We start from the raw sequence: 222,517 nt of genomic DNA on the forward strand, positions 1-222,517 counted from the left end.
CTCAAATTAGTACATATCTATAAATGAGTGAATAAAAATCCCTTTATAATCCATACCCTTAAAAATAATATGTCCTTAGATTAGGACATATTATTTTATCTTCCTATTCTCTTCAATCCCTTATAAATCAACCTTTCCACTAACATTCCACTATTCACACTAAGCAACCAACACAAATAAATAATCATTAAAGATGATTAAAATAATATTTGTATTTATTGTTCTAATGTGTTAGAATTACTTATATAATAATAAAAACAAATTCTTGGAGGTTTTCAATATGACTATTTGTACTCGTTGCGGTTCTTCTCTAAAAAATCCGGTAAACTTTGAAGGTAAAGCATATGGCTCTGATTGTGTGCAAGTTGTAAGCGGCTTAAAACGATGGGAAGTAGATTCAGCAGGCAACGATCTAGACAGTTATATCATCAAGAAAGCAGCAAGAATCAAAAAAGCTCAAGATGAACACAAAGCAGCAACTGAAAAAGCGGCATATTACACTGATAAAAATAATTGGTTAATGAGTGTTCTTGAAAGCATGGCAGATCCTTCAAAAGTAAATTATAATACGTTTGCGGCTGATATCTTGCGCTTACTATATACTAGAGAAGTTAAAGAGCTATCAGAAAAACAACTTTTAATTTTAGAGGATATGTTTGCAAGTGGTCAAAGTGGAATCGAAGAAGGAAAGGTAAGGTTAAGTTTTCTATTAGCTTGCGAACTATATGATATTAATGATAAAGCAGTACAAGAAGAAGCAAAAATTTTCATCTTATCGTATGCAACCTTACAAGAATTAAAAGGACTATGCAAAGAAAATAAAATCAAAGGATATAGCAAGTTGAAGCGTGAAGAACTTGAAGAGTTATTAGTAAATCATATTGAATTATAAAGGCTGGTTCTCACCAGTCTTTTCTTTTTTATATAATTAATACAATAAATAAAAATAATCCTTTACAATACACATTAAACTGTGGTATTATTTTCTTGTAAGGGAATTACCTACTTTTCACCAACAAATCACATTCTAACTCATTAGAATAAACGGAGGTTTTCACAATGACAAACATTCAAAACGTTATCAACTCAACTCTAAAAGCAGCTTTCTCTAATGATCTTTTATTCTTCACTTACTTACTAGTTGCATTGTTCGTTGTTCCTTATCTAGTTATTGCATTCGTTGCAATGTCTCCTATTGCTTTAGCGGTTGCTATGGGATCTCCTTCACTTGGTATTTTAATCCTTATCATTGTTAAAAATTACGTTGATGAACTTCAATTCAAAACAAATTAAAATTTATCAAACTTATCTAAAGGAGGCTATTGCCATGAAAAAGATTGTATTCTATGCGCTTGCTAAACATGTGACAGAAGGTAAAAAGGATATTGTGAAAGCTCTGAATGATCGTCAATGTGATACATCAAGCCTATACCGAGAAGCAAAGCACATGAGCAAGTCAAAAGGCTATGAGCTTACATACAAGGAGTTTAAAAGCCTTTTGAAAAGTCTTGTTTCTGCTAAACTGGTATGTTTCAACGTAGAAGAATACTTTTACAATGGTAAGCAAAAAGCCTTTAGATACTCTTTCACTAAAAAGGGTATTCAAGTATTATTAAAGGAAGTTAAAAAGGATAAAAAGCAGCTTTCTAATTAATCAATTAATCATCTAAAACTAAACAAAACGGAGGTTATCACATGAATTTATCAACGTTATCAAATCAGCTTAAAGCAGGGGAGAAAATAGGAAAAAGAATTGAATCCATCCAATATACTAATAATTGTTATGTGTGGTCTGTAAGAGGCTTTAATGATGTAATCATACATGACTATAAGGAAGCGCTTGATGTTGCTAGAATGCTTACAGAGGCTTAAATAATAGCCTCTTAGCTTCCTTTCAATCTTTAACCAGTAACCAATAAAAGAATTTAAACTAATTCAACTCAAAAGGGGATAAATTAAAATGTTAAAATCTAAACTTATCAAATCAATCAAATCAATCGCTTTAGCTATTATAACCGTTTCAACTCTTTTCACTCTATCAGCTTGTAACCAGTCACAAACCGAGCAATTAAACCTTGAACAACTTGCAGCATGCGAGGAATGCTATGTAATCAGTCATATAGAAGATAATACAATTAAACTCACTGACTCATATGACACGCTCACTATTAACGCTCACGAGCTTGTAAACACTGATTTAAGCGGTTTGAAGTATAATAATATGGTTTACTACTTATATCAAGATGGTTCAATGATTAAGCCATATGAAGCCGTTACAATCTATTCAGCTTCTATTGATCAAATTGTTTCAACTGACCAAACAATCGAATATTATGCAAGCAACGAACAAGACGGTTTTTATTTCACTTCTACCGAGCTTCTAACCAGTGATAAGGATATAAATATAAGTGATGATGTATTACTTTACTTTCATACCGATAATACTATTGATGGATTAATAAGAGTTTATAAAGGTAATTAAAATATAAAAGGAGCTTACCCTATGCCTAAATCAATCAACTTTGATCAATTGTCTCTACGTGCTATTGAATTAAAACTAGACATTCAATCATTCAACAATACTTATCATTATAATCAAACTAAATCATTTTCTAATTGGTCTCAAGTTGCCGACTTCCTTCACACGGAACGCAATAAAGAACTATCTTATATCTTTGTTGCTGGTTATACTCTTAATAAGGGTAAAATTACGTTGTATTACTCTATAGGGGAAATTTACACGTATTAGGCTACAATTGTATTACCATCTTTTAAAACGCTTAAATGAGCCATTTAGAAGGGTTTAAAGGGATTCATTAAAACAATAAAATTAATAAAAATAAATTTAATAAAATACTTGATTTATTAGAATCTAACATGTTAGAATAAAGATAGTTAAAAAAGCGAAAACGAAATAATAAAGATAAAATCATTGGAAGGGCGTGTTTAAAATTAAGAACTTTAACGATATTAAAGAACAGGTGAAAGCTACCGATATTACAACTTACTATACTATGGAGATGGTCGGAAAGTTAATGGCTAGAAGAGACCAATTGAAAATAGGTATTGATGAATTATCTGTGATGTCTGGTGTTTCTGCTAGTCTAATAAATTTAATTGAGGATGGAGAAGCTTTACCAACTTTAGAAGCTGTTATAAAATTAGCTCATGCATTAAAATTAAATATGAAATTAGAAAATCAATAGGAGGAATTACAATGAAAAATATTACATCTATCTTTAGTTACTTCAATAAAGAATATGGAGCTAACATGATCATAGGACAAAAGGAGTTTGAAGGCTTAGAATTAGAAGAGGTTAAAATTGAATCTAATAAGATCTTAGAATCTTTAAAGCTTATTAAAAGCGAACGAGTAAACTATATTTTACAAGTTGAAATTGACGGACAAAAGAGGATTTTATGTGATGGGATTGCTTAATGCGTCCCGTTGCATCCTTTAATTAAGTAAATAAAAATATTATTTAGGAGGATTTAAACATGTATGTTAAACAACTAAGCATGCAGCAACAAAGAGCCATAGCAAGAAAGATAAAAGCCCAATTAATAAAGCTGGGGCTTACTAAGGAGTAACGAAAAGAAGCTTTTAAAAATGCCATGAACTCAAAACTGTATGATCTTGATGAATTAATAAATATCAAACCATACCTATAATACACATAACAGATTTAATGAAATATCGCTGGGATTTTTTAAAAATTAATTAAAATAAAAAATGGAGTGATTTGAAATGACTGTAATGACAAAAGAAAAAATTATTCTTGACAATGAAATTGTAACTGAAAATTTTATTCATGTTGATTGTGATCATACACAGTTTTGTAAAATTGAAAGAATCAGCTTGCCAAACATTAAAGAACTAGAAAAGCAAGTCAAAGCATTTAGAAAAGAACTAAAAGAAAAAAAGGTAAAATTAAATAAAACAAATACCCTAAAACTACTTAAAGAAAAAGAAGAGTATAATGCAGCCGTAAAAGAATACAATGATACTTTTGATAAATTAGTCGACTCTTGGAAAATTAAGCTTGAAGATGGTTTATATGTTGGTTATAGTGATGATGAGCTTTACAACGAAACTTTAAAGCCTTTAGAATGGAAATTAGAAAAAATGTTTAATCGTTCTGAATTGCTTTATAATATTAAGAAAATTGAAAGTAATTTAAATCATATTAAACAAGAATTAAAATTCGGAACGGAATATATTTCAGTATCTATCTAAGAATAAAAAGTAATGGAGATGATTTTAATGGATAAGAATTCAAAGAACTATAATGATTTATTAAGATGGATTGTAAAAGATATTAAAGACCTGCCGAGAAGAGACAGAAAGACATTAAATGAAAGATACTTGCATGGATCTATAGGTACATTGGACATGTTTGGAGTGGTTACGACTCAAGAGGAGTTTAAAAGCTTTAAAAAGGACGTTGAAGAGCTTACAGGCATGGTTTTTAACTAGCCTGTAAGCATTCAATAACATATTAATTATGAAAAGGAGAATGATATAAAATGCTATCTGTCAATGATCATTTAAAATATTTAAAGAAAATGAAAGAAGTAACTGAAATAAATAGGGAAAGTATGAAACTAGAAAACATTGTAAAAGAAATAAAAAAAGACTAATTTTCATCCTATAAAATATTCATTTCAAGAGGAGTGTTATTAATGAAAAAGAATCTTATTAATTTAATTAATTACATGTTAGCGGAAGAATTAAGCGGTTTTAATAGCGTGACGGAAGAAAGCAGAAAAGAGCTTGCAGCGTTCATTGGTCTGTTTAGTGAAAAGGTTGATCTTCTTCTATATAAATTCTTTTTCATTAATAATAAGGTTGATAATGGAGGAGCACCAGTACTTAAGGAGATACTAAAAGAAATTAGTTAAAATAAATTAAAATTAACAGTATACAAATTAAATCTAATATGTTAGAATGAAGTTAGTTAAGAAATACGAATTCGGGAGCGAAAAAATGAAAACAATTAAAGAACTTAATCAAGGTGAATGCATCGTAGTAGCTGAGACACCATGCGGAACACTAAAAGAATATAAAGGGAGTTTTAACCAAGCTAAGCAAATTGTATTTATGTGTGTACCGCAAGAATACAAAATTCTAGGATATATTCAAAACTAATTAAAATAATTGGGGGCTATAAAATGAATTATACAATTGAAGAATGTAAAGAAATGATTGATCTAACTGAAAAAGCAATTGAAAAAGAAAAGCTGAATTTAATCAATGCGCAAAGTGAAGAGGAAAAGCAGCAAATTTTATTTAAAATTAAAATTGGTGAAATTGATATAAAATACTACAAAGCGAAAATTATTCAGCTAAGCAATTAGAATGAAACTTCTCTTTTATCGAATGTAGGAAATTAAAAATATAATTAAAAGGATGATGAAGAATGACAACTTATACTTTTGATAACATTGATGTATACAAAAAAGGAGATTTAAAAGGATATGTGCAAGGATTAATCACTTTCAGCTCTAATGAAACAGAATCAACTCATGAATTTTTATATAGAACGATGATGAAGCAAACGGGAAAAACTTTGAAATAGTATCAATTGATTATGGCTATAAGGTTACAGGTATTGAAAATCTATGGAGTGATATTGAAGATGATTTAAAGCAACTTACATTAGCTTCTTTTCGATAAATCAGTGATTTTAATTTAATAAAGATATTTAAAATTAATACTTGCAATGTATTTTCTAACATGCTAGAATGAGTATAACGAGCTAAGCAAGGCAGCAAACAAAATAAATCAATTTATGGGAGTGTGTCACATGGCAAAGATCACAAAGAAAGAATACAACCGTAGAAAGCAACTAATTTTAGATGAAATTAAAAATCAAAATGAGTTATTAGAAAGCTACGAAAAAGCAGCTAATGAAGATTTTGAAAAGGCACATGCTGAAATTGGCGACAAGTGGAATGAGGCTCATGATAAAATTTACGACTTAGAAAAAGAATTGAAATTCCTTGATGATGAATGGGACAAAAGAAACTGGTCACACCAAGATCATACCGAATGGGAATTAATCACTAATAACATTGATTAATAAAATTATTTAAAATTAATATTAAAAATTAAAGTCGTTCTATAGCTGTTTAACTGGTCGTGTAGCTATAGAACGAACAAAGAAGACTAATACCACAGGAGTGATTGAATATGTATACTACACAATTAGAAACGCCACTAAAAGCCATTGTAAGCAAGTTAGAAGCATATGCAGGGGAAAAGATAACTATCTTTAAATATAATGATTTTGGCTTCCCTATAGCCATACAAACGACTTTAAAAGAGTTATCAATACAACCATATGCACAATATCAAAATACGCTGAAAATCGTTCACAAGCCGAAAAGAAAGCGTAAATACTGGGGACATCGTTTTTATGAATCTGATCAACTAATTGTAGTAGAAGGATGGCACGATTTAGACACAAGATCAACACATGATACAATTGGCAGTAATCAAAACGCAGTTACTACACAATCAAAATATGCATGCTTTGATAAACAGTATATGAAAGATATTAATAAAACTTTAAACACTGGTATTATTGTAAAAATGAATGTTTAATCTTGCTTATCATTTCTTATATGTTAGAATTAATTAACAACCAGTCTAACATATAAGAAATGTATACAAAACGTGTACATGATACTTAATAAAGATATTTAAAATTAATTTTAAATAAATCTTGCATTTTATCGGATGAATAGAATATAATGGAATTAAGATAAAATTAAAAATTATTAAGGAGTTGATACATATGACTGAACAACAACTATATACTTTAGTGCATGAAGAGTTATATAAAACAGGCTCATGCGTCCCGAATGTATGGAGACTTTTGAAAATTGCAGACGGTGAAAGAGTTGCAATATTTGAAGCAATTCAACCAAGAAGAGGGAATATAAAAATAAGGCGAACAATAAAAAAGCAAAGAATTAATGATGAAGGAAAAGAAATTTGGTTATATAATCTTTATAGATTCACTAACAAAAAAGAATTAAAAGATGATGGATTATTAGAAGATGTGAGACCAGATCATGAGGAGGGTTAAAAATGAATGTATATGATGAATTAAAAGACCTATACAATTTTGATGAAATGGAAGAATATAAACCATCTCTAGTAAAAATATCTTATACGATTGATAATGTATTATATAATGGTCATTCTTTCACTACTCCAAGTGGCTTAAATGTATTCACATATAGAACTAAGGGAGCAATGGGGAATCATTGGAAATTGTACGATATTGATAATGGTAAGCATTTAATTTTTGGAGAGAAAACACGTAAACAAATAATAAAAAATGCTGAGTTATTATAAGGAGGTTGTAAGATGAATAAAAGAAGAAAGAGGGCAATTAATAAAGCTAAATTTTATATGGAAGTATACGAAAATAAAAAGTATTGGACTTGGAGATTTTCAAACATGAGTTATAAATAAAATACGCTTTTTAAATAATAACTAGCAGGAAATGAAAATTTTTAGTAATATTAAAATAAAGAAATTTTGGGAGGGTTCTACATGGATAAAGAATTGCTTATTGATCATTTGGAATCTCTAGACTTTAATGAGGGCTTTAAAATAAAATCAGAAACATTTTATTTTGGTGTAATGAGAGTAAATTTGTTTGACTCTGATTCAATAGTTTTTACAGTTTATGGAGGAGAATTAAAATCTTACTGGCTTGAAAATCATTCTTTTGAAGAAGTAGCGGACGAAATTGAAAAATATATAAATGGTTTTGACTACAAGGATTTTCAAAGAGGATTAATTCTTGAAGATTGTGTGATAGTTTAATACTTATTCCTTTCTAGCTTGCATGATCAAGCCATCGTGCAAGTCATGAAAACGAATAATACAATCAATTAAAATAATGGAGGTTGTTAAAATGAATGTAACCAGACTAGAAAAAGGCTTTTCAATCGTATCTGAGGAATTAGGGATTAATGCAACATATCATCTTGATAAAGTCAGTGGTAAGGGTTCTAGAAAGCATAAAGAGGACATCATAGCAGCCGTTGAGCTATTCGTTTCTAATGAGCAAAATAAAGCCAATGAAGAGAAGCAAGCTAAAGCTGAATCAGTTACTAAAAGGCAACCTCACGTTGAATTATTAGCGGTGTATGATGTACATATTACAAGCGGTTTAGATAGTCATGGTTATACAAATTACAATAAAACATCTTGGCAAGTTATGACAGGGGAACAACTAAACAAAGCTATTTCCCATTCTGAGGTTTTAGAATTCACCAAGCAAGAAAACGTTGAAGAGCGTTTATATAATCTTGGTACGTTCGGTAGTGAGTGGATTGATCAAATAGCGTCAGATAGCCGTTTTATGGTTGTTATGAATGGTGTTCATGTTACTGGTCTTTCTTTATTGGAAATGACTGCAGCGGGGAGAAGCTTCTATAAATTACATGAGAATAAACAATCAAAAGAGACATTTTTGAGCAATGCGGTTAAATTTTCAAATGGTAAAATTATTAATTTAACTCCTCTTCAGTCAGACAGGGATATTGAAAATATTGATATGGTTGAACGTGTGACAAATGAATTAAACAGAGCAAAAGAAACGGGCTTTACTTATGACAAAAAGCAAACATTAAACAACCTTAGAAAAAAGATGACCTATGATCTAATGAATGAATGCTATGTAAATTTAAACAGTGATGACCAGTCAGAGCTTTTAAAGTTGATTGAAGAGAATAGCACCAATGAAAAAGTATTTGATGATTATTTTAAGGATAAGGACGCTTTAAACAATCCGACTAAATATATCATTGAAACAGATAAGAAGCTGAGACAGGGTTTAAACCTACGCTATGCGAACGATATGAGCGACAAAGCAGAAACAGAGCTTGAACAATATCACATTGAATTGCAACAACTAGGGATGGATTATAAAGAAGATAATAAAAATGAATCAATTAAAGATGATCAGCTTTATAAAGTCATTGTAAGTATTGATAGAGATTCTAATGAGGTTGGGGAATTTGTAAAGGTTTTAGATGCTGAATCATACAAAGACCAGTTACACATGAATGAAGTAATTCAATTGATTGAAACTGTAAAACCGTATAACAGTAAAGTAAAAATATCGCTGGACGAATTCACCTTATCTGATCAGCAAGAAAAGTTTATCAATGAGCAACTAAGCAAGCCATATATAAAAGGTTTATCATTGCATCAAGATCAATTAAATGGAAATATTTATTTCACTTGTTGCAACCTAAATCATGATAACGCAGCTCCATTCACTTATAAAGTTGATCAGGCGGGAGATAAGCACAGTTTAGGCTATAACGTTACTTTAACAGACTATAAGCTATTACAATTCTTTGATGATCATTACAACGTCCTTGATGCTTCTGAACGATTTAAGAAGCGTAGAGAAGAAGTAGCAAAAGAAAACTATTTAAAATACTTTGACAAGGAAGTTAAACCATTCCTGACACATGATGAGATGGGGAAGTTGATTGAATTAGGGGATAATGTAGAATCATTTAATAGATATGTTAGCGAGTTAATCACTAAAGCACAGAAGAGGAAACAATTTATTAACTAATTAATCCACCTATAACAGAAATTAAAATAAATCGCTGGAGGTTTTTAAGATGATTAGAAAGTTTAAAGCATTGGATAGTACAGAAAGATTTATCGTTGTATTAGGGTTAGTGGTAATAGTGGGATTGTATGTGCAAGCAGCGTTTTTAGTATAACAGACAAGGTGAAAAATCGCTGAAAGTTATTTAAATAATTATTAAAATAAATAAAAATAATGGTATCAATTAATATGTAAGTGTGATATAATAGAAGAAACAGAAAAGTAAAAGCCATTCCAAGATAAGAGAAGGTGATCAGATGAGGCAGTCGAATAATAATTATAGTGATTTAATCTTGATCTTCGATAAGTATAATTTAAGTACGGCAGCAGTAGCTAACATGATTTATGAATCATATGACCGTTTTGAGAAGGATTTGCCTTATGATAAACATAGAGAGTTTGAAAATGATTTAATTCCTCTTATGGGAAGACAGGGAGGTTAAAGCATGCATTACTTAATTCAACAGGCAGAAGATTTAAAGCAGCAGATCAAGTTAAATGAAAAAGAGATTGATAATCCTGTGCTGGTCTTGAGTGTATATAGTGCATTGATTGATCTAACAGAGTATTTAAAGGAAGATAAACAATTAAAATGAAATTCTAATTTTATGTAGAAATATTATAAAAAATATTATAAGGAGATGGATGAAATGTCAGCAGTATTAAAATTAGTTGAAGAGACTAAAGAGGTTAGAGATAGTCTTGTGGAGAAGGTAGATGTACTAAGCAAGGTAAAACAATTATCATTATTGCCAGATGGTTCACACATGAATTTAAAGCAAGTTGCAGATTATTATAATGTGGACACAAGTACCATTAAAAATGTTATGAGTCGATATAAAACAGAATTTATGAGCGATGGAATAAGAGTGCTGAGAGGCGAGAAGTTCAGACAATACAAAGAGAGATATTTAAAATATAATTATGAATACAAGAAAGCACCGTCTATGACATTATTGACAAAAAAAGCAATCTTGAGAATGGGAATGTTACTGAGGGATAGCGAGGTTTCACAAAAGATTAGAGAGTACTTACTTAATGTAGAAAATGAATCGCATAATAGTGTTTCTAACAATGAAGTAAAATATAATGGATCATGGACAAAAGAATTAATTGAAGAGGTTTTATATAGCTTAAACATTAAATTTAAAGAAGAAAAACCATTAATTCAGTCAATATCAGAAGTTGCTGAGGAAATTAATTGCAAACCGACAACATTAATAACAAAATGGTATAAAAAAGATACTGAGGAGAATCCATCTCTTAAAACTCTATTTGCTACATATTCTGAAAAGAAGCCATCAGTTAAACGTAAAAAGGAAACAAAAGAAATTATAGAAGCAATTCCTAATGAAGAAGTGGTAAAGGTTAATAATACTATTGAAAGTGAAGAGAAGATAATCTTAGATAAAATGATGGGTCTTATGAAAGATCAGAATAGTAAAATGGAAGAAATGATGACAGAAGTTTATGAATTAAAGAAGAGTAATAAAAACTTGAATAGATTAAGTCAATTGCTAATCAACGATAATAAGATGCTATGGGATGTTTGTAATGGCATTGTTGAGAGTAACCAAGAAATTAAAGATCAATTAGTAGAAACTCAACAATCATTAAGCAGCTTCAAGGAAGAATACGAAAAACTAGGGACTGAAAATCTTGAAAAGTTAAAAAATAGAATTAAATTAGCACAAACCAAGATCAAGAAAGCCGAAAATGAAAATAGTGAATTATTGAAATTTATTGGTAAATCACATATGTTATCAAGCACCTATAATACAAATGAATCAACGGAAAGAAAAACTCCTCTTGAGCTTAAGATGGATCGAAATGGAAACTTAAACAGAATGTAAGCTATTATAAAATGCTGATTTTAAAGGAGTGATAACATGAAATGTATTTACTGCAAATCAAAGGTTGATATTGTAAATCAGAAGGCAGATGGATTGAAATCTGGTCTAATCCCTAGAGCAATTGTAAAAGAAAATAAGTTAATTAGGAATAAAAAAGACTTTGTAGTTTGCTTAGATTGCGTAGACCATCACAATGAGTTTACTGAAAAATACCATCAATAAAATATTGCTTTTAAGAAACAGAGGTGAAAATAAATGTTTACATGGGTACTGTGGAAGGATATAAAAGGCGAAGTGCATAGAATTAAATTTGCTAATTATGATTTAGCTGACAAATTCTATAAGATGATTAAAAAAGATTATTTAGTAAAAGAAATCAGTAAAGATGAATATGATATGGCTTGTGGACTTTATAAGCTACCAATGAATAAATATTTATTCCTAGCTTGCTAAATACAATCGGTTAAAATAGTTCTTTTAAATAATTTAAAATAGAGGGGTGTAAAATGGGAGTAAAAGCAAGATACGAAAAGAAAAAACAAGTAAATGTGGAATTGAGTGCAGCACAAATAACTCAACTAGACTTTATTAAAAGGTCATACGGTTGGACGACAACAGACGCAGTAAGATTTCTTATTAGAAAAGAAGCTTTGAGACTACATAAGAGTATTACATAAAAAGAAGGAGTGTTAAAAATGGAAGATATGACTTTAGGTAAATATATTAAAAAAGAATTATTCAAGAGAGGTATTCCGATGAGAAAGGTAACAGAAATATCAGGAACAAATGTAAAAACACTTCACTATAATTTAAACAATGACAGTTTAAGGGCTAACGAGCTACTAGCAGCAGCAACTCTAATTGGTATTGATCTTAACGAAGTTAGAAAAACTTATTATGATAGGGAAAGTGTGTAAGATGGGCTATCATATCAAATGGGAAGAAGACGGAAAGCAAAAAGATATCTATGTGGATGCTTGGATCGAGCGTGATGTGATAGTAGAACGATTAAACGATCAAGGTATTTCTCATATTTGTGAAATCAAATAGTGTATAACAGAATGAGTTAAAAATCGCTGGCTATTTATAGAAAGAAATTATTGACTTAAACAATATAATAAAATAAAATGACGAGGAAGTGATTATGATGAACGTGCAAGAGTTAACCACTGAAGAGATGCAAGAGCAAATTGAAGATTATAATGATTTTATGGAATGGAAAGAGAGATACGAAAATTTATCATTTTATCTCAACCCTAAAGAAATGAATGAGTTAATGGCAGCTTATAGTTCTAATTGTAGTGATTCAGAGTTTGTTGAAATGCTGACTAGTGCAATGACTACTGCAACCATGAGAAAGAAAATGTACAATAATGGGGTGGCGACAATTGAAGCCGTATGAAGCAATTAACTATCTAAGACAGAATGAAATTAGTTCATTAGATGAGGCTATTAGATACAGAAATGAGCATGATATAAAGCATTGGATTAGAGTCGCCAACTCACGAAAAAGATCGAGAGAGTCACAAAAGGAAAGTGAATAAAAATAAATAAAGAGGGATGTACGATGATTAATTTTGACTTATTACTAATTAAGAAAAGTGGCTACTTTTATGACGTATGGTGTGAGTATTCACAGTTACCAGTAGATTCATTTACCAGCTATGAGAAAGCAGCAAGTTTTGTTAATGGGTATCTGTATAAAGACTGTAGTAATGAAGAAGCGAAACGAGGGAAGTTGTTTAAAGAGTTTGTAGAGCATGATCTTAAAGAAGGTACTACATATAGAAAATATTTCAATTTCGATACAGTAGATGAAATGGCAATGGTATAATAAATTCGTATAACAGAAAAGGTGAAAAATCGCTGGACTGTTTTTAGGAGGAGCTTAATGATGATGCTCAACATTGACTTGGAAGATATTATTAATAAACCCAATGATAAAGGTGATGACTTAATTACAAAAGAGGTAAACGGTAAATATGTATCTTTTTTTAAAAGTAAACCGCAGCTTATAGGGATGGGAGTTACTGATTTACAGTCACTTGAAAGCTTAAGGCAGCTATTAAGATAAAAACAGAATTTCAAGGAGAGTGAAAACATGGCTATTCAAACAAATACTTATTTAAAAGCAATGAGCAATTCGGAACTTAAAGAGATTTTTTCGAATGTCAAAATGAAATTGTAGAAGGAATCAAAATTTACTTATCAGAAAGAGTAGTCTAATTTAAATTCACTTTTATGAGGAGAGATGAAATGAGAGAGCCATTAAAAGATGGAGATGTGAGACAGTCTAATAACGGTGTGGCAATTGTAGTTGGAGTGTGGCAAGATGGCGAAGACATTCAAATAATCTCCAAAAATCAATTTAAGACCTCTGTAAATGAGAAAGAAGGCAGTGTAAGATGCCACAAAAATCTTTATAAACACTTGCGCACTCTTTTGCAAGATCAAGGTAAGTGGAAAGATTAAATGAAATCAGAGTTTTATTTAAAGTTAATGGAGTGGTGACAGTTAATGAATCAGAAAGTAGAGCAGGATATCGAGTTTAGAACGTTTCTGAAACTGTATGATGAGGGCATTAGATTTGTTGATGATGAAACTAATAATATAGCAGCATCTAAGGACAATGGGCTTGGAATAAGTACAGTTTATGATCATCGTGCTATTAAAGAACACAAACTATTAAGCTTAGATGGAAAGAAATTAAGTGACGATGAAATTGAATTAATGTTCAACTATCTGTATTTCAAAAAACTAGTAAAAGATAAGAAGATAGTTTTTTAATTTGATAAATGCAGACTTTTATTAGAAAAAGGAGGAATATTATTGAAGATAAAAAGCAAATATTCTACATTTACTTTAAGCGAGAATGATGTGATCATGTGGAATGAAAAGATTTATCAGTTGCTTAGTCAAAGAGAGAGTAATAGCACATATCCTGTATTAAATGAGACTCAGGTTCGACAGTATATCAACAATGGCAGTTTGAAGTTTCTGAAACATTATATAACCGAATACACAAGGGTTCCAGTGACATATTATAGACCTATTAAATAAAATATCTAACTTATTCAATTTGGAGGGAGAAATGAATATGCATTTATCTGATGAACAAAAAGATGCGTTAAAATTTTCGATCACACAACTTAATATTGAAGGAAATAGAAACAATGATAAGCGATTCTTTAAAGTATCAGAATCATTAGAGAGTATCTTAAGAGATGATGAAGACTCGTATTATCAAGAAATGGCTGATGCAGCTAGAGAAGATTGGGCAAATGAAATGGAAGACTAGATTTTTTAAAATGTCAGTTTAATCCAAAATAGAGGAGATGAGAGTAATGGAAAAATTAAATCGTGTTAGTTCATTTTTCTTTAATACATTAGAGGCTCAGTCGAATTTTGCGTTAAGTTATGAGTCTAAATTAGACACCGAAAGGATTGACGTTTATTCTTTTGGCAGTGGGATGGTAAGCTTTAAAGTAAATCATATTTTTGAAATAACAAGTGAGCCAGATTTAGACCTGTACCAAAAGCAAAGTGAAAAAGGAGAAGTAATTGCAAACGACCTTTACAACAGATTCATTGAATCAAACGCTTATAAGAGAAATAAAGAATTGTTCGAATCCCCATATTCCATTGCTGATAAAGATAGAGTTTTAAAATTTGAAAACCTTAATTTAGAATTAAAAAGATGGATGATCGAAAACATAGAGAGTTTTGACTTTATAAAATAATCATTTTAAGGGTGTGTAAGAATGAGAGCTAACTTATACGAAAAATTAGAACTATTGCCAGAAAAGGATAAAGGAGATTTATTGCAGGCTATTTTTGGACTTATGGAAATTGCTGAAGATAATAGTACGCACCTAAATCCAAAAGACTTTTTTACATTGATTGAAATGAGGACTAAATAAAAGCATCATATAGCAAAAGGAGTCAAACCGTTCTATCTGAACGGAAAGATATATGCATACCTGATGTTTTATAGCATAGCGTACTTATCAAATCACATGATAATTTAGTTTCACAGTTCAGAGATAGCGAATATATCATTTTTGTTATTAGACAGTCTTCTCTGTCTATGATAAATTTAGTTGCAGCAAAGGAGGAGATTAGATCAATGAAGACTTGGGATGATGTTTCTAAGGATATTAGCTCAATACCTGATGACAAAAAGAAATATATAAGCCTGTTGGCTGAGATGGTGTCTGTAAGAGAAAGAAAAGGTTTAACACAAGCTCAAATTTCAGAAATTACAGGACTCTCGCAGCCATCTGTTGCAAGATTAGAGAACCCATCGAACAATATGAGCTTAATTACAGCAATAAAATATTTAGAGGCACTAGGTATGGAGTTAAGATTTATACCTAAAGAAACAAAAGAAAAAGAATAATTTCTTTAAAAGTTTAGTTTTATTAAGAAGTAATCACTCTATAATACAAAATTATATAGTCATAAGGCTTATTTTTCGAAAAAATCAACGAAAATAAGCCTATTTGTCGTTGTATTTATTGTTTTTATATTTTAATTTGCTATAATAAAGATAAGAAAAAGAAAGAAAAATAAATTTAATGTTTAGGACAGTACATAAAAGGTAATCACTAAGAATATAATAAATTAAAATATAAAAAGGATGGTATATGAAATGAGTACAGTAATCGACTTTAAGCGAAAGAGTGTAGAAAAACAATATAAAGCATTATTCAACAATGGAACTGCAGCTCTTAACCTGAGAGAAGAGGAGCTGTATTGGAAGAAGCAACAAACAAAGATAGTTAAAATTGATCCAGAGACAACAAGAAAAGAAATGCTAAAAGGTTACATGGAAATGCTAAGTAAATAATACATATCTATTGCAAAATGGCTTACCTAAAGGTATAATAAAGATAATAAAAATTAATCAGGGAGTGATCGAGATGGAATTGGCATACATTCACAAAGTTAACGTTGAAGAAATTATTAACAAGTTTATAGAAACAAAAATTGATAAGCCTACTACACGTAATAGTTATCGTACTCACATTAGAGACTTCTATCTGATCACAATGTCTAAGCAGCTTAATGAATTGATTGAAAAGGATTTAATTATCAGCCATAACATTATTGATACGTTTATGGTTGAAGGTAAGAGGAAGTGGAGCAATAACACAATCAATACTAAGATGGCAGCAATCAAAAGCTTCTATAAGTATCTTGAATCAAGGGTAAATGATTTCATGCTTTCTGTTGAAATTGACTTCTCTATATTAAAAGGGTCAGACAGATTAAAGACACAAAAAATTAACTACGGTAAATTAACTTATGATGAAGTAGTTCAAATGTCTGAAATTGTATTTGAGACTGAAAGAAATAAAGCTAAGAACAAAAGTGCATTTTTATTGTTTGCTCTAGATACTGGCTTGCGTAAAGAGGAAATTCAAAAAGTACAGTGGAGAGATTTGAGAGTTATTGATAATGATCAAATCTATTTTCAAGTAGTTGGTAAAGGCGATGTAATTCATCAAAGAATCATTAAGAAAGAATTATATTCAATCATCTTAAATGCGAAGGAGGATGATAAGTATTTATTCCCTTTATCAAATACAGAAATTCAATATATGTTTGATCGTTTAAGAGCTTATATGAATATTCCAGAGGAAAGAAATATTGTATTCCATAGTATTCGGAAAGCATCGGTTACAGAGTACTACTATTTAACTTTAGATCCACTTGCTACTCAAAAGTTTGCTGGGCATCAAAGTTTTGATACAACTACAAAATACATTCAAGAGAAGGATTTTGGGAATATTGGTGTAATGAGTATGAGAGAAACCGTTAACAGCGATGACCTAAAATCGCTGGATAAAAATGAACTTTTGGAATTAATTGATAATAACAATGAAATTAAAATTCGTTTAATTAATGAACTTAGAAATAAATAATAATGTTTAACAAACCGTTTAATTGTTGTATAATATAACAAAGTGAAATATAATTAAAAATGAGGTGATATTCGTGAAAGTAGATCGTAAAGAATTGGAAGAAGTATTAATTCCAGTATTAATGAATATTAAAACAAACAGAGATAAGAACAGACAATTTAAGGATATGATGTGGCAGTATGATGTAGCAGCTTCTAGGGTAACAGAGATACTTGCCAAAGCTGATGAAGTTGTACCTAATATGGATTTAAAAGAATTAATAATTGTAAACTTCGAAGCCTATAATTTATTAAAAATAAGAAAAATTGATCCGAAATTATTTTTTAATGACAGAGAAATTAAAGAAGCAAAATCTACTTTTGTAGGCGAGCATTCTGGAGATGACATTGCTAAATTCCCATATACATTTAAAAATGTATTAAAAACTTCTGATGGCTATTTTGCTTTAGTTTCAGTTTCTGCATTTAGGAAATTAGAGAATGGGAAACAAATTCAATATAATCCTAATACTCAAAGAAATACCAAGAAAACTAAAACGACTGATGGAGACATGATTGAAACTCCTAGAGTGAATCAGAAAAGTATTAAAGAAATCAAAGAGCTGTTTTTCAAAGGCAAGCTTATCTCATCTACATTAGCATTTAACGCTCGCTTAGGTACGTCTGATGTGGATGAGGAATTGATTTATGATGATGAAGAAAAGACTTTAACTATAACAGAAGGTACTTTATTTGACTGTATAGATGGGTATCATCGTTACAGCGCAACGATTGAAGCACAGGCAGAAAATCCTGATATAGATATGGAATTTATGGTGAAAATTGTGAATTTAACTGAATCTCAAGCAAAAGAACACTTCACACAGACGAACACGATCAACCCTATTCCTAAATCACATAAGAGAAAAATGGATGAAAACAATTATGTTAATTTCTTAGTAAATTATATTGAAGGAAATTCAGAACTAAAAGGAAAGATTGTTTCAGATCCAGTAGTTTCACCCAAGAGTGATTCTCTAACTTCTTATGGGACGCTTGGAGAAGCAATTGAAAAGCATTTTAACGTAGATAATAAAGGTGCAGCTATTAAACTAGGCAGATATTTAACAGAATTCTTTAATGAAATTTGCTATAGCTATCCAGATGAATTTTTGGGTGATGTAGCTGAATATAAAAAGAAAACATATATAAATTCACAATCTATGTTTGCAGGATTTATTGCATTAGCTAAAAGAATGCATGATGAAAATATAGAGATTAAAAAGATAAATGATATTCTAAATAATATTGATTTTAGTAAAGATAATAATAAGTGGGATAATATCCTTTCTGGAAACAGAACGGTAGCGATAACACAATATTTTAATGAGCTAAATATAGACCAATATAAATAATAGGCGCAGGTGATATAGAATGTATAATGAAGCAATTAAAAAAAGGTATTTAGAAACTATTTCTGAAACAAGCTATGTTGCTTATGAATCCAGATTAAAAGCTTTATCTAATGATGAAAAAAGATATAATAAAGATATTTATGATTTTACACGTAAGGAAATAATTGACACTCTATACGCTTTAGAATTGCCATCAATGTCTTCTGCTAGAGCTTACCTTTCAACAGTTAAAAGCTATATTGACTGGGCAATTGCAAATGGATATGTTAATAGCAACATTAATCCAGTAGCTAGAGTATATACTAATGTATTAGATGAAATAATTGATCATACTAAAAAGATGTTTATATCAGAGGAAGAGCTTACAGAAATTGAAGAAAAAGACTTGAATAATAATTATCAAGATCGAGTAATTTCAAGATTAATTTTTGAAGGTGTGTATGGTACTAAATTTAGCGAGCTTGCTGGCATTAAATTAAAAGATATTAATACCGATACAAATGAAATCACTATTAGAGAAGGTAAATTTCCACGTACTGTGCAAGTATCAGAACGATTAGTAAACTTTTTATTAAAAGCAGCGTCAGAAGATATGTATATTCTTGCAAATGGACTAGCTGAATCTAGAGCAAAAGAAAAGAAGCTAATACAAAATGACTATGTTATTAGAGCAGTGGATAATGGAAGAATTAAGGATCACAATGCACCAGTATCTTATATGACTTTATATACTAAATTAAGACACATTAAAGAAATAACAAATAAACCTTACTTAACACCAACTAATATTAGAAGAAGTGGAATGCTATATATGGGTTACTTGCTTTATAAAGAAAATGGGAAGTTAGATAAAGAAGAATATAATCTTATAGCTGAAAAATTCGGAACGGGTAAAATAGGGGTTAACAGAGACATAAATAATATAGCAGGTATCAAAGAATTTGTTACGATTGATAATATAAAATCTTATTATGAAATTTAATCTTCTAGAGAATATAGTCCGTATGTAACGGGCTATATACCATACATAAAAATAAATTAAAATATTTTAAACTTTAAATAATAGTGTTTGGATTCGGTTTGTAGAAATATAAGTATACTTATACTAAATTTGCTACAATTTGACTCGAAATACTAAAATTCGACAAAAATAGTCAATGAATAATAAGTTATTATATAGTAATATTGGTTTAGGAAATAGTAATCTTTTATGTCTATACTTTGCTTTAGCGCAAAGTCGAGGTAGACGAGGAATGTGTTTCCTCATCTTCTCTGAGCCCTGTTTTCCTTAGGAATCCAGTCATAGAGATCATCAATGCGTATGCCTAAAGCTTGGGCTATAGTGGCGGCATTGTCTAGGGACATAGCTCTAGAATTACTGGCATATAAGGAAATTGAAGAAGTGTCGATACCTGTAATTTCTGACAGGTCTTTATGTTCTAAGTTTCGCTTATCCAGTAATTTTTGAAGATGGCATTTCCCTGTAGTTAGTTTTCTGCCCAAATGACACCCTCCTTTTGAACTATAAAGTGAAAGTGCCATTAGTAATAATAGCAGAAGTTGGGAATATAAGAAAGGTTTGTTTTAAATGCTCATTATTATATAGACAAATACACAATGTTCGTCTAAAATAAGAACATACGTTCCTGTAGTGATGAGTATATGGAGGTGTTCGAATGAAAGACTTTAAAAGGTTGCTCAGTCTAAAGTTAGAGACTGGACAAGTTACTATGAGTGAAATAGCTCGTGCAGCAGGATATAAGAACATCACACCACTCAGTAAATATTTGAATGATGAGAAAAGAGAATTTGACTGTATTACTAGGATTATAAAAATTTCAAATTATCTTTTTTCAAACGATTTAACAAAAGAAAAGAGCATTATAGAAGCTTATTCGGAAACTGTCGATCCCAATAAAGAGATATCCAGACAAACTCTTGAATATTTGAGCTATCATTCCCTCATAAGTTACAGAAACAGTTTGCTTGAGAAGATGTACTCTTGCAATAATAAAGAAAGTAAAGAGATGGCTACTATTTACAAATATGAAAAACTGTGGGATAATACATGTGACAAGCTTGAAATGATTGAAGATGAATGTGTAAAATCTGATAACAACATTATTTACAAAAAATATTTAAGAATGTGCTGTTTTTATTTAGAAGGACACAGCTCGATGGTTGAGTACATGCACAGAAGAATAGTGGCTAATCTAAACAGACTTGGTGATTCTTATATAAAAGAAAGCTATCAATTAAGAATCTTTAAGCTACTAGCAGCTTTTAAACTAGGAATAAACAAGCCTGAAGAGTGTGAAGAAATGGCGTTGTTTGTAATCGGTAAATCGAGAGATAGAAACACTGCAGCAAGCATGTATCAGCTAATAGGCATGTCTTATCTTTATCGAGACTATGCTAAAGGTAGACTTTATCTTGAGAAAGCTCATGACATCTTTCATGAAATTGAAGAGGTAAATGGAGATAATAGTATCTATAACTCACTTAGTTTACATGATCACTACTGGGGAAAAGAAGAGAACTCCGAAAGGTTTATGGATCGGATAAGCTCCTGTTCCAATAAAGCGCTAATAACATCCTCAGCGATAGGTAATATAGCTTCCTATACTTCCTTAATGCAAAATACAGATAAGGCGAGTATGAATAACAGAGATTTGGCTTTTTACTATTACAGCTTAGGATATCTATCAGATGATGAGGAGCTGCTCTGGAAAAGCATTAAGTTATTCAAGTCAATAGATGATAGTTACTACGTAAAGCTTCCAATTGCAAAATTAGATATTATGGGTACTTGTAAGCAGACTCTAGAAGTTGCTAGCCTATAAAATAGGTAATTGAAGGGAGGTGAAATCAAGTGAAGAAAATTGCAAAATCATTATTAATCACTGCAGCTCTTACAGTAGTACTTTCTACTTCTGTATCAGCAACAGAAATTACTATCAAAGAGAGCGATAGCAGTATTGTTAAACCTCTAAATGGTGGGACTCCAATTGTCACACCATAACCACATATATTTATTATGAGACGTAGCCATTCGATGGTTTACGTCTCAAGCTATTTAAAGGGATGTTTCCAATAAATTAAAATTAAGAAATCGGATAATAATAGGGGGAAAAGCAATGTATCAAGCTCATGTATCACTCAACTTAGAATTAATCGTAAAGGGAATCGAGAAAGAAACAATTGAGGCGGCTTGGGAAGAAGTACTAAGAAAACTGTCTGAAGAAGTAATTGAAGTAAATGGTGTGGATATTAGACAGGTCAATGGGGAGAGTGTAGACTGTGAAATCGGATCACATGAAGTTGAGATACATGAAGTGGAAGAAATTTAATGAGGGGAATCGGTCTAAGTATTTAGGGGAATACCTAGACACTGAAAGATTCCTAATTAAAATCACAATTATCATTATACCAATAAACTATAACTAATGAAATAAAAACAATCGCATTTCTTGTAAGAAAGTGGTTGTTTTTATTTTGCCTATGTAATATAATTAATTTATAAAATAAATAAAAATTAATAAAGTTGGTAATGTTGATGGTTTTAGATGAGCAAAAAGAGTTTGGTCAGTTTATTAATTTCATGCGGAAATCAGTAGGTTGGAGCTTAAGCAAGCTTGCTGAGAAAATAGGAGTGCATGAAAACACATTGTCGAGATGGGAAAAAGGAATGAAGATTGCAAAACATGATGATCAGTACATACTTGAAAATCTTATCAGAAATGTAATCAAGGAAGAAATTAGAACACGCAGAGTAGCATAACAGGACATAATAAATATCGCTGAGATAAGGAGAGGGTTTGAATGAAGTATAAAGCTATTACAGTTTGGTCGGTAATCACGGAGTTTGGAGTAAAACTCAATCATATTGAAGATGGATGGGTTAATGGTGATAAGCCACAACCAATTAAAAAAGAATTTACGAATCAATTAGCTTGGCAAAATTTAAAATGGAAGAAAGAACATAAAATACTTAATGAAAAAAGACAGGTAGTAAGTGGTATTGCCTACTGGATAAAAGAGTAATTTTATTCAAAATGACTAAAAGTGAGCTAAAATAGGATTTTTGCCTATAACTGATATGTGCAGCCAAATAACGTTGATATAACAAGGGTTTTCATCGTTAAAATAAGTATTTTTACAATAATCTCAAATATCGAGAAATAAGTTTCGATAAAATAACGGTTTTAATAAATGGAGGAGACAATTATGAATTTGAATGATCTTTTAAGCATAACTGAAGAAATTAAACAGTCAGAAAGTATTGAGCTTGTTTTTGAGAATTGTGAATCAATTTCGATACCAATATCATGGTTCAATAAGTTGAAACTTGGTAATATGGAGCAACAAGATGAAAAGGACTCTTATATTACAGATTCTTTGGATATGACTATCCAGCTAAGCAGCTTAGATGAACTTACATACTCACCTTCTGACCCGCACGAAGTTTTGGGAATGTTTATTGGGAATGAAACATGCAATGATGTAGGGGAAAGACCAAATATTCTAGGTAGAATAATTAACTATCATGATATTGTTGTATTGTACTTTGCATACGGAAAAGGCAATCGTTTCAGATCTGTCTATGTTCCTTGGGGTGATGATCAGTATAATAACGAGTATATGAAGGTTGATATCGATGAAGAAAAGATGACATTAAATGTTTTTATTAAAGATGATAAAAATGTATAACAGGATTGAATATAAATCGCTGGAGTTGATGACATGAGGGCAGTTGAAGCAGTAAAAGAAAAACGCAATCAATTAAGAAGTGAATTAGAAATGTTTATAGAAGCGAAAGATATCAAGTATCCAACCCCTACTAAATTCACTGATTTAAATGAATATGAAGGGAATGAATTTTCATATATTATGGGCTGTATTAATAGTCTTAGAAATCAGATAAATGCATTAGAATTTGTTTTGAATGAAGATTCTGAGATCGTTGACTATACAGTGCCATATCCTCGGCAAAGTGAAGCTGGAGTAACAAAGGAGAAGGTTGTTGAAATAACTGTAAAAGACAGTATTAAAAACTGGTTCGAATAATATTTGTGAAGTTTGAGGAGGGTCTTCTATGCTTAAATCTAATATAGTAGTTGTGACAGGAATTTTGAATAAAGAGTTAAAAGGCTACTTGGCTGAAAAAGGTTATGACCTATTAAAGCTGAAAAATAATTACAAATCCAATTATAGAGAAATCGTATGCGGTGAAGTTAAAAAGAGTATTAAAAATAGCAGTAAACTTGCAATTTTATCAAATAATGAATTAGCAATCCAAGAAATTAATAACCTAATAACCTTAAGCTATATCTCGTATGATAATAATGAATTCTTTGGTAAGTATCCACATCTAAGAGTCGCCCCATCTCTAAAGATTGATGATATAGAGGCATATGAGCACAAAGGAGATAGGTTCTTTTCAACCCAGAAAATTAGTAAATATGGGATAGAGATTGAATGGATGAATAGTAAAATAGAAGACAGTATTAATTACACGTATGATGTGCAGCAAGCCATTAAAGAAGATTAAAATTAATAATATTAAGCTTAGAATGGAGTGGGAGAAGTGAAAGACATTGAAGATATGACATGGGGTGAAATTGAAGAGAAGATCGGTCAAGTAAGATTTGCAGTTTATATATTAAGTGAATTATTTAAAAGTGATCAGTCGCACTTGGAGTCAATTGAAACGCAAGATGATAAGTATGAAGCATTTATTAAAGGAGAATTGAAGGTTACAAAGAAGCCTTAAATTTGTTCAAAAATGAGGAAGAGCACATTTAGAAAAGAAATAAAATATTGATTTTAACCAAAGTGAGGTGAGGGTATGAAGACTAAAACTGTAAGGATCTATCCAGATCGACACCCAAGAATTGGTGATAATGTAGTGGCATTACGAACAAGTGGTATCTATCACAATAAATATATCGAAGGCTATGAATACACTGTGGTTGGTTTAGGTAATGAGACAATTATAGTAACAGGAGAAAGAATGCCTTCAAATTCAAAAGAGTTGGTTATATTAGATGGCTTCTATGCAATTTATGAAGACGTGATTGAAGAGGTAAAAGAAACCATACTTAAAGAAACTCATGAGAAGGTTTATTGTTTTTGGGTTTACCTCTCTTTAAACGCAAGACATATATTTACGAAGAAAATTAATTAAAATTATCATTATATTCAATTGATAGGAGGAGTAATAATGTATCTACATAACAAAAAAGAATATACTGACTTGCTAGAGATGAGTACAGTTTTTCTTAAAGAAGTTTGCAGCGGAGTATATGAAGTAGAAAAAGATCACAGTCCAGAAGCATACTGTGAATTTGTTGATAGTAAGGTAGTAGCAAATTACCTGAATGAGTATTTGACTGTCATACAAAGACTAGATGATAGTTTGATTTCGAGTTACAGCCATTTAGGTGGTAGCGTAGGGCGAGAATTTTAGTAATAGTGGGAGGGATATGTAATGGAATACAAGTTAAAGTACGTAATAAAGAAATATGATCATGGTTGGTCTGTATGGTTGCAGCGAGAAGATAGAAAATTCTTAATCGGGAGCGCATTAGAGTCAGAGGAGGCAGTGTCTAGACTTATTAAAGAGATACGCTTACAAGAACCAAGTGAAAGCAAGGATAATGTAGAAGCAAGAAGCCCTAACTGTATAGGAAATGGTGAGTATTTGGTTTATTACAAAGAGCCAATTAAAGGTAAGATAAATAAGTTTACTGGTATTTGTGAAAATTTTAATGGTTGTGGTCTTAATGTTTTTTGGAATGAAGAAAAAGAACAAATGCTAATAGTTAAATTTCTAGATATTGTGGGCTTATACCCAATTCAATAGAATGAATAAAATAATTTTCAGAGGTGAACATGATGGTAAAAGCTTATAGTGGAGATTTAATACAAGTCATAGAACCATGTGACTCTTATAGCGTTGAGGATATTCTGGAAGTTGATTGCAGAAGTTCAGATATGGGAGCGTGTGATGATAATACAGTGCACACTACATGCGACCTCGTATTGTTTGATAATGAATATAAGATCTTTAAGAGAAGTAGATTAAGAGTTGATGAGAATGAACCTAAGCGCAGCAGAGAGGATATTTTTCAAGACTTTCGAGAGTTGCAGTTTACTGTTAAATTTTTAGCTTCAATTGTGCAAAATGAAGGAGAGTCGTGCGATGATGAACTGTTAGACTGGTGCAGCAAAAAAGATGAGGTCGTTAGAAAGCTAAGCAGCTTAGAGAAAGATGTAGTTAGATATTTTAGTAAATAGAGGTGATTAACATTTTCTTTAAGAAAAAACCTAGACTAAAAGAAACTTACGAAACAATCTGCAGGTGTGGATACCCGCTTCCATTAAAGCCTGTATACATCAAAGAAGGATTCATAATGGAAAGAGTATCAAGCAGTGAAACGAGCAAGAGATAGTGTTTAAAAATATTCTAGATGGGGACATCTATCTCACACTGAGGATTGGGTAATTGTTGATAGAGATACGAATAAAGAGTACCTAAGAAGGTTGGAAAATACCATCCATAAAATAACAATCAGGAGGTAGGTAAATGAGTTTTGCGGTGGATTATATGATGAAACTGAACAATTGCAATAGCATAACTGTATTAGAAGGTGATGGTGAATTCTTAGATCATTATTCAGATGAGATTTATGATATTCATACTATTAAAATCCCATTCAGTGCCAGTGGGAAACATATAACTGTATTCTCAAAAGAAGATGAAGATATTGTAGAGGATAGAAGTTATTTCGATGGTAAGATATTGAGCTTTAATTGCACTAGTGTCTATCATTGGAAACTTTAAGCGCATGACATAAACTTAAAAATCATAACGAATGATGAGCAGATGGATTTGTCCGACAAGGGCATAAAATTTCTATCATGAATTCAAAGGAGATGTTGGAGTTAATGTGAATAAAATGGTGTATCAAGATATGTTACTGGATATTAAGATGTCTTTAAACAGCTTCATAAGAGATGGCTTAACAGGCGGGTTTCAATTTGATGAAGAATGTGCATCTGAGTTACAGCGACTTGAGGATAAAATTTCTTATGTTATTGAAGAGCAGCAAAATGAGATTGATTATCTAAAAGACGCATTAAAACACAGAAAACATCAAACTGAAGTTCATGTTGATACCATTTTAGAATTAAAAGATAAAATTAAAAGTCTGGAAGGATTAACTGATCTGCAGGATAAGATGATTGAACATGATGATAGATTAAATAAACAAACAATTGAGGAAAACGAAAGAATGAAAATAAAGTTAAGTAAGATACAAGCAATGTACGATGATATTGGACTATCTGATGAGGATTTTATAAACGAGATAGATATAATCCTAGAAGATTAAAAAGGAGGAATGGATAATGAATACAGGGAAATGGTGTTACAGTTTTAATGGTGAGAATTTTGAAGGTGTGTTTGACTATAAAGAAGGGGCAATTAATGAAGCTAAATGTAACATATCCGAAGATGACGGAAGTGTGATTTATATTGGTCAGGTTAAAGATATCTCATTTGGTGTTCCTATTGATTGGTTATTAGACCAATTAAGAGAGGAAGCGTATGAACAAGCAGGAGAGGTTTCACAGGATTTTATGATGTATGTAAACAAGGAGCATCGGTATGAACTAGAAAATCAATTGAACAATGTACTCCATGATTGGATGAAAAAATACAATTATGAACCTAATTTTTGGACAGTAGAGAATATAGAAGAATTTAATAGGAGGTGATCAAATGGATGATAAAGAATATCAAATAGCAATGGAAAAAGAAAAGACTAAGCGAGAAATGATTTCTTCTGTGTTTTGGCTTGTGCTTTGGCTGTTAGTTATAACAGGATGCACCGTTAGCAATGCAATAACTTTTTAAAGGAAAGGAGAGTAATTATGAAAAGATATTAAGGGCTGGTGGGATTAATTCTAATAAAAAAGGCAAGAATTTTAATCTCGCCCAATATCTCTTTTTGCCATTTCTAGCAAATAATTAGTAGCCTTATCTAAACTAGCCTCAAAGTGCTGTCCCTTATATACATTTACTTTTATACCGCTCTTACTGACACTTGACGAAATCAATTCACCCTCATAATCATCGTCTTTAATCCTTACAGATTTTTTAAATTGACGATTTATTTCAGATGTGAGAGTTTGATTGTGTTTTGGCTGAAATCTTTCTATGCAGTATGCTTCAAACTGTTGTAATTCATAATCACATGGATATATCTCAATCACCGATATTTCAGAAGGATCTCCTGAATATGTTGTGGAACCTTTAAGATGGGCTGTCACCCTTGTATTAAGATTCTCTGATAATCCTATATATAAAAGCTCATTGCACTCTGTCTTAAAGAAATACAACCCAGATATCTCAGGAATAAATTTAATATTGTTACGTTTATACGATATTGGATTTTTAAGAATTATTTCAAAACGCTTATTCATGTTAAATCCCCCTATTTTCTGATGTATAAATTATAACACAGCAGAGAGATAATTATGTAAAACTCACTATATGCGAGAGCTTTTATCGATTTCTTGCTTGAGAAAAGGTTAATATAAAAAGATTTTAATAATGAGAATTAAATTAAAATAAAATGTGGATTTTATATGAAATAAGAGGTCGAAAACAAGAGTAAAACAGAGTATTGAAGAGTATACAGGAGGTATGGAGATGTCTAAAGTGTACCTAGTGGAAACAGATAACGGAGAAGCTTATGAAGACTATTTTTCAAGTGTAGTTAAAGCTTTCACTACATATCGAGCAGCTTCAGAATGGTTGATTAGTGAAGGATATGAACCATATTATGAAATGTTCCATGGAGAAGGTCGTTTAAGGTTTTATTGGGAAGAGAGTGATGAATATATGTCTGATTGTAGTTTTGGAAAGATCATTGAAATGGAATTAGAAGAATAGAGGAGGAATTTAATAGTATGAGCGATATTATGATGTGCAACAATAAAGACTGCAGCGTAAACGATTCTTGTTTTAGATACATAGCTGAACCAGTAGCAGAAAATCAGTCAATTATGATGTATCCTGATATGGATTGTGTAGATAAGGGATACTTCATGCACTGGGACAAAGGAGAGTAATGATATGAGTCAATATAAACAGACGATCCGATTCAGTAAAGAGCAGATTGAAGAAATGGTTATAGAAAGAATGATTGAAAAGGGTTATGACGAAAAGGATTTAGAGGTATTTGTGCATATTGGTGGAGTCACGGCTTACGTCAAAGAAGACAAATAAAATTATTAGGAGGTTTATTATGTCATTTCAAAATGTATGGGTGGTCAGCGATACGCATTTTAATCATTCCCGCATAATCGACTTTTCTTCACGCCCATTTGTTAACACCGAAGAGATGGATGAAGCATTAATTGAAAACTGGAATAAGGTAGTTAAACCTAATGACCTGATCTTTCATTTAGGAGATGTTTTCTTTTGCAATGCTCAGCGCATGAAAGAAATTAGTGATAGACTTAACGGACGTAAAATTCTCATTCTAGGTAATCATGATATCGGAAGAATTAGCAAAAGTAAATTTAGAAAGCTAGGATTCGAGCCTTATATGTATTATGTGTTTGAAGAATTATTTCTTAGTCACTATCCGCAGCAGGTTAATCCACTTAGTAGTTTAGTAAATAATACGGACATTATTGTGAATGTACACGGACATACGCATGAGCAAACGTCACATCTCAATAAGGATATACATTACTGTGTAAGTGTAGAAAACATTAATTATACACCAATTCATGTAGATCAGGTATTTAGTGATGTAGCGAGAGGTAAAAGACCTTATGACTGCATCTGAAGTAATTAAACTAGGGCAGGACATTGAAAAGATTGATCTTGGCATGTTCTCACAATTGTCGTTAAATATAGTATTAATTATTTTAGGATTTTTAGTGGCTGGTATAGCTTTAGGATATTGGGCGCATGTAGACCCATTCTCAGAATTTTTTAGGGCTTTCGGCTCCTTATCATTAATAGGCATTGGTGTAGCACTTATTCTTTGTTGGTGCTTCCTATTTCCTAATCAAAAAGCCGAAGAACTTTACCAAGAAGAAATTGAGCAATGGAGGGTAAATTATGTAATACCATATATTGAGTCCTTGCCATTAGATCAGAGAGAGATAGTATATATTAAAATAGATACAGAAATTCACAGTGACGTAAAAGGTCAGTCTTCATGGTTTTACGGATATACCAGAACGTCCGAAGTACATAGAACACCATTGACTATTTCTTATAAGAGCAATGGTATAGTTACTGAAACCAACTGGTATGAAACTTACATGGAATTAACTGATCAAGAAAAGCCATATATTGAATTTAATTATCTTGATCAAAGCTTGGGTCATGGAGTGACTGCAGGGAAGTATAATTCTAAGATATACCTGCCAGAGAGTTATGAGTTTACAGATATAAAATAAAATAAAACCATTGTTTTAAGGAGAGTGTTAAATGTTTAAAGTAGATATTGAGGTAAATGGTTCAACATATATCTTTAATGTTGGTAATGTAAAGTATACTGTGGCAGCCAGCAATATTATGGAAGCAAAGAAAATGTTTCTTAAGTTTACTGAAGATCAAGTAGACTTAGAGATACATAACATGATTAGTAAATATGTCGAATTGAAAAGCGTGTTAAGTGAAAGTGAATAAATCATGACTTTTATTGAGAGGTGAAATGATGTTCATGTGTGGTGACTGTAGCCGAGATAAAGGACTTAGCTTAGGAGAGAGGAAAGAGTTAGCTTTAACACTTCCTATCGGAGAGAATGTTTGTGGATGCGGGAAGACTGTTATATACGATGGCTTTAGGGTTCAAGAAATACATGCCAACAATCAAACAATACTAAGTGTAATTAATTTATAAAATAATTTAAAATTAATATATACATTCAAAGTTTATGGTGCTATAATCAAGTTAACAGAAAGGAGGAATTAACTTGAGTGAATGTCAGTTTGAAATACATAAGAAATTAAATGATTATAACACGTCAGAAGAAATGTTAATGATAACACCTCCAGAGAAACACCAGTGCGATAAAGTAGATCAGATAGTAAAGGAATTGATCAATATTGAAAAAGTCAGCGTAATAGGGCGTTATGATGCAGGAGACATTGAGAATTTGATGGATAAGTTAGATGATATTCAACGGTCATCCGATGGGCTTGAAAAAGAGGTTGAAGAAGTAAGAGCAGCACTAGAGATGGTAAGGGAATGGGGTCAAGACTGGAAGAATTTCGCTAAGAAGCTTGTTAATGAAAATGGAATTGATCTAAATAAATATATTTAAAATTTAAATAAAAGAAGAGGTTTATTTGAAAAGGAGGTATGAATTATGGGAGCTTCTGAAGGTGTAAAAGTTGCTAGTATTGAAAGTGACTGCGAGAATTTGTTAACTAATATGAATGAAAGATTGTTGAAAGCTAAGTGTGATTTTGAGGAATGGGACAATTCAGAGGATATGGAATTAATTGATCAGATGGAAACTGCAATTGAATATATGAATGATATGCTAGAAATTATTAAGAGCTATAAATCATGAATACAATCCTAAAAAAGATTAGAGACCGTTGGAATAGGATTAAACTACACGACACTGTCTCAGTGCATACATTGGATGGAAAACATATTGCTACTGGAGAGATTGTAGAGTATGGACAGAAGACAGTAACATTAAGACAGCATATTAGTTTTGATGTAAGAAAAATTAAACTTGAGAAAGCTGACTAGCTAATTGAACTTAAGAGGGAAACTGCGACGTAGAAAGGGTGATTAAATGATTACAGATAAAAACAATCGAGAGGTAAAAGAAGGAGATACAATCGAATTTACCAATACGTTCATACCTTATAAAGTCGTGCTTAAAGATGGTTTGCTAGGCTCATATGAAAACGGTGAATTTATAGCGTTGAAAGATTGTTTAAGGAATTTTGCTATTACCAACAGGTGAACAGTCCGACCACACTAAGAAGAATGAAATCGTGAGAAAAGGAGGAAATAAAATGCCAAAACAAATCGTAGTAACGGCTTTGGGTAATCGAATTGAGTACGCTACAACAAACGGAAAAGGGTTAATAACTGGAAAACGTGAAGATATCACAGATGAAACTATTGGCGCAGTTTTTCAGCACCTTATGGAAGAGTATAAGAGGAATAACAAAGAAGGTAAGTCTTTCGGTTATGGCTATGAAGGGCTGGGAGAAATTCACTACCACCCACCAAAACAAGAAGACGTAAAAGACTGAATTTAAAGGAAGTGAGATAGGACTATATGGAGTTTAAAATAAAAATAAAATTCTTGCATAAGGGTTCTATTAATAAGAAGATTGAATGTAAAGACAGTTACACTGCCATAAAGGAAGTAATAGAGACACTGAATCTAACTGAGAAATCCAACATAAAAGCAATTCTAGTCACTAACTACAATTAAAATTTGAAGGGATGATTAAAATGGATAAAAATAAACTAGCGTTATTAAAAGAAGAAGCGATAGAAAGAAATCAAGAAATTAGTGAAATTTTTACTATTGGAGGAAAAGTTAAATGTGACTCAGATTCCTATGATGATATTCCAAAAGGCTCAAAAGGCACTGTTTTAAAAAAGACCTATTCAGAATATGGGTGCGACTTAAGAGTGTATTTTGAGAATCTGGATATTGAGACATGGATTGACGCTGGCGATATGAGTTCAATTGATTATATTTAGGGGGGTGTTTAGATGTCTGTATATCATGCTCTGCAAACTTTAAGAGAAAAGAAAAAGTTTTTAGAAAACCAACTAACTAAAATTAAAGAAGGAGAATTTGATGATCAAGACATTCAGAAAGTGAGTGTCTATAAATATAAGACTACTCAATGGCTGTCCGAAACAGAAGAGGGTATCGAAGTCTTAGAAGGCTATGAAGGAATTAATGTTAAGTAAATTTCTAAAGTTGAAATTTACGAAGGAGGTGCTAACATGTTCAACGACAACAAAGACTTCTATCCAACTCCAGAGCATCTATTTTACAAACTGATGAATGGTAAACGTTATTTGTCAGGCAGGATACTTGAACCGTCTGCAGGTAAGGGAGATTTAATTGGTCACATTAAAAAGCTGAGCAATCGTGATGTCAAGATTGATGCGATTGAAAAGGATAGCAGGTTGTCAAATATTCTTTCGGGTGATGGTATTAGTGTAGTGTGGGATGACTTTCTCACCTATAATACATTTAAAGAATACGATTTTATCATCATGAACCCTCCTTTCAGCAATGGAGTAGATCATTTGCTTAAAGCGATTGAATTAGCAGAGCAGCAGTTAAGCAGTTGCGACATTTATGCAATAGTAAACAAAGAAACAATAGACAATGCATACTCAAATAAACGACAAAACTTACTACATAAAATCAGCTCATATAATGGCAAAGTTGAGTATGTTTCTAATGGATTTTCAGACAGTGAGCGTAAAACAAATGTTGAAGTTGCTTTAGTAAGATTGTCAGTAGCTAAAAACAATCAAGGTAAAAGTATCTATGATAGGATTGTATTTAATTCGAGTAAAAAGGCTGAACAAGAACTAAGCACAGCGCTTTCTACAACTGTAAAGAATGGCAATATCCAGTCTAAAATTAATGATATTGAACGCCTAGTTGCTGAGTATGAAACAGCTTGTGACTTAGCAAAAAAGGCATATCAAGCAATGAGAGAAAGAGAAGTGTTCTTTAATTACATTGACACTGTAAATAAGGGTGACAATCTTTATTCAAACAAACTTAATTTAATCAGTTCTCACAGTCATACAACAGAAAATCTTAATCAAGAGTTAGATAAGTTGAGACATGGATACTGGCAGCTTATACTTGATACAGATGAGTTTAAGGAGTTGCTAACTAATGATGCCATCCAAGAACTGAATAGAAGAATGAATTTAGCTGATGAATTGGAAATCAATCTACAGAATATCAAAATGCTCATAACAGCAATCAACTATAATCGCCAAGACATGCTGATGGAAAGTGTAGTCTCAATCTTCAGGAAGATTACTAGGTATCATCAAAACCAATACAGCACGAACATTCATTATTATAATGGATGGAAGACAAATGATGCCTTTAAAATAAATAAAAAGATTATCATTCCAATTAAATATGTTTTTGATGGATATTACGACTTCTCTGACAAGTATGAGAATATCAATTCGGATACCAGACGCTACATTGATGACATTGTAAAAGCATTTAAGCTTATTGATCATAATGTCGAAGATGAGTTTGTACGTAGTAATGAGAATGAGTTTGAGAACAACTTGCTTAGATTTAAAATGTTCAAGAATGGAAATATTCACATCTGGTTTAAGGATCTGCAACTGCTGAGTAAGCTTAATTACTTATGTGGAAAACACTTTAACTGGTTGCCGACTGATGATGAGATGGAGAATGATAGGGCGGCTAGAGAATATGTGTATAAAGAATTTGGTGAAACTAAGGGAATTAGCTTATTGACAGCCTAAATAAAATAAATTAAAATGAAAAGAGGTAATAATTATGAGGAAATATCAAAGTATTACACGTCATGGGAAAAGCGGCACACACCTTACAATTGAAACTAATGATGAGATTATTATCCAAGAGAAATTAGATGGTGCAAATGCAAGCTTCAAGCTCGAAGATGGAAAAGTGGTTGCATTCTCTCGCAATACTAAACTAGATATGAGTAATGGCTTAAGAGGCTTCTATCAGTGGACTCAAACACTTGATCCGAGCAAACTATTGGAAGGCGTAGTGTACTTCGGAGAATGGCTAGTAAAGCACAAGCTCTCTTATGGAGAAAATGAAAATCAGTTTTATCTGTTCGATATTTTTAATGAGAATATTGAAGAATACGTATCATTTCAAATGGTAGAAGATGAGTCTGAGCGCTTAGGATTAAATTTGATTCCTATTTTCTATAAAGGTGTAACCTTACCGTTTGAAGAGATTGAGAAATATGCGGGAAAATCAATGCTTGGCGATGTTGGAGAAGGCGTTGTAGTAAAGAACTACAATTATCGAGATAAGTATAACAACCAAGTATTCACAAAGATTGTAACGAAAGAGTTTCAAGAAAAAGCTGGTGTGAAAAATCCTAAAGTTGCTACAGCAAACAAAGATAGCTTTGATCAGTTCCTTGATACATATATGACTAAACCAAGAGTAGAGAAGATTCTACATAAGATGGTCGATGAGCAAATCTTAGAAGAAGACTATGCAATTGAAGATATGGGGTTAATTCTTAAAAATGCAGGTAGTAGAGTATATGATGACTTAATTAAAGAAGAATTAGACTCTTTACTTAAGCAACTACGAGCAAAAGTAGGAAAAAGATTGCCAGTAGTCATTAAAGAGATTTTAGTGGAGCAAAACCGAGCATAGCCTAAAATCAATGTGTTAAAAAGCTAGTAAAATCAAGGTTTTAGAGCAGTCAATATTGTAATAAAATGCGTGTTTTATTAAAAGTTAAAATTAACGAGGTGTAATTATGAAATTCGGTGAAGAAGTAAAGGATTTATTCTCGGTATCAAATGATTACTTTCTAGCTCACTGTATTAGTGCTGACGCTAAAATGGGAGCAGGAATTGCAGTTAAGTTTAAAAGAAGATTTAAGCTTTGGGAATTTCAGAAGGTAGCACAAGAAACAGGATTAAAAGTAGGAAGCTGTGCAATGGTAGGTCGAGTACTCAATCTTATTACAAAAGAATGCTATTGGCATAAACCAACTTACTTAACTTTTAGAGCAGCTTTAGTAAATATGAAGAAGATTGCTCTAAAACATGAAATTGACAAAATTGCTATGCCTCAAATTGGTGCAGGTTTAGATAGGCTAGATTGGGAAAAGAACAAAGAAATAATTCAAGACGTGTTTAAAGATACAGATGTTGAAATCTTAGTTTGTAAACTAAAATGAGGTGTAACTATGAAAATTGAAATTGGTAAACGTAAATACATAGAAACAGATTCAATTGGATATTTAATCAAAGAATATACTGGCAAGCAGGATAAGAAGACAGGTAAGGATTTATATACTATCATTGGCAGCTATGGAACATTAGATCATGCTATCAAAGGTGCTTTTAAACACTTAGTTCATTTATCCGATGCAGAGATATTAGAGCAGCTTCAGAAAGATATTGAGAAAGTAAAAGAGAAACTGACTAAAATTTATACGATGTGAGGACTCAAAATGAAAGAGATGAAATTTAAAGTTAATTATGAGTTTGAATTTATTTGCAGGTATGGATATTACGATGTCTATGCTTTATGGGTTAATGGCAAACATATAGGACTACATATTGTTCACTAAGTTAAAATGAATAAAAATCAGATAGGGGATAGATAAATGATTAAACCATATTTTAAACATAGTAGCAACTTTAGTTTAGTTGAAGTAGAGGATCATGGAGTAATTAATTTGACAGAGTTACCGATTAAAGTGAGAGAAGGCGAAGAAGGTCATTATGAGCTAGGATGGGTTTCTACATCTATTGAGGGAGAAAGTACATACATATTGTCTGAATATGGTGGAAAAAGCTCTTTAACTTTTGGTGGGCGAAATATTGGAGTTTTACGTGAATTAGTCAAGTAATCTTCTATCTGGATATGAATATAATTAAGAGGTGGAAAAATGGATAAGCAGCAACATAATTACCTGTTAAATTATCTCGTAACAATTGATAATAAATTTGACTCCTCAAGAATTGGTCATAAATAAATTCACCAAGACATGATGTGAGTAATCGCTAGGCTAGCCACTGAGCTATATGAAACTCAGGAGAAATTAAGAGATATAGAAAATAAGATAAAGTAACAATCTTAAAGAGACTTGCTATGGCTTTTAAAAGGAGTGGTATACATTGACTAAATTGAACAATCTAGAGAGAAAGTTAGTAGCTACAATTTTATCTCATGTTGAAAAGAATTGTTCTGAGGTAGAAGAAGTTGAAGATTACCTTTGGAAGATGCTAGATAAAGATACAGATATGGAATAGGTGAAAAATTGAAAGGTGGATAGCCTATGTATGGGTTTATTTGCAAAGATGAGAATTACGAATGGTGGGTACGCAGGAAAGAAAAAGGCAGATCAGAAATTATCATATCAAGAGAGAGTGATGATTGGATCACACATTACGACTTAAGCTATGTCACAAGCATGTATTGTGATTGTCCTAAAGAAGTAAAGAGTGTAGCAAAAGAACTTATTTCTTAATTTACTATTCAAATAAAAGAGAGATTTTAAATCAACCTGCAAGGGAGAGATATGAAATGAAGAAGAACTTCAAATTTGTACTTTCAGATAAACTGAAAAAAGCAGCTCCTCATTCGGCTAATACAGAATTTATAGCTGAAAAGCATGACAGCATTGATGACCTATACGTGATTTCTTGGGAAGAAGATGGAGAATGGGGAGTTAACAATTATTTAGATGAAGATGTATTTGACAATGTTAACAACGGTTCTTGGGTTCTTGTAGACTAAGCGAATGGAGTTGGGCTATGTGACTTATGGTGTTATTAATGATTGGGATGGGCTAGTTGATTCATTTGATTCATATGAGGAAGCAGAAGCAGCATATGAAAAGGAGAAGCAAGGAAGAGTATGTGAAGGCGTAGAAGTCGAGCAGTCATTTGTAAGTTTGGTTGAACTAGATGAAGAATTAGAGGAAATTAGAACAATCAAGAAAGTAGTAGCTGTTGAAGATGTCCAACTAAGTAAAGAGATAGGAAGTCCTAAAGATAATGGCTATGACTGGGTTGGATGGGCTAAATGGCTTGATGTAACAAATAACGTGAAAATTAGAAGCGGTAGGAAACAACATGAATAACAACTCGCATGCTTTTGTTCATATAATAAATGACTTAAGAATGAAATTAAGAGACGCAAATAGAAAAAATGAGCGTTTTGAAAAGATTATTTGTTCTATTGCTAATATTGACACTCTATTCCTACAGTCAAATGGAGAGGATCGAGAGTTTAATGAAACAGAGGCACTAGAAGAAATTGAAAGGTTAGTGATGCCTGTTTGGATAGAATACTGTAAGAGACAGCATGATAATGATTAATAAATAATTAAAATTAACGAAGGGATATGATTGTATTGAAGTTAGATTATGGCTCTGGAAGTCAGCCGAAAAATGGGTTTCTAAGCTCTGACTTTTGTGGCAGCCCAAACTATGACTACTACATAAAGGATTATAAAGTATTAGATGCGCAAGATCATTCTTTTGATGTAATCCATTGTCGTAATGTAATTCATCATATACCGGAAGAGGATCTACCAATACTGTTTGCTGAGTTTAAAAGGTTGCTAAAACATGATGGTGAGCTAATCATATCTGAACCAAGGAAAGAATTTCATAAGCAGAATTTAATACTTGATATTATTTGGTACAGGTTTCTTACTCATAACGATAAAATCATGCTACCTCAAGAATATGTAGATTATAAGAGGTATTTAGATGGCTTCATAGCAGTACATAGTAAGGATGATTATAATAATGAAGTTGTTACATATAAGAAAGCAGAAATAGTAAAACTAGCAATTTAAAATAATTATGAGGTGATAAATATGAAAAATACAAATGAAATTACAGAAACAGTAGTCGAGTTTTTAAATACAGATGAAAATTGCACTTTAGTTTCAAACGAGATAAATATGCATGAAGTTTTAACCATCGCAAATAGAGAAAAAATAAATATTAATAACAAAGAAGGAAAAAAGTTTGAATCGTCTTTTGGATCACAAAAAGAGCATTATATTAGATATGAATAAAATGAATCTTTCAATGAAAGGAGGTAAATGAGCTTGCCAAACTACTTAAAAGGTGTGTATGATTTTAAAACAAGTGAACTAGTAGAAGAATTATCAAAGCGCTTAGGTGTCGAGAAACTAACAGCAGCTCCTCATTCTGACTTTACTGTTCAGGTTGATAAAGACTGGAATGGGCAAAAAGAAGATTGGACAGACGAAGGAAGTGCAATTATCCTCATTATTAAAGATTAAAGGTGATACATAATGAACATTAATCAATTCATAACAGACTATAAGCAAGGCTTTCCTCTACATGAGATCTGCAGCATGAGAAATATTGACCGAGCAGTTGCATTAAAGACTTTACAGCAAATTAAAGAGAACAATAAAACAGGCTACAAGTACAATCAAGCTTTCAAACAACTATTAGCAGACAGATATGTTGCTGGTGGAAGCATTCAGTCTATGGCAAATGAAATTGGCTCATCTTGGAATGTAATTAAAAAGTATGTTGATGAGATGCTTGAGAAGAAGTATAGGAAGGTGATCTGATGCAGAGGAAAGAGTTTTACATAGTAAGTGTGGAAAATGGTAGTGATGTAAGTGAATATGAGGGTGTGCTAAATGAATTTAATGTACATATTGAACAAATGGAAACTGTTGATATGCTTAGCTGTGCTACTGTACATATTCCTGTGTGGAAAATTTCTTTAACAATTGATGAGTTAAGCAGCTTACCAGAGAAGTTAGGTTGTGAATTGATCGTAGATAATGATTACACTTTGTATCATTTTAAGGATGATTATGATGTGATTGAAGAGCTTGAAGGTACAGTATTAGAAATTTATGATGGATATAGAGAATAAAATTAAATAAAATATTTGTATTACAAAAACAGGAGATGATTAAGTGAGTAAACAAGTAGAAGTGACAAAGGAAATGGCTGATGTGTTGGATGAAGTTATCCATAAGAATAATTCTATCGAGGAAAACTTGTATGAAGTTTTATCGTATATTAATGACTACATGCCGGATTTAGATGGATACTTAAATAAAAACAATATGAGCGCTCATAGACTTTTAGATGCTATCACTTGCGGATACAAGCACAAGTATGAGTTTAAAGAGAGAGATATTGTAATTTGTGAAGATACTGGCACTATCTATCAACTTCCTACAAAATTAGTCTCTGTGTCAGCGGCTAATAAACTTGAGAGATTCAAGCTAGTCTGCAAAGCAGAAAACAGAGAAGATAAATAAATTAAATAAAAAATTCGTTTTAAGGAGAAATGACACAGACGAGGAAAAAAAGACACATTGAGTTTGTTGGGTATGGCTGTTTCAGTTAATAAAATTGCTAAAGAGATAGGTGATTAACATACATATTAAACGAGCAATCAGAAAAATGAAAAAAGGTATTCCTATTACCCATACTTCTTATATGAAGAAGGTAAATTTCAGGTATGTAATAGCTCAATTCTATGATGATAGATTTGATAAGTTACTAACCGAAGAAGACTTGATTAATAGTTACAAAGGATATAAGAAAGTTTTAAAAGATAAATATGATTATCAGTGGGAGGTTTGGGATACTAATGCAGAAAAAGCTAACATTCAGCAGAAATTAGAAAAGCTAAAAGATCAGGAATATATGTTGAAATATGAAATGAGTGAGTTGGAGAATAGGCTCAAATCTTTTGACTAAAAATAGATAAGAGGTGTGTGAATGATAATTGATGAAAGTAAAATTAATGAATTAATCCAGAGTGAAGTGAAAGCCCAAGTTGAAAAGAAGATGAGGCTTCAAAAAGAGATTGAGGAAAAATATGAATATGAAAAAGATATTTGGTATAAAGACATTGCAAAATCCATCTCATGCAAGTCGATGCAAGAGGATTACTGAAGCACTTGAGGAAAATGATAATTACTATTAATTAAAATTAATTTTAAAAGAAGGTGTAATAGTGAGAGAGATTAAATTCAGAGCATGGGACAAAGAGCACGAGAGAATGTTTGACGTTGTTAAAATCACCTATGAAGACAACTCTGCTATTGCTTGGAGAAGCCCATATAAAAAATGAAAAGGTTATTTGGGAAACCAGTGGGTTAGAAGTCGATCAAGAATGCGAACTAATGCAATTTACAGGCTACAAGGATAAAAATAACAAGATGATTTATGAAGGCGACATATTAGAAGGTAGTCACTATCCAATTAGCAATGAGGATGATTATTACTTGGTGGTGGATTATGCTGAGGATCGATTTTGGGGTGTAAGGAGATTATCCTCTAATTCATCAGCAAGAGGAATTTCAAACGGTATGGCAGATGGCTTATACGAATTTTCTGATCAAGATTTAGAGGTGGTTGGAAATATTTATGAAGACTCAGAACTATTGGTAGAAGAAGTTAAATAGATAGCAATTAAAATAAAAACTTTGTTTTATCTACAATTAAATAATAGGAGGGATAACTATTAAGATTTTAAAGCTACATAAGTCAAAGCATGGTCATTATTATGCTGTATTTGATGAGATACCCGAAATGACATATGAAAGAATAGGGTTAGACTATGTTGGCACATCTGTTGACTCCATTGGAGATATTATTTCTAGTCACCATTTAAAGCGAGAAGCATTTGGTAATGCCTTTGCTGGTAGAACAATTAAACTAAAAATGAAAGACGGTAGTATAGAAAGAATTAAAGATTATTGGTTTGATTGTGGTTCTTATGAAAGTCACGGTGAGTTTATAAGTATTGGGGCAGGAAGAATTGAGGAGCTTCAAAACTGTTATGTGTACTCTGGATATAATATAAACAAAGCGACATTCGAGAGAATGCTAAACGATTATCTGTCTAGGGAGAGAATATATGATTACAGAGAGATTGAGGAATGGTGTAATCTGCAGCACAAATGGTATGAAGTAGTTGTAAACAATAAGAAGATTCCGTATATGATGAATAAATATGGAGAAATGGTTGAAAAGTGGACAAAGAAAAAAGTGTTTGCAAGGGAGAATAGAATAAAATCATTCGGTGGAAAATTGAAAGAGTTTACATATTTTAAATTTAAATATAAAGATGAGGACAGATTAATTAAAATTGAGGCAAATTATCTGGACGTTCTCAAAGCTACTCTACCTTATTCAGAAGAAGAAATTATTAAGAATTGCAAACTGCCATTAAGAAACACGTAGACTATGAAATAGTAATTTTAACGAATGATTAGTGTAATTCTTAAATAAGGAGTTATTAAATTTGAAGAACTTAATTCACTTGCTGTGTTGGACAGGGTTTACAATCGGAATTTTATTGCTTTAGAAACTAGTTATGGAGGATAGATAATAATGAACCAAGAAGAAAGAGAGCAATTTCAAGAGCTAGGAGAAGCTTGGGAAGATATAAAAAGTAGAAGCGAGAATCTCCATCCAAAGTACGTTGATTGGCTTATTGAAATAATCAATAAACAAGAGGAAGAAATTGTAAGTCTAGAGAAGCGATCTGAAGGAGCTTTGTATATCTCTAATTATAAAGTTCAGCCTAAAGAGAAATTTGAGCTTTAAGTCCCGTACCATCTTGCAGCGTTAAATAAAATACAGGATTTATAGAAATAGGAGATCATTATGACTAAACCAATATTAAATAAGGAATACATGATGGAACTTCTCAGAGATTTTAAAAACACTCAACCTAAAAAGAAACGGAACAATATAGACCAACTATTCCACAAGATGATCACAGGGAAAGAGTTAAATCGCAGGAACAAAGAGACGTATAAGGAATGGCAGAATTTCTTCGCTAGTGCTGTATTAAAGGGAGTAGTCATAAAAGGAGTGAGTAAAAATTAAACTTGAAAAGCAACTGCTTAAGGATAAGAGAAAAAAGATACTTAATAAGGTTTTTGAAAACACGATTAAGTATCTTATCGGATATCCAGTTCACTATACAATTATCTATCCGAGCGAATACATAAAAAAGAAATATACTGAATATGAAGAGTCCTATTATCGAAAACGATTTGATGTAGTTGAAATGAAAGCTATGAAAGAAATTAAACAGTTTGCAGCAAGTAGGTTAGCTGGTATGTTTGGAGGTTTAACAATTGCTGAAAAATTAAGCTATGATGAAGATGAGGATTTAGTAATATCAAAGTTTCTCAGTGATTCTACTTATAGATATAATAAAAAAGGTCGTAAGTTCTCTATGATGTATGGGAAACTATTTAAAGAAGAGATCGAAAAGAATCATCTTAAGTATATGAATGAGCTTGTGGTCTGGTTATTAGACGAAGGTTGCAATGTTAGACATATGCAGGTTTGGTCAGGCTATAGCAGGGTTGACTGGTTAGTGGCTGAATTAAAAAAAGATAAAATTAATCGATTATAAAGAGGTGATTTAATTGATGTTTGTATATATCACAGGATATTTATTTACGGTGGTAATTAGTTATCTATTGTTCAGACTAACTCTTAAGTTAGATAAGAAAAATGCTCACTGTCATCCGCTAGAGTTTGCGTTATTGATTTGCTTGTTGCCAATCTTAAATGTTATTACTTCTCTAGTTATATGCCTCATGCATATACCTAAAGGAAGGACAGTTACCGTTTCTATTTCTAAAAATAAGCTAAATAGGTTATTTGGATTAAAAGAGTAAATAATGAGTAGAAATGAGAATTAATAGCTATATCTTTATCGGAGTAAAGCGAAAAAGGTTGATATACCAAGGGTTTTAAGAGTTAAATTTTGAATAAAATATGGTTTTTATAGGGAGTGAACATATGGAAAGAATGCATAAATTAATTAAAGTCCTTAACGAAGCAAATGATGCTTATTATAATAGCAATAATCTTCTATTGTCGGATCGTGAATATGACTTAATGTATGATGAGTTATTGCAGCTTGAAAAGGAATCTGGTGTAACACTTTCTAACTCACCCACGCAAAGAGTGGGGTATGAAGTGAAATCTAAGCTAAATAAGACTGAACACCCCAAGCCATTACTTTCACTTGATAAGACAAAGGACATCAATGAGCTTAAAGCATTCATTGGTAATCAAGAATGTATCATAAGCTTAAAGATTGATGGACTTACTACAAAGACTGACTACAAAAATGGAAAGCTAACACTTGGATCTACTCGTGGTAATGGCTTAATTGGTGAAGTTATTACTCATAATGTTAAGACATTTAAAAATGTGCCAACTCATATAAATAACGATATCTCTGTAGTAGGTGAGTCAGTAATTACATTCTCAGACTTTCAAGCCATCAACTCTACACTTGCAGACGAGGATAAATATAAATCTGCTCGCAACCTAGCAAGTGGCTCAGTACGACAATTAGACAGTGAAATTTGTAGTAAGAGAAATGTTAAATTCCTTGCTTTTGGACTACTTGAATCAGCCCATGAATTTAAAACAAGATCAGAGCAGCTTGAATTCTTACAGTCTAGAGGGTTTGAATTAGCTCCTTATCTTTTAGTAAATAAAGATAATGTGGATGATGCTGTAGCACTATTGAGAGATAAAGCAATTAAAGATGATATCCCTATTGACGGCTTAGTGTGTACATACAACGATATCAAGCATGCGGAGGCATTGGGCTATACATCTAAGCACCCAAAATACTCACTCGCTTTCAAGTTCGAAGATGACGAATATGAAACTGAATTCATTGGTGTAGAAGCGAATACAACTAGAACGGGCATGATCTCTTTAACGGGATTATTTAAACCTGTGGATATTGATGGAGTAACAGTTACTCGTGCATCATTACATAATGTAGATTTATTTGAAGGGTTGCAGCTAGGTGTGGGTGATACAATCACAGTTAGACGTGCTAACATGGTTATTCCACAGATTATGAGCAATCTAACACGCAGTAACACTATTGATGTGCCTGAAACTTGCCCATCATGCGGTCATAAGGCTGAAATAAAAGTAGCCAAAGAAGCAAGATTCTTATACTGCAGCAATGAGCAATGTGTGTCACTAGTAGGTAGACGCTTAGAGCATTATGTCAGTCGTGATGCGTTGAATATTCAAGGATTTTCAGAAGCAACGATTAATAAGTTTATTGAGCAAGGTTTTATCAAGACAATTGATGATATCTACTCACTATCCAAACATGAAAAAGATATTGTGAAATTGGATGGCTTTGGTAAGCGCTCATATAATAAGTTAATTCAAGCAATTGAAAGCTCAAAGAAAGTTAAATTCGGAAGTTTTATTTATGCGTTAGGCATCCCACATGTAGGAAAGTCTACAGGAAAAACATTAGCTAAAGAATATACTCTTGAAACATTACCGAGTGCAGAGAAACGCTCTCTAATGCAATTAGATGACATTGGACAGGTAGTTGCAGAGAGTATTGTCAGATGGTTCTCTGTAGATACCAATGTGAATCTATATAAGAAGCTTATGGAAGTTGGCTTAGAGTTTGTTGAGTCTGCATTAGTAAGTGAGGATAGCTCCATAGCAGGTAAGACCTTTGTTGTTACTGGTAGTGTTGGAGTATTTAAAAACAGAAAAGAGCTTCAAGCAAGAATTGAAGAGCTTGGCGGTAAGGTGTCAGGATCTGTGAGTGCAAAGACCGATTATCTTATTTGCGACATGGATAACAGAACAAGCACTAAATTTAAAAAAGCAGAGAAGTTAAATATTCCAATTATAACAGAAGACATATTCCTAAGTATCATTGAGGGTGAGGTTAGTGAGTAGACTTGCTACAAGTATAATTGGAGAAAAGTTTAATAGGCTTATCGTGGTGGATCAATATCAGATAAACGGAAAAGGTAAAACTATCTGTGAATGTAAATGCGATTGTGGCAGCAAAAGATTACTGAAAGTAAACTACAGTGAGATTAAAAGGGGGAAAGTTAAGTCTTGCGGTTGTCTTGTAATAGAGAATACCAAAAAGGCAAACACTAAACATAAAAATAGTAACTCTCATCTACATAATGTTTGGTGCAAAATGAAATCCAAATGCTACAATCACACTAGTAAGTACTTTAAAAACTATGGTGGCAAAGGGATTGAAGTTTACAAATACTGGCTGGGTGTAAGTGGCTATGATAATTTTTATGACTGGAGCATGTCTAATGGATACTCTAAAGGATTATACCTTAGTAGAAAAGATAAGATGAAAGACTATTCACCAGATAATTGCCTGTGGGGAAAGTCTAAAGAAACATACAATAATGAATCCTTTAGTATGAAGAGTAAATTATCAATTAACGGAAGTGAATACACTCTAGAGCAAATCTGTTCTTTGGTTGGAATATCCTTCAGGGCGGTAGTAGAGAGGATTAAAAATAACTATCTAGATGAGAGAATGCTTATGACCACAATGGAACTCAAACAGATTAATCTCAAACAAAAGCACGATGCACTTAAGATGGAAGAATATGACTACACTCCCTTTACAGAAATAGGAAGTAACATGATTGCGGAAAAATCTAAATCAGGAATATATGAAATCAAAAACAATCTTAACAATAAAGTTTACGTTGGGAGTGCGGTCGATATTTTCACAAGGTGGAAAAATCATATAAATAATTTAAATAGAAACACTCACCATTCGAAACATTTACAAAATGCATGGAACAAGTATGGAGGAGGGAATTTCAAATTTAAAGTCTTAGAATATGTAGATAAAGATCACTTAATAAATAGAGAGCAATATTGGATGGATGAATTGAACGCCTACTCTAGTGACCTTGGATATAATATTCAGTCTATTGCAGGAAGTCCACTTGGAAGAAAAATGAGTGACGAGACAAAGCAAAACTGGAGTAAAAGTCGAAGAAAACCTGTAGTACAACTAAAAGAAGATGATGGTATAGTATATCTTGTTGCTAGATGGGATGGGATTAAAGACGCAGCAAAACACCTGAATCTTCATGAGCAGAACATTTCACATTGCTGTAAAAATTTTCGTATACCTCATAGGTGTGGAGGATTTATATGGATGTATGCTAATGAGTTTGATAATTTATTAATTAATAATGATAAAGAGTCTAGCAGCTCGAAGAACAAGAAAGCAAAAGATTTAGGTGTGCCTATTATTAATGAAGAAGAGTTTGTGAGTTTAATAAAATAATTTAAAATAATAGTGGACATGTATAATTGATCATGTTACTATAAGTATGTAGCAAAGCAATTGAACAAGTCTTACCAGCCACTTTTAAAAAAACATTAAAATAATTAAAAATTAATAGTTTACAAGAATGATAGAGCGTGGTAAGATAAGAGAGTAGTAAAGAACAGGGGGAGTTGAACAAGACATATGAGCTTGGAAAAGTTCGTAGGGCTTCAACGTTAGATTAGCTAGGAGGGGGAGCTGATCATTAAATCAACCCGATATAGTAAAACGGATATTACGCCTCTCTCCTAAAGAGGAAGTCTAGGTTCGATTCCTAGTATTGGGACTTGCAACAAAAAATAAAAAGTTTACTAAGATAAGGTGGTGATAGCTATGGTAAAGAACATCACAAAAACTGCAGCAGAAGAGTCACAATGCAAATTGTGTGAAAGGAGTCCACCAGTACAACTTACATATTAAAAGCAATCTTTTATTAAGAATTACAATATAATAAATAAAAATTAACGGAAATTAAAAGGAGCGAATTTAACTATGGCAGAAAACACTAACACTTTACGACAAGCGGAAAATCAAGTACATATTGAGGGTATTTTATTAGAGAATCGTTTAGAAGAAAAAGAAATTAACGGGAAACCAGCAATTACAGGTGAAGTTGATATTGAAATTAAAGAAAACGAAGTACATACGGTAAACTTCTTCTCTTATAAATTTAAAAAGGACTCTAATGAAGAGAGTGGGCTTTATAAAGGTCTTGCTACAGTAATGAATGAGTATCAATCAGTGAATAAAGTGGGTGCGGAAGCAGCAGATAAGGTTCGTATCACTACTGGAAACATTGGTCTTAATGAATATTACACTCCAGACGGTCAATTACGCACATTCCCACAAATCAGCTCAAGCTTTATTAATCGAGTGGGTGCGGGTGAAGAGTTCACACCTAAGGCAGAATTCCGTGCTGAAGTAATTGTAGCAGCAGTAAAAGAAGAATATAAGAACGAGCAAGAAACAGGACGAGCCATCTTAGATGCATACCTGCCACTATACGGTGGAAAGATTGTTCCATTCACATTTGTAGTTGGTGAAGATGGCGCAGAATACGTCCAAGACAACTATGAAAAAGGGCAAACGGTAAAAGTTTGGGGAAATATTGTAAACTTTAAAGAGATTGTTGAGAAAAAGACAGAGGGTGCTTTTGGTAACGCAGATAAGCAAATTAAAACAAATACTGTTCGTGAATATGTAGTAACGGGTGGGTCTGAGCCTTATGATGAAGATAATGTAAATACATATAAAGTAGATGTAATTAAAAAGGCTCTAACAGAGCGTGAAGTACACTTAGAGCAACTTAAGAATAAGAAAAAGGACAATAAAGGAAGCAAGCCTTCAGGTGGAGCAAAGACAGGGTTTGAGACAAAACCAAATAAAAAACCAGTTGAAATTGATGATAACGACCTTCCATTTTAATATACTAAAGCAATAAAGTAAGTGGTGAATCAGATAAGATTAAAATAAAAAGTGAGGGGTGAAACTCCCCTCCAATAAATAAAATTAAACAATAAAGGGGTAATTTATAAATGGCTATTGATCTATTGGGAATTGAACCGACTGTAGTGAGCAGGGACTTACGTGGGAAAATTGTAACTTTTTACGGTAAGTGATTGCCGTCTAATGTGGCAACACATTATGAGTAAACTTCTGAAAAAATCGGGAAGCCTAAGTCATTTTGATATGGTAATCCGACCTGAAGGCTAGTGTAAAAAACTGGTCAGGGGCAACGCATAGGAGTGAAAACTGTGGCGCACAACATCTTTTGGGAGAGGTGTTGCTGTGAGAAATAGAAATTATGAAAATAGAGAAGTAATGCATCAAAAGATTGTGATTGAAGGCAAAACATATGGTCAAACAGCTAAGGAGTTAGATTGTAGTGCAACTGCAGTTAGGAACTGGGCAATCAAATTTGATTTTCCTAAAGAGCCTCTATACATAAAGCTTAATAGAGAACATGGGGAAAAAATAGAAAATGATTATACTCAAAACAATAAATTTTTTAGTGAAATAGCCGAAGACTATGGAGTCAACTGGCAAACAGTATCTGATGTTCTACGACACAGAAATATTAAAATAAGAACGAGATCAGATATTAAAAAGAAGCTAGACTCGGAAAACAAATGTAGAGTATATGACATCAATCGCAACTATTTTGAAACTTGGTCTAATAATATGGCATACATACTTGGTTTCATTTGTGCTGATGGATGTGTTCACACTCACTATGATGAAAAGTTAAATAAGTCAAAGAATGTTGTTATTATCTCTCTTGAAAAAAGCGACATTGAAATTTTACATAAAATAAAGGATGAGATCGGTTACGAAGGAGAAGTGCACACTTATAAAAGCAAAGGATTCAATAAAGAGAGCCACTATTGTACACTGAGGATGAATTCAGTTCAATTAGTTAAAAGTTTGAAGTCTTTAGGTGTGACAGAGCGAAAGTCCTTAACTATAAAAATGCCTCCAGTACCAGAAGAATATCAGCTAGATTTTATTAGAGGGTATTTTGATGGGGATGGGAGCGTGGGTGGTCAGTATCCTTCGAACTCATTTGGCATAAAAACTACCAAGCAGCAAATTAGGTTCAGACTGTTTAGTGGTAGTAGAGATATAATTGAATCAATGGAATTGATATTGAGAAATAAAGGACTAAAAAAGAAAAATATAAATAAGCAGCGATCCGTCTATGAAATATTATACAGTACAAAGGAATCGATAAAAATATACAATATGATGTACTATGATGGATGTTTGCACTTATATAGAAAAAAGAAAAAATTTGATGAGTTAATTCAAACAAGAGAAAGCCAACTAGCAGCTAATTAATATTAATAAAAATAATTATGATACTGTGTGCCGCAGAATAAAACTCCCAAGAGGCAGAAGCATCCCAAGCGGATGAAAAGATATGCTGAGCTGGATCGGAATTGACCGATTGTAGATGGAGTGCCTGAGCTTCATTGATGAGGGAAACCTCCAGAAGTAAAGGATAAAAAGCCTTTACGATAACAATCTGGAACCAAAATCAGGAAAGACTACTAATGCAACCAAGTTTCCAAACAGTTTACTATTGGCGTTTGAGCGCGGATACAATGCATTAAACAATGTTCATGCACAACCAATTAACAAGTGGACTGAATTTAAGCAAGTTTTAAAGCAGTTAAACAATCCTAAAGTACGTGAGAAGTATGAAACGATTATTATTGATACTGCTGATATTGCTTGGGATTTAGCAGAACAGTACGTACTAAATCGTGAAGGCGTAGACAAGATTTCTGATATTCCTTTCGGTGGTGGATATAAATTACTTGAGAAAGAGGTTGATCAAGCCTTTCGCTCCATTCCTTTAATGGATTACGGTTTAGTAATGATTTCTCATAGTGAAGATAAGCAATTTACAGATGAGAGTGGTCAAGAATTTAATAAAATTGTTCCAACACTGGCTAAAAAAGCTCGAAAAATCGTGTTGCGTATGTCTGATATCATCGGCTTTAGTAAGGCTGTAGAAACTGAAGAAGGTGTTGAGGTGCGACTTTATATGCGTGGGTCAACACGATTTGAGGCAGGATCAAGGTGGAAGCACACACCTAACTACGTGCCGTTTGATTATAATACTTTAGTTGGTGTCATCGCTGACGCAATCGAAAAGCAAGCCGAGGAAGATAAGGTGCAAGCGATTGATGGTCATGTAAATGTTTATCAGTCTGTGACAGAAGATCGTCCTTTTGAAGAAGTGCGAAATGAAGCTACAAAGCTTTGTCAAGCAATTGCAGCTGAAGTTGAAGAAGGTGATGAGCGTAATGCTCGTGTAGCTAAGATCGGAAAAATCATTGAGAATCACTTAGGTAAAGGAAGAAACTTAAAATCAACAGAAGAGGAGCAAAAGGATTTAATTGAGTTAATTATTCAAGATTTAAACGAATATAAAGAATCATTGTAATTACATAAGCAACAAATCATAAGGGAGTTTACTAGCTAGACTCCCTTATTTTTAAAGTAGGTGATATTTATCGCAGAGAAAGATAAGAAGATGATCTGTCCTGATTGTAAGGAACATGTTTTAAAGAGTGAAGCCACTCAAATAGGTAGAAGGTACTTTCATCCAGAATGTGCCGAGAAGAGAAGTAAGCAAGAAAAGAATAGTGACACAGAGAAGCAAGAACTTAAAGAATTGAAAGATTACATATACTTTGACCTATACGAGAAAAAGGTGAATATGCCTTTTATTATGAAGCAAGTTTCCGAGTTTAAGAATGAGTATGGGTATCGTTACAAGGGAATGGAGTTAACCTTGAGATACTTCTACGGCACTCTAGGCAATTCCATGCAAGAAGGTCATGGAATAGGGATCATACCTTTTATGTATGAAGAGACTAAGAAGCATATTAGAACTGTAATGAATGTTAAATCCAGTCTTAAAGACTTTGAAGTCAAAGAAGAAAGAGTTATAGAGATTAACACTCCTAAAAAGAGTGACAACAAGAGAATTAGAAGAATAGATATGGACTCGTTATAGGGTGGTGTGTAAATGGCGTTAAATGACAAGAGAGCTGTTTTTCAGGTTTTAGGGTGTTTGATGCAGAAATCCTATTTGCTTGAAGATGAAGAAAAATGGCTAGTTAAAGATGATTTTGATGAAATGTTTCATAAAATTTGTTTTGCAGCAATCAACAACCTTAAAGATGATGGAGTGGAAGATATTGACGTGATTATGATAGATTCATTTTTATCTAATTACGATGTTCACTACAAAATTTTTCAGGATAATGATGGAATAGAATATCTTATGCAGGCGATGGAAAAGGCAAGCTTAAAAAACTATAGCTATAATTACAACCGACTAAAAAAGTTTAGTTTACTTAGGGCTTACAAAAAAATTGGTTTTTCTGTAGATGATGTTTATGATGAAAACATTTTAAATCCACGAGAACAAGAAGAAATGATGGAGAAATTCGATAAAATGACTATTTCAGACATTGTAGACATTTTTGAGAATAAGCAGCTACAAATTAGAAACGTGTTTGTGAATAGTATGAATCGAACAACTGAACATGCATCTAAAGGCAATGAAGAGTTATTCGCTAGTTATAAGCTAAGCCCTGACTATGGTATCTCACTTATCGGGAACATACAAAACACCATTTTCAGAGGAGCGAAAAAGAAAACTGTAACAATGCGTTCAGCACCTCAAAATACTGGTAAGACACGTATTGCTTTAGCTGAAGCTACAGACATGGCTATTGACGAATTTTATGATTTAGAAAAAGAGGAATGGGTTCAACGCAATGTAGGTGAAAACGTACTCTACATTTCTACTGAAGCAGAAGCCGATGATCTAAGACCGACTATTTGGGCTTACATAAGCGGTGTCAAAGAAAGCAATATAAAAGATGCTCTGTGCACACCAGAAGAGGAGGAGCGAGTAAAGAAAGCAATTAAAATTCTTGAGCGTTCAAACTTTATTATTGAATACATACCTGATTTCAACACAGAGCTTATTGAGACAGTTATTAAAACACATATTCTAGAAAATAAAACAGAGTATATATACTTTGACTACATTCATATTTCAGTTCAAATCCTTGAGGAGATGGCTAAACGTTCAAAAGGAATGTCATTGCGTGAAGATATGGTACTGTATATTTTTATGTATCGGCTAGTTGAGATTGCAGCTAGATATGATGTTTATATTATAACGGCTTCTCAGTTAAATGGTGAATGGAAAGATGCGAGAGACGCTGATCAAAACTTGCTACGTGGCGCAAAAAGTCTGGCTGATAAGCTACATAAAGCAATGATTGCGCTTGTGCCCACACAGAAAGACTTGGAAGCATTAGAGCCAATTTACAAAGAAAAATTTGGGTGTGAGCAGCCAAACATTGTTTATCATATCTACAAAAACCGAATGACAAAATATAAGAGTATGAAGCTATGGCTCTATATTGATTATGACAATATGCGGGTCAAAGAATTGTTTCTCACCACTAATGACTATCAATTGGTGAATATTGAACCAACTGAGATCAAGCAAAAAGATAATGTAGTATAGGGAGGTGAACTCCCATCGCACTAGATAAGGACTTAATCAAAGAGTCACTAACAGAAGAAGAAATAAAAATTATACTTAGGGATTTAGGTAGTGCAGAGCCGAAACGAAGTCAACAGGGAGATTTACAATTCACTACTGTGTGCCACTCTGGAAGCAAGCATAAGCTCTATTACTACGAAGAAGGAAAGTCATTTAGATGTTATACAGAGTGCCAAGAATCATATGACATATATTCTTTAGTAATCAAAGCTAAAGAGCAGCAAGGCTACACCCTATCATTCTATGAAGCAATTAAATACGTAGCTGACGTCACTGGGAAACACTATCAAGCTAACAGTACATACAAATCAAGTGATAAAACAGATGACTGGGATTGGATCAATAAATTCAAAAGAAACAAAGTCAATACTGAGCTTAAAGTTTATGACGATAGAGTGTTAGATGTGTTTCTCCCATATCCTCACGAAAGTTGGATAGAGGAGGGAATTTCATCTGAGTCAATTAAAAAGTATGGTATTGGCTTCTATGTTTCTCAAAATCAAATAACAATTCCTAACTATAATATAAAAAATGAGCTTATCGGTATTAGAGTAAGAAACTTAGATGAGGAGCAACTTGCAATGGGAAGGAAATATGTCCCTGCTAACATTGGGTTGATTCAATATGCCTTCCCGACAGGCTTCAACCTCTTCGGTTTAAATAAGACACTTCCCACAATTAAGAAGCATAGAAAGATTGGATTATTTGAATCAGAGAAATCCGTCTTAAAGTCTGACACTTTCTATGGAGATGAAAATTGGACTGTTGCTTTAGGTGGTAGTAATATCACAAGATTTCATTTAGATATACTGCTTTCCATAAAAGAGCTTGAAGAGGTATTTATACTACCAGATAAAGAATTCGCTGAAGTAGGAAGTAAGCAAGAGCAAATATATGCAAAGAAGATATTGAAAGATGCACAGATGCTTGCTCCTTATTTTCGAGTCCATGTAGTGTGGGATAGATGGGGTAAGTTGGGTTTAAAATCAGCGCCTATTGATCATGGAAAAGAGACGTTTGAGTTTCTATTGAAGAATAAAATTGAGATAACTACTAAGGATGAGGTGATTGGTTGAATTATAAATTAATAAGTCCGTTTGAATATGGCGATAATCCAATTGAACATGTTTTGAAGAATCGTGGAATTGAGAATCTAAAAGAGTTTTATAGTCCAACTAAAAGTAATGTAGGACATCATAGTCAACTGAAGAATATTGGGAGAGCTGTAAATTGCTTAATTAAACATGTTAAAAAAGGGGGTGAGGCATTCGTTCAGGTTGATGCCGATCCCTGACGGCTATACTAGTTCTGCAGCCTTAATTAGCTATCTAAGAAGAGTGTACCCTGATTTTAAAATTAACTATCGACTACATGAAGGCAAGCAACACGGAGTTATTTTAAGTGAGATACCCGACTCCGCAACTCTTGTTATCATCCCCGATGCTGGCTCATCACAATATGAGGAGCATGCACACCTTTCTAAAAAGGGCGTAGACGTTATCATTTTAGATCATCACCCAGTTGACGAAGAATCACAGCATGCAATCGTAGTTAATAATCAACTCTCACCTGACTACACTTCAAAAGCTATCACAGGTGTTGGTATTGTCTATAAGTTTCTAGAGGCTTTAGATAATGAACTAGGTGTAAACTACGCTAAAGACTACCTAGATTTAGTTGCTATTGGCAATATTGCCGATTCTGCTTATATGGGAGATTTAGAAGCAAGATTCTATGCTCTGAATGGATTAAAAGGCATTAAAAATAAATTCATTAAGTCAATGTTTAAGAAACATGAATTCTCCACAAAAGGAGATAAAACTTTAACTTCTACTAGCTTCTATATTAACCCAAGTATAAATGCGATTATCCGAGTTGGAAAACAGGAAGAAAAGGATCAGCTATTCAGAGCGCTAATGGGTATTGAGGAAGAAGTATACTACAAACGGAAAGATACTTTTGTTCCATTGGAAGAAGATACAGCAAGGATTGCAGGTAATGTAAAGAGCAGGCAAGATAAGTTGCGTGATAAAGGTGTAGTAGCCATCAAAGAACGTATTGAAGAAAAGGGATTATTGAAGAATAAAGTTCTAATTGTAAATGTGACTGATTTACTTGATAAAAACTTAGGTGGTTTGGTTGCAAACCAACTTGTAAAACTCTATAAAAGACCAGTTTTATTGATACGCAAGGATGAAGAAAAGCCAGTGTTTACGGGATCTGCTAGAGGTTACGAAAAAGGACATATTAAGGATCTCAAGCAATTTTTACGTGACTCAGGATATTTTAATTTTGTAGAAGGTCATCCTAATGCTTTCGGTTATAGTATTGATGCTGATAAGCTTGTAGCAATGAATGATTACATAAATGAGCAGCTAAAGGGTGTAGAGAATGAAGATGTGCATGAAGTTGATTTTATAATCACAGACAAGACATCTAAGCCTGATCAACTTATTGCAGAAATTCATGAGCATAGACATCTATGGGGTGGAGGAGTCGATGCACCACTCTTAGCATTTAAGCTCAAGTTTGATAAAGATGATATACAAATCTTAGGTAAGGTTAATAAGACCACACTAAAGTTTAAGTATAAGAATATCGAGTTTATTATGTACAAACAAACTGAAGATATGTTTAATAAGGTGTTTGGTAAAGATGGGGAATATGCAATCGAAATCGTGGGTAAGTGTAATGTAAACGAGTGGAATGGCTATATTACTCCACAGGTTATGATGGAAGACTTTGAAGTTGTTAGTGTAGGAGAAAAAGAATTGGTATTTTAGTATTGACTTACCTATTAAAATAAATTAAAATTAATTTATAATTAAAATAGGAGGTGTTGCTGGTGTGTATGGTTGGCTTACACTGTCATAGTCATTACTCTAATATTAGATTGCTCGACAGCACAAATAAAGTAGATGAATTGATTAAGACTGCAGCAGAGTTAAATTACAACGGTATAGCTATTACTGATCATGAGCTACTTAGTGCGCATGTTGAAGCTATTCAAACTGTTGAGAAGTTCAAAAAAGAAGGAAAAATACATAAAGACTTTAAACTGATACTCGGCAATGAGATTTATCTTGTGGACTCTGTAGAAAAAGTTAGAGATGAATATGTTGGGGGAGTTACAAAGTTCCCCCATTTTCTCTTATTGGCAAAGAATGCTAAGGGACATCATCAATTGAGAGTGTTAAGCTCTAAGGCTTGGAGCGACAATTATTTTAGAACTGGTATTATGGAGCGTGTACCTACTGAGAAATCCTTCCTTGAAGAAATAGTGAAAAAGGATCAAGGAAACATTATTGCTTCAAGTGCATGTCTAGGTTCGGAGTTAAATATTTATCTGCTAGAGCTAAAAGAGGCAGAAGAAACAAATCAATTAGATGCTATAAAAGGAATAAAAATTAAGATTGATGAATTTATTAAATGGTGCATTGATGTATTCGGTCAAGATAACTTCTATATCGAGTTGCAGCCAGCCTATAGTGAAGAGCAAATCTACTGCAATAATAAGCTAGTCCCTATTGCAAAGCATTATGGTTTAAAGTGGATTATTACAACGGATGCTCACTACCTACGACCCGAAGACAGAGAAGTACATAAAGCCTACTTGAACGCTAAAGAAGGTGAGCGAGAAGTAGATGATTTTTATGAGGCTTGTTTTCTTCAATCCTTAGAGGAAATCAAAGAAAGATTAAATTACTTTGATGATGAGATCATTGCTGAAGGACTGAAAAATACTCTACTTATTGGTGATATGGTAGAAGACTATGACATTAGAAACGAAACTATTATTCCTAAAATCGATCTTCCAGAGTTTGAATTGAAGCATATCTTTAAGCCTGTTTATGATAAATACACTTACATAAATGATATTGCTCATTCAGACAGTGATCAAGATAGATACTTACTATACTTAATTGAAGAAGGGTTTAATAAGTATTTACGGGATGATAGCTTAACTAAAGAAAAGTTTCATATTATCCTCAGCAGAATTAACGATGAACTAGGTGAGCTATGGGAGATCAGTAAGAAACTCGGTCAATCCATGCCAAGTTACTATGTAACCGTAAAAGAGATTATTGATGTAATTTGGGATGATTGTAAAGGTAACAGCCTTGTGGGAAGTGGTCGAGGAAGTAGTAGTGGTTTTATTATTTGCTTCTTACTTGGTATTACACAGATTAACCCATTGGATTATGAAGTTGAGATTCCTCATTGGAGACATTTAAGCAAAGAACGCCCTGATTTTCCAGATATTGATATAGATTTTGAAGGGGCTAAACGTCCACAAATCACACAAGCACTAAAAGATCACTTTGGTCATAATAAGGTTTTGAATGTATGTACGTTCGGTACTGAAGGCTCAAAGTCAGCTCTACAAACTTCTTGTCGTGGACTTGGCATTGATAGTGATACAGCTCTATATTTAAGTGGTATGATTCCGTTTGAGCGAGGTGCTAACTGGTCACTATCTGATTGTTTTTACGGAAATGATGAAAAGGACAGAAAGCCAGTAAAAGAATTGATTCGAGAGATTGAAAAATATCCTAAGTTAAAAGAAACTGCACTTAAAGTTGAGAACCTTATTAATAAGCGCAGTATTCACGCTGGTGGTATTATTGTTTATAATTCAGATTTTACTGATACAAGCGCAATGATGAGAGCGCCAAACGGTAATCCTACTACTCAGTTTAACCTTAGTCAAGAAGAGTCGCTTGGTAGTATAAAATACGATCTTTTGACCGTGGAGGCAGAAGATAAAATAAGGGAAGCTCTCAACATGCTACTAGAGTATGGAGAAATTGAATGGCAAGGTAGCTTACGTGAAACATTTATTAAATATCTCCATCCTAAAAACATTGAGTACAATGATCCTAAGATATGGAAGATGCTTGGCGAGGGCAACGTGCCCGATCTATTCCAGTTCTCAACTGAAATAGGAATTCAATCTGTTACTAAAGTTAAACCTTCCAATCTAACTGAAATGGCAGCAACTAATTCACTTATGAGACTAATGCCCGATGATGGTGAGCAGCCTGTAGATACATTTGTGAAGTATAAAGGTGATATTGAACTATGGTATCAAGAAATGGACAGGTATGGACTTACTGCAGAAGAGCAAGAGATTATGAAAGAGCATTTATTAAAGTTAAACGGGGTTGCAGATTCCCAAGAATCAGTAATGGTTCTTACAATGGATGAGAGAATAGCGAATTTTGGAGTACTTGAATCCAATGAATTACGTAAGATCATCGCAAAGAAAAAAGAGTCTGAAATTAAGAGAATGAGAAACACATTTTTTGAAAAAGGATTAAAAAATGGAGCTAGTGAAAACTTGTTAACATACATCTGGGATGTTCAGATTAAACGACAGCTTGGATATTCGTTCTCGAATAATCATGTAATTCCATATTCAATTATAGCCTTACAAGAGCTAAATCTTAATTATCACTTCAATCCTATCTACTGGAATACAGCTTGCTTGACCGTAAATAGTGGTGGTCTAGATAAAGGAGATGAAGATGAAAAGAATGCAAACCGAACAACAGAATATGGGAAAATTGCAGCAGCTATTGGGAACATGAGACAAAATGGAGTAAAAGTAGCGTTGCCTGATGTCAATCGTGCCAAGTTTGGATTTTCTCCAGACCTAGATACTGATGAAATTATCTTTGGTCTTAAAGGTATTAATGGAATTGGGGATGAAGCAGTACATACTATATTGGAACATAGACCTTTTCAGAGCTTCAATCACTTCTTAGAAAAGCTATTCCACTCAGGACTCATTAAGAAAGGTCATGTTATTCAACTTATTAAGGGAGGAGCATTTGATAAGTTTGGGCAGCGTGAGGAAATTATGATTCAGTTTATTGAGCTGGTATCAGAAACTAAGCAGAAGCTAACTGCAGCCAATTTACCAATGATCATAGGGCATGACTTACTTCCAGAGAAATTTAATCTGCATAAGAGATTTTTCAGATTTAGAAAGCACGTTTTGAAATCAGTTTACAAAACCATCTCCAAGCCTAAAGATAAGCTATTGATCTTAGGGGAGTCAGAAACCGAATTTTTTAATGAACACTTCTCTGACGATAGTATTGTAGACATGGTTGATAATAAAATTGTCATTTCAGATGTGCGATTTAAAAAGGAATATGACAAGAAAATGGAAGCTGTCAAAGAATGGCTTCAAGATGAGCAAGTGCTTGCAAATTTAAATAAGGCTATCATTAATGAAGAGTTTACTAAGTATGCAAGTGGAACACTTAGTAAATGGGAAATGGACTCAATCAGCTTCTATTATCATGAGCATGAATTAGCACACGTAAATGAAGTTAAGTATGGAATCTCTAATTACTTTAAAATGAATGAAGATCCTACTGTAGTTAGAATGAAGAAGCGAGGAGATAGAGAATTTCCAGAGTTTGATATTCATCGAATTATTGGAACTGTGCTTGATAAAGATAAAAATAAAAACTCTATTACTTTACTTACTCCATATGGTGTTGTTAGTGTGAAGTTTTACGCTGGTGCATTCGGTCATTACAATAAGCAGATTTCACGCTCCAATGGTGATGGTACTAAAACAGTATTAGAGAAGCCTTGGTTCACCAGAGGTAACAAATTACTTATTTCTGGCTATAGAAGAGGCAATAAATTTGTCCCACGTACATACAAAGATTCAATTTATCAACATACTGTCTGCTTAATCGAAGATATTGACAGCAAAGGTAATTTGACTCTTAAGACTGAACGAGAGCACGTTTAAACTTATTTGATAAAATAAAATAAAATTATTTACAAAGGTGTGTGAGGATGTTACATTTAAAAAGTATACTATATTACATAACATCGAATAAAAGGAAAATTTTATCGGAAGTAGTACATGCATTATTCCTAGTGTTTATGGCGTTTTTAGCACTTGCAGTTTTATACTTTTCAATCGCATATTTTGAAAATCAGCGAATGATTGAAGAGAAGGATGCAATGATCAGTGAGTTGGAAAGTAGAACAGGCTATCAGGAAGAAAAACTGATTGAGATTGAGGAAGAAAATAAACTGCAGCTAGACACAATTAAGGAATTGAAACATGAGAATGACGAATTAAGACAAGGTAATGAGAATCTTAGTTTGCAGCTAGAACAGTGGGAGCAGAAACATAAGAATCAAGTAAACATTAATAAAGAAAAAGATTCTGAGATTAGCAGGTTGAAGAATCGGATTGAGGAGTTAGATAAGAAAGTAAATTTTAAGCAAGCTAGTAAAGGAGGTGGTGCTTCAAAGGAGAGCACTCAAAACAATAGTTCTGACACAAGCAGTAATGGTGGAGGGTGGCAAAGTTTTCAAATGACCCACTACACCGCTCGGTGCAAAGGTTGCATTGGGATTACAGCCACAGGTCACAATGTTAAAAACACTATCTATCAAAATGGTATGCGAGTTATCGCAGTTGATCCTAATCGCATACCATTAGGCTCTACCGTTGAAGTGAAAAGAAGTGATGGAACAATCTTTAAAGCATACGCAAGCGATACGGGAGGTAGGATAAAAGGTAATATTGTAGACTTGCTTGTCGCAGATAAATCTTCAGCTCGCAGCAAAGGTAGACAACAGGTTCAAATTCGAATAATTAACTAGGAGTGATTCGATGAAACTATTTAAATACAGTCTTTATACAAAGGTAAAAGCAAATAAAAATGCATCATATACATATCCAGATTATAGTGAAATGCATGGTCATGTTATCGAACAGTTAGATGGTAGCATGTATGATTACGATGTTAAATTGTCAGATGGTGGCACAGCGAAGTTTAAAGAAGAGGAGTTAGATCTTATTGAAGATGCTGTCTATGAAGGGTTTACGTATACATATAACGATGAAAAAGGCACAGCAATCAATGTTGATTATATGAATCGTAAAGTTGAGTTAATGTTTGGCGATGGCAGCTATAAGACAGTTGACTTTGAAGATGTTGAACCGTTTCATCTTGGAGTAGGAGAAACTAATATTAACATTAAAAATACAGGGAAATTTGAGGAGATTGGTCAGTCAATTGGAGCGTTAGTTGATTCCAAGCAAGAGGCATATGGCGATTCGTTTAGTAAGGCATTTGATCTAATCAAAGTGTTCTTGCGTGACTATAAGAATGAAGATGACACATATACAATTCCAGAGGCATTATTGCAGCACATTCTAATTCAAGTCCGTATTATTGATAAGCAGAATAGAATCTTTAGTAACCCAAATGGTGACTTGTTATCTGAAAGCACATATAACGATATTGCAGGATATAGTTTGCTGGCAGATGGTATGACGAAACGATGATTACCTTTCTCAAAGACCGAAATCTAACAGAAGGACAAATAGTTAGAGTATACCGCAACTTACATAAGAGCGCTTTCAGTATTAAAGATAAGAAAAGTGGGCTAGTCGTTGCTCATGCGGATAAGGTTTTATTACATAATGCAAAATATATTGTTAGCGAAAAAGGCAGGCAGCGAGTGATTTCAGAAAGAACAAAAAACGTTCATGCGGTTGTCGAAGGGGCGTTTGTAGGATTAGAAAAGCCTAGTTGTGATTTATTACTAGGCTACTACGATCCTTATCAATACGATTCATTTATTGATAAGGAAACTGGATCTAAGTTGTCCGAGTCTGAGTTAGCATGGTTTGAGAATGAAAAAGTATATTATGCCTAAAACAAACTCTCTCATTCTCCCGTATGCTCTATAATACTCTTGTTTTCAAACGTGAATTTCTAATAAAATGAAGTTTTTAATGAAAGTTGGAATTACACTGAAATTATTTATGGTTCGCTACTTAGATGATTGTGATGATGGCAGCTATTTAACTACTGGTAAAAGTGAAAAAGAAGTAGCAATGAGAGAAACAGCTAAACTTGAAGAAGAATGTGCTTGTTTTATGTATTGTACTATCTTTGAGATTTCCGAAGTGGATGGATATGAGGTTCAACTACTCGAAAACAATTAAATAAATTTTTAGATTTTAATTAAATCAGGAGGTTTTGATATGAATCTGGATTCGGTAGATTTAAAGCAATTAGATAATGTTTCAATCATGTTATGGAATGAAATGAATAAGGAAATCCGAAGAAACGGATATAGTGACTTAACACTAAATCTAGAAGATGCAAGCAGAACAATCAATACTATTATTAAAGGGGAGATTAATATGAATTACTATGAATTTAATACACCATACTATGCTCTAATTAAGGCACTAACAATCGGAGAAGCAGTAGATAAATACATTGAGAGTGTTGCTGGAAGTGAAGAAGAGTATGATGAGTTATTAGAAGAATGTAAACTTGTTAAAGACTATATAGCGATTACTAAGTTTGCTAGATCAAAAGGAGAGAACGGAGAGCTGATGGAGCAGAGTGAAATTTTTGAAGTTTTAGGAAGTGAAGATGTTGAGTTGCTTCTTGTGGATGGTTCTTTACTATAATTATTAATTAAAATGGGAGGGCAATATGAATAAATTAATAACAATTATATTTGTATTAATTATTGCAACAACTATAGGGTTTAGCATAGCAGGATACTTTAATACCACTACATACACCATTACAGTTACTGAAAAAGAGGTTAAGAAATCTGGTAATAGTCACAAGTATTTAGTTTTTGCAGAGATAGATAGTGGTGAGACTAAAGTTTTCGAGAATGTAGACTCCTTATTTAGATTCAAGTTTGACTCATCAGACATTCAAGGATCACTTAGAGAAGGAGATAGTTTCACAATCCATACACAAGGATTTAGAATTCCTATCTTATCAATGTATGAAAACATCTATAAAGTTGAGGCAGCCAAATGATCAGCTTAATAAAGAGATTTATTTGCAAACGCAGAGGACACACATGGGAGATGTACACTGTGAGCACTGGTTATTGGGGTAATGATATTGAACAAGCAGGATATTGTACTAGATGTAAACTAGACACACATGGAGAATATATAAAATAAAATAAATTGAAAAAGAGGTTTTTGGATGACTAGAAAAATATTTGGTTTTTTAATCGCAATTGGAATTTTGATTAGTGTAGTTGTTGTAGCAATCTCGTTAGTAGTATCAGTTCAGAATAAAGCTATCAATCTTGAAGAACAGATTTTTGAAAGCAGCTCAGCAATTGAGATTCAAGAAAAGCGCAGGGTTGATTTAGTCCATAACTTAGTGGATACAGTTCAGTCTTATGACAATCACGAACGTGGCACTATGACAGAATTAACTGAAGCTAGAGCACAAGCTAATAGTGGAAACATTGAAGAGGCACGACTATCAATTCAAGCTATTACTGAGGCATATCCAGACCTGAAATCAGTAGAGAATTATCAAACTCTTATGACTGAGCTATCAGCAACAGAGAACTTAATTGCAGAACATCGTAAAACTTACAATATTCAGGTTAGAGCATACAACAAGCATGTAAGACAATTTCCTAACCGAGCTATCCTAGACTTTATGGGCTATGAGCAAATTGACAGTGACTATCTAGAATATGATGCACCTTCAGATGCTCCTACAGACCTGTTTAATCAAGGGGAAGATGATGAATAACATTGAAGTCACAAAACGTGAAGCACTGGTGAGCATAATCATTGTTTTGGTTATGGTGTCTCTAGGATTCTTCATCGGTAACTCTTTACATAATAGCGTTTCGGAAAATAATCAAAAGTATTTCAATGCCCTAAAAGTAGACAATGATCCTGATTTATTTAATCATGCACTTGATACTAACATTGGAGATATGGTTTCTTATGGCAGCTTTCATGCCATTGAGCCTGTTTCTGATGACATGATTGAGGGTGAATACTTTGCGATACGTAAAATAGAAGAGCATTACGTTATGAAAACAAGAATAGTAACCTATACGGATTCAAATGGAAACACAAAATCAAAGACAGAGACCTATTGGGAATGGGACGAAGTAAACAGGGAGCATTTTAACACAGAGTCCTTCGGTTATCTTAATAGGGAATTTCCTTATGAGACTATGACATTCAGACATTACGATTATAAAGAAACTGTTAAAGATAACTTCTTCTCTAGTGTGAGATTCAAGTTCTACGTTATAGAAGATGTGTTTGAGGCAACTCTTTACTCTCTAGCAGCAGACAAAACAATTAAACAAAACAGTCTATATCCGAGCAATACAATTGAAACTTTTATTGATCAGAAAGAAAGAAGTGCAGATGCAATTGAAATAGTCTTTTGGGTATTCTGGTCATTGTTAATCATAGGCGCTGTTATTGGATTCGTAGCACTTGATAATAGGTTTCTTAATAATAAATAGGAGATGGATACATGCAAATTTTAGGTAGTAATTTAACAGAAGCTCTTTATGAGTTAGGAGCTACAGGAACATTGCAAGCATTAACTAAAGTCTCTGATGGGCAATATTTCGAAGTGTGGGAGATCTCAGAACCGGAATTAGTTAAATTAGAAAAAATTCCTGCCTCTGAATGGAAGTCGTCATATGGCTGGTGGCGATATGGACATTGCATTTATGAAGGAAGTGCAGATTTTGAATACACAGTTAACGGTAAAGTAATGAAAGGTTATGAACCTCAAAACAACTTCATACAATCAGAATTTGATAGCTATCTAGACTGGTTGGAAAATGTAATGAACCTGTCCACTGAAACGAATATTGCTATAGTAGCAATAAGTTTAGCACAAGACAATGGGATGACCTTAGCTGAGTTTATGAATACATATCAAGGATAATAAAAAAGCATACCGTATATAGATGTTATCTAATTATCGAATCAATATATGGTATGTAAAACTAAATAAAATTCAGGTTTCAATGAATGCTAAATGAAAAGAGGTTAAATTATGGGTATTGATTACTATTCTTGTGAAGTTTGCGGTGATTCCTTCCCTGACGTAATTGACTATGGATACTGTAGTAATTGTGAAGAGGTATTATGTGGAGACTGTCGTGATGCAATGGGACAGAAGTACGGTGTGCTAGGTGAGGATCATGAAAAAGCAGATGATTTCGGAGAAGAAGCACCTGAACATTGTGACTCATGTTACAAGCCAGAAAGGATTAAGTATCATACAGTTGTGGTTAGTGGAACTTATCGACACTATAAAAACAAAAAGAAATACAAAGTTATTGAGACAGCTACGCACACAGAATCAGAAGAGTATCTTGTGATCTATTATTGCTTAGATGATTTGTATGGAGAGCATAAAATGTTTGCTAGACCGAAAGAGATGTTTGAAGAGGGATTAACTATTGAGAATCAAACAGTGCCAAGATTTGAGCTATTATCACCCAAACTTAAGAGTGACTAAGCTCAATAAAGCAGCAATTTTAAAGTAAATAAAAATTAAGGTGGTTAATTAACTTGATGATATTTTTGACTGTAATTTTGCTAACGGTTGCTATTTATAACGTAGTCACTGGCAAACTATTTAAGTCATTCATTGTCCAAGCAGGTGAGTACCAAATTAAAGAGTTTAGAAAAGAAGAAATTAAAGATGAAGAAACTATTAAACTGGTTATTAAATTAGTCTTTGTTTTGCTAGCAACTTTGTCGCTTTTAACACTCACAATCGTCTACTTATGTTTTGCATTAAGTTATGACCCTTTTGTATATCCATCGCTTGCGATGCTCTCACTATACATTCTAAATATTATTGTGTCGCTAATTAGAAGTAAGAAATTAAAAGGTGCTCCTAAAAGTGAGGATGATGTTCGGAAACTTCAAAGCAAAATCTACAGAAAGAGAACTTTTAAATCAACAGTAATTGGTGTTGTAGGCTTAGCTTATTACTTATACATGTTTGCAGCATTAGTATTCCTAGTATAAAGACAAATAAAAATTGGAGGTTGATATATTGGCTATCCCGTATGACTTAAAACTAATTAAACCAAAAGTAAAAGGCGAGTCAGATAAGTATAGTTGGAATTTATATAAATACCTACATAAAATCACATCGACCAGACATGAAGGAAAGTATATTAAGAATCAACTAGAGGTTCATTGGCTCCGACATTCTAGGTTTGATGGAGAACATATAGAGTTCGATCAGCATGACTTAAGACATTTTATGGTGGGTCAAGTAATCATTTTTCCATTCGGTCTGGGGAAAAGTCACTTAAATTTTATGAATTCAGTGCTAAGCAAAGGCAGATGTGAGAACTTTGCAAATGTATGGAACAAAGAAAGCTTTACAGACATAACAGACTGGTTCTTTGAAACTTATTTAAAAGATGGTAGATGTATCTTTGATAGAGAGCATAACATGTGGATGACAAATACTGATGACCGATACTATCAGATTAATAGCAACAATCGTAAGTGTAAATGGTGTGGAGAACATCAGCATAGAGAGATCGAGAAGAGAGTAGAAATCAATCGCATAGAAAACTGGGTTTCAGCTTAAAACACAGATTTTAAAAGAAAGAAGGTATCGAATGACACCTGAAGATAAGTTAAAATTAATCAGTTCAATGAGTAAAGCTACTGTTGAGAAAAGCAGCTATTCAAATCAATATTATGTCTCAACTGTTGCACAGATTAAAAAAGATAAAACCCTTTGGAATGTAACTAAACATAAAGATACACCAGAAGAAGCGATTAACTGTATGTTTGATGAAATGAAGAAAGCAGATCGAATTGTAGTAGGAGCAGTGGCTTTACATAGAAAAGAGTTTTATTACTGTGGTAGTAGAAAGAGATTTATTGAGTATTAAAAAAGAGAGTGCTAAAATCTAGCACTCCTCAGATTTTTGAGAGTCAATGTGGCAATCAGTATTGACCGTAGACTCAATAATCTCCCCTGTAAACAATTCCATTTTAAACGAAACATTTTTAATGTTGTCTGTATATAGTTTCTCAAGTCCAATTGCAGTCAAGTCAGCCAAAGTTAATTCAATCACGTTCATTTAACAACACCTCTTAGATTTAGTAGTGGAAACTTATTCTTTTCTTGTATATAATAATACATGCAGAAAGGTTGTTTTGTAAACTACTAAAAGGTTATTAAAAATACCCCTTAGAGGGGAAGAGGTGTTTATATGAACAAAATGGCTAAGAGGTTGAAGTGGCTTAGAGGTAAGCATAAGCTTGCTCAAAAGGAAGTGGCAGCGGAACTAGACATTTCAATGGGAGGATATCAGAAAATAGAATATGGGGAAAGACTCCCAAGTGTTGAAGTGCTGGCGAGCTTAGCTGAACTGTTTGATGTGAGTATTGATTTTCTAGTAGGGAATATAAATCAAACGAATCAAATGCTAAACCTAAAAGAAGAAATCATTCGAATGTCTGGAGCAAAAGATGTTGATTTAGTACTTTCTATGATACACGATTTGCCAGAAGAGGAAGAGAACGAAGCGTGGAAGCACTTAAATGAAATGCAAAATGAATTTTATGGTTTCATAGAGTCGGTTGAATACAAGTTAAAAGAAGATATGGAGAGTTATTTTGATCTATTGCTCGATATGCCCGATGCCAATATTAAGGAAGATAGTATAGTAATTCTAGCTCATCCATTCGATTTCTATATTCAGAATTCATTAGTTGGCGATAAATATATTATTATGCTAAACAACAGACTAGTTCATGGAGTTGAAGTATTTAGAACTGATGATTTAGGCGGTGCTGAAGAAGTCCGACATGAATTAGAAGGTATGTTCAGAATTGTACCTAGAAGCTACAGCGAACTTATTAACAGTAAACTTAGAGGGAGATAATCCCTCTACATAAAGAAGTTAATTAAAATAAAGGGTTGATTTTATAGGAGGTTAAAAATGAAGATTGAGGATGACTTAGAAGCGTTCGGCATTGCAGCCATGTCTCTTGATGGAGAATATAGAAGTGCAGAAGCTATTCTAAAAGATTTAGAAGCGTTAAGTTTGAGCAGCACATTTTTTGATTTTGACCTGCTAATTATGTATCACCATTTAGTGGATTTCTTTAGGGAGGCAGTTAAACAGGAAAAAACAGGGAGCGTATCTCCCTGTTAAGTTACTGCATAATCTAAAGAATACAAAATGCTTTCTGCATGTTCTTTTAATACAGTGAAGAATGTTTCATTGTTTTCAGTAACGATTACTTGCTCTAAGCTTAAGAACTCAGCAGCTTCTTCTTTAGAATTAAATCTAATACCTAGAATATTACTTATATTCACAATTTTCACCTCCTTTTTGACGTCCGAATTATAACAGATTTAGTAAAGAATGTGAATAACATTTATGTAAAATATTAGTATAGGAGGTATAGTATGAAATCAGATCCAATTACCAAGCACCGTACAGATTTAATCACATACCATATCCAAACCAATGAATCTATGCATCTATCAGAGAAGTCTTTACATGACATACATAGTAACGTTAATGAAGCAGTTCAATTCTGGAGAAAGAGGGCAGACAAATACTTTGAAGATAATCATGCTTTGCGGTGGAATGAGTTGAAATTGTGGATTAAAAGAAATAAAAATGATGGTAATTATACATATGAAGAGTTAGCTGATGTTATTGCAAGATTGGATAGAAAGGAGAGTGTGAGATGATTGTTGCCTGCAAATACAGTGAAGGTGTTGATAAGTTTTTAATTAGCAATGTAAGCTCTTTAGATGAGCTTGATACATACATAAAAGAAAACACTCCAGTAAAGTGCATGCAATTAGGACGTGTGACCGCAAAAGCGCTTTATTATGAAGAAGAAATGAAAGAAAAACTAGTTTACTTTAATAATTATTTAAGTATTTCTGAATGCAAGGGTTATATTTTAAGCTATCGAAATGCTGATAATCTATATGATTTGCAATGTGGAAAGTGTAGATACAGGGATTATTTTACAACGGGGTGCAAATACAATCCTGACAAGAATATGCTTTGCAAGACATATGAACAAAAGCCTGAGCCTTTTTCAATTAAAGAGTGGATTAAGAATAAAATTAAAATAAAATAGAACATTTATTAGAGGAGGGGTTTAGTGTTATTAAATAAAATATACAATATGGATTGCTTAGAGGGTATGGCTATGCTTCCTAATAAGTCAGTTGATATGATATTATGTGATTTGCCATATGGTGTTACAAACCAAAATAAATGGGATCAAATCATTCCTTTTGATAAGCTTTGGGAGCAGTACAATAGACTAATTAAAGACAATGGAGCGATAGTTTTAACAGCAGTAAAACCATTTTCATCTATGTTAATTATGAGCAATCCTAAGATGTATCGCTATGATATAGTATGGAGCAAAAACAAAAGCACAGGCTTCTTAAATGCCAAGAAAATGCCACTTAGAGCACATGAGGAAATATTAGTTTTCTATAAAAAACTACCTACATATAATCCACAAAAAACAACAGGTCATAAACCTGCAAACTCTTATACCAAACATACGAGCGATGGAACAAACTACGGAAAAACTAAGCATGGTATATCAGGTGGAGGACAAACGGACAGATACCCTACATCTGTGTGGGACATTAAAGTAATGAATAATGATGATCCTCACAAATTCCATCCCACCCAAAAACCAATTGAGCTATTTGAGAAGCTTATAAAAACATACAGCAATGAGGGTGAATTAATATTGGATAATTGTATGGGAGCTGGAACTACAGCTGCAGCATGTATCAAAACCAATAGAAAATATATTGGATTTGAAATCGAAAAAGAGTATTATAGCAAGTCACTAGAATATATAAAAACAGTTTATTAATAAAACCCAACTTTTATGAAGAAAAAGGAGGAATTATATAATGGAATATTTTAGCGATGAAGCCTATAAATTATGCGTTTGGAGCTACGAGAAATTAAGTTCAGATCGACCAAGAGCAATTAGAATAAAAAGGGCAGCATATGCAGTTGAAGAAAGATATAGAGAAGGCAATAAAGATATAATTCAAAAAATTTGCCAAAGACAAAGATTGGGTGGGAGTCACACATATCCTAAGAAAGAATCATGGGCTAAACAAGAGGCTATGAGAGAAGAGAATGCAAATGAATCCACAGCTTGTACGATTTAAGCAAGTATGGACAGAGAAGCGGTTCACCCTGTGTGAATGCCTCAATATGTCTTACTCTCTCATCTGTTGCTTCTATTATCAATTGAGGGCACATAAAACTAACCATCAACTGTTTGTGCAAGGATATGACCGCATGTATCTGTCTCATTGGATGTATCATAAGCGAATATACTATAGAGGTGATCAACATAGCTAAGAAGAAAGTAATAGAGGAGAAGCCTGTGCGACCTGAGATTGAGGAAGGCAGTATGGCATGGATTATCTTGAATTACACTCCTAATCTATCTGACCTAGACTGGTATGAATATCAAGAAACCAAGACTAAAGATGAATTACGTGACTTGTATAATACTGCAGTGAAGCTATATAGAGCAGAACAAAAAGAAATATTAAAATAAATTAAAATAAATTATTGACTCCACTTTAAACCTAGTGTACTATTAAGATACAACCAAGAGGGAGGCAATCGCTTCTCTCTTGCAAACTAACATTAGGAGCTGATGAAATGAAGATTAATAGCATAGTTAGAGACGCTTATAAGAAAATGTGTAAAGCATCTTGTGCCAAAGTTAAGGACAACCAGACGAAAATTGATTATAAGATTCAACGTTGTGTAGATTTAGGTAAAACAATACATACATACGACAATGGACATAAGATCGTAAGATATCATAAAATGAATTTTCTTGTTGGTGACTATGAGATTATGATGGCTTGGTTTGACTTTACAGCACCAGAATATAAAGTGTCAGAACAAGATAAAAAAGAGTATGACATTGTACGAGGTGTTCAATCTACTGAGCTAACAACTCAAGAAAAAATTGATTTAACTGTTCAACAAATAAAGAAATTGTCTAGTAAGCGTGATCGAATGGACACAGAAATAGAAAAAAGATATAACTTGTTGGATAAGCTAAAAGAAGAAAGTAATACAGCATTAGGTTTTGCAGCAACCGTTTAAACAATAAATAAAAATTAATTAAAGTTAGGTAAGGTGTAATGTATGTTCAACAAAGAATTAACAAAACTTCAAAGAAAAGAAATGGAGCTATACGCATACTCAAACTATGTGAAAGATAAGGTTAGAGAGTGGGCATTTGAAATATTACCACATGATCATCGTCTGATGGGTATTGATATCCATAACTCTAGAATCTTAATCAGTGTAAGAAAGAAATGGTATGGCTTACCTTATACGAAAATGTACTACATAGAAGAATTTAAAAAAGAATTTGGTGAAAGAGGAAATGAAAATGAGTAAAACAAGAAGAAAGTTAAATGAAGTGAAAGAGCTGGTTATGAGTGTGCTTGCTGAAGATGAGAAAGCCAGATCAAATGATACATACTTATACTTAAAGTGCTTAGAGAAGAAAAATGTAGAGACATTAGAAGGCGCATACAACGCAGATTTATCAATCGTTTCAGTACATAAAATCCGACAAAAGATTCAAAACAAAGAAGGCTTATTCTTACCAAGTGATAAAGTAATTGAGGCTCGTGAGGAATTAAATAAAGAAGTTAAAAATTATATGGTAGGTGCATAGGAGGAAGTTTGCATGAAAATGTACGTAAGTGAGAAGACACAAAAGAATATTGAAGGTGAAGAACTACAGGTTGTCAGAGTTGATTATAGCAAGATGAGAGATTGTGACTACGTTGTTTTTGTGAAGAAGTAAAGATTCCTAGAAGAGGGATAATGTTCATTAAGAAAGGGTGAAAAAATGAATAGAGAGAAAGCAAGGGAACAATTTCAAAGATGTGACTTAGATTATTCAATGATCACTTTAGAGGATATTGATAAATTAGTTGAGATAGTAAGTGAAGAATTGCAGACATACCTTGAATATAGTGGAGAACATGCAAAAAATATGAATATGAAAGTAAGTAAATTGAGAAAGAAAGATGTAAAGGTATTAAAAGATGGTCTACATTATGCACGAATCCAAGTAGACGGTAGTTATTTCAAAAGGCGAGAAGCTATCACTTTTAGTTCAACTGGTTTTATCGGTTTTGGTGGAGAGTTAGACGATAAAAATGTTGCACCTATATTAAAAGCTTTTTGTAAATGGTGTGAGTACGTTTCAGAAAAATCTAATGTTGCATAACACGAACATTACAGTTCAGTATTAGACTTTCTAATGTTGTAAAAGTTACATTTTAAACAAAGTCTAGATTTATTATGCCTAGCTAAAGGAGACACTTGAATGAATGAACTAAGAATTGCAAAGTCAGCATTAACTGACAACGTGTATGCTGGAAGGTTACGCAAAGATGGTTTTACATGGAAAGAAGGCAAGGTTGATGTTACTAACGACTTTATAGCAGCAGTCATTGCAAGATGGAATGGTTATGAGGAAACTCTGGTTGCTGGTGATAAGAAGTATAAAGTAAGTGTGGTTGAGCTGAACGATTGACTTCCATTTCACCTTATATTATTCTTAGAACAAACGTTCTGTGAGGTGGGTGTAATGACTAAGCCAGCAATCAATCAAGAGCAATACGAAATTGCACTTAAATTTATGATCTTACCCAATGTTCGCTTAGCATTAGAGAGAGATCTTTCTAAGATGGAAGCAGCAGATAAGTCAAATACATTTGTATTTCCAGAAGTGTATACGAATGTCATTATCAACGCCTTAGATGAGTTGGGGCGAGAGTTATGTGAAGTAAGGGTTCAAATGCGTAAATTAAATCTAACTGTGCATCAAGATAACTCAATAAAAGATAAATTTCATTTTAATTGCTTTACACCTAAAGGTAAGTTTGAAATGGTTATAATGAAAATGATGATGCGTAACCATGTAGAACGTGAAATGAAGCGGCTATTAGGTGTTAAGTTTAATGATCTAAGAGAGGGTTATTAATCGACTCTCAACTAATTAATAAAATTAATTAAAATTAATGCTTTACATGACAGAATAGATAGTGTATGATTAATCTATCAAAGGAGGTGAGTACAATGTAGTTTACTAGATTGCTTTAAAAACCTCAATAAAATAAATAAAAATGATTAAGGGGATGGGTTATTATGAAACAAACGGTGTTCACTAAATTTGTAGAAGTTAATCAGCCAAGAGAGAAGAAATGGTACGGTATTATTTCAGTAGAAAAAAGTGCTGATAAACTAGTTACATTTACTTCTGAACTACGTGGACAAGCTGAACGACACTTTAAGGAACAGGCTAAGCTGCTAGGTGGGAAGTTAGATAAAAATACTGTGCGAGTTATGGGTTAATAGCTAATGAAGAGATATTATGTTGATCCTAAACACCTGATCAAACATTTTACTGAAATTGAAGGTGAGGACATTTTACTCGAAACATATGAGGCTGTGCAGTATGGTACAGGTACTGATGATGTGGTAGCAACCTATAAGAATAACAATCAACACATTATATCAAAGAAGGATAAAGAAAAGTGTGTTGAAGTGGTTATGCCAAGCACAGTTGATATTGAAGCAATGAAGATGGGATATCAGCAAATGGGAAAGATTAATTTGGAATTAGCTAAAGAAGGATTACATATTGAGAACGAAGCTGAAAGAGTGACAGAGGACTTACTGAAGTAAGTATATAAATGTGCAGTTATTCGATACACAAACATAAAATTAAAAATGGAGAGTGCTATTATGATTACACTTTATACAAAGTATGGTTGCCCTCAGTGCGATATGACAAAGCGTGTTTTGGATGGAGAAGGAATTGAGTACACATCAATCAATGTAGAGGATGATGCCGAAGCGTTAGATTACGTAAAAAACAATCTAGGATTTTCTTCTATGCCCGTTGTTGTAAAAGACGGGGAAGAGCCGTTTTCCGGGTTTAGACCAGACATGCTGCTAAATTTTTCATAATAAATATTGAAAAACATAAAAGGAATTTAAGCAATCGGAAGGAGTTTTGCAGCAATGGAATTTGAAAAAATCATTAAGAGAGATGGTAACAGTGAAAACTTTGTGGAGAGTAAAATCACCAATGCTATTATGAAAGCAGGTAAAGAGACAGGAGAATTTGGTAAGGATGAGTCAGAAAGATTAACTAGTGATGTACTTGAGATTATGGAGACTAGTCATAAACAAGGGGATCTAACTGTAGAGAAAGTGCAGGATTATGTAGAAGAGGCGTTACTTAATTCCTCTTTTAATAAAACAGCAAAAGCATATATTATTTATCGTGAAAAGAAAAAACAAATGCGAAAACGCAACATATTTAAACACAGATTAAATTTGAAGCCTTACGAATACCCAGAATTGGAAGAGTATAAATCTGCCATACAACACTCTTACTGGTTGCATACGGAATTTAATTACGTATCAGACATTCATGATTACAAAGTAAATGTTACCGAATCAGAGCGAAGTGTTCTTAAAAATGCAATGTTGGCAATTGCCCAAGTAGAAGTAGCGGTTAAGTCTTTTTGGGGCAATATACATAATCGTTTACCAAAGCCAGAAATAGGTGCGGTCGGTGCAACTTTTTCTGAAAGTGAGGTTAGACACCATGATGCCTATTCCCACCTTCTAGAAATACTGGGGTTAAATGATGAATTTAAAAGGATTAAAGAAATACCAGCATTATCACAAAGGGTAAATTATCTATCTCAGGCTGTCAAACATGCTAAAACTGAAGATGATAGAGATTTTACGTTATCTGTCTTATTATTTTCATTGTTCATCGAACATGTCTCTTTATTTTCTCAATTCCTAATTATTATGTCGTTCAATAAACATAAGAATCTATTCAAGGGAATGTCAAATGTTATCGAAGCTACATCAAAAGAAGAGCAGATACACGGTTTGTTTGGAATTGATATTGTTAATACAATTCGTGATGAACGACCTGAATGGTTCGATGAGGATATGACCATTAAAGTATACGAGGCTTGTCGAGAATCGTACGAATCAGAAGAAAAGGTTATTGACTGGATCTATGAGAACGGAGACTTAGATTTTTTACCTAAAGAGCTAGTGAAAGAGTTTATTAAGAGTAGATTAAACAATTCCTTAAAGAGCATAGGTTATGATCCAATCTTTGATGTAAATGAGAAATTACTTCAAGAAACAGATTGGTTTGATGAGGAATTGCTTACTACGAAACATGTAGATTTCTTTGTGAAAAGAAGTGTTAATTATTCAAAAAGAACGAAAAGCATAACTTCTGACGATCTATTTTGATTTAGAAGTTATAGGTGGTGATTTTAAACAAAAAGGAGAATTGTATATGTCATTTGAATGGTTGAATGAAGACAGCAAGAAGTTTTTAGAACGAGGATATCTAATCAAAGGTGTAACTCCTCAAGAGCGAGTAAAACAAATTGCAGATCGTGCCGAAGAAATCTTAGGGATAGAAGGATTTAGTAATAAGTTTTACGACTACATGGGTAAGGGTTATTACTCCCTATCTTCACCTGTATGGTCGAATTTTGGCACAAATAAAGGGCTGCCTATCAGTTGCTATGGCTCTAATGTGTCTGACTATATGGGAGATATACTACGTGCTCAATCAGAGGTTGGCATGATGAGTAAGCTAGGTGGGGGAACTGCTGGTTATTTCGGTAATTTACGACCTAGAGGTAGTGAAATTACTAATAACGGAACATCATCTGGAGCAGTTCATTTTATGAAGCTATTTGAGAGTGTCATTGACACCGTATCTCAAGGAAGCAGCCGCAGAGGACGATTCTCACCGTATCTTCCTATTGACCATGACGATATTGATGAATTTTTAGATATTGGAACAGAGGGCAATCCTATTCAGGAGTTAACACATGCAGTCACTGTAACCGATGAGTGGATGCAGGAAATGATTGATGGGGACAAAGAAAAACGTAGGATTTGGGCTAAGTTAATTCAGAAAAGAGTTGAAATGGGGTATCCTTATATTCTATTTACAGATACAGTGAATCGAGATACGGTAGATGTGTATAAGGATAAGGGATTGAAAATTAATCACAGTCAGCTTTGTTCGGAAATCACATTGCCTACTAACGATGAATGGTCTTTTGTATGTTGCTTGGCATCAATGAATATCTTGCATTACGATGAGTGGAAGAATACGGATGCAGTGGAGACAATGATTTATTTCTTAGATGCAGTAATGAGCGAGTTTATTTCAAAATTAGAAGTATTTAGAGACTCTGACTTAAGAGAAGATCAACTAACATTTGCATACATGGAAAAAGCTTATAAGTTTGCAGTAGAAAATAGAGCTTTAGGATTAGGAGTGTTAGGGTGGCATTCGTATCTTCAGTCTAATATGATTCCATTCGAAAGTCTCGAAGCTAAGACGTTAAATGCCTACGTGTTCAAGACTATGCGTGACAGTGCTTACAAAGCTTCGGAAGAATTGGCTAAGCTATATGGGGAGCCAAAAGTATTAGAAGGATATGGTAGACGTAATACATGTCTCTTGGCAGTAGCTCCAACAACTAGCTCGGCATTTATTTTAGGTCAAGTCAGCCAAAGTATCGAGCCAATCTGGTCAAACAATTACGTTAAAGATATGGCTAAGGACAAGGTAACAATCCAAAATCCTTATCTGAAAAAGTTACTAAAAGAGAAGGATAAAGATACAAGAGAAGTTTGGATGGATATTCGCAAACATGATGGCTCTGTTCAACATCTTGATTTTCTTACGGAAAATGAGAAACAGGTATTCAAGACATTCAGTGAGATTAACCAGTTTACTATTTTAGATCAGGCTTCAGTTAGACAGCAATTTATTGACCAGTCACAATCATTAAATATCATGGTTAATCCAAAAACGTCTGCAAAAGAAATTAATGAGTTACTCATATTTGCTTGGGAGAATAAGATTAAGACATTATACTATCAGCACTCTACGAATGCAGCACAACAATTTAACAAAGATAAAATTTGCATTTCGTGTGAAGCATAGAGTCTAAAATAAAATAAAATATATAATGAGAGGGGTTAGCCCCCTCTCTACACAAACTATCAGCAGAACAAAAGGAGAATGATTTACATATGAAAGAACTTAAAATTAACTCACTAGTATTTGATAAGCAAAATAAAAGAAAAGGTAAGCTACTTTCCTTTGGACGTGACATGGGCAAGACTGCAGCAGTTGAATTTATCACTTCATATAATGAAGAAACTAAAGAACGGACAACTAAAGTTGAGCAAGTAGAAACTAAGTATTTGACTCCATATCGCAAACCCAAGCCTAAAAAATACAATCCTAATGAGATGTATTGGATGGTTAAAGAGTTTCACGAGGCGTTTAACCATCCCGTATCAGAAAAACCCATCAAATTAGACGTTGCCAGAGTTGTAGATAGATATAAATGGATTCTTGAGGAAATTGATGAGTTTAAAGAAGCACAAACACTTGTAGACCAAGTAGATGCACTAATTGACACGCTCTATCTCACAATTGGCACATTAGTAGAGATGGGGGTTAAGCCATACACACCTTTCAAAATTGTGCAAAATGCTAATATGTCAAAATTATTCCCTGATGGAAAGCCTAGATATAAGGATGATGGTAAAATTATGAAGCCGGATACATTTATCTCTCCAGAGCCACTTTTGGAGAAAGAAATTTCAAGGCAAGGAAAATAGCATTGATCATGGTCGAGAGTGTTGGTGGTTGTATTTTTGAAGCCTATGGTTTCATTTATGTCACCACCAACATAAATAATGGGAAAAGATATGTGGGATCAAAAGTATTTAGCTATCCCAGTGGCAAGAAAACTAATTGGGAATCTTACTTAGGGAGTGGAAAGGCACTAAAGAGCGCTATAAATAAACATGGGAGAGAATCTTTCTATAAGGAAATAATTTATATCGCCAACTCAGTCGAAGAATTAGAGCAGATGGAGACATATTACATACTCTTGTTTAATGCCGCAGTCTCAAAAGATTGGTATAACATAAAAGAAGGCAGCAATCTAAGTGGTAGTTCAATTAAAGGAAAAACTGATGTTGAGATTAAGCTATTAAAAAATAAATTAAGCACCGCCAATAAAATTAAGTGGAAGTCTAAGAGTGAAGAAGAGAAGGTTCGTTGGAAGGAGAATATTAGTAGGGGACACTCTACAAGAAGTACAGAAGATAAAGAAATAACTAAAATAAAGTTAAGAGTAACTCTTAACAATAAAACCCCTCAAGAAAAACTGAACACTATAAATAAAAGAATATTAACTTATGAGCAAAAAACAGAAGAAGAAAAAGAAATTTTCTCCACTAAGGTTTCAAAAGAGGTAAAAAAGATATGGGAGAAAAGAACACCTGAACAGGTAAAATTAATAGCTGATAAAATATCACATTCAAACAAATTGGCATATGAAAATTTATCAGAAGAAGACAAGGATAATAGGAGAAGGGTGGTATCCGCCCGAACCAAGGGTTCGAAAAACGGATTTTACGGAAAGACTCACTCAGAAGAAACTAGAAAAAGAATGAGAGAGAAAAAGATGGGAGATAAATCCCCAAAGGCTAAAAAAGTTTACCTCTATGACCCTAATGGGAAACTCTTAAAAGAATTTAGCACACTAAAAGAAGCAAGCACCTATCTAGTTGAAAAAGAGTATGTAAATAAAGTGAATGGAGGGAAATCTGCAATCAAAAGAAGTATAGAGCGAGGATGTCCAGTGTTTGGAATTCAGTTTTCTTTTGGTGGGTTTGATTATGTTGGAGAAAATTATCTGATAGCAAACCCTAAAAAGAAAACTGATAAAAAGCAAAACGTTACTATTCATGACAAGAGAGAAGATGTGAAGTACGAATTTACAACCATAGACGAAGCTGTTGAATCACTCAAAGATTATGAGGCGACATATCCAAAAATATACAAACGAGCAAATACAGGAAAGTTGTTTGCAGGTCGATTTGAAATACTATTTTCCAAAACATAAATTTTATTCAGTCTAGGTGGGATTCATCTCTCACCTAGATAAAATTAAAAACTACTTAAAAGGAGCTTCTACATGAGAAATCATAAAGCAATATTTAAACAGTCTCACAAAAAGTATGATTATATAGTCAAACATAGAAAACTAGATTCTTTCGATGCCTCAGGGTTACCTAGGTTAATAGAATGCACCCCATTTATTGAAGCACTAATAGTAGATGACCTTGACAAACCTTATTCTCTAATCACAGAGTGTGATCTAGATAAGCCTGAGTTAGAAATTGGTGATGAGATTTTTGTCAATGAACTAAACAAGCTTGGTGAAGTTGAGGAAAAACATAGAACAACTGGCAATGAAATAATCTATTATTTACATATTTACGGTGCAGATCCCGATCAAAATCTTGAAGGGAAAGAAAAGGCTAAACAAGAATTAATCGAAACAACGAAGGAGTATGAGCAGAGATTAGCTCAAGAAAAATTAGAAGAAGGAGGGAAAGATAAGGTAGAGAGCAACACAGATACAGACTTTAACAATACAACTGAAACCATCAAGCCTAATAAATCTCTCTTCACTAGAATAAAAGAACTTTTCCAATGGAAGGAAGACTAACATGACATTCACAATCAAATCACTTGAAACTACAGCTAAGCGATTAATCAAACAAATCAATGAACATAAGATTAAATTAAATAATAATGATTACATAGATGACTTACAAAAAGTCCAGATTACAAACTTAATTAAACGTATGCAGCATGACTATGAAGGTACATTGCAAGCTATTGATATGTTACAAGGAAACTAAAATTATATAAAACAGATATATTATAGGAGGCTATCCAATGGATATCAATGAAATTAAGGAACTAAAAAGTAAATTTAATAACTTAGCTGATAAGCACATCAACCTAATTAAAGAATACAACTTAGTGAAAAGAGAATTAGAACAACTTAAATCTATGGATTCTTCTTCAATAGTTCCGCCAAACAAAGGAAAGAAAGCTGTTTTATTGGTAGGTGCAGATGTAAGTGGCAGCATGGGTAGATGGGAAAGAGAAATGGGGCTAAAAATGACAGTAAGTATTGAAACAGCACTAAGTCTCTCATATGATTCAGTAGAAGTTAGACTCTTCCACCATCACACTCAATCTGTGGAAGTAGATAAGAAAGAGTTTTTAACTAAGAATGTCTCAGGTGGTACGATTGCCTCCTCAGTATATTCTCATATGAATAAAGAGATTGAAGATTATAATTACGAAAATGAAAATGTTGATGTGTATGTTATTCACATTTCTGATGGAGACAATTTAACAAGTGATAATACTCGTGTTCTTAATATTATCAATAGAATTTTACCTAAAGTAAAAATGATTAACTACATAGAAGTAAATCAGTATAAAAGAGAAAGTACACTGCTGCCTTCTTTAAGAAATATCAGCAACTCAAAATTTTCTCATTGCACACTTCAGAACTCACTTGAGTTGGACTCTTTGATGCACAGAGTTTGTAACCGACTGTTTAGTGAAAGTTTGTGAAAAATAACCACTAAGAATCATAGTAAATATAAGGGTTTCTAATTTCAATTCACAAACTATTTTCCAATAAAATAACGCTTTTAAAGAGATTCTTAGAAGAGTAAAACTGTGAAGTGAGTAAAAATTGAAAGGTTGATGAAAATGAAAAAGAAGCTAACGGCAATTGTTTTAGGTTTTATGGCAGTTATTTTGGTGGGGTGTACGGAAGCAGACACAGTAAATCAGAATATTTCCAAGGAAGCAGACTCATTTGGAGTAGAGAGAAGAATAGTTTTCTTCAACGGGATAACAGACACGTATCTTCTAACTATCCAAGGGCTATGCTCATTGGACGTGAGGAATGATAGCACGTTGAGAGTAACTTGTAAAACAGGTGAAGAAGAATACAAACGACACTATTTAGGGTTGAGCGATAATGTGAGTTATTTTGTAGAGCAAGTAGAGTCGGCAAGTGTAGATCCATTTCGTTATCGTGTCATATTCAGACCAGAAAGCATTATTCCCGATATAGATATTCAGACAAGTAATTAAATTGTTATGTCGTAGTTCGACCATAAAACTCATTAAAAGATACGATTTAAATTAAACTATAAAGGAATGATAGTATGAAAAGACTAACTAAAATTCTTAAGAGTGCTCACACTCACACGCTCTTAGCATTTACTCTCTCATTAGCAGGAATCTTAATGCTGCTAACTCCGTATCCAGCATACGGATTGCTATTAGTTCTACTTTCGTTCATTTTTGATAACCTATCAAACCATATTGTAAACGAAGAGAATACAAAAGAATTAAGGGAAGTTGTGCAAGATATTCAAGAATTAAAGTCATATATTAAAAGAGGTTATAAATGATCATTCAAAAGAGCAATCACAACTCAAATACAATCAATCTATCTAATCAGGAATCGTATTACTTATATAGTATGTTAGAGTTTCTACATAGAGAATATCAAGGCAGCGATACAGTCTCTCCAACAGAGGTAGACTTGGCAAAATTTCTATATGAATCATTAGACAATCTAATTGAGTGGAATCAGCTTGAAGAAAGTTTGAGTGTTGAGCAGCTTACAGATGAAATTGACTATATTAACGATTCATACAATAAATAATAATTTAAAATAAATATAATTAGAGAAGGGTGAATCCTTCTTTTCTTTTTGGAGGAATGTAGATGAGTAAAGCAGACGCTATTATCCGTAATAATCTTTTCAAGCTTCTAACTGAGGGAAAGAGTGATAAAGGAAAGCAAGTTAGACCGAAATGGGAAGACGGCACTGATGCCAACACACTCAAAACTTTCGGTGTTCTGAATGAATATGACCTTGAAGAAGAATTTCCTATTGGGACATTAAGACCTACGGCATGGAAATCAGGATTAAAAGAAGACTTATGGATATATCAAGATAAGTCAAACGATGTTAATTTACTTGAAGAGAAGTATGGGGTTAAGTATTGGGAAAGTTGGAAAAATGAGAATGGGAATCTAGGGCTTGCTTATGGAAGGCAGATGGCATATGAACATAAGTATAAAGAGGGTTATTTTACTCAAATTGATAAACTAATTTTCGATTTGAAGAATGATCCATATAGCAGGCGTATGATTACCAATCTCTACAATCATCAAGATTTACATGGTATGACTCTTTATCCATGTGCATTCCTTACAATGTGGGACTATGATGGTGAGCGATTAAATATGACTCTTGTGCAAAGATCGTCAGATTACTTAGTTGCAGGAAACATCAACGTAACTCAATATGCCCTATTACTCCATATGATTGCTCAAGCTACAGGATATAAAGTAGGACGATTCAATCACTATATTAACAACCTTCATATCTATACTCGACATGTTGAGAAAGCGAAAGAAGTCATCTATCGAGAAACCACTCCAGCACCTAAGTTAATTATTGATGACTCAATTAAGAACTTCTATGATTTTAAGCCAGAACACTTTGCATTAGAAGGTTATGAACCAAATAAACAGATTAAATTGGAGGTGGCAATTTAAAATGGCATTAAAGATCATTGCAGCAATTGGACTAAATAGCGAATTAGGTAGAAACAACAAACTCTTAGTTAAGCAAAAAGAGGATTTATCACGTTTTGAAAAGTTAACAACGGGTCACTTACTCATTATGGGAAGAGAGACACATGAGAGCATCTTACGATACAGAGGTGGTGCTCCTTTAGATAATCGCAAGCATATCGTCCTCACAGGCAATCCTGACTATCAATCTACTCATGAAGATGTTTATATCTATAGCTCAGTGAAAGATGTTTTACATGACTATAAAGAATACGGGGAAGATGAAGATGTATGGGTATGTGGGGGCGCTCAAATCTATAATCAATTCCTGCCATATGTGGACGAAATATACCTAACCACATTCCACAAGGTTTTTCCTGATGCTGACACGTTCTTTCCTCAGTTTGAAATCTCTGAGTGGGATATTATCTCTAATGAATCATTCGGCAAGGATGAAAATAACCAGTATGATTACAACTTTGTTACTTATAAAAGAAAACAATAAAATAATTTAAAATTAATATTGACAGTTTAATAGATCCTATTATATGATAAGGCTAACAAATAAAGTTAGTCTTATTTCTTTATATAAGGAGCTGATAAGAATGATTAGAGAAAATGGCTTAAATGTAAAATCTATTGGATTAAGTAGACATGCGATTGAAAGAGCAAGACAAAGAGTTGATAGTTGGAAGAATGCTAATGATAGTATAATTATCGGAAATATCCGTGCTTTATTAAAAAGAGCAGAATTTATTGGGGAGTCTGTATGTGAAGAAAAAGGAAATATTTCTTTGCTCTATGCAGTTGATCGAATTGGAATCTACTTATCCACAGATAAGAAAGAAGTCATTACTGTTATTAAAAAAGAGACAGTTACATATAAGCCTTTAAGAGACAAAATGCTAGAATTACATAAAAAAGAGTTTCGTAAATTACACAGAAAAGAATGTGCTCGTAGGAAGAGGTTAGAAGGGTTGTTGCTGGATTGCGAAGTTGAAATTGCAGAACTAAAACGCAGAAAATTTAAAACGAGAAGTCAAGCGGTTCGTAACGCCTGTGATTGTCGGATAAGCGCCATCCAACTTTCAATTCAAGAATATGAAGATGAGATTAAAGCAATTCAAGATGAAAAAAGAAGAGTAGGGAAGTCACTAATCTCAGTTATTTAATAAAATAAAATAATACATATAGAGGTGATAATTATGTATGTTCATCCTCAGAAGCCAAAGATCACAGATAAGCAAATCATTAAATTTATGGAATTCATGCGACCACAAGGATACACTCTTACCATCATTCAATCTGCAGGTTTCAAGGTTTTAAAATTTACCAGAGTTAATGAAGTCAACAAAATCACTCTTGCCAAACATCATCCTATGAATGATTATTATTACTATTACAGCTCAGAGTTAGCCACTCCTTATATACAGAACAAAGTAAATCAATTCTTCGGATTGAATATCAACGTAAACAAATTAGATGATGAGAGAAGTAAAGTCAAAGCAAGCATCAATAAAAACGCAATCAGGCTTCAAATTGACTATTACCTCATGGAACTGTTTGATTACATGAAAGTAGGTGATAAAGATAAGATAGCTGATACAAAAGCAACTCTACAAAAGCTGAGCGATCAATTGTCGTAATCTTTAAAATTAATTAAAATAATATAAAGAAGGTGAGTGGAATGAGTGAGCTAACAACAATGTACTGGGCAACTAAGAGAAGTAACGGAAAAGAAGAACTAGGAATTTGTGAAGTGTTTGATAATAAACGAATGCAATTTAGATCAGTTGAAATGATTAATAAAGGTGAAAAGGCACAGACGGTTTATTCACACTACATAACGAACATTGAAGACAGATACAACATTCACAGTGTTAGTGACATGATTAACTTTGCTCTAAGTGTAAGAGATAAGGAATGGTTTTATGAGTTATGTGAATTGCAGCGAAAAATGATGAGTGATGAAGTAAAACACGTAAAATGATAAATCTTACATATGAAAAAGCCTGTGTTTATGGGACTTTTTAGAGTTGATATTTTGAATAAAACGGATGTTTTATAGAGTTATAAATAAAATTAAAAAAGGGGAAATAAATAGATGGATTTGTCATTAGTAATTCAAAATATTAGCGAGGATGAATTGGATGAGTTGAAGAGTATAACTCCTTCAGAGTTTTATGAAATGAGTTCAGTAGAGCGTCTTACGTATCGCATGAAAGCTGCTTTTGCTAATTTTCACGGTTTGTTAGACATAGGGGATTGGCTAAATGCAGTGGAGCACACAGAAACGAAAATAAAATGGGTTGGGCATAAGGGTGAAAAAATAGAATACTTCCCCTCTCATAAAGAAGTAGAAGATATGTTTGGTAGAAATATAAGTTCGATTGGAAGATTGAATCTTGAAAACAATCTAGATGGATGGAAATTACATAGAGTAAATAAGAAAATATTTAAAGATCATAAAGGAAACATATTAGATGTTAAGTGATTAGTCTATAAAACTAACGTTTTAATGCAATTAAGAGGATACTGTTCACCAAAAGGAGAGGATGATTTTATGTATAAGGTAAAACTCAAATGGAATTCGACTAAAGATTATGATGTAGTTATCTCGAAAAAAGAAAAGGAAGAAGCGCTTATCGAATATTGGAAGGTAATGGCTGGAGACTACTACTGGGGTGAACTTGTAGAAATTGTGAACGGAAAAGAAAAGAACCTTGCAAGCTTCTGTAAAAGTCATTTCGCTTAATGTCATAGTACGACCATACGATTCACCAACTAACAAAACAGAGGAGGAATTTAAAATGGCTGCATATCAACTAAAGGATTCAAATGATTATAGCTACTATACATATTCTCAATTATCTCAAGCTAGGGAGGGCGCTGAAGAACTGGCTACCAAGTTAAAAACAGACATCTTCATTTATAAGGTTACTGAGGAATTACTAGAATTATCTGCGCCTGATGTCAGTTCGTTTACTTGGGATTGAGACCAGTAACTAGATACAGCTATTAAAAATTTTTATTGGAGTGATCATATGATTAGAGTTACACCACTTGGAGTAAATGGAGCATTTACAAAGTATTATCATAATAATTATGTGTTTGAATTGGGCGATAGGAAGTTACTCGTGGATACAGGTACTACACTTAGATATAGTCTTCAAGAAGCAGGATTTAAAGAATCGGACATTACTGATATTGTCATTACACATTTACATAGTGATCATGTTGGAGGCTTAGAAGAATTTGCACAGCGCTGCAAGTGGATTCATAACCATAAGCCTACCCTATGGATTAGAAACGAATTAGCTGGTGGATTAACTCAAATTATCTCTAATGGCTTATGTACGGACGGATTAAGCTTAGAAGATTATTTCAACATTGAATTCATTAAAGGTAATTTCATGCTAGGGCTATATGAAATTGAAACACTAGAAACAACAGATCTGCATGCACAGAATATGTTTTCTATGGGCTTAAAGATTAACGATATTCAAGAAGGTATTAACATTGTTTTCACTAGTGATATTGCTAAACATGAGGCAGCACAGTTTGATGGTTACTTTGACAGTAGTACGGTTGCACTATTCCATGACGTTTCAACAATCAAGAACCCTGTACACTCATACATAGAAGATGTAGTTATTTACTATAAGGATAAGATTCATGCGAGTAAAATCTATGGCATGCATTATCAAGACGATCTTAATATTACTGAGTTTAGTGATATATATGGTATAGAATTTGTTGAAGCAGGTCAGACACTTACTTTTATAAATAAATAAAATTGTAAAAGGGAGAATGAAAAATGGCACAAGTTAGATTTGATAAAGATGAGTTTCATGGTGAATTGCAATTCTATGTAGAGACATCTTTCGATGGTGGCTATCAAACAGAGTTATCTTTTAGTGAGTTTGACGATCTAAGCTACTACCTAAGAGCTTATTACTTTAACAATTACAAAGAATTGTTTCAAGATAGTGATATTGTCAGTTTAGTGTTAACTGGTATTTCATTTAAAGGTCGTAAGTATGGAGAATCAGAAAGCTTCTCTTTACATTTAGATGAAGGATGGAAGCGAGCCATAGTAAACTTTGATGAAAAGAAATATGGGGATTTAAATGTAGATAAGTTGAAAAGGATTAGAGACATTATTATTGAGTAAGATATATTATAGATTGATCCTGCATATAATCATAATTGAGGTGATTATATGAATAAAATATGTGTTCGATGCAATCAAGTAAAGAATTTTAGACACTTTTTGGGGGAGAAGCAGGTATGTAAACTCTGTATAGCAACGAAAACACAAGAGAAATTAGACAGTATTAGGAGCGTAGATTTAGGTATTAATGCGATTGATGAGTCTTTTGATGAAATTACTTTGCTCTCACCCACCTTAAGAGGCACAAAAAAGATTATGCTATCAGAGGCAATAGATTATGTTGAAAAAGGTAGTGCGCAAGTTCACAGCAGCAATACTATTTATCTACTTAAAAAAGATGATTATCAGCCAGACCCACTATTAAGAGAAATTGTGCTATCTAAAGATGATTATACCTGTCACTACTGTGGAAACGAGGGTGATACTGTTGATCATATAGTCCCGTATTCATCTGGTGGAGAAACAAAAGAAGATAATTTAGTTTGCTCATGTTTCGATTGTAATATCTTGAAATCCGACCTTAGTTACGACTACTTTAAGAAAAATTATAAGAGGATGAAATGGGAATATCAAAGAAAAAGGACTGCCAAAGAACAAAGAAGGAATAAGGCTTTAAAAAAGCATGTAAGGTACTACGAAAAACCGACAATTGATGAAATAAAGGATATTAAAACTTTAGCCAATACTTCATCAGAGAGTAAAGGAGGGCTTACTTTGGAGGAAATGATGAGAAAGGCGGGATTGAAATAGGAGACAATGAGTGACCATTCAACATTAGATGTGTAACTAGAATTAGAATGCTTGTGCAAGGAAGTTGATAATATATAGTTACACATCTAATCATAGTTAAATAATTTATAAAATAAACTAAAATAAAATTAACAATTTATTAAAATGGAGGCAATTAAATGTCAGAATTAAATCCAAATATCACTAATGATTATAAACACTGCAATCATCATCATGAATTAACTGAAAATCATCGCTTGGTTGATTTTGGTGATGGTGAGTTTGTTGCTAATGTCGATGCCATCCCGTTACTCAAAGCTCTATCTGATCTAGGCTTGCGGACTAGAACTCATCATGTTGATAAAGATGGTGGATTCTTTAGTATACTAGTCGAGCCAAATGTTAGCTTTTTCTTACGACAAGTTAATGAGGTTGACAGTGATCGAACAAAATACAATGGGAAAACCGAGGTTTTGATTTCTTGGCATAATGAAATGCATGATCAAACAAACTAACTATTTTAAGCGAGTGGGAAAGAGGTAATCATGAAAGGTATATTAAAAGAAGATACGCATCTTTAATAAACGATAACGAATATAAAAAGAATCAGCTAGTTGATGTTACAGAATTAGAAGGGTTTCCTAATTACTATGCCATCTATCATTATGGCGGATTAGATTGGATGCCTAAGAGGTTAGTGGTATTAAAATAAAATCACAAAGGTGGATATTATTATGAAAATCAAAAATGAATTTAAAACTGCTAGACAAAACACACAAAAATTAATTAATGCGTGCAATCAGGAATTACATGAGGCTAATGCTGAAGATAGATTAGTATTAGAAGCTATGTCAGATTTTTGTTGGACGATGGATAAGGCATTTTCAGATACTAGAAAAGCTTTTGAGCATGCAGAGAGCAGATTGAACAAAATTAAATTCCAATAAAACACATCTTTCATAAAAAAGGAGATTGATAAAATGGTTAATATGAAAATCTTTAAAACTTTACTTGAGTGTGCTTATGATTTAAATGTGACTCATTTCTTTAGCAGGGTTGAAAAATTTCATAGCGATTCAACTGGACATAGTTTCAGACATGTCTGTGATATCAATACTGAAGAAGGAGGTCTTCATATTTCATTGCACGAAGCACATTATGATTCAGATAAATATATTAATGCTGATATTAAAACCAGTATCAAATCTGTTACTGCCGAATCTGTTGTTGAACTAGTTAAAATGCAACTTGAGACAGAGGCTTTCTTGGGTCATGACGATTATAAGAGCTATCGTCATGAATGCAACCTTTTAAACTAGCTTTATAAATTCCAATAAAACAATCCTTTTATTGAAAGGAGGTATTTTGATGAATCAAGAAAATGAAACACTCGATAAAGACAGTGTTTGTGGGCTTTTATTGATGAGCTGCATAGCTACATCCTTAATAACCTTCGTAATTACTAAGCAATTTTATACAGGAGGTGTCTTCTTTGGTTGATTTCGATAAGTACATACGTCAAGAACCCAGTGTTTATAACGATAATTCGGTTGTTTGCTCTCACTCTAACAAGCCAACACAACCCGATGAAATCTTGCTTTTATTGAGAAATGGTGAAGTAATTAAGCCTGAGTACGATATTGATTACTTCTATGAGAATCATGTTGATGCAGAAGTTACTTTTGATGCAGATGGAAATATACGTACATATAAAGCAACGGATAAGCCACTATGAATAATACTAAATCATACGTAGCAATGAGATCACTTAAATTTGGTAATGGTCAATATTACATAATCAGAGGGAAGAAATATAAAGAATCAGTATTTGAGTTTGCTAGAGCAATAGCTAAGAGTGATAGTAGCTTGGAGTTTAAGGATGACAGTGGAGTTAAACTGAAGATTAGTGATGATAAGAACAGCGAGAATGACTATAGGAAGCTGTTTAAAGTGATGAAGGATATTGGGTATTAGCTGGCTTGATGGTTGTTAATTAAGCTGTCAATATAATAAATTAAAATTAATTAGGAGTGATAGTTTGAGTAAAGAATTAAAACTAATTTTAGATTTACCTACGAGTATCAATAAGCTCTATGTTAATCAGCATTCGTGGAATCCAAAAACAAGGACTAGAGTTCCTACTGGGAAGCGAGTAATGAGTTCGGAAGGTAGGAAAGTGAAAGAAAAAATTGCTAAACAGGCAAAAGAGCAGATTAAAGGTCAGGATTGGGACTTTGATTACACAAGAGACCACTACATATATCAAGACTCTGTGATGTACATGTCTCGCTCAAATCGTGATGATAACAACGTATACAAGCTCTTAAATGACACTCTAGAAGGTATTTGCTATGAGAATGATTCAAGAGTGCTCACAAGAACTCAGCGCATATACATAGACCCAAAAGACCCACATATCGAGGTCACATTAACTCCTGTTCCATACATAGGTATTTTCGATAATGAACAGCAACTACATAATTTTGAAGAAAACTGTAAGACGTGTACACGATACAAAAGGAATTGTTCTATTTTGAATAAGGCAAAAGAAGGACGTATCCAAGAAGACTTAGATGAGAAGAGTCTGGTGTGCAGTAAGTATAAGGAAGTAAAGAAATGAGAGTCATAGGACAATCAACAACTTACATATCAGTTAATATTAAAATAACAAAGAAGGTGGATAAGTGACCATCCAAGAATTAATCAACATGAGTGACGATAATAACGTAATCGTAATAGAAAGCAACAGTCCAACTATTGAAAATATTGTTAGGGCAACTTATAATCTTGGTAATGAGATCAAGAGTCTTAAGTCAACTATGAGAGCTGATTAATCAGCTCTTTTTTAGTGTATTTAATACGTTTAGATGAAACGGTTCACCCGTTTGCTATAGGTATCAATCCGAATGATGTACGTGTGACAACAAAATATAATGAATCTGATTTCCGCGTCGCATTATTTGGCACGATTCACGAGGGCGGTCATGCGCTGTATGAACAAAATATTTCGCAAGACTTGATCGGTACACCTCTTTGTGACGGAACGTCGATGGGAATTCATGAATCACAGTCATTGTTCTGGGAAAAGTTTGTCGGAAAGAACTTCGGCTTCTGGGAGCGCAATTATGACTTGCTGAAAAAGCATTCATCAGGCCAGTTTGATGATGTGCCGCTTGAAGATTTCTACTTTGCCGTTAATCAATCTAAGCGATCATTAATCCGCATAGAAAGTGACGAGCTGACTTATTGCCTGCACATTATTCTTCGTTATGAGCTTGAGAAAGCATTAATGCAGGGGGATATTGAAGTGCGTGATCTGCCTGGTCTGTGGAATGAGAAGATGGAAGAGTATTTAGGGATCAGACCGAGTCATGATGGTGAAGGAGTGCTTCAGGATGTGCATTGGTCGTTTGGTGCATTCGGATACTTCCCGTCATATGCATTAGGATATATTTATTCAGCTCAATTAAAAGAAGCGTTAGTGAGCGATCTTCCTCAATTTGATGAGCTGATCCGTACAGGAGAGTATGCACCGATTCAGAGCTGGATGACGGATAATGTCCATCAGTTTGGAAAAATGAAGAAGCCAGCTGATATTATTAAAGATACAACAGGCGGCGGCATTGACTCCAAACCGCTTGTTCGCTACTTAGAAGAAAAATATCGTCGCTTGTATAAATTTTAAGCAAGAGAGCTGCAGGAATGCAGCTCTCTTTATTAACTTAAATATATATAATTTCACTTACCATATTAAAAAATGATGATATATAGGACAGGTAACTAAACAAAGAACAACCAAATTGAATAGAATATAGCAAGTTATCCTATACTTGTGCTAGAGGTGATCATGTAGATGGATATTGTGATTTTCGAACCGAGAAAAGAGCCATTTAAAACAAAAATAAACAATAAACAAGAGATTGAACAAATACTTGGCGGTCCATACAGTGAGTTTATATACAAATCAAATGGAGAAGAGTATGCAGCTTTTTGTCATAAAGAAGGCTGGAGAAAGCATCGAGATGAAGTGGCAGCCGTATATGGAACCGTTATTCTTGCAGCAGGAAGCAGCCGACTAGAAGATGAGGATAAACATTTTTTATTTAACAATGGGATGGAAATTGAGAAGTGGGAAATCGCTCATTAAAAATTAGAGAGGTTACTATATTTATATAGGTTGTTTTATTCAAAAAGGGTGAGGGCAATCTGAGGTAGATACAGAACAAGGAGCTGACTAATCAGCTCCTTGTTTTTGGTGAGAAGATTTTTTAACTAAGAGAAAAGGTACATATAACAGTCCATACATAAAGAGAGCAATGAACTCAAGCTGAAAAATATACCATGGGTAAGGACCGAGGAAATCAAGAATGCTTGGTCCTTCTGGTTTGTGAGCTAAAAACATATAATTTGCACCAGTTAGAACGTTAATAAAAAAGACGAGAAGTGCAATTACATTTAAGGCAGCAAATGATTTTAAAGCTGATTTCCAAGTGATTCGGTATTTTTCAACCCAGACCATGTAGAGAATGGCTAGAATAATCGCGGTATGAGCGATGAAAAAATGAAAAAAACGATAATGAGGAAACGTATAAAATAAATCTGGTGTAATAATGGCCTGAAGCGCACCAGCTAGCCCAAAGAAATAGACGATTTCAAATATAAATGACTGACGCGTAATCAGCATATAAATACAAATAAATAAACTGATCGTACAAAGTTGTGCAGGTAGATGAAATCTCACATCCCAAATTCCGGATAGGACTGTCCAGGCGAGAAAACTCACTTCTGATAAAATCAGCAAACTTATCAGTGCATACCTGCCGAATGATTGCATGTACGGTTTATGGCGGTGTAGATAGAGCAGAACCAATAGAATAAGTAAGATACCAATAGAAAGCAGATGGGCTGTTGACAAAAAAAGAGGGGCCTCTGCATACTGCCCTGGAGCAAAAATCGTATCTATAAAACATCACCTCAAGTATTAGGTTGTTCGCTTTAGTTTACCATAAGTAAATAATGTTTATTTATGAAATTGAGAGTCTTGTGATCGCTTCTTTTCTAGCATCGTCTTGAACATGGGCATAAACTTGTGTAGTGGCAACCGATTCGTGGCCGAGAAGACTTTGAACGGTTAAGACATCCACTCCTTTTGCCACAAGTGCTGTAGCAAAGCTGTGGCGTAGTTTATGCGCAGTGATCGTTTTATGTTGGAGAGACGGTGCATATTGTTTTGCTCGGTGTAATTGACGCTGAATCATCTTTTGCAATGCGCTGACTGTTACCTGCTTCGTATATTCTTGGCTTTGAAAATCGTACCCAATAAACAGATGGTCTTCACTTTGCTCAGGTCTCGATTTTATTGGCAGGGAGTCAAGATAGTAAGTTAATACGTCAATTGTTTCAATGGAGAGCGGAATGCTGCGCTCTTTATTTCCTTTCCCTTGTATTTTAAGAATGTTCTCATCTTTATCAAAATCCTTCATCTTTACATTGGCTAACTCCGAAATTCGTAAGCCTGAACTAATTAATAAATAAATAACGGCATAATCACGCGCTAATAGTTTTTCTGCATACTTTTTTTGTCTGAATGATAGACTGCTAGTGTCTTTAACTGCTTTTAACAATAACTGAGCTTCGTTGATTGTCAAGAAAACAGGATCTCGCTTCCCGACCTTTGGACGCTCGACACCAAGAACTGGATTCGTCGTCGCTTCACCTTTTTTAACAAGGTAATCAAATAACGATTGCAAGGCAGAGATTTTTCGGTTAATCGTTCTCGGTTCATTTTCTACCTCAAGAGAGAGATAGGTAATGTAGTGTTCAATCGCTGCTTTTTCAATTTGTAAGAAATCTTTTAATGTGACAGCTGCTGGCTGGAAAGAGGGATCTTCTGAGACTCTTTTTACATAATGGAAAAAATAATGATAATCATAAATATATCTTTGGATCGTCTGCTTAGAATAACCGAGTGATACACGGCTTATGAGATATTGCTGGATAAATAGAGGAAGCTGATCTATTTTTCTATATTGCTGTTTAATTGCCTCTGGCAGGAAATCTGTTTTTAAATCAGTCTTTTTATGTAAATCATTTAATTTTGCAAAGAATGACACAATATTCACCTCATTAGTAGTTTAACGTAAAATATACGTTCTGTGAAATGTTGATTTCATCGAACGTAGATAATTAGTTTGGAAGATACTACTAAGAGTAATTGACAATCACCTGAATAAATTGTTAACTTAATATATAAATAGGTTAACAAAAAATCGAGACCTGGATTGAAGGTGATAAAATGCAACATGAGCATATATATTTCAGCGTCAGAATGAGAGCTGCACAAGGTGGATCTCATGAACAAGGAGGCAAGCATATCTCAGGCGGGGAAAGGATTGTTCCGTATCATGACCTCTCATCATGTATGACAGAATTAGCCGAAAAAGGCCTGAATCATTCGCGTGGCAAGCCTGACTTTATGAACATTCAATTTGAACAAATCGAAGAAGCGGTTAAATATGTGTCACCATTGCCTGTTGGTACCCATGTTGTATCTTCAGTAGCTGACGGGCAAGTGACCGCTCGCTCATTACTAACTGAAGCTGGGATTAAGCCTCAGGTAATTGAAGAAGCCTATTATGTGATATCAGAGCTAACTGAATTACAAGGGGCTCTTTTCATAGATGCTGCTACTGGTCAAAGGTTGGACGACCCTATAAAGAATGGAGTCAGAGTATCAAGGATGGATTGGCCTTTGGATGACTTTAGCTGCTGGTCAAACGAACACCAACTGTCGCCTAACATACGAATGAAAGAAGCTTTGACCTTAGCAACAAAAGTCACTCAACACCCTGCAACCATTGCTGAATTATGCTGGTCAGATGATCCTGATTATATTACTGGATATGTGGCGAGTCAGAAGTTTGGGTATCAGCGAATATCTCAGCTAAAAGAATTGGGCGAAGAGAAAGGCTGCCGTATTTTTTTTGTGGATCAAACGAAAATGAAAAACTTTGATGCTTATATAAATTATTTAACGACACAACCAGTGCTGATTCGTTGGAAGCAGGAGGTGATGGCTGATGAGTCTCGATCAATGGCTGGCCGAGCGGCTGAGTAATTCAAAGGACTCAGGTTTATACCGAACCCTACGTAAAATGGAACAAGCCCCGGGTCGCACGAATATCATTGATGGACGAAAGCAGCTTGTTTTTTCATCTAATAATTATTTAGGGCTAGCAGCAGACTTGAGAGTTGTAGAGGCTGCAAAGCTGGCGATAGAAGAGTTCGGTACAGGCAGTTCTGGTTCTAGATTAACGACTGGCAATGCATCGTGGCATGAAAAATTGGAAGGGAAACTAGCCTCTTTTAAGCAAACAGAGGCAGCATTATTATTTTCAAGCGGTTACTTAGCGAATATTGGTGTTCTCTCATCTATCCCTCAAGAAGGGGATATTATTTTAAGTGACGAGTTAAATCATGCAAGTCTGATTGATGGCTGCAGATTATCAAAAGCAGATAAAAAGATCTACCCTCATCTACATATGGAAATGCTCGAAAATCTATTAAAAGAGAGCATGCATTACAATCATCGATTTATTGTAACAGACGGCGTGTTTAGTATGGATGGAACGATTGCTCCTCTTGATAAGATCAGGCAACTGGCTGATACGTATGATGCTTATCTCATTGTGGATGATGCCCATGGAACAGGTGTAACCGGAGAGACTGGCATAGGGACATGTGAACGTTTTGGGGTTGCCTGTGATGTAATCATTGGCACATTAAGCAAGGCTGTCGGATGTGAAGGAGGCTTTGCAGCTGGTTCGCGAACCCTTATTGATTTTCTCAGAAATCATGCGCGAAGCTTTATCTTTCAAACATCGATCCCCCAATCGAGCTGTGCTGCGGCTTACACTGCATTAGCAATCATTGAATCTGATAAAAGCCGTTTGCAACAATTAAAGAAGCTTTCAAATCACATTTGCAAAGAATTAGTAGAAATGGGCTTTTATATCCGCGGGGAAGAAACGCCTATCATCCCTGTCATCATAGGTGATACCCACAAAGCTACTCAATTCGCAGAAAAGCTCCAAGCAAAAGGCATATTCGCACCAGCCATACGACCTCCTACTGTAGCGGAAGGGGAAGCACGAATCCGTGTGACAGTGACTGCTGATCATACAGAAGAAGATATTAACTACTTGCTGCATAGTTTCTATTTAATAGGAAGAGAAATGTGTATCATCCAAGATGCAAGGATAGGATCATCTAAAGGAGAGGGTCATGATGAATACCGTTAGCCAAACGAAAGCAAAACAGATTCGTCTTAAAAGAGATGACTTATTTAAAGATCCGTATGGCTTGTATAAACGATTACGCGAGAGAGGTCCGATTTATAAAGGAAGTATACTGAAGCAGCCCGGATGGTTTGTAACAGGATACAAAGAAACAGCCTACATCCTAAAAGATTCATCTTTTTTTACTCGCATTCCTTTACCTGAAGCGACAGAAAAATACAGCCACCTAAAACAAATTCAAAGCAAGATGATGCTTTATATGAACAAAGAAGATCACCGCAAGCTGCGGCTTCTTGTGAACGAAGGGTTCACACCCAAGCGAATAGCGGGATTCAGACCTTTAATAGAAGAGGTCGTTGATTCTCTTTTAGACGAACTTGTTGAAAAAGAAGAATTTGATGTTGTATCAGAATTCGCCTTTCCACTTACAAGCTTAGTTATCGCGACCATTTTAGGCGTGCCGGAAGAAGACCGGGAACCATTTCGAGATTGGGCAGCTTTATTGCTTCAATCAATTGATTTTACCCGTTCTCATAAAATATTAGAAGCAAGTGATCAATTAGCAGAAGAGCTGAGCGTGTACTTCTCCTCATTAATCTCCAAAAAAAGGGCGCAGCCGGGCGATGATCTTATTAGTACGCTGATCAAAGAAAATGATTGTACGGAAGGTGAATTAATCTCTACATTTATATTGCTTGTCATTGCTGGTCACGAAACAACAGTCAATTTAATTAGCAACACCATTTACACCTTTCTAAAGTACCCTGAACAATGGAAGGTATTAAAGGAAAACCCTTCTTTGGCTGGTTCTGCAATTGAAGAAGTACTAAGGTTTGAAAGTCCAACACAGCTAACGGCCAGAGTGGCGATGAAGGATACAGAAGTGGCAGGCAAACACATCACATGCGGAGAGCAGCTATATCTTATGCTCGGGGCAGCGAACCGAGATCCTGATGTATTTGATGAGCCTGATGAATTCCTCATTACAAGAAAAAAGGTTCCGCATCTCTCTTTTGGATTAGGTGCTCATTTTTGTCTAGGTTCCACACTTGCCAGGTTAGAAGCACAGATTGCCCTATCTCGGTTTAGTAAACGTGTTCACACGTATAACCAAACAAAGGCAGAAATTAAGTGGCGGCCGCTGACAGGATTTCGGGCCCTTGAAAAACTAAGAATCACAGTACAAACGTCTAACTAGTTCTCTTTGTCTCTTGATTAGCTAAATGGTAGAATCAAAGACAATGGAGGGGATTAAGATGAGTTATTATGATCTGAACATTTCAACAATTTTAATAATTAGCCCTATGTATGATGAATTAAAAAGATTGATAGAAAAAGAGGATCTAGAGCAGAGCTTTCGATTTAAAACTGAAGCTGAAGTTGCTGACGAAGATTTAGATTGGGCAGATGCCATCGCTTGCTTTAACACCCAAACGGATTTTAACTACAGTAAAGTGAAATGGGTTCATTCACTTGGAGCTGGCGTGGATCGTTTCTTACATAATAAAACCTGGGACCCGCAAGTATTACTGACAAGAACGATTTGTTCGTTTGGCCAAAGAATCGCTGAATATACGCTTAGCTATGTATTACAAGACATGCAGCACCATCATTTATTTCAAAAGGATGGCAGGGTGAAACGATGGAAGCCGCGCACACCTGGTTTATTAAAAAATGCAAAAGCAGTTATCTACGGTACAGGTGAAATTGGACAAGTAACAGCGAAAGTGCTCTCACAGTTTGGCATGGATGTGTACGGGGTTTCACGAAGCGGGAGGGAAAAAGACTTTTTCAAAAAAGTATTCACTATCGATCAACAAGAACTTACAGGTCAAAGCGAATGGAAGGATGCGGATTACATCATTAACACCCTGCCGCTTACCGTTGAGACGGAAGCTCTATTCAACGACCGATTCTTCTCACAATTTGCAGAAGCCGGCTTTATCAATGTTGGTCGCGGGGCCTCGGTAGACGAAGAAGCGCTTATTGAAGCATTAGATGAGGAAAGGCTGCGTTTTGCCGTCCTTGATGTATTTAAAGAAGAACCGCTTCCATCTGACCATCCTTTTTGGGAGCATCCTAACATTACGGTTACTCCTCATATCTCTGCTGTGACAACGGCTGATGAGGCTGTAGTTTGTTTTATTGATACGTTACGTAACATAGAACGAAACGAGAAGCTTGTTAATCAAGTGGATATTGAAAAAGGATATTAATAGCAGATTTAATATATTGGCATAAAAATTGCATTAAAAATAAGGGCAGGATTCGTTGTCGTATTGTCGAATGAATCTATGAAAAAAGAAAGTGTTAATATAGCGTTTCACAACATGAAGGAGGACAAGAGTTATGAGAGAAGTAGTAATCGTAAGTGCTGCGCGTACGCCGGTCGGAACATTTGGAGGGGCATTATCAAGTGTGCCTGCAGTCGATCTAGGTGCCGTTGCGGCAAAGGAAGCAATTAAGCGTGCAAATATCCAGCCGGAGGACATTGATGAAGTACTAATTGGTAACATTTTATCAGCTGGTCTTGGGCAGAACGTTGCTCGTCAAGTAGCAATCTATGCTGGTCTTCCGGAAACAACACCAGCCCTAGCAATTAATAAATTATGTGGATCTGGTCTTCGTACCGTTAGTATGGGAGCACAGTTTATCGCTTTAGGCGATGCTGATGTGATCTTGGCAGGCGGTGTAGAAAACATGAGCCAAGCGCCCTACGTAATGCCAAACGCTCGTTGGGGCCAGCGTATGGGTGATGGCAAATTAGTTGATACGATGATCTATGATGCTTTAACTGATAAATTTAATAACATTCACATGGGAGTTACAGCAGAAAATATTGCTGAGAGATGGGAACTTACACGTGAGATGCAAGATGAATTCGCTCTTCGCAGTCAAAATCGTGCTGAAAAAGCACAAAAAGAAGGCGTGTTCGCTGAAGAAATCGTTCCTGTGCCTGTACCGCAGCGTAAGGGCGAGCCAGTAATGGTCGATACAGATGAGCATCCTAAGCACGGGTTAACTCTTGAAAAGCTTGCTAAGCTGCGTCCTGCATTCAAAAAAGACGGCACCGTAACAGCTGGTAATGCATCTGGTATCAACGATGGTGCTGCAATGGTAGTAATAATGGCTAAAGAAAAAGCAGAAGAGCTAGGCATTGAGCCATTAGCAACGATTAAATCTTACGGTAATGCAGCTCTTGATCCAAAGATCATGGGTTATGGTCCAGTACCTGCAACGAAAAAAGCATTAGCTAAAGCTGGTCTTTCAGTTGAAGATCTTGACCTTGTAGAAGCAAACGAAGCATTTGCCGCACAATCACTCGCAGTGGTTAAAGACTTAGGTCTTGATCCTGAGAAAGTGAACGTAAACGGCGGTGCGATTGCTTTAGGTCACCCGGTAGGAGCTTCAGGTACACGCGTACTTGTGACCCTTCTGCACGAAATGAAGCGCCGCGATGCTAAGCGCGGTCTTGCAACCTTATGTATCGGCGGCGGACAAGGAACAGCATTAATTGTAGAACGTCCATAATTGATCTGCCATAAAGAGAGCCCATCATGGAGCTCTCTTTTTTGTGCTATACTATTGGGTATGACGCTAGATCTTACATGATTGTTAGTAAGGGATGAGGGATTGCTTTATGAACATGAAAGATTTTGTAGGTGCGATTGAGAGATCTTATGAGCAGATGGAGGCGATCATTCGCTCTCTTCCATTTGGTACGATTCTCACTGATTTAGATCAAACGATTCTCTTTCATAATGAAACGGTACAAAAAATATTTAAACGTCCTGCCGATAGAATCAATGGCGAAGTGTTAACGACGTACGTCGACCCGAATTTATTAGACGGGATAGCGGAAGGAACAAATATTCATATCGATTTTCGCGGTCACACATTTGTTTTGAGAAAAGAACATACGACGATTAATGATCAGCTTTACTACGTCTACTTATTTTCCTCCGTTAAAGGATTAGAAGAAATTCTTTCAGCTAGCAGTGAAAAAACCGAGCTGTTAGAAACGGTTATGGAGTTTGCGTTTGACGGCGTAGTCATGGTTGATAAAGATGGTTACATCACAATGCTGAGCAAGGAGTATGCTGAGTTTCTTAATGTGCGGGTTGAGGATGTGATCGGTAAACATGCAACAGACGTCATCGAAAATACACGGATGCACATCGTTGCAAAAACGGGAAAGCCTGAAGTAGCTGACTTGCAGCGAATTAAAGGTGATTACATGATTGCAACCCGTGTACCGATTATAAAAAACGGTGAAATTACAGGTGCTGTGGGCCGGGTGTTGTTTCAAAATGTAGGCGGTTTTAATTCCCTATATAAACGTGTCAAGCTGATGGAGACTGAGCTGAAGAAATATAAAGGTGAATTTCGCGAACAAAATAAGGCTACTTATACGTTTCATCATATAGTAGGCGATAGTGATTCGATTATAAAGGCGAAGCACCAAGCGGAACGAGCAGCGAATAGTGACTCGAATGTTTTGCTGCTCGGGGAGAGCGGTACAGGGAAAGAGCTTTTTGCCCATGCGATTCATAATGCCGGAAGTCGAGCGCCTGGTTCATTTGTAAAAGTAAACTGCGCAGCGATCCCCCCTGACCTTCTTGAATCTGAGCTATTCGGGTATGAAGAAGGATCCTTCACTGGTGCGAAAAAAGGCGGAAAGAAAGGGAAGTTTGAAGCAGCCGATGGGGGAACGATTTTCTTAGATGAAATAGGTGAGCTTCCGCTTCATATGCAAGTGAAGTTTTTAAGAGTGCTTCAAGAAAAAGAAGTAGAGCGTGTCGGATCAACGACTAGCAAACCGATTGATGTACGTGTGATAGCGGCCACCAATCGAAATTTAGAGGAAATGGTGGATAAAGGTGAATTTAGATTAGATTTATTTTACCGGCTGAATGTTGTTGCGATCCACATTCCTCCTCTTAGAGATAGAGAAAAGGATCTCGGACAATTATGCCTCCACTTCATTGAAAAATTAAATCCTATTATGAAGAAGAAAGTAGATGGCATCTCAAAAGATGCGCAGCGCCTTCTGCATCAATATAAATGGCCCGGAAATATTCGGGAGCTTGAAAATGTGATTGAGAGAGCATTAAATATGTTAGACAATGGAACGGTTATTAAATCAGAACATCTTCCGGCAAAGCTGACAGATACGCCTAGTAACCATTCAGTTGAACCGTTGACTGTTTCAATTGAGAAGGCAGAAAAGGGAGCCCTTATGAATGCTTTAAAACAAACAAAAGGCAACCGCTCAAAAGCTGCCTCCCTTCTTGGAATAAGCCGGTCTACCTTTTATGAAAAGCTAACAAAATATCAATTATAGACTCCACCTTGGAATTATTCCAAGGTGTTTTTTATTATTATATTGAGAAAACGCAACCTGTATTTACCAAGTGTTCGGATAACTAGACACTTTAAAGCGTTTTCAGAAAAGGTGTCCGGAAAACGATACGTTGACATTAGAGGTGTGTACGGAAAACAAGACAAAAAGGGCAATTATGACTGCTTAACTGAACGCTTGCTTTACTCCTTCTTAATGTAAGCCTTATCATTCCGTCTTTTTTTATAAAAATAAAAGTTGGCACACCTCTTGCATATACAACTTGCGTACTTTTCTTTATGTAAGGTAGAGAAAGCGTATTCATAGATGTTGTAGGAGGGAAAGGTATGATTAATAAGGTAAAAACTGCTGAAGAAGCCGTTCAAATGATTAAAGACGGTTCAACGGTTGCAACAGGAGGGTTCGTTGGGAATGGACACCCTGAAGCACTCACTTCTGCTCTTGAAGAGCGTTTCGTTAAAGAGCAAAAGCCTCAAGACTTAACGTTAATGTATGCAGCAGGACAAGGTGACGGGAAAGAAAAAGGATTGAATCACCTTGGACATGAAAAGCTTGTATCTCGTGTCGTGGGAGGACATTGGGGACTTGCACCGAAACTGCAAAAGCTGGCAATTGACAACAAAATTAAAGCGTATAATTTTCCGCAAGGAGTTATTTCACATTTATTCCGTGATATTGCAGCAGGCAAGCCTGGTACGTTAACACATGTCGGCCTTAAGACATTTGTTGACCCGAGAAATCAAGGCGGTAAATTAAATGAAAGTACAACAGAAGATCTTGTTTCTCTTATGGAGGTTGGCGGAGAAGAATATTTATTCTACAAAACCATTCCAGTTCATGTTGCGCTGATCCGCGGATCTTTTGCGGATGAGGCAGGAAACTTAACGCTTCATAAAGAAGCCGGAACACTTGAAATTCTATCCATGGCACAAGCGGCGAAAAACTCAGGCGGCATTGTCATTGCACAAGTTGAAAAAGTGGTCGCAAAAGGCAGCCTGGACCCACGTCTTGTTAAAGTGCCTGGTATTTTAGTAGACGCTGTAGTTGTAGCTGATGCTGAGCATCATATGCAAACTTTTGCTGAGCAGTACAATCCGTCATACTGCGGAGAAATTAAAGCAGTGAATCGTGACCTTCCTAAGTTGAAACTAGATGAGCGTAAAGTAATCGCACGTCGTTCTGCAATGGAACTTGAGCCTTATGCTGTAACAAATCTTGGAATCGGCATGCCTGAAGGTGTTTCAATGGTAGCAAATGAAGAAGGAGTCGATCATCTGATTAATCTAACGGTTGAATCAGGTCCGATCGGCGGAATTCCAGCTGGCGGAATGAGCTTTGGGGCTTCTATTAATCCAGAATGTATCGTTGATCAGCCTTATCAATTTGATTTCTACGATGGCGGCGGACTCGATGTTGCATTCCTTGGTCTAGCACAGCTTGATGGAAACGGAAACGTTAACGTTAGTAAGTTCGGACCGAAAATCGCTGGAGCAGGCGGATTTATTAATATCACTCAAAATGCAAAACGCGTGGTATTCTGCGGCACGTTCACAGCAGGAGGCTTAAAGGTAGATGTGAATGATGGGAAGCTTTCCATCAATAATGAAGGCAAAATCAAGAAATTCTTAGCTGATGTTGAGCACATCACATTCAGCGGAGAGTATGCAAATGAAACGGGCCAAACTGTCCTCTATATTACAGAACGTGCGGTATTTGAACTTGGAGAAAATGGTGTCGTCTTAACTGAGATTGCACCAGGTGTTGATCTAGAGCGTGACATCTTAGATCAAATGGACTTTAAACCAATCGTATCTGAAAATCTTAAAACAATGGATGAACGTATTTTCCGTGATGAGAAGATGGGTCTTGAACTCACAAACGGAAAAGCTGTTCTTTCTAATTAAGTCTACTAAGGGGGAGAAAGAATGTTAGGTATCGTTTTAGGTCTTGTATTATTAATGTTTCTTGCATATCGAGGCTGGTCAATCATCTGGGTTGCACCAATCACAGCTGGTGTTGTAGCAATATTCGGCGGCCTTGATCTCTTAGATGCATATAAAAATACGTACATGGAAGGCTTCGTAAACTTTGCGAAATTATGGTTCCCTGTATTTATGCTTGGTGCAATTTTTGGTAAACTGATGGAGGATACTGGTGCAGCTAGTTCAGTAGCTTCGATGATTACTAAAGTTATTGGTAAACAACGTGCGATTTTAGGCGTAATTGTTGCTTGTGCAGTATTAACATACGGCGGGGTTAGTTTATTCGTTGTCGTATTTGCGGTATATCCTTTAGCGATTGCGCTATTCCGTGAAGCAAATATTACACGCCGCTTAATTCCTGGTACAGTAGCGCTTGGTGCGTTTACGTTTACGATGACAGCTGTTCCTGGTACACCGCAAATTCAAAACCTTATTCCGACTGAGTACTACGGTACAACAGCAATGGCAGCACCATTTATGGGAATCATTGCAGCTCTTGTTATGGGTGTCGGTGGATATGTTTATTTAACTTGGAGAGAAAAGCAGACACGCGCTGCAGGTGAAGTGTTCACTGAGCCTAAAGGCCAAGAAATTAAGGAAATTGATGAAGCTAAGCTTCCAAATCCAATCTTGTCGTTCTTACCGCTTGTAGCTGTAATTTTCACATTGAATGTATTTAACTGGGATATCGTCGTGGCCCTTATCACAGGTATTCTGATGATTATTGTGTTCAACTTCAAGATGGTTTCTAAGTTTATCGACTCTGTCAACAAAGGCGCAAGTGGTTCTGTTATTGCCATTGTTAACACAAGTGCTGCTGTAGGTTTTGGTGCGGTTGTAAGAGCCGTTCCTGGATTTGAGAAACTGACTGAGTTTGTTATGGGTATTCAAGGCAGCCCGCTAATCTCTCAAGCTGTAGCAATTAACATTCTTGCAGGTTCAACTGGTTCAGCATCAGGCGGTATGGGGATTGCTCTAGAAGCATTAGGTGACCGTTACATGGAGCTAGCGGCTCAAACAGGCATTGACCCTGAAGCCTTCCACCGTGTAGCATCGATTGCATCAGGTGGTTTAGATACGCTTCCGCATAACGGCGCTGTTTTGACATTGCTTACGATTACAGGAATGTCACACAAAGATTCATATAAAGATATTTTCGTCGTTGGTTGTGCGATTCCAGTATTAAGTGTTATTGTCGCAATCATCGTTGGTTCAATCGGTATTATTTAATAAAACGATCATTTTAATCATTTCTAGGAGGAACAATTATGAAATTACAAGATAAAGTAGCAGTTATTACAGGTGCAGGCCGTGGAATCGGTGAAGCAACAGCATTTAAATTTGCTAAAGAAGGCGCAAAAGTGGTTGTAGCTGATATGAATGAAGAGGAAATTAACGCAACGGTTGCAGCAGTAAAAGAAATGGGTGCAGAAGCGACTGGCTTTGTTGTGAATGTTACAAACCGTGAAGAAGTGAAAAACTTAATGGCTCATGCGGTAGAGACATTCGGCCGTGTTGATGTTGTTGTAAATAACGCTGGGATTACAGCTGATGCACAACTTCTAAAAATGACAGACGAGCAGTGGGACCGTGTGATTGATGTAAACCTTAAAGGTGTATTCATGGTATCTCAAGAAGCAGCAGCGATCATGAAAGAGCAGCAAGGCGGCGTAATCTTAAATGCTTCTTCTGTTGTTGGTTCTTTTGGTAACTTCGGTCAAACAAACTACGCTGCAACAAAATGGGGCGTTAACGGTATGACAAAAACATGGGCAAAAGAACTTGGCCGTTTCAATGTACGAGTTAATGCAGTAGCTCCAGGGTTCATCTTAACGCCAATGACAGCAAAAATGCCTGAAAAAGTTTTAGATATGATGAAAGATAAGTCTGTTCTAAACGATTTAGGAACGCCAGAAGATATTGCAAATGGATATGCATTCCTTGCATCTGATGAAGCTCGCTTCATTACAGGAACGATCCTTAGCATCGATGGCGGGGTAGTCATTTAATTTCATAACGTATAGATAAAACAGCTGTTTAGTAAGCAGCTGTTTTATTTTTTCCAAAAATGAGCAAGAAAACCCTTTCATAATTCTGAATAGTTCGTCATAATAGAATGAGAGAGTGAGTGATGGAGATAAGATCGGAGTCAATTATGTAATAATTGATGGGGGTATGGTCTATGGAGAAGAAAACAGTAATCGTTACAGGCGGCAGTAATGGAATGGGTAAAGCAATGGCTAAGAAATTTGCAAGCCAAGGTGCATACGTCACGATCAGCGGACGTGATGAAGAACGTTTATTACAAGCTAAAAAGGAAATTGAGACCTTTGAGGGACAAGTCCTCCCTGTCGTAATGGATGTACGTGACCCGGAAAAAGTACAACATATGGTCGATGTGACAAAAGAAACATTCGGTCAAATTGATTATTTAGTAAATAATGCAGCAGGAAACTTCCTCGTACGAGCTGAAGAGCTCTCTGAGAATGGATGGAAGGCTGTCATTGATATTGTTTTAAATGGTACATGGTATTGTACACAAGCTGTAGGTAAGGAATGGATTGCTAATAAACAGCAAGGGTCAATCACTAATATCATTGCGACATACGCCTGGACAGCAGGCCCTGGTGTAGTGCACTCAGCAAGCGCAAAAGCAGGCGTTCTTGCAATGACACGTACGTTAGCCGTAGAATGGGGCAGCCAGTATGGCATTCGTTTAAATGCAATTGCTCCAGGTCCAATTGAGGATACGGGCGGCGCAGAGCGCTTAATTATGAATGAAGCAGCTCATAAAAAGGTGATCAACAGTATCCCTGCGAGAAGATTTGGGAAAGTAGAAGAAGTAGCAGGCCTTGCATCGTTCTTATTTTCTGAGGAAGCGAAATACATTAACGGTGACTGTATCACAATCGATGGCGGTCAATGGTTAAACGGTGCCTCTTTTCAATCGTAATACTTAGAAAGGGCCAAGAGTTCTTATGGACTCTTGGTTTTTTCGTGTGGTTTTGAATGGTTTTGGGGAGACTATTTATAAAGAAAATGTTTAAACAATCAGCGAATCGGGTATGAACATAATCTGCTTGTAGAAATATACGTGAAAGGAATTGAAGGAATGATCACATTTGACAACGTCTCAAAACAATATGAAGACGGTACAAAAGCAGTCGACACCCTTAATTTTACCGTTAATAAAGGTGAATTCTTTGTTGTTATTGGACCAAGCGGCTGCGGTAAAACAACTACAATGAAGATGGTAAACCGGCTGATTGACCCAACAGATGGAACCATCCGTATTAATGATCAAAACATTAAAGAAGGAGATATACATACTTTGCGCTGGAACATCGGATATGTTCTCCAGCAAATTGCCCTTTTTCCCAATATGACTGTTGCTGAGAATATTTCTGTGGTTCCAGAAATGAAAAAGTGGTCAAAAGAAAAAATAAAGAACCGAGTAGATGAGCTTTTAAATCTAGTTGGACTTGAACCGGAGACATATCGTGATCGTATGACGAATGAACTCTCAGGGGGCCAGCAGCAGCGTGTCGGTGTAGCAAGAGCACTTGCTGCTGATCCAGATATTTTATTGATGGATGAACCATTTAGTGCCCTTGATCCAATCAGCCGCGAACAGCTGCAAGAGGATATCCAGCAATTGCAGCATAAGATTCAAAAAACGATCGTCTTTGTTACCCACGACATGGATGAAGCATTAAAGCTTGGAGACCGCATTTGTGTGATGAAAGAGGGCAAAATCATTCAAATAGGGACGCCTGCAGAGCTGATGAATACTCCAGCTGACCCATTTGTGACACAGTTTCTTGGCAATCGTCAAGTAGATGCGGATAACAAAGCGAGCGAAAAGCTGACTGTCTCAGATGTGATGGACCGTAATGTTAATTTAGTTAATCATTCTGCTCTATCAGAAAAACATACAATCTCTCAGGATGAATCGATTGAGACTGCCTTTTTGAGGCTTAACGAAGGATCAGTTCCTTACCTCTTAGTAAAAGAGAACGAAGAAGTTGTCGGTACAGTAAGTTATGAGAACCTCGCTCGCAAATGGATGAAGGAGCGTGAGGCACAGTGAACACCTTAACAAATTTATACGACCTCTTCCTAGCAAGGCAGGATCTTTTATGGATTGCCTTATGGGAACATATTCAGCTCTCTTTAATCTCTCTTTTAATTGCTGTATTTATTGCGGTTCCGCTTGGCGTGCTTTTATCAAGAAAGCAGAAAATGGCTGAATTCATCATTGGGATCACAGCCGTTCTACAAACGATCCCTAGTCTTGCGTTGCTCGGATTTATGATCTTATTTGTCGGTATTGGGACAACACCCGCTATTATTGCTCTTACAGCGTATGCCTTGCTTCCTATTTTAAGGAACACCTACACAGGAATCAGCGAGGTTGACCCTGCTATCCGGGAGGCTGCGCGTGGGATGGGAATGAATTCCTACCGCAGGCTGATGCGCGTTGAAATGCCGATTGCCATGCCTACAGTCATGGCTGGTATTAGAACGTCTATGGTCCTTATTGTCGGTACAGCGACTCTTGCAGCCTTAATCGGTGCAGGAGGTTTAGGGGATTTAATTATGACCGGGATCCAGCGTGCAAATAATGAATACATCCTGCTCGGCGCAATACCAGCTGCCCTGCTCGCCTTGTTTTTTGATTTTGTGCTGCGAATAACTGAAAGCCGTTCAAAAGGATCATCCTTCATACCGATTGTAACAGTCGTCTCACTTGCCTTATTAATTGTCGTTATCCCGCCAATCGTTTCTAGCCAAGGAGGCGGTGATGCAGGTACAAGACTTACTGTAGGTGGTAAAGAAGGAGCAGAGCCGATTATTATCGGTAATATGTATAAATTATTAATTGAAGATCAAACAGATATGACGGTAGATGTTCAAGGGAATTTGGGCGGTACTGATTTTGTCTACAATGCCTTGCGTGTGGGTGACATCGATATGTACCTCGAATTCTCCGGAACGGTAGTCGGCGACCTCTTAAATATTGAGGACTTTAGCTACGATGAGCGAGAGGCATATGAGCAGGCTCGTGATGGCATCTATGAAGCAGAACAGCTTGTTTTCTTAGAGCCGATGGACTATCACAATACGTATGCGATTGCTGTTACAAATGAATTTGCCGAAGAATCAGGGGTTAAAACGATTTCTGACTTAGCTCCTTATCAAGATGAGCTCTCGGCAGGGTTTACGTTCGAATTTGTCGATCGTCATGACGGTTACCCTGGCCTGCAAGAGAAGTACGGCATCTCATTCTCCAGCGTTCAATCAATGGAAGCAGCTCTTCGCTCTCGTGCGCTTGTGTCAGGAGATGTGGATGTGATTGATGCGTATTCAACAGATGCTTACTTAGTTGAATATGAATTGGTTGTATTAGAGGATGACGAACAATTGTTCCCTCCATACCAAGGAGCACCATTACTTCGTGAAGAAACACTTGAAGAACATCCAGAACTTGAAGAGATTCTAAATCAACTAGCAGGCATGATTACAGAAGAAGAAATCCAGCAAATGAATTATCGTGTAGACTATGATGATGAAAACCCAGAAGATGTTGCAAGAGAGTTCCTGCAAGAAAAAGGATTAATTCAATAAGCTGATTGTTAAAAAGGAAAAGCGGCAGCTCACATGAGGCTGCCGCTTTTATAGTGGAATAAAATGTTCATTTTTATCTGTATGAATCGCCAGCTGCTGCCATTTGTCATTTAAATAGCGTTTATCAAGATCCAGAATCTCATCAGGGTGGAGTCCTGCCCGTATATAGGCCGCAAAATCCCATACAGATTCTTTAATTTCCTGTGAATTATTAATCGCGATCACTTTAAGAGATTCAATTAAAGCATTGAGCACTGAAAGGTCTTCACAGCCATACTGTCTAATTTGATAGAAACAGCGATATAGGTAGTCATTAAAGCTGCGCTCCTGAAAGATCACACGCAGATTTCCGTTCGAATCATTATAATAAGCTCTATGCAGGTTTTTTCGCGAAAGAACCGTTAATACTCTCGCTAGTGCACGCACACCGCTGACTGCCGTATTGGGGTCATTTATTCCTGGTGATAGGGCACGCAACGTGATTTCTACTAATTTCGTGAGGCCAAAGTCAATATCCTGAATAGTTGCCCGCTCCCCGCCAAGAAGAATATGTTTTGCGTACAAGGTATGTTTTTCCTTTGGCAAGGCTCCATATAATTCAAATAATACGCCGCCTTGCTCGATATAATTGCCAAGTCCCGCTTCTACTTTAAGAATAATATTATCCGCTTCTGCTTGGTCCGTTAAGCCATTCACATCAATGACCTGCACATATCCATTTTCTTGTGCAAAGATATAATGCGGGTTATGAAGAATCAGCTCCTCGCTTTCCCAATCCCGCCACGGCTCATCTTGCTCAACTGTTTGATTGTCCTCGTAATAATGTTCAATCGATTGGATCGTATTTTCAGTGATTTTGTGAATTAAGTTGCTCACTTGTATCCATTTACCGACATGGTGAACAAAATAAACAAAGAAGCCGACACAGACAAACGCATACGCGACGGCAATCGTTGGTGAAATAAACATTTCTGTTGGGTGATTAGCTCTTAAGATAAGTAAAAGCAAGAGGGAGAATAAAAACCCACCAATAAACACACCTAGTATTCGCTGCGTATGAACATCTGTCATAAAGTTTTGCATCGTGCGCGGTGAAAATTGGGATAAATATGTTGTTAAGACGACCATAATGGTCGAAAAGGAGATCGTTGTCATTGTAAGCAAGGAAGAAGAGATCGTACTTAACAGAGTTTGAGCTAGGGAGATATCGGTTATAAGAAATGCAGGGAGCTTGGTGAGCAGAGTGCTGTGTGTGATAACATATTGATCTGCTAAGTAGCTTATCACCGCTAAAACAATTGAAGCGATACTGTAGACAGCAGGGATAAACCAAAATTGATTTCGCAATTTTATTAATAGCGGATGCACATTTCCTCCCCCTCTTAACCCGTTTTATGTAGTATGTACGAAAAGGTTATCTCTTATTTTGGCAGGAATAAGAGCAGCAAATCTTGAAGAAGGTAAAGAAGTCCATATACGATTTTAAGATAAAAAAGGAGTGCATAACGATGGCTATTCAAAATCCAACAGATGAGAAAATCAAAGAGGTGCTACATACGAGTAAGCGCATTGCTGTTGTAGGATTATCCGGAAACCCAGACCGAACGTCTTATATGGTGTCTGAAGCGATGCAAAATGCAGGCTATACGATTATTCCAGTCAATCCTACTGTAGATGAAGTCCTTGGGGAGAAAGCAGTGGCAAGCCTGAAAGAAATTGACGGTGAAGTCGATATTGTTAATGTATTTAGAAGAAGTGAATTTCTACCCGAAGTCGCTCGTGATACGGTTGAAATCGGTGCAAAAACATTTTGGGCGCAGCTAGGGGTTGCAAATCAAGAAGCGTATGATTATTTAAAAGAGAATGATGTGGAAACTATTATGGACCGCTGCATTAAAGTAGAGCACGCTAAATTTAAATAAGCCTAAATAAAAACGTGCCTTATTATCTAGGCACGTTTTTATTCGTTTGATTGAGAGTAGTAGATGAGGTTATCGGTCCATTTTCCAAACTCATGTATGAATCCTTTTCTTATACACTCGTACTGCATGCCTGCTTTTTCAGCCAAGGCGATGGAGGCGTTATTATCTAGATTGATATGTGCTTCAATCCGGTGATAATTTAACTCCGTATGAGCGAGACGCAGCACTTCCTTTACGGCCTCTGTCCCATACCCTTTCCCCCAGTGTTGATTATGAATGGTATACCCAATTCTGCCCCAATGAAAGTTTTCTCTCATTAAAGTAGATACATCGATCACGCCTAAGTGAGTATGATCGCTCTTGTTAAACACACCAAATACATATAATGAATCCTCCTTGGCCATCCCTTGATGCCGGTTGACCAAGTCATAAAACCATTGTTCTGTGCACATACTCATATCAACCTGCCCCTCATCATAGAGGTGCACAGAAGGCTTCCGGCTTGAGTATTGGTTAAACCAATTCACATAATCATGGTACTGATAAGGTCTTACGATCAAACGTTCGGTAAACCCTGATAGTTGAAAAGTCTGCACGCATTAGTCTCCTCTACATTTGATATCTCAATTATTATAGCATGTGAGATCAATGGCCAATCGTCAATCTTTCGTCAAAATCCGCTATGACTTTTTTCATAGAAAAAGCAGGAATCCCTAAAAGAGGTTGCGAATACTGAAATAACAGCTACAATAGTAAAGGCAATGGTGAACGTGCATTAAACCACTAAATGAACACAGGTTAAAGACCCAATAGAAACATGTGTTCGTTTGTGCTACAATACAAGTAGCATGTTGAAAGGAGTACCAATCTTGGCTAAGAAACAACATCTTGATTATAACGATGACGCAATACAAGTATTAGAAGGATTAGAGGCGGTTAGAAAACGCCCAGGTATGTATATAGGAAGCACGGATGGACGAGGACTGCATCATCTCGTTTATGAAATCGTAGATAATGCTGTAGATGAAGCTCTTGCAGGATTCGGATCATACATAAAAGTTACGATTCACCGTGACAACAGTATTTCAGTCACAGATGAAGGCCGGGGTATGCCTGTTGGAATGCATAAATTAGGCAAGCCAACTCCAGAGATCATTTTAACTGTATTACACGCAGGAGGTAAATTCGGTCAAGGAGGCTATGCAACGAGCGGCGGATTGCATGGCGTAGGGGCGTCTGTTGTAAATGCCTTGTCAGAATGGCTCGTTGTTGAAATCAAACGCGATGGAACGGTATATAAGCAGCGTTTTGAAAACGGCGGTAAGGCAGTGACAACCCTAGAAAAACAGGGGACGACTAGAAAATCTGGTACAACAATTCATTTTAAACCAGACCCATCGATTTTCAGCGTGACCACATATAACTTTGAAACGTTATCAGAGCGGCTGCGCGAGGCTGCATTCCTTTTAAAAGGGTTAAAAATTGAGCTTTGTGACATGCGCAGTGACCAAGAGAACGAGATTTTCCATTATGATAATGGGATCGAAGCGTTTGTTGAATATTTAAATGAGGATAAAGAAACGCTGCATCCTGTTGTATCGTTTTCAGGCGAACACCAAGAGATTGAAGTAGAGCTTGCGTTTCAATTTAACGATGGCTATACAGAGAGTGTCTTATCGTTTGTTAATAATGTCCGCACAAAAGACGGCGGTACGCATGAATTAGGCGCCAAAGCTGCGATGACACGAGCAGTGAATGAATATGCTCGTAAGGTGAAGCTTCTAAAAGAAAAAGAGAAGAACTTGGATGGATCTGATATCCGTGAAGGCTTTACGGCTATTGTGTCTGTTCGAGTGCCTGAAGCAAAGCTGCAGTTTGAAGGACAAACAAAAAGCAAGCTAGGGACACCTGAAGCACGTTCGGCTGTAGATGGGCTTGTTTCAGAAAAGCTCTCCTATTTCTTTGAAGAGAATCCTGATATCAGCACGATGCTGATCAAAAAGGCGGTAAAAGCAGCTCAAGCGAGGGAAGCAGCAAGAAAAGCCCGTGAGGATGCGCGTAACGGTAAGAAGAGCAAGCGAAAGGATGTTCTCCTAAGCGGGAAATTAACACCAGCTCAATCGAAAAACCCTAAACGTAACGAATTATATCTCGTTGAGGGTGATTCTGCCGGTGGTTCTGCTAAACAAGGACGTGATCGTAAATTTCAAGCGGTTCTGCCTCTTCGCGGGAAAGTGATTAATACGGAGAAAGCTAAGCTTGAAGATATTATGAAAAACGAGGAGATCCGCACAATCATTCATACGATTGGAGCGGGTGTAGGGGCAGACTTTGACCTCGACGATGTGAATTACGATAAAATCGTTATCATGACCGATGCTGATACGGATGGCGCGCATATTCAAGTGCTCCTCTTAACATTCTTCTATCGCTATATGCGCCCGCTTGTTGAAGCAGGTAAAGTATATATTGCGCTTCCGCCTCTTTACAAAGTAAGCAGAGGAACAGGCAAAAAAGAAGTTATTGAGTATGCATGGGATGAACGGGAGCTTGATACAGCAATTAAGAAGGTCGGACGCGGATATATGCTGCAGCGCTATAAAGGTCTCGGTGAGATGAATGCGACTCAGCTATGGGAGACAACGATGGACCCTGAAACACGTACGTTGATCCGTGTTAAAATTGATGATGCTGCTAGAGCAGAAAGACGAGTAACTACGTTGATGGGTGATAAAGTTGAACCTCGCCGTAAATGGATCGAAACACATGTTGCCTTCGGTCTTGAGGAAGAAACAAACATCTTAGAAAATGAAAACTTAGCAGTAGTTGAGGAGGAATAAGCGTGTCACAAACAGAGCGTTACTTAGACCTTCCTTTAGAAGACGTTATTGGTGATAGGTTCGGTCGTTATAGTAAATACATTATACAAGAGCGTGCCCTGCCGGATGCACGTGACGGGTTAAAGCCTGTGCAGCGTCGTATTTTATATGCGATGTATCGTGATGGAAACACAGCGGATAAACCGTTTCGTAAATCAGCGAAAACGGTCGGTAATGTAATCGGTAACTATCATCCGCACGGTGATTCGTCTGTGTATGATGCGATGATTCGGATGAGTCAGGAATGGAAGGTTCGTAACCTTCTTGTCGATATGCACGGAAACAACGGCTCGATTGACGGCGACCCTCCTGCAGCGATGCGTTATACAGAAGCAAGACTATCTAAAATCTCAGCAGAGCTCCTGCGTGATATTGATAAAGAAACAGTTGACTATATTCCTAACTTTGACGATTCAGAAGATGAGCCGGTCGTTTTGCCGGCAATGTTTCCGAATCTCTTAGTAAACGGATCAACTGGAATCTCAGCGGGGTATGCAACAGATATCCCACCGCATCATCTTAGTGAAATTATCGATGGTGTGATTATGCAAATGGAAAAGCCGCAAACGACGCTTGAGGACTTAATGACGGTCATTAAAGGACCTGATTTCCCAACAGGCGGGATTGTTCAAGGGATTGACGGGATTAAGCAGGCTTATCGTACAGGTAAAGGGAAAGTGATTGTTCGTGCGAAAACGGAAGTTGAAGAGCTGCGCGGCGGACGCCAGCAAATCACGATCACTGAAATTCCTTATGAAGTCGTTAAAGCCAATCTCGTAAAGAAGATGGACGAGCTACGTTTTGATAAAAAAGTAGATGGAATTGCTGAAGTGCGTGATGATACAGACCGTACAGGCTTACGTATTGTTGTCGAGCTTAAAAAAGAAGCAGATGCTAAGGCGATCCTTCATTACCTGTTCAAAAATACTGACTTACAAGTGACGTATAATTTTAATATGGTAGCAATCCATAACAAGACACCTAAGCTAATGGGACTGCAGCCTCTGATTCAAGCGTATATTGACCACCAGAAGGAAGTTGCGACTCGTCGTGCCCAATATGACTTGAAAAAGGCAAAAGACCGTCAGCATATCGTAAAAGGCTTAATTAAAGCGATCTCAATTTTAGATGAGGTTATTGCGACGATCCGTTCATCTAAAGATAAGAAAGACGCGAAAGAGAATTTAATTCGTGAATACGACTTCTCAGAAGCACAAGCAGAAGCGATCGTAACATTGCAGCTATATCGTTTAACTAATACGGATATTACAACCCTAGAAGAAGAAGCAGCAGAGCTTGAGCGCCGTATTCATGAGTTAGAAGCCATTTTAGGCAGCGAGAAAAAGCTGATCACGGTTATTAAAAAAGGTCTTCAATCTGTGAAAAAGCAGTTTGCAGACCCAAGACGTACAGTGATTAAAGAAGAAATTGAAGAAATAAAGATTAATATGGATGTTCTAGTGGCCTCTGAAGATGTAATGGTTACCGTTACAGAAGAAGGTTATGTGAAACGAACGAGCATCCGCTCTTATACTGCTTCAAACGGTGAGCCGCCAGGGATGAAAGAGGGAGACAGGCTTTTAGACCGGTTTGAAATGAATACAACAGATACACTGCTCTTATTCACTAAACTTGGCAGCTATTTGTATGTACCAGTTCATCATCTGCCTGATATCCGCTGGAAAGACAACGGGCAGCATATTGCTAACTTAGTTAGTGTTGATCGTGACGACTGTATTTTGAGAGCGATGCCAGTCAAAGAATTCAGTGAGTCCGAGTCACTCTTATTTATTACGAAAAATGGAATGGCCAAACGGTCTCAGTTATCTCTTTATCAAGCACAGCGTTTTTCAAAGCCGCTTATGGCGTTAAAGTTAAAGGCTGATGATGAAGTGGTATCTGTGATGCGTACGGACGGGAAGAAAGAATTATTTATAGCGACTCATCTAGGATACGGGTTATGGTTTGATGAAGAAGAAATTAGCCTCGTTGGTCAGAGGGCAGCAGGTGTAAAAGCGATTAATTTAAAAGATGATGATAAAGTCGTAGATGCTTTCACTTTCGAACCAGAAGACAAAGTTGATCTATTTATTGTTACACATCGCGGCGCGGTAAAGAAAATGCCGTTAAGTGAGTTTGATAAATCATCACGTGCAAAGCGCGGGTTAGTGATGTTGCGAGAGTTAAAGTCGAATGCACATCGAGTCATTGGATGCAGACGTGTTTCAAAAGAAACATTAATTGAAATACTTACTGAAAAAGGCCAGCAAGAAACAATCGATCCGTCCGCTTACCGAATGAGTGATCGTTACTCAAATGGATCCTTTGCCATTGATTCAGCACAAGCAGGCTCTGTAACGGAAGTGAGACAAACGAAACGTGAAGCAAGTGAATAAATAAAAGCTGAACCCTAATCGGTTCAGCTTTTTTATGTTTCTTTAGCCCATCCATTTTTGATAAATTGGGTAACCGAGCGGACCACGCCGATATCATTTAAAATCATTAGGAACACGAGTAACACAGGTCCAAATAACAGCCCTAGCGCACCGAACAGCTGCAGACCGACAAAAAGAGAAATAAGCACCGCTACAGGGTTTAGATCCAAATTCGAGGATAAAATTTTAGGCTCAATGAGCTGCCTTACAATTACAATAATGCCATATAGAATTGTTAACCCTATTGCTAGCGAAAAATCTCCGACGATGAATAAGTAAACGAACCAAGGAATCAAGATCGTTCCTGTACCTAAATAAGGCAAGAGCTCAGCGATTCCAATTACGACGGCAAGGGTAACAACATGTTCTACACGCAGGATGGAGAGTCCAACGAGAACTATTAAACCAGTAATCACCATTAATATAAATTGAGCCTTCACAAAGCCGAATAATCGAGTTCGAACGGCAGCTCCAAAGTCTCTAATAAGCAGCAAAAATGAAGGAGCGAGGGCTTCACGTGTCTTTTCTCTATAAAAGGTCCACTGTTTCCCCATAAAGTAAATACTCAAGATGATAAAGACAAAAGCAACTAAGAATGTTGGAACACCCATCAGAATATGGGTGATTCGATCAACAAGGGTTTGGCCTGCTTGTCCGAGCAAACTACCAACTTGAGATCCCAACTGAACGATACTTTGCCGGAGGGCTTCTTGCTCCTCGTAACTGAATGTATCAAAGATGCCTAAAATTTGCTGCCAGAAAGGAAATATGACTTGATTAAAAAATTGCTGCAAAGAAACGGAAGACGTCTCAATCCAGCCTGGGATTTGTTGAAAAAAGTTACGCAGGCTGTAACCAATGAGAAAAATGGCACCGGTTATAACAGAACTGACTAAAATAATGCTTCCTAATAAGCCGAAAAAGCTAGCAAAACCAGAACTGAATTTAAGCTTTTCTCTCATAAAACGAACCCAAGGCTGAAGAAACCATGCGATCGCAGCAGCAATCCAAAATGGATAGGTTAACGAAAAGAAATTAATTAATAACCAGCCGAATACAATAATTGCAATAGCAATAATAACTGTACGAAGAATCATTAAGCCATGTTCACGTGTCATAAATACGTTCCTTTCGATAAAAGAGGTCATAACTGCATGTGAATTTGGTAACATATACCATAATTTTAAGTGTAAGATAGTTCCGTGTCAATTTGCGGCAAATGAGTGTTAAGTATTTAATATAGGTATATATGCAGCATGAAATAAAAATAGAACAAGTAAAGAAAAACAGGAGTATTACAAAGAATAGACAATAAATTGATTATGTAAACTTGTTGTCGGTTTAATAAAGGGTGTATGGGAACTGGAGTGGTTTAAATTAGTATAGAATGAGGCTTGGAGAACTTAAGGAGAGTTTCGATAAAGCATAAATCAGTTAATGATAAAAATATGGCGTATCATTAACTGCATAATAATTTTTTAATTGATAGTAACTTGATTAAGCAACAATGATTAAATTATTTATAGATGAAATGATAAATAAACAACCAGATAGCAATTAAGTTAGATAATCAGTCATTTCATCTAAATTTCTTTTCTGTCTCAAAACTTAAAGTATACTTTTGATATGATACGTATTTTAGATTGTTTTTATGGTGTCCTATAAGATATATTATGTCTACTTCTAATTAAAAAGAAAAACCTAATTAATATTACATATCTCTACTCTTTTTAGAAATTCTAGTTTTCAATGCCGAATGCTTTATATTTTCTATCTAAATACAGTGATTTATTTGTATATATCCATTCACCGAACCTCTTCACATCATCTTTCCCCGAAACGTAAACCCTATAATAGCTGCTGGTTTGAACCACTTTAGAATTAAAGTTAAAGCCATTTAGGATTTGACAAAGTTTAACCATAAATGCTTTAGAGCCACCTACAAAACATATATAATATTTAGTTCTGTATAAGTGTCCATCTCCATCGAATAATCCTCGTATAAAATGGCTGATATATTGGTCTGGAATGTGCGGAAATTCTATAGTTTTAGATTTGTTAGGTTGAATTCCATGTAGGTCAACCAAGTCTGTTTTCATAATTTTACTGTGTAGATATAATGTATAGACATTTATTTTTTCGTTAAAATAGATTTTATGAGTTGACCCAAGTTCATTGCGTATGTCTTCAAGTATAGCTTTATCATTTTGAGAAAAAGAAATAGTCTGCAGTTCGCCCGATACACAGCCGTCTGCCACAAAAAATCCTAGCAAATATGCCATCTTATTTGACCAATGCTTAAAATAGTCTTCATTTAGAGTGTGCTTTCGTTTCCAGCTGCCCCGTGGTCGCATTTCAACGTTTAATTTATTTAATATTCTTGTTACTGATCGACTCATCACTCCTGCTGCTGCGCTGATTTCCGCAGAGCTTTGTCCGCTTAAATAACGTTCAGCAATCTCCTCATAAGTTAGTTTACAGTACCTGCTGCTTCGCTCCATAACAACCCTATAGTACATATGTTCGGTATTGAGTAATTAAGTTTAAGTGAAATTATGTAACCAACACATAAATAAACAGCTTGTTGAAATCATCAACAAGCTGTCCGGGTACTCTATTTTGCTAAAAACTTTTCTATCATGGAGTTAACGAGCTCTGACTTCTCTAAATGCACCCAATGCGTCCCATCAATCATAATAAGCTCTGCATCATTACATAAAGCTGCACTATCCTTCGCTAACTGTGACGATAAAAAGGCATCTTTCTGTCCCCATAATACTTGCACTGGAACTTGAATGATTGATGGTTTTACGAGAGGAGTTCTTGTCATCGCTCGGTACCAATTAAGCATCGTTGTAAGGGCATTTGGCTGCTGCCATGCTTGCACATACTTTGATAATTCCTGGTCAGTGAATGTGTCAGGAAGGCTTGTTTGCGTTAATACCTTTTTCACCGAATCATAATCGTTTTTACTTAGAAGAGTTTCCGGCAGCTTAGGGATTCGAAAAAACATCATATACATGCTGCGCAAAAGTTGCATTGGATTCTTTAAAATGGTTGATTTAAACACTGCAGGATGCGGACTGTTAATGACCGTTAGTTTTTCAACATATTCAGGTTTGGTGGAGGCTAAATGCCAAGCGACAATCCCTCCCCAGTCATGCCCGATAATATTTGCTTTTTTATAGCCGAGGTAATCAATAATTCCGGTAATGTCATCTCTTAAATGATCAATCGTATATTCTTTAATCTCAAGGGGTCTTTCACTTAAGTTATAGCCGCGCTGATCGGGTATTACTACACGATAACCAGATTGAACAAGCGGCTCAACTTGATTTCGCCACCCATACCAAAATTCAGGGAACCCATGTAATAAAATGACTAGCGGTCCATCCTCCGGTCCTGCTACAGCGGTGTGAAGCTTTATATCATTAGTTTCTATGATGACGAAATCCACTTTCTCCACCTCAATCTCCTCCTCTACCTTGCACTATTCTTCTATTCTCTATTAATTTGCAGCTCAAACCTGTGGTGTATGTTAAAAACACAAAAGACACAGCGTATGCCGTGTACTTTTGTGTTTTAATGTTTAAGCTTTAAATTGGTCATCAGGATGAAGATTATTTTGCATGAGCGCTTGAGCTTGATTAATCGCTTCAGGTGTTGCATGGAGCGTTTCATACCAGCCTTTATCATTCAGCACTTCATATAAATGAGCATGCTGATCATTTGCTGCTTGTAAGCACTCTTCATACACTTGACGGAGATCTGTGTGGCTCGTTTCAAGCATGGTAGAGACTAAGCTTCGGCATCGGCCTTTCTCAAGCTCAAGACAAAGCTGCAGCATTTCACGATCTGTGAGTCCTCTATGTTCTATGTTGTTAGGCATATCATGTACCCCCTGCTGTTATTGGAGTTTAGCTTGATTTAAATAAGTAGAGATTTGAATGATATTTTTTTGATGAGATTCTGCCATATGTTCGATAAGTGATCTTAATTCATCGTCGTCACAATGAGCAGCACACCAATTCATTGTTTTTGCTGTGATTTCTTCAGCTCTAATTTCATCTTCAATGAGAGCGAGCTCTTTTGTTGTAAACATCATGATTCCTCCCTATATCCGCGTTACCTTATCGTTCGTTAAAGTGCTTACCCTTATACGATGTAACTTATCTTTAGATCTATATAGTGACTGTTACTTAATTCCAAAGCCTTGATGTATCTAATGGTACAAAGACTTCTTTTGTAGCTATTGCTTTGTGAATTAGGGGCTTTTTGAATTGTTCCTCTAACTCTCTTTTAAATCTTTCTCTTCTCGTTTCTTTTGTGATCATGTAGTCTTTCTCATTCATATAATGTTTCCTCACTTTCAAATGAATGTCGGAGTTAATTTTAATGAAGTAAATCGTCCTTTTTTACGTATTTACCGTAGTCAGGAACATATACCTCTTTAAAATCGTGAACGAGTTTATCCAGATTTTCTTTTAATTCTATACCAGACATAGGTGCACCGTGCCCGGTAATCGCTGCTTCTGGTTGCAGCTGATGCAGCTTTTGAACAGATCGGAAAGCCTCGCTCCAATCAGTAGTAAAATAACGCGGCGGCCCGTTTATTTCTTTTTGCTGAGTAATCGTCTTATATAGTGAATCTTGTTTCACTGTGACAAATGCATCCCCTACAATTAACGTGCGATCGTTTTCTCTAAAGAGAGATACATGACCAGGCGAATGACCTGGTGTATGGACCCATTTGAAATCCTCTAAAAACGGTACCGTTCCATCTGAAGGGTAAGGCTTTAAATGACTTTTAATGTTAATAGGGTCATTTGGAAACAGTGGTGAGAGCTTGGCAAGCATCCCTCCTTCTACTGTGGGATCTGCTTCTGGATACTCCTTTTCACCATTTAAAAAAGGGTGTTCTAGAGGATGCGCATAAACAGGGACATCCCAATGATTTAGAAGCTCAATAATGGAACCTACATGGTCAAAGTGACCGTGAGTTAAAAGGATAGCATTAGGTCGGCAGTCAGCACCGTATACTCGTTCACATGCTTTAATAATATGAGGTGCTGAATTTGGCATACCGGCATCTATTAAAACAAATTCTTTTTCATCCGGGTGACCAACAAAGACCAAATTAACAATCTTATTCGTATAACTAAACACATCAGGTACTACTTGAATACATACATCATCTGCAATCGATGTTGCAGGAAGCGGTTTATAGTCGTCGCCATATGACATTTGTTTATCCATATTTTTAACCTCATTTAGAAAAATATTTAAAAACTCCTCTTAGTGTGTCTCCTGCATATAAAAATATCCTAATTATTTACAAGTGAAAAATCATAGAAAAAGCATCCTTCCTCATATTAAGAAAGAACGCTTCAAGTGTTTCTATTCAGTCTCTTATCCACGACCTTGCCATTTTTTCTTCATCTTTAGCAAAGTGGCGCATATCCATTTGAGTCATCTTGTCAGCTAGTTTTGATATATATTCAGCTAGGTTTGCATCACTGACAAGTGCATATTTCTCAATATCTGATAAATGCTCTTTCGCAAAGGCAAGACGATCATCTATGGCTGATAATTCGACTCCGGCCATCTCGTTTAAACGCACAAGAATCTTAATTTTACCATATTGGTTGATCACTGTTTTTAATTCATCAAGTACTTCCTTATTCTCTTCCTCCGTTAAGGTATCATCCACTTCATACTCAATAATGTTCTCTGTGCTTGTAGACAGTTTACGAATCATATACATTCCCTCCAAACTTGTTTTTGTTGTTATTCCCTTTGCTCATAGTGGATAAACTTGGTGGAAATAGCAGGTTATATTTCATGTTTAACTCTTAGTTCATGCGGGAATTGTATACATATCGATAAAATTGAGGAGTGTTAATAATGGATAGAAACGCGCAAAAACAACATATACCAGAAGTAATGGAAAAAGGGATGCAGCATGCTCATGGGATTACTCATGAAGAGTATGTAAATGATTTAGACAAGAAGATCGAAGTTGAAAAAGCACGTGAGGAAGATTATCGCAAGAATAAGGAACTTCAGAAACAATTAAATAACAATATTCCAAAATAGATAAAAAAAGACAATCTTTAGCGGGATTGTCTTTTTTGACTATTATCTACCTCTTGTAAAAAAAGATTTAAGGTTTCAGTATATAAAGATGGCTGCTCCCTATGAACGAGGTGGTTAGCAAAAGGGATGATAGCAAGTTGTATGCTTGAATTCAGCTTTCTGAACGTTATGGCTGCTTCTATTTCATCAGATAACCCGTCACCAGCAATGCATAATGTCGGACAGGCGAGGCTTGCTACATTGCTCGTTTCGTGAAACGGATACCAATTCGGTTCTGTCCATGATTTAAATAAAGCACGCCAATCATTATTTACATGTATAGTATTTAAATAAGACACTGTTTCTAGATCGTTTGAAAGCGATGTAAGATTTTCTTCTTCTTCTTTCAGCTGATCTTCCCAATTTTGCTTTTTCTCAGGAAAGATCCCTGTGAATGTTAAGCTTCTAACTCTCTCAGGAAATTGGTTTGCAAAAATAAGCGCGGTCAACCCGCCTAGAGACACACCAGCTACATGGCACGATTTTATTTCTAGATAATCTAACGTTTCTATTATGTCTTCAGCACAATAATCGAAATAGTCACCGGATAACCTACCTGACTTCCCATGTCCTCTAAGGTCTGGCCTAATAACCTTATAATTACGTTGTGAGAAGTAAGCCGACTGCTCATCGTATTCTGTTTCGCCCGTCATCCCCCCAGAATGCAGCAATAACAGAGGGACTCCCTCACCACAAATTGTTGTATGTAAGATCATCGTTCTCGCTCCTTTTTAATAGCAGGTTCCCAGATTCGGTCAACTGTTTTCAATTCCTTTTTACAAAAGGTCAATTTAAAAATGTCTGGCATGTCAAGCATCTTCCAAAATGAAAAATCGTATGATGTATCAAAATAATTCATCATTAATACCATGATGTTCCCATGAGTTCCAATAACAATGTGTTTACCTTCATATGTATCCAATATTTCATTTAAGCTTGAGATGCCTCTTTTCTGGGCCTCTAGATTGGACTCTCCTCCTGGCCAAGAGAATGTTTCATCCCCCCATACTCTTTGAATAGCATGAGAAAAATCTTCAACTGGTGTGGTCGTTAATACTCGTTCACGGAAATTTCCCACTATACCAATGCTTTTCCCCGTAAATTCAGCAATCCCATTAACCGTTTGAATAGCCCGTTTATAAGGACTTGATAGGACAATATCAATTTTCTCTCCCTTTAAAACGTTCGTGACTTTCTTCGCATCCTCCATTCCTTGCTTTGATAAAGGACGACCTAACTCGTCTGTGGAATAGGTGGAATGAGCGTGGCGGACAAAATAGATGGTAGTCATAAAAGCCTCCCTTTTAAATGATCTTTTATGAATTTTACCATCAAAAGGTAATTTTCGGCATGAAAAAACGCTGCTTATAATAAAGAAGCGGTGGGTACTTCACTATAACTCTTGCTGGCAAAAAAATATAAACATTGCACAGTTATGCGAGGAAACAGAGTTATCAAAGGGGTTTATTAGCAATGTTGAAACTAAAAATATGTCCCCCCCTTCTATTTAAACAGTAAGTATTATTGCTGATTTTATAGCTGTACCATTTTGATACAGAACTGCATAATTTGTTGTAAAGCAAAAAGAAGTTAAGAGATCTCTCTTAACTTCTTTAGCGTTCTTAATGAATGATTTCACTAAGTGCTTGATCTAGCGTAGGATAGGTGAATGTAAAACCAGCCTGCTCTAGTCGCTCAGGAATGACCCATCTGCTCTTTAGGACGAGTTCGGTTTCAGTTCTGATAAGGACAGAGCCAGCTTCTAGCATCCATTTAGGGGCAGGCAGACCAATCGGCGCATTAAGCTTCGTGCGTAATTGTTTCATAAACTCGTGATTGGTCACAGGCTCAGGTGCAGAACAGTTAAATACCCCGCTTAAATCTTCTCGCTCTCGTAAAAACTCTACAATCTGAAATAAATCATCAAGGTGAATCCAGCTGAACATTTGATCGCCTGTCCCTTGCACACCGCCGAGGCCAAATTTTACAAGGTTCAAGTAAGGGATCATGACTCCTCCGCCTTTTCCAAGGACAATCGCAATACGTAAGGCAATTTGACGTGTATGCGGCAGCTGATAGGCGAAGAAAGTGTCTTCCCAAGTCGTTGCAACATCAACTGAAAAACCGGTGCCGATTTCTCCGTCTGCCTCTGTCATCGCTCGGTCCTCTGCATGGCGGTAAATAGTTGCTGTACTCGAGTTAATCCACAGTTTAGGAGGGGTTTCACATGAAAGTACGGCTTTGCCTAATGCTTTTGTAGTTTCTGTACGAGACTGCATAATAGCCTTTTTATTTGCCTCGTTGTAACGGCAATTGACGGACTTCCCTGCTAAATTAATAAGTAATTCAGCGCCATCTATAGCTTTTAGCATTCGTTCTTTATCTGTCCAAGAAATATGTTCATTTTGTCTAGAAATAATATGTACGTCATAATCAAGCTCTTTATAAAGTTTTGCAAAATGCTGACCGATAAATCCTGTACCACCGGCTAAAACAACTTTCTTTTTCAAATGAATTCTCTCCCATCAATGGCGATTTCCAAATAAGGTGGATGACCTGATGTGACTCCCATTATAAACCAATTGTAACGTTTCCGAAATATAAATGAAAAAAGCTTGCTAGAATCATAGAATCCAGCAAGCTAAGAAAGAATAATCAAGTTTAATGCGGCTATGAATACAATGATCATTGCAAGACTTTTAATCAGGTGATTTGGAAGCTTCTCAAACCACTTCATACCAAGTGAAGTACCAATGCAAACACCAATAATACCGATGAATATATAGATCATCATGTTGGAGTTGAAATCTCCATTTATCCCATGCAATGTAATCGTAGATAAGCTGGTAATGATCGTCATCAGCTGCAAATTAGCTTGATACTTATGTTTCTCGTTAAGATAGATCATTAAGAAATAGAAGACGAAAAAGGGTCCGCCAACAGCGAAGATCCCGCCTATAAATCCACCTGAAAAACCTAATGATATCGGAATGAGGGGATGAATTCTCTGATCAGGAGCTGTATTCTTTTTTTGTAGAAGAAGAAAGATCACCATTCCAATTAAGAAAAAGCCTAAAATTTTCTTTAAACTATCCATTTCTCCGTATGTACTTAAGAAGAAAAAAGAGAAAACTCGACCAACCATGGCCGAGGCGATCAAAATACCTATTCCTTTTAAATCAATCGAACGATACACTTTGAAAATAATACTTAAGGCGGCAACTAATAAAAGCGTAACGACGATTAACGTGCTTTCTTTAATGGTTAAGAAAAGGGGCAGAAACCCCATGACAACAAGTCCGAAGCCAAATCCGCTTGCTCCTTGAATAAAGCCCCCAACTAAGATAATAAGAAAAATAATGAGTAACTCAAAAAACATAAACACCGATCCTTGCTCGTTTGATTATCGTTATTACATAAATGTTGTTTCGACGTTTCTTGGAATCTCTTTTAAAGGTTTACCTTCTTTGTAGTAGAGATCCGGATTTAAAATGACAAAGAATACATGCACATTCGTATACCCGTAATCAGTTAATTTTTGATTAATCATTGAAGCTAGATGATTGTGGGTTTCTTGGTCCCGCTCAAACATAAAGATCTCGACCGAAGAAGGTGTGTCTGTTATCTGTACAACGGAAATAACTTCAATCTTCACCGTTTCTTTCGGCAAATTTGCAATTAATGATATCTGATCTATTAAATAAGGTGCTGCGTGTCTTACAATATCGCTATCAATTCCTTTAAAACGTAAAAATGGCATCATGCCTCTTCCTTTCAAACAGGATTACTAAACAAGTTGAGAGTTGCTAGCTTGTCTGCTCTACTATAATTACCTGGGTACGTAATAATATATCTAGATAATTGTATCATAGTTTGTCAGATCATGTCCCAAAAAAAGACACTTCCCAAACAGGAAGTGCAGCGTACCTATTAATGATGATCAGGATACAATGTGTGTAGAAAATCTACGGATTGTTTAATTAAAGCTTTTAGCACATTAGTATCTATATCAGCTACTTTATTGATGTAAACACATGCTTTACCGGATGTATGCTTGCCGAATGATTCTAATAGTTTTTCGCGGTTTGGATCTCCTGTTGCAAAGTACAAACTTATTTTTGCCTTGCGAGGAGAGAATCCAACGAGGGGTGCGTCGCCTTCATGACCTGTATTATATGTATAATGATAAGACCCAAATCCAATAATACTTGAACCCCACATTTTTGCTTCAAAGCCTGTCGTTTCTGTGAAAAGATCTAATAATTGATACGCGTCTTGACGTTTCTTAGGGCTTTCTACTTTTTCAATGAATGCTATAACGCTTGCATCATTTTCTTTTGTTTTAAGTTTATAAGCCACCCGCAGCACCCCTGTCGTATATATTGTACTGATCATATCATGATTTTTAGTGAAGAAGAAATAAGCGATGTCTATGGGACACCGCTACATCTGTTAAAAGTGCAGCTTAAAAGCTATTCTTCTAATCCTTCACTATTCCTGCTTCTACCTTGCTCTCCTGCTGTTCTCGCTTTTTCTTCAACGCTACTAAAGATATCATCTCATGGGCGACTGCTGAAGCCATAACCGCCGTCACCTCACCGCTGTCGTAGGTTGGGAGTAATTCAACTAAATCAAATCCGACTATATTTAACCCGTCTAATTTTCGCACACATTCAAGTGCTTCATAATTGGTCGCACCGCATACTTCAGGAGTGCCGGTTCCAGGGGCATAGGCTGGATCGACAAAATCAATATCAAAAGATACAAATAGCGGCGCATCACCTACTCGTTTATGCACTCTTTCCATTGTTTCTGCGTAACCGATTTGGCGGAACTCTTGCATGGTTATAACTTCAAAACCTAGATGGCGTGTATCATTCATATCTTCTGGACCGTATAACGAACCGCGCATTCCAACCATGATTGAATGTTCAACATCAATCAGCCCTTCTTCTACAGCGCGTCTAAACGGTGTCCCATGCATGTATTTTTCTCCGTAATAGTGATCCCAAGTATCGGCATGGGCATCAAACAATACTAGAGCAACTGGTCCATATTTTTCTGCAAAGGCACGGAGATGGCCGAGGCTGATAGAGTGATCGCCGCCAAGTATAATTGGTGTGATATTATGATGAAGGATTGGTCGAAGCTCATCTTGAATTGCTTCATATGTGCGATGTACATTGCCTGGCACCACATTCACATCTCCGTAGTCGACTCCTGATGCATAATCAAAAATATTAATATCTTGATCTGGATTGTATGGTCTAAGCAACACAGAAAAATCTCGGATGTGCTGCGGGCCTAATCTTTGCCCTGTACGGAATGATGCAGCCGTGTCAAAAGGAACGCCTAAAATTACAAAGTCTACATTTTCTGTCGTTTTAATTGCCTCAAGTCTCATAAATGTACGGACTCCGCAAAACCGAGGTGACTGAGATGAATCTTTTGGTTGGTACATAGGTTTAGTCATCGAATAACCTCCTGATATCACTAAAAAGTTTGATAGTATCTTTAATTGCAAGACCTGTGCCAGTTTCATTTCATTGTAAAACGTACAAGAAAAGCCCATTTAATTCAATAATGAATTAAATGGGCTAAATTTAAGTTGTTTATGAATTAAGATGCATTTTTGAATTGAGATTGTATTTATGGAGTTTTCTCACAACGGTTGATTGGCTTAATCCAAGAAGTTCAGCCATTTCATATGTCGTTTTGCATTGCTTTAAAGCATGCTCAAGCCAATGTTTTTCTACTTGCGCCATCGCTTCTTTATAGGTGGAGGCGTTGATTGCCTCATTGGATTGACTGGCTGTAGACTCCTCCATTGAGTTATGCTGCTGTTTGTGGATCAGGAGCGGCAAATCACTTATTTCAATTCTGTCCTTCTCTGAGGTAAGCACCAATCGTTCCATTGTATTTTCTAATTCACGCACATTTCCTGGCCAGTGATAGGCTAGTAATTCATCGAGCGCTGGTGCTTGAAGATGTTTATGTACATTGTATTTTTGATTAAAGCTATGGAGGTAGTGCTGGATTAATAGTAGAATATCATCTTTTCTTTTGCGCAGCGGCGGGATTTCGATCGGTATGACATGAAGTCTGTAGTATAGATCTTGCCTGAATGAACCGCTTCTGACCATTTCTTCTAAGTTTTGATTAGTTGAGGCAATCAGTCTGAAGTCAATTTTATGTGGTTTTAATCCGCCTACTCGTGTCACATTCTTTTCTTGCAGCACTTTTAAGAGTTTGGCTTGCATAGATAAAGGCAATTCCCCGATTTCATCTAGAAATAATGTCCCGCCGTCTGCTAATTCGATCATGCCGGGCTTGCCTTTTTTATGTGCTCCGGTAAATGAACCCGATTCATACCCAAACATTTCTGATTCAAATAACGCTTCTGGTATGGCGCTGCAATTTACTTCGATGAAAGGCTTTGAAGCTCGGCTGCTGCCATTATGGAGCGCCCTCGCAAATACATTTTTCCCAACGCCTGATTCCCCTAAAAATACGACTGTCGCTTCTGAATCAGATACTCTTTTAACAAGCTCCCACACCCGCTTGATTGCTTTACTTTTTAAGATGACATCACGATCTTGTTCTTCTTTTTCAAGCAGCTCTTCTATCTGTGATTCATATAGCCCCATTCTCTCCTGCAGCGTATGATAATTTTCTCTCAGCTCTTCAATTTCAGTTAAATCGTATGAAAAACTGATGACACGAAGGAGTTCTCCGTTCTCATTAAACACCGGCATTCCTGTTGCAAGCACCGTTCGTTCTCCTTTTGTATGCTGAAGCACCTGGCATTCTTTTTTTTCATTTAGTACCCTTACTGTTATTGAAGGTGAGAAAATGTCTTCTTTTTCAAGATCATATACAGAGCGGCCTAGGATCTGGTTAAACTCTACGCCATATATATCAAGACAATTAGGGCTAGCCTTCAGGACGTTACCTTCTCCATCCGTGATGACAATATTGTCCTTTGACCCTTTTAAAATCGCCTGTAACTCTATCTCAACGAAGTTATTTCCTGAATCCATAGAAAACCGTCCCTTCTAGGAGTATGTTACCATCAAATATATCATTTTTTGTGCTGGATTGCGCAGGTTAAGACTGTTATTGCCTCTGTTCAGGCAAGATTAATGTGGTCTCTAGTAGGAATTGGATTTATTGCTACTAGAATTAACTTCTTTCAGAGATTAATTGTGTTAGTTGCCTCGTAATTGCACCAATCTTTACACATACAAAAAATGGCGGGCATCTACGCCCACCATACCTTGCTTAATAGTTATGATTAAAAACGATCAATTTTTGCTCGGTCATTTCTTCGATCGCATATTTTACGCCTTCGCGGCCAACGCCACTTTCTTTGACACCGCCATAAGGCATATGGTCGACTCTGAATGTTGGAATATCATTAATCATCACACCGCCGACATGGATCTTTTTCGTCGCTGCAAAAGCGGTATGAATGTTTTCTGTATAAATACCAGCTTGCAGACCGTATTTAGAATTGTTAACCTCATCGATCGCCTCATCAATAGATGTCACTTTGTTAATATGAACGATCGGTGCAAACACTTCCTGGCACGATACTTTCAATTCATTTCCTGCATGGAGAAGGACGGTAGGGTAGAGAATATTTCCTTCAGCCTCTCCGCCGCAAGCAACCTCGGCCTCTTTTTGCTTCGCTTCCTCAATCCAGCTTAGAGCACGCTTGACATCTTTTGCGCTGATTAGTGCTGAGACGTCCGTTTGGTCATCTAGTGCATCCCCGACAATCAATTTCTTTGTCTCTTGAACAAACTTTTCAACAAACTCCTCATACACTTCATCCATTACATAGATACGCTGCAAGGAAATACACACTTGGCCTTGGAAAGCAAACGCTCCAGAAACGGCACGAGAAATAATTTTATCTATATCTACGTTTTTATCAATAATGACAGCTGCATTTGAGCCCAGCTCGAGTGTGACCTTCTTAAGACCCGCCTTATTACGAATGCCTATTCCTACTTCAGGGCTTCCGGTAAAGGAAATCTTTTTCACGCGGTCATCTGTGACTAGTTTTTCACCGACTACAGATCCGCTCCCAGTAACAATATTTAACGCACCTACCGGAAGACCAGCTTCTTCAAAAATGTCTGCTAGAAACAGCGAGGATAGAGGTGTCTGACCTGCAGGCTTCAAGACCACTGCATTACCTGATGCAATCGCTGGACCTACTTTATGGGCAACAAGGTTCATCGGGAAGTTGAAGGGAGTAATGGCTCCGACAACCCCCAGTGGTTCACGTACCGTGTAGGCTGTTCTCCCTTCTCCGCCTTCTTGAGCATCTAACGGCAAAGTTTCACCTTGGATCCGTTTCGCTTCCTCAGCAGAGAATTTGTAGGTCGCAATCGTTCTTGCCACTTCAGCACGGGCCGTTTTAATCGGCTTTGCCGCTTCTCGGGCAATTAATTGAGCTGCCTCTTCTTTGCGCTCTTCTAATTTCGCTGCAGCTTTTTCTAAAATAGCTGCTCGTTTGTGACTAGCGAGTTCCGCCATGTCTTTGCTCGCTTTTTCAGCTGCTTCAATGGCAGCTTCTACTTGTTCTTCACTAGCTGCTGCAATCTCTGCAATCTTTTCCCCTGTATAAGGAGAAGATAATTCTGTATATGAATGTCCTTCCACCCATTGACCATTTATATATAGATGCTTTTTCACCTGGATCCCTCGCTTTTATGATTATAGTTTAATGGTTGTCTCTACTGCTTTGATTGCCTCATGTAATATGTTCATCATGTCATTGATCTGCTCTTTTGTGATGATTAATGGAGGAGAGAAAACAAGAGTATCCTGTCCGTTAAAGACAACAGAACGCAGAATCAATCCACGCTTTGCGGCTTCTGTAACAACCATAGGTGCTAGAGGCTGCGGAAATCTCTCTTCTTTTTCTTTATCTTTCATAAACTCAATCGCACCCATTAAGCCGAGGGCGCGGACATCACCAATACTTTCAAAAGTCTCCTGCAAGTTTATAAATCCATTTAGCAACTCTTCACCCATTTGGCTTGAATTAGCTATCAAATTTTCACGCTCAATGATTTCAAGGTTCCGAAGAGCGACTGCACATGCTACTGGATGCCCGCTGTACGTATATCCGTGAAGAAGGGTGCCAGTTGAGAGCTTTGTAAAGTCTTCATGCATGCGGCTTGAGATCATAACCCCGCCAAGCTGGGCATAACCGCTTGTGACTCCCTTTGCAAAGCACATCATATCAGGGGCTACATCATAATGATCCATTCCAAAATACGTACCTGTGCGCCCGAATCCTGTAATGACTTCATCTGTAATAAATAAAATTCCGTACTCATCACAGATCTCTCTCACCGCTTTAAAGTATTCTTTTGTTGCGATATGAAGACCTCCTGCTCCTTGAACAGGTTCTGAAATAAAGGCAGCAACCGTCTCAGGCCCCTCTGACTCAATCACCTGTCTTAACGCTTCAGGGGACATATGATCGGCATAATGAAAGTCTGGAGCAAGAGAGTTGGTAAAGTCACGAAAAGCTTGAATTCCTGTGGCACTTGTTGCTCCCATAGCCACACCATGATAGGAATGTGTCCGTGAAATGATTTTTTTACGCTTAGGCTCGCCTTTTAATATCCAGTAATGTCTTGCCAGCTTGTATGCCGTATCATTTGATTCTGAGCCCCCAGAGGTAAAAAAGGTTGCAGTTAGATCTCCTGGAGCAATTTCTGCAAGCTTTGCTGAAAGCCTGATAGCTGGTTCGTTACTGAATGTCGCAAAAGAGGAACTAAATGCTAATGTCGACATTTGTTTACTTGCTACCTCACTTATTTCATTGCGGCCATGACCGATATTGACATTCCATAAAGAAGACATTCCATCGATCACTTTTTGGCCTGACATATCTGTTAAATAAATTCCCTCGCCTTTTGTGAATATGAAAGCAGGTCCATGCTCTTGCTGTGCGCCAATCGGTGAAGTAGGGTGTAAATAATGTTTCTTATCCAATTCACGAAGCTCTTCGATTTTACTTGTTTTTTGTGACATTCCGCACACTCCCCTTTATCTACGTTTCTTCTTATACCTAGATATATTGCAAAGTTTGTGCCAATTTTAATTGCTTGGTAAAGCAATCGTTTATACCAGATTGATCTAATTTTAGATCGATAAAGATAGAAATCGATTAAAATATTAATCGAACAAGTGGATTTGATTTATTATTAAATTAGTCAAACAAAAAAAGACAAGCTTTCGACTCGTCTCCTACCTCTTGTCATTTAAATCAATTTCTTTAATCACACGTGCAGGGTTGCCGCCTACAATTACATTCGTTGGCACGTCTTTTGTGACAACTGCGCCTGCTGCAATCACCGCATTATCACCAATTTTAATTCCGGGATTGATGATCGCACCGCCGCCAATCCATACGTTATCTCCAATTGTGACAGGCTTACCGTACTCTGGACCTTTGATTCGTTCAAATGGATTGATCGGATGAGTGGCTGTGTAAATATGTACTCCTGGTGCAAGCATGCAGTTGTTGCCGAAACGAACTTCACATACATCCAAGATGACGCAGTCGAAATTGGCGAAAAATTGGTTGCCGACGTGAATATTATAGCCGTAATCACATCTGAAGTTAGGCTCCATATATACTTCTTCGCCAGTCGAGCCAAATAAATTTTTGATGGCTTGGATGCGCTCGGCATATTCTGACTCAGTCGTTTCATTAAACATTCGAGTTAAAAATCTTGCCTGTTCACGGTCTCGCATGAGTTCAGCGTCCCAAGGTTCATAAAGTTCACCGTCTATCATCTTTTGTTTCTCCGTCTTCATCCTATACCCCTCCATTATTCCTCTACTGTTATAATCGTACTGATTCCTTCACTCACATTCACTTCATTTCCTTCTATACTATAATGAAATGAAGGCACCGCAATCAACTCATACACTCCAGGCGGCAAAATTAGATCTTTCTCAGCAAAGAAACCCTCCCAAAATTCGTTTTCTTGGGAGTCTGCATCCCATGCCCCTGTTTTAATAAAATTCTCTCTGTGCGGTACGTCTTTTGTTAAGGTGGTATAGAGTAGTGGCAACACCATTGCCCCCTCAAGCTCAAAATCACCATCCAACTGCTTAATATGGTTGTAATAAATGCTCCCGCCATGCCCTATTTTTAGTTCTTCATTTTCACCCATATACGTGCTTTCAGTCCAAGCTTCAATTACTTCCCCGTCCTGATATACTTCTTTATCTGTGTAGATGGTATAAACCATTTCCCCTGTTTGTTTTTCTGACCGTTCATAAGTACGCCCTTCTTGTACCCCCTCTACATCAACTTGATTAGTACCACACGCAGTAAGCAAAGTGACAGCCATAACAATGATTAAACGTTTCATCTCATACACACCTTTTCATTCATCTGACTATTTATAGTGAAACGAAAGAAATGAATAGAAGGTTTCAACCGGATCTCATTGAATAAATGATGGTCCCCTGCAGTGTGCAAAAGATACACTCAAAGTATAAAAAATAACCTATTGTGAAATGGTAAAACAATGGTTTGTTCTCCTATTCATTGGAAGAACCATGTGTTTCCATATATGTATGCTGTTTTATTCACATAAGATGAGTCCAATTTTGCACACGCGCATGTTCATGATTCGGACTTCCAAAAAGATTTGATTCGTTTAAGATAAAGGTAAGCAAGACATCAGTTACCTACTCTTTAAAGCTAGCTAGCAAAATTAGAAAAGGTGATGTTTCATGGCACTAGATCAACGAAGTACTCAATTGCTTCAACTGTTATTAAAAAAAGAAGCTCCTGTTTCGATTCTTGAACTTAGTAAAAGTTTAAGGGTCTCAAGAAGAACTATTTATTACAATCTTGAGAAAGTAAATGATTGGCTTAAGGACAATAAACTTGATCAAGTTCAACAAGTGAAATCAGTAGGGATATTTATTACTACCTCTACGAAGAAAAAGATTCCAGAGCTTTTGAAGCTAAATAGCGATATTCAGTATGAGTATACAGCTCATGAGCGGCAAAAATTGATTTTAATCTTACTTTTTACCAGCCATGAACCTATTTATGTGAAAGACCTGATAACGGTTACTAAAGCTAGCAGGAATTCTTGCTTAAATGATTTGAAAGCGATTAAACAGCATTCTAAGCAATATCGTCTTGAGATCAATTATGAACGAAGCAAAGGTTACTACATCCATGGGCCGGAATTTGAACTTCGAAAATGGTTTGTTAATGCTTTTACCTTTCAAAAAGACAATGACTTTTCAATAGAATTAATGTCTCTTTGGAAGGAAGCAAATCCGAGTTTATTAGAAACAGTTGAACATAATGTTCAGTTGCTGCAGGTACTTCAAAACGATTTAGATGTGCAGTTAAATCCAGAATCTATTGAAGAGCTAACATGGTATATAGCATTTTTCTTAGAGAGAATGAAGCTAGGGGAATATGTCTTTTTAACAAAAGATGAAAAACAGGCTTTAGAGAATAATCGTGCTTACAAAGGAGCAGAACTTCTTAGTCAAGAACTATTCAACTCGAACCAATTATCGGTCCCTGAGGATGAAATTTATTATTTGACCATCTTCTTGTTGAGTTTACGCTCACTCTCTGACAGTCCAATGAGTACTGTAAATGGGCTTGAAGATGTCGTAAGAAAAATGGTGATTGATTTTCAAAGGTATGCATGTATTGAGTTTGAGCACTTCAGAGCGGTTGAAGAGAATCTTTTAATTCATATCAGGCCAGCCTTCTATCGGTTAAAATATGGGATTTCGGCTAAGAACCCTCTAACGAAATCGATAAAAGAGAAATATGGAGATGTCTTTGAACTGACAAAAAAAGTCCTTCCTCATTTAGAACGCTTTGTAGGCGCTGCCATTAATGATGATGAAGCAGCTTACATCACGATGCATTTTGGGGGATGGATGAGAAGAGAAGGAAGTCAGCCAGCTGCACGGAAACATGCGTTGATTGTATGTTCAAGCGGTATTGGAACTTCTCAGATTTTGAAAAGTCAGTTAGAAACCTTATTTTCAACACTTGATTTTGAGGTAGTGACCTCAATAGAAGAATCCAAAACGAAAGCCGACCTGATTTTTACGACAGTTTTACTGCAGAAGCAAACGCTGCCTACATTTCATGTAAATGCGATTCTTAATGATGTGGAAAAAGAGAGACTTCTAACAAATGTAAATCGATTGTTACACCAAAGAGAGTCTTCTTCTAGAACCGGACAATTAAACGAGATTCTACAAGCTATTGAAAAGCATGCTGATATTCACAATGAGAAGCAATTATTAGAAGAGATTGAACACATTCTCTCTAATAAGCAATTAAAAATAAAGGAGCTTTATAAACCGATGCTAAACGAAATTATAGACAAGTCGTCGATTCAGATTGTAGATAACGTTAGCAGCTGGCAAGAGGCTGTGGAAATGGCTTCTGCCCCGTTGCTAGATAACAATTCAATCAGTCAAAGTTATGTTGATGCAATGATTTCAAACATTGATGAACTAGGACCATATGTCATCATTGCACCGCAAGTAGCAATCCCGCATGCTAGACCGGAAAAAGGAGTGAATAGGTTAAGCATGAGCCTTCTTAAACTGAATGAGCCTATTGCTTTCTCAGAAGAAGAAAGGCACCAAGCGTCACTTCTCTTCGTCTTAGCTGCAACAGATAACGAAACCCATTTAAAAGCATTATCTCAATTAACAACGATGTTATCTGAAGAAGAAAATATTGAGAAGCTGCGTCAAAGTGAAGATGTTACTGATATTCAAGTTTTAATTGATAAATATTCAAATTAATTAATTATTGGAGGAATGTAAAATGAAAATTTTAGTTGTATGTGGAAATGGATTAGGAAGCAGCTTTATCGTGGAAATGAACGTAAAGAAAGCACTAGGCGAGTTAGGAATTGATGCAGAAGTTTCACACACAGACTTAGCTACTTCAAAAACAGAAGATGCAGATTACTACATTGGATCTCAAGATATTATCTCAAACCTAGATGATGGCAACCGTCACATTATTCCACTTGTTAACTTGTTAAATCAGCAAGAATTGAAGGAAGCTTTACAAAAACATATTGTTACGGAGGGATAATTATGGCTGAATTAATCATGAATGACATCCTGGGAACTCCCGCCATTCTAGTAGGGTTATTTGCCCTGCTAGGCCTTCTGCTCCAAAAAAAGAGCTCAGCTGATACCGTTTCAGGTACATTAAAAACAATTATGGGATTCGTTATTATTGGAGTAGGTGCAGGAGTCCTTATTTCCTCTCTTGACTTCTTTTCACAAATGTTTGAAAGGGCTTTTAATATTCGAGGAGTTATTCCGAATAATGAAGCCGTAGTAGCAGTTGCTCAGCAAGCATTTGGTACAGAAACAGCAATGATAATGTTATTTGGTATGGTGGCTAATATCGTAATTGCACGTCTTACGCCTTTTAAATATATCTTCCTTACAGGTCATCACACACTCTTTATGGCTTGTATGATTGCTGTTATTTTAAGTACAGGCGGCATGAGCGGAGTACCATTAGTTATCACTGGATCGATTATTTTAGGTTCATTAATGGTCTTCTTCCCGGCAATCTTGCAGCCATATATGCGACAAATTACTGGGAATGATGATATTGCCCTTGGTCACTTCGGCTCTGTCGGATACTTTGTCTCAGGTACGATCGGAAAGTATTTCGGAAATAAAGAAAAAACAACTGAAGATATTAAAGTACCAAAATCTCTTGGGTTCTTGCGTGATACATCTGTAGCGGTTTCACTAACAATGGCGATCTTATTCATTGTCGTAGCATTATTCGCAGGTTCTACTTACATTGAGACGGAGCTAAGTGAAGGAATGAACTTCATTATCTTCTCTATCATGCAAGGTATAACCTTTGCAGCTGGTGTGTATGTGGTTCTTGCTGGGGTACGTATGTTACTCGCTGAAATCGTTCCTGCATTTAAAGGGATTGCTGATAAAATTGTTCCAAATGCAAAACCTGCTTTAGATGCACCTGTAGTATTCCCGTTTGCACCTAATGCAGTAATTATCGGTTTCCTCTTTAGTTTTCTTGCAGGACTCGGAAGTATGTTCATCTTACCAGTATTCGGTCTTGCTTTAATCGTGCCTGGCTTAGTCCCTCACTTTTTTACGGGAGCCGCTGCCGGAGTATTCGGTAATGCAATGGGCGGCCGTCGCGGTGCGATCTTAGGAGCGGTCACAAACGGTATTCTAATTAGTTTCTTACCTGCCCTCTTACTGCCAGTCCTTGGTTCGATAGGATTTGAAGGAACAACATTCGGTGATTCTGATTTCGGAGTTGTAGGAATTCTACTAGGTTGGTTAATGAGTTTGTTTAATTAATATTTAATAACAGTAAAAAAATCGGGCTGTCCCAATAGGTCATTAAAGACCTTAGGGGCAGCCCTATTGTGGTTAAAAAGCTGCTAGCTTACTTGCAGCTAAATGCAATGGATTTTGGACTTTGCCGTACTCTGAAGCGTGGGGACGATCGTCATCATCCTCATATCCATAATCAATCATACGGTTGCGGTTTAAGCATAATTTTGTAAATTGCGGTCTAAGCATATCAAACAGTGTAAAGCGCTCTTTTAATTCTGGAAAACGATTCTGATAGTCAATGATCGTGTTTCTGAGCGAAAGCCAGAATTGCTCTTCATCCATGTACTCATACGTATCTAATATATCAGCGAGATACCTGAAGTGGCAGACGAACAGCCCGGTAAATACAAACTGGCAAAGCCCTTCTCTTCCCTCGCTGCGTAGAACGGGTTTCAATTCATTTGGCAAATGCTCAAGTTCAGGCAGAGGCTCATCACTGACATTTACATCATCAACAAAGTCTTTCATCGCTAAGCGGTGCGGGATATGATTTTTTAACACAACCACCGTATTTTGACCGTGCGGCGAGAAAACCGTTCCATACTTGTAGAGGAAATGAAGGAGCGGCTGCACGACCACATCAAATAATGTTTTCATCCACTCTTTGGTTGTTAAGCCGGATCGTTCGATTAGGGCTGCTACGAACGGCTTCTTCTTATCGTCTATATAAAGAAGGGATGCTAATGTAACAGCATGCTCGTTTTCATCTAAGAAACTGTATATACTCTCCCTCCAGATCGTTCCGAGCATTTCGTGATATTGATAAGGAGCACCAGTTAACTTGGAAAAGTAAGGATGCTCATAATTCATACTGGCAATTTCTCCAGGTAAAATGATACGGCATTCTTTGTTTAAAAATTCATCTTTATCGCGTATGTCGTGAATGTACTCGGTGATCGTAGGTGCGACTACTGTCCGCTCACCTGGTAAGCCGCGGTACACAAGTGTGTTTAGGATGCTCATCGGCAGCTTTACGTGATGCTTATGCTTGGCACTACGGTTCACAAAAGTACGAATCGATTGCTGCGGCAGATAGAGATCATCGCTTTTTCCTACATAAATGATATGTTTATAAGCAATTTCTGATGCGAAATAATATACAATCATCTCATTCCACTGCCATTCATGAACCGGGATCAAATAATACTTACTCGCATCCACTCCCTCATATTCTATCATCTGTACAAAGTGTTGATAGTTTTCCTCACCTAGCTCACTTCTAATCATCGATTCATAATCTACAGTAGAGACGGAATGAAACGTTGCGTGATCTCGGTGAGCAGCAATCCATGAGAGCTGTACTTCCTTTTTTTGTTCCGGAGCATAGGAAAGATAGTCAGTGTAATTAAAACCTATACGCCCTTTATTATATGTTATCCAAGGATGCCCTTCCATCTCTCCTTCAAGCTCTGCATAATCAAGATCAACCAACTCATCAGCTGAAGTCGCTTTTTTCTTTTGCAGAATGTGAGCATCAGCTAAAAGAGTATTGTGGTATTCTTTAATTAAGTGGCCCGTTGTGACGGGATTCATCCCCACGTCATGCTGGATATCTAGAATAAATTGAATAGGATCTTTTGCATGAATCCATTCACCGTCTTTTAGGAACGTTATAGATTCTGGAAAAACATGATAGCTGTCCATTAATCGCTTCTTCGCTTTAAATTGATATTGCGCTTTTTTACCGGTATCCTTTGTTAAAGAAAGTTGATACAGAGCGGCACCCTCTTCTTCACTAACCACAGTGGGGTGAATCATATCTTCATACATAAATTCGGTAATCATTTTAGTGAGAAGCTGTCTTCCTGCTTCGGTCCATACTTCTTCAGTTACTATATCCTGTATACGAGTTTGAGTATTCATTTTTCCACTCTCCTTAAAGAAATTATGCTGCTTTGTTTTTTTCTGTTTTAGTACTCATATTGAATGTGAATAACGCAACGATTATGGCTGTTACACATAGAAAGCCAGCACCGGTAAGTGGTGAAGCTAGAGTGAATGCAGCAGCTGTACTAGAAGCTGCGAGCGGTGCAATGAGAAGTCCGGCATTCTGAAACGTTGAAGCTGCAGCGTACACTTGAACGTGATTTGTGCTTCGATTAAAGATAGTCAGCTCTAGTGCGGCTTGTGAGATGATTAAACAAAAGCCGTACACTATTCGACTCGCCCAAAGCCAGATGAGTTGATCTGTCAAGCCTTGCACAATAAGAGTAAATGCTAATATTGCGAGTGTTACGGTAAAGATCAGCGGTGCCCGGTGTTTGCACCATCCCTTTTGTATGAAAGGAAAAGCAAAGATTGCCATTGCACTTGGCATCATAAACAATAAGCTGCCCTCAAAGCTAGATAGCTGAAATTCATTCATAGTGTAAAGAGTGAAATAGGGACGGATCATGTTGTTTGCTGTGTGAAAGAGCAGCAAAATCAATCCTATGCCCGCTAGTATAAATCCATGCTTTCGGGTAAAGCCCTGCTTAACTTTTGGAGGGCTGATCGTATGTGTATTTAAATATCTTAATGTGACAAAGGCAGTGAACCATAATAAAAGTTCAATGGCTGCTAAACCGATGAACAAGTATAATGGTTGCTCTAGCGCAATGATCCAAGCCCCAGTCAACGTGCCGGTGATCACTGCTGCATGAAATACCATGTGATACATACCAACGACTCGAGTACGCTTTCTCTCACCATTTAACTGAATTAATAACGGATAAATAAAAAACAGGCTGCTTTTTCCTATTAATAATAAAACGGTGAATATCATGAATTGAATCTCATGCTGTGATATAGCCATGCATAAAAGCATCATAGCTGAGATCCATTGCCCCGTATAAATGAGGTGCTTTACTTCAAAACGCTTAGATAAAATCCCCCATATCGGGACGGAAATGACGACTGTCAATCTAGCAATGAAGATATACAGAGCCGTAAATTCCAAGTCTTCTACTCCAAACACCTTAGAGAAAAATTGCGGATAAAATGGTGATAAAATGACATCAGCTAAGATGAAATAGAAGATTAATAGAAACAGCACAGCTTGCTGGACTTTAGTTGAAGTCACGTATGAACTCCAAATTGCTGAAATACATTTCGCTTGCGAACAGGGTACACTTCCTTTTGTGCCAGCTTGTTTATTATCACAGCATTACGATAAGCCCCTAACCCTAAGTCAGGTGCACCAACCCCATGTGTATGCATTTCTCCGTTTTGAACAAATAATTTGTTATCGGTCAATTCTTTTAATTTCAATTCATAGTCGTGTGTAATTTGGTAGCGAGCTTCCTGATCCCAATTAATGATCGACTCTAAATTCTTAATAAAAGAAGGGATCGGGTGTGAGTATCCCGTCGCAGATATGATAACCTCGCTTTTATGTTTGAACATCTCATTTTGTTCCCATTGATTGCAACAAACTGTAAATCCGTTTTCCGTTTTCTCTACTTCAGTTACTTCTGTTTTAGCAAGCAAGCGGACATCAGGTTTATCCCCGCCGATTGAATGTTCATACAGCAGGTCGTAAATATCGGATATTGTCTGAGCGCTGATCCCTTTATACAGCAGGTCTTGCTTTGGCAGCTGCGTATCTTTTACTGATTGAGGTAATTTATAGAAATAATTTATATATTCAGGTGAAAAATGTTCAAGACCAAGCTTTGAGTATTCCATTGGGTGGAAACCTTTTGACCGTGTGAACCAATCCAGCTTGTACTGATAATTAGGCTGCTCCTTTAATAATTCTAGAAATACCTCTGCTGCACTTTGACCTGAGCCAATGACTGTAATGGAATTGGCTTCTCTTAAACGATCACGGTGATGCAAAAATTGTGCAGAGTGAAACAAGTCCTTCCCTTCTTGTGCCTTTAAGCTTGCTGGCATAACTGGAGAGCTCCCGATACCCAGTACCACGTCTTTCGCGTAAAAAGTATTATTTTTCCCCGTTTTCATTTGTATCGTTTCTATTCTGAAGAGCTGCTGTGTCTTATCATGTTCAATTGATTCTACACGCGTTTCAAATTGACAATTGGAAAGCTGTTTAGAAACCCATTTACAATAATGGTTGTACTCTCTTCTTGGGATGTGAAATCTCTCAAGAAAATAAAATTTATAGAGCCTGTCCACTTCATGCAAATAATTAAGGAAGCTGTAGTGGCTTTTTGGGTTCACCATAGTAACCACATCTGCTAAAAATGGGACTTGTAAAGTTGTCTCTTCTATCAAAAGGCCTCCATGCCATTCAAATTCTGGTTTTTGTTCTAGGAATATTGTGTTAAGGTCTGTCCCTTCCTCAATAAGCGCTGCTAAGCCTAAGTTAAAGGGACCAAGGCCTATACCTATTACGTCATACACATTGTCCGTTTCTAAATGGGACATCCTTCCACCTCCTGTAAAATACCTCTCGCTCACAAACCATTAAAAGTCCTTTTTTATCTGGTAAATCGATCTCTTTTATAGGTATAAATCCGCATTTATTAAATACGTGGATCATCTTTTTATTGCGTATATCTGGCTCAGCTACGATTCTCATCGTTTGTTCCTTGGTAAACTGATAGGCTGTCATTGCGCGAAGTATAGGCAAGGCTAATCCTCTACCCAGATAACATTCAGGGCCGATTAATAAATGGATGCCTTGGTCTGTTTCGTCTGCGTCATAATAATTGGCAATCACATCATCACTAGCCCAGTAACTTTCCCAATAGCACATTGGGATACCATCAAGTTCGCCAATATATAAAGTTTGGTGTGTATCTGCTAAAAGCTTTTTTAAATGTGTTTGATATTGGTCGTACGGAAAGTTCTGCTGCCAAAAAGGAATGACATGAGGCTTATGATGCCACTCATGTAAACGAGCAACGTCTTTATCAAACTCAACTTCCCGAAACGTGATGAGATGGTCAAACTCTCCTTCTCGGGTATTCACTGGTTACAAGCTCCTTTCTGACAAGAGGATTATCAATTTCGACGTAAACAGACTGAGTTTCTAGTGAACCGGTCAATTCATCCATATCATGAAAGCGAGTAAGTAAATTCGCTTTGCAAGGAAGTGTTTTTTCATATAATAAACTTTCAATAAGCATTGAAGAACTTTTAGCCGGAATCTCTATCTCTAAAATCGCTTCTCGTAATGTCTCTAAAAGAATACTTTCATCTACTAACCGAGCTACTCCGAAAGCGTTGATTAAACCGAGAATATTATTAAAATAAAAATAATAACGCAGCCTCTCATCAGCTATAGCATCCGAGCAAACGGTATTACTCTTTTCACTAATGCCAGGTAGCACTTGACTTAACTTTTCATAGAAGGATTCCGAAAAGTAGTAGCCTTGATTATCACGATAATAAAACCGGTCAGGATACCCATCTTTTAAATGGATGACACTGTTCTGTTGATGGGCTTCTAATGCAATGCCATGATTTAAGTAAAGCCAAAAAATAGGTTTAAGGGACCTATTGAGATAACGAGTAAACCAATCTACGCTGACTGCTTCAACAGAACGTCCTTCCTTCTCAGCCAAACTTTGAATAATAGCAGCAAGTCTCGAAGGAGGTCCGCTGATTGTATCTTGGCAAATCGCAGCAATTGGTGTGGCATTCCTAGCTTCTTCTTTTTTAAATAGATTTTCTCGCAATATGACCTCAAAGCCTGATTCTTTTTCCCCATCTAGTTTTACTGTTATAAAGGCCGGATCTTTTATTACTTCAAAATTAGGAAATCTCCTTTTTAAATCTTTTCCTATCTCTGTGTCTAATAAGTGCTTTACTTCAACTCCTCGTTCTAACTCCATATTTTTATTGGCACGAACTGAATTCGTAATCTTTATATTTAAAGAGAATTTAAACATATAATCCTCGTTGGGATGATAGACTGTTCGAACGGAGGAAGTCGGCTGATACGCTGCCCCCTGTTTACCTAGATTTTCAATCAATCCGTCATTAATGGCTTGCTGTACCTTTGGTTTTCTCATTAAATAGTCAGCCTGCCATGGGTGAACAGGTATTAATGAATACTCATCTTCCTCGCAGTATTTCTCTTTAAAGTCACTTAAAGTATCTGAATGATCTATAAGCATCTGCTTTATTAAATGAGTAGTTGTATGCTGCACGGCTGAGCGTTCATAAACGAGCGAGCGATGAACACGGAAATAGTGCAGTTGAAACGATCCTCTTAACTCTGGAGAATATTGGGCTGTATCCCACTCGCTGATCCCTTGGCGGCTTTTAGGTGTTGGATGCAATAAATGGCCTAATAATAATGCCTGCTCTGCATCAATAAAATCCATATCGAAAGCAGTTAGGGCACCGGCTTCCTCTAATCTTTCTCGTACAAACATCTCAATATTTTGACAACTTAAAATGACTCTCATCATGAGTTCATCTTGAACGCTTGTTGATCCCCCGCCAGATTCAAGGGTTAATTCTTTAATGACAAGACTTACAAGAGTCAGATAATCAAGCTCAAGCAGGTTGGTCCGCTCCGCATTTTGTGCATAATATAGCGGAAACGAAAAAAGATGTCTCCCGGTGAGCGACCAATATTCAAGCGGGATAAATAAATCAATATTTTGATAAGCGAGCTTAATATGTATTACCTGGCTCACTTCATTATGGTCAATGAGGTGATCATCTATTAATTCGGCAAATTGACTTTTGTTAATTAAAGCTCCCTTACCATCTTCACGCAGGTAGCAGTTCAAAAAGCTTTGAATCGTGGCTTTTTCAGCTATTTGTTTAGCGATCATTATGTCTACCCCTTTCTTCTACTAGTTGTTTCATATAATTTATGATTTCTTTGATATCTTCTATTGTTGTCAACGGGTTTAAAAGGGTAAATTTCAAGTAAATAGATTCGTTCACTCGGGTTTTTGCTATAACTGCAGCTCCTGATTCAAATAACTTTGTACGTATAAATGCATTTGCATCATTAAGCCAATCAGGATCCTCTCTATGCTCTTTAGGAAAGTACCGATATACAACTGCATTTATTTCAGGTTGATGAATGATTTCAAAGTTGGAATCCTCTTCTAATAAAGCAGCTGTATGTTGGGCTAGGTCTATTGTGTAATCTACCATTTGAGCAAATGTGTCCTTTCCTAACACTTGTAGAGAAGCAAACAATTTAAGTGCATCAAATCGTCTTGTTGTTTGAATAGATTTGGTTACAAGATTAGGTATGCCATCATTTTCATCTTCTTCGGGATTTAAATAATCGGCATGAAGTTTAAGGTAGTTGAAATGCTCCTCGTTCTTTAATAGAAAAGCCCCGCAGCTGATTGGTTGGTAAAATAATTTGTGAAAATCAACCGTGATCGAATCAGCTTCCTTAATTCCTTCTAATTTGTGGCTATGTTGTTCGCTAAGCATCAGTGCACCGCCATATGCAGCATCAACATGAAGCCAAACATTATATTGATCAGCAACTCGTGCTATGTCGTTAAGAGGATCAATGCTGCCGAAGTCCGTTGTACCAGCCGTTGCGATGATTGCAAATGGAATAAGATTTTCTTTTTCTGCTTGATGCAGCTTCTCTTTCAGTTTATCTATGGACATTCGGTGATGCTGATCCGTCTCTACAGGAATCACTGCTTGTTCACCTAAACCAAGCAAGAAGGCTGATTGACGTACAGTAAAATGGGCATCAGCTGAGCAGAAAATTCTCATTCTCCCAGCTTCTTTTGGAAGTCCATTTTGTTGGGTATCCCAGTGAAACTTCTTATATAAAAAATGATCCCGTGCAAGTAATAATCCCATTAAGTTGGATTGGGTACCGCCGCTTGTGAAAACACCATTTGCTGTTTTATCTTCATAAAAGAGGTCACGCAGCCACTTCACCATTTTTTCTTCTACGACCGTAGCAGAGGTACTTTGATCCCATGAATCCATTGATTGATTGGATGCGCTTATCAGCACCTCTGCTGCTAAAGCTGATGTTAACGGCGGGCAATGCAAATGGGCCAAACATCTTGAATTCGTCACTTGAATGGAGTGCGCAGTAACGGTTTCCCCGATTTTCTCCATTACTTTACCTATTGAGAGACCTCTTTTTGGTACGATATCCGGGAAAGCTAATTCTAAGCCTTGTTTTATGGAAGCTTGAGAAAGTCCGGTGTAAGGGTGACTTTGACTAGTTACTATTTGTGAAAACACGTCTTTTGCTGTTTGGATTGCTGCATGATATTCAGACATACTTTCAATATCCTTCTGCGGAAAAAACCGTTTAAAGTGGTTATTGTTTATTAGGCTCGTTTTGAATTCCTCAAGCTGAGTCAATTCCATTTCTATCCCTCCTAGTATTTTAAACACCAAAAGATAATGAAAATCATTATCAATAACTCTTGTTGGCTATGTTAGTTTAAATGATAATCATTGTCAATTGAAAATGGAGATTCAGTAAAATGGTCACCCATTTAAATACGCGTGTGATTATTTACACTCATGCTTATCATTACAGTCCTAAATTCATAAAAAAAGAACGTGTGTTGACTACTCAACACACGCTCTTCCTATGCACTTGCACTCTTTTTTTGTTTCAGCTTACGGTACAGGTATAGGCACACCCAGCTGCCAATCAAGGCAATTGGAACAATGAGAAACCGGTAAGGACTGCTCGGTTGAAGCCATTCAATATTCGTATACGGCCCCAAAAACAATAAAATCAATAAAATGACAAAACCAGCTGCTGCACGAATTACATAATCAATCATTGGAAACCTCGCTTATACATTCATTATCTTATCTAAGTGTATCATTAAAGATAAACTTATATAAACAATATTTCTTAATGATTTATCGTTTTTTCACCATAAACTCCTCAGGGTTTAAACCCTCAGATTCAATCACAATAGCCGTCAGACCGTTATCTGTCCCAGTTTCATGCCACTCGCCTTTCTCCCAAAACACTGCATCTCCTTTTTTGATGGAACACTTTTCATCCTCTGTACGGACCCAGCCTTCCCCTTCTACTATCAAAAGAAGTTGTGGTACGGCGGCTTGGTGATAGCCAATAAGTCCTCCTTCACCCAAATGCATACAGCCAATTTGTGCAGTAGAATCAAGTTTTGCGATTTTTGTCATCATGAAATTTGAGTCAAAATGTGTTACTTTTTGACCAGTTTCTTTTTCAAAATTAAATAGCTGCAAATGAGATCCCCCCGATTATTGCAATATAAACACATAGATAAGCATAGCTGAAAGGCCGATAACCCAAATCGCGCTGCTGATTACATATTGTTTAGACCTCTTCAAGTACTTCCATTCCATAAAAGTATCAAAAGCATTAGAGAGGATTAAATAACTAAAGATATACCACAAGAAAAGTTCGCCAAATTCATCAAGGCTTACCACAGGAATTAATCCAATAATAAATACAATGAGCATGCCAAGTTTCACCCAGTTATAAATCTTTTTCCCACTAGTTTCACTGACATATCGATGTTTTACACCAAGCTTCTTACGCAATACTCTCTCTACTAAAAAAATGATGAATGCAACAATAATTAAATATAGAAAAAATTTCATAAGTTATTTAGTTTTTCATTGATTTGCTTTAAGTGATGTTGATCATGTTTCACAAAAATCTTCACGAAGCTCTCAGGGGAGAATTGACGCTTGCCTCCACCGATTGTAAAGCGAACATCCGGCTCTAGCTCTGATAAACGTTGAACAAGCTCTTCACGTACATTAGAAAAACGGTCAATAATCGATCGAACGGATTCATTTTCAAGCAATTTTAATCCTTCGCTGTTATGTGAGTCATGGTCAGGGAATGCGACTAAATCACCCCCTTCTGCCATGTGTGGCACCATTTTCTGAAGAATGAAATGATCCCAGTAATACATATGTGCGACGATTTCCCTAACCGCCCACTTGTCTTTGCCAATAGGTTCAGTAAGTGAACTAGCAGGGTAAACAGCTAAGCTCTTAATAGGTTCTATCGTTTGGTGATAGGAGATTAAGGTTTTGTTCATGAGTTAGCTCCTTTCAAAATATTCATCTCTCGTCATGCCATAATACACGACATCATAATATGTACCAGCCCTTGCTAAATGCTGCTTTAAGACCCCTTCTCTCTCAAGTCCGATTTTCTCCATCACTTTCCACGAAGCTGGGTTTACCGTATATGCAGCAGCATAGATCCGGTTAAGACCAGTCTCTTCAAATCCATATGTTAAAAGAGCTTTGGCGGCTTCTGTTCCATAGCCTTTGCCCCAATAAGGCACGCCAATCCAATAGCCTAATTCTCCTCTATTATGGGTGAGGTTGATATTAATATTTATCAGGCCAATTAGCTGAGTGGAAGATTTCTCTATAACAGATAAAAGGATGATCTCACCCTTCTTTTCTTTTTCGCCAACCATTTTAATAAAGTCTTTGGCACCGCCTTTTGGGTAGGGGTGCGGGACATTTGATGTCGTTTTAGCTAGCTCGTAATCGCTCGCTAACTCTTCGATACGATCTGCATGCTCCAATGCAACCGGAAGCAATCGTAGTCTGCTAGTTTCTATCATCATGTAATATCCTCCTAATTATCGCATTTTTTTAGTATGATTTTTCGGTACATGCCGTTTAGCATCACGGGTTGATCTACTAATATCTTTAGCTGTTCTTTATGAAGCTTATAAATATCCTCAAACTTTAGCCCGATATCTGTCCCTAAGAGTTTAACGATAGGTCTTATTATTTTTTTCGGTAAAGAAAGCTTTTTCGTCTCGGGTGCAAATTTATCAAACAGGATGATCTTTCCATCAGACTTCAATACTCGTTTCATCTCGCTAAAACAGGCAGCTGCATCTGGTACGACCGATAAAATTAGACTGCCTACAACGATGTCAAAAGAATTCTCATCAAAGTCCATATTCTGAGCATTCATTTCAATAAATATAATCGATGATTTCGCAAATTTAAGTTCAGCTTTTTTCAGCATATCAGGTGAAAAATCAATGGCAGTAATATCAAGTTTAGTGGAATCGATTAATTCTAAATCAGCCCCCGTACCCACCCCGGCAAATAATACCTTCTGCCCTTCTTTAAAAGGAATATCTGAAAATACTTGTTTGCGAGCTTTAAGAAACAGACCCGAGTTAAATAACGAATCATAGATAGGTGACCATATCTTGTAGATGATCTTGTTCCACGTATGATTCACCCGTGTCCCCCCTCTTCTAGCTCCTTTTTAATCGCTTCTGCAACTTTAATTAAATATTGATTGGGGTGCGGGACAAAGTCTGTTTTCCTTATGCTTTCGTTTTCTTTCCCCTTTTTTGTTACATGTTGAATCTCCAAGGTGCTTTTTAAACCTAGACAGAAATCACAGAAATCAATAAAAGCAGCTTTAACAATCTCTGAAACTTCTTCCTGTTGTAAAGTGAAATGGTCATTGGTCTTTAAAAAATATAAATGAACATGTGCAAATTCACGGTCAATAAATGGCTCTGATATGATACAGTCTTTTATCACACCAAGAGTGATCAATCTATCCATAGTCAATTCAATTCCTAATTCCTCATGGACTTCACGCACGCCATCTTCTATTGTTTCATTGGCTGAAATATGACCGGCAGCCGTTATGTCAAACAGACTTGGGAAATCTTTTTTATAGTCACTTCTACGCTGAAGATAAATATAATAATTGTCTCCTTCCCTGCCTGCCATCCAGCAATGGAACGTTTCATGCCAGAGACCTCTTTTATGTATATCAGCACGCGAGGCAATACCGACTGGTTGTCTTTGTTCATTAACGATTGTTATATGCTCTGTATCCATTATTTGAACTCCTAGTTTATTTACTTTTAATTAATTCTATAATGGTATTGATAACAAACTCTGGCTCATCTTGATGAATGTAGTGGGAAGAGTTCGCGGCAATCATGAACTTGCTTCGGGTTGAGATTGCTGCCATTTCTCTTTGTAAATCATGCCAAAACTCCTGTGTTTCCTCCGTGTAATGTGTTTTATTGCCTGCTGAAAGAATGGTTACAGGAATGGTAAGTTTGTGGTTACTTTCTTCTAATTGAGCCAAACTTGCTGCAAACTCATCATAAGTCCCTTCAAGCGTAAATTGTTTCTTATACGCTTGCTGAAATTCAGCAGGCATTGATGGCAGAAATCGTTTTTGATAATCAACTGGTGTTGAGTCAATAAGAACCAGCCCATATACATCATGAGGGTATGAACAAGCGAAAAGGCTCATATTTACCCCGCCAAATGAATGCCCGACTAATAGGTACGGTGGCTTTATATCAGCTTTTTCCAAAAGGTCTTTTAACTCATTAATCATCTGTAAGCTCGTTCTAGGATATGTAGTAGATTCACTTTTCCCTAGACCTGCCCGATCATACATAAATACCGATGTTCTAATCTCTAATTCTGGTGAAAGGCTATCCCATGTGGATGAATCGTCACCGTAACCCGCATCCATAATGATGGTTAAATCACTGTCAGGCACATCTGTTCTTTTCGTATAAAAAGTAGTACCTGCTGCCTTTATGTACATTTCCTTAAACATAGTTCCCCTCACAATAAAACCAATATATGTATAGTATACCTTTCTCTGCTATTTTTTTAAATCCTTCATTGATACGACCTTTAATTCGACGTTTTTCAACTAATTTAAAAGCCGCCATAATGGATTGGCAGCTTTTAAAATCATTATCTATATCCGCTCGCATCAGCTGGCTTCCCTGCTTCCTGTACCTCAACTAAATACCTGAAACAATCAGGTTGAGAGCCGTCGATATCGGTAAAGTTATACTTTTTAGCGAGTTCTCCGCTTGAAAAGGATTGACCGTTAAGCTTCTCTTTTTCTTGATCTAATGCAAGTGCACAAACGGCTCGTCCGATATATCTCGGTGATTCTGAAATGACAAAGTGGGGCTCCTCAGCTGCAGCATCCATCCAGTTTTCCTCTCCTACATTAAAAAGTTCAAGCATCAACTCAGAACGCAGCCACCCTGGAGTAAGTGAGACAGCAGTACAACCGTGTGGACCGAGTTCATGGGCGAGGGATTTTGCGATTCGATTGACTGATATTTTTGCTAAATCATAATACATCGATAGGCGGTAATTCTCTTTATTATAGTGTTCAGTCCCATCCGTGACTTCAACAACCAAGCCTCCTTTATGTTTAATAAGAAGCGGGAGCGCATAATGATTGGTTATGAGATGAGTGTCGATTGCTAGCCTGAGGAGACGCAAGCCATTTTCTAAAGAGTGCTCCCAAATCGGTGTATTCCATTCAACCAAATGCTCCCCTCCCCATATATCGTTTACGAGAATATCAAGTCTCCCGTGCTCCTTTTCTATCTTTTTGATTAAAGCGTCTACTTGTTGAGGAATAAGATGATCAACCTGCACAGCAATACCGACTCCTCCTAGCTTATGAACAAGTTCTGCTGTTTCTTCAATTGTCTCTGGTCTGTCATATTCTGAGCGTTCCTTTCTTGTTGTCCTGCCTGTGATGTATACGGTCGCACCAGCTGCTCCAAGTTCCATAGCGATCCCGCGTCCAGCTCCTCTTGTCCCTCCTGCAACTAAAGCAACTTTGCCTTTTAAATGTCTCATTTGCAATCTCCTCCTTCTTGAACTATCTTAAGTATACCTAGTAATGTTGACACCTTATGTCATGTTTAAAATTAATTTATGTATTCAGCGAAAGAAGGTTGTTATTATGCGAGCTGATCGTTTACTATCTATTTTATTCACTCTACAACAGAATGAAAAAATGACCACAAAAGAACTAGCAAAACAATTAGAAGTGACGGAAAGAACGATCCATCGTGATATGGACGCATTAAGTGCAGCAGGGATTCCTGTGTTTGCAGAAAGAGGAAAGTATGGCGGCTGGAAAATAGTCGAGGAATATAAGAAGGCTTTTTCAGGCTTAAAAGAGAGTGAACTTAAAACATTATTCCTCTCCCCTTCTTCTCACTTGCTTACTGATTTAGGAATCGAACATGAATGGAGTGATGCGAGAAAAAAGCTATTGGCAACATATCCAGCAAAGAAAAAACAAGAATTAACACGCAGCTGGGATCGCATCCATATTGATTCAAGTACCTGGAGAAAAAGAAATGCTATGACGAAAGAAGATGAGCTTAAGGAATTGCAGCAGGCTGTCTGGAATGACGTAAACGTAGAGATTGACTATGAAAAAGCTGATGGCAAACGGAGTAATAGAGTTATCTCCCCGCTCGGATTAGTGGCCAAAGGAAGAACATGGTATGTGGTGGCAGTATCGAATGGGCAGCTGAGGAATTTTAAGGTTTCAAGAATTCATTCTGTTACCCTGTTAAGTGAATCATTTGACCGGCCTGTAGATTTTAATCTTGCTGAGTATTGGCATGAATCTAAACAGCAATTCATCGAGAACTTGCCTAAATATAAGGTGGATATATTCATATCACCTTCTATTGTGAAGCGTTTAACGTTTACTGGGCAATTTGTCCAAATCATTAAGATAGATGAGCTGAATGAAGACGGCTGGTTCCCTGCTATACTTTCCTTTGATACAAAAGAAGAAGCAACTCAGTATATGCTTGGTTTTGGTGATCATGTGCGGATTAATCAACCAGAGGAACTGAAAAAGGAAGTAACACAAATGGCAGCTGCTGTGCTTCGAATGTATGAAAAAGCAAAACAGGAGTGAAATAAGTTCATTCCTGTTCGCTATGTTACCGATTTAAATTAACATTTACTTATAACCATCTTCAGCTTATACTCTCCGTCCTCAAGCAGGTTTGCATCATAAAGATCATTCATATCTACAAATCTTGTCTCTTTAGTGTAGGTTGCTAAGGTATCTACCCAAGTCTTATGACTAAATAGGCCAAGCAGGTGAACGTCATGATGAATGCTGAGCTTCCCGTTTTCACGAAGTAAATAGATCATGGTTGCTTCGTAGGTGTTGTCTGAATTAATATGATTGTTTTCGAGGATGGTAACGTGGATATCCTCTTTTTCAGCCATATAGGAAAAGTTATTATTTTGAAATTCTTCTTTTGTATGAATGACGAAAAACATCAGCCCGCCTGGCTTTACATGCTTAGCTGCTGTTTGGATTGCAGCATGTAAATTTTCAACTGTATTCATATACATAATTGAATCAGGAATCGCCACGATATCAAATTGACGATTAAGATCGACTGTACGCATATCTCCATGTAGGTATGTGATTTCAGGATTGTTTTTTTTTGCTACGTTTAGCATTCCTTCACTTATATCTACACCAGTTACCTCAAAATGCTTTTTAAATTGGGAGTCATGCCCACCTGCACCGCAGCCTAAGTGCAGCATTGTTTTCAACTCTCTAGCAGCATGATCCTTAAGAACTTTTACATAACGTTCTACTTCTTCTGCATACTCTTCTGGAGGGGCAATAATAGGTTCTATCCAAGCTAAATTCTCGTAGATATTCATTTAAATACTCCTTTCAAACAATGACACACGAATAGAGCTGAACGTAAACCAGCTCTATTCGTATAATTATAGCATTCATAATAACCTATCACTTCTTACTCATGCCATTCAAGTGACTCAATAAACATATTTAATCGTTGTGTGTACACTCCCCCGTTATAATCCTCCCGGTCGGCATGCTTATGTTTGTAATACCAGCCGTCTGCCCCTTCAAATAGAGTAATATAGCCGTCGATATGAGTTTCAGGGTTAAAAGCTTCCTCCATCCCGCTGTAATAGCCATAATGGTAAGGAGTGCCTCCCCCTAAATCTTCATAATAGGAAAGGTCAATATCAAAGGATCCGAACATTGTTTGCATGCTGCGCTGAAATGGAAAATCTGCTTTTAACTTACCGAATGCATAAAAGCTGTTTTCAGATACACCATCTTCGGTAAAACGCCACTCAAAAAAATGCTCATGCTCGATTTTCTCAATATTTGTCCCGCGAGGAAGATAGCTTGTCAGCTCGAGATCCTCATTTATATATAATTCAACTTCGACATCCTCTACCCCTATGGCACCTACATCTAAGCTTACTATCTTTTCTAACGGGCGCTCGTACTCTGGATGCAGCTCTTCTTCTGAACCAAAATGAGTGTGAGGTGCCTGGACCCTCAGATGTGAGAACAGGATCCAAGAAACAAACCAGTTTTCTTTATTGTATAAAGGCATCTCTGCGGTATAAATCATTTGCTGCCCGAACAAGTCTTCTGTGACGTACAGTTCTGTTAATAATTCATTTTCTTGATCTACGAAAGCGTACATTTTTGTCTTTTCTCGGTCAAATGAAAAAACGTCATTGTATGGGAGAGGAAAATCATGATTCATTCGAATCTCACTAATCACCCTTTCAACAGGTACTTCTGTTACTTCTGAATAAGGGATCTCACTGATTACTCTATCTACCTCCACTTTAAATTGTTGATCAGTGACCCTTTCGTTAAAGACAATCATATTCAATTTTTCCCCGTCAGGTCCACTAATTAGAATGGAATCTGCCACATCTTCTTTTGTTTCTTCAGTTGTCCATCGAGGTGGCAGGTAGAGTTGAAACGTGTCATTGTATACAGATCTAAAGTTAAATCTATTAATTTCTTCAAACTCGGCAAAAGAAGTTCTATTCAGTATTCGATAAATTAAATTTTCATTTTCTTCAATTTCCCCTGCCTCAATCGTCTCTCCTGCACCTATAAATCCAACTTCAGTGACATCAGGCAATGGTTCGTTACTAACTTCTGGCAGGAATAGAGCATTTACTAATAAAATACCTGCAATTCCAGCTGCACTCACTGTAGCTAGAGCTCCTAAAAGATGTCTTCGCTTCCTTTGATGGTAGTGTGATTTTTGAGAATAGGAACCGTTATTAGTTAATCCTGCTTTAAAGGCATTTAAGCTTTTATGTCGTGCTGTTTCTGGTAACTGCATGGTTTGTTTTTCTTTGAGAAGTCGTCTTAATTCTTCTTCACTGTACGGTTTATTATTCATCTGCTGCTCACCTCCAGAGAGATCTCTTCAGATAAGGCCAATCTAGCTCTACGCTGCATTGACTTTACAGCTAAAGAGCTTTTACCCATAATGTCAGCGGTTTCCTTTATAGAGAAATCTTCGACAAATCGTAAATGAAGTACCGTTTGATAGTGTGCAGGCAGTTTATCCATCTTTTTAAGCACTTCATTGATATGTAAATGTCTTATCACAGTTGTTTCGGCTGATTCATTTTCCCCAGCAAGCGCTGTTAATGTATCAGTCTCCATTGTTATTGAATTCCGTTTCGCAGGTTTTTTACGGTAGTAGTCTATAACCATATTTCTAGCAATTTTAAATAACCAGGTTTTAAATGATGATCGGCCTTCAAAACGCTCTAATTGTCTTGCAGCCTTGAAAAATACATCTTGCAGTAATTCTTCTGAGTCATGATAGCTGTTTGTCTGTATATAAATATAATGAAATAACCGGTCGACATAGCGGTTATGCAGCTCATTCACAGCTTCTTCATCACCTGATAGAATTTCACGAATTAGGTCGTGATCATTCATAATGCTAACCCCCTCTTCCCTTTGCAAGTATAGACGGTATTAATAGGAAAAAGGTGCGTAAATATGATGTTTATTCAATAAATATAGTTTTAAAATCATGCACTTACCGTTTTAACAAGGAAAAGATACTAAAATTTGTTTTAATATCTTTTACATTTGTTCATATTCTATTATAATTATAGCTAAAAAGAGAGGTATTTCTTTTATGCCGCACATAAATAAACTTGCAAGTCATATTAAAGAAAATGCATCACAGCTTGCCGAACAGGTTGTTGATGAGGTACTTGCTAAAATAGATTTAATTATTTCAAAAGAAGAGACAGATCTAGCCGTCTGTATGTATACAACTTTTATGAACTTCATTGGTGACACGCTGCACACACGTGAAAAGGGCGTGCCGGCTGAACTCATTGAATGGAGTAAAAGCAATGCGTGGGCGATTGTAGAAGCGGGAGGAAAAGTTTCTGATATCATCGTTCGTTACCCTCCAACGCGTGAAGTTTTTGCTGAGTTGGTAGAAACGTTAAGTGCTCAATTTGAGTTATCTACTCATGACGCACTATATGTTTTAACACGAATTAATGAAATGCTCGATATTAGTTTAGATGAAACGGTCATCGCTTTTGAGAAGTTATCTGATCAATACAAAGACAAAATGCAAAAAGAAGTAAAAGAATTATCGGCTCCGGTTGTACCGCTTCAAGACGGGGTAGCTGTACTACCGTTAATGGGCAGCATCACAAAAGAAAGAGCAGATTATATTCAAGAAAAAGTAGTCCCTAAAATACCTCAGCTGGATATAGAATGTCTAATCATCGATTTCTCGGGTATATCTATGATTGATGAAACGACAGCTTATCATATTCATCAAATCGGTGATGTACTAAGGCTGTTAGGGATAAGAATCATTACATCAGGTATAAGTCCGCAATTAGCTTTAACCTCTGTTAAAGGCGGACTAGATATGGCAAGAGTGAGATCGTATTCGAGTGTACAACAGGCTCTTCAACACATCTAAAGAAGCTGCATTCCCCTTTAAAAGGGAATGCAGCTTTTTTTGTTTAATCACTTAATCATTTAACACTTTATCCATTACTTCTTTGGTTCTCGGACCGAAGATTCCATCATTAGCTAAGGATGGGAAGCGTTCTTGAAATTTAATAACAGCATCTCTCGTTTGTGGGCCGTATACACCATCCACCCCCACATTGTAGCTCATATCCTTTAAGCCGCGCTGTAATGTATTTACTGCTTCTCCACGGCTGCCCACTTTCAATACTTCATTAGAAAATCCCCAAGTATTAAATTCTAATGATAATGCTTTGTGAGTGGCGGGGCCGTAAATACCATCATTTTTTAATTCAGACTTTGTTTTTTGGAAAGCTAGGACAGCTGTTTTCGTATTCGGACCAAAGATTCCATCTTCAGTTAGCTCTGCACCCATTTCTCTGTTTAACGCACGCTGCATAATTTTAACGTTTTCTCCGCGTGACCCTTCCTTTAAAGTACCTGATTGAGAAAGGTCAAAAATGTAAGGTACGCTTGCTGCTTGTGCTCCAACACCAGATGGAACACCTGCGGCTAATATTGTGGCTGTTACGATGGCTGCAGAAATTTTTTGCCATTTTTTCATATACAATCATCTCCCATATGTTATTTAATTAATTCACATATGAGACGCGTGAAGAATGAACATAGTTTCAAAAAAATAGAAATTATTTAGAAAAATTTACAAATAGGAGATAGTTTAATAAATTACAGTTGATAATCCCTTGGTCTCCCCCAATTTTCAAATGCTTGATATGCGGGATCTTCCGAATCAAATTGAATCCAAATCGGTGCATCATACAGATCTGGGTGCGCTTCGAAAAAGGGCGTATCTCCATATACAATGGCTTCTAGTGCAAGTGGTAACTCCCGCCTGAAAATTTCATCTCGTATTGCATTTAAAGCTGGTCCGAAATTACCGACATAAACGTATAGATGGAGGTAATACGTGTCATTGTAAGATACCCATTCCCCAAGCACTTCATCACGCATTTCAGTTATTTCATCAAACGCAAACTCCTCACCAATTGTTAAAAACAATTCTCCAGTGAAGTCTGAATGAGTCAAAGTGTAGCGCCGGGGTATAATTGGTTCTGTTGGTGTGACTCCTTCTCTGTAATTCACTGTTAATTTATCAGGATCTAACCTTGCCATTTCAACTCCCCCAATCAGAATGATTACACATTAGATTACTATATTCTTTGGATGAATTGTGTGTGTGCGCAATGTAGTATAATGGATAAGGTATACAGTACATTTGAAGGGAATGAACGATGCGCAGATATCAGTATTTTTAACTCACATCAATAAACATTCAGGAGGTAAAAGTATTGATTAAGACAGAATTAGTAACAGAAAGATTATGTTTAAGAAAGATGGATGAAGGTGATGCAGGATTTCTATTTGAGATATGGTCCGATCCAGAGGTTACCAAATACATGAATATTTCATCTTTTACAGAGATAAAGCAAGCTGAAGAAATGATCTCATTATTGAATCAACTTGCAGATGAAAATCAAGCTATACGTTATTCAATGATTGAATCAGCTTCTAATAAAATCATAGGTTCGTGTGGGTTTAATGTGATTGATCTAGAGAATGAGAAAGTAGAAATTGGTTATGAGCTATCTACATTTTATTGGGGAAAAGGGTTTGCAACAGAGGCTTTAACCGCACTGTTGTCATATGCCTTTGAAACATTGTCCATTCATCGAGTAGAAGCAAAGGTACAGCCTGCTAATCTACCTTCAATTAAATTACTTAATAAGCTGCAATTCAGCTACGAAGGCACGTTAAGGCAAAGCGAAAAAGCTCGAGGATCTTTTGTTGATTTAGCTATGTATTCTAGATTAAGAACGGACTGACCGATTTGTTTTTACTAAAAGTGACAGCAAGTATGTCGTTACATGCCTAACTGCAATTGTATATTTTCAAGGCGTTTATGTGTTTATTACGAGCTTTTTTGCGTTGGATCATTGTTTATATGTGTCGATTGCAGAATGAATTGCGTCAGTCTCAATGTATTGCGTCAATTCAACCACGTTATGCGTCGGTGTAGTAACGAATTGTATCTCTTTAAAAGTTTATTGCGTCACTCTAATTCAGCTCAAAAAGGAACTGCATCCACCTTTGCAGTTCCTTTTTGACAAGTTATTTAATTGGTATCTCCACGCTCAAATCATACTCTTTCATAAAATGCATTCCTTCGATGTGAAGTGCATCAGCATCTCCAGCTGTTTTGAATACAAGTGTCCGCACCTTCCACTCGTACCCGTTTTCATCTGCCGTATACGTTTGATTAAGGGTGGTCGATAAAGGTATTGATGCCTCTTCAGAAATGAGGGTTACTCCGTCTAATAATACATCATCTTCTGTAGCTATGATTAGATGAAGCTCGTCTTCTGCTCGATTTATTTCTTTAATCCGCAGACGTTTACCATTCAAATCAATCGTTTCACCTACAAATGAATCCAAATCAACTCTCTGATTCAAACCCTCATATCCTACAAATCTTTTCATTTTCAGTTCCAACGTTTCAAGATTTTCTGGTAATGCATCATATCGAATATCAAAGGTATAGCCACGTATGTGAGAGCGGCTGCTGCTTCCGGAGCGTATAACAGGTTTGCCGTTTGCTATTAGTTCGAGCCCCGCGAAATCCTGATTCAATCTTCCATAATTATCTACATTCAATTTCCCTTCAATAAACGTACTAGTCGGGGTGGCTGTTATTGATGTAAAGGTTATTTGACCTTGGTCCACTTTAAGTGTTTCATTGATCGGCTGCTTGAGTTGTGTTTGCATCGCTAGGTTAGGGTTATACGGAAATGTTATCTTCTTCTCGATTAAAGGTGAATCTTCAATATATTCATGTAAAGTAAGTGTCAGATTTTTCGCAAAGCCGCTGACTGGGTCAAATCTCATCAGTCCTTTTATTTCTGTATGATTCTCATGAAATGTGGAAGTTCCGCTGCTAGCATTTGAATTGGTTAGAAAGCCGCTGATATGATGAAGATGAAGCGTGTGAATGGACTCCTCATCTAATCCCTCTTCATTTGAAACGGTGTAATACATTATGAGTTGGTTCGCATCAGTCATCACACCATCAATCGTCAGGATAGAGCCGTCCTCTAAAACGATTTGTTCATCAACATTTTGCCCCATTCCTGCTTCATTTAACTGATTCAATGTGCCAGAATTAAGGTCGTCAAACCCTAAAAACTTCTTTCCGTAATAAGCAAAACCATTAAACTGATAACCTACAAGTACTATAAAAAAGAGTGCTGCAGCTGAGAGTCTCCACATCAGCTTCAAAGGTTTTGCTTTTTTAGGAGGTATGGTAGATAGAGCATCTCGCAGCCTTCCTTCTAATTCAGGCGGCGCCGTGGTAGATTGTAACTCTATTTTTCTCTCTGATAATTGTTTTTCTAATTCATTCATTCACTGCACCCCCTGCTTGCCTTCTGAGTCTTTTTAACCCCTCTGCCACTCTTGATTTGACGGTACCTACTGGAGCATTTGTGATCTTGGCAATCGTTTGATAATCCAGATCATGAAAGTACTTTAGTTCAATTGCTTCTCTTTGATGTTCATTGATATGGCTTAATAATTCTTGAATATCAAGCTGCTGTTCAATTTGGAAATAGGAATGTTGAATTTCTGCAGCTTGATCCTCTGCCTCTTGCCAATCATCTATCAATACCATTTTCTTTCTCTTTGTTAGTGATGTTTTACAATGATTAACTAATATGGTTTTACTCCAACTGTAGAAAGTCTCGTTTTTCTGAAGTTGTTCAATCTTCTCATAAAGAATAACAATCATTGCATCCATTGCATCCATTGCATCATGCTCATTCCCCATATAAGAGTATGCGAGGCGGTAGAAATCATCTTTTCTGGCCATAATTAATTGAACTAATGCTTCCTTATTACCTTTTTTTGCTTTTGCTACAAGTTTCTTAACATCCATTCCTTCACCTCTCTCACTACTATGACTCGCACAGCAGGTAAAAAGTTCATTTTTTTCTAAAAAAATTTCAACATAAAAAGCCCTTCATACGTGAAGGGCTGATCATTATTCGATTTCTTCCCACACAATTTCGATTCCCCATTTTGAAGCGAGCTTTTCTAACTCTTCTTCATAATGAAGATAGCTTTCGTCAGCCGCAACAAACAATTCATCTGAATCCTCATTGCCTAAAAGCCAGCTCTCATTTGCTTCTATTAATAGCTTAAATGCTTGCGGCAGCATCGCATGTACGTTAAGAAGCTCTTCATTTGAATAGTTGTTTCGTAGTTCCTCCGATTGAGAGACTAATTGTTCGAGTGAGGGGATCAGCTTCTCTTCAGTGAAAAGAGCTAATTCTTCTGGATCATCAATGTCCATTTCCTCTTGTATCAGCATCAGATATTCATCTGTAATTCCTTCTGTTTCTTCTAAATAGGTGGTCATCAGAGCAGTGTTGCCAAAGAATGTTTGATAAAGAACATATCCTCCAATTAAAACCATGATAACCGTCCCAATGCTCTTTTTGTTCAACTTGCTATCCCCTAACTACGTAAAGTGATTACTGCTTCACTCATTATAATGTGTCAGGAAGAATTTGTAATAGGGTGAATGGCCTATTTATTGTAAGTTACAGTAAACGTTCAAACAGCTTCGGATACCGAAAGACTAAACCGTTGGTATCAACACTTAATGTTTGTTCGAATCTTTTCCCACATTGATAGTGGAAATATCGTAAGCATCCATCTTGGTATAGGAATTTATAGGATTGTGGAATTTTTTTGATTTCAAGAGTAGGAAGGGAAATATAAACGACATCGATAAAGTTGTGATCACTTAATTTCCAGCTTAAGCGATTTATAGGCAAGGAATTAGAAAAGGGAGAGTTTGAAATGTCTATATCAATGGCACCTTTTAGCTTTTGTATAGAATTACCAGCTACATTAAACCAATTACCTTCACCGTCTGTACTTAGAATTAATTTATAGTAGTCATCCACACAGATCTCAACATTCCTTGTAATCCATTTTTCATCAAATTTAATAAAATAGTTGACCACATGGGCTTGTGCAGGGGATGTTGTTTCATAGATTATTGTGCCTTGGGCAGTTAACTCCGCATCTCCAGATGTTAATAAACAGCATTCAAAACCAAATTGTTTTACGTGCTTCCACATCACTTTTTCCATGGTTAGTCTCCTCTCAATTTTAAAACATACTTTGGAGAACTAAAACCGCTAATAGTATTAAGGAAGGGAGATGCTGGTATGAAGCTGATCTGCTAGGCTCTATCACTATTCCTACAAACCTTAACGATTAAAGGTGTTATATCTTTTTACATGTGCTAAATTCTACTTCTTTCCTACATATTCTACCAAAAGTAACAATATACCTTTTTAAAAAATGAATTTTTCTTATCTGTTTTTATCAATTAGATGCTGGATTGTCTGCAAATGACTGCCATCACTAGTTATTTCATATTGATCAAAATGACTATCATTCATATAATAAGTAGTAGTCTTTGTCTGATATTGTCTATCCCCTATTTCATTTGTTATCACAAAAGTGATTGAGTATTTCAGAGGGTGCTCGTTATGGCGGGCTTCTTTTAATGTCATTTGATTTAAATCAGATAAGATTTTCTCGATTACGTCCTTTTCTAATACGGTAAGGCTCACTTCTTTATCATGATTGTCACCGGCCGTACCATAGGCGGCAAGTTCAATTTTTTCAATCGTAGAATTCTGGTTCATATGATTTGAAAATTCAGAAGTGAAGCTAGTGTAAGGAGCTTGAATGACAAAAATTATTCCGCTTAAGACTATGAGCCCTACTATTGTAGCTAATAGATATTGACTCTTAATAAACAAGCTGAATAAGGCAGTTAAACCCAAAACAGCTGCAGCTGCTAATATAAATGGAAATAGAGTCCAAGTGAGGTCAAAGAACAGATTCATAAGTCACACCTCCTATTTTTATTAAAACTTTCAGCTCAAAAAAAGACGACAAACATGTATGATTGTCGTCTTCATTTCTCTTTAATTTTATAGGATATGCATGCACCTTTCAAATATTTCCTGCTTCATTTTTGTAAGATATCAAAATACATTTATTAAACATTTTCAGATCGCTTTTTCTCTAAAAAATATTCAACCCATGGACGAACGGCGGTATATATGCCGGCGGTTACTAACCAGATAAATGCAAGATAGGTCCAGCCTTGAAAGAATTGCAGGCTATAATTATAACCTGTTACAAACATCACTCCCGGAAAAGCAAATATGAGTATAAATGTTAACGCTAAAGCCCAGCGAGTACACAGCTTTGCATCTTTAATCAGCTGCTTATCATTCATTTCTTACACAACCTCCTTCTTAGCAACCACAATTAATTCTTCTTGTTCATCATCAAAGCTTTTGAAAGAATCTTTCATTGCTTCAAAGTCAAATTGTTCATTGGACATAAGCGCATGGCCGATTGAAATGACACCGCTGACGATAAAGACAGTCAGGTTGCCGAACAGCATAGAATGAAGATGCCCAAGTGATTCAACATTTATTGCCCCATGCATGACATATGCAGAAACATTCCAGACAGTCACTCCTGAGACCATACCGAGTAATGCCCCCCAGAAGCAGCCATTATTTGTTGCTCGCTTCCACAATAGGCCGATCGTTAATGGAATGACGGCACCACTAACAAAGATTCCCATTGCCATATAGACAAAACCAAGGCCTATACCGATACTAAATAGCAATACAGAAAAGACACCCATCGCTAAACCGAAACTTAACGTAACGATGCGAGATACTTTTAATGTTTTTGCACTGCTTGCTAACGGGTTTATTGATTTACGGTAAATATCTGTGACAATAATATTTGTAATGGCTGTTAATTCAGCAGCTCCTGTTGACATGACAGCCATAAACAGCATCACTAAAAATAAAATCGAACCAACTGTTCCCAGTACATGAGCTGCCATTAATGGTGCTGATGCATCCGGGTCTCCTACATTTAAACCTAAACCGGCAGCGGTTACACCGAGGAATGTAGCGATAGCAAAAGGAATGGAAAACCAAGCAATCCCACCGTAAATGTATGCTTTAGAAGCAGCACTGTCCTTACTTGCAATCGCTCGCTGCCAGTAAGATTGATCAACAAACACTGTTCCGAAGTTTCCTATAATGTTTATCATTCCAAATAATAAACCCGGAATCGAACCCATTGTCAGCATTTGCTGTGATTCAGGAAGAGAACGTAACCCCTCATATACGGTTTGAACACCGAATTGCATATAAACTGCAGCAGCAAAAATCGTTAAGATAACAAAAATCATGACTGTGTTTAAATAATCGGCAATAAATGAAGCTTTCAAGCCGCCAATCATTGTATAAATGGTGAAGGTTAAAGGAATTAAAAAGGCCGCTATGTAAATATTCATTCCAGTTAATGAGTTAAGAGCGATCGCCCCTCCTAAAATAACCATGGATGTTACAATTATGTTGGTCATTAAGGCAAAAACCATCATCAATTTATGATTTTTCTTGTCAAAGCGTTTTCCGATAAATTCAAGAAACGTGTGAGCTTTAGGCGCTTTCCGTTTTAAGTGAATCGCAACGATGGCAAATAACAATACTTGAATACAAGCACCAGCTGCATACCAATAAGGACCGCTGATTCCGTACTGAAAACCTGTCGAAGAGGACATCATTAATGTGGCTGCCCATGTCCAAGCGGCAATAATAGATGCGCTTGCCAGCCCTACACCAACATTTCTACCTGCCGTGCTGAATTGTTCCGCTGTCATAGCTGTTTTTCGTCTGCGCTGCATTACAATGGTCAAGATGGTAAAGAAACTGCCGAAAATGAATAAAATCAAATACCCCGTGGACGTTGATAGCATAAAACTCTCCTCCAATTTTTTAAATCGTCATACCTCTCTTTAAAATGTCTGATAATTTAAAATACTTCTAATGTTGTTTAGTATACGAACGATTAGAAGTTTATTCAAATGATGTGTTAGGTTTCATAACATGGTTTTTTTGGTGCTAATAAAAATAACGGTGCTAGAATAGAATTCAGCACCGTTACGTTTCATAAATCCTTATTCAATTATGACTCCCTGATATCGAAAAACTTGTTGTATGTATACATTTCTAGGACAAATAATCTTTAAAACGATCCATGTTTATATAGAAAACAACAGATAATATAAGGAAAAAGATCGGAGAACCTAAAAGCACAAGAAAAAAGATATTTAGCCCCGATGGAAGCCCCGCCCCTTGAGACATAAAGGAAAGAAGGATATTTTCCCCAACAAGCACAATGATACAAATGAGCATGGTTGTTAGAAAAGCAGCAAATACCGATTGAATCAATTTCATGTAAAACGTCCTTTCGAGTTAAACAGGGACATGCATCCAATATTCTATAAAAAAACATTTTAATGTCCTTATTCATCATTACTTTAACCTTAACAAAAAAACATAAAATACAATAGAGGTTTTACTTACCGCTCTTTATCTCTTAAGACATTACATAAATAAAACCCTTAAGCACGCTGGAGATTTAACCTGTTTAGCGTGCAAGGGTTTAATTGATTTGACGAGTTTTGTAGCAGAAATATAAAGGTGTATGCTTTCGAAGTTTCTTAGACTGCGGCTCTTTTACTTCCAGTCATCTTTATGAATTCCACGTATTTCAAGTTCCTCTTCTAATAAGGAGATAAATGTATGATCAAGACCTTTTTTCAGGGACATATGATGTGCTTCTAATAAGAAGTCATCACTGAAATTTTCAAAAAACCTTCTTGAATACTCTTCATTATTAAACATGTATGTTAGCTCCAACTCCCTTGTAACCCTAGATATACTGAAGATTCTTGGTGCTTGGCCATTTTATGATATGTTCAAATAATTGTACGAGTTCTTGCAGATGATGAATTCCGTTCTCTATTTCCTTATAAGCTGCTGTTCTATAGGTGCTCCAAGCAATGGTTTTAGCTTGATTGTAAACAAATGAAGCAGCGGAAGCTCCTTCTATTCGATTGATATACTCTTTTTCTTCTAATATAAGCACATATCTTTTTACTGTAGGGGTAGTGGTATGAAATCCATACAGCCTTTTAATTTTCTTTTCAATTTCCGTGATCTTTAACGGAATGTCTTCATTTTTAAAGATCAGTAAAATATAAAAAGGAATAACATGAGCATAATTAAGATATTGAGACATAAATGCATAATTCGTAAGCTTACTTACCCTGGCACGTTTTGATTCGAGTAAAGGCTTGAGGGTATGAATATGCCTTCTCACTTCTTCGATCCAATCAGTGGCCTGAGTTATAAGATAATTACGGCCTATGGGAGTTAGTCGATAGGATTGATTTCCTGATGAAGTCCCATAGGCTGGTTCTATGTACCCTTGATTTAATAACGATATATAACAGGACTTTTCAATTTTAGGTGAAGGCGGCTGTAGAAATGTGGATGAACTATTCTGATACAAATTTACGTAAAAAGTGGATCCAAAGGCAACTTTAGCTAGGATAAAGTATCTTTGAAGCCTTCTTATTTGTAAATTTTCCATATACTTGACCCCTCTCCTAATTTAATCATTAAATGACAGTAATGATGATTATACCTCAGGAAGCTTACTATTTATCTACCCAAATTCAAGTGAAGTAAACCCATTAAAACCATCTTTTTCCAAATCTATTCGAATTTTCAGTTTATAGATGTATCTTATAAAAGCATTTCTACCATGTCTATACAATTGGTGTCCATTTCAGCTCCGAAATTCGACCTTTCAAACAACGTTTACTCCTTTTTATACGGCTTTTTCCCCATTCCAGCTAATAACGATAATGGGCCTGATTCTTATCGTTCTATCCATTCAATTGAAGTAATTTAGCTGATATTGGGAATACTATGGGTAGGAATGGAGGGAATTAAAGTGAAGAATGATAAAGAACTTAGGTTAACTTCTTCTGAGTTAATGAACTTGTGGACACAATATTTAAATGATTCAGCTGCCTCCCAAGTTCTGCGTTATTACTTGAAACATGTAGAGGATGAAGAAGTAAAGAATGTACTTACAAAGGCGTTAAAAAGTACCACATCTCACGTAGAGTTTATTGGGAAGCTATATAAAAAAGAAGGTATTGCTAAGCCTATAGGTTTTTCTGAAAACGATATCGTAATGGGTGCACCTAGATTGTTTTCAGATACATTTTATATTTATTACCTTCTACATCTTTCCACATTAGGAATGGCTGCTGGCGGGGTTGTCATAAGCACTTCTAGCCGTACAGACATTGTAGAATTTTTCAGGAAAGTAACTCAGGATGCAGAGGATCTTCACTGTTTAATTAAAGAAGTGACTAAAGCAAAAGGTATACATAACAGGCCTCCATACATCCCGTATCCTAAAGAAGCTGTGATGGTAGAGGATCAAGATTATTTAGGAAGCATGTTCGGTAAACAAAGGCCTATTAATACAATTGAATTAACTCACATCTTTACGAATATACAAACGAATACAATAGGTAAGACTTTAATGATTGGGTTCTCCCAGGTTTGTCATTCTGATAAATTACGCAGCTATATTTTACGTGGGAAAGACATTGCTAATAAGCAGGTAGCCATTTTTAGAAAGCTGCTTGAAACAAATGATATTCCTGTTCCAAGTCCGTGGGATTCTGCTGTAACTGAATCAACAGTTGCCCCTTTCTCTGATAAACTAATGCTGTTTCACATTACGGCGATGTCCGCTGCAGGTATAGGTAATTACGGGGCAGCAATGGCTGCTAGTCCTAGAAAAGATATTGGTCTCAAATACGCTAGGTTATTAATGGAAATCTCTCTCTATGCAGAGGACGGTGCCAATTTAATGATTGAAAATGGCTGGTTAGAACAACCCCCACAAGTACCAGACCGCAATGAATTGGCTAGTAAGTCAAAAGGGTATGAATAAAAAAGTAGAAGCGGTTGCCTGGAGTTTGTTTTTTCCGGGTCTTGCTCAAATAACAGTGACAAAAAGGTTAGGAAAAGGAGTCTTTTTCTTTTTACTTGCCCTGCTCATTAATACAAATGCTAGAATTAATGAAATCGTCATTCTAAGTCTTAAAGGTGAGACGCAAATGGCTGTTGGGGTGACAGACTATCAGTGGCTCTTGTTTTACTCCTGCTTATATTTTTTTGCTTTATGGGATGGGTATCGTGAATGCGGGGGAATAAATGAACAGTATGCTTTTATTCCTTTTGTATTTTCGGGGTATATGACGACGATCGGCATTGTTTTCTCTCCAAGTATACATCTATCAGGCTTTTTATTAGGTCCGTTATGGCTCCCTGTTATTGTAGCGGTCATTAGTTTTTTGATAGGAATGTTGCTGCGCACTATTGTATTGAGGTTACTTAAGAAACGGCCGGGTTAAATTTCCGGCCGTCACTATATAATGTTCTGTCCTTCTATTGCTCAAAATTCTTCTTTTCATATGTAAGGATAAAGTAGTCAAACCTCATAGCGATATAGATCAGTACCATTGCACTTATTCCTTGCCACATCCCGCCAAAAAATATGCCAATGAGAGCGCCTATTAGAATATAAGAGGTTAATTGTTTACCTAGCATCAAGAGCCTCCTCTTTCCACAAGCCTAATGCTCTTTAAGAAAGTTAATTGCTTCCTCAAGTGAATCTGAATAAAAAACTAAATGTCGTGGGCTTGTCATAACTTTTGTGGCAATCACATCATATTCAGCAAAAGAAATAAGATTAAAGAAATGCCTGAATCTATGCTTTTTCTCTAACGCTTTCTCCTTGGATTTAATTTCATCATGATCAATTCTGAATAATACATAGATTGGTTTTGTGTATGAGTTGAGGTTCATCCTCTCATCAAGTTCGTTTAAATAGTCTTTATCGCTTTGACTTCTCGTTAAATTACACGAAAAGCCTACGTTATCAACATGGTCATCAATTTTATTCTGCGTTTTGTCGTAATCTTCATCTGACATTTCCTGATCAGTCATAATGACTAAACTGTACCAAATGTCCGTTTCATCATTCGTATTCTTTCGTTTTTTAAACATCGTAAGGGTACGTCCTCTCTTTAAAATCGGCCTTCAAAGCGTTCTGATTTTGTACCATTCTATTGCTTTTTTCTCGAGTTCTTTAATGAGCCCGTCTTTCCCCTTTATGTACTGATCCATTTCAAATGGATAAAGTTGAGCTAATTCTTGCTTTTTCTTCATATATCGGCTGGCATCTTCTGTATGATGTCTAAGATAATCTCGGAAAGCAAGATGTCTGAGGATATGCGGGTCACCTGTTTGAAAGGTATGGATATGGTGCGTTCGATGATTTCCGCCTTTCATAAAGAACCTTCGACCTAAAATGCCGTTTTCCCCACATGCTTTGTACCCTAGCTTAGAAAATAAATGATTAAAGTGATCTACTTTTTGAATATCAACTACCTCTACAAGAATGTCGATAACAGGTTTAGCTGCCATTTCAGGTATAGCGGTGCTGCCAATATGGCTGACTCTAATACATTGTTCACCGAGTATTTGTTGAATGTTTTCACGTTCACGATAAAAGGCATCCGGCCACTCTTTTTGATAAGGTACTACTTCTACTTTTCTCATGAGCCTTACCAATCCTTCCATTCAAACAAGATTACATAGATCATGCCGACTAATAAATAGGTGGTGAAAAGAGTCGTGAGCAGTTGTATAAACCCACTATTTATCCCATTTGTAAGTACGTTTAGAATGGTAGTGAAAATAAAGTAGAGCACGGTGTATAGGACGATGCTTTGAGATTTGGCTGCTGTTTTCCTTTCAATGGTCCTTCCTATCACTATATTGATATGAAATAAACGAGGCATAGCTTTACCTGCTTTCTAAAAAATGGTCAATATAAGCATTCACATCTCTTGGGTTATCTAAGCTCGTAGCATGATGAGCATGTTTTATTACTTTTAATGTAGATTTTGGAATCATTCGATTCATGTGCACTTGCTGGTGCCGTACCAAGATATCGTATTCGCCGTATAAAATTAAGGCAGGACATAGGATCTTCTCTAGATCTTTACTAGAATCCATTCGAGTAACAGCATCCCAAATCTTCACCCAATTTTTTCGTGGAAGCATACTGACCGTTTCTTTTATAAAGACTTTATTGTCTGGATTGTACGTTGAAAAAAAGCGCGCTTGCAATCTGGCAAAAACACTCATAGATAGATAACGATTTGATACTAGGTTCATTGGATAGAGCCACTTCTCGACCCAATTGAACTGACTCGTAAACGGGGCACCTATTAAAATGATTGAATCAACTCGCTGGGGATACCTAATAGCAGTTTGGATCGAAATATGTCCTCCCATAGAAAGCCCGCATAAGGTCGCTTTTTCAATCCCTAAATGATCTAGTAAACCGATCAAGTCACGTGATAAATCCTCTGTATCAATTCTTCCAGGCGGAAGGGTAGATTTCCCATGCCCTCGGACGTCCCATACGATTACTTGATAATGGTTTGAGAAATACTCTACTTGAGGATCCCAGAGTTTATGGTTCCAGGAAGCCCCGTGCGTAAAAATGATCGGTTCACCTTCCCCATGAACTTCATAATACAGCTCAACATTATTTACGTTGCATGTAGGCATCTATATCTCCTCCCATAAGATTGTATGCAGTTATAATCTTTTCCAAGTTACTTTATTTACTGATAATATGCCTAGAAAATGATCATTTTCTACATCCAAAATGCAAAATAACACCACACGATTACGAGCACGGCGCTTAGTAGGATCGTCCACCATTTCTCGCTGCGAATATATGCCTCAATTCCGTTCACTAGTGACATAACGATTAAAACGTAGAAGATAAGATTTCCGTAAATGCCTTCAAAGCTATTCATGAAGCCTAAAATGAGTGCTGCGATGGTTGCAAACAGTAATAATGTATGGATAATTGCAAAAGGAGTACTAACAGGATCTTTTTGATCTTTAAATAACTGTCCCACTTTATCATCTCTTTCTATTTAAGCAGTTAATTAACTCAGGGAAATGAGTCAGTTGGGTGCTTCATTGTATTTTTTAAATGTGTAATTATTCGTATTTATTTATTATTGTTTTATGTAAATAATAATTGCGTCAGTTAGCGCTTATTGCGACTGTTCAACCAATAATTGTGTAAATTTCCTATTCAATTGTATCTTCTTTTTCATTTATTGCGCCGGTCCATGCTCATAAATGATTCAATCTCGGTTATCAAAGTACCCTATACAAAATTCTTCACTATGATTTGATTCGTCCGTAGTCATTTCTCCGTAATGACGGGGCCCGAGCAAGGTTTCCTTCTCGCAAAATTGAACGACGTTTTTTCCTTTTTTCGTGACTCCATATAAATATTCAAGCTGAGGCTCGTCTGCAAACACAACTTTGTAATGGCCATGATAGACATCATTATTTATAAGGTGTTTTGGCTGTAGATATGCGTGCTCGATAATATCTTCCTCTGAATAACCGAGTTCTTCTAAATGCTGAGGAATATGCTTATTTACAAGGTGTTTATGATAAGGGTTGCCGTTATTTAAAATGTAGAATAAGCTGATAGGTATTAGAATCACGGCCGCCGCTAACAGACTAAACATGATTAATAAAATTCTCTTGATCATCAATCTTCCTCCCTCAACCCATCCACATACTTCTTAGCTTCAACAAGAGACAGACCTATTTCATCCCTGACTAATTTAACCGCTTCTACCGTTTGTCCTTTCTTAAGTAGTTCACGAATCTCATCATCAACTGGCAAACCTGTTACACCAACTTGCTCAGAGATTCGATCCAGCTTATATTCTATTTTTTTAAGCCGCCTATCCGTGGTGCTAATTGATAATAAAATGAAGCTTAAAATAAATAAGATAATATAGTCCATGAAATCGCCTCCTTATCACCATCCCAAAAAGTAAACACCACTTCCGTATACACTTAAGCCTATGGCACCCATAAGAACTATTCCACTGAGCCCTCGATTTTTCTCCCACATAAAGATCCCTTGTCCAACAAGGTAGCCTGTGATAAACCAAGTGCCGATTAGACTAATAAATGGTCTGCTAATGACGGATCCAATAAGCATTAGCAAGGTCCCCATTACTCCAAAACTGGCAACGACGGCAATCATCGGTTTAGTCTTTAATTCACTTTTCAACTCTGATTTTTCATCAGGAGTCATTTTATCTGATTCAGACGTAGCGATATATACTAGAATCCAAATAATAAATATGATAAAAAGTAAGTCTCCCATAAATGCTGCCTCACTTCCTGTTTAACAAACGTGGGTCAAAAAATCAATCTTTTAAAATACCAATTACTTGTCATTCTACCATAATCATACCAAATCAATTCTAAAGAAATCATAAAGGATGGAATGGAGGCAAAACATCTTTTCAAAAAAAGAGCAGCCGCATATTTCGCAGCTGCACGACTCGCCCTTCTTAGCCCTAAATTTTTGTGAATCTGTTCATATATATTCCCCTGATTCGCTTTATGCTTCAACTATATCCCAGAATTAGAGCGGTTTTTCACAAATCAAGCAAATTTAGGCTTTTCCTGCTAAATCCATTGCTTAGGGTACTGCCTATCTTTGAAAAAATTATTGTATAGGACGGAGATGATAATCAGCACAATGGAGGTAACGGCAATGGTCATTAAGAAGCCCCAGCCTGCTTGTGTGTTAATAGCAACCATACCGCTTGCCGCTGCCGGAGGATGCACAAGCTTCATGACTATCATTAAGAATAATATCACGGCCAATGTGATCCCAATTGTTAAATGATTTCTACCAAAGATATCCCAGATTGACAGTGCGGTTATTGAGGCTATTAAATGACCGCCGAATATTTGTCTTGGCTGTGAAAACGGACCTGCATGAGCTGCAAATACAAGTAAGCAGCTAGCTCCCATTGGCCCTAAAATCATCGGATACCCTAAGAGCATTGCAATTCCACTAATAACAAGGATAGCAATAAAACTGCCTGCTGCACTAACCATGCTATCTTTAATAGGAACACTAGAGGTTCTAACTTGATCGCCTTTCATTTTGCTAAAGTAATGATAAAGCGTTGTGTAAGCAGTTTGAGTTTGCTCTTTTTTTATGTCTCTCTCCACATCTCTCTCCCCTTTTAATACTGTAAATCAATAAATATGTCCTTAAACAGTGTATAGGATATAACAAAAGTATGTAACCCAATAAATATACTTTAAGTGTTGTTTTCTTTCTTTAGCGAATTAAGTTTATCCTCGATCCGCTGCAGCTGCTTGTTTCGTTTGATTGATTGTCTTATAAAGAATATCACCACTGCTGGAATGGCAATCAATGTGATTAGAGCAATGAATTGATATAAGATGGTTCCCCAGTCCATATTTTCCCTCCTCCTGTCTTTTACGTTAATCTTTTGGCAGTTTTCTTTCTACGAGTTTCCACATAACCCAGCCAAATAAGAGTCCGCCAATTAGAAATGCAAATAAAATAGAGGCGAAATCGATGATCCATCCATCTGTTATATACATTGAAAAATTCATTCCATGTTCAATAAAATTCATAAATAAATAGAAAAGAACAGCTGTAGTAATTCCCCAGCTCAACACACCTTCTGTCAAAATAAAATGCCATTTCCCCTTATTTTTAATTTCTTCTAAAGTTTTCTTTTGACTAAACAATCATTTCACCGCCAACTGCATTAATTCATATCCCCAATATAAACGGGAGACTGTATTCTCTGTACGTATATATAAAAGCATTCTTCATTCATTTGATTTTTAGTAAGTAGCACACTTCCTTTTTGGATAATGATTTCCTTAGCAGAGCTTCGTATATTCATGTCAGTCTCCTTTAAACGAATCAAGATGATCCCAGCAGTATACGAGATCAATTACCTTTTCGCCTCTAATCTCTCCTTCTACTCGATCTATCAGCTTGCCGCCAATCGCTTCATAAAAGTAGCGTGATGGATTACCTTCTAAGACAAGACAAAGCATAGATTGATAGCCGGATCTTATCATTTCATCTACCACTTGACGCACTAGGTGCACACCTATTCCCTGCCCTTGATAATCCTTTAAAAGATAGATGATATGTAGTTCTCCATCATAACCTTCATAATTTCCGCTTCGCTCTTTTCCTCCAGCAGCAAAGCCAATCACTTCACTGTTATCATTTTCTGCAACAAACACATGGCCTGTTGGGATTTGCTTAATCCAAGACTTCTCGCGTTCTTCATAAGAGAGACCTGCTAATAATTTATCAGAAAATAATCCTTTGTAAGTCGTTCGCCAACTGTCTACATGGACTTTTGCAATTCCTGCTGCATCAGCTACGTTCGCTTTTCGTATATTCAACAGTCCCACCCCCTTCTATATTTTACCACTTCAGATAAGGTAATCCTACTTTAAATGTTCTTCAGCATTTCCCCTAGTTTACGAATACCGGTCTCTATTTCTTCGTATGCAGCAAAGCCGTAAGAAAGTCTAATGTATTGTGTTGAGTGCTTGTCATAAATATTTCCAGGGTTGATGAGGATTCCTGCAGATAGTGCTTTTTCAAAAAGGTGTTTATTTTGAACAGGCGGCAGGAACTTTAACCAAATGAAAAAACCCCCTTTTGGTACATTCCATTCTGCCACGGAGCTAAGATGTTTGGATAGAGCATTCAAAGCAATATTTCTTCTAATCTTAAGTTCTTCTCTTACCTTTGCTAAATGGAGTTCGTAAGTCTCGCTCTTAAGCCATTCAGCTGCTACGTGCTGGGAGAGTGAGCTTGAGCCGTAATCCGTTTGCATTTTTAAATCGGCTAAGCGGTCAATCACAGATTCTGGTCCGACAACCCAGCCGATCCTTAGTCCAGGTGCAAGTGTTTTAGATAAGCTGCCTACATAAAGAACATTTCCATATGTATCACTTGCTTTAAGCGGTTTAGGCGGCTTTTCATCGATCCATAAATCACCGTATACATCATCCTCAATAATTGGTATTTGCTCGTCCTCACATAGCTGCATTAATTGTTCACGTCTTCTCTTGCCCATTACATAGCCAGTTGGGTTATGAAAAGTCGGGATGGTATATAAAACAGAATGTCCTTTTGAGTTATGCAGATCTTTCATACCTTTAGGAATAGGACCTTCTAAGTCTGCAGGTATAGTTGCTAATTTCATCCCGCCTGATTGAAAGATAGAGAGTGATAGTACATAAGAAGGCCTATCTACGTAAACAGTTGAGCCCTTATTTAATAGCCCAATTGATATTAGCTGTAACGCCTGGAGGGCTCCGGATACAATTAGTACAGACGATGGTGATGCTTGAATCCCTTTTGATTTCAGAAGATTGCATATTTCTTCTCGTAACTTAAGATTTCCTTTCGGTTCCTCATACCCAAGTGAAAGTAAAGTCGACGAGACGTTTTGTACAAGCTTCTGAAATGCTTCTTGTGGAAATAGATCAGGTGAAAGTTCACTTTTTCCTAATTGTATAAGTTCGTTTTTTGATTCTAATTCATTGATCATCTTGACCGTTTTCATACTTTCCTTATGCATACCTAGCGTTATATTGCCGCTCCAATTAATCGGTTTATCTACTTTCATAAGAGACCAAGTATTATTGGCGACAATCGTTCCTTTGCCTACATGTGACACTAACAATCCATTAGCTTTTAATTCTTCAATCGCAGTGATAATGGTGCTTCTATTAACTTGAAAAAGATTAGCTAACTCACGCTGGCTCGGAATTTGGCTCCCGATGGTCCATTCGCCGCCTGTAATTTTTGCGGTGATTAAATTCATCACCTGCTTATATTTTGCCTGCTTCACCTGATACCCTCCTCACCCTAAATTGGTTGGGTTTTTATTTTCTGACTGGTTGGAGACATTGTACCATTTGCCTTCTACAATAGAAATCAATGAGACAGATTGGTTGGTAATTTAAGGGGGATATATATGAATCGAAAGGCTTTTATTATGGCGTCTATTACCATTTTAATATGGGGTTCAACATTTGCGGCGATTCGTGCGAGCTTACAAGGAGGATATGATGCGGGGCATTTAGTGTTAGTGCGTTACCTCATTGCTTCAAGCTTATTTTTACTCTATGCTTTGTGGCCAAAGGTAAGCTTTAAGCTTCCCCACACACGTGACCTCCTACGTATTGTTGTACTAGGCTGGGTCGGCATCAGCCTCTATCATATCGGGGTCACTTTTGGGATGGAGACCGTTTCAGCAGGGACAGCTGGAATGTTGATTGGTGCAGCACCTATATTTACTGCATTAATTGCTCTAATCGGATTGAAAGAAAGGCCGAATGCTGCAGGCTGGTTTGGGCTAATCGTTGGATTTGTGGGGATTTTATTAATTACGCTAGGCTCAGGCGAAGGCTTATCAATTTCTAAGGGTGCTTTTTTTGTTTTAATGGCTGCAGTGGCGACTTCAATCTTTTTTGTGTTTCAAAAGCCACTATTAACTCGCTACAGTCCGATTGAATTAACAGCCTATTTTACTTGGGCAGGAACGATTCCTTTTTTTCTTTTTGCACCAGGGCTTGTCACTTCTCTTCAACAAGCAAGTCTTGAAGCACATCTAGCAGCTTTATTTGTAGGGATTTTTCCGGCGGGCATCGCTTATGTAACATGGGCCATTGCGTTATCCAATGGGAATGCTGGTGCTGTGACGAGCATGATGTATGCCGAACCTGTGATTGCGGTTATCGTCGCATGGCTTTGGCTGAGTGAATGGCCAGCTGCCCTTTCTTTATTCGGTGGCGCGGTAGCATTGTCAGGTGTATTGATTGTACAGCTTTTAGGAAGCAGGCCCAGAAAAATCAACAATAAGGCTGCGTGAAGAAGAAAAGCCTGAGTAGAGTCTACTCGGGCTTAATTCTTCTTTTTTACTAACAGGGATATAAGAATAGCTGCACTTAAAGAAAATAGTAAAAATAGCGGGAAATAATTAGTTACAAAGTTCCCTGATTCTTCTTCTTGTTTCGTGGCTTTAACTGGTGTAAATTCTTCTTCAAGAGATAGATCTTTATAGTCATCCTCTGAATCAACTTGAGTGACTGGACTGCATGGGCTGTTTATAAATTGGTCATCGTCAACACTTAAGTAAATCAGATAGGTCTGATCCTTTTGGAATTCATAGCCCCAAGTAAAGTCCACTTGCATCTCCAGTGCGGAAGGTACTTGTTGCTTCCAGCTCTTAACCACTTCTACTTCAACCGGATACATATAATCATGTGGTTTTTTATTTAGATTAGTAACTTTTCCGATAATAGCAAGATCAAAATAATTGATTACAGGCTCTTCAAACTCAATGCAGCTAAGGGCATGAGTTGAATTGAGCGATAAAACAGTTAGCATTACGATCAAGAAGGTCAGCGGAACGAGTTTTTTTATCATTAGATCCCTCTTCCCCATCATTGATTAATTGGTTGATTTAGAATTACTTGATTTCTTGAATCATCTCTACTCGATTACCGAATGGATCTCTAAACTCAAAGCGTTCAAAGCCAGGAATCGGCACTGAATCAAGAATCTCAATCTTGTTCTCTGATAAACGATCTCTCCAAAAAGAAATATCTTCTACATGGTAGGCAACATGCGCTTTTGTTGATAGTCTGTCAAAGCCTTCTTCTGTTCCTACATGTACTTGCAGGCTGCCAGCTTCAAGCCAAAAGCCGCCTCTTCCTTTTAGTGACTCAGGTTTTTCTACTTCTTTAAGCCCTAGAATATTGCAGTAAAAGGACTTCCCTTCTTCCTCTGCTCCTTTTGGTATCGTTATCTGAACGTGATCTACCCCTAAAATCATATATATTCCTCCTGCTCGATTAGTAATCTCACTTTTATTATAGCAGAAAATTCCAATATTCTTAGGGTTGGTAGATAATTAGGTTTTAGTCAGCTGCTAATTGATTCGAAGTTGAATAGTTAAGTAGTAATAAAGTAAATACATGTATCCGTCAGCTTGCTGCCGTCTGCGGACCTATCTTCGTTCTTTAAAAGGGGCACGTAAGCATAATCTTTCCGTTTGAAATGATTTAGGTGCTTTTCTTCGTATGGTATTCATTGTTTTTCATCCTATTCTTAGTCTTTATACAGTTGTAAACTTATCTGATGAACATATAACGTCACTGCATTGATTAAAGTTACAAAGTCTACCAACATTTATTCTTATAACGAAATAAGCCAAACCTATTACGGTTTGACTTCTACCTAACTTTAGCTATTAGATTCTTTTCATATGCTCTAACACATAATCAATTTCTTCTTTTATTGTGTACTTTCCTAGACTAAATCGTATCGCTCCCATTCCCTCTTCTTCACTTACTCCCATCTCGCTTAACACGGGTGAAAGGGTTACTTCCCCTGCATGACAGGCAGAGCCTGTTGATGCGGCAACTTGTGACAGCTGTGCTAATACCTCTTGGCCGATACGACCGATCATATTAATATTCAGCGTGTTTGGCAGGCGGTGGTCAGGGTGGCCGTTTAATGAGATCTTCTCTTGAAAATATTCCTTTAATTCTCCCCAGAAATAGTCTCGCAGCTGCTTGATTTCCTCGTTTTGATGCAAGTTTACTTTTGCTAACCTGCACGCTTCCCCTAAGGCTGCTGCAAAGATTACATTTTCCGTACCAGCGCGCAACCCTCGTTCATGCCCGGCACCATGCATAAAATTGCTCAGTTTAACTCCCTCTCGTATGTATAGCGCTCCAATTCCTTTAGGGGCATAAAGTTTATGTCCTGCGAAGGTTAATAGATCTACATGTAAGTCATCTACGTCGATCTCAAGTTTTCCAAGAGATTGTGACGCGTCAGTATGAAATAGAATTCCTCGTTCTTTAGCCAGCTTTCCTATTTCTTTGATCGGTTGAATGGTTCCAACCTCGTTATTTGAGTGCATAACCGAAATGAGAATGGTATCCTCTGTTATTGCTTGTTCAATTTCATCAGGATCTACACGGCCATACTCATCGACGCTAACATAGGTGATTTTTGCGCCTTGCTGTGATAAGTAGCGGCAAGGCTCTATAACAGCAGGATGTTCAATGCTTGTTGTAATAATATGGTTACCTTGATCTTTGTAATGATCATAGACTCCTTTTAACGCATGGTTGTTAGATTCTGTCCCTCCGCTTGTGAATATGAGCTCTTCAGGGTTTGCCCCGATTAGGTCTGCCATTTGAGTTCTCGCCTGCTCAACTGCCCTTTTTGCATTTCTTCCAAACTGGTGCATGGCGGAAGGGTTTCCAAAATCATTTTCTAATAAGGGCAGCATGACCTGGCGTACTTCAGGTGCAATCGGAGTACTTGCATTGTAATCTAAATAGACTTGCCTCATCGTCTAACATCCTTTCAACGTATTATCGACTCATGCTTTTATGAAGGCTGCTCGCTTTTCTTAACCGTTTATACAAAAAGTCTGGATTAGAAGCTAAGATGACACCGGTTAAAATCGCAGCTCCACCGATCACCTGATTCAGTGTTAATGTTTCTGCGCCAATTACAACAGCAATAATCGCTGTAAACAAAACAATCAGGTGAAGAAAATTTGATGATTTAGCCGGACCGACTTGAATAATTCCCTCGTTCCAGCACACAAACGACACAATGCTTGGAAAAATAGCAAGATAAACAACACCTAAGATCACCTCTAGCGGCAGTTCTGAAATTGCTACCGGTGCGTAGGTTCGTTCAAATAAGAAAAAAGGAAAGAGCCCGATCATGCCGATGTACATTGTAACGAGAAATGTCGGGCGCTTTGGCAGCCCGCCGCTGAATTTTTTCATGACAACCGAATAAATGGACCAGCAAAAAACACCGACTAACACGATAAGGTCTCCCGGGTTAAAGGTCAAGCTGAGCAAGCGCTCAAAACTTCCCTGTGAGATAACGATAATGACTCCAATAAGAGAGACGATCACTCCAGCAAATTGAACCGTTGAAAAACGTTCTTTTAAGAAGAATACAGATAAGATAACGATTAATAATGGTGACAGCGAATTAACGAGCGATGCATTGATTGATGTGGTGTATTGAATGGCTATGTAAATTAATGAATTAAAGCCTGCAACGCCCGTAAACGCCATAAGCGTAAGTACTTTCCAATGCGCCATAAGCACCTTCTTGTGTTGTTTCAGCTCTTTGTAGACAAATGGCAAAAAGAATAGGCTTGCCAACGTCCATCTTATTAAGGAAAGCTGCAACGGGGGAACATATTCTACGATCAAGCGGCTGAAAACAAAATTAGTACCCCAAAAAAACGTTGCTAATACTAATAAGAAATAAGGATATCGCTGAATGGTTGATAAGATTGCATTCACCTTAAAGCCCCCTCTAGTACATTAACTGATAAAAGTATTTTAATAAGGATAACATATTTCGGGAGTCTAGTGTTTGAATAGTCTAACAGAAATAGAATAGAGCTTGGGTTATTTGGTTGTTTGTTAAGGATAGGAATAAAGCATTAATCTACTCATTTAGAAACTCACTGAAAAAGTTCCCACCTGCCAAAGTTGTTGACTTCCGCTGCAGGGACTCGCTTTCCGCGGGCGGACCGGGAGCCTCCTCGTCGTTACACTCCTTTGGGGTCTCCCATGGTCAACGCACATTCCGCAGGAGTCTGGTCCCTTCCGCTCCAATCAACGAAGGAAGGAGGTTGCATAGTGCTCCTATTTTTATAAGCAGCTGTCCAATGACCTTAAAAGATGAACTCAAGGACGTCTGCTTTTTTAACATTTGAACTGAACCATAACTAAATCACTCCTCATAATAATTGCATAAAGCAATAACCTAGCGGATGAACTATACGGAGACTTCTACGGGGCCTAGAGCAGGAGTGAGATCCCACAGGGCGTTGCCCGAGGAAGCTCACTAGCTCCCCGTGAAAAGCGTAGTAAAGTTCAGGAGCGGCGATCCTGCGGAAATACGAAGTGATAATGAGGTACTTCTAGGTAAAAAGCCTAGAGTAAACTCTAAGCTTCTAGTCGACAATGTTTACTTATTATTATAATGATTTCATTTCTATGAGCCCAAGGCACACGCCGGTCGGATCCACAATATAGGTCATATAAAAATCATCAAATTCCATCTTTTCTCTTAAAACCATTGCGCCATGTTCGATTGCTTTACCGATGGTTTCATCAAGACTATCCACTTGTATTTGGATTCTTGTCCCGTGAGGAAAATCTCTCGGGCCTTTACTGATGCCGCCTATAAGAGCGTTTTGTTCCGCAGTTGTTTGATATTGAACAGATCTATAATCCCAATGAGGTTCTGAAACCTCCCACCCAAATACTTCCGTATAAAAAGCTGCAGCTTTTTCTGGTTGTTGACTGCTGATTTCAAAACCGATTACTTTGCCCATAGTCTATCTCCTCACTAGTATTTGTTTGTATTAATTTTTCTTTCCTTGCTTGATTCAGAAATGCGTATTCCAATATATAGTAATTATATCATGTGAAATATTAAATCTAACAGATCTTGTTTTAAAGCCTAGAAAAAAGATACTCATAATGAATGAGTATCTCTACATCGTTGTTGTCTTCTGATCGTACTGCAACACTCTCTTCTTTCTTTTTCTATAAATAATCGCGTTGATTTCTGCTCCGACGACGAGAATGATGCCGATTAAAAAGAACCATAGCATTAAGATAAATATCCCGCCTAAACTTCCGTAGGTCTCTGAATAATTTCCAAAGTTACTGATGTAAACTGAAAAGCCTAATGAAGTCAGCTGCCATGATAGAGTTGAGAACACTGCACCAGGTAAGGCATGTTTAAAAGGTGTTTTCACATTCGGTGCAAAATGATATAGTGCAGCAAATATAATCACAGTAATTGTAATACTAAGAGCCCAGCGAAGAACCCTAAATAAAACCTCCATCTCAACTGGCAAATGACCGAATGATTTAATAAAATTGATGATCGTATCTCCAAACACTGGTAATATGAGAGCAACTAAGAAGGCTACAATCATTCCTAATGTTAGGGCGATTGATAACAATCTTGCTTTAATAAAAGAGCGGGTTTCTTTTACGTTGTATGCCTCGTTTTGAGCTTGAATAAATGCATTCATTCCGTTTGAAGCAGACCAAATGGTGCCAATTATCCCTACCGTAAGAAGCCCTCCTCTCTGTTCTGTCAGGATGCTGAGAATTTGTTCTTCAAATACAAGGAACGTATCATCAGGCATAATGCTTGAGATCACGCCCATTGCTTGGTCAGGATCAAAGTTTAAATAAGGGATGATAGAGAAGATAAGGATAAGCATTGGTATGAAAGATAAAATATAATAATAGGCTTGTGCGGCTGCGAGCAGTGGTACATTATCATTGGAAAACTCCGTAGCCAATGCTTTGCCATATGAGATGATCTTTTTCATAAAGTCCTCCTACAAAGATTGTTTCTCTTTCCTTTCCCTCTTTTACCCTTCATAACCCTAAAGTTTAATTTGTGCACAAATACAAAAAAAGAGATGGATATCAGTAATGACAACCATCTCTTACAATTAATTTATTACTCTAGCTAGTGCTTGGGATAAGGAGGAAAAAGATTTCACTTCATTAAATCTGATGCCCAGTTGAACTGCTGTTTGTGCGATTTCTGGTCGCATTCCAGATAAACTTGTCTCTGTACCGATCAATTCTAGACCACTAATGACATGGAAAATTTGATTGGCTACCATTGTATCGATAATCGGCACACCAGATAAATCAATAACAAGATGTTCCACTTGTAAGTCATTACATTGCTTCAATGTTTTATCAAATATGATTTTAGCGCGGTATGTATCAATATCTCCAACTAATGGCAGAATTGCAATTTGGTCTTTAATAAGAATAACAGGTGAGCTAAGCTCTGTAATCATTTCCTGCTGTGATTGCAATAGTCGTTCCTGCTCTTGTAAATGACGTTTACTGAACTCTTGAATAAGCGCTTTAAAGGCTTTTCGAACAACTTGATGCCATTCATTCACTTCTTCGTGAGAAGGGTTGTTATCTAGATACTCTACGTAATCTTGAATTAAATCATGGTATAGAAATTTCACATTAAAAAATTCGCCAATAATTTGGTCTAATGGAGTATTGAGATGAGATTGATCTTTTGCAATTTCATCTAACCATTCATTAAACCTTGCGTGTGTATCCGTGGCATTTTCATTAAATAATTCACAAAAATTAACGTGAAATTGATGATTTTGTTCCTTTAACTGGTTAATTTCTTTTTCACTTTTCGAACCATACACACCTTCAAGTGAGTTATCTAGGTTCGCATACCATTGTTCTGTCAGATCCCAAGTTCTCTCTTTAAAAAATTCATACATGCTTTGCATTCCTATTACCCCTTTTTTTATCATTAATTCTATTTTGCTATGTAGGTTTAAAATTAGCAAGCTTTTATCTATTACCTGTTTATTAACATTTGTAAACACAAAAACAAATTATGTTAATATATAGTAGCATAAACCAATATCCGGGATTAGTAGAAGAGGAGAAAAAATGATAAGAACAATAAGTATAGTGTTTAGTATAATACCAGCCGCTTTTTTGTTTCATTTTTATGAGTTCGGCCAAAACCTTACGCAAGAGGATGCGGACTTTTTATTTATAGGGTCCTTATTGTATGTCGTTACAGCAGGTATTCTCTCAACTAAATTAGAGGTTAAGTTCTTATTGGCTGCTAATCTAGTTCATTTAGTTCTCTCGGTTGTTCTAGCGATGTTTTTCTTACCAACTGAAACGAGCTGGTTTAATCCTGTTGGCAGAGATCTAGCTGTCGCATTTACTGCATTATTCTTTATAGCGGGAATATGGTTCGTGCGGTATGTAAGTTCGAGCATTCAATCTACGAGAAAGAAAAACAACGCTTAAGCACATGCTTAAGCGTTGTTGGATTTGTTTATTCATCTTGTTTATTCATCATCATTCATTTTCATTAACCGTAAGCTGTTCAGTGTAACTAACAATGTGGCTCCCATATCGGCAAATATAGCCATCCATAACGTCAACCAGCCGGGAACGATTAAAAGAAGAGCAAATGCCTTAATCGCAAGGGAAAAGGTAATGTTTTGCTTAATAATCTTGAGTGCTTTGCGGCTTAATTGGATCGTATAAGGAAGTTTGCTGAGATCATCTGACATTAGAGCGATATCTGCGGTTTCAAGCGCAGTATCTGTTCCTGCACCGCCCATCGCCACTCCTACAGTTGATGCCGCAAGTGACGGTGCATCATTTACCCCGTCACCAACCATTGCAACACGCTGGTGCTGTTGGCTGAGCCCTCTAATATAGGTTAGCTTATCTTCTGGCAGGAGATCTGCTTGAATGTCTTTAACCCCTATCTGCTTGCCGATCGCCTCAGCTGTTCTTTTATTATCGCCTGTCAGCATCACTGTATCGACACCGATTCGATTAAGCTTTTGAATGACCTCTTTAGATGATTCTCTTACTTCGTCTGCCACAGCAATTAAAGAGAAAATGTCATTTTCTGTCCCTACGACCATCACTGTCTTACCTTCGTTTTGCAGCTTGATGGTTTGATCGTGAATAGCTGGGTCATTACCTTCATGCAGGTCATGAAATAAGGCAGGACTTCCTACATAATACTGAATACCATCTACCTTTGCTTTTACTCCTTTACCGGTGAGTGATTGAAACTCTTCAACTTGCACCGCATGAAAGTCTAACCCAGACTCCTCGGCTTTACGCATAATAGCTGAAGCCAGCGGGTGCTGGGATCCTTTTTCAATTGCTGCAGTAATAGATAAGATCTCGGCTTCTTCGCCGTTTAATGTCACCATATCTGTAACAGTTGGGACCCCTTTAGTTAATGTACCGGTTTTATCAAAAGCAATCGCACGCAATGCACCTGCTTCTTCTAAATAAACACCGCCTTTAATTAACACTCCGTTACGAGCAGCATTTCCGATTGCTGTAACGACTGCAATCGGCGTTGAGACAACAAGTGCACAAGGGCATCCGACAACAAGCGTCGCAAGGCCAAGGTAAATCCACTCACTCCACTCCCCGCCAAGCATTGTCGGCGGAATCACAACAATAAGTGCCGCGAGCAGGATAATAGCCGGTGTATAGTATTTGGCAAATTTATCGACAAAGGCTTGGGATGGAGCCTTTTCTGCTTGAGCTTCTTCAACTAAATGAATAATCTTCGCAATCGTTGTGTCTTCTACCCGCTTCGTTACTTTAACCTCAAGCAGACCTTCTTCGTTTAATGTCCCAGCAAATACTTCATCATCCACCAATCGCATCACAGGAACACTTTCTCCTGTAATGGCTGCTTGGTTAATCGTAGACATGCCTTTAACGACAACCCCGTCCATCGCAAGCTTCTGACCAGGCTTAACAATCATAATGTCACCAATCTCGATCTCATCTACATTGACCAGCATTTCTTTCCCTGTCCGGCGAATGAGAGCTTCATTAGGTGCAATATCCATGAGTGAGGCGATCGATTGTCTTGCTTTATCCATTGAATACCGCTCAAGTGCTTCACTAATGGCAAATAAAATGACAACGACTGCTCCTTCAATCCACTCGCCAATGAACGCGGCACCTATGATGGCAATTGTCATTAATGTGCTCATATCAAATTTTAATCGAATGAGATTATTCAGCCCTTTTATAAATAACGTATAACCGCCAATAATAATTGAGAGGATAATCAACATCAATGGCAGGGTGCTTCCTTCTTCGACCATATAATCAGCTAGAAAACTCGTCAGTAATAAAGCAATGGCAATATATACTTTAATCGTCGTTTTCTGCTTCCAAAACGGAATGCGAGGTTCAGCTTTTTCATGTTCATCTCTAAGCTGGAGGTTTTCAAATGCTCCTGCTTTCTCAAGTTCTTCTATATTGACTGTGCCTGTCACTGTAATCTTTGACGCTCCAAAGTTCACTTTTGCATCAGAAACACCATCCAGGTGCTTCACGTTCTCTTCGAACGTTTTGGCACAGCCTGCTCAGGAAAAGCCCTGAACACGATAGGTTTTACTTTCTTCCTCTGACTGTCTAGCACGTACTTCAGTCATGTGACTTCCCTTCCTTCTGATGTTCTAAAGCAATCAATAGTAACTGTTTAATGTGATGATCATCTAATGAGTAAAAGGCAAGCTTCCCTTCTTTACGGAATTTTACAATGCCTTGTTTATGCAGAGTCCGCAGGTGATGGGAGGCCGTTGCTACAGAGGAACCAATAATATTTGCAATGTCACATACACATAATTCCTCTTCCTCACAAAGAGAATATGTGATCTTTGCCCGGTTGACGTCAGCTATCGCTTTGAATAGCTGTGCAACCCCGCCTAGTTCTTCCCGCCCAATTACCCCTTTTAGACGCGTAACCTTTTCTGCATCAAAGCTATAAATCTCACAAGAATCGTTGCTGCTCATATATGTCCCTCCCAATCAATCAAATGTTTGTTTGAATATAGTATAGCAGGATTTAGCTTAAATGATCAAATGAATGTTTGAATGAATATTATACGCTGGTGTTAGTAATGAAAAGATCAACAAAAAGTTCACGTAATTAAAAAACAGCCTGATTAAGTTCAGACTGTTTAAGCGGTTTGTTTACATACTTATGATCAAACACAATATAAAAGCAACTCCAGAGAGCGGGGTCATAATGACTCTTTCTTTCTTACTTTTTGAAACAAAGTTTGCAAGAGTATTCACTCCAAGGAAAGCGGTGAACACCCAAACTAATACATTAGTTGGCAAACTAGAATTAAAATGAGTAAGCAGACCTGCATGCTTTAAGAATACATACGCCATAAATAAAAGAATAAGAGCATTGAACGCACTGACAATTCTAAGAGGAGCAGGCAGAATTTTATGATAACCGCCCATGGCTGCTTCTCCCAAAGGGTAACCAAGACTTAGGAGCACTTGAAAGATTGCAATAGATGTAAAAATAATGGTGACTAGAATGGCTGCAAGAATAATTAAATCGACTGTAGTCGCCTCCTTAAGTAAATGTATTTTACTCCATTTTACACCTAGACACAGTACATTTCTATTCTTTTCCAATTCATTGGGGTTCTTATAAAATATGCCGATCATTTAACTGCCTACATGATTGTATTAATCATCTTTTCTATAAGGATTAATATGAATCATCACTTTCTTCACATTTTGATGGGTGCTTAAAAGGTTTGATTTCACTTTTTTTGAAATCGAATGGCCGTCTTCTACACTTATATGAGGTTCAACACTCACTTTTAAATCGATGACAACATAATGACCATGGTTTCTTGCTAGCAGTTCATCAACGCGTTTTACACCCTTGACTCTTAAGATCGTGTCAATGAATGGTTTTGTTTTCTCTTCCTCTAATACTTGTTCCATCATAATCAAGCTCGATTCTTTTCCTAACGAAAACCCTACTTTAATTACGAGTAAAGAGACAAAAATGCCAGCTAAAGGGTCTAAATATAGGAGTGCCGGGTTATTACTGTATGTACCAATGATCGATCCAAGTACACCGATAAATGCTGCTATGGATGATAAGGCGTCTGAGCGGTGATGCCATGCCTCTGCTAATAGAACAGAGCTTCCGATCTTTTTAGCAAGTCTATATTTATATTGAAACATCGCTTCTTTAACACCGATCGAAAATAATATAACAATTAGTGCAATCCAACCTGGTGAACTTGGCGCTTCCCCTAAAAACCCTTTTGCTGAAGAAAAAGCGATTTCTACCCCTACGATGATTAATAAAATGGCGACAATAATGGTTGCGATGTTCTCAGCTTTCCCATGCCCATATGGATGATCTTCATCTGGAGGCTTCTGTGCTGTACGAAGTCCAAACAAAGCTGCAAATGACCCAGCAATATCAGATGCAGAATGAGCAGCATCTGCAATCAGTGCACGGCTCCCTGTAAGCCAACCAGCAACCCCTTTTATAATAGCTAATAACGCATTAACAACAATACCAATCCAAGTAGCTGTTTCTGCTTGTTTAAAATTGCTACTCATGCAACCACCTCTATAACTCTTTCTCTCTCGTTCAAACGTGCTAGTCTATCCTACCAAACGACATTCATGTGGGTCTATAGCAATCTTTTTGTTACACTGAACACTTATTATAGAAAGCTAACACTTCTAAACTTGTCCAAAAAAGTTGCCTGAACACAAAACCTCCTAAAGCTTCTCGCTCCAGGAGGCATACGTTACTTATAAAAATAAATAAGCAATCGGTGCTGCAATTAAAATCGATAGAATCGTCCGCTGTACCCAAATGACCAACAGCTTAGGAATGCTGATTGGAATGTCAGTTGAAAGAATACAAGGAATTAAAGCTGAGAAAAAGAGAATCGATGAAACAGATAATACAGCAACTACAAACTTTGTGACAAGCTCTGCTTCAACGACAAGCAATGCAGGAAGAAACATTTCTGCCACATGGATGGCAGCTGCTTTTGAAGCTAGGAGGGCATCAGGAATTTGCACCAGACTTGTAAACGGATAGAAAATATAGCCTAACATATCGAATAAAGGTGTATATTCTGCCAATACGAGCCCTAATAACCCAATCGACATAATCGATGGCAAGATGCTCATCGTCATTAAAAGCCCATCTTTCAAGTTGCCTGTTATATTTTTCATGAGTGACCCAGACTCAGAAGCTGCCTTCATCGCCCCGTTCCAAGCGTGTTTCAAACGGTCTCCTTTAATCACTTCCTCCGGCTTGCCTTCTTCTGTAATATAGTCATCGCTGATTTTACTTAAGGGCCAGATTCGTACGGTAATTGCTGTCACTACAAATGTAACAAATAACGTCGTCCAGAAGTATAAGTTCCAGATATCCATAATGCCAAGGGTGTTCGCTACAACGATCATGAAGGTCACAGATACAGTTGAAAAGCCTGTTGCAATGATCGTTGCCTCTTTAACCGTGTAGCTTCCTGCTTTAAATACACGGTTAGTAATTAAGAGTCCGATAGAATAGCTGCCGACAAAAGAAGCCACAGCATCAATGGCAGAACGACCTGGTGTTTTCCAGATAGGACGCATGATCGGCTGCATTAAGACGCCGATAAATTCAAGCAATCCGTAACCTACTAATAAAGCTAAGAAGACGGCGCCAATTGGTACGAGCAGCCCAACTGAAATGACGAGCTTTTCAAATAAGAAGGGTCCCATGCTTGGAGTCATAAGCCATGCCGGGCCAATTCCAAATAAAATCATAACTGTCACTAAAAGTCCTAACACTTTAAAGCCTGAGAAAATCATATTGGTTAGATCTTTTTTCCAACTGTTCGTGAGAAATGGATAAATCGCCCCAAGTAAAATTACGATACCCGCATAATACGGAATGACTGTCGGGAATGTGGCTGTCAGCCATTGTACAATGTGGTCAAGCGGAATAGTAGATCGTTCGCCGATCGTAATAGGGATAAAGAAGACAAATATACCAATGGCACTAAACAGAAAAAACTTAATCAATGCTGAAGTTGAGTGCAGCCTTGGTGTTGGCTCCACCTCTTTTTCTGAAGCAGTGTTTACTTGTTCCATCCCTTCTCCCCCTTAAATACCTCATCTGTTCAAGCAGGCTAAAAGAGCAGCAACTACTGCTCTTTTCGTTGCATAAAACCAGTTAAAAAGGAAAGCATCACATGAACCCCTGTTTTGACGGTCGCTTGCGCTACATCTTTTGTTGGATCAAGGCAGACAATATCCATCGCACACACTTTCTCTGAAGAACCGGCGGCTTGAACGGCTTCTAATAATTCATGAACGTACATCCCGCCAGGAGTAGCAGCCGGAGCACCTGGTCCTGCGCTGATATCTAATACATCCATATCAACCGTGAAATAGATTTTATCGACCTTCGCTTCGAGCTCGCGGAGGGCTTCACTGACTACATGTTCGATCCCTTTCTTACGGGCTTCTTTCATCGTAATATAATTCACACCAGCTTCATCAGCATACGTCTTGAGCGAACGTGCGTTAAAGAAGCCGTGCAAACCAATATTGTATACATCCTCCCCGCGAACCACCTGATTCTCAAGCAGGTTTCGGATCGGCGTACCGTTTGAAGGACCGTTATCTGTAAGGTCTCGCAGGTCAAAATGAGTATCGAGCTGCAGAATGCCCACTCGCTCTTTCGGATGGATATCTTTATAGCCTTTGATGAGCTGTGCCGTAATCGAATGATCTCCTCCAACCATGATTGGCAGGGCATCTGGATGATTTGACTGTATGGCTTTCATCGCTTCACGAATGTTTTTGTGGCAGATTGAAATGTCTGTCACATGTTCCCTCACATCACCCAAATCAGCAACTCGAAGTAATGATAAATCGAGATCCTCATCTAAGTTATACGTAGTAAATGACTTCCAAGCTCTTCGAAAAGCCTCAGGATTCTCGCTTGCACTTGATGCAGAGATAGAGGAGCGGGATAGCGGAACTCCCAGAATGACAGCATCATAGGCTGCCCATTCTTCTTGATGATGTGCATCAATGGGCTCTATCCATTGATGCACTTTAGGTTCTGTAACATTTTCTCCCCTGGTCCAATTGAATGGCGGCGGATTTAAGAGCGGGTATGGATAGCTGCTCATATCAGCCTTCCCCCATTTACCACGACCTTGCCGCCTTTAATAACAGTTTCGGTATGGTTGACGCCGTAATGGTATTGAAGCTGCATGTAATTTGGAACATCAAGAATGACTACATCTGCTTTCTTCCCGACTTCAATACTTCCCACTTCATGACCACGGTTAATGGCATGTGCCGCATTAATCGTTGTTGCTGTAATGACTTCTGCCGGTGTCATCCCCATTTTCAAGCATCCGAGATTCATAATGAGCGGCAAGGAAACCGTCGGCGATGATCCTGGGTTACAATCTGTAGAGAGTGCGACGGGAACGCCGGTATCAATCATTTTGCGTCCATTTGCTGATTCGGCCATTAAAAAGAAGGCTGTACCAGGCAGGAGAACACCGATGACTCCTTTATCAGCCATCATTTTCATCCCTTCATCAGATGCTTTTAAAAGGTGATCAGCAGACACTGCCCCAACTTCTGCTGCTGTTTCCGCACCGCCGTAAGGTTCAATTTCATCCGCATGAATCTTAGGCTTCAGTCCATACTTGAGACCAGCTTCTAAAATGCGTTTTGATTGCTCAGGCGTAAACACCCCATGTTCACAAAACACATCATTAAATTCAGCTAGCCCTGCTTCAGCGACTTTTGGGATCATTTCATTAATCACAATATCGACAAATTGATCTGGATTTTCTTTATAATCACCAGGCACCGCATGAGCTCCCATAAAGGTGGAAACGATATCGATACAATGAGAGTTATTTAGTTTTTTGGCTACTTCAAGCTGCTTCATTTCATGTTCAAGTGATAACCCGTAACCGCTCTTTGCTTCGACTGTAGTCACACCATGCATTAAAAATTTATCCAAGCGTCGTTTGCTTTCAGTGAAAAGCTGCTCATGACCTGCTTCTCTTGTGGCGCGCGTTGTAGCATGAATGCCGCCTCCTGCATTCATAATCTCCATATAAGAGGACCCTTCTAGGCGCATGTTAAATTCATTTTCACGGCTGCCAGCAAAAACAAGGTGAGTGTGCGGGTCTACAAAACCAGGTGCGACCACTTTTCCGCGAGCATCGATTACTTCAGCTTCATCCAAACGATTTTGATAGTCTGCTAGGATCTCTTCGTCTGTTCCTACCGCTTGAATGTTACCGTCCTCAATCCACACACTTCCGCCTTTAATAATATGAAGCTCTTCCATTCTTTCTTTTGTAAGAGGCGCATCTGAGCCTCCTTTTAACGTAATCACTTCATTTGCATGTCTTATAAATATAGCTTTACTCATGTTATCTCTCCTCTTAGTTCTCGTCTTTTAGCATTGGCATATTGATACCCTTCTCACGTGCTGTTTTCTTAGCAAGGTCATATCCTGCATCTGCATGCCTGACGACACCCATCCCAGGGTCAGTTGTCAGAACGCGTTCAATGCGAGCTTCAGCTTCCTTCGTACCATCTGCTACGATAACGACGCCCGCATGCAGAGAATACCCCATTCCTACTCCGCCTCCGTGATGAACAGAAACCCATGTTGCACCGCCGACAGCATTAACCATCGCATTTAAAATCGGCCAGTCAGAGACTACATCTGACCCATCCTTCATTCCCTCTGTTTCACGGTTAGGTGAGGCAACCGAACCTGAATCAAGGTGGTCACGCCCAATAACGACTGGTGCTTTTAACTCGCCGCTTGCGACCATGTCGTTTAAAATCTTTCCGAATCGTGCACGCTCTCCGTAACCTAACCAGCAAATACGAGACGGCAGCCCTTGAAATTGAATTTTGTCCTGCGCCATGCGGATCCAGTTACAAAGATGTTCATTATCACCGAACTCACGAAGAATCGCTTGATCTGTTTTGTAAATATCTTCAGGGTCTCCGGATAACGCTACCCAGCGGAACGGCCCTTTCCCTTCACAGAACTGTGGGCGGATATACGCCGGTACAAAACCAGGAAAATCAAATGCATTTTCTACCCCTTCATCTTTAGCTACCTGACGGATGTTATTACCATAATCAAACGTCACAGCCCCGCGGTTCATCATCTCAAGCATCGCTCGAACATGCTGTGCCATTGACGCTTTTGAACGCTTCACGTATTCTTTCTCATCCGTTGCCCCTAGTTCTGCCGCTTCTTCTAATGACATTTGAGATGGAATATAGCCGTTTAATGGATCATGAGCAGAGGTTTGGTCGGTTAATACGTCTGGAATAAACCCTCTGTTAATCATCTCAGGCAATAGATCAGCAGCATTGCCTAGCAGCCCAATGGATAATGCCTTGCCTTCACGCTTAGCTTCCTCCGCTAGTTTGATTGCTTCATCTAAAGTAGTCGCTTTCACATCCGTGTAACGAGTCTCTATGCGGCGGTCAATTCGTGTCTCGTCAACTTCAATGGCAATACAAACGCCACCGTTCATTGTTACAGCTAACGGTTGAGCCCCGCCCATGCCGCCAAGACCGGCCGTTACCGTAATCGTGCCTTGAAGAGTGTTATTAAATGTCTGCTTAGCAAGCTCGGCAAACGTTTCATAAGTGCCTTGTACAATTCCTTGCGAGCCGATGTAGATCCAGCTCCCCGCTGTCATTTGCCCGTACATCATTAAGCCTTTCTTATCTAACTCGTGGAAGGTCTCCCAGTTTGCATACGCTGGTACGATGTTTGAATTAGCAAGTAATACACGCGGAGCATCCGTATGTGTTTTAAAAACGACAACGGGTTTACCCGACTGGACAAGCAAGGTCTCGTCAGCCTCTAACTTCTTCAAACTGTCAACGATCGCATCAAAGCTTTCCCAATTACGAGCAGCCTTTCCGATCCCTCCATAAACAACAAGATCTTCTGGACGTTCCGCTACATCCGCATCTAAGTTATTCATCAACATACGCAATACCGCTTCTTGCTGCCAGCCTTTTGTGTTGAGCTTGGTTCCTGTATAACGTTTAACTTTACCGTTTGTAACCGTATTCATTTTTACCTACCCCCTAGTTGTATTAATTTAATTGTATACAGATTATTCTTGATATTATTTATAGATTCATGCTAATTTTATGATTTGTTGCATAAGTTTTTGGTCATATTGTCATGTTTATGGATAGTTGACCATTGTTAAGCTTCAACCGTATATAAATAGCCTATTCTGTGATAAAGCTTAACTAAATTTGATTAAACACAAAATTATAAAGGAAGTAAAAAGTTTACGCTGTTATCTATAAATAAGAGATAAAGAATGTGTGGAAGAGTATCTATAAATATATAAAAATACCTGAGTTTCCTAATTAAGGTTGTCTGATTGGAAGATTATGTTGTTTAATAATTCTCGAGCCATTGCTAACGGACACAGGGAGAAAAAAATGAAGAAAAAAATTTCTTATAGCATAATCCAAATCATGATTTTATCAATGGTGTTCACTGCTTTCATCCCGGGATTAAATGCACTTGCAGAAGAAGGCGAACTTATTGAAGATGTAGATATTACAGATTACTTAGTTGATGATACTGTGATCCCGCTTGTAGAACAATCATTATTTTATGATAATGCAACAGACGAGGGTTCAGAATTTGATCAGGCAAGTCAGCCTATTATGGAACCAATGGTTGCCCCGCTCGTTCCGTTTGCTATAGCAGCTGCTGTTCGTTTAGTCACACAATGGGTAGGAAAACAAGCAGTGAAAAATGTTACAAAGCATGCAGCACAACGAGCAGCAGAACGTAAAATTTCATCTACTGCTTTTGCGCAGGCAATGGCTTATGGTACAAAGTATGTAGATAAAAACACAGGCGCAAAAATTTTGTACCATTCTGGCAACAAGGTCGCTTTAGTTCTTGATAAAACAGGTAAAACAGTTGTAACAACATACAAACAAACCAGACCTAAGGCAGTATGGCAGCGACAAAACTGGTAAAATAAAAAATAAAGGGGTTCTTAGCAATGGTCTCACTAAAAGATGTATTTTATGATGAAAGTAAAACAGAATTAAAAGTGGAACTTATGAAGAAAGAAAGTATTGGTGACAGCAACTATAAAGTAGATTTTATTCTTTCCTTTTCGTTCGGTTATGCGGATGTAAGCAGAACGATTAGCTGGACACAAGGAGATATTGCTACGTTAAAAGAACAAATTAGCAATCTCGATTTGCAGCCAGGTTCGGGTTATATTACACCGCAAGAACCAGAGCTTACTATGTTTTATGTAATTGATGAACATAATAAAGAAGAAATAACTCTTTACATAACATTAGACGGCGGACAAATTAATAGTCAGATGGGAACAGAAACCGGGGCGACTATTAAAATAGTGACAACACATCACGCGTTAAAGTCGTGGGTTAATCAATTAGGAAAGGTTTTTGAAGCATAAATTTTAAAAAGGCGCTTCCATTTGAGGAAGCGTCTTTTACTTTCATTTTACTCAAGTAATCTATTATTCGTGAGGTTTCAACCGATCTATAAATTGAACGGCGGTAATAACAGCAGAACCTAAGGCAAATAGTACACCGCCAATAATAATAATGGCGGTTGTATAGCTTTTCGTAACTGTCTCAAAAAGATGAGTATCGGCCATTCCGCCTTGTGAGTTTAGCCAAGAATGAGATAGCCCGAGACCAATGTTAACACTGAATAATAATATAATTAAACCTGCCGTACCAACTATAGCACCGAATGTCATTAGACTCTTAAATGTTTCTTTATCCATGCGATCCTCACTTCTCCTTATAAGGGCTATGTTTTTCTTCAAGCTCATTCATTCGCTGCTGCAGCTGTTTCAAATCTTCATTTACTTTAGCCCTGCGCTTGGAATAGGAAGAGTTTATACGTATGAACAGCAAGACTATTATAATCAATACAATGTAAAATAAATTCGAAAAGAAGAAATCCAGCATTTGGTCACCTCATTGGTATGAAAACAGTATGGTATTACATTAGTAGCAATTGTTCTTTTATATTTATAATACCAATTTACTCCACTTTGCATCAGTACTTTTTTACAACAAATCCTGCGATAACCGGACCATATCCCTGCACTGAATCCCACCTTCATAAATCTCTTCCTCGTAATGTCTGATGAAAAAGTCCACATCTACTCCTATCATTCGAAATCCGCATTTTTGATAAAGTGCGATCTGGCCAATACTTGAATTACCGGTTCCTACTTCAATTGTTTTAAATCCCTGTTTTTTAGCTGAATCTACAGCAAACTCTACTAATCTCCTGCCAATTCCCCGGCCCTGCATGTCTTTACATACAGCTACATTCACTAGTTCAACTGTGTCAGGCCTTGTAGGCAATAATACTAACACACCAATTATTCCACCGGACTCCTCAGCAATAAAACATTCCCCTCGCTCAATGTAGTCTGCTATTAATTTTTCAGAGGGGTCTGCGAGCAACAGCAGGTCCATAGGTGGGTTCTCACTCGCATTTAACAATCTAACTTCCATATCTTCAATACTCCTTTTATCGATTTTTACGCAGATTTCATACCCTCAATAACTCTCTTTTCTCCTTTACAAGATTCAATTTCATAAACAGAATCGAATATAAGATAGTGAAGGCAATGTATGCTACTCCTACAATTAAACTCAACTCTCTAGGAGTAAAAACTTCTAAAAGAAATCCGGCGGTTGCCATTGATAAGCTGAGCGCTGTATTTGATATAGCTTGCATAAAACCCAAAATAGTCCCTAGCTTTCGGCGCGGTATCACTTTCATCATCACCGTATCGATACAAATATTACTTAATCCACCCACAAATGTGATGAATATGATAACGTAAATAGCTGTGGAAAAAGATGGAACTATACTTAATAATAAATGTCCAAGGCCTTCAAAGGCAATAAAAAGAACAGTTAGTGCTAATAAGGATCGCTTTAGAAAGCTAGAGCATATTGAGCTGAAAATAAACCCTAACCCTACAAACCGATGGCCATTCCTGAACCTGTCAATTGATATAGAAGCCCAAATATGGCGATCTGGCTTATTCTGCTGCCTATCCCATTAATCATCCCCGCCCAAAACAGAAATTGATAATTTGTTTCTTTTCTCCACGATTTAAACAATGACAATGTCTCCCCTCCTTTCAATCGAAAAAAAAGTGGCGTTGTTTTCAGAATCCGAATGATTAGATAATTATCTAATTAGATTATAATCGAATGAGTTTTATTAAACAATGAATCTTTAACTTAATATTTGCGACTACCCTATTATGTACACTATGACATTCTTTGTTACTAGAAAAAATCCGTGACTTAAAGTCTATTTCTTGCCATTTTAAGATAAATAAATCTTTTGAATTCTTTTCTCCCTTATACTAATAAGTGTTTATACATTACTAGATAAGGAGTGATTATATGAAGAATCGTAAGAGTATACTTATTTCCCTGTTAGCTGTATTGCTCGCATTCTCCGGCTTTTTGCCGAGTATGGCTGATGCAAAATCTTTGAATGAGCCAGTGTCAAAAGGAGATTTTGTACAGGAATTAGTAACGAATCTCGGGATTGATTTACAAGATGGAGAGGTTCCTTTTACAGATGTTAATGATGAATTAAAACCTTATTTCGAAGCGGCTATCCGCACGAACATTGTATCTGAGGATGAGGTAAGTGAATCGCCATTTGGTGTTAATGAAAAAGTAACTCGTGAACAGGCGTATGTATTCTTAATTCGCGCACTTAATTTACGAGATTCGTATTCTCAAGAATTACTTGAGTCTTATAGAGACTTCAAGGCAATCGACTCTTCTTATTACGCGGAGCTTGCAGCTGCAGAAGCATTAGGTCTTATTGATGCAACGAATGTATTGCAGCCGAAAAAGCCTTTAAATCAAAAGGAAATGAAAAGCATCTTTGACAGCTTAGAAAATGAGCTTGATTTTGTGAGTGTGATTCATACGAATGATATGCATGGCAGAATCATGCATAACTCGGAAAATGGTGAATTAGGATTAGCAAAAATCAGCGAGCTGACAAACCAGGCCCGCAACGAGAATCCGACTCTTCTAGTTGATTTAGGAGATACGTTCCACGGCACAAATTACGTTAACTTTAACAAAGGCTTAGCGGCTGTTGAAGCGATGAATGCCATGAGTTATGATGCAATGGTTCCGGGAAATCACGACTTTAACTACGGACAAGACTATCTTCTCGAATTGAAAGATAAACTAGACTTCCCTCTAGTAAGTGCCAATATTCTAAAGGATGGTAACCCTTATCTAGATGGTTATACAATGATTGAGAAAGGCGGAAAGAGAATCGCTCTTGTTGGTTTAACAGCCACAGACACAGCGGAGAAAACGAATCCTTCAGGTATTGAAGGCATTACGTTTGAAGATGAAGTTACGGCAGCAAAAGAAGCTGTGGCCGAGCTTGAAGGTCAGGTAGACTCCATCCTTGCTATTTCTCATTCAGGTTTAGAAACGGATCGTTCGGTCGCAAATGAAGTTGAGGGTATCGATGTGATATTTGGCGGACACAGCCACGATACATTAGAAACGCCAGTTAAATACGAGCATGGCTATGTGACTCAAGCATTTGAATACGGAAAAGCTCTAGGTCATACAAATCTTATTTTCCATAATGATCAATTAGTTGGTGTGAATGGCTTCTTATATAGAGATCATGCGGACAAAACAGAAGATCCAGAGATCTCTTCTATTCTTCAGTCTTATAAAGAAGAAGTAGATCGTGAAATGAATGAAGTAATCGCTACAACGAAAGAGCGTCTTGATGGTGAAAGAGTCAATGTTCGCACGAAGGAGACAAACCTTGGCAACCTTCTTACCGATGCAATGCGCAATGAACTTGAAACAGATATCGCCGTAACAAATGGCGGCGGAATCCGTGCGTCCATTCCAGCAGGTGAAGTGACTAGAAATCATGTGTTCACTACCCTTCCTTTCGATAACACCTTGGTAAGAACGACGCTAACAGGTGAAGAAATTTTAGCTGCCCTTGAACATTCCGTACGAGTCTATCCAGAGGAAAATGGTGGATTCCTGCATGTGTCAGGATTAACGTTTACGTTTGATCCAGCCCAGCCTGCAGGAAGTCGTGTTGATGAAGTGTTTGTAAATGGGGAAGAACTTAATGTAAGTCAATCCTATTCGGTTGCGACCAATAACTTTACAGCAGCAGGCGGAGACGGATTTGATATGTTCAGCGTAGAGAACATTGAATTTGACAGCGGAGAATTACTAAGTACGATCTTGATTAACGCGCTTCAGTCAGGTCAGGACATTCCAGAAGTTGGAGACCGAATTCAAGTAAAGTAAAAGGTTAAACGCAAAACGCACAGAAGTTAACTGCTTCTGTGCGTTCCTCCTTCACCCTGATTTATCGACTTTATTCTCTATTCGATCAAGCTGCTTTTTGATTTCTTCTAGTTCTGAATCCGGCTTTGGAGGCTTGATAGAACCTATCCACTTTACGATTAAAACTATTAGAATGATAAGTAAAATAGGGATGAGTAAGGCCATTAGAATATCTACTAATTGGGACACACTTCCCCCTCCTTTGTATGTAATCTGGCACCTGTTATTGCAATAAAAGAACAATAATGATAATAACTAAAACGGTCGCGTACAGCCCCACCATCCCTTTAACGACCAAGATAGCCCAATATTTCTCTTTCAGGCTGAAATAAAACACAACCATAAAAAGAATAAAGCTAGACACCGCTCGCGGGTATTCCCCTCTTATGATAAATGAAGTGGAGTTTACAACGACAAATAGGCTAAATTAGATGAGGTAGACCCGGTGCTATTTCTCTTTTTTTTTTCGCTCATATGTAAATTCAACCATTTGCTGTTCCCTCTTTTCTCAGTTTATCTCTCATTATAACTTAACTGAAGTAGCCCCTCTGTTAAATACCTTTCTCATCTTATAAGCATAATTTAACAAAATGAATCAAAACCTACCATAAACGGATGTAGTAGGTGGTTAGGTTATGACCTTTTCTCGGGTGCAGCTTCTTTTTGTACTTATCTTATTTATCGGAATTTCAAACCATGTGTTAATTGTTCCTCACTTGCTTGGAACGGCTAAACGAGATGCTTGGGTTTGTGTGCTCATTTCGTATGTGATATTGCTTGCATGGGGTGGGCTTATTACTTATATTCTCTCTAAAAATAAACAACGGCTGCCCCTTGGACTTTGGTTAAGCGAACGTACAGGTAAAGTTGTTGCTTATTTCATAATATCTATGTTTTTCCTTTACATCGTCCTGATAGGATTTATTTCTTTTTTTGATTTAATTGCTTCTGTGAAAATTTACTTTATGCCTATGACGCCAACATGGATTGTTGTCATTCCTTTTCTTTTATTAAGTGTGTGGTCAGCATTTAAGGGCTTAAAAATGATTGTCTACTCATCAATTATATTGCTGCCACTCGTTTGGCTGTTAGGGCATTTTGTAGCATTTGCTACAATAGAGAGCAAAAATTATTCCTTTTTATTTCCAATCTTTGCTGATGATACATCCATTTTTCATGGGATCATTATTATCCTAGGAGGAAGCGTCGATTTACTCGTTCTCTTTTTGCTGCATCATTATTTCAATAAACCAATTACGTATGGATATGTAATTCTACTGATCACGATCTTAGCAGGTTTAATTATTGGACCGACTATGGGGGCATTGTCTGCCTTTGGTCCTAATGTGGCAGCAGATTTACGTTTTCCCGCCTTCGAGCAATGGCGCCTAGTTACAATTGGCGACCATGTGTCTCATGTTGATGCATTAGCTGTTTTTCAGCTATTATGCGGGACAATTATTAGAATCGCTCTAAGTTTATATTTGCTCCCAGATCTAATTAGAGTAAAAGCGCCTATACCGAGATTCAGCTTAATTGTTATCCCTGCTCTTGGTTTCGGAAGTGCTCTAGTGCTTCATCTTAGTGATATATGGATGCAAACCGCGTTGAAAATGTATTTTTACCCATCAATTTTTTTGTTTGGAATTGGGATGACGCTGATCCTTTTTATCATTAGCTTCCTACCTAAAAAGAAAGGATTTACTACTCTATGAGAAACAAAAAGACTGAAACAGATACTGGGATGTTAGAACATGCATTAAACGAAGGGGAGCTGAAAGAAGAGAGCATTATAACCTTATTTAAAGGTAGTGCAGATATCGTCTTTGTCCCGACAGACACACATGAATCTGTGCTTGCGTTCTATTGTGAAGGCATGACCGATACCTCTCAATATAATGAGTACTTTAACGATCTGCTTACTTATATACTTGATGATTGTCCAACGAGCGACAAAGGCTCTCTCCCTCCTATTCGTAAAATTATGTCTATAAGTGAGATGAGGAAAAGTGTATTTTCAGGTTTTTTACTCTTTTATAAACAAGGAGACTCCTGGTTTTTTTCAGTTGATATTTCTAAGCTGCCGCAACGAACTCCGGAGGAATCAAAAACTGAAATTTCATTAAAAGGACCACGAGACGGATTCACTGAAGAGCTTCCAGTTAATATATCACTTATTCGAAAAAGGCTAAAAACCGAAACTCTCTATAATGAGACATTTGAACTTGGTTCGTTAAGTCACACTAAAGTTTCCTTGCTCTACTTACAAGGAAAAGCAAATACTAAGGCTCTTGATGAAATACGCAGCCGTTTAGAAAAGCTTGAAACGGAGAGTGTTACGAGCAGCGGACAGTTAGAGCAATGGCTTTCTGATCGTACGTTTTCTCTTTTTCCTCATTTTGATTATATTACGAGACCAGATTTTGCAATTGAATGCATGCTGCGCGGACGATTCGTTCTCGTAGTAGACGGTAACCCAAGTGTGTTGATTGGACCAACAAACTTATTTGTGTTGTTAAAGTCCCCGGAAGATGTCCATTTCCCTTATTTTATAGTAGCATTTCAACGCTTACTGCGAATAATTGGCTTACTAGCGGCGATTTTTCTGCCTGCGATCTATATAGCAATAACGAATGTAAATGTAGATCAACTTCCCTTTGCTTTGCTCGCAACAATTGTCGTATCCAGAGAAGGGCTCCCCTTGTCACTGCCGATTGAAGCCTTACTCATACTGATATTGTTTGAACTCCTCAGGGAAGCTGGGATTCGAATGCCGACTGCGGTCGGGCAAACGATTTCCATTGTAGGCGGATTAATTATTGGAGATGCGGCCATTCGTGCTGGCCTAACCTCTCCTACCCTGCTTGTTGTAATTGCTGTATCAGCGGTTGCAACTTACACACTTGTCAATCAATCCTTAACAGGAACTGTGACAATCTTACGTATCTATTCCTTATTGTTTGCTACTTACTTTGGTGTGTATGGATTGGTCCTTAGCTTTTTGAGTATCCTCATGTACCTTAGTCAACTAGAATCATTTAAATTGTCCTACCTTGAGCCCGTAGTATCTCTTGATTATAAAGGGTTTTTAGCCGCCTTTTTAATTAACCCGTTTAATCGAAAGAGATTTACTGCGTCTATGCTATCTAAAAGGAGGAAGTAAGCTATGTGTAAAGAGTTTGGTAAATGGATTTTTATACTTCTAATTATAGCAATCCTTCTTTCAGGCTGTAGATCGGATATGAAAGAAATTCAAAATTTGAATTATGCGACTGCAATTGGAGTCGATTATAAGGATGATAAATATTTTATTTATATTCAATTAATAGGTCTCACTTCTGTTGCTAGAACAGAGGGTGAAGCTGGAAGTCCTCAAACATTTGTATCAACGGCAGAGGGAGAAACATTTATTGATGCTTTTTTTGAAGTATATCAAACTGGTCAAGAAATGTTTATTTGGTCGCACATAACCTCTATTGTGTTAAGTGAGTCTGTATTAAATGAGGGGATTGGGAATGTATTTGATGGGTTAACTCGGTACTATGAATTTAGATTGACACCTTGGGTATTTGGCACTAAAGAGCCGATAGATAAGGTTCTATCTACTCAAGGATTTTTTGATCAGTCTGTATTAGAAACGACTCTTCATAATCCTGAAAGTACACACAGACAAAGTTCAATAATAAGACCTATTAAATTGCAGGAGTTAGCAAGGGATATTTATGAACCGGCAATGACCACTTATATACCTTATCTATCCATTTCTGAAGAGGAATGGATAAATAATATGGAACCAGAATCGAAATTAAAGTTAGAAGGTGCTTTCTTTTTAAGTGGTGACACATATAAAGGTTCTTATTCGCTTGAAGAGTTGAACGGGCTGCGTTGGATTGCCCCAGAGACTAAGCGAGCGGCGATTTTAGTACCTGGTAAAAAAAGACCAGATTTCTTGGCGGTTATCGATCAATTGAATGTTGACATAGCCTTAAAAGACCCGTCTCAAAAATCCTTTACGGCAACTTTTAATTTGGATGGACAAATTGGAAACCAGATAAATGGAAATAATAAACTCTTTAATATGAAGAAAGACACTAGCGAGAGTATTCAAAAGGAAATACGTGATTTGTATCTTCTAGGGGTTCAAGATCAGGTGGATTTCTTTAATTTAGAACATTTGCTTTATAGAAATCATAATACGCTGTGGAAGCAATCCAGAGAAAAACTGGTATTAGATGAAACAGCTTTAGAAGATATCGAAGTGAAGGTTAATCTCTACCATACGGGAGCATTTAAAAATAAAATTGTAGAAGAGGCTGACTAGAAAAAAGACCCTGCCAGCTATACAGGGTCTCTTCTCACTATACTTTACGTAAGCGATACACATGTCTTGTTTCGACTAGGTCGTCAGCATGCTCCTTATACGCTTTATAGTGATCAGATACGATATGAGATTGTACTGCCTCTTCACTTTCCCATACCTCATAGAAGGTAAATGTGCCTGGATCATCGAGGGATTGATGAAGGTCATATGTGATACATCCCTCTTCCTTACGTGAAGGGGAGACCATTTGCTGTAATACTTTATTTAAATTATCTTTCATTCCTGGCTTAGAAGTTAGGACAGCCATAATGACAATAGGATCCATACTTAACCACTCCCACTCGTTTTTGGTGTATGACATCAATGTACCCTTTATGCCCCGCTTCTAAAACTCGTAGGAGTGCAATTCTCCATTAATTTAAACTTTGCATTAAAATACGTCTGGTGTGAATAACCGGTAAGACTTGAGATCTCTTCTAAGGGGAGGTCAGTCTCAAGCAACATCCGTTTCGCTTCTCTAATTCGAATTTCATGCAGTGTATCTCTAAATGTCTTACCACATTCAGCTTTAAACTTGCGGCTCAGCGTGCTCTTATTCATACGGAGAGCCTCTGCACATTGCTCAAGGCTCCACTGTGGATCCCAGTAATTTGATTCCATTAACTCCCTAGCTTTTTCAATAAAAGTGCGCCGGCTATCTGTGATTTCATGACTTTCTTCAAGAAGCTCAGTTGTAAAGGTAAGCAGCTGCTGAACAATCTGATAGACGACTGGCTGGTGAATGATGTCTTGAAACACTCTGTGATAAAAAGATTCTATCGGTCCCGATGCAATCTGATAGGACTTCATATGCCGCCTGATTTGTGCTAAGACACTGGTTAAACGAATTCGAATAATCTCAGGGTCAGGGTATGGCTGTTTAAACGTTAAAAACTCTTTCCAAAGCCATTCACGAATAGATGCTAGATCCCGTTTTTCAAGCATTTCAATCCATTGTCTCTGCTCAAGAGGTGTTAAAAAAGGATCTAATTCTTGGGCTGTATTCGTAGATGTATCGTCGATAATAATATCATAGCCTTCATAAAAGATACGGCTCGAAAGCTCAACTGATTGTTGATACATCTGTTTAATCGAGCTGTTTTTATCGCTGGATTTTACAACAATCGCAAGTGGTTCATCCATCTTCTTCTTCCAATCAGTCAAAAAAGCTCGATACTCTTCTTGTGTATGTATTCGCTCCCCGCTCTCTTGCACGCACAAAATAAGATTAGACAACGCAAACACATAGGGCTGCCCTGTAAACGAGAATCGCTTAACGGCCTCATGCACGAGTGTTAGATTATTTGGATCTGGGGTTAAAAAGGCAGCCATTGTTATATATTGGTCCGGGATGTGCTCTTGCATGAATAGATCGGGGTAATCAATGCCCTTATCAGCTTTATAGTCAATTATGTTTCCTGCATCTTCCTGGTTTCTTACGTAGAAACGTATCTGCTGAAGGTGCTTCATTAAGTCTTCTGGTGCAAAAGGCCGGAATAATATATCCTCTGCACGAAATTGCAGTGCTCTATATGCAATTTGAAACATGCGTTCAGATGATAGAAAAAGCCAGCGTACGTTTCTTAAGCTCATAAGACGATCAAAATATTCTCCCTCTTCCCGGTAGCGGTCCATATCTAAGATAACCAGATCTACTCTTTCAGTTTCTATTCTCTCTTTTACGTCTTGAACTTTTTTCAGCAAGGTAAGGGTTACTCCGGTAAAGTGACTCTCAATCATCCACCGAATTCCTTGGGCTTCTAGTTCGTCTTTGGCTACTAAATAAACGTGCATCGTATACACCTTCTAACTATATAAGAGGCTGGTTTAACTTATGGGAATCTGAACATTACAGAATTGAAAAGTTTGTAAACATGGTAGGTAGTTGAAGTCCGCCGCTCCTGAAATATGCTTCGCTTTCCGCGGTGAGCTGCTGAGCTTCCTCGGGCTTTAGCCCTGTGGGATCTCAGCCCTGCTCTAGGCACCGCTGGAGTCTACGCATATTTCATCCGCTGAGTTATTGCTTTTCCCCGAATCGAGTAGATTGATGTAGTTCATAGGCTCAGTTCTATTCACTAAGTGCTACTTATATTAAGGGAGCACTTTACAACATTCTCGTTCTGTTGATTGCGGCGGAAATCAACAACTTTAGGGGACTTTTTCGTGACGTACTGTAGCTCCCACAGTATGTTTCATACACTAGATAAGGCTTTCATTCGTTTTCTGAATCAAAAACTCTAATTATGTAAGACCCGCAGTTCATGCGGGTCCTGTTGATATTTACAAAATCATCGCCGCTGCAAGACCAAATAGAAACAGCGGTATATTAAAGTGGATAAATGTCGGAACACATGTATCCCAAATATGATTATGTCTGCCGTCTGCATTCAGTCCTGCAGTTGGTCCGAGTGTACTGTCTGATGCAGGAGAGCCGGCATCGCCAATTGCCCCTGCTGTTCCGATTAAAGCAGCAGTTGCTAGCGGAGAGAAACCTAAAGCCAGGCAAAGCGGAACGAATAATGCGGCTAGGATTGGTATGGTTCCAAAAGAAGATCCAATCCCCATTGTGATGAACATCCCAACAAATAGCATTAGGATGGCAGCAAGCAGCAAGCTGTTACCGAGGTAAGCTGACGATGTTTCTACTAACGACTCCACTGCCCCAGTTTCTTTTAAAATGGTCGCATAACCTGAAGCAATCAGCATAACAAAAGCGATCATTCCCATCATCTTAATTCCGTCATTAACAAACTGATCTCCGTATTTGAAAGGCACTACTCTAAAAGCAAACATCAATACAATACCGGTTAATGCCCCTAAGATTAAGGATTCAAACGTCAGCTGTACAACTAATGTTGCCATGATCGCAATCAGTGTAAATAGATGCTTCGTTGTAAATGATACATTTTCCTGCTCATATGCCGCGGCAATTTCAGAATCAGTCTCTGTATTAGGAGTGATGACTCGATCTTTTTTGTATGTAACGAAAATGGCAATGAGCAACCCTGCTACCATTCCAAGTCCAGGTAACAGCATAGCGAGCGGAATCTGGCTTGTGGCAATCTCCATTCCGTTTGCTTGCATTTCTCCTGATATAATCCCATGAAAGATCAGACCGTAACCTGCTGGAATCATCACATAAGGTGCTTTTAAACCGAACGTTAAAGAGGTTGCCACCCCTCTGCGATCTAATTTCATCTTATCAAACAAATGCAAGAGCGGCGGGATAAGAATTGGAATAAACGCAATGTGAACCGGTACGACATTTTGTGAAAGAGAAGCCACTCCTGCTATAGCAAGCAACATAAAGGCTTTCTTCCCTTTTAACGAGTTGATTAATAAACGAACTAAAAAACCTGTAATGCCGGTGTGTCCAATCATGACGGCGAAGGCACCAAGTAAAATATAGCTCAAGGCGGTGCTTGCCTGACCACCCATTCCCGATATGAGCATATCTATGGATGCAACAACCCCAAGCCCTGATACGAGTCCTGCAGTGAGTGCAGCGAATAAGATCGCTAGCACTACATTCACCCTAAGTAAACTGAGTACGACCATTACGATAACTGATATAACGACTGCATTGAACAAATGTCTTGCCCCCTTTTAGTTACCTTATCTAAATCTAATGAAGCTGTACTCACCTAGAGAAATCTAGGTGAATGACACCTTATGCTTTTGTACGGCTGTGATCCTTTGAAGACTGCCCCGCAGGTAAACTAGCTCCTTTTAACCATGAAGTCACGGCTTCAATATCATTAGAAAAAATTCGATCCTTAGCTATAAATGGAGCGACCTCTCTTCCTTCTTTTAAAAATTGCTTTGTAGCTTGTGCCATTAAATCTGTGCCGCGGATCTCAGCAGCCTGCAACGCGCAAATCGTCTCAATTGCTAGGACACGGCGGGCGTTGGTGATCACTTGATGAGCATGGCGTGAACCGATCGTTCCCATGCTGACATGGTCCTCTTGATTCGCTGATGACGGGATGGAATCTACACTCGCCGGATGCGCAAGCGTCTTATTTTCAGAAACTAGTGAGGCAGCAGCATACTGCATAATCATCGCCCCTGATTGCAGGCCAGGCTCTGGACTTAAAAATGGCGGCAAATCATTTAATTGCGGATTAACCAGTCGCTCAATCCGGCGTTCTGAAATATTAGCAAGCTCAGCCATTGCAATCGCTAAGAAATCCATCGCAAACGCAATCGGCTGTCCGTGAAAATTGCCGCCTGAAAGTACTTTTTCGCCGTTATTGAAAATAAGCGGATTATCCGTTGCAGCATTCATTTCAATCTCAAGCTTTTCTTTCACATAATTTAATGCCTGCCAAGTCGCCCCGTGCACCTGCGGGATACAGCGGATCGAATAGGCATCCTGCACGCGAAGCTCGCCTTGTCTTGTTGTCAACTGGCTGTCAGCTAAGTGATCACGAATTCGTTTCGCTACATCCACTTGTTCCTTGTAGCCGCGAGCGAGATGGATGTCTTCATCAAAGGCATCAATAATTCCTCTCAACCCCTCAATTGTCATTCCAGCAATGTACTCTGATTGATAAGCAAGTTTCTCCGCTTCTAAATAAGCAACCACTCCCATTGCAGTCATCGCCTGAGTACCGTTAATTAAAGCGAGCCCTTCTTTAGCAGTTAACGTAATAGGAAAGAGCCCTTCTTTTGTTAAGGCTGTTAGAGCAGGCACTTTCTCTCCTTTATAAAACACGTCTCCTTCGCCAATTAGAGCTAATGCTAAATGCGAGAGCGGCGCAAGGTCCCCGCTTGCCCCAAGGGAGCCTTGCTGCGGAATGACTGGATGAATTTTCGCGTTTACTAAATCAAGCAATCTCTCTATGACAACAGGTCTGACGCCTGAAAATCCCTTAAGTAACGCATTTGCGCGTAGCAAAAGCATGGCTCGTGATACAACTTCTGAAAATGGCTCCCCTATTCCGCATGCATGAGAGCGAATAAGGTTAAGCTGCAAGGTCTCGACATCTTCCTTGCCGATATATACATCACTAAACTTTCCAAATCCAGTCGTAATTCCATAAACAATTCGTTCTTCTTCCACTATCTTCTCAACTGCTTTTCGGCTTTCTTCTACTTTTCTAAGACTCTCATCTGAAAATCCTACTTTAACCTCATCAAATAACACACGATTTACTTCTTCAAATGTTAATGTCTGTCCGTTTAACAACACCATGTTCTTCTCCCCTATCTTTTTACTTTAGGTAAGTAAAGGATCAATAGAAAAGGGGACTATATCAAAGAAATCTCTTGAAAAGATTCCTAAGATATAGCCCCCTATTTGCTAAAATACTATGGGCATATTATATGTGGTTTACTCCAAGGCCGATCGCCTCATGCTCGGATCCCTTAACAGGCGCTCCAATCGTTCCATACAGTGAAACAGCAATCCAATCTCCTTCTTGCGCGTTTTCATACGGATTACCACGAAGCACAGCAAATGTCAGTCCGACGGTTCTGTGCACCGAACCTAACTGCACCTGTCCTCGCGTGACACCATGCAAGGCTTCCATAATCGCATGATACAACGCATGCGACTCACGGTATAAATCTGGTTGTATAATCCCATTTTTCTTCGCTGCTGTTTCAATGGCAGCAACGACTTTGTGTGCTTCCATTGATCCTACTTTCCCTTTACAGCCAATCCAATCCAGCTGCCGAAGCCTCTCTAATTCCCCTTCTGACTCATCTGAAAGAAGGAGTAAAACGGCATGCCGGCCAATCCGTCGTTCCTTATTCAAAGCCATACAAACAACTCTTTCACTTATCAACTTGGCGCTCGCCATCTAATATCTACTAAAGTTAGTGTAAGCGCTTTAATTGCCACTGTCAACAGAAATTTCTAATTATACAGGCGATTCAGGATAATTGGGCATCTGTATGCGTAGGGTGATGTATAAGGTATTATTTCTTTATCAAGCCTAGTTGTTCTTGTATAATGAGCCAAGAGAGATAAAGGATTGGGAGGTGGATAAATTGAGAAATAAATATGATGTAGTCGAAATGATTGTCCCTTTTTTGAGAAGCGACCAGTACAACTTTATCAGGTATCAGATCGGCACTCTCGTTCATGCTCATACGACGATTAAAGATGCTGGAGTATTGCATGCATTAAAAGGCAGTGCTTTAGATAAAATTACAGATATGCTGACAGATGCGACTCCTGGTCAACTGGAGCTGCTCGAACAGGTCATCACTGCAGAAGATTTTGCTAATGCAGAATTTGAGCTTAGAGAATTGAAGCGATATGTGATCCCCTTTCCTCATTTAACGGATAAAACGATTGCAAAGCTATTTCCTAAAGCTAAGAAACTAAAAGCCCCTTCTCTTGATGAGGTCGATTATAGAGAGCTCTCTTATTTTGGCTGGTATGACATTCGTTCGGAACGCAAATTTTTAATTGTCCGTGATCAAGAGGTGTTAAAAGGCATTCAAGGAACCTTTACGGAGAGCAAAAAAGGAATATGTTCCATTTGCAACGGTCATGAAGAGCTTGGACTATTCATGGCAAACGTAAAAACAAGCCAGGAACAATACACAAATAGAGGCAATTATATTTGTAAAGACAGTGAGAAATGCAACCGAAATATGACGAGTTTAGGTAAGCTAGAAACGTTTATTGATCTTTATAGAGTGTGATGATGGGTTAGGAGCCTTGCCCTGCGAGAGCTTGGAATGGTATGTATTCAAACGATTTATGTGTCTATTCAAGTGATCATTGCGTCTGTTAAAGGGCTAATAGTGTCGGTTGCAGGTAGAATTGCGTCAATTGAGAGGGTATATGCGTCAATCTACTATGGAATTGTATTGATTCATCGGTTTATTGCGCCCTTTCAGCATTAACATGAGAAAAGAGCTGCCCCGCAGGACAGCTCTTTTCTCATTACTTCGCTTTTTCCTCTCGCTCCTCGGCTGCTTCTTCTTCAAGCTCTCTCATCTCTTGATGAGTCTGCGGGAATCCGTTAGCGACCCAGTCGTCTTTGTGGGCTTTGTCGAGCTGAGTCAAGCCTTCTTCCTCTGCTGCAATTGGTGCGTCGGAACTTTCCTCTTTGTCTGCTTCCCATGTATCTTTATCTTTAATTGTGTTTTCAGGTGTATCTTCTAATTCTGTTTCTAGTTCGTTCATCAGTTGGTCGCTTGCTTCATTTGCATTCGACTCATTTGCTTGTCCATTTTTCTTTTTTCTGAGGGCGGTTGTTGCTAGTACTGCGCCTCCAGCTGATAGTACGGAACCTAAGATGATACCTTTTGTAGATGTTTTCATCATAACCCCTCCACTAATTAAATGTATTTGATTTTTATATTCTCTTAGGTTCCCTGTATCTCCTTCTATTAATGTTTCAATTATATTAAAAGTTGATGACAAGACTCGACATTCTATTCGCAAATGTCCTTCTCAAACCAGCCAAATGCAAGCTCTGCCTCTGCTGGGCCGCCATCTAAGGTACGTAAAAAAAGAACAAATGCCCCGCATGGAGGGAAAATATATTTCCCGTCTTCATCACTAGCTAATGTACTCATCGGCGGAACAATTCGTTTAAACGCATTGACCCCCTTTTTTGGATTGCCTTTTACTAGGTCTGCTGAAGCAATTTTCACTTCTGGGTCTACTAGAGGTGTGCGAGTAGTATTAGCGGGAGTTATTAGATTTGAGATAGATGGCCTCCCTGGCAGTTTTGGGTTAAACCATATTTCTGCAACGATAGGCTGACTTGTATAATTTGTAATGGTAAACGCATTGACGAATAAATCGATATCTGAGCGAGTTGGATTAAACAAACCTCCCCATGCATGCTTCCCTTTTTGTAAACGAAGGATTTCTGTCTGCCCGACATAATACCTGCCTTTTAATGATTGGTACAGCGGGTTTGGTATATTAACAGACTTATTAAAGCTGTCATAGTGATCAAATGACAATAGAATCACTCTCCTTTCTAAACAATATGTTTGAAAAATGGAGGGTGTCTGGACTATCTCCTTATTAACAAACGAAAAAGAAGCCGTACAAGAAAACAAACGGCTTCTAGCTGAACATCATCCAAAATAAAAAACTAAAACGAGCATTGAGAGCAGTCCAAAGATGAAGGCATAAGTTGCAACGGTTTCGTTACCGTCACCATGACTTTCGGGGATCAGCTCTTTGTACACAATAAATAACATCGCACCAGCTGCAAATGCGAGCCCATAAGGAAGTAAAAATTCTACTCTAGAGGCAAGTAAATAACCAATAATGGCTGTTACGACTTCCACTAAACCCGTAGCAGTGGCTATAAGGAAAGCTTTGATGCGGCTGATCTTTTGATTCACAAGGTATAGCGCAACGAGCAGTCCCTCAGGAGCATTTTGCAGTCCAACAGCGAGTGCAATCAGGGGTCCTAAAGCTTCGTTATCACTTGCATAGCTCACACCTACCGCCAATCCTTCTGGCAAGTTATGAAGAATGATGGCTGAAATGACAAGCATTGCTTTTCGGTCGATTTCAATTCGTTGTGCTTTATGCTCAAGGTCAATATGCGGCACATTTTTCTCTAAGATCATAAGGGCCACCGTACCAAGCAGCACTCCTATAACGACCGTCCACACTGAACTTGAATACTCCATTGCTTCAGGTATTAATTCAAATGTTGCGGCTGCCACCATAATACCGGCAGCATAAGCAAGTAATATATCACGCTTTCGATGATTTAAATCACGAAAAAATAAGATTGGGATCGCTCCTGCACCTGTTGCAAGAGAGGCCAGTAAGCTTCCAATTAGTAAAGATTCCATGGATGTTCCTTTCTATTTAACGAATACATATTTAAGGGAATACAAATGTTTGAAAAAATGACGTAAGCTTATTATAATTCACTTTATCTTCAGAATCTAGGAAATTAGCCGTATTGGAGGTTTAAACAATAATAAGTAAGGAAAAGGTATAGTTCACAAGCAATGAATACATAAAGCATGTGAAATGCATGATTAACTACTTATGATTTATACTTAATAGATACTAAAACATTATTGGAGGCGCGAATGTGAAAACAAAACGGATTGTTGATATAGAAGATCTAGAAAAAGCCTTTCATATACGAGAAAAAGTATTTGTGGCTGAGCAAGGTGTTCCGCTAGAAGATGAATTTGATGAATATGATCATCTTGATGGAGACTGTGATCATATTTTAGCTTTTTACGATGGAATGGCTGTTGGAACGGGAAGAATCCGAGTTGTTGACGGAATTGGGAAGCTAGAAAGAATCTGTGTACTTGAGCCTTTTCGTGCCTTTGGTTTAGGCAAGTTAATCATTCAAGCGCTTGAAGAACTTGCAGAGGGGAAAAAATTGGCGAAAGTGAAACTGCATGGTCAAACTCAAGCAGAAGGATTTTATCACAAGTTAGGATATGAAACAGCTTCAGATGAATTTATGGAAGATGGCATTGCCCATGTTGTGATGACAAAGGAACTTTAAGTGATTGTAAGTAGTGCTTGGAATTGGTTCAATCATCTAGTGAAGTAACACAATAATGCTGATGAAAGACTCATAAATCATCTCAAAAGAGACCATTACATCCTCCGCCATTCCTCAAAATAATAAGAAAAAGGCTGAATGGACAAGCATTCAGCCTTTTTCTCTTCCACATATTACTCAGCAGGAATTAATACAGCGTCAATCACGTGAATCACGCCGTTTGATGCTTCGATGTCTGCAGTAGTGACATTCGCATTGTTCACGCGTGTTGGGTTTAGTGAAATGGTCACTTCTTTATCAGCAAGTGTTTTTACTTTCATTCCATCTTTCAAGTCACTAGATAATACTTTTCCTGGTATTACGTGGTACTGAAGGATTGTTGCTAGGTCTTCACGAGCTAGAAGTTGATCAGCTGTCACCCCAAGTTCCTTTAATAGCTTGTCGAATGCTTCATCTGTTGGAGCAAATACAGTGAAAGGACCTTCTCCTTTAAGTGCATCAACAAGACCCGCTTTCTCAAGAGCGGCCGCTAATGTGTTAAATTCACCTGCAGCAACTGCAGTTTCCACGATATCCTTTGCCTCTGTCTGTTCTGCAGCCAATACGTTAGCTGTAAACGAGACAACCATCATAAATGCAAGTAATACAAATGCAAATTTTGTTTTTTTCATTTGAAAAGCCTCCTATGCTCATTGGGTTATTGTTGTAACTCGAAAGTAGTATTTGCTGTATTTACCATTTAATCCGAATTTGAGGTAAAATTTTTTCTTCGTAGTGAAATTGACGCAATAATCCTTTGACCGAGTACAATTCCAGATTCCTTTGACGCATAAATCTGTTCAATAAACGCAATAACTGCAGATTGACGCATTTTAGCTGTCTACCAACACAATTAGAGGTTCGATCCACGTAATTACTCTCCAAACGAGCGTATAAAAAACTTGTAAATATACAATTGATCAGTGCAAGCTAAAGAGCACAAAAAAACGCGCATAGAGTTTCCACTCCATGCACGGTTTTATACGTTACCCTCTTCTAAACAAATCCATCAGACGGGTCCAAAAATTCTCTTCTTTTTCTTCCGCATCTTCCGTCACTTCTTGTTCTTCTTTTTTAATGGCTTCAGTCTTTATGACAAATTGTACCGTATTTACATTCTCGTTTTTATCGGAGACAAAGGACACGGCTTCAAAGTCTGATTTATCATATTCTGAGATCATCGCGTCAATTTCTTCTTGCATCTGCTCAGGCAAATTACTCGTTGCATCATACAGCTTGGTTGTGCCAGAACGCAGTTCGCCTGTGCCATTTTCAAGTTCGGTCGTACCGCCGGAAAGCTCACCGATCCCTGAATGAATCTCGTTATATGAGCTCGACAACTCTCCTACCCCATTCGTATAGCTGACAAGACCTGAGTGAAATTCGCTGTAATTCGCTGATAATTCCGCGAGTCCTTGCTGCAGCTGAGTAAGTGAATCCATGCTGTCCATATTGGCTAAAGATGAACTGAGGCCATTAGCAATGGACTTAAGCGTGTCACCCATTTCTTTTGTTGCCGAACTTACCTCATTTAATGTAGAATCCACAGCTGCAAAGGCCGCACCTACAGCAGTATACGTGCCTTTCGCTTTTTGGGCAGCTGCATACGTGTCCACTAATTTCTCGACAACTGCGGGATCTGCTCCGCTCTCATACAGGCTTTGAATGTCAGATTCACTGATTTGGTGATCAGGAATTGCTGTCATTGCCTCATCTAATGATCCATAGGCAAGCGTGTAATTTTCCCTTAAGGTACTTAATCCAACAGATGTTTCATGCAATCCCTCTGCAATTTGTGTTAATCCTTGTGGCAGGCTGTTTAAGTCGCCTAAATCCATGTTATCTGTTACTTGGAGAGAGCGGCTGATCTCTGATAAAGCTTGATCAATTGCTTTTGAGCCATTGATTAATTCACCAGAGGAACCAGCCAGCTCGCTCATGCCATTCCTAAATTGGCCAGAGCCATCATAAAGACTTGCGACTCCGCTGTTCAGCTCTGAAATTCCGTTTTTTAATTCCCCGACGCCGTTATCAATCTCTTTAATTGCGTCTGATAAGGAGTTGAATTCACTTGTAATCTCCTCGATATCAGGTGAATCGATTGACATTGTAGAAGGAACCGCAGCAATTTCAATTCCATCGCTTTCAAAGTCAACAACATCTGCAGAAAGAGAAAGCTCCTCTTCTTGTTCAGGCATGACAGTAAAAGTCACTTGCTTATTTTTCCCAGCATTCGCAATCATGCCTTCTTCTGTTTCGATGTTGCTATATACGCCTTCTTCTAGCAACATCGAAATTTGCAGCAGATAGTTTTCAAAAAATGCAGGAGCTACGTCGTCGTTTGCTTGTGTTTCAATGTTTATTTCTAAGCTGCCGTCTGCTCCAGCAAGCTCGTCAGGCGATACTTCTTTTCCGTCTAGAAAATAAGTGACGGTTATATCCCATGGCAGCTGCATCGTGCCATCCACATTCCCTTGATAATAAAACGGCCCTTTTTCTGCCTCCACTTGAACATGATCTTCCATTTGTTCAAGCTCCGTTAGATCAGTAAGGTTTTTCAAGCTGTTATAGTTACCGTAATCCATAATCGTCCCAGCTTTTGATACATTTAACGTATTCACAATATACATTTGATCCAGGCTGCCATCAGCCAGTAAATTGGCATAGATGACTTCCTCTTTTGAAGCGAGCTCTCCTTCGGTTTGAGTTGTTGATGCAGCCTGAGCAGCAATCGTTTGAGGCGCTGCATCTACTAAAAAAGATGGAGCGACAAGCAGCACAGCTAGTGCAGCAACAGGCAGTCGTTTCATTTTCATCATCATTTCCCCTTATAAAAATTCGCTTTTAATGTCGTTTTGCTGATCACCTTATCAAGTACATAAAGCATCGCTGGCAGGAAGAACAGGACGAGTACGAACGCTAAAAGCGCCCCTCTTCCAAGCAGGAGTCCGATTGATTGCACGACAGGATTTGTTGATGTAATCCATAAAATAAATCCAATACTTGATAAAATCGATGCAGATATTGAAATCGAGAATGTCTTTTCATCTAATGTTTTAATAATCGCTTGCATCGCCGGCATTTCTCTGCGGTGTTCTTTATATGTTTCTGAAAAAAGAATCGCATAGTCAACAGTGGCTGCGAGCTGGACGGTGCTTATAATCAGATACCCAATAAAATCAAATGAGGTATTCGTAAAATAAGGGACAGATAAGTTAATCCAAACGGCTGCTTGAATCGTCACAAGCAAAATGATTGGCAGCGTCAACGATTTAAAGGTGATCAACAGCACAATCGCAATCGTAACAACTGTCATCGTGTTTACAAAGGTATTATCCTTTTGAACCGTATTCTTAATATCATACAATGTCACACTCTCACCGAGGCTTAACGTTGTATCTCCATAATAGGAAGCAGCAGTTCCTTGAACGGCTTCTACGATCCCAAACGGAATGTCTCCCTCTTTTTCAGTATCTGTATTAATAATGATTCGGCTGTAATTCTCTGAGAAGAACTCTTCTGTGATCGATTCGTCTAGGTATTCAGGGGGAATTCCTGCTCCGACGGTATTCACATATGAAATAATATTAGTCACATGATTCATCTCTTCTAACTCACTGACAAGCTCTTCTTCTTTTACTAAATCACCAGTCGGCACTAGTAAAACAATCGGCGTTGATTCTCCAAATGTCTCTTGAATGGCAATCAAGTCAGCTCCAGTGCGGGTTGATTCCGGCTGCTCTCCTAGTCCATATGTGAAAGCAGTGTTGCTTTGAGCTAAGAAACTAGGAACTAAGATTGCTAGAATGAGAATGAGTGTAGGGAATCTTACCTTCATAACCCGTCTGCCTAATCCTTCAAAGCTAGGAACAAAATTCTTGTGCTTCGTTTTGTCCATCCATTTATAGAATAGAAGCGTTAACGCTGGCAAGAATACCATCACGCTGATAAAGCTTAACAGGATTCCTTTCACAAGGCTTAATCCAAGGTCCGCACCGAGCTCAAAGCTCATTAACATTAAGGCCATAAAGCCGAAAAATGTGGTCGCAGCACTTGCTGAAATCGGTGAAAAGGAATCTTTCATCGCAAGCTGCATCGCTTCTTCAGGGTTATTTGTTTTCTTTCGGTATTCTTGAAAGCTGTGAAGAAGGAAAATCGCATAATCCAGTGATACGGCCAGCTGCAGGATCGGCGCTACTGATTGAGTAACAAAGGATACTTCTCCGATAAAAATGTTCGTGCCTAAGTTAATCAGAACGGATACGCCAATCGCCGTTAAGAAAAATAACGGCTCTACCCATGAAGTCGTTGAGATAACGAGAATAAAAATAATAATTGGAATGAGCAAGGCTGAAGCATACATCGTTTCCGTTCCTGCCATTTTTTGAGAGGTGGCTGTATTGACCGCTTCACCGGCCATCGCCCCTTCTTCTCCGATCAATTCATAAATCTCATCTGTGATCCGTACTTCCTCACCTGCACGAATACTAAGTTGAAATAATGCTTTCTGATCTACGTAATAAGACTCGACCGTATCAATGTCAGCGACTTCAATCGGCGTTTTTAAGTCAATGGCATCATCTAGCCACATCACATCAGATACCCCGTCAATTGAAGCTAACTGTTCTTTAACTAAAAGAGCTTCTTGTATCGTGACATTATTAACCATCACTCTTGTATCGGGTACTGAAGAAGAAAATTCATTTTCCATCACTTCTATGGCCCTTGTGGACTGGGCTTCATCAGGCAGGTAATCAACCATATTGTAATTGACAGACACAAAAAATTGCGCTGCTACAGAGATCACCGCAAGAAGCATAAATACAATCACAATGGACTTTTTATTTTTAATTATTCGTGCTGCTAAACCTATGATCATGCACCCTTTCTTGTCATTACACCATTTACACTTTATCATTATATAAACACCGTGTTGCTTCTACAACAAACAGTTCTTTATGATCCGTACTTTCCCCAACACATTTACAATAACTGTTGGATAACTTTTGACAAAAGGGTGAATCAACGTGAACGTAAAATTAGATCGACGTAAAAAATATACACGTATGGTATTAAAAGAAAGCTTAATTAACTTATTAAAGGAAAAACAAATTTCATCAATAACGGTGAAAGAATTATGTGAACTGGCTGATATTAACCGCTCTACGTTCTACTCGCATTATGCTGATCCTTATGACCTGCTTACAAAAATTGAAGAAGAAATACTAGTGGATATGTACCAAACGCTCTCAAGCTATAATTTTAATAAGGAGGATGAAGCTCTGCAGATGACCGAGAAAATACTCGAATATGTAGCGGATAACCGGAATGTGTGCCAGACGCTTCTGAGTGAGCACGGCGATCCTCAATTTCAACATAAAGTCATGAAGGTGACCTATGATTTTACAATGAAAAATTGGATGGAGATCCACAATGCCGATGAGAAAGTATCAGAATACCTCAGTCTCTATGTGATCAGCGGCAGCTTACATGTCTTGAAGAACTGGCTTGATAATGGCATGGATAAAACGCCAAGAGAAATGGCCGAGCTGATTCATTCATTTACAAGCTACGGGCTTGGTGCGATTAAATAAAGGATATGTGGGCGGGCATTATCGGTACAAGCGACGCAATTACTCTGTGAAAGCAGATAATTCTGTTTGAGGTTGACGCATATCGTCCTCCAATCAGCGCAATAAAAGCAGAGTGACGCAATTCTTCTCTCCATAGGCGCATAAAACAGCCGGACCCGCGCAATTCCTTCTTTAACCAACGCATAAATGGCTTAAAATTATACAATTCCTTTTATTCAAACAGACCAAAGGCACCCCGTTTGACAAGGTGCCTAACTATGCAGAAGTAATTGAATGAATACTCATTCAATTTATGGGGTGGTTAACTCTTTACCGCCACCTTATTTTGACTTATAACAGACCGGACAATATGAATCGAATGCCATTCTCCGCGTGAAAAACGAGTAATAGGATAGGTTTTAGGAAATAGCTCATGATTGATCTCTTCTACACTCTTGCCTTCCTCATGAAACTTTAAGATAGTGCCCTCTAAATTAAGCACATACTCTAATTTTCTAGTAAGTGCATCCCGGCCTTCCCTCATGTAGCCGGCATGACTGCAAAACACATCTTCAAAGTCATACGTTAACACTCTCTTAAGAGACGCAATAATATCAGGCACATGTTCCTCGCGCAGAACGACTTTCGTTTTTTCCTGACAATAAAGGTCCCCAGTAAAAAGCTGACCTGTTTCGGTGTTTAAAAAGGCAAGATGATCTGCTGCATGGCCTGGCGTGTTAATTACTTGCCACAATGCTCCGCTTGATTGAAAAGAATCAGTGATTGGCTGCGCTGTAAATGGTCTCCGTTTGCCCCAAAATAACTGGCGGTAGAGCGGGTAATCAGCTTTCTTTTTACAAGAATCAATCATTAAGTTGTTCATATAGATAGGAATACTAAGTTCCTTTTGCAGAAAAGAGGCGCATCCAGAATGATCTTCGTGATAATGAGTGAGGATTGCTTGATCAATCTTCAATTCTTTAAAAAAAGGGATAAAATGCTTTTCAAGAGACCTGGCTCCTGCATCAATTAAGATCCCGTCTATAAAAAAGCTATGAACATTCAGGTGGACTCCCTTAATTGAGATTGAGCCGTTCCCCATAAGCACTCCGTTAACAGTCTTCACCTCAAAGTGTTTCTTCCCCAGCATACACGCTCGACTCCCCTCTCAAGTTAGTTGTAACAGTAGTTTACCACAATTTAACAAGAATGCTGATTTATTATTTGAAAATTAAAAGAGATTCAACGGGAATCTCCTGTTGAATCTTGGGATAAATCTTAATAATGATTATGTTCTTCTTCAGCAGCCAGCGCATCTTCTTTTGTTTCGTGCACTGTGCCAAATGGATGCTCGGGCGGTGCATAAATGGAATACAATTTAATCGGTTCATCTCCTGTATTTGTTAAATTATGATAGTAACCAGCAGGTATGAAGATCGCATAATCATCCTCTACCTCTTGCTGCAAATACAGGTTCTCAGGAGAGTCACCCATCTGAACAATCCCTTGCCCCTCTTCAATACGAAGGAATTGATCAAGGTTTGGATGTGTTTCAAGACCGATATCATCTCCGACATCAATACTCATTAACGTTAGCTGAAAATGTTCTCCAGTCCATAGGGCTGTTCTAAAATTGGTGTTCTCTTTTGTCGCTTCCTCAATGTCTACAACAAACGGCTGGCCGCCGTAGTCCTCTGCCCGATGTTCGATGTCATAGCGCAATGAATCAAGACGAGCAGCATTTTCTTGTTCGCCATTTAATGCCCATAATAGTGTTTGCTGTACATCCGGGTGCTGCGGGACCATGCATGAGCGGTGGTACTCATTTAACCCTTCGATTTCTAATTCATACGCCTTCTGCAGTCCTTCTTGGTAGCTATTAACAGAAACAGGTTCAACATCATATACAGGATGGCTGCCAGTAAGATTTGTATACAGATTAGTAAATTGTGATAAGTACGCCTTCTTTCCTTCGAGGGCGTAAAGGAGATTATCTCTGTGCTCTTGATTAGGAGCCGCATTCGCTAATTGTGTATAAAGCTGAACTGCCTTGGCCTCCCTTTTCATACCCTCAAGCAAGGCATCCGCCGCTGCTTGCTGATCATTCTCGAAGCTGTTTCTAGGCATATGATACGACTGGTTTACATATGGGTTTGAATTAGGGTAATAAGGATTAGTTCCTTGTCTTCCATAATGCAAATTGGTCATCCCCTTTATCTAAAGTTATCAAAATCATCATATGCCTAAGGAGAGATAACGTACGTAATTTGATGGAAATTCTTTTTTTGTAGGTCTTCAGCTGTTGCGATTGTTGGGATTGTATCTTTTGAAGCTACTTATGCGTCTGTTCATGAGTTGATTGCGCTGATTCATCTTGTTATCGCCTCGGTTGACAGCATTATTACGTTAATCCATCGTCATTGCGCCTCTTCACTTCACTACCACCATCTCACCACAAAAACAGCTGCCCTCACCGAAGGCAGCTGTTCCATATTAAATCTCAATAATAATCGGGATAATCATCGGCTTACGCTTTGTTTTGGAGAAGAGAAATTCGCCAACTGACTTTTTAATCTGCTGCTTAATTGCTTTCCACTCCATTTTGTTCTCTTCGCGCAGCTCAGCAATACTCTGCTTGATGCGTTGGTTCACTTCATTCATCAGTGCTTCAGATTCTTTTACATACACGAATCCACGTGAGATCGTATCTGGATCTGAGATTAATTCTTTTTTGGATTTGCTCATGGTCAGCACAACAACGAGCATCCCGTCCTCAGAAAGCTGTTTGCGGTCTCTCAGAATTAAGTTCCCAACATCACCGACACCCATGCCGTCCACATATGTATGTCCTGCGTGGACTTTTCTTGTTTGACGGGCTTCTTGATTTTTGATATCAACCACATCTCCATTTTTCAAAATGAATGTATGGCCTTCTTGTACCCCGACTGATTCAGCTAACTGTTGATGCTTGTACAACATCCGGTATTCGCCGTGGATCGGGATGAAATATTTTGGCCGCATGAAGCTGAGCATTAATTTTAAGTCCTCTTGATATCCATGACCTGAAACATGCATTCCCGTTGTGACACCTGATCCATAGATGACATTTGCACCTAAAGCAAATAAGTTATCGACTATCGTCGTGACGCTTCGCTCGTTTCCTGGGATCGGACCCGCTGCTAAAATTACTGTATCCCCGTGAAGGACATCGACTCCTCTAAAATTGCCAGTTGAGAGCCGGGAAAGAGCTGCCATCGGCTCCCCTTGGCTCCCGGTACAGAGAATGGCCACTTTTTCTGGAGGAAAGTCATTAATTTGCTTTTGATCAATCAACATCTCGTCAGGAACCGCTAAGTACCCTCTTTCTATCGCCACTCCCACCACATTCACCATACTGCGGCCAATCAGAGCTAATTTCCTGTTGGTTAGTATAGCAGCTTGGACAACTTGCTGCACGCGGCTGACATTTGAGGCAAACGTAGACACAAAGACTTTACCCTCTGCATCCATGAAGGCCTTTTCTAAATGATGCCCGACCATTTGCTCGGACGGCGTTAAGCCGGGTCTTTCGGCATTTGTACTTTCCGATAGTAAAAGCATGACCCCCTCTTTGCCGATCTCGGCCATTCTGTGAATGTCTGAATGCTGCTGGTTTACAGGAGTCAGATCAAATTTAAAGTCTCCAGTATGAACAATGGTCCCTTCTGGCGTTCGGAAAACAATCCCAAGACAGTCAGGAATACTGTGATTCACCTTGAAAAATTCGATTTTAATTTCCTCAAACGTTATCACTGAATCAGCTTGAATTTCAATTAATTCCGTTTCTCGTAAAATCTTATGCTCTGTTAATTTTAATTCGATCAAGCCCAATGTAAAACGTGTCGCATAAACAGGGACATTTAATTTCTTTAAAAAGAAAGGAATGCCTCCGATATGATCTTCATGTCCATGAGTGACAATGAGGGCTTTAACTCTTTCTTGGTTTTCAATTAAATAGTGAATATCAGGAATGATTAAATCAATCCCAAGCAGCGTTTCATCGGGGAACTTATTACCACAGTCCACTACAACGATTTCCTGCCCAAATTCAATCACATACATATTCTTGCCCACTTCATGAAGCCCGCCTAACGCATAGACAGACAATTGATCGCCGTTCATTTCCACTCTCATTCCTCCAAGCATAAAAATCGTTTTGCAGATAGTATGCCGTTTATAAGAAGAATCTATGAGTATTATGAAGCGTGAACATTAGAATAACCCGTAAAAATCGGTCATGAACATCGAGATGACAAGAATCGATGTAAATAGCACGAAGCTTGCAGTTAAAAGATAGCGATTGCGTTCCTCTGAATACTTATATTCCATCACGGAGCGTGTAGTTTCCGTTAAAAAAAGCATAAAGAATAATAAAATAGCTGGATCGAAAATTCTGAACATCTCGACAGAGTCTCTAGTTACATTCATAATCAGCGCAATGATCATGAGCAACAAAAATATCGCCCGTATCGTCCTATCAATCACTTTGTGACGTTTGTTTACATAACCATCTTTATTGAAAAACCCTCTCTTTTCAAGCTTCAGCAGTCTTCGCATCCCTTCGTTAAATAGAAAAAGGACTAGAGCAGTTAACAGAATAAATATGAAAAATTTCTCCCAGAAGTATGGATCAATCATTTCGTATGGATACAAGGTTATTCAATCCTTTCTGTATCGTTAATTTTGAATAGATAGTAATGGTTAAGGGACAATAGAAAATGACTTTCATTCAAAGGTGGTAGATCTTATGTATTTCTATAGAGAAGATTTAATCAACATGATTGTTCCTGATAAGCCAGATCCACATGCAGCAAAAGTCCTGCAAGAAGCGCTTGGCGGTCAGTTTGGTGAAATGAGAACGATGATGCAATTTTCATTTCAAAGCGCAAACTTTAGAGGCAAAGCGAAGCAGTACCGTGATTTAATTAGAGGCGTTTTTTTAGAAGAACTCAGTCATATTGAGCTTGTTCAATCAACCATTAACCAGCTGTTAAATGAATCAGGCGGCGATATGCCAGGAAACCAAGCGCAAGATGGAGCCCCGTTAGATGATGTCATCCAAGCTGGAGCAAATCCTCATCATTATATCATTGGAGCTAAAGCATCGCTTCCTGTTGATGCAGGCGGTAACCCTTGGAACGGCTCTTGGGTGTATGACCATGGAAACTTAGTAGCAAACCTTTTAAATAACGTGGTACTTGAATCCACTG

General features: G+C 37.0%; 302 protein-coding genes, 1 tRNA gene and 1 pseudogene (1 of these 304 only partly in view). 198 read left to right on the forward strand and 106 right to left on the reverse strand.

Annotation, left to right across the window (positions count from 1 at the left end):
* Window positions 1-280: 280 nt before the first annotated feature.
* From PQ478_RS08640 to PQ478_RS08830, 39 genes are all read left to right on the forward strand, one after another.
* On the forward strand, window positions 281-892 hold the full coding sequence (locus PQ478_RS08640; RefSeq protein ID WP_289236499.1) for a hypothetical protein: 612 nt from the start codon (window positions 281-283) through the stop codon (window positions 890-892).
* A gap of 167 nt (window positions 893-1,059) precedes the next feature.
* The gene (locus tag PQ478_RS08645; RefSeq protein ID WP_289236500.1) at window positions 1,060-1,293 is read left to right on the forward strand and encodes a hypothetical protein; all 234 of its coding nucleotides are present in this window, start codon (window positions 1,060-1,062) and stop codon (window positions 1,291-1,293) included.
* Between the two features lie 34 nt (window positions 1,294-1,327).
* Window positions 1,328-1,654, forward strand: a complete 327-nt coding sequence (locus PQ478_RS08650; protein WP_289236501.1) for a hypothetical protein — start codon at window positions 1,328-1,330, stop codon at window positions 1,652-1,654.
* 41 nt (window positions 1,655-1,695) lie between these two features.
* A complete protein-coding gene (locus tag PQ478_RS08655; RefSeq protein WP_289236502.1) occupies window positions 1,696-1,872 on the forward strand; it encodes a hypothetical protein in 177 nt (58 codons plus the stop codon).
* 88 nt (window positions 1,873-1,960) lie between these two features.
* The gene (locus PQ478_RS08660) at window positions 1,961-2,482 is read left to right on the forward strand and encodes a hypothetical protein (protein ID WP_289236503.1); all 522 of its coding nucleotides are present in this window, start codon (window positions 1,961-1,963) and stop codon (window positions 2,480-2,482) included.
* 460 nt (window positions 2,483-2,942) lie between these two features.
* Window positions 2,943-3,206, forward strand: a complete 264-nt coding sequence (locus tag PQ478_RS08665) for a helix-turn-helix domain-containing protein (RefSeq protein WP_289236504.1) — start codon at window positions 2,943-2,945, stop codon at window positions 3,204-3,206.
* Window positions 3,207-3,217: 11 nt separating this feature from the next.
* A complete protein-coding gene (locus PQ478_RS08670; RefSeq protein WP_289236505.1) occupies window positions 3,218-3,439 on the forward strand; it encodes a hypothetical protein in 222 nt (73 codons plus the stop codon).
* Window positions 3,440-3,748: 309 nt separating this feature from the next.
* A complete protein-coding gene (locus PQ478_RS08675) occupies window positions 3,749-4,237 on the forward strand; it encodes a hypothetical protein (protein WP_289236506.1) in 489 nt (162 codons plus the stop codon).
* A 27-nt stretch (window positions 4,238-4,264) separates the two neighbouring features.
* Window positions 4,265-4,477: a hypothetical protein gene (locus tag PQ478_RS08680; RefSeq protein ID WP_289236507.1), complete on the forward strand. Its 213-nt coding sequence runs from the start codon at window positions 4,265-4,267 to the stop codon at window positions 4,475-4,477.
* A 206-nt stretch (window positions 4,478-4,683) separates the two neighbouring features.
* Window positions 4,684-4,902 (forward strand): hypothetical protein, encoded by a 219-nt coding sequence (locus PQ478_RS08685; protein ID WP_289236508.1) that lies wholly within the window; start codon window positions 4,684-4,686, stop codon window positions 4,900-4,902.
* Between the two features lie 85 nt (window positions 4,903-4,987).
* Window positions 4,988-5,149: a hypothetical protein gene (locus PQ478_RS08690; RefSeq protein ID WP_289236509.1), complete on the forward strand. Its 162-nt coding sequence runs from the start codon at window positions 4,988-4,990 to the stop codon at window positions 5,147-5,149.
* A 23-nt stretch (window positions 5,150-5,172) separates the two neighbouring features.
* Window positions 5,173-5,358, forward strand: coding sequence for a hypothetical protein (locus tag PQ478_RS08695; RefSeq protein WP_289236510.1), 186 nt, complete (start codon window positions 5,173-5,175; stop codon window positions 5,356-5,358).
* A 62-nt stretch (window positions 5,359-5,420) separates the two neighbouring features.
* Window positions 5,421-5,579 carry a hypothetical protein gene (locus tag PQ478_RS08700; RefSeq protein WP_289236511.1) on the forward strand — a complete coding sequence of 53 codons (159 nt, stop codon included), beginning with the start codon at window positions 5,421-5,423 and terminating at the stop codon, window positions 5,577-5,579.
* A 228-nt stretch (window positions 5,580-5,807) separates the two neighbouring features.
* A complete protein-coding gene (locus tag PQ478_RS08705; RefSeq protein ID WP_289236512.1) occupies window positions 5,808-6,083 on the forward strand; it encodes a hypothetical protein in 276 nt (91 codons plus the stop codon).
* 110 nt (window positions 6,084-6,193) lie between these two features.
* Window positions 6,194-6,607 carry a hypothetical protein gene (locus tag PQ478_RS08710; protein ID WP_289236513.1) on the forward strand — a complete coding sequence of 138 codons (414 nt, stop codon included), beginning with the start codon at window positions 6,194-6,196 and terminating at the stop codon, window positions 6,605-6,607.
* Between the two features lie 193 nt (window positions 6,608-6,800).
* The gene (locus PQ478_RS08715; protein ID WP_289236514.1) at window positions 6,801-7,094 is read left to right on the forward strand and encodes a hypothetical protein; all 294 of its coding nucleotides are present in this window, start codon (window positions 6,801-6,803) and stop codon (window positions 7,092-7,094) included.
* A gap of 2 nt (window positions 7,095-7,096) precedes the next feature.
* Entirely contained in the window at window positions 7,097-7,366 is a 270-nt protein-coding gene (locus PQ478_RS08720) for a hypothetical protein (RefSeq protein ID WP_289236515.1), read from the forward strand.
* Window positions 7,367-7,567: 201 nt separating this feature from the next.
* The gene (locus tag PQ478_RS08725) at window positions 7,568-7,843 is read left to right on the forward strand and encodes a hypothetical protein (RefSeq protein WP_289236516.1); all 276 of its coding nucleotides are present in this window, start codon (window positions 7,568-7,570) and stop codon (window positions 7,841-7,843) included.
* 91 nt (window positions 7,844-7,934) lie between these two features.
* On the forward strand, window positions 7,935-9,614 hold the full coding sequence (locus PQ478_RS08730; RefSeq protein ID WP_289236517.1) for a hypothetical protein: 1,680 nt from the start codon (window positions 7,935-7,937) through the stop codon (window positions 9,612-9,614).
* A 296-nt stretch (window positions 9,615-9,910) separates the two neighbouring features.
* Complete coding sequence (locus PQ478_RS08735; RefSeq protein WP_289236518.1) at window positions 9,911-10,096, forward strand: hypothetical protein; 186 nt, start codon at window positions 9,911-9,913, stop codon at window positions 10,094-10,096.
* 3 nt (window positions 10,097-10,099) lie between these two features.
* Window positions 10,100-10,249 (forward strand): hypothetical protein, encoded by a 150-nt coding sequence (locus PQ478_RS08740; RefSeq protein WP_289236519.1) that lies wholly within the window; start codon window positions 10,100-10,102, stop codon window positions 10,247-10,249.
* 54 nt (window positions 10,250-10,303) lie between these two features.
* A complete protein-coding gene (locus tag PQ478_RS08745) occupies window positions 10,304-11,506 on the forward strand; it encodes a hypothetical protein (protein ID WP_289236520.1) in 1,203 nt (400 codons plus the stop codon).
* A 255-nt stretch (window positions 11,507-11,761) separates the two neighbouring features.
* Window positions 11,762-11,959 (forward strand): hypothetical protein, encoded by a 198-nt coding sequence (locus PQ478_RS08750; RefSeq protein WP_289236521.1) that lies wholly within the window; start codon window positions 11,762-11,764, stop codon window positions 11,957-11,959.
* Between the two features lie 53 nt (window positions 11,960-12,012).
* The gene (locus PQ478_RS08755; RefSeq protein WP_289236522.1) at window positions 12,013-12,183 is read left to right on the forward strand and encodes a hypothetical protein; all 171 of its coding nucleotides are present in this window, start codon (window positions 12,013-12,015) and stop codon (window positions 12,181-12,183) included.
* An 18-nt stretch (window positions 12,184-12,201) separates the two neighbouring features.
* Window positions 12,202-12,423, forward strand: a complete 222-nt coding sequence (locus tag PQ478_RS08760) for a hypothetical protein (RefSeq protein ID WP_289236523.1) — start codon at window positions 12,202-12,204, stop codon at window positions 12,421-12,423.
* Window position 12,424: 1 nt separating this feature from the next.
* Complete coding sequence (locus tag PQ478_RS08765) at window positions 12,425-12,556, forward strand: hypothetical protein (protein WP_289236524.1); 132 nt, start codon at window positions 12,425-12,427, stop codon at window positions 12,554-12,556.
* A gap of 94 nt (window positions 12,557-12,650) precedes the next feature.
* Window positions 12,651-12,908 carry a hypothetical protein gene (locus tag PQ478_RS08770; RefSeq protein ID WP_289236525.1) on the forward strand — a complete coding sequence of 86 codons (258 nt, stop codon included), beginning with the start codon at window positions 12,651-12,653 and terminating at the stop codon, window positions 12,906-12,908.
* 165 nt (window positions 12,909-13,073) lie between these two features.
* On the forward strand, window positions 13,074-13,340 hold the full coding sequence (locus tag PQ478_RS08775; protein WP_289236526.1) for a hypothetical protein: 267 nt from the start codon (window positions 13,074-13,076) through the stop codon (window positions 13,338-13,340).
* A 57-nt stretch (window positions 13,341-13,397) separates the two neighbouring features.
* Window positions 13,398-13,580 (forward strand): hypothetical protein, encoded by a 183-nt coding sequence (locus PQ478_RS08780; protein ID WP_289236527.1) that lies wholly within the window; start codon window positions 13,398-13,400, stop codon window positions 13,578-13,580.
* 182 nt (window positions 13,581-13,762) lie between these two features.
* A complete protein-coding gene (locus PQ478_RS08785) occupies window positions 13,763-13,978 on the forward strand; it encodes a hypothetical protein (protein ID WP_289236528.1) in 216 nt (71 codons plus the stop codon).
* A 45-nt stretch (window positions 13,979-14,023) separates the two neighbouring features.
* Window positions 14,024-14,293 carry a hypothetical protein gene (locus PQ478_RS08790; RefSeq protein WP_289236529.1) on the forward strand — a complete coding sequence of 90 codons (270 nt, stop codon included), beginning with the start codon at window positions 14,024-14,026 and terminating at the stop codon, window positions 14,291-14,293.
* Window positions 14,294-14,597: 304 nt separating this feature from the next.
* Entirely contained in the window at window positions 14,598-14,804 is a 207-nt protein-coding gene (locus tag PQ478_RS08795; RefSeq protein WP_289236530.1) for a hypothetical protein, read from the forward strand.
* 46 nt (window positions 14,805-14,850) lie between these two features.
* A complete protein-coding gene (locus PQ478_RS08800; RefSeq protein ID WP_289236531.1) occupies window positions 14,851-15,246 on the forward strand; it encodes a hypothetical protein in 396 nt (131 codons plus the stop codon).
* Between the two features lie 21 nt (window positions 15,247-15,267).
* Window positions 15,268-15,426 carry a hypothetical protein gene (locus PQ478_RS08805; RefSeq protein ID WP_289236532.1) on the forward strand — a complete coding sequence of 53 codons (159 nt, stop codon included), beginning with the start codon at window positions 15,268-15,270 and terminating at the stop codon, window positions 15,424-15,426.
* 206 nt (window positions 15,427-15,632) lie between these two features.
* Window positions 15,633-15,905, forward strand: coding sequence for a helix-turn-helix domain-containing protein (locus tag PQ478_RS08810; RefSeq protein ID WP_289236533.1), 273 nt, complete (start codon window positions 15,633-15,635; stop codon window positions 15,903-15,905).
* Window positions 15,906-16,157: 252 nt separating this feature from the next.
* A complete protein-coding gene (locus PQ478_RS08815; RefSeq protein ID WP_289236534.1) occupies window positions 16,158-16,355 on the forward strand; it encodes a hypothetical protein in 198 nt (65 codons plus the stop codon).
* A gap of 73 nt (window positions 16,356-16,428) precedes the next feature.
* Window positions 16,429-17,433, forward strand: coding sequence for a tyrosine-type recombinase/integrase (locus PQ478_RS08820; RefSeq protein ID WP_289236535.1), 1,005 nt, complete (start codon window positions 16,429-16,431; stop codon window positions 17,431-17,433).
* Window positions 17,434-17,506: 73 nt separating this feature from the next.
* Window positions 17,507-18,826: a DNA sulfur modification protein DndB gene (locus tag PQ478_RS08825; protein WP_289236536.1), complete on the forward strand. Its 1,320-nt coding sequence runs from the start codon at window positions 17,507-17,509 to the stop codon at window positions 18,824-18,826.
* 19 nt (window positions 18,827-18,845) lie between these two features.
* Window positions 18,846-19,808: a phage lytic cycle repressor MrpR family protein gene (locus PQ478_RS08830; protein ID WP_289236537.1), complete on the forward strand. Its 963-nt coding sequence runs from the start codon at window positions 18,846-18,848 to the stop codon at window positions 19,806-19,808.
* 281 nt (window positions 19,809-20,089) lie between these two features.
* On the opposite strand, the gene PQ478_RS08835 is transcribed toward PQ478_RS08830, so the two are convergent.
* A complete protein-coding gene (locus PQ478_RS08835) occupies window positions 20,090-20,329 on the reverse strand; it encodes a helix-turn-helix domain-containing protein (RefSeq protein ID WP_289236538.1) in 240 nt (79 codons plus the stop codon).
* Between the two features lie 173 nt (window positions 20,330-20,502).
* Here PQ478_RS08835 and PQ478_RS08840 point away from each other — a divergent pair, with 173 nt between their 5' ends.
* The 17 genes from PQ478_RS08840 (at window position 20,503) to PQ478_RS08920 (ending at window position 27,746) form a co-directional block, all read left to right on the forward strand.
* Window positions 20,503-21,669 carry an AimR family lysis-lysogeny pheromone receptor gene (locus PQ478_RS08840; protein WP_289236539.1) on the forward strand — a complete coding sequence of 389 codons (1,167 nt, stop codon included), beginning with the start codon at window positions 20,503-20,505 and terminating at the stop codon, window positions 21,667-21,669.
* A 29-nt stretch (window positions 21,670-21,698) separates the two neighbouring features.
* A complete protein-coding gene (locus PQ478_RS08845) occupies window positions 21,699-21,848 on the forward strand; it encodes a hypothetical protein (protein ID WP_289236540.1) in 150 nt (49 codons plus the stop codon).
* A 115-nt stretch (window positions 21,849-21,963) separates the two neighbouring features.
* On the forward strand, window positions 21,964-22,176 hold the full coding sequence (locus PQ478_RS08850) for a hypothetical protein (RefSeq protein WP_289236541.1): 213 nt from the start codon (window positions 21,964-21,966) through the stop codon (window positions 22,174-22,176).
* A gap of 206 nt (window positions 22,177-22,382) precedes the next feature.
* Entirely contained in the window at window positions 22,383-22,607 is a 225-nt protein-coding gene (locus tag PQ478_RS08855) for a helix-turn-helix domain-containing protein (RefSeq protein WP_289236542.1), read from the forward strand.
* Window positions 22,608-22,648: 41 nt separating this feature from the next.
* Window positions 22,649-22,870: a hypothetical protein gene (locus PQ478_RS08860; protein WP_289236543.1), complete on the forward strand. Its 222-nt coding sequence runs from the start codon at window positions 22,649-22,651 to the stop codon at window positions 22,868-22,870.
* Between the two features lie 183 nt (window positions 22,871-23,053).
* Window positions 23,054-23,536 carry a hypothetical protein gene (locus PQ478_RS08865; RefSeq protein WP_289236544.1) on the forward strand — a complete coding sequence of 161 codons (483 nt, stop codon included), beginning with the start codon at window positions 23,054-23,056 and terminating at the stop codon, window positions 23,534-23,536.
* 33 nt (window positions 23,537-23,569) lie between these two features.
* On the forward strand, window positions 23,570-23,893 hold the full coding sequence (locus PQ478_RS08870; RefSeq protein ID WP_289236545.1) for a hypothetical protein: 324 nt from the start codon (window positions 23,570-23,572) through the stop codon (window positions 23,891-23,893).
* 28 nt (window positions 23,894-23,921) lie between these two features.
* Window positions 23,922-24,377 (forward strand): hypothetical protein, encoded by a 456-nt coding sequence (locus tag PQ478_RS08875; protein ID WP_289236546.1) that lies wholly within the window; start codon window positions 23,922-23,924, stop codon window positions 24,375-24,377.
* A 36-nt stretch (window positions 24,378-24,413) separates the two neighbouring features.
* On the forward strand, window positions 24,414-24,599 hold the full coding sequence (locus PQ478_RS08880) for a hypothetical protein (protein WP_289236547.1): 186 nt from the start codon (window positions 24,414-24,416) through the stop codon (window positions 24,597-24,599).
* Between the two features lie 75 nt (window positions 24,600-24,674).
* Window positions 24,675-25,013 (forward strand): hypothetical protein, encoded by a 339-nt coding sequence (locus PQ478_RS08885; RefSeq protein WP_289236548.1) that lies wholly within the window; start codon window positions 24,675-24,677, stop codon window positions 25,011-25,013.
* A 36-nt stretch (window positions 25,014-25,049) separates the two neighbouring features.
* Complete coding sequence (locus tag PQ478_RS08890; protein WP_289236549.1) at window positions 25,050-25,295, forward strand: hypothetical protein; 246 nt, start codon at window positions 25,050-25,052, stop codon at window positions 25,293-25,295.
* A 21-nt stretch (window positions 25,296-25,316) separates the two neighbouring features.
* A complete protein-coding gene (locus PQ478_RS08895; protein WP_289236550.1) occupies window positions 25,317-25,691 on the forward strand; it encodes a hypothetical protein in 375 nt (124 codons plus the stop codon).
* Between the two features lie 29 nt (window positions 25,692-25,720).
* Window positions 25,721-26,125, forward strand: coding sequence for a hypothetical protein (locus PQ478_RS08900; protein WP_289236551.1), 405 nt, complete (start codon window positions 25,721-25,723; stop codon window positions 26,123-26,125).
* 289 nt (window positions 26,126-26,414) lie between these two features.
* On the forward strand, window positions 26,415-26,672 hold the full coding sequence (locus tag PQ478_RS08905; protein ID WP_289236552.1) for a hypothetical protein: 258 nt from the start codon (window positions 26,415-26,417) through the stop codon (window positions 26,670-26,672).
* A 106-nt stretch (window positions 26,673-26,778) separates the two neighbouring features.
* Window positions 26,779-27,222, forward strand: a complete 444-nt coding sequence (locus PQ478_RS08910) for a hypothetical protein (RefSeq protein ID WP_289236553.1) — start codon at window positions 26,779-26,781, stop codon at window positions 27,220-27,222.
* Between the two features lie 16 nt (window positions 27,223-27,238).
* Complete coding sequence (locus tag PQ478_RS08915) at window positions 27,239-27,607, forward strand: hypothetical protein (protein WP_289236554.1); 369 nt, start codon at window positions 27,239-27,241, stop codon at window positions 27,605-27,607.
* 4 nt (window positions 27,608-27,611) lie between these two features.
* Entirely contained in the window at window positions 27,612-27,746 is a 135-nt protein-coding gene (locus tag PQ478_RS08920; RefSeq protein ID WP_289236555.1) for a hypothetical protein, read from the forward strand.
* 71 nt (window positions 27,747-27,817) lie between these two features.
* On the opposite strand, the gene PQ478_RS08925 is transcribed toward PQ478_RS08920, so the two are convergent.
* A complete protein-coding gene (locus tag PQ478_RS08925; RefSeq protein WP_289236556.1) occupies window positions 27,818-28,315 on the reverse strand; it encodes a GIY-YIG nuclease family protein in 498 nt (165 codons plus the stop codon).
* Between the two features lie 229 nt (window positions 28,316-28,544).
* On the opposite strand from PQ478_RS08925, the gene PQ478_RS08930 reads away from it, so the two are divergent.
* From PQ478_RS08930 to PQ478_RS09225, 60 genes are all read left to right on the forward strand, one after another.
* Window positions 28,545-28,787 carry a hypothetical protein gene (locus tag PQ478_RS08930; RefSeq protein ID WP_289236557.1) on the forward strand — a complete coding sequence of 81 codons (243 nt, stop codon included), beginning with the start codon at window positions 28,545-28,547 and terminating at the stop codon, window positions 28,785-28,787.
* A 183-nt stretch (window positions 28,788-28,970) separates the two neighbouring features.
* Window positions 28,971-29,123: a hypothetical protein gene (locus tag PQ478_RS08935; protein WP_289236558.1), complete on the forward strand. Its 153-nt coding sequence runs from the start codon at window positions 28,971-28,973 to the stop codon at window positions 29,121-29,123.
* Window positions 29,124-29,142: 19 nt separating this feature from the next.
* Window positions 29,143-29,691 (forward strand): metallophosphoesterase, encoded by a 549-nt coding sequence (locus tag PQ478_RS08940; protein ID WP_289236559.1) that lies wholly within the window; start codon window positions 29,143-29,145, stop codon window positions 29,689-29,691.
* Window positions 29,678-30,313: a hypothetical protein gene (locus PQ478_RS08945; RefSeq protein WP_289236560.1), complete on the forward strand. Its 636-nt coding sequence runs from the start codon at window positions 29,678-29,680 to the stop codon at window positions 30,311-30,313. Before PQ478_RS08940 ends, PQ478_RS08945 begins: the two co-directional genes overlap by 14 nt.
* 31 nt (window positions 30,314-30,344) lie before the next feature.
* Window positions 30,345-30,545, forward strand: coding sequence for a hypothetical protein (locus PQ478_RS08950; RefSeq protein ID WP_289236561.1), 201 nt, complete (start codon window positions 30,345-30,347; stop codon window positions 30,543-30,545).
* Window positions 30,546-30,832: 287 nt separating this feature from the next.
* The gene (locus tag PQ478_RS08955; RefSeq protein WP_289236562.1) at window positions 30,833-31,183 is read left to right on the forward strand and encodes a hypothetical protein; all 351 of its coding nucleotides are present in this window, start codon (window positions 30,833-30,835) and stop codon (window positions 31,181-31,183) included.
* 45 nt (window positions 31,184-31,228) lie between these two features.
* The gene (locus tag PQ478_RS08960) at window positions 31,229-31,435 is read left to right on the forward strand and encodes a hypothetical protein (protein WP_289236563.1); all 207 of its coding nucleotides are present in this window, start codon (window positions 31,229-31,231) and stop codon (window positions 31,433-31,435) included.
* Complete coding sequence (locus PQ478_RS08965) at window positions 31,432-31,623, forward strand: hypothetical protein (protein ID WP_289236564.1); 192 nt, start codon at window positions 31,432-31,434, stop codon at window positions 31,621-31,623. The genes PQ478_RS08960 and PQ478_RS08965 overlap by 4 nt, the downstream gene beginning before the upstream one ends.
* Before the next feature lie 46 nt (window positions 31,624-31,669).
* The gene (locus tag PQ478_RS08970; protein ID WP_289236565.1) at window positions 31,670-31,843 is read left to right on the forward strand and encodes a hypothetical protein; all 174 of its coding nucleotides are present in this window, start codon (window positions 31,670-31,672) and stop codon (window positions 31,841-31,843) included.
* 52 nt (window positions 31,844-31,895) lie between these two features.
* Window positions 31,896-32,138: a DUF7446 family protein gene (locus tag PQ478_RS08975; RefSeq protein WP_289236566.1), complete on the forward strand. Its 243-nt coding sequence runs from the start codon at window positions 31,896-31,898 to the stop codon at window positions 32,136-32,138.
* A 205-nt stretch (window positions 32,139-32,343) separates the two neighbouring features.
* Window positions 32,344-32,598: a hypothetical protein gene (locus tag PQ478_RS08980; RefSeq protein ID WP_289236567.1), complete on the forward strand. Its 255-nt coding sequence runs from the start codon at window positions 32,344-32,346 to the stop codon at window positions 32,596-32,598.
* 12 nt (window positions 32,599-32,610) lie between these two features.
* Complete coding sequence (locus tag PQ478_RS08985) at window positions 32,611-32,814, forward strand: hypothetical protein (RefSeq protein WP_289236568.1); 204 nt, start codon at window positions 32,611-32,613, stop codon at window positions 32,812-32,814.
* 36 nt (window positions 32,815-32,850) lie between these two features.
* The gene (locus PQ478_RS08990; protein ID WP_289236569.1) at window positions 32,851-34,383 is read left to right on the forward strand and encodes a DUF4942 domain-containing protein; all 1,533 of its coding nucleotides are present in this window, start codon (window positions 32,851-32,853) and stop codon (window positions 34,381-34,383) included.
* A gap of 34 nt (window positions 34,384-34,417) precedes the next feature.
* Entirely contained in the window at window positions 34,418-35,284 is an 867-nt protein-coding gene (locus tag PQ478_RS08995) for an RNA ligase family protein (RefSeq protein WP_289236570.1), read from the forward strand.
* Window positions 35,285-35,390: 106 nt separating this feature from the next.
* Window positions 35,391-35,816, forward strand: a complete 426-nt coding sequence (locus PQ478_RS09000) for a macro domain-containing protein (RefSeq protein WP_289236571.1) — start codon at window positions 35,391-35,393, stop codon at window positions 35,814-35,816.
* Window positions 35,817-35,825: 9 nt separating this feature from the next.
* The gene (locus PQ478_RS09005; protein WP_289236572.1) at window positions 35,826-36,083 is read left to right on the forward strand and encodes a hypothetical protein; all 258 of its coding nucleotides are present in this window, start codon (window positions 35,826-35,828) and stop codon (window positions 36,081-36,083) included.
* 165 nt (window positions 36,084-36,248) lie between these two features.
* Window positions 36,249-36,494 carry a hypothetical protein gene (locus PQ478_RS09010; protein WP_289236573.1) on the forward strand — a complete coding sequence of 82 codons (246 nt, stop codon included), beginning with the start codon at window positions 36,249-36,251 and terminating at the stop codon, window positions 36,492-36,494.
* Between the two features lie 268 nt (window positions 36,495-36,762).
* A complete protein-coding gene (locus PQ478_RS09015) occupies window positions 36,763-36,897 on the forward strand; it encodes a hypothetical protein (protein WP_289236574.1) in 135 nt (44 codons plus the stop codon).
* Between the two features lie 26 nt (window positions 36,898-36,923).
* A complete protein-coding gene (locus PQ478_RS09020; RefSeq protein WP_289236575.1) occupies window positions 36,924-37,115 on the forward strand; it encodes a hypothetical protein in 192 nt (63 codons plus the stop codon).
* 56 nt (window positions 37,116-37,171) lie between these two features.
* Window positions 37,172-37,384: a hypothetical protein gene (locus PQ478_RS09025; protein WP_289236576.1), complete on the forward strand. Its 213-nt coding sequence runs from the start codon at window positions 37,172-37,174 to the stop codon at window positions 37,382-37,384.
* A gap of 19 nt (window positions 37,385-37,403) precedes the next feature.
* Entirely contained in the window at window positions 37,404-37,730 is a 327-nt protein-coding gene (locus PQ478_RS09030; protein WP_289236577.1) for a hypothetical protein, read from the forward strand.
* On the forward strand, window positions 37,723-37,968 hold the full coding sequence (locus PQ478_RS09035; RefSeq protein ID WP_289236578.1) for a hypothetical protein: 246 nt from the start codon (window positions 37,723-37,725) through the stop codon (window positions 37,966-37,968). Before PQ478_RS09030 ends, PQ478_RS09035 begins: the two co-directional genes overlap by 8 nt.
* Window positions 37,969-38,003: 35 nt before the next feature.
* On the forward strand, window positions 38,004-38,453 hold the full coding sequence (locus PQ478_RS09040; protein ID WP_289236579.1) for a methyltransferase domain-containing protein: 450 nt from the start codon (window positions 38,004-38,006) through the stop codon (window positions 38,451-38,453).
* Window positions 38,454-38,474: 21 nt separating this feature from the next.
* Window positions 38,475-38,678 (forward strand): hypothetical protein, encoded by a 204-nt coding sequence (locus tag PQ478_RS09045; protein WP_289236580.1) that lies wholly within the window; start codon window positions 38,475-38,477, stop codon window positions 38,676-38,678.
* A gap of 33 nt (window positions 38,679-38,711) precedes the next feature.
* Window positions 38,712-38,909, forward strand: coding sequence for a BC1881 family protein (locus PQ478_RS09050; RefSeq protein WP_289236581.1), 198 nt, complete (start codon window positions 38,712-38,714; stop codon window positions 38,907-38,909).
* A gap of 12 nt (window positions 38,910-38,921) precedes the next feature.
* Complete coding sequence (locus PQ478_RS09055) at window positions 38,922-39,209, forward strand: hypothetical protein (RefSeq protein ID WP_289236582.1); 288 nt, start codon at window positions 38,922-38,924, stop codon at window positions 39,207-39,209.
* Window positions 39,209-39,523: a hypothetical protein gene (locus PQ478_RS09060; RefSeq protein ID WP_289236583.1), complete on the forward strand. Its 315-nt coding sequence runs from the start codon at window positions 39,209-39,211 to the stop codon at window positions 39,521-39,523. The genes PQ478_RS09055 and PQ478_RS09060 overlap by 1 nt, the downstream gene beginning before the upstream one ends.
* Window positions 39,524-39,566: 43 nt before the next feature.
* Complete coding sequence (locus PQ478_RS09065) at window positions 39,567-39,917, forward strand: hypothetical protein (RefSeq protein ID WP_289236584.1); 351 nt, start codon at window positions 39,567-39,569, stop codon at window positions 39,915-39,917.
* A 145-nt stretch (window positions 39,918-40,062) separates the two neighbouring features.
* The gene (locus PQ478_RS09070; RefSeq protein ID WP_289236585.1) at window positions 40,063-40,362 is read left to right on the forward strand and encodes a hypothetical protein; all 300 of its coding nucleotides are present in this window, start codon (window positions 40,063-40,065) and stop codon (window positions 40,360-40,362) included.
* Between the two features lie 21 nt (window positions 40,363-40,383).
* The gene (locus PQ478_RS09075; protein WP_289236586.1) at window positions 40,384-40,560 is read left to right on the forward strand and encodes a hypothetical protein; all 177 of its coding nucleotides are present in this window, start codon (window positions 40,384-40,386) and stop codon (window positions 40,558-40,560) included.
* 116 nt (window positions 40,561-40,676) lie between these two features.
* Window positions 40,677-41,072, forward strand: a complete 396-nt coding sequence (locus tag PQ478_RS09080; protein ID WP_289236587.1) for a YopX family protein — start codon at window positions 40,677-40,679, stop codon at window positions 41,070-41,072.
* 127 nt (window positions 41,073-41,199) lie between these two features.
* Window positions 41,200-41,853, forward strand: coding sequence for a hypothetical protein (locus PQ478_RS09085; protein WP_289236588.1), 654 nt, complete (start codon window positions 41,200-41,202; stop codon window positions 41,851-41,853).
* Between the two features lie 150 nt (window positions 41,854-42,003).
* Window positions 42,004-42,219: a hypothetical protein gene (locus PQ478_RS09090; RefSeq protein ID WP_289236589.1), complete on the forward strand. Its 216-nt coding sequence runs from the start codon at window positions 42,004-42,006 to the stop codon at window positions 42,217-42,219.
* 60 nt (window positions 42,220-42,279) lie between these two features.
* Window positions 42,280-42,504: a hypothetical protein gene (locus tag PQ478_RS09095; RefSeq protein WP_289236590.1), complete on the forward strand. Its 225-nt coding sequence runs from the start codon at window positions 42,280-42,282 to the stop codon at window positions 42,502-42,504.
* 184 nt (window positions 42,505-42,688) lie between these two features.
* Entirely contained in the window at window positions 42,689-43,042 is a 354-nt protein-coding gene (locus PQ478_RS09100) for a hypothetical protein (RefSeq protein ID WP_289236591.1), read from the forward strand.
* Window positions 43,043-43,434: 392 nt separating this feature from the next.
* The gene (gene ligA, locus PQ478_RS09105; RefSeq protein WP_289236592.1) at window positions 43,435-45,375 is read left to right on the forward strand and encodes an NAD-dependent DNA ligase LigA; all 1,941 of its coding nucleotides are present in this window, start codon (window positions 43,435-43,437) and stop codon (window positions 45,373-45,375) included.
* Complete coding sequence (locus PQ478_RS09110; RefSeq protein WP_289236593.1) at window positions 45,368-46,756, forward strand: GIY-YIG nuclease family protein; 1,389 nt, start codon at window positions 45,368-45,370, stop codon at window positions 46,754-46,756. The genes ligA and PQ478_RS09110 overlap by 8 nt, the downstream gene beginning before the upstream one ends.
* A 256-nt stretch (window positions 46,757-47,012) precedes the next feature.
* Window positions 47,013-47,084, forward strand: a tRNA-Arg gene (locus PQ478_RS09115).
* A gap of 206 nt (window positions 47,085-47,290) precedes the next feature.
* Window positions 47,291-48,223, forward strand: a complete 933-nt coding sequence (locus PQ478_RS09120) for a hypothetical protein (RefSeq protein WP_289236594.1) — start codon at window positions 47,291-47,293, stop codon at window positions 48,221-48,223.
* Between the two features lie 363 nt (window positions 48,224-48,586).
* Window positions 48,587-49,636 carry an LAGLIDADG family homing endonuclease gene (locus PQ478_RS09125; RefSeq protein ID WP_289236595.1) on the forward strand — a complete coding sequence of 350 codons (1,050 nt, stop codon included), beginning with the start codon at window positions 48,587-48,589 and terminating at the stop codon, window positions 49,634-49,636.
* A 187-nt stretch (window positions 49,637-49,823) separates the two neighbouring features.
* A complete protein-coding gene (locus PQ478_RS09130; protein WP_289236954.1) occupies window positions 49,824-50,750 on the forward strand; it encodes an ATP-binding protein in 927 nt (308 codons plus the stop codon).
* A 90-nt stretch (window positions 50,751-50,840) separates the two neighbouring features.
* Window positions 50,841-51,326, forward strand: a complete 486-nt coding sequence (locus PQ478_RS09135) for a YorH family phage-derived protein (protein ID WP_289236596.1) — start codon at window positions 50,841-50,843, stop codon at window positions 51,324-51,326.
* A 12-nt stretch (window positions 51,327-51,338) separates the two neighbouring features.
* On the forward strand, window positions 51,339-52,859 hold the full coding sequence (locus tag PQ478_RS09140) for a DnaB-like helicase C-terminal domain-containing protein (RefSeq protein WP_289236597.1): 1,521 nt from the start codon (window positions 51,339-51,341) through the stop codon (window positions 52,857-52,859).
* Between the two features lie 137 nt (window positions 52,860-52,996).
* Entirely contained in the window at window positions 52,997-53,974 is a 978-nt protein-coding gene (locus PQ478_RS09145; RefSeq protein WP_289236598.1) for a hypothetical protein, read from the forward strand.
* Window positions 53,971-54,192 carry a hypothetical protein gene (locus PQ478_RS09150; RefSeq protein ID WP_289236599.1) on the forward strand — a complete coding sequence of 74 codons (222 nt, stop codon included), beginning with the start codon at window positions 53,971-53,973 and terminating at the stop codon, window positions 54,190-54,192. The genes PQ478_RS09145 and PQ478_RS09150 overlap by 4 nt, the downstream gene beginning before the upstream one ends.
* The gene (locus PQ478_RS09155; protein WP_289236600.1) at window positions 54,179-55,681 is read left to right on the forward strand and encodes a DHH family phosphoesterase; all 1,503 of its coding nucleotides are present in this window, start codon (window positions 54,179-54,181) and stop codon (window positions 55,679-55,681) included. Before PQ478_RS09150 ends, PQ478_RS09155 begins: the two co-directional genes overlap by 14 nt.
* Before the next feature lie 68 nt (window positions 55,682-55,749).
* Window positions 55,750-59,673, forward strand: coding sequence for a DNA polymerase III subunit alpha (dnaE, locus tag PQ478_RS09160; protein WP_289236955.1), 3,924 nt, complete (start codon window positions 55,750-55,752; stop codon window positions 59,671-59,673).
* Between the two features lie 47 nt (window positions 59,674-59,720).
* Window positions 59,721-60,542: a 3D domain-containing protein gene (locus PQ478_RS09165; protein WP_289236601.1), complete on the forward strand. Its 822-nt coding sequence runs from the start codon at window positions 59,721-59,723 to the stop codon at window positions 60,540-60,542.
* A gap of 10 nt (window positions 60,543-60,552) precedes the next feature.
* Window positions 60,553-61,230, forward strand: a complete 678-nt coding sequence (locus PQ478_RS09170; RefSeq protein WP_289236602.1) for a YorP family protein — start codon at window positions 60,553-60,555, stop codon at window positions 61,228-61,230.
* A complete protein-coding gene (locus PQ478_RS09175; RefSeq protein WP_289236603.1) occupies window positions 61,227-61,604 on the forward strand; it encodes a hypothetical protein in 378 nt (125 codons plus the stop codon). The genes PQ478_RS09170 and PQ478_RS09175 overlap by 4 nt, the downstream gene beginning before the upstream one ends.
* Before the next feature lie 79 nt (window positions 61,605-61,683).
* The gene (locus tag PQ478_RS09180; protein ID WP_289236604.1) at window positions 61,684-61,896 is read left to right on the forward strand and encodes a hypothetical protein; all 213 of its coding nucleotides are present in this window, start codon (window positions 61,684-61,686) and stop codon (window positions 61,894-61,896) included.
* A 39-nt stretch (window positions 61,897-61,935) separates the two neighbouring features.
* Window positions 61,936-62,373: a YosH family protein gene (locus tag PQ478_RS09185; protein WP_289236605.1), complete on the forward strand. Its 438-nt coding sequence runs from the start codon at window positions 61,936-61,938 to the stop codon at window positions 62,371-62,373.
* Between the two features lie 25 nt (window positions 62,374-62,398).
* Window positions 62,399-62,740, forward strand: coding sequence for a hypothetical protein (locus tag PQ478_RS09190; RefSeq protein WP_289236606.1), 342 nt, complete (start codon window positions 62,399-62,401; stop codon window positions 62,738-62,740).
* A gap of 174 nt (window positions 62,741-62,914) precedes the next feature.
* Entirely contained in the window at window positions 62,915-63,481 is a 567-nt protein-coding gene (locus PQ478_RS09195) for a LemA family protein (protein WP_289236607.1), read from the forward strand.
* Window positions 63,471-64,217, forward strand: a complete 747-nt coding sequence (locus PQ478_RS09200; protein ID WP_289236608.1) for a hypothetical protein — start codon at window positions 63,471-63,473, stop codon at window positions 64,215-64,217. Before PQ478_RS09195 ends, PQ478_RS09200 begins: the two co-directional genes overlap by 11 nt.
* A gap of 11 nt (window positions 64,218-64,228) precedes the next feature.
* Complete coding sequence (locus PQ478_RS09205; protein ID WP_289236609.1) at window positions 64,229-64,651, forward strand: hypothetical protein; 423 nt, start codon at window positions 64,229-64,231, stop codon at window positions 64,649-64,651.
* A 111-nt stretch (window positions 64,652-64,762) separates the two neighbouring features.
* Complete coding sequence (locus PQ478_RS09210; protein ID WP_289236610.1) at window positions 64,763-65,230, forward strand: DUF1653 domain-containing protein; 468 nt, start codon at window positions 64,763-64,765, stop codon at window positions 65,228-65,230.
* Between the two features lie 65 nt (window positions 65,231-65,295).
* Window positions 65,296-65,748 carry a hypothetical protein gene (locus PQ478_RS09215; protein WP_289236611.1) on the forward strand — a complete coding sequence of 151 codons (453 nt, stop codon included), beginning with the start codon at window positions 65,296-65,298 and terminating at the stop codon, window positions 65,746-65,748.
* Between the two features lie 28 nt (window positions 65,749-65,776).
* Window positions 65,777-66,325: a hypothetical protein gene (locus tag PQ478_RS09220; protein ID WP_289236612.1), complete on the forward strand. Its 549-nt coding sequence runs from the start codon at window positions 65,777-65,779 to the stop codon at window positions 66,323-66,325.
* 31 nt (window positions 66,326-66,356) lie between these two features.
* The gene (locus PQ478_RS09225; protein ID WP_289236613.1) at window positions 66,357-66,635 is read left to right on the forward strand and encodes a hypothetical protein; all 279 of its coding nucleotides are present in this window, start codon (window positions 66,357-66,359) and stop codon (window positions 66,633-66,635) included.
* Window positions 66,636-66,653: 18 nt separating this feature from the next.
* On the opposite strand, the gene PQ478_RS09230 is transcribed toward PQ478_RS09225, so the two are convergent.
* Window positions 66,654-66,827 carry a hypothetical protein gene (locus PQ478_RS09230; RefSeq protein ID WP_289236614.1) on the reverse strand — a complete coding sequence of 58 codons (174 nt, stop codon included), beginning with the start codon at window positions 66,825-66,827 and terminating at the stop codon, window positions 66,654-66,656.
* Window positions 66,828-66,959: 132 nt separating this feature from the next.
* On the opposite strand from PQ478_RS09230, the gene PQ478_RS09235 reads away from it, so the two are divergent.
* The gene (locus tag PQ478_RS09235) at window positions 66,960-67,634 is read left to right on the forward strand and encodes a helix-turn-helix domain-containing protein (protein WP_289236615.1); all 675 of its coding nucleotides are present in this window, start codon (window positions 66,960-66,962) and stop codon (window positions 67,632-67,634) included.
* Window positions 67,635-67,691: 57 nt separating this feature from the next.
* Complete coding sequence (locus tag PQ478_RS09240) at window positions 67,692-67,907, forward strand: hypothetical protein (RefSeq protein ID WP_289236616.1); 216 nt, start codon at window positions 67,692-67,694, stop codon at window positions 67,905-67,907.
* Here the strand turns inward: PQ478_RS09240 and PQ478_RS09245 are convergent.
* The gene (locus tag PQ478_RS09245) at window positions 67,904-68,071 is read right to left on the reverse strand and encodes a hypothetical protein (RefSeq protein ID WP_289236617.1); all 168 of its coding nucleotides are present in this window, start codon (window positions 68,069-68,071) and stop codon (window positions 67,904-67,906) included. The genes PQ478_RS09240 and PQ478_RS09245 overlap by 4 nt on opposite strands.
* A gap of 93 nt (window positions 68,072-68,164) precedes the next feature.
* Here PQ478_RS09245 and PQ478_RS09250 point away from each other — a divergent pair, with 93 nt between their 5' ends.
* The 43 genes and pseudogenes from PQ478_RS09250 to PQ478_RS09460 all read left to right on the forward strand — a co-directional run bounded on the left by PQ478_RS09250 (window position 68,165) and on the right by PQ478_RS09460 (window position 91,418).
* The gene (locus PQ478_RS09250; protein ID WP_289236618.1) at window positions 68,165-68,455 is read left to right on the forward strand and encodes a hypothetical protein; all 291 of its coding nucleotides are present in this window, start codon (window positions 68,165-68,167) and stop codon (window positions 68,453-68,455) included.
* A complete protein-coding gene (locus tag PQ478_RS09255; protein WP_289236619.1) occupies window positions 68,452-68,856 on the forward strand; it encodes a hypothetical protein in 405 nt (134 codons plus the stop codon). The genes PQ478_RS09250 and PQ478_RS09255 overlap by 4 nt, the downstream gene beginning before the upstream one ends.
* 24 nt (window positions 68,857-68,880) lie before the next feature.
* On the forward strand, window positions 68,881-69,618 hold the full coding sequence (locus PQ478_RS09260) for a DNA-methyltransferase (RefSeq protein ID WP_289236620.1): 738 nt from the start codon (window positions 68,881-68,883) through the stop codon (window positions 69,616-69,618).
* A gap of 40 nt (window positions 69,619-69,658) precedes the next feature.
* Window positions 69,659-69,925, forward strand: a complete 267-nt coding sequence (locus PQ478_RS09265; RefSeq protein WP_289236621.1) for a hypothetical protein — start codon at window positions 69,659-69,661, stop codon at window positions 69,923-69,925.
* A 221-nt stretch (window positions 69,926-70,146) separates the two neighbouring features.
* On the forward strand, window positions 70,147-70,323 hold the full coding sequence (locus PQ478_RS09270) for a hypothetical protein (protein ID WP_289236622.1): 177 nt from the start codon (window positions 70,147-70,149) through the stop codon (window positions 70,321-70,323).
* A 107-nt stretch (window positions 70,324-70,430) separates the two neighbouring features.
* Window positions 70,431-70,886, forward strand: a complete 456-nt coding sequence (locus PQ478_RS09275) for a hypothetical protein (protein WP_289236623.1) — start codon at window positions 70,431-70,433, stop codon at window positions 70,884-70,886.
* A 42-nt stretch (window positions 70,887-70,928) separates the two neighbouring features.
* Window positions 70,929-71,186: a hypothetical protein gene (locus PQ478_RS09280; protein WP_289236624.1), complete on the forward strand. Its 258-nt coding sequence runs from the start codon at window positions 70,929-70,931 to the stop codon at window positions 71,184-71,186.
* Entirely contained in the window at window positions 71,179-71,469 is a 291-nt protein-coding gene (locus PQ478_RS09285; RefSeq protein WP_289236625.1) for a hypothetical protein, read from the forward strand. Before PQ478_RS09280 ends, PQ478_RS09285 begins: the two co-directional genes overlap by 8 nt.
* Window positions 71,470-71,646: 177 nt before the next feature.
* Complete coding sequence (locus PQ478_RS09290) at window positions 71,647-72,030, forward strand: hypothetical protein (RefSeq protein WP_289236626.1); 384 nt, start codon at window positions 71,647-71,649, stop codon at window positions 72,028-72,030.
* 99 nt (window positions 72,031-72,129) lie between these two features.
* Window positions 72,130-72,339 carry a DUF7446 family protein gene (locus PQ478_RS09295; RefSeq protein ID WP_289236627.1) on the forward strand — a complete coding sequence of 70 codons (210 nt, stop codon included), beginning with the start codon at window positions 72,130-72,132 and terminating at the stop codon, window positions 72,337-72,339.
* 54 nt (window positions 72,340-72,393) lie between these two features.
* Window positions 72,394-72,789: a YhjD family protein gene (locus PQ478_RS09300; RefSeq protein ID WP_289236628.1), complete on the forward strand. Its 396-nt coding sequence runs from the start codon at window positions 72,394-72,396 to the stop codon at window positions 72,787-72,789.
* A gap of 164 nt (window positions 72,790-72,953) precedes the next feature.
* Window positions 72,954-73,160 carry a hypothetical protein gene (locus PQ478_RS09305; protein WP_289236629.1) on the forward strand — a complete coding sequence of 69 codons (207 nt, stop codon included), beginning with the start codon at window positions 72,954-72,956 and terminating at the stop codon, window positions 73,158-73,160.
* A 6-nt stretch (window positions 73,161-73,166) separates the two neighbouring features.
* Complete coding sequence (locus PQ478_RS09310) at window positions 73,167-73,493, forward strand: hypothetical protein (protein WP_289236630.1); 327 nt, start codon at window positions 73,167-73,169, stop codon at window positions 73,491-73,493.
* A gap of 60 nt (window positions 73,494-73,553) precedes the next feature.
* On the forward strand, window positions 73,554-73,778 hold the full coding sequence (nrdH, locus tag PQ478_RS09315; RefSeq protein ID WP_289236631.1) for a glutaredoxin-like protein NrdH: 225 nt from the start codon (window positions 73,554-73,556) through the stop codon (window positions 73,776-73,778).
* 54 nt (window positions 73,779-73,832) lie between these two features.
* The gene (locus PQ478_RS09320; protein ID WP_289236632.1) at window positions 73,833-75,098 is read left to right on the forward strand and encodes a ribonucleotide-diphosphate reductase subunit beta; all 1,266 of its coding nucleotides are present in this window, start codon (window positions 73,833-73,835) and stop codon (window positions 75,096-75,098) included.
* Between the two features lie 46 nt (window positions 75,099-75,144).
* Window positions 75,145-76,821 (forward strand): ribonucleoside-diphosphate reductase subunit alpha, encoded by a 1,677-nt coding sequence (locus tag PQ478_RS09325; protein WP_289236633.1) that lies wholly within the window; start codon window positions 75,145-75,147, stop codon window positions 76,819-76,821.
* Window positions 76,822-77,132: 311 nt separating this feature from the next.
* The gene (locus PQ478_RS09330; RefSeq protein ID WP_289236956.1) at window positions 77,133-77,507 is read left to right on the forward strand and encodes a pyrophosphohydrolase domain-containing protein; all 375 of its coding nucleotides are present in this window, start codon (window positions 77,133-77,135) and stop codon (window positions 77,505-77,507) included.
* Between the two features lie 8 nt (window positions 77,508-77,515).
* On the forward strand, window positions 77,516-78,802 hold the full coding sequence (locus PQ478_RS09335) for an NUMOD3 domain-containing DNA-binding protein (protein ID WP_289236957.1): 1,287 nt from the start codon (window positions 77,516-77,518) through the stop codon (window positions 78,800-78,802).
* 72 nt (window positions 78,803-78,874) lie between these two features.
* On the forward strand, window positions 78,875-79,411 hold the full coding sequence (locus tag PQ478_RS09340; protein ID WP_289236634.1) for a hypothetical protein: 537 nt from the start codon (window positions 78,875-78,877) through the stop codon (window positions 79,409-79,411).
* A 1-nt stretch (window position 79,412) separates the two neighbouring features.
* Window positions 79,413-79,607 (forward strand): hypothetical protein, encoded by a 195-nt coding sequence (locus tag PQ478_RS09345; RefSeq protein WP_289236635.1) that lies wholly within the window; start codon window positions 79,413-79,415, stop codon window positions 79,605-79,607.
* A gap of 37 nt (window positions 79,608-79,644) precedes the next feature.
* Entirely contained in the window at window positions 79,645-80,337 is a 693-nt protein-coding gene (locus PQ478_RS09350; protein WP_289236636.1) for a DUF444 family protein, read from the forward strand.
* 141 nt (window positions 80,338-80,478) lie between these two features.
* A complete protein-coding gene (locus PQ478_RS09355; RefSeq protein WP_289236637.1) occupies window positions 80,479-80,868 on the forward strand; it encodes a beta-sandwich lipoprotein in 390 nt (129 codons plus the stop codon).
* Window positions 80,869-80,942: 74 nt separating this feature from the next.
* Entirely contained in the window at window positions 80,943-81,191 is a 249-nt protein-coding gene (locus PQ478_RS09360) for a hypothetical protein (protein ID WP_289236638.1), read from the forward strand.
* On the forward strand, window positions 81,188-81,448 hold the full coding sequence (locus PQ478_RS09365) for a hypothetical protein (protein WP_289236639.1): 261 nt from the start codon (window positions 81,188-81,190) through the stop codon (window positions 81,446-81,448). The genes PQ478_RS09360 and PQ478_RS09365 overlap by 4 nt, the downstream gene beginning before the upstream one ends.
* 62 nt (window positions 81,449-81,510) lie before the next feature.
* Entirely contained in the window at window positions 81,511-82,350 is an 840-nt protein-coding gene (gene thyA, locus PQ478_RS09370; RefSeq protein ID WP_289236640.1) for a thymidylate synthase, read from the forward strand.
* Window position 82,351: 1 nt separating this feature from the next.
* Complete coding sequence (locus tag PQ478_RS09375; RefSeq protein ID WP_289236641.1) at window positions 82,352-82,873, forward strand: dihydrofolate reductase; 522 nt, start codon at window positions 82,352-82,354, stop codon at window positions 82,871-82,873.
* Window positions 82,874-82,973: 100 nt separating this feature from the next.
* Window positions 82,974-83,540, forward strand: a complete 567-nt coding sequence (locus tag PQ478_RS09380; RefSeq protein WP_289236642.1) for a hypothetical protein — start codon at window positions 82,974-82,976, stop codon at window positions 83,538-83,540.
* Window positions 83,541-83,573: 33 nt separating this feature from the next.
* Complete coding sequence (locus PQ478_RS09385) at window positions 83,574-84,014, forward strand: YkzI domain-containing protein (protein ID WP_289236643.1); 441 nt, start codon at window positions 83,574-83,576, stop codon at window positions 84,012-84,014.
* Window positions 84,015-84,055: 41 nt separating this feature from the next.
* Entirely contained in the window at window positions 84,056-84,358 is a 303-nt protein-coding gene (locus PQ478_RS09390) for a hypothetical protein (protein ID WP_289236644.1), read from the forward strand.
* 114 nt (window positions 84,359-84,472) lie between these two features.
* Window positions 84,473-84,862 carry a hypothetical protein gene (locus tag PQ478_RS09395; RefSeq protein WP_289236645.1) on the forward strand — a complete coding sequence of 130 codons (390 nt, stop codon included), beginning with the start codon at window positions 84,473-84,475 and terminating at the stop codon, window positions 84,860-84,862.
* Between the two features lie 69 nt (window positions 84,863-84,931).
* Window positions 84,932-85,123, forward strand: a complete 192-nt coding sequence (locus tag PQ478_RS09400) for a hypothetical protein (protein ID WP_289236646.1) — start codon at window positions 84,932-84,934, stop codon at window positions 85,121-85,123.
* A gap of 55 nt (window positions 85,124-85,178) precedes the next feature.
* The gene (locus PQ478_RS09405; RefSeq protein ID WP_289236647.1) at window positions 85,179-85,364 is read left to right on the forward strand and encodes a hypothetical protein; all 186 of its coding nucleotides are present in this window, start codon (window positions 85,179-85,181) and stop codon (window positions 85,362-85,364) included.
* A gap of 48 nt (window positions 85,365-85,412) precedes the next feature.
* Entirely contained in the window at window positions 85,413-86,162 is a 750-nt protein-coding gene (locus PQ478_RS09410; RefSeq protein WP_289236648.1) for an MBL fold metallo-hydrolase, read from the forward strand.
* A gap of 23 nt (window positions 86,163-86,185) precedes the next feature.
* Window positions 86,186-86,542: a hypothetical protein gene (locus tag PQ478_RS09415; protein WP_289236649.1), complete on the forward strand. Its 357-nt coding sequence runs from the start codon at window positions 86,186-86,188 to the stop codon at window positions 86,540-86,542.
* Window positions 86,543-86,590: 48 nt separating this feature from the next.
* Window positions 86,591-87,292 (forward strand): HNH endonuclease, encoded by a 702-nt coding sequence (locus tag PQ478_RS09420; protein ID WP_289236650.1) that lies wholly within the window; start codon window positions 86,591-86,593, stop codon window positions 87,290-87,292.
* Window positions 87,293-87,450: 158 nt separating this feature from the next.
* Window positions 87,451-87,786 carry a hypothetical protein gene (locus PQ478_RS09425; RefSeq protein ID WP_289236651.1) on the forward strand — a complete coding sequence of 112 codons (336 nt, stop codon included), beginning with the start codon at window positions 87,451-87,453 and terminating at the stop codon, window positions 87,784-87,786.
* A gap of 219 nt (window positions 87,787-88,005) precedes the next feature.
* The gene (locus PQ478_RS09430; protein ID WP_289236652.1) at window positions 88,006-88,218 is read left to right on the forward strand and encodes a hypothetical protein; all 213 of its coding nucleotides are present in this window, start codon (window positions 88,006-88,008) and stop codon (window positions 88,216-88,218) included.
* A gap of 33 nt (window positions 88,219-88,251) precedes the next feature.
* Complete coding sequence (locus PQ478_RS09435; protein ID WP_289236653.1) at window positions 88,252-88,590, forward strand: hypothetical protein; 339 nt, start codon at window positions 88,252-88,254, stop codon at window positions 88,588-88,590.
* 49 nt (window positions 88,591-88,639) lie between these two features.
* The gene (locus tag PQ478_RS09440; RefSeq protein ID WP_289236654.1) at window positions 88,640-88,771 is read left to right on the forward strand and encodes a hypothetical protein; all 132 of its coding nucleotides are present in this window, start codon (window positions 88,640-88,642) and stop codon (window positions 88,769-88,771) included.
* Entirely contained in the window at window positions 88,764-89,006 is a 243-nt protein-coding gene (locus PQ478_RS09445) for a hypothetical protein (RefSeq protein ID WP_289236655.1), read from the forward strand. Before PQ478_RS09440 ends, PQ478_RS09445 begins: the two co-directional genes overlap by 8 nt.
* Window positions 89,007-89,309: 303 nt before the next feature.
* Complete coding sequence (locus PQ478_RS09450; RefSeq protein ID WP_289236656.1) at window positions 89,310-89,891, forward strand: RusA family crossover junction endodeoxyribonuclease; 582 nt, start codon at window positions 89,310-89,312, stop codon at window positions 89,889-89,891.
* A 240-nt stretch (window positions 89,892-90,131) separates the two neighbouring features.
* Window positions 90,132-90,956: pseudogene (locus tag PQ478_RS09455) on the forward strand (carboxypeptidase M32); the annotation flags it as partial.
* A 168-nt stretch (window positions 90,957-91,124) separates the two neighbouring features.
* Window positions 91,125-91,418 (forward strand): hypothetical protein, encoded by a 294-nt coding sequence (locus tag PQ478_RS09460; protein ID WP_022627316.1) that lies wholly within the window; start codon window positions 91,125-91,127, stop codon window positions 91,416-91,418.
* A gap of 87 nt (window positions 91,419-91,505) precedes the next feature.
* Here PQ478_RS09460 and PQ478_RS09465 read toward each other — a convergent pair whose 3' ends face one another.
* Together PQ478_RS09465 and PQ478_RS09470 are read right to left on the reverse strand one after the other, a co-directional pair.
* Window positions 91,506-92,186 carry a YwaF family protein gene (locus PQ478_RS09465; protein WP_012958622.1) on the reverse strand — a complete coding sequence of 227 codons (681 nt, stop codon included), beginning with the start codon at window positions 92,184-92,186 and terminating at the stop codon, window positions 91,506-91,508.
* A gap of 109 nt (window positions 92,187-92,295) precedes the next feature.
* A complete protein-coding gene (locus PQ478_RS09470; protein WP_289236657.1) occupies window positions 92,296-93,384 on the reverse strand; it encodes a tyrosine-type recombinase/integrase in 1,089 nt (362 codons plus the stop codon).
* A gap of 182 nt (window positions 93,385-93,566) precedes the next feature.
* Here PQ478_RS09470 and PQ478_RS09475 point away from each other — a divergent pair, with 182 nt between their 5' ends.
* The 12 genes from PQ478_RS09475 (at window position 93,567) to PQ478_RS09530 (ending at window position 108,540) form a co-directional block, all read left to right on the forward strand.
* On the forward strand, window positions 93,567-94,388 hold the full coding sequence (locus PQ478_RS09475) for a 6-carboxyhexanoate--CoA ligase (RefSeq protein WP_289236658.1): 822 nt from the start codon (window positions 93,567-93,569) through the stop codon (window positions 94,386-94,388).
* Window positions 94,351-95,571, forward strand: coding sequence for an 8-amino-7-oxononanoate synthase (gene bioF, locus PQ478_RS09480; protein ID WP_289236659.1), 1,221 nt, complete (start codon window positions 94,351-94,353; stop codon window positions 95,569-95,571). The genes PQ478_RS09475 and bioF overlap by 38 nt, the downstream gene beginning before the upstream one ends.
* Entirely contained in the window at window positions 95,558-96,766 is a 1,209-nt protein-coding gene (locus tag PQ478_RS09485) for a cytochrome P450 (RefSeq protein ID WP_289236958.1), read from the forward strand. The genes bioF and PQ478_RS09485 overlap by 14 nt, the downstream gene beginning before the upstream one ends.
* Before the next feature lie 58 nt (window positions 96,767-96,824).
* The gene (locus PQ478_RS09490; protein ID WP_289236660.1) at window positions 96,825-97,784 is read left to right on the forward strand and encodes a D-2-hydroxyacid dehydrogenase; all 960 of its coding nucleotides are present in this window, start codon (window positions 96,825-96,827) and stop codon (window positions 97,782-97,784) included.
* 133 nt (window positions 97,785-97,917) lie between these two features.
* Window positions 97,918-99,099, forward strand: a complete 1,182-nt coding sequence (locus PQ478_RS09495; RefSeq protein WP_289236661.1) for an acetyl-CoA C-acetyltransferase — start codon at window positions 97,918-97,920, stop codon at window positions 99,097-99,099.
* Between the two features lie 109 nt (window positions 99,100-99,208).
* Window positions 99,209-100,912 (forward strand): sigma 54-interacting transcriptional regulator, encoded by a 1,704-nt coding sequence (locus PQ478_RS09500; protein WP_075682276.1) that lies wholly within the window; start codon window positions 99,209-99,211, stop codon window positions 100,910-100,912.
* Window positions 100,913-101,256: 344 nt separating this feature from the next.
* Entirely contained in the window at window positions 101,257-102,834 is a 1,578-nt protein-coding gene (locus PQ478_RS09505; RefSeq protein ID WP_289236662.1) for an acyl CoA:acetate/3-ketoacid CoA transferase, read from the forward strand.
* A 21-nt stretch (window positions 102,835-102,855) separates the two neighbouring features.
* Window positions 102,856-104,142 (forward strand): GntP family permease, encoded by a 1,287-nt coding sequence (locus PQ478_RS09510; RefSeq protein ID WP_289236663.1) that lies wholly within the window; start codon window positions 102,856-102,858, stop codon window positions 104,140-104,142.
* Window positions 104,143-104,180: 38 nt separating this feature from the next.
* Window positions 104,181-104,921, forward strand: coding sequence for a 3-oxoacyl-[acyl-carrier-protein] reductase (gene fabG, locus PQ478_RS09515; protein ID WP_289236664.1), 741 nt, complete (start codon window positions 104,181-104,183; stop codon window positions 104,919-104,921).
* 173 nt (window positions 104,922-105,094) lie between these two features.
* Complete coding sequence (gene fadH, locus PQ478_RS09520; RefSeq protein WP_289236665.1) at window positions 105,095-105,865, forward strand: 2,4-dienoyl-CoA reductase; 771 nt, start codon at window positions 105,095-105,097, stop codon at window positions 105,863-105,865.
* A 159-nt stretch (window positions 105,866-106,024) separates the two neighbouring features.
* Window positions 106,025-107,002 (forward strand): ABC transporter ATP-binding protein, encoded by a 978-nt coding sequence (locus PQ478_RS09525; protein ID WP_289236666.1) that lies wholly within the window; start codon window positions 106,025-106,027, stop codon window positions 107,000-107,002.
* A complete protein-coding gene (locus PQ478_RS09530; protein ID WP_289236667.1) occupies window positions 106,999-108,540 on the forward strand; it encodes an ABC transporter permease/substrate-binding protein in 1,542 nt (513 codons plus the stop codon). The genes PQ478_RS09525 and PQ478_RS09530 overlap by 4 nt, the downstream gene beginning before the upstream one ends.
* Window positions 108,541-108,588: 48 nt before the next feature.
* Here PQ478_RS09530 and PQ478_RS09535 read toward each other — a convergent pair whose 3' ends face one another.
* Entirely contained in the window at window positions 108,589-109,908 is a 1,320-nt protein-coding gene (locus PQ478_RS09535; protein ID WP_289236668.1) for a DUF2254 domain-containing protein, read from the reverse strand.
* Between the two features lie 140 nt (window positions 109,909-110,048).
* Between PQ478_RS09535 and PQ478_RS09540 the strand changes: the two genes are divergently transcribed.
* Window positions 110,049-110,462: a CoA-binding protein gene (locus PQ478_RS09540; protein WP_289236669.1), complete on the forward strand. Its 414-nt coding sequence runs from the start codon at window positions 110,049-110,051 to the stop codon at window positions 110,460-110,462.
* 38 nt (window positions 110,463-110,500) lie between these two features.
* On the opposite strand, the gene PQ478_RS09545 is transcribed toward PQ478_RS09540, so the two are convergent.
* Window positions 110,501-111,058 carry a GNAT family N-acetyltransferase gene (locus PQ478_RS09545; protein ID WP_289236670.1) on the reverse strand — a complete coding sequence of 186 codons (558 nt, stop codon included), beginning with the start codon at window positions 111,056-111,058 and terminating at the stop codon, window positions 110,501-110,503.
* Between the two features lie 252 nt (window positions 111,059-111,310).
* Between PQ478_RS09545 and parE the strand changes: the two genes are divergently transcribed.
* Entirely contained in the window at window positions 111,311-113,302 is a 1,992-nt protein-coding gene (parE, locus tag PQ478_RS09550) for a DNA topoisomerase IV subunit B (protein WP_217694089.1), read from the forward strand.
* A gap of 2 nt (window positions 113,303-113,304) precedes the next feature.
* Window positions 113,305-115,737 (forward strand): DNA topoisomerase IV subunit A, encoded by a 2,433-nt coding sequence (gene parC, locus PQ478_RS09555; RefSeq protein ID WP_012958640.1) that lies wholly within the window; start codon window positions 113,305-113,307, stop codon window positions 115,735-115,737.
* 32 nt (window positions 115,738-115,769) lie between these two features.
* Here parC and ytvI read toward each other — a convergent pair whose 3' ends face one another.
* The 8 genes from ytvI to PQ478_RS09595 form a co-directional block, all read right to left on the reverse strand.
* Entirely contained in the window at window positions 115,770-116,894 is a 1,125-nt protein-coding gene (gene ytvI / locus PQ478_RS09560) for a sporulation integral membrane protein YtvI (RefSeq protein ID WP_289236671.1), read from the reverse strand.
* Window positions 116,895-117,515: 621 nt separating this feature from the next.
* Window positions 117,516-118,277, reverse strand: a complete 762-nt coding sequence (locus tag PQ478_RS09565; protein WP_289236672.1) for an LAGLIDADG family homing endonuclease — start codon at window positions 118,275-118,277, stop codon at window positions 117,516-117,518.
* A gap of 113 nt (window positions 118,278-118,390) precedes the next feature.
* Window positions 118,391-119,242 carry an alpha/beta fold hydrolase gene (locus PQ478_RS09570; protein WP_289236673.1) on the reverse strand — a complete coding sequence of 284 codons (852 nt, stop codon included), beginning with the start codon at window positions 119,240-119,242 and terminating at the stop codon, window positions 118,391-118,393.
* Window positions 119,243-119,365: 123 nt separating this feature from the next.
* Window positions 119,366-119,665, reverse strand: a complete 300-nt coding sequence (locus tag PQ478_RS09575; RefSeq protein WP_289236674.1) for a spore coat protein — start codon at window positions 119,663-119,665, stop codon at window positions 119,366-119,368.
* Window positions 119,666-119,683: 18 nt separating this feature from the next.
* Window positions 119,684-119,881, reverse strand: coding sequence for a hypothetical protein (locus PQ478_RS09580; protein ID WP_289236675.1), 198 nt, complete (start codon window positions 119,879-119,881; stop codon window positions 119,684-119,686).
* Window positions 119,882-119,975: 94 nt separating this feature from the next.
* A complete protein-coding gene (locus PQ478_RS09585) occupies window positions 119,976-120,128 on the reverse strand; it encodes a hypothetical protein (protein WP_289236676.1) in 153 nt (50 codons plus the stop codon).
* Window positions 120,129-120,168: 40 nt separating this feature from the next.
* Window positions 120,169-121,032 (reverse strand): MBL fold metallo-hydrolase, encoded by an 864-nt coding sequence (locus PQ478_RS09590; protein WP_289236677.1) that lies wholly within the window; start codon window positions 121,030-121,032, stop codon window positions 120,169-120,171.
* Window positions 121,033-121,177: 145 nt separating this feature from the next.
* A complete protein-coding gene (locus PQ478_RS09595; RefSeq protein WP_289236678.1) occupies window positions 121,178-121,534 on the reverse strand; it encodes a SpoIIAA family protein in 357 nt (118 codons plus the stop codon).
* Between the two features lie 146 nt (window positions 121,535-121,680).
* Between PQ478_RS09595 and PQ478_RS09600 the strand changes: the two genes are divergently transcribed.
* On the forward strand, window positions 121,681-121,872 hold the full coding sequence (locus PQ478_RS09600) for a YuzK family famiily protein (protein ID WP_012958650.1): 192 nt from the start codon (window positions 121,681-121,683) through the stop codon (window positions 121,870-121,872).
* Between the two features lie 17 nt (window positions 121,873-121,889).
* Here PQ478_RS09600 and PQ478_RS09605 read toward each other — a convergent pair whose 3' ends face one another.
* The 12 genes from PQ478_RS09605 to PQ478_RS09660 form a co-directional block, all read right to left on the reverse strand.
* Window positions 121,890-122,627 (reverse strand): alpha/beta fold hydrolase, encoded by a 738-nt coding sequence (locus PQ478_RS09605; protein WP_289236679.1) that lies wholly within the window; start codon window positions 122,625-122,627, stop codon window positions 121,890-121,892.
* A complete protein-coding gene (locus tag PQ478_RS09610; RefSeq protein WP_289236680.1) occupies window positions 122,624-123,202 on the reverse strand; it encodes a histidine phosphatase family protein in 579 nt (192 codons plus the stop codon). The genes PQ478_RS09605 and PQ478_RS09610 overlap by 4 nt, the downstream gene beginning before the upstream one ends.
* A 331-nt stretch (window positions 123,203-123,533) precedes the next feature.
* Window positions 123,534-124,421: a TIGR01777 family oxidoreductase gene (locus PQ478_RS09615; protein ID WP_289236681.1), complete on the reverse strand. Its 888-nt coding sequence runs from the start codon at window positions 124,419-124,421 to the stop codon at window positions 123,534-123,536.
* A 131-nt stretch (window positions 124,422-124,552) separates the two neighbouring features.
* Complete coding sequence (locus tag PQ478_RS09620; protein WP_289236682.1) at window positions 124,553-125,290, reverse strand: sulfite exporter TauE/SafE family protein; 738 nt, start codon at window positions 125,288-125,290, stop codon at window positions 124,553-124,555.
* Between the two features lie 33 nt (window positions 125,291-125,323).
* Window positions 125,324-125,674: a DUF1904 family protein gene (locus PQ478_RS09625; RefSeq protein WP_289236683.1), complete on the reverse strand. Its 351-nt coding sequence runs from the start codon at window positions 125,672-125,674 to the stop codon at window positions 125,324-125,326.
* 167 nt (window positions 125,675-125,841) lie between these two features.
* Window positions 125,842-126,306 carry a DUF1801 domain-containing protein gene (locus tag PQ478_RS09630; protein ID WP_289236684.1) on the reverse strand — a complete coding sequence of 155 codons (465 nt, stop codon included), beginning with the start codon at window positions 126,304-126,306 and terminating at the stop codon, window positions 125,842-125,844.
* A gap of 85 nt (window positions 126,307-126,391) precedes the next feature.
* The gene (gene speB / locus PQ478_RS09635; RefSeq protein ID WP_289236959.1) at window positions 126,392-127,372 is read right to left on the reverse strand and encodes an agmatinase; all 981 of its coding nucleotides are present in this window, start codon (window positions 127,370-127,372) and stop codon (window positions 126,392-126,394) included.
* 151 nt (window positions 127,373-127,523) lie between these two features.
* On the reverse strand, window positions 127,524-128,951 hold the full coding sequence (locus PQ478_RS09640) for a sigma-54 interaction domain-containing protein (protein WP_289236685.1): 1,428 nt from the start codon (window positions 128,949-128,951) through the stop codon (window positions 127,524-127,526).
* A gap of 241 nt (window positions 128,952-129,192) precedes the next feature.
* Entirely contained in the window at window positions 129,193-130,617 is a 1,425-nt protein-coding gene (locus PQ478_RS09645) for an aldehyde dehydrogenase family protein (protein ID WP_435521071.1), read from the reverse strand.
* Between the two features lie 21 nt (window positions 130,618-130,638).
* A complete protein-coding gene (locus tag PQ478_RS09650; protein WP_289236686.1) occupies window positions 130,639-131,970 on the reverse strand; it encodes an aminotransferase family protein in 1,332 nt (443 codons plus the stop codon).
* Between the two features lie 216 nt (window positions 131,971-132,186).
* Complete coding sequence (locus PQ478_RS09655; protein WP_289236687.1) at window positions 132,187-132,759, reverse strand: sugar O-acetyltransferase; 573 nt, start codon at window positions 132,757-132,759, stop codon at window positions 132,187-132,189.
* 14 nt (window positions 132,760-132,773) lie between these two features.
* On the reverse strand, window positions 132,774-133,322 hold the full coding sequence (locus PQ478_RS09660) for a hypothetical protein (RefSeq protein WP_289236688.1): 549 nt from the start codon (window positions 133,320-133,322) through the stop codon (window positions 132,774-132,776).
* A gap of 367 nt (window positions 133,323-133,689) precedes the next feature.
* Between PQ478_RS09660 and PQ478_RS09665 the strand changes: the two genes are divergently transcribed.
* Genes PQ478_RS09665 through ulaA form a run of 3 tightly spaced genes read left to right on the forward strand, consistent with a single transcriptional unit; the run spans window position 133,690 to window position 137,322 of the window.
* The gene (locus PQ478_RS09665; protein ID WP_289236689.1) at window positions 133,690-135,759 is read left to right on the forward strand and encodes a BglG family transcription antiterminator; all 2,070 of its coding nucleotides are present in this window, start codon (window positions 133,690-133,692) and stop codon (window positions 135,757-135,759) included.
* 22 nt (window positions 135,760-135,781) lie between these two features.
* The gene (locus tag PQ478_RS09670) at window positions 135,782-136,057 is read left to right on the forward strand and encodes a PTS sugar transporter subunit IIB (protein ID WP_289236690.1); all 276 of its coding nucleotides are present in this window, start codon (window positions 135,782-135,784) and stop codon (window positions 136,055-136,057) included.
* Between the two features lie 2 nt (window positions 136,058-136,059).
* A complete protein-coding gene (ulaA, locus tag PQ478_RS09675; protein WP_012958664.1) occupies window positions 136,060-137,322 on the forward strand; it encodes a PTS ascorbate transporter subunit IIC in 1,263 nt (420 codons plus the stop codon).
* Window positions 137,323-137,394: 72 nt separating this feature from the next.
* Here ulaA and PQ478_RS09680 read toward each other — a convergent pair whose 3' ends face one another.
* The 15 genes from PQ478_RS09680 to PQ478_RS09750 all read right to left on the reverse strand — a co-directional run bounded on the left by PQ478_RS09680 (window position 137,395) and on the right by PQ478_RS09750 (window position 150,915).
* Window positions 137,395-139,224, reverse strand: a complete 1,830-nt coding sequence (locus PQ478_RS09680; protein ID WP_289236691.1) for an IucA/IucC family protein — start codon at window positions 139,222-139,224, stop codon at window positions 137,395-137,397.
* A gap of 22 nt (window positions 139,225-139,246) precedes the next feature.
* Window positions 139,247-140,422 carry an MFS transporter gene (locus PQ478_RS09685; protein WP_289236692.1) on the reverse strand — a complete coding sequence of 392 codons (1,176 nt, stop codon included), beginning with the start codon at window positions 140,420-140,422 and terminating at the stop codon, window positions 139,247-139,249.
* Window positions 140,419-141,732, reverse strand: a complete 1,314-nt coding sequence (locus PQ478_RS09690; RefSeq protein WP_289236693.1) for a lysine N(6)-hydroxylase/L-ornithine N(5)-oxygenase family protein — start codon at window positions 141,730-141,732, stop codon at window positions 140,419-140,421. Before PQ478_RS09690 ends, PQ478_RS09685 begins: the two co-directional genes overlap by 4 nt.
* Window positions 141,701-142,279 (reverse strand): GNAT family N-acetyltransferase, encoded by a 579-nt coding sequence (locus PQ478_RS09695; RefSeq protein WP_289236694.1) that lies wholly within the window; start codon window positions 142,277-142,279, stop codon window positions 141,701-141,703. The genes PQ478_RS09690 and PQ478_RS09695 overlap by 32 nt, the downstream gene beginning before the upstream one ends.
* Window positions 142,254-144,101 carry an IucA/IucC family protein gene (locus PQ478_RS09700; RefSeq protein WP_289236961.1) on the reverse strand — a complete coding sequence of 616 codons (1,848 nt, stop codon included), beginning with the start codon at window positions 144,099-144,101 and terminating at the stop codon, window positions 142,254-142,256. The genes PQ478_RS09695 and PQ478_RS09700 overlap by 26 nt, the downstream gene beginning before the upstream one ends.
* Window positions 144,088-145,632 carry a pyridoxal phosphate-dependent decarboxylase family protein gene (locus tag PQ478_RS09705; protein WP_289236695.1) on the reverse strand — a complete coding sequence of 515 codons (1,545 nt, stop codon included), beginning with the start codon at window positions 145,630-145,632 and terminating at the stop codon, window positions 144,088-144,090. Before PQ478_RS09705 ends, PQ478_RS09700 begins: the two co-directional genes overlap by 14 nt.
* Before the next feature lie 227 nt (window positions 145,633-145,859).
* Window positions 145,860-146,060, reverse strand: coding sequence for a hypothetical protein (locus tag PQ478_RS09710; RefSeq protein ID WP_012958669.1), 201 nt, complete (start codon window positions 146,058-146,060; stop codon window positions 145,860-145,862).
* A gap of 82 nt (window positions 146,061-146,142) precedes the next feature.
* Window positions 146,143-146,496, reverse strand: coding sequence for a cupin domain-containing protein (locus PQ478_RS09715; protein WP_289236696.1), 354 nt, complete (start codon window positions 146,494-146,496; stop codon window positions 146,143-146,145).
* 15 nt (window positions 146,497-146,511) lie between these two features.
* Window positions 146,512-146,874 carry a DUF4181 domain-containing protein gene (locus PQ478_RS09720; RefSeq protein ID WP_289236697.1) on the reverse strand — a complete coding sequence of 121 codons (363 nt, stop codon included), beginning with the start codon at window positions 146,872-146,874 and terminating at the stop codon, window positions 146,512-146,514.
* Window positions 146,871-147,323: a DinB family protein gene (locus PQ478_RS09725; RefSeq protein ID WP_289236698.1), complete on the reverse strand. Its 453-nt coding sequence runs from the start codon at window positions 147,321-147,323 to the stop codon at window positions 146,871-146,873. Before PQ478_RS09725 ends, PQ478_RS09720 begins: the two co-directional genes overlap by 4 nt.
* Before the next feature lie 3 nt (window positions 147,324-147,326).
* Complete coding sequence (locus tag PQ478_RS09730) at window positions 147,327-147,866, reverse strand: GNAT family N-acetyltransferase (protein ID WP_323465999.1); 540 nt, start codon at window positions 147,864-147,866, stop codon at window positions 147,327-147,329.
* Window positions 147,867-147,877: 11 nt separating this feature from the next.
* Window positions 147,878-148,501, reverse strand: a complete 624-nt coding sequence (locus tag PQ478_RS09735) for a class I SAM-dependent methyltransferase (protein ID WP_289236699.1) — start codon at window positions 148,499-148,501, stop codon at window positions 147,878-147,880.
* Window positions 148,498-149,118: an NUDIX hydrolase gene (locus tag PQ478_RS09740; RefSeq protein ID WP_289236700.1), complete on the reverse strand. Its 621-nt coding sequence runs from the start codon at window positions 149,116-149,118 to the stop codon at window positions 148,498-148,500. Before PQ478_RS09740 ends, PQ478_RS09735 begins: the two co-directional genes overlap by 4 nt.
* A 16-nt stretch (window positions 149,119-149,134) precedes the next feature.
* Window positions 149,135-149,860 carry an alpha/beta fold hydrolase gene (locus PQ478_RS09745; protein WP_289236701.1) on the reverse strand — a complete coding sequence of 242 codons (726 nt, stop codon included), beginning with the start codon at window positions 149,858-149,860 and terminating at the stop codon, window positions 149,135-149,137.
* A 143-nt stretch (window positions 149,861-150,003) separates the two neighbouring features.
* Entirely contained in the window at window positions 150,004-150,915 is a 912-nt protein-coding gene (locus PQ478_RS09750; protein WP_289236702.1) for an SDR family oxidoreductase, read from the reverse strand.
* Window positions 150,916-151,021: 106 nt separating this feature from the next.
* Between PQ478_RS09750 and PQ478_RS09755 the strand changes: the two genes are divergently transcribed.
* Window positions 151,022-151,999, forward strand: coding sequence for a helix-turn-helix transcriptional regulator (locus PQ478_RS09755; protein WP_289236703.1), 978 nt, complete (start codon window positions 151,022-151,024; stop codon window positions 151,997-151,999).
* Window positions 152,000-152,037: 38 nt separating this feature from the next.
* Here PQ478_RS09755 and PQ478_RS09760 read toward each other — a convergent pair whose 3' ends face one another.
* From PQ478_RS09760 to PQ478_RS09770, 3 genes are all read right to left on the reverse strand, one after another.
* Window positions 152,038-152,769, reverse strand: coding sequence for a class I SAM-dependent DNA methyltransferase (locus tag PQ478_RS09760; RefSeq protein WP_289236704.1), 732 nt, complete (start codon window positions 152,767-152,769; stop codon window positions 152,038-152,040).
* A gap of 95 nt (window positions 152,770-152,864) precedes the next feature.
* On the reverse strand, window positions 152,865-154,295 hold the full coding sequence (locus PQ478_RS09765) for a hypothetical protein (protein WP_289236705.1): 1,431 nt from the start codon (window positions 154,293-154,295) through the stop codon (window positions 152,865-152,867).
* On the reverse strand, window positions 154,292-154,846 hold the full coding sequence (locus tag PQ478_RS09770) for an RNA polymerase sigma factor (protein ID WP_289236706.1): 555 nt from the start codon (window positions 154,844-154,846) through the stop codon (window positions 154,292-154,294). Before PQ478_RS09770 ends, PQ478_RS09765 begins: the two co-directional genes overlap by 4 nt.
* A gap of 205 nt (window positions 154,847-155,051) precedes the next feature.
* Between PQ478_RS09770 and PQ478_RS09775 the strand changes: the two genes are divergently transcribed.
* Window positions 155,052-155,864 carry an STAS domain-containing protein gene (locus PQ478_RS09775; RefSeq protein ID WP_289236707.1) on the forward strand — a complete coding sequence of 271 codons (813 nt, stop codon included), beginning with the start codon at window positions 155,052-155,054 and terminating at the stop codon, window positions 155,862-155,864.
* Window positions 155,865-155,915: 51 nt separating this feature from the next.
* Here PQ478_RS09775 and PQ478_RS09780 read toward each other — a convergent pair whose 3' ends face one another.
* Complete coding sequence (locus PQ478_RS09780) at window positions 155,916-156,479, reverse strand: peptidoglycan-binding domain-containing protein (RefSeq protein WP_289236708.1); 564 nt, start codon at window positions 156,477-156,479, stop codon at window positions 155,916-155,918.
* Window positions 156,480-156,601: 122 nt separating this feature from the next.
* Window positions 156,602-157,048, reverse strand: a complete 447-nt coding sequence (locus PQ478_RS09785; protein WP_289236709.1) for a staygreen family protein — start codon at window positions 157,046-157,048, stop codon at window positions 156,602-156,604.
* A gap of 179 nt (window positions 157,049-157,227) precedes the next feature.
* Here PQ478_RS09785 and PQ478_RS09790 point away from each other — a divergent pair, with 179 nt between their 5' ends.
* The gene (locus PQ478_RS09790) at window positions 157,228-157,758 is read left to right on the forward strand and encodes a GNAT family N-acetyltransferase (protein WP_289236963.1); all 531 of its coding nucleotides are present in this window, start codon (window positions 157,228-157,230) and stop codon (window positions 157,756-157,758) included.
* Between the two features lie 286 nt (window positions 157,759-158,044).
* Here the strand turns inward: PQ478_RS09790 and PQ478_RS09795 are convergent, their stop codons facing one another.
* The 10 genes from PQ478_RS09795 to PQ478_RS09840 form a co-directional block, all read right to left on the reverse strand.
* A complete protein-coding gene (locus PQ478_RS09795; RefSeq protein ID WP_289236710.1) occupies window positions 158,045-159,334 on the reverse strand; it encodes a DUF4179 domain-containing protein in 1,290 nt (429 codons plus the stop codon).
* Window positions 159,327-159,863, reverse strand: a complete 537-nt coding sequence (locus tag PQ478_RS09800; RefSeq protein WP_289236711.1) for an RNA polymerase sigma factor — start codon at window positions 159,861-159,863, stop codon at window positions 159,327-159,329. Before PQ478_RS09800 ends, PQ478_RS09795 begins: the two co-directional genes overlap by 8 nt.
* Window positions 159,864-159,968: 105 nt before the next feature.
* Window positions 159,969-160,433 (reverse strand): hypothetical protein, encoded by a 465-nt coding sequence (locus PQ478_RS09805; protein ID WP_289236712.1) that lies wholly within the window; start codon window positions 160,431-160,433, stop codon window positions 159,969-159,971.
* A gap of 97 nt (window positions 160,434-160,530) precedes the next feature.
* On the reverse strand, window positions 160,531-161,088 hold the full coding sequence (locus tag PQ478_RS09810; RefSeq protein WP_289236713.1) for a putative glycolipid-binding domain-containing protein: 558 nt from the start codon (window positions 161,086-161,088) through the stop codon (window positions 160,531-160,533).
* A 225-nt stretch (window positions 161,089-161,313) separates the two neighbouring features.
* Window positions 161,314-161,856 carry a hypothetical protein gene (locus tag PQ478_RS09815; protein ID WP_289236714.1) on the reverse strand — a complete coding sequence of 181 codons (543 nt, stop codon included), beginning with the start codon at window positions 161,854-161,856 and terminating at the stop codon, window positions 161,314-161,316.
* 155 nt (window positions 161,857-162,011) lie between these two features.
* The gene (locus PQ478_RS09820) at window positions 162,012-162,254 is read right to left on the reverse strand and encodes a hypothetical protein (protein WP_289236715.1); all 243 of its coding nucleotides are present in this window, start codon (window positions 162,252-162,254) and stop codon (window positions 162,012-162,014) included.
* A gap of 3 nt (window positions 162,255-162,257) precedes the next feature.
* On the reverse strand, window positions 162,258-163,802 hold the full coding sequence (locus PQ478_RS09825; protein ID WP_289236716.1) for a sodium:solute symporter family protein: 1,545 nt from the start codon (window positions 163,800-163,802) through the stop codon (window positions 162,258-162,260).
* A gap of 253 nt (window positions 163,803-164,055) precedes the next feature.
* Window positions 164,056-164,283 (reverse strand): hypothetical protein, encoded by a 228-nt coding sequence (locus PQ478_RS09830; protein WP_289236717.1) that lies wholly within the window; start codon window positions 164,281-164,283, stop codon window positions 164,056-164,058.
* 282 nt (window positions 164,284-164,565) lie between these two features.
* Window positions 164,566-164,733 carry a sporulation histidine kinase inhibitor Sda gene (gene sda, locus PQ478_RS09835; protein WP_289236718.1) on the reverse strand — a complete coding sequence of 56 codons (168 nt, stop codon included), beginning with the start codon at window positions 164,731-164,733 and terminating at the stop codon, window positions 164,566-164,568.
* A 28-nt stretch (window positions 164,734-164,761) separates the two neighbouring features.
* Window positions 164,762-165,484, reverse strand: coding sequence for a hypothetical protein (locus PQ478_RS09840; protein WP_289236719.1), 723 nt, complete (start codon window positions 165,482-165,484; stop codon window positions 164,762-164,764).
* Window positions 165,485-165,850: 366 nt separating this feature from the next.
* Between PQ478_RS09840 and PQ478_RS09845 the strand changes: the two genes are divergently transcribed.
* Complete coding sequence (locus PQ478_RS09845) at window positions 165,851-166,870, forward strand: DUF3231 family protein (RefSeq protein ID WP_289236720.1); 1,020 nt, start codon at window positions 165,851-165,853, stop codon at window positions 166,868-166,870.
* Window positions 166,863-167,333 (forward strand): hypothetical protein, encoded by a 471-nt coding sequence (locus PQ478_RS09850; protein WP_289236721.1) that lies wholly within the window; start codon window positions 166,863-166,865, stop codon window positions 167,331-167,333. Before PQ478_RS09845 ends, PQ478_RS09850 begins: the two co-directional genes overlap by 8 nt.
* A gap of 34 nt (window positions 167,334-167,367) precedes the next feature.
* Here PQ478_RS09850 and PQ478_RS09855 read toward each other — a convergent pair whose 3' ends face one another.
* The 14 genes from PQ478_RS09855 to PQ478_RS09920 all read right to left on the reverse strand — a co-directional run bounded on the left by PQ478_RS09855 (window position 167,368) and on the right by PQ478_RS09920 (window position 174,761).
* Complete coding sequence (locus tag PQ478_RS09855) at window positions 167,368-167,529, reverse strand: hypothetical protein (protein WP_289236722.1); 162 nt, start codon at window positions 167,527-167,529, stop codon at window positions 167,368-167,370.
* Between the two features lie 24 nt (window positions 167,530-167,553).
* The gene (locus tag PQ478_RS09860; RefSeq protein ID WP_289236723.1) at window positions 167,554-167,988 is read right to left on the reverse strand and encodes a hypothetical protein; all 435 of its coding nucleotides are present in this window, start codon (window positions 167,986-167,988) and stop codon (window positions 167,554-167,556) included.
* Between the two features lie 33 nt (window positions 167,989-168,021).
* Window positions 168,022-168,543, reverse strand: a complete 522-nt coding sequence (locus tag PQ478_RS09865; RefSeq protein WP_289236724.1) for a GrpB family protein — start codon at window positions 168,541-168,543, stop codon at window positions 168,022-168,024.
* A gap of 5 nt (window positions 168,544-168,548) precedes the next feature.
* Complete coding sequence (locus tag PQ478_RS09870) at window positions 168,549-168,785, reverse strand: hypothetical protein (RefSeq protein WP_289236725.1); 237 nt, start codon at window positions 168,783-168,785, stop codon at window positions 168,549-168,551.
* Between the two features lie 4 nt (window positions 168,786-168,789).
* On the reverse strand, window positions 168,790-169,563 hold the full coding sequence (locus PQ478_RS09875) for an alpha/beta fold hydrolase (protein WP_289236726.1): 774 nt from the start codon (window positions 169,561-169,563) through the stop codon (window positions 168,790-168,792).
* A gap of 89 nt (window positions 169,564-169,652) precedes the next feature.
* Window positions 169,653-169,922 carry a hypothetical protein gene (locus PQ478_RS09880; RefSeq protein WP_289236727.1) on the reverse strand — a complete coding sequence of 90 codons (270 nt, stop codon included), beginning with the start codon at window positions 169,920-169,922 and terminating at the stop codon, window positions 169,653-169,655.
* 234 nt (window positions 169,923-170,156) lie between these two features.
* Window positions 170,157-170,576: a DUF3139 domain-containing protein gene (locus PQ478_RS09885; protein WP_289236728.1), complete on the reverse strand. Its 420-nt coding sequence runs from the start codon at window positions 170,574-170,576 to the stop codon at window positions 170,157-170,159.
* On the reverse strand, window positions 170,576-170,836 hold the full coding sequence (locus PQ478_RS09890; protein ID WP_289236729.1) for a hypothetical protein: 261 nt from the start codon (window positions 170,834-170,836) through the stop codon (window positions 170,576-170,578). The genes PQ478_RS09885 and PQ478_RS09890 overlap by 1 nt, the downstream gene beginning before the upstream one ends.
* A gap of 15 nt (window positions 170,837-170,851) precedes the next feature.
* A complete protein-coding gene (locus PQ478_RS09895) occupies window positions 170,852-171,205 on the reverse strand; it encodes a hypothetical protein (RefSeq protein ID WP_289236730.1) in 354 nt (117 codons plus the stop codon).
* Between the two features lie 308 nt (window positions 171,206-171,513).
* A complete protein-coding gene (locus PQ478_RS09900; protein ID WP_075682340.1) occupies window positions 171,514-172,068 on the reverse strand; it encodes an HPP family protein in 555 nt (184 codons plus the stop codon).
* A 92-nt stretch (window positions 172,069-172,160) separates the two neighbouring features.
* Entirely contained in the window at window positions 172,161-172,322 is a 162-nt protein-coding gene (locus tag PQ478_RS09905; protein WP_012958707.1) for a hypothetical protein, read from the reverse strand.
* Window positions 172,323-172,347: 25 nt separating this feature from the next.
* On the reverse strand, window positions 172,348-172,620 hold the full coding sequence (locus PQ478_RS09910; RefSeq protein WP_075682341.1) for a hypothetical protein: 273 nt from the start codon (window positions 172,618-172,620) through the stop codon (window positions 172,348-172,350).
* Window positions 172,621-172,782: 162 nt separating this feature from the next.
* Window positions 172,783-173,307 (reverse strand): GNAT family N-acetyltransferase, encoded by a 525-nt coding sequence (locus PQ478_RS09915; protein WP_354004547.1) that lies wholly within the window; start codon window positions 173,305-173,307, stop codon window positions 172,783-172,785.
* 41 nt (window positions 173,308-173,348) lie between these two features.
* The gene (locus PQ478_RS09920) at window positions 173,349-174,761 is read right to left on the reverse strand and encodes an aminotransferase-like domain-containing protein (protein ID WP_435521072.1); all 1,413 of its coding nucleotides are present in this window, start codon (window positions 174,759-174,761) and stop codon (window positions 173,349-173,351) included.
* Window positions 174,762-174,887: 126 nt separating this feature from the next.
* Here PQ478_RS09920 and PQ478_RS09925 point away from each other — a divergent pair, with 126 nt between their 5' ends.
* On the forward strand, window positions 174,888-175,784 hold the full coding sequence (locus PQ478_RS09925) for a DMT family transporter (protein WP_289236732.1): 897 nt from the start codon (window positions 174,888-174,890) through the stop codon (window positions 175,782-175,784).
* 32 nt (window positions 175,785-175,816) lie between these two features.
* Here PQ478_RS09925 and PQ478_RS09930 read toward each other — a convergent pair whose 3' ends face one another.
* From PQ478_RS09930 to PQ478_RS09960, 7 genes are all read right to left on the reverse strand, one after another.
* Window positions 175,817-176,341 carry a hypothetical protein gene (locus PQ478_RS09930; protein ID WP_289236733.1) on the reverse strand — a complete coding sequence of 175 codons (525 nt, stop codon included), beginning with the start codon at window positions 176,339-176,341 and terminating at the stop codon, window positions 175,817-175,819.
* A gap of 43 nt (window positions 176,342-176,384) precedes the next feature.
* Window positions 176,385-176,750, reverse strand: a complete 366-nt coding sequence (locus PQ478_RS09935; RefSeq protein WP_289236734.1) for a VOC family protein — start codon at window positions 176,748-176,750, stop codon at window positions 176,385-176,387.
* A 417-nt stretch (window positions 176,751-177,167) separates the two neighbouring features.
* Window positions 177,168-178,283 (reverse strand): cysteine desulfurase family protein, encoded by a 1,116-nt coding sequence (locus PQ478_RS09940; protein ID WP_289236735.1) that lies wholly within the window; start codon window positions 178,281-178,283, stop codon window positions 177,168-177,170.
* Window positions 178,284-178,305: 22 nt separating this feature from the next.
* Window positions 178,306-179,265 (reverse strand): DMT family transporter, encoded by a 960-nt coding sequence (locus PQ478_RS09945; protein WP_022627411.1) that lies wholly within the window; start codon window positions 179,263-179,265, stop codon window positions 178,306-178,308.
* 683 nt (window positions 179,266-179,948) lie between these two features.
* Window positions 179,949-180,308, reverse strand: coding sequence for a VOC family protein (locus PQ478_RS09950; protein ID WP_289236736.1), 360 nt, complete (start codon window positions 180,306-180,308; stop codon window positions 179,949-179,951).
* Window positions 180,309-180,470: 162 nt separating this feature from the next.
* Complete coding sequence (locus PQ478_RS09955; protein WP_289236737.1) at window positions 180,471-181,325, reverse strand: YihY/virulence factor BrkB family protein; 855 nt, start codon at window positions 181,323-181,325, stop codon at window positions 180,471-180,473.
* A gap of 126 nt (window positions 181,326-181,451) precedes the next feature.
* The gene (locus tag PQ478_RS09960; RefSeq protein ID WP_289236738.1) at window positions 181,452-182,276 is read right to left on the reverse strand and encodes an STAS domain-containing protein; all 825 of its coding nucleotides are present in this window, start codon (window positions 182,274-182,276) and stop codon (window positions 181,452-181,454) included.
* Between the two features lie 166 nt (window positions 182,277-182,442).
* On the opposite strand from PQ478_RS09960, the gene PQ478_RS09965 reads away from it, so the two are divergent.
* A complete protein-coding gene (locus PQ478_RS09965; RefSeq protein WP_289236739.1) occupies window positions 182,443-182,814 on the forward strand; it encodes a hypothetical protein in 372 nt (123 codons plus the stop codon).
* Between the two features lie 41 nt (window positions 182,815-182,855).
* On the opposite strand, the gene PQ478_RS09970 is transcribed toward PQ478_RS09965, so the two are convergent.
* From PQ478_RS09970 to hutU, 8 genes are all read right to left on the reverse strand, one after another.
* Window positions 182,856-184,994: a heavy metal translocating P-type ATPase gene (locus tag PQ478_RS09970; protein ID WP_289236740.1), complete on the reverse strand. Its 2,139-nt coding sequence runs from the start codon at window positions 184,992-184,994 to the stop codon at window positions 182,856-182,858.
* The gene (locus tag PQ478_RS09975) at window positions 184,987-185,355 is read right to left on the reverse strand and encodes an ArsR/SmtB family transcription factor (RefSeq protein WP_289236741.1); all 369 of its coding nucleotides are present in this window, start codon (window positions 185,353-185,355) and stop codon (window positions 184,987-184,989) included. Before PQ478_RS09975 ends, PQ478_RS09970 begins: the two co-directional genes overlap by 8 nt.
* Before the next feature lie 180 nt (window positions 185,356-185,535).
* A complete protein-coding gene (locus tag PQ478_RS09980) occupies window positions 185,536-186,027 on the reverse strand; it encodes a hypothetical protein (RefSeq protein WP_289236742.1) in 492 nt (163 codons plus the stop codon).
* 21 nt (window positions 186,028-186,048) lie between these two features.
* Window positions 186,049-186,945, reverse strand: a complete 897-nt coding sequence (locus PQ478_RS09985) for a cation diffusion facilitator family transporter (protein ID WP_289236743.1) — start codon at window positions 186,943-186,945, stop codon at window positions 186,049-186,051.
* A 198-nt stretch (window positions 186,946-187,143) separates the two neighbouring features.
* Window positions 187,144-188,484 (reverse strand): YjiH family protein, encoded by a 1,341-nt coding sequence (locus PQ478_RS09990; RefSeq protein WP_289236744.1) that lies wholly within the window; start codon window positions 188,482-188,484, stop codon window positions 187,144-187,146.
* Between the two features lie 53 nt (window positions 188,485-188,537).
* A complete protein-coding gene (locus tag PQ478_RS09995) occupies window positions 188,538-189,533 on the reverse strand; it encodes an agmatinase family protein (RefSeq protein WP_289236745.1) in 996 nt (331 codons plus the stop codon).
* Complete coding sequence (gene hutI / locus PQ478_RS10000) at window positions 189,530-190,804, reverse strand: imidazolonepropionase (protein ID WP_289236746.1); 1,275 nt, start codon at window positions 190,802-190,804, stop codon at window positions 189,530-189,532. The genes PQ478_RS09995 and hutI overlap by 4 nt, the downstream gene beginning before the upstream one ends.
* 13 nt (window positions 190,805-190,817) lie before the next feature.
* Window positions 190,818-192,488, reverse strand: a complete 1,671-nt coding sequence (hutU, locus tag PQ478_RS10005) for a urocanate hydratase (protein ID WP_289236747.1) — start codon at window positions 192,486-192,488, stop codon at window positions 190,818-190,820.
* Between the two features lie 382 nt (window positions 192,489-192,870).
* On the opposite strand from hutU, the gene PQ478_RS10010 reads away from it, so the two are divergent.
* Window positions 192,871-193,422 carry a hypothetical protein gene (locus tag PQ478_RS10010; protein WP_289236748.1) on the forward strand — a complete coding sequence of 184 codons (552 nt, stop codon included), beginning with the start codon at window positions 192,871-192,873 and terminating at the stop codon, window positions 193,420-193,422.
* 26 nt (window positions 193,423-193,448) lie between these two features.
* Window positions 193,449-193,877 carry a hypothetical protein gene (locus PQ478_RS10015; RefSeq protein WP_289236749.1) on the forward strand — a complete coding sequence of 143 codons (429 nt, stop codon included), beginning with the start codon at window positions 193,449-193,451 and terminating at the stop codon, window positions 193,875-193,877.
* A 63-nt stretch (window positions 193,878-193,940) separates the two neighbouring features.
* Here the strand turns inward: PQ478_RS10015 and PQ478_RS10020 are convergent, their stop codons facing one another.
* From PQ478_RS10020 to PQ478_RS10030, 3 genes are all read right to left on the reverse strand, one after another.
* On the reverse strand, window positions 193,941-194,261 hold the full coding sequence (locus PQ478_RS10020; RefSeq protein ID WP_289236750.1) for a hypothetical protein: 321 nt from the start codon (window positions 194,259-194,261) through the stop codon (window positions 193,941-193,943).
* A gap of 241 nt (window positions 194,262-194,502) precedes the next feature.
* Window positions 194,503-194,958, reverse strand: coding sequence for a GNAT family N-acetyltransferase (locus PQ478_RS10025; protein ID WP_289236751.1), 456 nt, complete (start codon window positions 194,956-194,958; stop codon window positions 194,503-194,505).
* Between the two features lie 471 nt (window positions 194,959-195,429).
* A complete protein-coding gene (locus PQ478_RS10030) occupies window positions 195,430-195,582 on the reverse strand; it encodes a hypothetical protein (protein WP_289236752.1) in 153 nt (50 codons plus the stop codon).
* Window positions 195,583-195,867: 285 nt separating this feature from the next.
* Between PQ478_RS10030 and PQ478_RS10035 the strand changes: the two genes are divergently transcribed.
* Window positions 195,868-197,787, forward strand: coding sequence for a bifunctional metallophosphatase/5'-nucleotidase (locus PQ478_RS10035; RefSeq protein ID WP_289236753.1), 1,920 nt, complete (start codon window positions 195,868-195,870; stop codon window positions 197,785-197,787).
* A 51-nt stretch (window positions 197,788-197,838) separates the two neighbouring features.
* On the opposite strand, the gene PQ478_RS10040 is transcribed toward PQ478_RS10035, so the two are convergent.
* Window positions 197,839-198,015 (reverse strand): hypothetical protein, encoded by a 177-nt coding sequence (locus tag PQ478_RS10040; protein WP_175585135.1) that lies wholly within the window; start codon window positions 198,013-198,015, stop codon window positions 197,839-197,841.
* Window positions 198,016-198,461: 446 nt separating this feature from the next.
* Here PQ478_RS10040 and PQ478_RS10045 point away from each other — a divergent pair, with 446 nt between their 5' ends.
* Genes PQ478_RS10045 through PQ478_RS10055 form a run of 3 tightly spaced genes read left to right on the forward strand, consistent with a single transcriptional unit; the run spans window position 198,462 to window position 202,147 of the window.
* Window positions 198,462-199,541 carry an endospore germination permease gene (locus PQ478_RS10045; RefSeq protein ID WP_289236754.1) on the forward strand — a complete coding sequence of 360 codons (1,080 nt, stop codon included), beginning with the start codon at window positions 198,462-198,464 and terminating at the stop codon, window positions 199,539-199,541.
* A complete protein-coding gene (locus PQ478_RS10050) occupies window positions 199,538-200,989 on the forward strand; it encodes a spore germination protein (protein WP_289236755.1) in 1,452 nt (483 codons plus the stop codon). Before PQ478_RS10045 ends, PQ478_RS10050 begins: the two co-directional genes overlap by 4 nt.
* A gap of 3 nt (window positions 200,990-200,992) precedes the next feature.
* A complete protein-coding gene (locus tag PQ478_RS10055) occupies window positions 200,993-202,147 on the forward strand; it encodes a Ger(x)C family spore germination protein (RefSeq protein ID WP_289236756.1) in 1,155 nt (384 codons plus the stop codon).
* A gap of 37 nt (window positions 202,148-202,184) precedes the next feature.
* Here PQ478_RS10055 and PQ478_RS10060 read toward each other — a convergent pair whose 3' ends face one another.
* The 5 genes from PQ478_RS10060 to hutP all read right to left on the reverse strand — a co-directional run bounded on the left by PQ478_RS10060 (window position 202,185) and on the right by hutP (window position 207,954).
* Entirely contained in the window at window positions 202,185-202,508 is a 324-nt protein-coding gene (locus tag PQ478_RS10060) for a putative quinol monooxygenase (protein WP_289236757.1), read from the reverse strand.
* Between the two features lie 11 nt (window positions 202,509-202,519).
* On the reverse strand, window positions 202,520-203,980 hold the full coding sequence (locus tag PQ478_RS10065; RefSeq protein WP_289236758.1) for a response regulator transcription factor: 1,461 nt from the start codon (window positions 203,978-203,980) through the stop codon (window positions 202,520-202,522).
* A 486-nt stretch (window positions 203,981-204,466) separates the two neighbouring features.
* The gene (locus PQ478_RS10070; protein WP_435521077.1) at window positions 204,467-205,744 is read right to left on the reverse strand and encodes a Na+/H+ antiporter family protein; all 1,278 of its coding nucleotides are present in this window, start codon (window positions 205,742-205,744) and stop codon (window positions 204,467-204,469) included.
* A gap of 112 nt (window positions 205,745-205,856) precedes the next feature.
* Window positions 205,857-207,383 carry a histidine ammonia-lyase gene (gene hutH, locus PQ478_RS10075; protein ID WP_289236760.1) on the reverse strand — a complete coding sequence of 509 codons (1,527 nt, stop codon included), beginning with the start codon at window positions 207,381-207,383 and terminating at the stop codon, window positions 205,857-205,859.
* A gap of 127 nt (window positions 207,384-207,510) precedes the next feature.
* Complete coding sequence (hutP, locus tag PQ478_RS10080; RefSeq protein ID WP_012958745.1) at window positions 207,511-207,954, reverse strand: histidine utilization transcription antiterminator HutP; 444 nt, start codon at window positions 207,952-207,954, stop codon at window positions 207,511-207,513.
* A gap of 220 nt (window positions 207,955-208,174) precedes the next feature.
* On the opposite strand from hutP, the gene PQ478_RS10085 reads away from it, so the two are divergent.
* Window positions 208,175-208,846 (forward strand): FusB/FusC family EF-G-binding protein, encoded by a 672-nt coding sequence (locus tag PQ478_RS10085; RefSeq protein WP_289236761.1) that lies wholly within the window; start codon window positions 208,175-208,177, stop codon window positions 208,844-208,846.
* Window positions 208,847-208,882: 36 nt separating this feature from the next.
* Window positions 208,883-209,050 (forward strand): hypothetical protein, encoded by a 168-nt coding sequence (locus PQ478_RS10090; protein ID WP_289236762.1) that lies wholly within the window; start codon window positions 208,883-208,885, stop codon window positions 209,048-209,050.
* A gap of 40 nt (window positions 209,051-209,090) precedes the next feature.
* Here PQ478_RS10090 and PQ478_RS10095 read toward each other — a convergent pair whose 3' ends face one another.
* The 3 genes from PQ478_RS10095 to PQ478_RS10105 form a co-directional block, all read right to left on the reverse strand.
* On the reverse strand, window positions 209,091-209,474 hold the full coding sequence (locus PQ478_RS10095; protein WP_289236763.1) for a hypothetical protein: 384 nt from the start codon (window positions 209,472-209,474) through the stop codon (window positions 209,091-209,093).
* A gap of 110 nt (window positions 209,475-209,584) precedes the next feature.
* Window positions 209,585-210,124, reverse strand: a complete 540-nt coding sequence (locus PQ478_RS10100; RefSeq protein WP_435521073.1) for a DUF6143 family protein — start codon at window positions 210,122-210,124, stop codon at window positions 209,585-209,587.
* A 117-nt stretch (window positions 210,125-210,241) separates the two neighbouring features.
* A complete protein-coding gene (locus PQ478_RS10105) occupies window positions 210,242-210,976 on the reverse strand; it encodes a ZIP family metal transporter (protein WP_289236765.1) in 735 nt (244 codons plus the stop codon).
* A gap of 248 nt (window positions 210,977-211,224) precedes the next feature.
* Between PQ478_RS10105 and PQ478_RS10110 the strand changes: the two genes are divergently transcribed.
* Window positions 211,225-211,656 (forward strand): GNAT family N-acetyltransferase, encoded by a 432-nt coding sequence (locus PQ478_RS10110; RefSeq protein WP_289236766.1) that lies wholly within the window; start codon window positions 211,225-211,227, stop codon window positions 211,654-211,656.
* A 173-nt stretch (window positions 211,657-211,829) separates the two neighbouring features.
* Here PQ478_RS10110 and PQ478_RS10115 read toward each other — a convergent pair whose 3' ends face one another.
* From PQ478_RS10115 to PQ478_RS10125, 3 genes are all read right to left on the reverse strand, one after another.
* Entirely contained in the window at window positions 211,830-212,327 is a 498-nt protein-coding gene (locus PQ478_RS10115; protein ID WP_289236767.1) for a fasciclin domain-containing protein, read from the reverse strand.
* A gap of 354 nt (window positions 212,328-212,681) precedes the next feature.
* The gene (locus tag PQ478_RS10120) at window positions 212,682-214,517 is read right to left on the reverse strand and encodes a YhgE/Pip domain-containing protein (protein WP_289236768.1); all 1,836 of its coding nucleotides are present in this window, start codon (window positions 214,515-214,517) and stop codon (window positions 212,682-212,684) included.
* On the reverse strand, window positions 214,514-216,574 hold the full coding sequence (locus PQ478_RS10125; RefSeq protein WP_289236965.1) for an efflux RND transporter permease subunit: 2,061 nt from the start codon (window positions 216,572-216,574) through the stop codon (window positions 214,514-214,516). The genes PQ478_RS10120 and PQ478_RS10125 overlap by 4 nt, the downstream gene beginning before the upstream one ends.
* 148 nt (window positions 216,575-216,722) lie before the next feature.
* Between PQ478_RS10125 and PQ478_RS10130 the strand changes: the two genes are divergently transcribed.
* Window positions 216,723-217,289: a TetR/AcrR family transcriptional regulator gene (locus tag PQ478_RS10130; RefSeq protein ID WP_289236769.1), complete on the forward strand. Its 567-nt coding sequence runs from the start codon at window positions 216,723-216,725 to the stop codon at window positions 217,287-217,289.
* A gap of 301 nt (window positions 217,290-217,590) precedes the next feature.
* Here the strand turns inward: PQ478_RS10130 and PQ478_RS10135 are convergent, their stop codons facing one another.
* The 4 genes from PQ478_RS10135 to PQ478_RS10150 all read right to left on the reverse strand — a co-directional run bounded on the left by PQ478_RS10135 (window position 217,591) and on the right by PQ478_RS10150 (window position 221,960).
* The gene (locus tag PQ478_RS10135) at window positions 217,591-218,418 is read right to left on the reverse strand and encodes an MBL fold metallo-hydrolase (RefSeq protein ID WP_289236770.1); all 828 of its coding nucleotides are present in this window, start codon (window positions 218,416-218,418) and stop codon (window positions 217,591-217,593) included.
* Between the two features lie 128 nt (window positions 218,419-218,546).
* A complete protein-coding gene (locus PQ478_RS10140; RefSeq protein WP_289236771.1) occupies window positions 218,547-219,467 on the reverse strand; it encodes a cupin domain-containing protein in 921 nt (306 codons plus the stop codon).
* 294 nt (window positions 219,468-219,761) lie between these two features.
* Window positions 219,762-221,429, reverse strand: a complete 1,668-nt coding sequence (locus PQ478_RS10145) for a ribonuclease J (protein WP_289236966.1) — start codon at window positions 221,427-221,429, stop codon at window positions 219,762-219,764.
* A 90-nt stretch (window positions 221,430-221,519) separates the two neighbouring features.
* Entirely contained in the window at window positions 221,520-221,960 is a 441-nt protein-coding gene (locus tag PQ478_RS10150; protein ID WP_289236772.1) for a DUF4181 domain-containing protein, read from the reverse strand.
* 94 nt (window positions 221,961-222,054) lie between these two features.
* Here PQ478_RS10150 and PQ478_RS10155 point away from each other — a divergent pair, with 94 nt between their 5' ends.
* Window positions 222,055-222,517, forward strand: partial view of a manganese catalase family protein gene (locus tag PQ478_RS10155; RefSeq protein WP_012958760.1) — the 5' portion only. Its footprint extends 395 nt past the window's final position; only the first 463 of its 858 coding nucleotides appear in the window; the start codon lies at window positions 222,055-222,057; the stop codon falls past the right edge of the window.

It is taken from the genome of Alkalihalophilus pseudofirmus, from assembly GCF_029094545.1.
In the GTDB taxonomy this organism is placed as follows: Bacteria; Bacillota; Bacilli; order Bacillales; family Bacillaceae_D; genus Alkalihalophilus; species Alkalihalophilus pseudofirmus.

Excerpts from the sequence above, each read along its gene's own strand:
- sda (WP_289236718.1), bottom strand. The coding sequence starts at position 164,733 with ATGTTTAATAATGAAGAGTATTCAAGAAGGTTTTTTGAAAATTTCAGT.
- PQ478_RS10145 (WP_289236966.1), bottom strand. The coding sequence starts at position 221,429 with ATGAACGGCGATCAATTGTCTGTCTATGCGTTAGGCGGGCTTCATGAA.
- PQ478_RS10065 (WP_289236758.1), bottom strand. The coding sequence starts at position 203,980 with ATGCACGTTTATTTAGTAGCCAAAGACGAACTAGAAGCCCAAGGAATT.
- PQ478_RS09305 (WP_289236629.1), top strand. The coding sequence starts at position 72,954 with ATGAAACAAACGGTGTTCACTAAATTTGTAGAAGTTAATCAGCCAAGA.
- nrdH (WP_289236631.1), top strand. The coding sequence starts at position 73,554 with ATGATTACACTTTATACAAAGTATGGTTGCCCTCAGTGCGATATGACA.
- PQ478_RS09780 (WP_289236708.1), bottom strand. The coding sequence starts at position 156,479 with ATGAAAAAATGGCAAAAAATTTCTGCAGCCATCGTAACAGCCACAATA.
- PQ478_RS08950 (WP_289236561.1), top strand. The coding sequence starts at position 30,345 with ATGTTTAAAGTAGATATTGAGGTAAATGGTTCAACATATATCTTTAAT.
- PQ478_RS08990 (WP_289236569.1), top strand. The coding sequence starts at position 32,851 with ATGTTCAACGACAACAAAGACTTCTATCCAACTCCAGAGCATCTATTT.
- PQ478_RS09060 (WP_289236583.1), top strand. The coding sequence starts at position 39,209 with ATGCAGAGGAAAGAGTTTTACATAGTAAGTGTGGAAAATGGTAGTGAT.
- PQ478_RS09975 (WP_289236741.1), bottom strand. The coding sequence starts at position 185,355 with ATGAGCAGCAACGATTCTTGTGAGATTTATAGCTTTGATGCAGAAAAG.
- PQ478_RS09795 (WP_289236710.1), bottom strand. The coding sequence starts at position 159,334 with ATGAATGAATTAGAAAAACAATTATCAGAGAGAAAAATAGAGTTACAA.
- PQ478_RS09810 (WP_289236713.1), bottom strand. The coding sequence starts at position 161,088 with ATGGAAAAAGTGATGTGGAAGCACGTAAAACAATTTGGTTTTGAATGC.
- PQ478_RS08925 (WP_289236556.1), bottom strand. The coding sequence starts at position 28,315 with ATGAATAAGCGTTTTGAAATAATTCTTAAAAATCCAATATCGTATAAA.
- PQ478_RS09005 (WP_289236572.1), top strand. The coding sequence starts at position 35,826 with ATGAAAATTGAAATTGGTAAACGTAAATACATAGAAACAGATTCAATT.
- PQ478_RS08895 (WP_289236550.1), top strand. The coding sequence starts at position 25,317 with ATGGAATACAAGTTAAAGTACGTAATAAAGAAATATGATCATGGTTGG.
- PQ478_RS08930 (WP_289236557.1), top strand. The coding sequence starts at position 28,545 with ATGTCTAAAGTGTACCTAGTGGAAACAGATAACGGAGAAGCTTATGAA.
- parE (WP_217694089.1), top strand. The coding sequence starts at position 111,311 with ATGTTGAAAGGAGTACCAATCTTGGCTAAGAAACAACATCTTGATTAT.
- bioF (WP_289236659.1), top strand. The coding sequence starts at position 94,351 with ATGAGTCTCGATCAATGGCTGGCCGAGCGGCTGAGTAATTCAAAGGAC.
- PQ478_RS09070 (WP_289236585.1), top strand. The coding sequence starts at position 40,063 with ATGAAAAAAGGTATTCCTATTACCCATACTTCTTATATGAAGAAGGTA.
- PQ478_RS09170 (WP_289236602.1), top strand. The coding sequence starts at position 60,553 with ATGAAACTATTTAAATACAGTCTTTATACAAAGGTAAAAGCAAATAAA.
- PQ478_RS09505 (WP_289236662.1), top strand. The coding sequence starts at position 101,257 with ATGATTAATAAGGTAAAAACTGCTGAAGAAGCCGTTCAAATGATTAAA.
- PQ478_RS08985 (WP_289236568.1), top strand. The coding sequence starts at position 32,611 with ATGTCTGTATATCATGCTCTGCAAACTTTAAGAGAAAAGAAAAAGTTT.
- PQ478_RS09625 (WP_289236683.1), bottom strand. The coding sequence starts at position 125,674 with ATGATGCCATTTTTACGTTTTAAAGGAATTGATAGCGATATTGTAAGA.
- PQ478_RS09440 (WP_289236654.1), top strand. The coding sequence starts at position 88,640 with ATGAATCAAGAAAATGAAACACTCGATAAAGACAGTGTTTGTGGGCTT.
- PQ478_RS09985 (WP_289236743.1), bottom strand. The coding sequence starts at position 186,945 with ATGAGTAGCAATTTTAAACAAGCAGAAACAGCTACTTGGATTGGTATT.
- PQ478_RS09960 (WP_289236738.1), bottom strand. The coding sequence starts at position 182,276 with ATGCAAAGCATGTATGAATTTTTTAAAGAGAGAACTTGGGATCTGACA.
- PQ478_RS09785 (WP_289236709.1), bottom strand. The coding sequence starts at position 157,048 with ATGGCAAGGTTAGATCCTGATAAATTAACAGTGAATTACAGAGAAGGA.
- PQ478_RS09225 (WP_289236613.1), top strand. The coding sequence starts at position 66,357 with ATGACACCTGAAGATAAGTTAAAATTAATCAGTTCAATGAGTAAAGCT.
- PQ478_RS09655 (WP_289236687.1), bottom strand. The coding sequence starts at position 132,759 with ATGAAGACGGAGAAACAAAAGATGATAGACGGTGAACTTTATGAACCT.
- PQ478_RS09035 (WP_289236578.1), top strand. The coding sequence starts at position 37,723 with ATGAATAACAACTCGCATGCTTTTGTTCATATAATAAATGACTTAAGA.
- PQ478_RS08645 (WP_289236500.1), top strand. The coding sequence starts at position 1,060 with ATGACAAACATTCAAAACGTTATCAACTCAACTCTAAAAGCAGCTTTC.
- PQ478_RS09330 (WP_289236956.1), top strand. The coding sequence starts at position 77,133 with ATGTATTGGATGGTTAAAGAGTTTCACGAGGCGTTTAACCATCCCGTA.
- hutU (WP_289236747.1), bottom strand. The coding sequence starts at position 192,488 with ATGAATACGGTTACAAACGGTAAAGTTAAACGTTATACAGGAACCAAG.
- PQ478_RS09710 (WP_012958669.1), bottom strand. The coding sequence starts at position 146,060 with ATGATTGATTATGTAATTCGTGCAGCAGCTGGTTTTGTCATTTTATTG.
- PQ478_RS09400 (WP_289236646.1), top strand. The coding sequence starts at position 84,932 with ATGTATAAGGTAAAACTCAAATGGAATTCGACTAAAGATTATGATGTA.
- PQ478_RS09760 (WP_289236704.1), bottom strand. The coding sequence starts at position 152,769 with ATGAATATCTACGAGAATTTAGCTTGGATAGAACCTATTATTGCCCCT.
- PQ478_RS09860 (WP_289236723.1), bottom strand. The coding sequence starts at position 167,988 with ATGTTTAAAAAACGAAAGAATACGAATGATGAAACGGACATTTGGTAC.
- PQ478_RS08865 (WP_289236544.1), top strand. The coding sequence starts at position 23,054 with ATGAATTTGAATGATCTTTTAAGCATAACTGAAGAAATTAAACAGTCA.
- PQ478_RS09995 (WP_289236745.1), bottom strand. The coding sequence starts at position 189,533 with ATGAGCAGCTATCCATACCCGCTCTTAAATCCGCCGCCATTCAATTGG.
- PQ478_RS09565 (WP_289236672.1), bottom strand. The coding sequence starts at position 118,277 with ATGGAGCGAAGCAGCAGGTACTGTAAACTAACTTATGAGGAGATTGCT.
- PQ478_RS09640 (WP_289236685.1), bottom strand. The coding sequence starts at position 128,951 with ATGGATTCAGGAAATAACTTCGTTGAGATAGAGTTACAGGCGATTTTA.
- PQ478_RS09175 (WP_289236603.1), top strand. The coding sequence starts at position 61,227 with ATGATTACCTTTCTCAAAGACCGAAATCTAACAGAAGGACAAATAGTT.
- PQ478_RS09135 (WP_289236596.1), top strand. The coding sequence starts at position 50,841 with ATGATCTGTCCTGATTGTAAGGAACATGTTTTAAAGAGTGAAGCCACT.
- speB (WP_289236959.1), bottom strand. The coding sequence starts at position 127,372 with ATGTACCAACCAAAAGATTCATCTCAGTCACCTCGGTTTTGCGGAGTC.
- PQ478_RS09720 (WP_289236697.1), bottom strand. The coding sequence starts at position 146,874 with ATGAAATTTTTTCTATATTTAATTATTGTTGCATTCATCATTTTTTTA.
- PQ478_RS09850 (WP_289236721.1), top strand. The coding sequence starts at position 166,863 with ATGAATAAAAAAGTAGAAGCGGTTGCCTGGAGTTTGTTTTTTCCGGGT.
- PQ478_RS09820 (WP_289236715.1), bottom strand. The coding sequence starts at position 162,254 with ATGAATGATAAGCAGCTGATTAAAGATGCAAAGCTGTGTACTCGCTGG.
- PQ478_RS09510 (WP_289236663.1), top strand. The coding sequence starts at position 102,856 with ATGTTAGGTATCGTTTTAGGTCTTGTATTATTAATGTTTCTTGCATAT.
- PQ478_RS10055 (WP_289236756.1), top strand. The coding sequence starts at position 200,993 with ATGTGTAAAGAGTTTGGTAAATGGATTTTTATACTTCTAATTATAGCA.
- PQ478_RS09875 (WP_289236726.1), bottom strand. The coding sequence starts at position 169,563 with ATGCCTACATGCAACGTAAATAATGTTGAGCTGTATTATGAAGTTCAT.
- PQ478_RS09925 (WP_289236732.1), top strand. The coding sequence starts at position 174,888 with ATGAATCGAAAGGCTTTTATTATGGCGTCTATTACCATTTTAATATGG.
- PQ478_RS09190 (WP_289236606.1), top strand. The coding sequence starts at position 62,399 with ATGAATAAATTAATAACAATTATATTTGTATTAATTATTGCAACAACT.
- PQ478_RS10035 (WP_289236753.1), top strand. The coding sequence starts at position 195,868 with ATGAAGAATCGTAAGAGTATACTTATTTCCCTGTTAGCTGTATTGCTC.
- PQ478_RS08840 (WP_289236539.1), top strand. The coding sequence starts at position 20,503 with ATGAAAGACTTTAAAAGGTTGCTCAGTCTAAAGTTAGAGACTGGACAA.
- dnaE (WP_289236955.1), top strand. The coding sequence starts at position 55,750 with ATGGTTGGCTTACACTGTCATAGTCATTACTCTAATATTAGATTGCTC.
- PQ478_RS09830 (WP_289236717.1), bottom strand. The coding sequence starts at position 164,283 with ATGAAATTGATTCAATCGGTATTTGCTGCTTTTCTAACAACCATGCTC.
- PQ478_RS09950 (WP_289236736.1), bottom strand. The coding sequence starts at position 180,308 with ATGGGCAAAGTAATCGGTTTTGAAATCAGCAGTCAACAACCAGAAAAA.
- hutP (WP_012958745.1), bottom strand. The coding sequence starts at position 207,954 with ATGGCTTTGAATAAGGAACGACGGATTGGCCGGCATGCCGTTTTACTC.
- PQ478_RS10095 (WP_289236763.1), bottom strand. The coding sequence starts at position 209,474 with ATGATGAAAACATCTACAAAAGGTATCATCTTAGGTTCCGTACTATCA.
- ytvI (WP_289236671.1), bottom strand. The coding sequence starts at position 116,894 with ATGACACGTGAACATGGCTTAATGATTCTTCGTACAGTTATTATTGCT.
- PQ478_RS09755 (WP_289236703.1), top strand. The coding sequence starts at position 151,022 with ATGCGAGCTGATCGTTTACTATCTATTTTATTCACTCTACAACAGAAT.
- PQ478_RS09355 (WP_289236637.1), top strand. The coding sequence starts at position 80,479 with ATGAAAAAGAAGCTAACGGCAATTGTTTTAGGTTTTATGGCAGTTATT.
- PQ478_RS09120 (WP_289236594.1), top strand. The coding sequence starts at position 47,291 with ATGGCAGAAAACACTAACACTTTACGACAAGCGGAAAATCAAGTACAT.
- PQ478_RS10125 (WP_289236965.1), bottom strand. The coding sequence starts at position 216,574 with ATGATCATAGGTTTAGCAGCACGAATAATTAAAAATAAAAAGTCCATT.
- PQ478_RS08720 (WP_289236515.1), top strand. The coding sequence starts at position 7,097 with ATGAATGTATATGATGAATTAAAAGACCTATACAATTTTGATGAAATG.
- PQ478_RS08660 (WP_289236503.1), top strand. The coding sequence starts at position 1,961 with ATGTTAAAATCTAAACTTATCAAATCAATCAAATCAATCGCTTTAGCT.
- PQ478_RS09585 (WP_289236676.1), bottom strand. The coding sequence starts at position 120,128 with ATGAATGAGAAAGACTACATGATCACAAAAGAAACGAGAAGAGAAAGA.
- PQ478_RS08995 (WP_289236570.1), top strand. The coding sequence starts at position 34,418 with ATGAGGAAATATCAAAGTATTACACGTCATGGGAAAAGCGGCACACAC.
- PQ478_RS08850 (WP_289236541.1), top strand. The coding sequence starts at position 21,964 with ATGTATCAAGCTCATGTATCACTCAACTTAGAATTAATCGTAAAGGGA.
- PQ478_RS09340 (WP_289236634.1), top strand. The coding sequence starts at position 78,875 with ATGAGAAATCATAAAGCAATATTTAAACAGTCTCACAAAAAGTATGAT.
- ulaA (WP_012958664.1), top strand. The coding sequence starts at position 136,060 with ATGGCTGAATTAATCATGAATGACATCCTGGGAACTCCCGCCATTCTA.
- PQ478_RS09280 (WP_289236624.1), top strand. The coding sequence starts at position 70,929 with ATGTTCAACAAAGAATTAACAAAACTTCAAAGAAAAGAAATGGAGCTA.
- PQ478_RS09055 (WP_289236582.1), top strand. The coding sequence starts at position 38,922 with ATGAACATTAATCAATTCATAACAGACTATAAGCAAGGCTTTCCTCTA.
- PQ478_RS08815 (WP_289236534.1), top strand. The coding sequence starts at position 16,158 with ATGAGTACAGTAATCGACTTTAAGCGAAAGAGTGTAGAAAAACAATAT.
- PQ478_RS08670 (WP_289236505.1), top strand. The coding sequence starts at position 3,218 with ATGAAAAATATTACATCTATCTTTAGTTACTTCAATAAAGAATATGGA.
- PQ478_RS10135 (WP_289236770.1), bottom strand. The coding sequence starts at position 218,418 with ATGCTGGGGAAGAAACACTTTGAGGTGAAGACTGTTAACGGAGTGCTT.
- PQ478_RS08820 (WP_289236535.1), top strand. The coding sequence starts at position 16,429 with ATGGAATTGGCATACATTCACAAAGTTAACGTTGAAGAAATTATTAAC.
- PQ478_RS08775 (WP_289236526.1), top strand. The coding sequence starts at position 13,074 with ATGATTAATTTTGACTTATTACTAATTAAGAAAAGTGGCTACTTTTAT.
- PQ478_RS08960 (WP_289236563.1), top strand. The coding sequence starts at position 31,229 with ATGGGAGCTTCTGAAGGTGTAAAAGTTGCTAGTATTGAAAGTGACTGC.
- PQ478_RS10060 (WP_289236757.1), bottom strand. The coding sequence starts at position 202,508 with ATGTCATACACCAAAAACGAGTGGGAGTGGTTAAGTATGGATCCTATT.
- PQ478_RS09575 (WP_289236674.1), bottom strand. The coding sequence starts at position 119,665 with ATGCCTAACAACATAGAACATAGAGGACTCACAGATCGTGAAATGCTG.
- fadH (WP_289236665.1), top strand. The coding sequence starts at position 105,095 with ATGGAGAAGAAAACAGTAATCGTTACAGGCGGCAGTAATGGAATGGGT.
- PQ478_RS08890 (WP_289236549.1), top strand. The coding sequence starts at position 25,050 with ATGTATCTACATAACAAAAAAGAATATACTGACTTGCTAGAGATGAGT.
- PQ478_RS09935 (WP_289236734.1), bottom strand. The coding sequence starts at position 176,750 with ATGATTTTAGGGGTAGATCACGTTCAGATAACGATACCAAAAGGAGCA.
- fabG (WP_289236664.1), top strand. The coding sequence starts at position 104,181 with ATGAAATTACAAGATAAAGTAGCAGTTATTACAGGTGCAGGCCGTGGA.
- PQ478_RS09265 (WP_289236621.1), top strand. The coding sequence starts at position 69,659 with ATGGAATATTTTAGCGATGAAGCCTATAAATTATGCGTTTGGAGCTAC.
- PQ478_RS09385 (WP_289236643.1), top strand. The coding sequence starts at position 83,574 with ATGTATGTTCATCCTCAGAAGCCAAAGATCACAGATAAGCAAATCATT.
- PQ478_RS08940 (WP_289236559.1), top strand. The coding sequence starts at position 29,143 with ATGTCATTTCAAAATGTATGGGTGGTCAGCGATACGCATTTTAATCAT.
- PQ478_RS09420 (WP_289236650.1), top strand. The coding sequence starts at position 86,591 with ATGAATAAAATATGTGTTCGATGCAATCAAGTAAAGAATTTTAGACAC.
- PQ478_RS09840 (WP_289236719.1), bottom strand. The coding sequence starts at position 165,484 with ATGGAAAATTTACAAATAAGAAGGCTTCAAAGATACTTTATCCTAGCT.
- PQ478_RS08970 (WP_289236565.1), top strand. The coding sequence starts at position 31,670 with ATGATTACAGATAAAAACAATCGAGAGGTAAAAGAAGGAGATACAATC.
- PQ478_RS08710 (WP_289236513.1), top strand. The coding sequence starts at position 6,194 with ATGTATACTACACAATTAGAAACGCCACTAAAAGCCATTGTAAGCAAG.
- PQ478_RS08770 (WP_289236525.1), top strand. The coding sequence starts at position 12,651 with ATGATGAACGTGCAAGAGTTAACCACTGAAGAGATGCAAGAGCAAATT.
- PQ478_RS08885 (WP_289236548.1), top strand. The coding sequence starts at position 24,675 with ATGAAGACTAAAACTGTAAGGATCTATCCAGATCGACACCCAAGAATT.
- PQ478_RS09930 (WP_289236733.1), bottom strand. The coding sequence starts at position 176,341 with ATGATAAAAAAACTCGTTCCGCTGACCTTCTTGATCGTAATGCTAACT.
- PQ478_RS09415 (WP_289236649.1), top strand. The coding sequence starts at position 86,186 with ATGGCACAAGTTAGATTTGATAAAGATGAGTTTCATGGTGAATTGCAA.
- PQ478_RS10020 (WP_289236750.1), bottom strand. The coding sequence starts at position 194,261 with ATGAGCTTGAAGAAAAACATAGCCCTTATAAGGAGAAGTGAGGATCGC.
- PQ478_RS08810 (WP_289236533.1), top strand. The coding sequence starts at position 15,633 with ATGAAGACTTGGGATGATGTTTCTAAGGATATTAGCTCAATACCTGAT.
- PQ478_RS09320 (WP_289236632.1), top strand. The coding sequence starts at position 73,833 with ATGGAATTTGAAAAAATCATTAAGAGAGATGGTAACAGTGAAAACTTT.
- PQ478_RS09165 (WP_289236601.1), top strand. The coding sequence starts at position 59,721 with ATGTTACATTTAAAAAGTATACTATATTACATAACATCGAATAAAAGG.
- PQ478_RS09500 (WP_075682276.1), top strand. The coding sequence starts at position 99,209 with ATGAACATGAAAGATTTTGTAGGTGCGATTGAGAGATCTTATGAGCAG.
- PQ478_RS09205 (WP_289236609.1), top strand. The coding sequence starts at position 64,229 with ATGCAAATTTTAGGTAGTAATTTAACAGAAGCTCTTTATGAGTTAGGA.
- PQ478_RS09345 (WP_289236635.1), top strand. The coding sequence starts at position 79,413 with ATGACATTCACAATCAAATCACTTGAAACTACAGCTAAGCGATTAATC.
- PQ478_RS09725 (WP_289236698.1), bottom strand. The coding sequence starts at position 147,323 with ATGAACAAAACCTTAATCTCCTATCACCAAACGATAGAACCTATTAAG.
- PQ478_RS09100 (WP_289236591.1), top strand. The coding sequence starts at position 42,689 with ATGAAAGCTATGAAAGAAATTAAACAGTTTGCAGCAAGTAGGTTAGCT.
- PQ478_RS08750 (WP_289236521.1), top strand. The coding sequence starts at position 11,762 with ATGTTTACATGGGTACTGTGGAAGGATATAAAAGGCGAAGTGCATAGA.
- PQ478_RS09010 (WP_289236573.1), top strand. The coding sequence starts at position 36,249 with ATGATTAAACCATATTTTAAACATAGTAGCAACTTTAGTTTAGTTGAA.
- PQ478_RS09430 (WP_289236652.1), top strand. The coding sequence starts at position 88,006 with ATGAAAATCAAAAATGAATTTAAAACTGCTAGACAAAACACACAAAAA.
- PQ478_RS09750 (WP_289236702.1), bottom strand. The coding sequence starts at position 150,915 with ATGAGACATTTAAAAGGCAAAGTTGCTTTAGTTGCAGGAGGGACAAGA.
- PQ478_RS10045 (WP_289236754.1), top strand. The coding sequence starts at position 198,462 with ATGACCTTTTCTCGGGTGCAGCTTCTTTTTGTACTTATCTTATTTATC.
- PQ478_RS09365 (WP_289236639.1), top strand. The coding sequence starts at position 81,188 with ATGATCATTCAAAAGAGCAATCACAACTCAAATACAATCAATCTATCT.
- PQ478_RS09325 (WP_289236633.1), top strand. The coding sequence starts at position 75,145 with ATGTCATTTGAATGGTTGAATGAAGACAGCAAGAAGTTTTTAGAACGA.
- PQ478_RS09540 (WP_289236669.1), top strand. The coding sequence starts at position 110,049 with ATGGCTATTCAAAATCCAACAGATGAGAAAATCAAAGAGGTGCTACAT.
- PQ478_RS09610 (WP_289236680.1), bottom strand. The coding sequence starts at position 123,202 with ATGACTACCATCTATTTTGTCCGCCACGCTCATTCCACCTATTCCACA.
- PQ478_RS10025 (WP_289236751.1), bottom strand. The coding sequence starts at position 194,958 with ATGGAAGTTAGATTGTTAAATGCGAGTGAGAACCCACCTATGGACCTG.
- PQ478_RS08650 (WP_289236501.1), top strand. The coding sequence starts at position 1,328 with ATGAAAAAGATTGTATTCTATGCGCTTGCTAAACATGTGACAGAAGGT.
- PQ478_RS09235 (WP_289236615.1), top strand. The coding sequence starts at position 66,960 with ATGAACAAAATGGCTAAGAGGTTGAAGTGGCTTAGAGGTAAGCATAAG.
- PQ478_RS09395 (WP_289236645.1), top strand. The coding sequence starts at position 84,473 with ATGGATTTGTCATTAGTAATTCAAAATATTAGCGAGGATGAATTGGAT.
- PQ478_RS09025 (WP_289236576.1), top strand. The coding sequence starts at position 37,172 with ATGAAGAAGAACTTCAAATTTGTACTTTCAGATAAACTGAAAAAAGCA.
- PQ478_RS09485 (WP_289236958.1), top strand. The coding sequence starts at position 95,558 with ATGAATACCGTTAGCCAAACGAAAGCAAAACAGATTCGTCTTAAAAGA.
- PQ478_RS09765 (WP_289236705.1), bottom strand. The coding sequence starts at position 154,295 with ATGAATAATAAACCGTACAGTGAAGAAGAATTAAGACGACTTCTCAAA.
- PQ478_RS08980 (WP_289236567.1), top strand. The coding sequence starts at position 32,344 with ATGGATAAAAATAAACTAGCGTTATTAAAAGAAGAAGCGATAGAAAGA.
- PQ478_RS08735 (WP_289236518.1), top strand. The coding sequence starts at position 9,911 with ATGAGGCAGTCGAATAATAATTATAGTGATTTAATCTTGATCTTCGAT.
- PQ478_RS09155 (WP_289236600.1), top strand. The coding sequence starts at position 54,179 with ATGCCGATCCCTGACGGCTATACTAGTTCTGCAGCCTTAATTAGCTAT.
- PQ478_RS08860 (WP_289236543.1), top strand. The coding sequence starts at position 22,649 with ATGAAGTATAAAGCTATTACAGTTTGGTCGGTAATCACGGAGTTTGGA.
- PQ478_RS09085 (WP_289236588.1), top strand. The coding sequence starts at position 41,200 with ATGACATATGAAAGAATAGGGTTAGACTATGTTGGCACATCTGTTGAC.
- PQ478_RS10015 (WP_289236749.1), top strand. The coding sequence starts at position 193,449 with ATGGTCTCACTAAAAGATGTATTTTATGATGAAAGTAAAACAGAATTA.
- PQ478_RS09410 (WP_289236648.1), top strand. The coding sequence starts at position 85,413 with ATGATTAGAGTTACACCACTTGGAGTAAATGGAGCATTTACAAAGTAT.
- PQ478_RS09375 (WP_289236641.1), top strand. The coding sequence starts at position 82,352 with ATGGCATTAAAGATCATTGCAGCAATTGGACTAAATAGCGAATTAGGT.
- PQ478_RS09020 (WP_289236575.1), top strand. The coding sequence starts at position 36,924 with ATGTATGGGTTTATTTGCAAAGATGAGAATTACGAATGGTGGGTACGC.
- PQ478_RS09350 (WP_289236636.1), top strand. The coding sequence starts at position 79,645 with ATGGATATCAATGAAATTAAGGAACTAAAAAGTAAATTTAATAACTTA.
- PQ478_RS09650 (WP_289236686.1), bottom strand. The coding sequence starts at position 131,970 with ATGTCACAAAAAACAAGTAAAATCGAAGAGCTTCGTGAATTGGATAAG.
- PQ478_RS08965 (WP_289236564.1), top strand. The coding sequence starts at position 31,432 with ATGAATACAATCCTAAAAAAGATTAGAGACCGTTGGAATAGGATTAAA.
- PQ478_RS09290 (WP_289236626.1), top strand. The coding sequence starts at position 71,647 with ATGAATAGAGAGAAAGCAAGGGAACAATTTCAAAGATGTGACTTAGAT.
- PQ478_RS10050 (WP_289236755.1), top strand. The coding sequence starts at position 199,538 with ATGAGAAACAAAAAGACTGAAACAGATACTGGGATGTTAGAACATGCA.
- PQ478_RS09230 (WP_289236614.1), bottom strand. The coding sequence starts at position 66,827 with ATGAACGTGATTGAATTAACTTTGGCTGACTTGACTGCAATTGGACTT.
- PQ478_RS09275 (WP_289236623.1), top strand. The coding sequence starts at position 70,431 with ATGAAGATTAATAGCATAGTTAGAGACGCTTATAAGAAAATGTGTAAA.
- PQ478_RS08705 (WP_289236512.1), top strand. The coding sequence starts at position 5,808 with ATGGCAAAGATCACAAAGAAAGAATACAACCGTAGAAAGCAACTAATT.
- PQ478_RS09800 (WP_289236711.1), bottom strand. The coding sequence starts at position 159,863 with ATGGATGTTAAGAAACTTGTAGCAAAAGCAAAAAAAGGTAATAAGGAA.
- PQ478_RS09000 (WP_289236571.1), top strand. The coding sequence starts at position 35,391 with ATGAAATTCGGTGAAGAAGTAAAGGATTTATTCTCGGTATCAAATGAT.
- PQ478_RS09740 (WP_289236700.1), bottom strand. The coding sequence starts at position 149,118 with ATGGATACAGAGCATATAACAATCGTTAATGAACAAAGACAACCAGTC.
- PQ478_RS08920 (WP_289236555.1), top strand. The coding sequence starts at position 27,612 with ATGGATGATAAAGAATATCAAATAGCAATGGAAAAAGAAAAGACTAAG.
- PQ478_RS09885 (WP_289236728.1), bottom strand. The coding sequence starts at position 170,576 with ATGATCAAGAGAATTTTATTAATCATGTTTAGTCTGTTAGCGGCGGCC.
- PQ478_RS09335 (WP_289236957.1), top strand. The coding sequence starts at position 77,516 with ATGGTCGAGAGTGTTGGTGGTTGTATTTTTGAAGCCTATGGTTTCATT.
- PQ478_RS09595 (WP_289236678.1), bottom strand. The coding sequence starts at position 121,534 with ATGATTCGTAAACTGTCTACAAGCACAGAGAACATTATTGAGTATGAA.
- PQ478_RS08725 (WP_289236516.1), top strand. The coding sequence starts at position 7,568 with ATGGATAAAGAATTGCTTATTGATCATTTGGAATCTCTAGACTTTAAT.
- PQ478_RS09090 (WP_289236589.1), top strand. The coding sequence starts at position 42,004 with ATGAACCAAGAAGAAAGAGAGCAATTTCAAGAGCTAGGAGAAGCTTGG.
- PQ478_RS08655 (WP_289236502.1), top strand. The coding sequence starts at position 1,696 with ATGAATTTATCAACGTTATCAAATCAGCTTAAAGCAGGGGAGAAAATA.
- PQ478_RS09180 (WP_289236604.1), top strand. The coding sequence starts at position 61,684 with ATGAAAGTTGGAATTACACTGAAATTATTTATGGTTCGCTACTTAGAT.
- PQ478_RS10105 (WP_289236765.1), bottom strand. The coding sequence starts at position 210,976 with ATGGAATCTTTACTAATTGGAAGCTTACTGGCCTCTCTTGCAACAGGT.
- PQ478_RS09075 (WP_289236586.1), top strand. The coding sequence starts at position 40,384 with ATGATAATTGATGAAAGTAAAATTAATGAATTAATCCAGAGTGAAGTG.
- PQ478_RS09300 (WP_289236628.1), top strand. The coding sequence starts at position 72,394 with ATGACTAAGCCAGCAATCAATCAAGAGCAATACGAAATTGCACTTAAA.
- PQ478_RS08800 (WP_289236531.1), top strand. The coding sequence starts at position 14,851 with ATGGAAAAATTAAATCGTGTTAGTTCATTTTTCTTTAATACATTAGAG.
- PQ478_RS08780 (WP_289236527.1), top strand. The coding sequence starts at position 13,398 with ATGATGATGCTCAACATTGACTTGGAAGATATTATTAATAAACCCAAT.
- PQ478_RS08675 (WP_289236506.1), top strand. The coding sequence starts at position 3,749 with ATGACTGTAATGACAAAAGAAAAAATTATTCTTGACAATGAAATTGTA.
- PQ478_RS09660 (WP_289236688.1), bottom strand. The coding sequence starts at position 133,322 with ATGAAACGTTTAATCATTGTTATGGCTGTCACTTTGCTTACTGCGTGT.
- PQ478_RS09490 (WP_289236660.1), top strand. The coding sequence starts at position 96,825 with ATGAGTTATTATGATCTGAACATTTCAACAATTTTAATAATTAGCCCT.
- PQ478_RS09380 (WP_289236642.1), top strand. The coding sequence starts at position 82,974 with ATGATTAGAGAAAATGGCTTAAATGTAAAATCTATTGGATTAAGTAGA.
- PQ478_RS09705 (WP_289236695.1), bottom strand. The coding sequence starts at position 145,632 with ATGGAATTGACTCAGCTTGAGGAATTCAAAACGAGCCTAATAAACAAT.
- PQ478_RS08700 (WP_289236511.1), top strand. The coding sequence starts at position 5,421 with ATGACAACTTATACTTTTGATAACATTGATGTATACAAAAAAGGAGAT.
- PQ478_RS08900 (WP_289236551.1), top strand. The coding sequence starts at position 25,721 with ATGATGGTAAAAGCTTATAGTGGAGATTTAATACAAGTCATAGAACCA.
- PQ478_RS08975 (WP_289236566.1), top strand. The coding sequence starts at position 31,896 with ATGCCAAAACAAATCGTAGTAACGGCTTTGGGTAATCGAATTGAGTAC.
- PQ478_RS09390 (WP_289236644.1), top strand. The coding sequence starts at position 84,056 with ATGAGTGAGCTAACAACAATGTACTGGGCAACTAAGAGAAGTAACGGA.
- PQ478_RS10010 (WP_289236748.1), top strand. The coding sequence starts at position 192,871 with ATGAAGAAAAAAATTTCTTATAGCATAATCCAAATCATGATTTTATCA.
- PQ478_RS09855 (WP_289236722.1), bottom strand. The coding sequence starts at position 167,529 with ATGCTAGGTAAACAATTAACCTCTTATATTCTAATAGGCGCTCTCATT.
- PQ478_RS09200 (WP_289236608.1), top strand. The coding sequence starts at position 63,471 with ATGATGAATAACATTGAAGTCACAAAACGTGAAGCACTGGTGAGCATA.
- PQ478_RS08795 (WP_289236530.1), top strand. The coding sequence starts at position 14,598 with ATGAATATGCATTTATCTGATGAACAAAAAGATGCGTTAAAATTTTCG.
- hutH (WP_289236760.1), bottom strand. The coding sequence starts at position 207,383 with ATGGTGTTGTTAAACGGACAGACATTAACATTTGAAGAAGTAAATCGT.
- PQ478_RS08695 (WP_289236510.1), top strand. The coding sequence starts at position 5,173 with ATGAATTATACAATTGAAGAATGTAAAGAAATGATTGATCTAACTGAA.
- PQ478_RS09435 (WP_289236653.1), top strand. The coding sequence starts at position 88,252 with ATGGTTAATATGAAAATCTTTAAAACTTTACTTGAGTGTGCTTATGAT.
- PQ478_RS08905 (WP_289236552.1), top strand. The coding sequence starts at position 26,415 with ATGAGTTTTGCGGTGGATTATATGATGAAACTGAACAATTGCAATAGC.
- PQ478_RS09730 (WP_323465999.1), bottom strand. The coding sequence starts at position 147,866 with ATGATGATAGAAACTAGCAGACTACGATTGCTTCCGGTTGCATTGGAG.
- PQ478_RS09255 (WP_289236619.1), top strand. The coding sequence starts at position 68,452 with ATGATTGTTGCCTGCAAATACAGTGAAGGTGTTGATAAGTTTTTAATT.
- PQ478_RS08745 (WP_289236520.1), top strand. The coding sequence starts at position 10,304 with ATGTCAGCAGTATTAAAATTAGTTGAAGAGACTAAAGAGGTTAGAGAT.
- PQ478_RS09045 (WP_289236580.1), top strand. The coding sequence starts at position 38,475 with ATGAAAAATACAAATGAAATTACAGAAACAGTAGTCGAGTTTTTAAAT.
- PQ478_RS09825 (WP_289236716.1), bottom strand. The coding sequence starts at position 163,802 with ATGCTATCAACGTCCACGGGGTATTTGATTTTATTCATTTTCGGCAGT.
- PQ478_RS08870 (WP_289236545.1), top strand. The coding sequence starts at position 23,570 with ATGAGGGCAGTTGAAGCAGTAAAAGAAAAACGCAATCAATTAAGAAGT.
- PQ478_RS09955 (WP_289236737.1), bottom strand. The coding sequence starts at position 181,325 with ATGAAAAAGATCATCTCATATGGCAAAGCATTGGCTACGGAGTTTTCC.
- PQ478_RS09980 (WP_289236742.1), bottom strand. The coding sequence starts at position 186,027 with ATGATCGGCATATTTTATAAGAACCCCAATGAATTGGAAAAGAATAGA.
- PQ478_RS08760 (WP_289236523.1), top strand. The coding sequence starts at position 12,202 with ATGGAAGATATGACTTTAGGTAAATATATTAAAAAAGAATTATTCAAG.
- PQ478_RS09240 (WP_289236616.1), top strand. The coding sequence starts at position 67,692 with ATGAAGATTGAGGATGACTTAGAAGCGTTCGGCATTGCAGCCATGTCT.
- PQ478_RS09285 (WP_289236625.1), top strand. The coding sequence starts at position 71,179 with ATGAGTAAAACAAGAAGAAAGTTAAATGAAGTGAAAGAGCTGGTTATG.
- PQ478_RS08875 (WP_289236546.1), top strand. The coding sequence starts at position 23,922 with ATGCTTAAATCTAATATAGTAGTTGTGACAGGAATTTTGAATAAAGAG.
- PQ478_RS09770 (WP_289236706.1), bottom strand. The coding sequence starts at position 154,846 with ATGAATGATCACGACCTAATTCGTGAAATTCTATCAGGTGATGAAGAA.
- PQ478_RS09095 (WP_289236590.1), top strand. The coding sequence starts at position 42,280 with ATGACTAAACCAATATTAAATAAGGAATACATGATGGAACTTCTCAGA.
- PQ478_RS09670 (WP_289236690.1), top strand. The coding sequence starts at position 135,782 with ATGAAAATTTTAGTTGTATGTGGAAATGGATTAGGAAGCAGCTTTATC.
- PQ478_RS09680 (WP_289236691.1), bottom strand. The coding sequence starts at position 139,224 with ATGAATACTCAAACTCGTATACAGGATATAGTAACTGAAGAAGTATGG.
- PQ478_RS09775 (WP_289236707.1), top strand. The coding sequence starts at position 155,052 with ATGCCGCACATAAATAAACTTGCAAGTCATATTAAAGAAAATGCATCA.
- PQ478_RS09210 (WP_289236610.1), top strand. The coding sequence starts at position 64,763 with ATGGGTATTGATTACTATTCTTGTGAAGTTTGCGGTGATTCCTTCCCT.
- PQ478_RS09360 (WP_289236638.1), top strand. The coding sequence starts at position 80,943 with ATGAAAAGACTAACTAAAATTCTTAAGAGTGCTCACACTCACACGCTC.
- PQ478_RS09940 (WP_289236735.1), bottom strand. The coding sequence starts at position 178,283 with ATGAGGCAAGTCTATTTAGATTACAATGCAAGTACTCCGATTGCACCT.
- PQ478_RS09665 (WP_289236689.1), top strand. The coding sequence starts at position 133,690 with ATGGCACTAGATCAACGAAGTACTCAATTGCTTCAACTGTTATTAAAA.
- PQ478_RS09605 (WP_289236679.1), bottom strand. The coding sequence starts at position 122,627 with ATGATCTTACATACAACAATTTGTGGTGAGGGAGTCCCTCTGTTATTG.
- PQ478_RS09905 (WP_012958707.1), bottom strand. The coding sequence starts at position 172,322 with ATGGACTGGGGAACCATCTTATATCAATTCATTGCTCTAATCACATTG.
- PQ478_RS08935 (WP_289236558.1), top strand. The coding sequence starts at position 28,971 with ATGAGTCAATATAAACAGACGATCCGATTCAGTAAAGAGCAGATTGAA.
- PQ478_RS08805 (WP_289236532.1), top strand. The coding sequence starts at position 15,268 with ATGAGAGCTAACTTATACGAAAAATTAGAACTATTGCCAGAAAAGGAT.
- PQ478_RS09870 (WP_289236725.1), bottom strand. The coding sequence starts at position 168,785 with ATGCCTCGTTTATTTCATATCAATATAGTGATAGGAAGGACCATTGAA.
- PQ478_RS09620 (WP_289236682.1), bottom strand. The coding sequence starts at position 125,290 with ATGTTTTTTGAGTTACTCATTATTTTTCTTATTATCTTAGTTGGGGGC.
- PQ478_RS08730 (WP_289236517.1), top strand. The coding sequence starts at position 7,935 with ATGAATGTAACCAGACTAGAAAAAGGCTTTTCAATCGTATCTGAGGAA.
- PQ478_RS09745 (WP_289236701.1), bottom strand. The coding sequence starts at position 149,860 with ATGTTTAAGGAAATGTACATAAAGGCAGCAGGTACTACTTTTTATACG.
- PQ478_RS08715 (WP_289236514.1), top strand. The coding sequence starts at position 6,801 with ATGACTGAACAACAACTATATACTTTAGTGCATGAAGAGTTATATAAA.
- PQ478_RS08915 (WP_289236554.1), top strand. The coding sequence starts at position 27,239 with ATGAATACAGGGAAATGGTGTTACAGTTTTAATGGTGAGAATTTTGAA.
- thyA (WP_289236640.1), top strand. The coding sequence starts at position 81,511 with ATGAGTAAAGCAGACGCTATTATCCGTAATAATCTTTTCAAGCTTCTA.
- PQ478_RS09590 (WP_289236677.1), bottom strand. The coding sequence starts at position 121,032 with ATGGATAAACAAATGTCATATGGCGACGACTATAAACCGCTTCCTGCA.
- PQ478_RS08945 (WP_289236560.1), top strand. The coding sequence starts at position 29,678 with ATGACTGCATCTGAAGTAATTAAACTAGGGCAGGACATTGAAAAGATT.
- PQ478_RS08755 (WP_289236522.1), top strand. The coding sequence starts at position 12,013 with ATGGGAGTAAAAGCAAGATACGAAAAGAAAAAACAAGTAAATGTGGAA.
- PQ478_RS09460 (WP_022627316.1), top strand. The coding sequence starts at position 91,125 with ATGGATATTGTGATTTTCGAACCGAGAAAAGAGCCATTTAAAACAAAA.
- PQ478_RS09890 (WP_289236729.1), bottom strand. The coding sequence starts at position 170,836 with ATGGACTATATTATCTTATTTATTTTAAGCTTCATTTTATTATCAATT.
- PQ478_RS09965 (WP_289236739.1), top strand. The coding sequence starts at position 182,443 with ATGATAAGAACAATAAGTATAGTGTTTAGTATAATACCAGCCGCTTTT.
- PQ478_RS10070 (WP_435521077.1), bottom strand. The coding sequence starts at position 205,744 with ATGGTCGTACTCAGTTTACTTAGGGTGAATGTAGTGCTAGCGATCTTA.
- PQ478_RS08785 (WP_289236528.1), top strand. The coding sequence starts at position 13,763 with ATGAGAGAGCCATTAAAAGATGGAGATGTGAGACAGTCTAATAACGGT.
- PQ478_RS08690 (WP_289236509.1), top strand. The coding sequence starts at position 4,988 with ATGAAAACAATTAAAGAACTTAATCAAGGTGAATGCATCGTAGTAGCT.
- PQ478_RS09630 (WP_289236684.1), bottom strand. The coding sequence starts at position 126,306 with ATGATCAGTACAATATATACGACAGGGGTGCTGCGGGTGGCTTATAAA.
- PQ478_RS09495 (WP_289236661.1), top strand. The coding sequence starts at position 97,918 with ATGAGAGAAGTAGTAATCGTAAGTGCTGCGCGTACGCCGGTCGGAACA.
- PQ478_RS09865 (WP_289236724.1), bottom strand. The coding sequence starts at position 168,543 with ATGAGAAAAGTAGAAGTAGTACCTTATCAAAAAGAGTGGCCGGATGCC.
- PQ478_RS09425 (WP_289236651.1), top strand. The coding sequence starts at position 87,451 with ATGTCAGAATTAAATCCAAATATCACTAATGATTATAAACACTGCAAT.
- PQ478_RS09895 (WP_289236730.1), bottom strand. The coding sequence starts at position 171,205 with ATGGGAGACTTACTTTTTATCATATTTATTATTTGGATTCTAGTATAT.
- PQ478_RS09525 (WP_289236666.1), top strand. The coding sequence starts at position 106,025 with ATGATCACATTTGACAACGTCTCAAAACAATATGAAGACGGTACAAAA.
- PQ478_RS09295 (WP_289236627.1), top strand. The coding sequence starts at position 72,130 with ATGAATGAACTAAGAATTGCAAAGTCAGCATTAACTGACAACGTGTAT.
- PQ478_RS10090 (WP_289236762.1), top strand. The coding sequence starts at position 208,883 with ATGGTATGTATTCAAACGATTTATGTGTCTATTCAAGTGATCATTGCG.
- PQ478_RS09405 (WP_289236647.1), top strand. The coding sequence starts at position 85,179 with ATGGCTGCATATCAACTAAAGGATTCAAATGATTATAGCTACTATACA.
- PQ478_RS08740 (WP_289236519.1), top strand. The coding sequence starts at position 10,100 with ATGCATTACTTAATTCAACAGGCAGAAGATTTAAAGCAGCAGATCAAG.
- PQ478_RS09475 (WP_289236658.1), top strand. The coding sequence starts at position 93,567 with ATGCAACATGAGCATATATATTTCAGCGTCAGAATGAGAGCTGCACAA.
- PQ478_RS09310 (WP_289236630.1), top strand. The coding sequence starts at position 73,167 with ATGAAGAGATATTATGTTGATCCTAAACACCTGATCAAACATTTTACT.
- PQ478_RS08830 (WP_289236537.1), top strand. The coding sequence starts at position 18,846 with ATGTATAATGAAGCAATTAAAAAAAGGTATTTAGAAACTATTTCTGAA.
- hutI (WP_289236746.1), bottom strand. The coding sequence starts at position 190,804 with ATGAGTAAAGCTATATTTATAAGACATGCAAATGAAGTGATTACGTTA.
- PQ478_RS10115 (WP_289236767.1), bottom strand. The coding sequence starts at position 212,327 with ATGAAAAAAACAAAATTTGCATTTGTATTACTTGCATTTATGATGGTT.
- PQ478_RS08680 (WP_289236507.1), top strand. The coding sequence starts at position 4,265 with ATGGATAAGAATTCAAAGAACTATAATGATTTATTAAGATGGATTGTA.
- PQ478_RS09815 (WP_289236714.1), bottom strand. The coding sequence starts at position 161,856 with ATGAATCTGTTCTTTGACCTCACTTGGACTCTATTTCCATTTATATTA.
- ligA (WP_289236592.1), top strand. The coding sequence starts at position 43,435 with ATGGAAAGAATGCATAAATTAATTAAAGTCCTTAACGAAGCAAATGAT.
- PQ478_RS08640 (WP_289236499.1), top strand. The coding sequence starts at position 281 with ATGACTATTTGTACTCGTTGCGGTTCTTCTCTAAAAAATCCGGTAAAC.
- PQ478_RS09140 (WP_289236597.1), top strand. The coding sequence starts at position 51,339 with ATGGCGTTAAATGACAAGAGAGCTGTTTTTCAGGTTTTAGGGTGTTTG.
- PQ478_RS09250 (WP_289236618.1), top strand. The coding sequence starts at position 68,165 with ATGAAATCAGATCCAATTACCAAGCACCGTACAGATTTAATCACATAC.
- PQ478_RS10120 (WP_289236768.1), bottom strand. The coding sequence starts at position 214,517 with ATGATGATGAAAATGAAACGACTGCCTGTTGCTGCACTAGCTGTGCTG.
- PQ478_RS09990 (WP_289236744.1), bottom strand. The coding sequence starts at position 188,484 with ATGGAACAAGTAAACACTGCTTCAGAAAAAGAGGTGGAGCCAACACCA.
- PQ478_RS09690 (WP_289236693.1), bottom strand. The coding sequence starts at position 141,732 with ATGTCCCATTTAGAAACGGACAATGTGTATGACGTAATAGGTATAGGC.
- PQ478_RS08855 (WP_289236542.1), top strand. The coding sequence starts at position 22,383 with ATGGTTTTAGATGAGCAAAAAGAGTTTGGTCAGTTTATTAATTTCATG.
- PQ478_RS08790 (WP_289236529.1), top strand. The coding sequence starts at position 14,024 with ATGAATCAGAAAGTAGAGCAGGATATCGAGTTTAGAACGTTTCTGAAA.
- PQ478_RS08685 (WP_289236508.1), top strand. The coding sequence starts at position 4,684 with ATGAAAAAGAATCTTATTAATTTAATTAATTACATGTTAGCGGAAGAA.
- PQ478_RS09600 (WP_012958650.1), top strand. The coding sequence starts at position 121,681 with ATGGATAGAAACGCGCAAAAACAACATATACCAGAAGTAATGGAAAAA.
- PQ478_RS08765 (WP_289236524.1), top strand. The coding sequence starts at position 12,425 with ATGGGCTATCATATCAAATGGGAAGAAGACGGAAAGCAAAAAGATATC.
- PQ478_RS09185 (WP_289236605.1), top strand. The coding sequence starts at position 61,936 with ATGAATCTGGATTCGGTAGATTTAAAGCAATTAGATAATGTTTCAATC.
- PQ478_RS09580 (WP_289236675.1), bottom strand. The coding sequence starts at position 119,881 with ATGATGTTTACAACAAAAGAGCTCGCTCTCATTGAAGATGAAATTAGA.
- PQ478_RS09195 (WP_289236607.1), top strand. The coding sequence starts at position 62,915 with ATGACTAGAAAAATATTTGGTTTTTTAATCGCAATTGGAATTTTGATT.